Origin of the sequence: Gillisella terrae (genome assembly GCF_004801395.1) — a bacterium.
Classification (GTDB): Bacteria; Pseudomonadota; Alphaproteobacteria; order Rhizobiales; family Rhizobiaceae; genus Allorhizobium; species Allorhizobium terrae.
Genome location: NZ_SSOA01000003.1, coordinates 288,358 through 494,851 on the forward strand (window position 1 = coordinate 288,358; position 206,494 = coordinate 494,851).

The 206,494-nt window shown below is 55.5% G+C and carries 189 protein-coding genes, 3 tRNA genes and 1 pseudogene (1 of these 193 cut by a window edge); 106 read left to right on the top strand and 87 right to left on the bottom strand.

Going from position 1 to position 206,494, the window contains the following annotated elements:
- Together E6C51_RS08560 and E6C51_RS08565 are read left to right on the top strand one after the other, a co-directional pair.
- A protein-coding gene (locus tag E6C51_RS08560) for an HNH endonuclease signature motif containing protein (RefSeq protein WP_230987137.1) crosses the window boundary here: on the top strand, nt 1-996 show its 3' portion. The gene continues 177 nt to the left of window position 1, outside the view; the window shows 996 of its 1,173 coding nt (coding positions 178-1,173); its start codon lies beyond the left edge, outside the window; it ends in the stop codon at nt 994-996.
- On the top strand, nt 989-2,194 hold the full coding sequence (locus E6C51_RS08565) for a DNA cytosine methyltransferase (protein WP_190235663.1): 1,206 nt from the start codon (nt 989-991) through the stop codon (nt 2,192-2,194). The genes E6C51_RS08560 and E6C51_RS08565 overlap by 8 nt, the downstream gene beginning before the upstream one ends.
- A 112-nt stretch (nt 2,195-2,306) precedes the next feature.
- Here the strand turns inward: E6C51_RS08565 and E6C51_RS08570 are convergent, their stop codons facing one another.
- Nucleotides 2,307-2,930 (bottom strand): HupE/UreJ family protein, encoded by a 624-nt coding sequence (locus E6C51_RS08570; RefSeq protein WP_230987139.1) that lies wholly within the window; start codon nt 2,928-2,930, stop codon nt 2,307-2,309.
- Nucleotides 2,931-3,133: 203 nt separating this feature from the next.
- Here E6C51_RS08570 and E6C51_RS08575 point away from each other — a divergent pair, with 203 nt between their 5' ends.
- From E6C51_RS08575 to E6C51_RS08585, 3 genes are read left to right on the top strand one after another with little or no spacing between them, the layout of a single operon-like run.
- On the top strand, nt 3,134-3,742 hold the full coding sequence (locus tag E6C51_RS08575) for a HupE/UreJ family protein (RefSeq protein ID WP_146931702.1): 609 nt from the start codon (nt 3,134-3,136) through the stop codon (nt 3,740-3,742).
- A complete protein-coding gene (locus E6C51_RS08580) occupies nt 3,742-4,545 on the top strand; it encodes a hypothetical protein (RefSeq protein WP_190235664.1) in 804 nt (267 codons plus the stop codon). Before E6C51_RS08575 ends, E6C51_RS08580 begins: the two co-directional genes overlap by 1 nt.
- Nucleotides 4,542-5,159 carry a DUF1007 family protein gene (locus E6C51_RS08585; RefSeq protein WP_190235665.1) on the top strand — a complete coding sequence of 206 codons (618 nt, stop codon included), beginning with the start codon at nt 4,542-4,544 and terminating at the stop codon, nt 5,157-5,159. The genes E6C51_RS08580 and E6C51_RS08585 overlap by 4 nt, the downstream gene beginning before the upstream one ends.
- Here E6C51_RS08585 and E6C51_RS08590 read toward each other — a convergent pair whose 3' ends face one another.
- Both E6C51_RS08590 and E6C51_RS08595 read right to left on the bottom strand, forming a co-directional pair.
- Nucleotides 5,160-5,591, bottom strand: coding sequence for an OsmC family protein (locus E6C51_RS08590; RefSeq protein WP_190235666.1), 432 nt, complete (start codon nt 5,589-5,591; stop codon nt 5,160-5,162).
- A 14-nt stretch (nt 5,592-5,605) separates the two neighbouring features.
- A complete protein-coding gene (locus E6C51_RS08595; RefSeq protein WP_146931691.1) occupies nt 5,606-6,487 on the bottom strand; it encodes a LysR family transcriptional regulator in 882 nt (293 codons plus the stop codon).
- Nucleotides 6,488-6,590: 103 nt separating this feature from the next.
- On the opposite strand from E6C51_RS08595, the gene E6C51_RS08600 reads away from it, so the two are divergent.
- Together E6C51_RS08600 and rirA are read left to right on the top strand one after the other, a co-directional pair.
- Nucleotides 6,591-8,087 (top strand): CoA-acylating methylmalonate-semialdehyde dehydrogenase, encoded by a 1,497-nt coding sequence (locus tag E6C51_RS08600; protein ID WP_146931688.1) that lies wholly within the window; start codon nt 6,591-6,593, stop codon nt 8,085-8,087.
- Nucleotides 8,088-8,549: 462 nt separating this feature from the next.
- The gene (rirA, locus tag E6C51_RS08605; RefSeq protein WP_146931685.1) at nt 8,550-9,020 is read left to right on the top strand and encodes an iron-responsive transcriptional regulator RirA; all 471 of its coding nucleotides are present in this window, start codon (nt 8,550-8,552) and stop codon (nt 9,018-9,020) included.
- A 63-nt stretch (nt 9,021-9,083) separates the two neighbouring features.
- On the opposite strand, the gene E6C51_RS08610 is transcribed toward rirA, so the two are convergent.
- The 3 genes from E6C51_RS08610 to E6C51_RS08620 form a co-directional block, all read right to left on the bottom strand.
- Nucleotides 9,084-9,809 carry a CDP-diacylglycerol diphosphatase gene (locus E6C51_RS08610; protein WP_190235667.1) on the bottom strand — a complete coding sequence of 242 codons (726 nt, stop codon included), beginning with the start codon at nt 9,807-9,809 and terminating at the stop codon, nt 9,084-9,086.
- Between the two features lie 104 nt (nt 9,810-9,913).
- On the bottom strand, nt 9,914-11,161 hold the full coding sequence (locus E6C51_RS08615; protein WP_190235668.1) for an NAD(P)/FAD-dependent oxidoreductase: 1,248 nt from the start codon (nt 11,159-11,161) through the stop codon (nt 9,914-9,916).
- Between the two features lie 195 nt (nt 11,162-11,356).
- Nucleotides 11,357-11,430: transfer RNA gene (locus E6C51_RS08620), tRNA-Gln, on the bottom strand.
- Nucleotides 11,431-11,925: 495 nt separating this feature from the next.
- On the opposite strand from E6C51_RS08620, the gene E6C51_RS08625 reads away from it, so the two are divergent.
- The 3 genes from E6C51_RS08625 (at nt 11,926) to E6C51_RS08635 (ending at nt 14,737) form a co-directional block, all read left to right on the top strand.
- Nucleotides 11,926-13,491, top strand: coding sequence for a Ppx/GppA phosphatase family protein (locus tag E6C51_RS08625; RefSeq protein WP_407920783.1), 1,566 nt, complete (start codon nt 11,926-11,928; stop codon nt 13,489-13,491).
- Nucleotides 13,492-13,574: 83 nt separating this feature from the next.
- Nucleotides 13,575-14,354, top strand: coding sequence for an RlmE family RNA methyltransferase (locus tag E6C51_RS08630; protein WP_190235670.1), 780 nt, complete (start codon nt 13,575-13,577; stop codon nt 14,352-14,354).
- Nucleotides 14,354-14,737, top strand: coding sequence for a VOC family protein (locus tag E6C51_RS08635; RefSeq protein WP_190235671.1), 384 nt, complete (start codon nt 14,354-14,356; stop codon nt 14,735-14,737). The genes E6C51_RS08630 and E6C51_RS08635 overlap by 1 nt, the downstream gene beginning before the upstream one ends.
- 3 nt (nt 14,738-14,740) lie before the next feature.
- Here E6C51_RS08635 and E6C51_RS08640 read toward each other — a convergent pair whose 3' ends face one another.
- Nucleotides 14,741-16,159 (bottom strand): DHA2 family efflux MFS transporter permease subunit, encoded by a 1,419-nt coding sequence (locus E6C51_RS08640; protein ID WP_146931634.1) that lies wholly within the window; start codon nt 16,157-16,159, stop codon nt 14,741-14,743.
- 316 nt (nt 16,160-16,475) lie between these two features.
- Between E6C51_RS08640 and E6C51_RS08645 the strand changes: the two genes are divergently transcribed.
- Nucleotides 16,476-17,357 carry an MBL fold metallo-hydrolase gene (locus tag E6C51_RS08645; RefSeq protein ID WP_407920790.1) on the top strand — a complete coding sequence of 294 codons (882 nt, stop codon included), beginning with the start codon at nt 16,476-16,478 and terminating at the stop codon, nt 17,355-17,357.
- A 42-nt stretch (nt 17,358-17,399) separates the two neighbouring features.
- Here the strand turns inward: E6C51_RS08645 and E6C51_RS08650 are convergent, their stop codons facing one another.
- Nucleotides 17,400-17,861 carry a nucleoside deaminase gene (locus tag E6C51_RS08650; protein WP_190235672.1) on the bottom strand — a complete coding sequence of 154 codons (462 nt, stop codon included), beginning with the start codon at nt 17,859-17,861 and terminating at the stop codon, nt 17,400-17,402.
- A gap of 68 nt (nt 17,862-17,929) precedes the next feature.
- On the opposite strand from E6C51_RS08650, the gene E6C51_RS08655 reads away from it, so the two are divergent.
- The 3 genes from E6C51_RS08655 (at nt 17,930) to E6C51_RS08665 (ending at nt 21,546) form a co-directional block, all read left to right on the top strand.
- A complete protein-coding gene (locus E6C51_RS08655; protein ID WP_190235673.1) occupies nt 17,930-19,927 on the top strand; it encodes a pseudouridine synthase in 1,998 nt (665 codons plus the stop codon).
- A gap of 6 nt (nt 19,928-19,933) precedes the next feature.
- Entirely contained in the window at nt 19,934-20,494 is a 561-nt protein-coding gene (gene rsmD, locus E6C51_RS08660) for a 16S rRNA (guanine(966)-N(2))-methyltransferase RsmD (protein ID WP_146931621.1), read from the top strand.
- A gap of 149 nt (nt 20,495-20,643) precedes the next feature.
- Nucleotides 20,644-21,546: a patatin-like phospholipase family protein gene (locus tag E6C51_RS08665; RefSeq protein ID WP_190235674.1), complete on the top strand. Its 903-nt coding sequence runs from the start codon at nt 20,644-20,646 to the stop codon at nt 21,544-21,546.
- A gap of 16 nt (nt 21,547-21,562) precedes the next feature.
- Here E6C51_RS08665 and E6C51_RS08670 read toward each other — a convergent pair whose 3' ends face one another.
- Nucleotides 21,563-22,912, bottom strand: coding sequence for a putative bifunctional diguanylate cyclase/phosphodiesterase (locus E6C51_RS08670; RefSeq protein ID WP_190235675.1), 1,350 nt, complete (start codon nt 22,910-22,912; stop codon nt 21,563-21,565).
- 234 nt (nt 22,913-23,146) lie between these two features.
- A complete protein-coding gene (locus E6C51_RS08675) occupies nt 23,147-24,847 on the bottom strand; it encodes a response regulator (RefSeq protein ID WP_190235676.1) in 1,701 nt (566 codons plus the stop codon).
- Between the two features lie 551 nt (nt 24,848-25,398).
- Here E6C51_RS08675 and mutL point away from each other — a divergent pair.
- Entirely contained in the window at nt 25,399-27,219 is a 1,821-nt protein-coding gene (gene mutL / locus E6C51_RS08680) for a DNA mismatch repair endonuclease MutL (RefSeq protein WP_190235677.1), read from the top strand.
- A gap of 79 nt (nt 27,220-27,298) precedes the next feature.
- The gene (locus E6C51_RS08685) at nt 27,299-27,529 is read left to right on the top strand and encodes a DUF2093 domain-containing protein (protein WP_075638918.1); all 231 of its coding nucleotides are present in this window, start codon (nt 27,299-27,301) and stop codon (nt 27,527-27,529) included.
- Nucleotides 27,530-27,838: 309 nt separating this feature from the next.
- Here E6C51_RS08685 and lpxK read toward each other — a convergent pair whose 3' ends face one another.
- The 6 genes from lpxK to E6C51_RS08715 all read right to left on the bottom strand — a co-directional run bounded on the left by lpxK (nt 27,839) and on the right by E6C51_RS08715 (nt 33,790).
- Nucleotides 27,839-28,879, bottom strand: coding sequence for a tetraacyldisaccharide 4'-kinase (lpxK, locus tag E6C51_RS08690; protein ID WP_190235678.1), 1,041 nt, complete (start codon nt 28,877-28,879; stop codon nt 27,839-27,841).
- Nucleotides 28,880-28,898: 19 nt separating this feature from the next.
- Nucleotides 28,899-29,624 (bottom strand): HAD family hydrolase, encoded by a 726-nt coding sequence (locus E6C51_RS08695; protein ID WP_230987141.1) that lies wholly within the window; start codon nt 29,622-29,624, stop codon nt 28,899-28,901.
- Entirely contained in the window at nt 29,621-30,940 is a 1,320-nt protein-coding gene (gene waaA / locus E6C51_RS08700) for a lipid IV(A) 3-deoxy-D-manno-octulosonic acid transferase (protein WP_146931606.1), read from the bottom strand. Before waaA ends, E6C51_RS08695 begins: the two co-directional genes overlap by 4 nt.
- A 321-nt stretch (nt 30,941-31,261) precedes the next feature.
- Nucleotides 31,262-31,495 carry a DUF4170 domain-containing protein gene (locus E6C51_RS08705; RefSeq protein WP_146932705.1) on the bottom strand — a complete coding sequence of 78 codons (234 nt, stop codon included), beginning with the start codon at nt 31,493-31,495 and terminating at the stop codon, nt 31,262-31,264.
- A 99-nt stretch (nt 31,496-31,594) separates the two neighbouring features.
- Entirely contained in the window at nt 31,595-32,425 is an 831-nt protein-coding gene (locus E6C51_RS08710; protein ID WP_190235780.1) for a 3'(2'),5'-bisphosphate nucleotidase CysQ, read from the bottom strand.
- 18 nt (nt 32,426-32,443) lie between these two features.
- Nucleotides 32,444-33,790, bottom strand: coding sequence for a TldD/PmbA family protein (locus E6C51_RS08715; protein ID WP_190235679.1), 1,347 nt, complete (start codon nt 33,788-33,790; stop codon nt 32,444-32,446).
- A gap of 171 nt (nt 33,791-33,961) precedes the next feature.
- On the opposite strand from E6C51_RS08715, the gene E6C51_RS08720 reads away from it, so the two are divergent.
- Nucleotides 33,962-35,749, top strand: a complete 1,788-nt coding sequence (locus tag E6C51_RS08720) for a monovalent cation:proton antiporter-2 (CPA2) family protein (RefSeq protein ID WP_190235680.1) — start codon at nt 33,962-33,964, stop codon at nt 35,747-35,749.
- A gap of 111 nt (nt 35,750-35,860) precedes the next feature.
- Here E6C51_RS08720 and E6C51_RS08725 read toward each other — a convergent pair whose 3' ends face one another.
- The gene (locus E6C51_RS08725) at nt 35,861-36,358 is read right to left on the bottom strand and encodes a PRC-barrel domain-containing protein (protein ID WP_146931597.1); all 498 of its coding nucleotides are present in this window, start codon (nt 36,356-36,358) and stop codon (nt 35,861-35,863) included.
- Between the two features lie 265 nt (nt 36,359-36,623).
- Nucleotides 36,624-37,463, bottom strand: coding sequence for an SMP-30/gluconolactonase/LRE family protein (locus E6C51_RS08730; RefSeq protein ID WP_190235781.1), 840 nt, complete (start codon nt 37,461-37,463; stop codon nt 36,624-36,626).
- Nucleotides 37,464-37,934: 471 nt separating this feature from the next.
- Between E6C51_RS08730 and E6C51_RS08735 the strand changes: the two genes are divergently transcribed.
- The 12 genes from E6C51_RS08735 (at nt 37,935) to E6C51_RS08790 (ending at nt 49,049) form a co-directional block, all read left to right on the top strand.
- On the top strand, nt 37,935-38,708 hold the full coding sequence (locus tag E6C51_RS08735) for a helix-turn-helix transcriptional regulator (protein ID WP_230987142.1): 774 nt from the start codon (nt 37,935-37,937) through the stop codon (nt 38,706-38,708).
- A gap of 61 nt (nt 38,709-38,769) precedes the next feature.
- On the top strand, nt 38,770-39,975 hold the full coding sequence (locus E6C51_RS08740) for a CmpA/NrtA family ABC transporter substrate-binding protein (RefSeq protein ID WP_190235681.1): 1,206 nt from the start codon (nt 38,770-38,772) through the stop codon (nt 39,973-39,975).
- A gap of 458 nt (nt 39,976-40,433) precedes the next feature.
- The gene (apbC, locus tag E6C51_RS08745) at nt 40,434-41,576 is read left to right on the top strand and encodes an iron-sulfur cluster carrier protein ApbC (RefSeq protein WP_190235682.1); all 1,143 of its coding nucleotides are present in this window, start codon (nt 40,434-40,436) and stop codon (nt 41,574-41,576) included.
- Between the two features lie 92 nt (nt 41,577-41,668).
- Nucleotides 41,669-41,818, top strand: a complete 150-nt coding sequence (locus tag E6C51_RS08750) for a hypothetical protein (protein WP_186827676.1) — start codon at nt 41,669-41,671, stop codon at nt 41,816-41,818.
- 92 nt (nt 41,819-41,910) lie between these two features.
- Nucleotides 41,911-42,894, top strand: a complete 984-nt coding sequence (locus E6C51_RS08755; RefSeq protein WP_190235683.1) for a TerC family protein — start codon at nt 41,911-41,913, stop codon at nt 42,892-42,894.
- A 284-nt stretch (nt 42,895-43,178) separates the two neighbouring features.
- Entirely contained in the window at nt 43,179-44,156 is a 978-nt protein-coding gene (gene corA, locus E6C51_RS08760) for a magnesium/cobalt transporter CorA (protein WP_146931585.1), read from the top strand.
- A 16-nt stretch (nt 44,157-44,172) separates the two neighbouring features.
- Nucleotides 44,173-46,074: a potassium transporter Kup gene (locus tag E6C51_RS08765; protein ID WP_230987145.1), complete on the top strand. Its 1,902-nt coding sequence runs from the start codon at nt 44,173-44,175 to the stop codon at nt 46,072-46,074.
- Nucleotides 46,075-46,424: 350 nt separating this feature from the next.
- Nucleotides 46,425-46,769: an AtpZ/AtpI family protein gene (locus E6C51_RS08770; protein WP_146931583.1), complete on the top strand. Its 345-nt coding sequence runs from the start codon at nt 46,425-46,427 to the stop codon at nt 46,767-46,769.
- A 78-nt stretch (nt 46,770-46,847) separates the two neighbouring features.
- Entirely contained in the window at nt 46,848-47,600 is a 753-nt protein-coding gene (locus E6C51_RS08775; protein WP_146931581.1) for a F0F1 ATP synthase subunit A, read from the top strand.
- Nucleotides 47,601-47,667: 67 nt separating this feature from the next.
- A complete protein-coding gene (locus E6C51_RS08780) occupies nt 47,668-47,895 on the top strand; it encodes a F0F1 ATP synthase subunit C (protein ID WP_075638698.1) in 228 nt (75 codons plus the stop codon).
- Nucleotides 47,896-47,974: 79 nt separating this feature from the next.
- The gene (locus E6C51_RS08785) at nt 47,975-48,559 is read left to right on the top strand and encodes a F0F1 ATP synthase subunit B (RefSeq protein WP_190235684.1); all 585 of its coding nucleotides are present in this window, start codon (nt 47,975-47,977) and stop codon (nt 48,557-48,559) included.
- A 4-nt stretch (nt 48,560-48,563) separates the two neighbouring features.
- Complete coding sequence (locus tag E6C51_RS08790; RefSeq protein ID WP_146931577.1) at nt 48,564-49,049, top strand: F0F1 ATP synthase subunit B; 486 nt, start codon at nt 48,564-48,566, stop codon at nt 49,047-49,049.
- Nucleotides 49,050-49,164: 115 nt separating this feature from the next.
- On the opposite strand, the gene E6C51_RS08795 is transcribed toward E6C51_RS08790, so the two are convergent.
- Nucleotides 49,165-49,629: an Lrp/AsnC family transcriptional regulator gene (locus tag E6C51_RS08795; protein WP_190235783.1), complete on the bottom strand. Its 465-nt coding sequence runs from the start codon at nt 49,627-49,629 to the stop codon at nt 49,165-49,167.
- 153 nt (nt 49,630-49,782) lie between these two features.
- Here E6C51_RS08795 and E6C51_RS08800 point away from each other — a divergent pair, with 153 nt between their 5' ends.
- On the top strand, nt 49,783-50,796 hold the full coding sequence (locus E6C51_RS08800) for a 1-aminocyclopropane-1-carboxylate deaminase (RefSeq protein ID WP_190235685.1): 1,014 nt from the start codon (nt 49,783-49,785) through the stop codon (nt 50,794-50,796).
- An 87-nt stretch (nt 50,797-50,883) separates the two neighbouring features.
- Here the strand turns inward: E6C51_RS08800 and E6C51_RS08805 are convergent, their stop codons facing one another.
- On the bottom strand, nt 50,884-51,555 hold the full coding sequence (locus E6C51_RS08805) for a ribonuclease HII (RefSeq protein ID WP_190235686.1): 672 nt from the start codon (nt 51,553-51,555) through the stop codon (nt 50,884-50,886).
- A gap of 290 nt (nt 51,556-51,845) precedes the next feature.
- A complete protein-coding gene (locus E6C51_RS08810) occupies nt 51,846-53,003 on the bottom strand; it encodes a PA0069 family radical SAM protein (protein ID WP_146931571.1) in 1,158 nt (385 codons plus the stop codon).
- Nucleotides 53,004-53,190: 187 nt separating this feature from the next.
- On the opposite strand from E6C51_RS08810, the gene E6C51_RS08815 reads away from it, so the two are divergent.
- Nucleotides 53,191-53,718: a glycosyltransferase family protein gene (locus E6C51_RS08815; RefSeq protein ID WP_190235687.1), complete on the top strand. Its 528-nt coding sequence runs from the start codon at nt 53,191-53,193 to the stop codon at nt 53,716-53,718.
- Nucleotides 53,719-53,746: 28 nt separating this feature from the next.
- Here E6C51_RS08815 and moaB read toward each other — a convergent pair whose 3' ends face one another.
- The 4 genes and pseudogenes from moaB to E6C51_RS08835 form a co-directional block, all read right to left on the bottom strand.
- A complete protein-coding gene (gene moaB, locus E6C51_RS08820; RefSeq protein WP_190235688.1) occupies nt 53,747-54,295 on the bottom strand; it encodes a molybdenum cofactor biosynthesis protein B in 549 nt (182 codons plus the stop codon).
- 1 nt (nt 54,296) lies between these two features.
- The gene (locus E6C51_RS08825) at nt 54,297-55,178 is read right to left on the bottom strand and encodes a 4-(cytidine 5'-diphospho)-2-C-methyl-D-erythritol kinase (RefSeq protein WP_190235689.1); all 882 of its coding nucleotides are present in this window, start codon (nt 55,176-55,178) and stop codon (nt 54,297-54,299) included.
- Between the two features lie 191 nt (nt 55,179-55,369).
- Nucleotides 55,370-57,211, bottom strand: a pseudogene (locus tag E6C51_RS08830) (tetratricopeptide repeat protein); the annotation flags it as partial.
- 203 nt (nt 57,212-57,414) lie between these two features.
- Nucleotides 57,415-58,431, bottom strand: a complete 1,017-nt coding sequence (locus tag E6C51_RS08835; RefSeq protein ID WP_146931558.1) for a polyprenyl synthetase family protein — start codon at nt 58,429-58,431, stop codon at nt 57,415-57,417.
- 190 nt (nt 58,432-58,621) lie between these two features.
- On the opposite strand from E6C51_RS08835, the gene E6C51_RS08840 reads away from it, so the two are divergent.
- The 11 genes from E6C51_RS08840 to E6C51_RS08890 all read left to right on the top strand — a co-directional run bounded on the left by E6C51_RS08840 (nt 58,622) and on the right by E6C51_RS08890 (nt 69,398).
- Nucleotides 58,622-58,852, top strand: a complete 231-nt coding sequence (locus tag E6C51_RS08840) for a putative signal transducing protein (protein ID WP_146931555.1) — start codon at nt 58,622-58,624, stop codon at nt 58,850-58,852.
- Nucleotides 58,849-59,661, top strand: coding sequence for a tRNA1(Val) (adenine(37)-N6)-methyltransferase (locus E6C51_RS08845; protein WP_230987149.1), 813 nt, complete (start codon nt 58,849-58,851; stop codon nt 59,659-59,661). Before E6C51_RS08840 ends, E6C51_RS08845 begins: the two co-directional genes overlap by 4 nt.
- 87 nt (nt 59,662-59,748) lie before the next feature.
- Nucleotides 59,749-60,612: a S49 family peptidase gene (locus E6C51_RS08850; RefSeq protein WP_190235691.1), complete on the top strand. Its 864-nt coding sequence runs from the start codon at nt 59,749-59,751 to the stop codon at nt 60,610-60,612.
- A gap of 15 nt (nt 60,613-60,627) precedes the next feature.
- On the top strand, nt 60,628-60,816 hold the full coding sequence (locus E6C51_RS08855; RefSeq protein WP_075638686.1) for a hypothetical protein: 189 nt from the start codon (nt 60,628-60,630) through the stop codon (nt 60,814-60,816).
- A 673-nt stretch (nt 60,817-61,489) separates the two neighbouring features.
- Complete coding sequence (locus E6C51_RS08860; RefSeq protein WP_230987151.1) at nt 61,490-62,668, top strand: PAS domain-containing sensor histidine kinase; 1,179 nt, start codon at nt 61,490-61,492, stop codon at nt 62,666-62,668.
- A 149-nt stretch (nt 62,669-62,817) separates the two neighbouring features.
- Complete coding sequence (locus E6C51_RS08865) at nt 62,818-63,750, top strand: glycine--tRNA ligase subunit alpha (protein ID WP_190235785.1); 933 nt, start codon at nt 62,818-62,820, stop codon at nt 63,748-63,750.
- Nucleotides 63,751-63,773: 23 nt separating this feature from the next.
- Nucleotides 63,774-64,469, top strand: coding sequence for a DUF4328 domain-containing protein (locus E6C51_RS08870; RefSeq protein WP_190235692.1), 696 nt, complete (start codon nt 63,774-63,776; stop codon nt 64,467-64,469).
- 78 nt (nt 64,470-64,547) lie between these two features.
- Nucleotides 64,548-65,819: a 3-phosphoshikimate 1-carboxyvinyltransferase gene (gene aroA / locus E6C51_RS08875; protein WP_190235693.1), complete on the top strand. Its 1,272-nt coding sequence runs from the start codon at nt 64,548-64,550 to the stop codon at nt 65,817-65,819.
- Nucleotides 65,820-65,932: 113 nt separating this feature from the next.
- Nucleotides 65,933-66,262, top strand: a complete 330-nt coding sequence (locus tag E6C51_RS08880) for a TM2 domain-containing protein (RefSeq protein ID WP_146931542.1) — start codon at nt 65,933-65,935, stop codon at nt 66,260-66,262.
- A 238-nt stretch (nt 66,263-66,500) separates the two neighbouring features.
- On the top strand, nt 66,501-68,654 hold the full coding sequence (gene glyS / locus E6C51_RS08885; protein ID WP_190235694.1) for a glycine--tRNA ligase subunit beta: 2,154 nt from the start codon (nt 66,501-66,503) through the stop codon (nt 68,652-68,654).
- A 210-nt stretch (nt 68,655-68,864) separates the two neighbouring features.
- Complete coding sequence (locus E6C51_RS08890; protein WP_190235695.1) at nt 68,865-69,398, top strand: DUF523 domain-containing protein; 534 nt, start codon at nt 68,865-68,867, stop codon at nt 69,396-69,398.
- Nucleotides 69,399-69,538: 140 nt separating this feature from the next.
- Here E6C51_RS08890 and E6C51_RS08895 read toward each other — a convergent pair whose 3' ends face one another.
- From E6C51_RS08895 to purD, 6 genes are all read right to left on the bottom strand, one after another.
- On the bottom strand, nt 69,539-71,368 hold the full coding sequence (locus tag E6C51_RS08895; RefSeq protein ID WP_190235696.1) for a methyl-accepting chemotaxis protein: 1,830 nt from the start codon (nt 71,366-71,368) through the stop codon (nt 69,539-69,541).
- A 384-nt stretch (nt 71,369-71,752) separates the two neighbouring features.
- Nucleotides 71,753-73,579, bottom strand: a complete 1,827-nt coding sequence (locus E6C51_RS08900) for a methyl-accepting chemotaxis protein (protein ID WP_190235697.1) — start codon at nt 73,577-73,579, stop codon at nt 71,753-71,755.
- A gap of 208 nt (nt 73,580-73,787) precedes the next feature.
- The gene (locus E6C51_RS08905) at nt 73,788-75,620 is read right to left on the bottom strand and encodes a methyl-accepting chemotaxis protein (RefSeq protein WP_190235698.1); all 1,833 of its coding nucleotides are present in this window, start codon (nt 75,618-75,620) and stop codon (nt 73,788-73,790) included.
- A 373-nt stretch (nt 75,621-75,993) separates the two neighbouring features.
- On the bottom strand, nt 75,994-77,826 hold the full coding sequence (locus E6C51_RS08910; protein ID WP_190235699.1) for a methyl-accepting chemotaxis protein: 1,833 nt from the start codon (nt 77,824-77,826) through the stop codon (nt 75,994-75,996).
- A gap of 166 nt (nt 77,827-77,992) precedes the next feature.
- Nucleotides 77,993-78,415 (bottom strand): plant virulence effector HPE1-like domain-containing protein, encoded by a 423-nt coding sequence (locus E6C51_RS08915; RefSeq protein WP_230987153.1) that lies wholly within the window; start codon nt 78,413-78,415, stop codon nt 77,993-77,995.
- 92 nt (nt 78,416-78,507) lie between these two features.
- A complete protein-coding gene (gene purD / locus E6C51_RS08920) occupies nt 78,508-79,788 on the bottom strand; it encodes a phosphoribosylamine--glycine ligase (protein ID WP_190235700.1) in 1,281 nt (426 codons plus the stop codon).
- Nucleotides 79,789-79,969: 181 nt separating this feature from the next.
- On the opposite strand from purD, the gene E6C51_RS08925 reads away from it, so the two are divergent.
- The 5 genes from E6C51_RS08925 to dmeF all read left to right on the top strand — a co-directional run bounded on the left by E6C51_RS08925 (nt 79,970) and on the right by dmeF (nt 86,201).
- Entirely contained in the window at nt 79,970-82,282 is a 2,313-nt protein-coding gene (locus E6C51_RS08925; protein ID WP_190235701.1) for a Tex family protein, read from the top strand.
- Nucleotides 82,283-82,525: 243 nt separating this feature from the next.
- A complete protein-coding gene (locus tag E6C51_RS08930; RefSeq protein ID WP_190235702.1) occupies nt 82,526-83,782 on the top strand; it encodes an SAM-dependent methyltransferase in 1,257 nt (418 codons plus the stop codon).
- A 48-nt stretch (nt 83,783-83,830) separates the two neighbouring features.
- On the top strand, nt 83,831-84,784 hold the full coding sequence (gene ubiA / locus E6C51_RS08935; protein ID WP_190235703.1) for a 4-hydroxybenzoate octaprenyltransferase: 954 nt from the start codon (nt 83,831-83,833) through the stop codon (nt 84,782-84,784).
- A 104-nt stretch (nt 84,785-84,888) separates the two neighbouring features.
- Nucleotides 84,889-85,164, top strand: coding sequence for a metal/formaldehyde-sensitive transcriptional repressor (locus E6C51_RS08940; RefSeq protein WP_190235704.1), 276 nt, complete (start codon nt 84,889-84,891; stop codon nt 85,162-85,164).
- A complete protein-coding gene (gene dmeF, locus E6C51_RS08945) occupies nt 85,161-86,201 on the top strand; it encodes a CDF family Co(II)/Ni(II) efflux transporter DmeF (RefSeq protein WP_190235705.1) in 1,041 nt (346 codons plus the stop codon). Before E6C51_RS08940 ends, dmeF begins: the two co-directional genes overlap by 4 nt.
- A 69-nt stretch (nt 86,202-86,270) precedes the next feature.
- Here dmeF and E6C51_RS08950 read toward each other — a convergent pair whose 3' ends face one another.
- On the bottom strand, nt 86,271-86,837 hold the full coding sequence (locus E6C51_RS08950; protein WP_146931502.1) for a DUF6101 family protein: 567 nt from the start codon (nt 86,835-86,837) through the stop codon (nt 86,271-86,273).
- A 447-nt stretch (nt 86,838-87,284) separates the two neighbouring features.
- On the opposite strand from E6C51_RS08950, the gene E6C51_RS08955 reads away from it, so the two are divergent.
- From E6C51_RS08955 to modC, 4 genes are all read left to right on the top strand, one after another.
- Complete coding sequence (locus E6C51_RS08955) at nt 87,285-89,474, top strand: DUF1217 domain-containing protein (protein WP_190235706.1); 2,190 nt, start codon at nt 87,285-87,287, stop codon at nt 89,472-89,474.
- Nucleotides 89,475-89,682: 208 nt separating this feature from the next.
- Nucleotides 89,683-90,495, top strand: a complete 813-nt coding sequence (modA, locus tag E6C51_RS08960; protein ID WP_407920791.1) for a molybdate ABC transporter substrate-binding protein — start codon at nt 89,683-89,685, stop codon at nt 90,493-90,495.
- Nucleotides 90,496-90,501: 6 nt separating this feature from the next.
- Nucleotides 90,502-91,194 carry a molybdate ABC transporter permease subunit gene (modB, locus tag E6C51_RS08965; protein ID WP_190235707.1) on the top strand — a complete coding sequence of 231 codons (693 nt, stop codon included), beginning with the start codon at nt 90,502-90,504 and terminating at the stop codon, nt 91,192-91,194.
- Nucleotides 91,194-92,285, top strand: a complete 1,092-nt coding sequence (gene modC / locus E6C51_RS08970; protein WP_190235708.1) for a molybdenum ABC transporter ATP-binding protein — start codon at nt 91,194-91,196, stop codon at nt 92,283-92,285. The genes modB and modC overlap by 1 nt, the downstream gene beginning before the upstream one ends.
- Here modC and E6C51_RS08975 read toward each other — a convergent pair.
- The 3 genes from E6C51_RS08975 to E6C51_RS08985 are packed head-to-tail and all read right to left on the bottom strand — an operon-like array spanning nt 92,266 to nt 95,070.
- Nucleotides 92,266-92,637 carry a winged helix-turn-helix domain-containing protein gene (locus tag E6C51_RS08975; RefSeq protein WP_190235709.1) on the bottom strand — a complete coding sequence of 124 codons (372 nt, stop codon included), beginning with the start codon at nt 92,635-92,637 and terminating at the stop codon, nt 92,266-92,268. The two genes, modC and E6C51_RS08975, sit on opposite strands and share 20 nt — an antisense overlap.
- Nucleotides 92,637-94,079 carry an FAD-binding oxidoreductase gene (locus E6C51_RS08980; protein ID WP_407920784.1) on the bottom strand — a complete coding sequence of 481 codons (1,443 nt, stop codon included), beginning with the start codon at nt 94,077-94,079 and terminating at the stop codon, nt 92,637-92,639. Before E6C51_RS08980 ends, E6C51_RS08975 begins: the two co-directional genes overlap by 1 nt.
- Before the next feature lie 16 nt (nt 94,080-94,095).
- Nucleotides 94,096-95,070, bottom strand: coding sequence for an L-threonylcarbamoyladenylate synthase (locus E6C51_RS08985; protein ID WP_190235710.1), 975 nt, complete (start codon nt 95,068-95,070; stop codon nt 94,096-94,098).
- A 216-nt stretch (nt 95,071-95,286) separates the two neighbouring features.
- Here E6C51_RS08985 and E6C51_RS08990 point away from each other — a divergent pair, with 216 nt between their 5' ends.
- Entirely contained in the window at nt 95,287-96,357 is a 1,071-nt protein-coding gene (locus E6C51_RS08990; protein WP_190235711.1) for a GGDEF domain-containing protein, read from the top strand.
- Between the two features lie 667 nt (nt 96,358-97,024).
- Entirely contained in the window at nt 97,025-98,860 is a 1,836-nt protein-coding gene (locus E6C51_RS08995; protein WP_190235712.1) for a methyl-accepting chemotaxis protein, read from the top strand.
- Between the two features lie 53 nt (nt 98,861-98,913).
- Here E6C51_RS08995 and E6C51_RS09000 read toward each other — a convergent pair whose 3' ends face one another.
- Nucleotides 98,914-99,591 (bottom strand): nucleotidyl transferase AbiEii/AbiGii toxin family protein, encoded by a 678-nt coding sequence (locus E6C51_RS09000; protein WP_230987155.1) that lies wholly within the window; start codon nt 99,589-99,591, stop codon nt 98,914-98,916.
- Nucleotides 99,592-99,855, bottom strand: coding sequence for a hypothetical protein (locus E6C51_RS09005; RefSeq protein WP_190235713.1), 264 nt, complete (start codon nt 99,853-99,855; stop codon nt 99,592-99,594).
- A 245-nt stretch (nt 99,856-100,100) separates the two neighbouring features.
- On the opposite strand from E6C51_RS09005, the gene E6C51_RS09010 reads away from it, so the two are divergent.
- The 3 genes from E6C51_RS09010 (at nt 100,101) to E6C51_RS09020 (ending at nt 103,299) form a co-directional block, all read left to right on the top strand.
- Nucleotides 100,101-100,661, top strand: a complete 561-nt coding sequence (locus E6C51_RS09010; RefSeq protein ID WP_190235714.1) for a hypothetical protein — start codon at nt 100,101-100,103, stop codon at nt 100,659-100,661.
- Nucleotides 100,662-100,954: 293 nt separating this feature from the next.
- A complete protein-coding gene (locus E6C51_RS09015; RefSeq protein WP_190235715.1) occupies nt 100,955-102,199 on the top strand; it encodes an aromatic ring-hydroxylating oxygenase subunit alpha in 1,245 nt (414 codons plus the stop codon).
- 17 nt (nt 102,200-102,216) lie between these two features.
- Complete coding sequence (locus E6C51_RS09020; protein ID WP_146931466.1) at nt 102,217-103,299, top strand: hybrid-cluster NAD(P)-dependent oxidoreductase; 1,083 nt, start codon at nt 102,217-102,219, stop codon at nt 103,297-103,299.
- A gap of 71 nt (nt 103,300-103,370) precedes the next feature.
- Here E6C51_RS09020 and E6C51_RS09025 read toward each other — a convergent pair whose 3' ends face one another.
- Complete coding sequence (locus tag E6C51_RS09025; RefSeq protein WP_186827674.1) at nt 103,371-103,544, bottom strand: hypothetical protein; 174 nt, start codon at nt 103,542-103,544, stop codon at nt 103,371-103,373.
- 182 nt (nt 103,545-103,726) lie between these two features.
- On the bottom strand, nt 103,727-104,332 hold the full coding sequence (locus E6C51_RS09030; RefSeq protein WP_146931463.1) for a DUF6656 family protein: 606 nt from the start codon (nt 104,330-104,332) through the stop codon (nt 103,727-103,729).
- A 355-nt stretch (nt 104,333-104,687) separates the two neighbouring features.
- Here E6C51_RS09030 and E6C51_RS09035 point away from each other — a divergent pair, with 355 nt between their 5' ends.
- Nucleotides 104,688-105,173 (top strand): BA14K family protein, encoded by a 486-nt coding sequence (locus E6C51_RS09035; protein ID WP_146931460.1) that lies wholly within the window; start codon nt 104,688-104,690, stop codon nt 105,171-105,173.
- A 58-nt stretch (nt 105,174-105,231) separates the two neighbouring features.
- Here the strand turns inward: E6C51_RS09035 and E6C51_RS09040 are convergent, their stop codons facing one another.
- Nucleotides 105,232-106,227, bottom strand: coding sequence for a transporter (locus E6C51_RS09040; protein WP_146931457.1), 996 nt, complete (start codon nt 106,225-106,227; stop codon nt 105,232-105,234).
- A 237-nt stretch (nt 106,228-106,464) separates the two neighbouring features.
- Between E6C51_RS09040 and E6C51_RS09045 the strand changes: the two genes are divergently transcribed.
- Both E6C51_RS09045 and E6C51_RS09050 read left to right on the top strand, forming a co-directional pair.
- A complete protein-coding gene (locus E6C51_RS09045) occupies nt 106,465-108,264 on the top strand; it encodes an acyl-CoA dehydrogenase (protein ID WP_190235716.1) in 1,800 nt (599 codons plus the stop codon).
- Nucleotides 108,265-108,266: 2 nt separating this feature from the next.
- Complete coding sequence (locus tag E6C51_RS09050; protein ID WP_190235717.1) at nt 108,267-109,034, top strand: crotonase/enoyl-CoA hydratase family protein; 768 nt, start codon at nt 108,267-108,269, stop codon at nt 109,032-109,034.
- 240 nt (nt 109,035-109,274) lie between these two features.
- On the opposite strand, the gene E6C51_RS09055 is transcribed toward E6C51_RS09050, so the two are convergent.
- Both E6C51_RS09055 and E6C51_RS09060 read right to left on the bottom strand, forming a co-directional pair.
- Entirely contained in the window at nt 109,275-110,531 is a 1,257-nt protein-coding gene (locus E6C51_RS09055) for a class I SAM-dependent RNA methyltransferase (RefSeq protein ID WP_190235718.1), read from the bottom strand.
- Complete coding sequence (locus tag E6C51_RS09060) at nt 110,528-111,289, bottom strand: TlyA family RNA methyltransferase (protein ID WP_190235719.1); 762 nt, start codon at nt 111,287-111,289, stop codon at nt 110,528-110,530. The genes E6C51_RS09055 and E6C51_RS09060 overlap by 4 nt, the downstream gene beginning before the upstream one ends.
- A gap of 495 nt (nt 111,290-111,784) precedes the next feature.
- Here E6C51_RS09060 and E6C51_RS09065 point away from each other — a divergent pair, with 495 nt between their 5' ends.
- On the top strand, nt 111,785-113,734 hold the full coding sequence (locus E6C51_RS09065; RefSeq protein WP_190235720.1) for a methyl-accepting chemotaxis protein: 1,950 nt from the start codon (nt 111,785-111,787) through the stop codon (nt 113,732-113,734).
- Nucleotides 113,735-114,207: 473 nt separating this feature from the next.
- On the top strand, nt 114,208-116,151 hold the full coding sequence (locus tag E6C51_RS09070) for a methyl-accepting chemotaxis protein (protein ID WP_190235721.1): 1,944 nt from the start codon (nt 114,208-114,210) through the stop codon (nt 116,149-116,151).
- Nucleotides 116,152-116,285: 134 nt separating this feature from the next.
- Here the strand turns inward: E6C51_RS09070 and dxs are convergent, their stop codons facing one another.
- The 3 genes from dxs to E6C51_RS09085 all read right to left on the bottom strand — a co-directional run bounded on the left by dxs (nt 116,286) and on the right by E6C51_RS09085 (nt 119,684).
- Nucleotides 116,286-118,208 (bottom strand): 1-deoxy-D-xylulose-5-phosphate synthase, encoded by a 1,923-nt coding sequence (gene dxs, locus E6C51_RS09075; protein ID WP_146931440.1) that lies wholly within the window; start codon nt 118,206-118,208, stop codon nt 116,286-116,288.
- Between the two features lie 283 nt (nt 118,209-118,491).
- Nucleotides 118,492-118,746 (bottom strand): exodeoxyribonuclease VII small subunit, encoded by a 255-nt coding sequence (locus E6C51_RS09080; protein WP_075638658.1) that lies wholly within the window; start codon nt 118,744-118,746, stop codon nt 118,492-118,494.
- Between the two features lie 2 nt (nt 118,747-118,748).
- The gene (locus E6C51_RS09085) at nt 118,749-119,684 is read right to left on the bottom strand and encodes a histone deacetylase family protein (protein ID WP_190235722.1); all 936 of its coding nucleotides are present in this window, start codon (nt 119,682-119,684) and stop codon (nt 118,749-118,751) included.
- Nucleotides 119,685-119,838: 154 nt separating this feature from the next.
- On the opposite strand from E6C51_RS09085, the gene E6C51_RS09090 reads away from it, so the two are divergent.
- A complete protein-coding gene (locus E6C51_RS09090) occupies nt 119,839-120,240 on the top strand; it encodes an acyl-CoA thioesterase (RefSeq protein ID WP_190235723.1) in 402 nt (133 codons plus the stop codon).
- A gap of 8 nt (nt 120,241-120,248) precedes the next feature.
- Here E6C51_RS09090 and E6C51_RS09095 read toward each other — a convergent pair whose 3' ends face one another.
- Genes E6C51_RS09095 through E6C51_RS09110 form a run of 4 tightly spaced genes read right to left on the bottom strand, consistent with a single transcriptional unit; the run spans nt 120,249 to nt 123,087 of the window.
- Nucleotides 120,249-121,133 (bottom strand): aminoglycoside phosphotransferase family protein, encoded by an 885-nt coding sequence (locus tag E6C51_RS09095; protein ID WP_210234991.1) that lies wholly within the window; start codon nt 121,131-121,133, stop codon nt 120,249-120,251.
- Nucleotides 121,134-121,190: 57 nt separating this feature from the next.
- Entirely contained in the window at nt 121,191-121,754 is a 564-nt protein-coding gene (locus tag E6C51_RS09100) for a biotin transporter BioY (RefSeq protein ID WP_146931432.1), read from the bottom strand.
- Between the two features lie 53 nt (nt 121,755-121,807).
- Complete coding sequence (locus E6C51_RS09105) at nt 121,808-122,410, bottom strand: energy-coupling factor transporter transmembrane component T family protein (protein ID WP_190235790.1); 603 nt, start codon at nt 122,408-122,410, stop codon at nt 121,808-121,810.
- On the bottom strand, nt 122,410-123,087 hold the full coding sequence (locus E6C51_RS09110; protein ID WP_190235724.1) for an energy-coupling factor ABC transporter ATP-binding protein: 678 nt from the start codon (nt 123,085-123,087) through the stop codon (nt 122,410-122,412). Before E6C51_RS09110 ends, E6C51_RS09105 begins: the two co-directional genes overlap by 1 nt.
- 368 nt (nt 123,088-123,455) lie before the next feature.
- Here E6C51_RS09110 and speB point away from each other — a divergent pair, with 368 nt between their 5' ends.
- Nucleotides 123,456-124,343 (top strand): agmatinase, encoded by an 888-nt coding sequence (gene speB / locus E6C51_RS09115; RefSeq protein ID WP_407920792.1) that lies wholly within the window; start codon nt 123,456-123,458, stop codon nt 124,341-124,343.
- An 83-nt stretch (nt 124,344-124,426) separates the two neighbouring features.
- Nucleotides 124,427-125,614 (top strand): winged helix-turn-helix domain-containing protein, encoded by a 1,188-nt coding sequence (locus E6C51_RS09120; protein WP_146932679.1) that lies wholly within the window; start codon nt 124,427-124,429, stop codon nt 125,612-125,614.
- Between the two features lie 40 nt (nt 125,615-125,654).
- On the opposite strand, the gene E6C51_RS09125 is transcribed toward E6C51_RS09120, so the two are convergent.
- The gene (locus E6C51_RS09125; protein ID WP_190235726.1) at nt 125,655-126,416 is read right to left on the bottom strand and encodes a Stf0 family sulfotransferase; all 762 of its coding nucleotides are present in this window, start codon (nt 126,414-126,416) and stop codon (nt 125,655-125,657) included.
- 165 nt (nt 126,417-126,581) lie between these two features.
- Here E6C51_RS09125 and E6C51_RS09130 point away from each other — a divergent pair, with 165 nt between their 5' ends.
- Complete coding sequence (locus tag E6C51_RS09130) at nt 126,582-127,421, top strand: PhzF family phenazine biosynthesis protein (protein ID WP_190235727.1); 840 nt, start codon at nt 126,582-126,584, stop codon at nt 127,419-127,421.
- Nucleotides 127,422-127,504: 83 nt separating this feature from the next.
- Here the strand turns inward: E6C51_RS09130 and E6C51_RS09135 are convergent, their stop codons facing one another.
- The 4 genes from E6C51_RS09135 to E6C51_RS09150 all read right to left on the bottom strand — a co-directional run bounded on the left by E6C51_RS09135 (nt 127,505) and on the right by E6C51_RS09150 (nt 129,733).
- On the bottom strand, nt 127,505-127,960 hold the full coding sequence (locus E6C51_RS09135; RefSeq protein WP_190235728.1) for a cupin domain-containing protein: 456 nt from the start codon (nt 127,958-127,960) through the stop codon (nt 127,505-127,507).
- An 8-nt stretch (nt 127,961-127,968) separates the two neighbouring features.
- Nucleotides 127,969-128,385: a MerR family transcriptional regulator gene (locus tag E6C51_RS09140; RefSeq protein ID WP_190235729.1), complete on the bottom strand. Its 417-nt coding sequence runs from the start codon at nt 128,383-128,385 to the stop codon at nt 127,969-127,971.
- Between the two features lie 156 nt (nt 128,386-128,541).
- Nucleotides 128,542-128,856: a hypothetical protein gene (locus E6C51_RS09145; RefSeq protein WP_146931411.1), complete on the bottom strand. Its 315-nt coding sequence runs from the start codon at nt 128,854-128,856 to the stop codon at nt 128,542-128,544.
- 286 nt (nt 128,857-129,142) lie between these two features.
- Nucleotides 129,143-129,733: a nucleoside 2-deoxyribosyltransferase gene (locus E6C51_RS09150; protein WP_146931408.1), complete on the bottom strand. Its 591-nt coding sequence runs from the start codon at nt 129,731-129,733 to the stop codon at nt 129,143-129,145.
- 413 nt (nt 129,734-130,146) lie between these two features.
- Here E6C51_RS09150 and E6C51_RS09155 point away from each other — a divergent pair, with 413 nt between their 5' ends.
- A complete protein-coding gene (locus E6C51_RS09155; protein ID WP_190235730.1) occupies nt 130,147-130,575 on the top strand; it encodes a glyoxalase superfamily protein in 429 nt (142 codons plus the stop codon).
- A gap of 40 nt (nt 130,576-130,615) precedes the next feature.
- On the opposite strand, the gene ribB is transcribed toward E6C51_RS09155, so the two are convergent.
- The 3 genes from ribB to E6C51_RS09170 all read right to left on the bottom strand — a co-directional run bounded on the left by ribB (nt 130,616) and on the right by E6C51_RS09170 (nt 135,939).
- Nucleotides 130,616-131,716 carry a 3,4-dihydroxy-2-butanone-4-phosphate synthase gene (gene ribB, locus E6C51_RS09160; protein ID WP_146931402.1) on the bottom strand — a complete coding sequence of 367 codons (1,101 nt, stop codon included), beginning with the start codon at nt 131,714-131,716 and terminating at the stop codon, nt 130,616-130,618.
- A gap of 48 nt (nt 131,717-131,764) precedes the next feature.
- A complete protein-coding gene (gene aroC / locus E6C51_RS09165) occupies nt 131,765-132,859 on the bottom strand; it encodes a chorismate synthase (protein ID WP_146931399.1) in 1,095 nt (364 codons plus the stop codon).
- A gap of 137 nt (nt 132,860-132,996) precedes the next feature.
- A complete protein-coding gene (locus E6C51_RS09170) occupies nt 132,997-135,939 on the bottom strand; it encodes a bifunctional diguanylate cyclase/phosphodiesterase (protein ID WP_230987156.1) in 2,943 nt (980 codons plus the stop codon).
- A gap of 882 nt (nt 135,940-136,821) precedes the next feature.
- Between E6C51_RS09170 and E6C51_RS09175 the strand changes: the two genes are divergently transcribed.
- Nucleotides 136,822-137,082, top strand: a complete 261-nt coding sequence (locus tag E6C51_RS09175; RefSeq protein WP_146931396.1) for a DUF1344 domain-containing protein — start codon at nt 136,822-136,824, stop codon at nt 137,080-137,082.
- 255 nt (nt 137,083-137,337) lie between these two features.
- Here E6C51_RS09175 and E6C51_RS09180 read toward each other — a convergent pair whose 3' ends face one another.
- The 4 genes from E6C51_RS09180 to E6C51_RS09195 form a co-directional block, all read right to left on the bottom strand.
- On the bottom strand, nt 137,338-137,934 hold the full coding sequence (locus tag E6C51_RS09180) for a histidine phosphatase family protein (protein WP_190235731.1): 597 nt from the start codon (nt 137,932-137,934) through the stop codon (nt 137,338-137,340).
- 254 nt (nt 137,935-138,188) lie between these two features.
- Complete coding sequence (fabI, locus tag E6C51_RS09185; RefSeq protein WP_146931388.1) at nt 138,189-139,007, bottom strand: enoyl-ACP reductase FabI; 819 nt, start codon at nt 139,005-139,007, stop codon at nt 138,189-138,191.
- A 278-nt stretch (nt 139,008-139,285) separates the two neighbouring features.
- On the bottom strand, nt 139,286-140,590 hold the full coding sequence (locus E6C51_RS09190; protein WP_190235732.1) for a J domain-containing protein: 1,305 nt from the start codon (nt 140,588-140,590) through the stop codon (nt 139,286-139,288).
- A 422-nt stretch (nt 140,591-141,012) separates the two neighbouring features.
- Entirely contained in the window at nt 141,013-141,462 is a 450-nt protein-coding gene (locus E6C51_RS09195; protein ID WP_269141822.1) for an RT0821/Lpp0805 family surface protein, read from the bottom strand.
- Between the two features lie 62 nt (nt 141,463-141,524).
- Between E6C51_RS09195 and pdxH the strand changes: the two genes are divergently transcribed.
- Complete coding sequence (gene pdxH, locus E6C51_RS09200; RefSeq protein ID WP_190235733.1) at nt 141,525-142,145, top strand: pyridoxamine 5'-phosphate oxidase; 621 nt, start codon at nt 141,525-141,527, stop codon at nt 142,143-142,145.
- A gap of 1 nt (nt 142,146) precedes the next feature.
- Here the strand turns inward: pdxH and E6C51_RS09205 are convergent, their stop codons facing one another.
- Entirely contained in the window at nt 142,147-143,181 is a 1,035-nt protein-coding gene (locus tag E6C51_RS09205) for a polysaccharide deacetylase family protein (RefSeq protein ID WP_190235734.1), read from the bottom strand.
- A gap of 59 nt (nt 143,182-143,240) precedes the next feature.
- The gene (locus E6C51_RS09210) at nt 143,241-144,683 is read right to left on the bottom strand and encodes an MFS transporter (RefSeq protein ID WP_190235735.1); all 1,443 of its coding nucleotides are present in this window, start codon (nt 144,681-144,683) and stop codon (nt 143,241-143,243) included.
- An 85-nt stretch (nt 144,684-144,768) separates the two neighbouring features.
- On the opposite strand from E6C51_RS09210, the gene soxR reads away from it, so the two are divergent.
- From soxR to E6C51_RS09225, 3 genes are all read left to right on the top strand, one after another.
- The gene (gene soxR / locus E6C51_RS09215; protein WP_190235736.1) at nt 144,769-145,251 is read left to right on the top strand and encodes a redox-sensitive transcriptional activator SoxR; all 483 of its coding nucleotides are present in this window, start codon (nt 144,769-144,771) and stop codon (nt 145,249-145,251) included.
- Between the two features lie 279 nt (nt 145,252-145,530).
- Nucleotides 145,531-146,841 carry a D-alanyl-D-alanine carboxypeptidase gene (locus tag E6C51_RS09220; RefSeq protein WP_146931369.1) on the top strand — a complete coding sequence of 437 codons (1,311 nt, stop codon included), beginning with the start codon at nt 145,531-145,533 and terminating at the stop codon, nt 146,839-146,841.
- A 249-nt stretch (nt 146,842-147,090) separates the two neighbouring features.
- Nucleotides 147,091-147,624 carry a nucleoside triphosphate pyrophosphohydrolase family protein gene (locus tag E6C51_RS09225; protein WP_330999762.1) on the top strand — a complete coding sequence of 178 codons (534 nt, stop codon included), beginning with the start codon at nt 147,091-147,093 and terminating at the stop codon, nt 147,622-147,624.
- Here the strand turns inward: E6C51_RS09225 and E6C51_RS20150 are convergent.
- The 3 genes from E6C51_RS20150 to E6C51_RS09245 all read right to left on the bottom strand — a co-directional run bounded on the left by E6C51_RS20150 (nt 147,560) and on the right by E6C51_RS09245 (nt 150,836).
- Nucleotides 147,560-148,777 (bottom strand): HAD-IA family hydrolase, encoded by a 1,218-nt coding sequence (locus E6C51_RS20150; RefSeq protein ID WP_230987158.1) that lies wholly within the window; start codon nt 148,775-148,777, stop codon nt 147,560-147,562. The genes E6C51_RS09225 and E6C51_RS20150 overlap by 65 nt on opposite strands.
- 8 nt (nt 148,778-148,785) lie before the next feature.
- Nucleotides 148,786-150,201 carry a metalloprotease TldD gene (gene tldD, locus E6C51_RS09240; RefSeq protein WP_190235737.1) on the bottom strand — a complete coding sequence of 472 codons (1,416 nt, stop codon included), beginning with the start codon at nt 150,199-150,201 and terminating at the stop codon, nt 148,786-148,788.
- A gap of 110 nt (nt 150,202-150,311) precedes the next feature.
- A complete protein-coding gene (locus E6C51_RS09245; RefSeq protein ID WP_146931360.1) occupies nt 150,312-150,836 on the bottom strand; it encodes an invasion associated locus B family protein in 525 nt (174 codons plus the stop codon).
- 719 nt (nt 150,837-151,555) lie between these two features.
- Here E6C51_RS09245 and coxB point away from each other — a divergent pair.
- The 13 genes from coxB (at nt 151,556) to E6C51_RS09310 (ending at nt 161,634) form a co-directional block, all read left to right on the top strand.
- A complete protein-coding gene (gene coxB, locus E6C51_RS09250; RefSeq protein WP_190235794.1) occupies nt 151,556-152,380 on the top strand; it encodes a cytochrome c oxidase subunit II in 825 nt (274 codons plus the stop codon).
- A 17-nt stretch (nt 152,381-152,397) separates the two neighbouring features.
- A complete protein-coding gene (gene ctaD / locus E6C51_RS09255; protein WP_146931357.1) occupies nt 152,398-154,065 on the top strand; it encodes a cytochrome c oxidase subunit I in 1,668 nt (555 codons plus the stop codon).
- A gap of 68 nt (nt 154,066-154,133) precedes the next feature.
- Nucleotides 154,134-155,090, top strand: a complete 957-nt coding sequence (cyoE, locus tag E6C51_RS09260; protein WP_146931354.1) for a heme o synthase — start codon at nt 154,134-154,136, stop codon at nt 155,088-155,090.
- On the top strand, nt 155,090-155,230 hold the full coding sequence (locus E6C51_RS09265) for a hypothetical protein (protein WP_146931351.1): 141 nt from the start codon (nt 155,090-155,092) through the stop codon (nt 155,228-155,230). Before cyoE ends, E6C51_RS09265 begins: the two co-directional genes overlap by 1 nt.
- Nucleotides 155,231-155,279: 49 nt before the next feature.
- Entirely contained in the window at nt 155,280-155,930 is a 651-nt protein-coding gene (locus E6C51_RS09270; protein WP_190235738.1) for a cytochrome c oxidase assembly protein, read from the top strand.
- A 184-nt stretch (nt 155,931-156,114) separates the two neighbouring features.
- On the top strand, nt 156,115-156,993 hold the full coding sequence (locus E6C51_RS09275) for a cytochrome c oxidase subunit 3 (protein WP_190235739.1): 879 nt from the start codon (nt 156,115-156,117) through the stop codon (nt 156,991-156,993).
- Between the two features lie 102 nt (nt 156,994-157,095).
- Nucleotides 157,096-157,476, top strand: coding sequence for a DUF983 domain-containing protein (locus tag E6C51_RS09280; protein WP_146931340.1), 381 nt, complete (start codon nt 157,096-157,098; stop codon nt 157,474-157,476).
- Between the two features lie 9 nt (nt 157,477-157,485).
- Nucleotides 157,486-158,202 carry an SURF1 family protein gene (locus E6C51_RS09285; RefSeq protein WP_190235740.1) on the top strand — a complete coding sequence of 239 codons (717 nt, stop codon included), beginning with the start codon at nt 157,486-157,488 and terminating at the stop codon, nt 158,200-158,202.
- A gap of 14 nt (nt 158,203-158,216) precedes the next feature.
- On the top strand, nt 158,217-158,585 hold the full coding sequence (locus E6C51_RS09290) for a DUF1304 domain-containing protein (RefSeq protein WP_146931334.1): 369 nt from the start codon (nt 158,217-158,219) through the stop codon (nt 158,583-158,585).
- 8 nt (nt 158,586-158,593) lie between these two features.
- On the top strand, nt 158,594-159,589 hold the full coding sequence (gene ispH, locus E6C51_RS09295; RefSeq protein ID WP_407920793.1) for a 4-hydroxy-3-methylbut-2-enyl diphosphate reductase: 996 nt from the start codon (nt 158,594-158,596) through the stop codon (nt 159,587-159,589).
- A 281-nt stretch (nt 159,590-159,870) separates the two neighbouring features.
- The gene (locus tag E6C51_RS09300) at nt 159,871-160,836 is read left to right on the top strand and encodes a homoserine kinase (RefSeq protein WP_190235742.1); all 966 of its coding nucleotides are present in this window, start codon (nt 159,871-159,873) and stop codon (nt 160,834-160,836) included.
- Complete coding sequence (gene rnhA / locus E6C51_RS09305; RefSeq protein ID WP_190235743.1) at nt 160,833-161,300, top strand: ribonuclease HI; 468 nt, start codon at nt 160,833-160,835, stop codon at nt 161,298-161,300. The genes E6C51_RS09300 and rnhA overlap by 4 nt, the downstream gene beginning before the upstream one ends.
- Before the next feature lie 25 nt (nt 161,301-161,325).
- Nucleotides 161,326-161,634 (top strand): Dabb family protein, encoded by a 309-nt coding sequence (locus E6C51_RS09310; protein WP_146931322.1) that lies wholly within the window; start codon nt 161,326-161,328, stop codon nt 161,632-161,634.
- 120 nt (nt 161,635-161,754) lie between these two features.
- Here the strand turns inward: E6C51_RS09310 and E6C51_RS09315 are convergent, their stop codons facing one another.
- From E6C51_RS09315 to E6C51_RS09335, 6 genes are all read right to left on the bottom strand, one after another.
- Complete coding sequence (locus E6C51_RS09315; protein WP_230987160.1) at nt 161,755-162,666, bottom strand: metal ABC transporter substrate-binding protein; 912 nt, start codon at nt 162,664-162,666, stop codon at nt 161,755-161,757.
- An 18-nt stretch (nt 162,667-162,684) separates the two neighbouring features.
- Nucleotides 162,685-163,557: a metal ABC transporter permease gene (locus E6C51_RS09320; protein WP_190235744.1), complete on the bottom strand. Its 873-nt coding sequence runs from the start codon at nt 163,555-163,557 to the stop codon at nt 162,685-162,687.
- Nucleotides 163,554-164,315: a metal ABC transporter ATP-binding protein gene (locus E6C51_RS09325; protein WP_190235745.1), complete on the bottom strand. Its 762-nt coding sequence runs from the start codon at nt 164,313-164,315 to the stop codon at nt 163,554-163,556. Before E6C51_RS09325 ends, E6C51_RS09320 begins: the two co-directional genes overlap by 4 nt.
- On the bottom strand, nt 164,312-164,437 hold the full coding sequence (locus tag E6C51_RS20215; protein ID WP_269141823.1) for a hypothetical protein: 126 nt from the start codon (nt 164,435-164,437) through the stop codon (nt 164,312-164,314). Before E6C51_RS20215 ends, E6C51_RS09325 begins: the two co-directional genes overlap by 4 nt.
- Nucleotides 164,438-165,112: 675 nt before the next feature.
- A complete protein-coding gene (locus tag E6C51_RS09330; protein ID WP_146936393.1) occupies nt 165,113-165,598 on the bottom strand; it encodes a peroxiredoxin in 486 nt (161 codons plus the stop codon).
- Between the two features lie 61 nt (nt 165,599-165,659).
- On the bottom strand, nt 165,660-166,466 hold the full coding sequence (locus E6C51_RS09335; protein ID WP_190235746.1) for a protein-disulfide reductase DsbD domain-containing protein: 807 nt from the start codon (nt 166,464-166,466) through the stop codon (nt 165,660-165,662).
- A 403-nt stretch (nt 166,467-166,869) separates the two neighbouring features.
- On the opposite strand from E6C51_RS09335, the gene E6C51_RS09340 reads away from it, so the two are divergent.
- On the top strand, nt 166,870-167,475 hold the full coding sequence (locus tag E6C51_RS09340) for a YqgE/AlgH family protein (protein ID WP_146936396.1): 606 nt from the start codon (nt 166,870-166,872) through the stop codon (nt 167,473-167,475).
- Here the strand turns inward: E6C51_RS09340 and E6C51_RS09345 are convergent.
- A complete protein-coding gene (locus E6C51_RS09345) occupies nt 167,435-168,364 on the bottom strand; it encodes a DMT family transporter (RefSeq protein WP_190235747.1) in 930 nt (309 codons plus the stop codon). The genes E6C51_RS09340 and E6C51_RS09345 overlap by 41 nt on opposite strands.
- A gap of 125 nt (nt 168,365-168,489) precedes the next feature.
- On the opposite strand from E6C51_RS09345, the gene E6C51_RS09350 reads away from it, so the two are divergent.
- Nucleotides 168,490-169,209, top strand: a complete 720-nt coding sequence (locus E6C51_RS09350; protein ID WP_190235748.1) for an ArsR/SmtB family transcription factor — start codon at nt 168,490-168,492, stop codon at nt 169,207-169,209.
- Between the two features lie 153 nt (nt 169,210-169,362).
- Here E6C51_RS09350 and E6C51_RS09355 read toward each other — a convergent pair whose 3' ends face one another.
- The 4 genes from E6C51_RS09355 to thrC form a co-directional block, all read right to left on the bottom strand.
- Entirely contained in the window at nt 169,363-172,377 is a 3,015-nt protein-coding gene (locus E6C51_RS09355) for an EAL domain-containing protein (RefSeq protein ID WP_230987162.1), read from the bottom strand.
- Nucleotides 172,374-172,988 (bottom strand): GNAT family N-acetyltransferase, encoded by a 615-nt coding sequence (locus tag E6C51_RS09360; protein WP_190235749.1) that lies wholly within the window; start codon nt 172,986-172,988, stop codon nt 172,374-172,376. Before E6C51_RS09360 ends, E6C51_RS09355 begins: the two co-directional genes overlap by 4 nt.
- A 143-nt stretch (nt 172,989-173,131) precedes the next feature.
- The gene (locus E6C51_RS09365; protein WP_190235750.1) at nt 173,132-174,436 is read right to left on the bottom strand and encodes a M16 family metallopeptidase; all 1,305 of its coding nucleotides are present in this window, start codon (nt 174,434-174,436) and stop codon (nt 173,132-173,134) included.
- 20 nt (nt 174,437-174,456) lie between these two features.
- A complete protein-coding gene (thrC, locus tag E6C51_RS09370; RefSeq protein WP_190235751.1) occupies nt 174,457-175,854 on the bottom strand; it encodes a threonine synthase in 1,398 nt (465 codons plus the stop codon).
- 246 nt (nt 175,855-176,100) lie between these two features.
- On the opposite strand from thrC, the gene E6C51_RS09375 reads away from it, so the two are divergent.
- Nucleotides 176,101-176,694 carry a hypothetical protein gene (locus tag E6C51_RS09375; RefSeq protein WP_190235752.1) on the top strand — a complete coding sequence of 198 codons (594 nt, stop codon included), beginning with the start codon at nt 176,101-176,103 and terminating at the stop codon, nt 176,692-176,694.
- Between the two features lie 55 nt (nt 176,695-176,749).
- Here E6C51_RS09375 and E6C51_RS09380 read toward each other — a convergent pair whose 3' ends face one another.
- Nucleotides 176,750-177,439, bottom strand: coding sequence for an HAD family hydrolase (locus tag E6C51_RS09380; RefSeq protein WP_146936408.1), 690 nt, complete (start codon nt 177,437-177,439; stop codon nt 176,750-176,752).
- 140 nt (nt 177,440-177,579) lie between these two features.
- Here E6C51_RS09380 and E6C51_RS09385 point away from each other — a divergent pair, with 140 nt between their 5' ends.
- The 4 genes from E6C51_RS09385 (at nt 177,580) to E6C51_RS09400 (ending at nt 181,979) form a co-directional block, all read left to right on the top strand.
- Nucleotides 177,580-178,248 carry a GntR family transcriptional regulator gene (locus E6C51_RS09385; RefSeq protein ID WP_190235753.1) on the top strand — a complete coding sequence of 223 codons (669 nt, stop codon included), beginning with the start codon at nt 177,580-177,582 and terminating at the stop codon, nt 178,246-178,248.
- A 14-nt stretch (nt 178,249-178,262) separates the two neighbouring features.
- Nucleotides 178,263-178,682 (top strand): DUF1284 domain-containing protein, encoded by a 420-nt coding sequence (locus E6C51_RS09390; protein WP_190235754.1) that lies wholly within the window; start codon nt 178,263-178,265, stop codon nt 178,680-178,682.
- Between the two features lie 100 nt (nt 178,683-178,782).
- Nucleotides 178,783-179,913: a site-specific DNA-methyltransferase gene (locus tag E6C51_RS09395; protein ID WP_330999763.1), complete on the top strand. Its 1,131-nt coding sequence runs from the start codon at nt 178,783-178,785 to the stop codon at nt 179,911-179,913.
- A gap of 197 nt (nt 179,914-180,110) precedes the next feature.
- On the top strand, nt 180,111-181,979 hold the full coding sequence (locus E6C51_RS09400) for an O-linked N-acetylglucosamine transferase, SPINDLY family protein (RefSeq protein ID WP_190235755.1): 1,869 nt from the start codon (nt 180,111-180,113) through the stop codon (nt 181,977-181,979).
- A gap of 19 nt (nt 181,980-181,998) precedes the next feature.
- On the opposite strand, the gene E6C51_RS20220 is transcribed toward E6C51_RS09400, so the two are convergent.
- The 3 genes from E6C51_RS20220 to mutY are packed head-to-tail and all read right to left on the bottom strand — an operon-like array spanning nt 181,999 to nt 183,812.
- On the bottom strand, nt 181,999-182,127 hold the full coding sequence (locus E6C51_RS20220; RefSeq protein ID WP_269141824.1) for a hypothetical protein: 129 nt from the start codon (nt 182,125-182,127) through the stop codon (nt 181,999-182,001).
- Nucleotides 182,124-182,735, bottom strand: a complete 612-nt coding sequence (locus E6C51_RS09405) for an HAD family hydrolase (protein ID WP_190235756.1) — start codon at nt 182,733-182,735, stop codon at nt 182,124-182,126. The genes E6C51_RS20220 and E6C51_RS09405 overlap by 4 nt, the downstream gene beginning before the upstream one ends.
- A gap of 3 nt (nt 182,736-182,738) precedes the next feature.
- Nucleotides 182,739-183,812: an A/G-specific adenine glycosylase gene (gene mutY, locus E6C51_RS09410; RefSeq protein WP_230987164.1), complete on the bottom strand. Its 1,074-nt coding sequence runs from the start codon at nt 183,810-183,812 to the stop codon at nt 182,739-182,741.
- 125 nt (nt 183,813-183,937) lie between these two features.
- Between mutY and E6C51_RS09415 the strand changes: the two genes are divergently transcribed.
- From E6C51_RS09415 to E6C51_RS09435, 5 genes are all read left to right on the top strand, one after another.
- Nucleotides 183,938-184,726: a glycosyltransferase family 25 protein gene (locus tag E6C51_RS09415; RefSeq protein WP_190235757.1), complete on the top strand. Its 789-nt coding sequence runs from the start codon at nt 183,938-183,940 to the stop codon at nt 184,724-184,726.
- A gap of 112 nt (nt 184,727-184,838) precedes the next feature.
- Complete coding sequence (locus E6C51_RS09420) at nt 184,839-185,348, top strand: DUF721 domain-containing protein (RefSeq protein ID WP_190235758.1); 510 nt, start codon at nt 184,839-184,841, stop codon at nt 185,346-185,348.
- Nucleotides 185,349-185,523: 175 nt separating this feature from the next.
- Nucleotides 185,524-186,207: a DsbA family protein gene (locus E6C51_RS09425; protein ID WP_190235759.1), complete on the top strand. Its 684-nt coding sequence runs from the start codon at nt 185,524-185,526 to the stop codon at nt 186,205-186,207.
- Between the two features lie 93 nt (nt 186,208-186,300).
- Complete coding sequence (locus tag E6C51_RS09430) at nt 186,301-189,762, top strand: chromosome segregation SMC family protein (protein ID WP_190235760.1); 3,462 nt, start codon at nt 186,301-186,303, stop codon at nt 189,760-189,762.
- 65 nt (nt 189,763-189,827) lie between these two features.
- Nucleotides 189,828-190,244, top strand: coding sequence for an Ivy family c-type lysozyme inhibitor (locus E6C51_RS09435; RefSeq protein ID WP_190235761.1), 417 nt, complete (start codon nt 189,828-189,830; stop codon nt 190,242-190,244).
- Nucleotides 190,245-190,324: 80 nt separating this feature from the next.
- Here the strand turns inward: E6C51_RS09435 and E6C51_RS09440 are convergent, their stop codons facing one another.
- On the bottom strand, nt 190,325-190,933 hold the full coding sequence (locus E6C51_RS09440; RefSeq protein ID WP_190235762.1) for an SH3 domain-containing protein: 609 nt from the start codon (nt 190,931-190,933) through the stop codon (nt 190,325-190,327).
- Between the two features lie 36 nt (nt 190,934-190,969).
- On the bottom strand, nt 190,970-191,473 hold the full coding sequence (locus E6C51_RS09445; RefSeq protein ID WP_190235763.1) for an invasion associated locus B family protein: 504 nt from the start codon (nt 191,471-191,473) through the stop codon (nt 190,970-190,972).
- A 327-nt stretch (nt 191,474-191,800) separates the two neighbouring features.
- Between E6C51_RS09445 and ppdK the strand changes: the two genes are divergently transcribed.
- The 3 genes from ppdK to fdhA all read left to right on the top strand — a co-directional run bounded on the left by ppdK (nt 191,801) and on the right by fdhA (nt 197,098).
- Complete coding sequence (gene ppdK, locus E6C51_RS09450) at nt 191,801-194,482, top strand: pyruvate, phosphate dikinase (protein ID WP_190235764.1); 2,682 nt, start codon at nt 191,801-191,803, stop codon at nt 194,480-194,482.
- Between the two features lie 76 nt (nt 194,483-194,558).
- The gene (locus tag E6C51_RS09455; protein WP_190235765.1) at nt 194,559-195,542 is read left to right on the top strand and encodes a DUF2339 domain-containing protein; all 984 of its coding nucleotides are present in this window, start codon (nt 194,559-194,561) and stop codon (nt 195,540-195,542) included.
- Nucleotides 195,543-195,913: 371 nt separating this feature from the next.
- Nucleotides 195,914-197,098, top strand: coding sequence for a formaldehyde dehydrogenase, glutathione-independent (gene fdhA, locus E6C51_RS09460; protein WP_146936441.1), 1,185 nt, complete (start codon nt 195,914-195,916; stop codon nt 197,096-197,098).
- 295 nt (nt 197,099-197,393) lie between these two features.
- Here fdhA and E6C51_RS09465 read toward each other — a convergent pair.
- Nucleotides 197,394-197,470 (bottom strand) — tRNA-Pro (locus tag E6C51_RS09465).
- Nucleotides 197,471-197,660: 190 nt separating this feature from the next.
- Between E6C51_RS09465 and E6C51_RS09470 the strand changes: the two genes are divergently transcribed.
- Nucleotides 197,661-198,122, top strand: coding sequence for a hypothetical protein (locus E6C51_RS09470; protein ID WP_190235766.1), 462 nt, complete (start codon nt 197,661-197,663; stop codon nt 198,120-198,122).
- Here E6C51_RS09470 and E6C51_RS09475 read toward each other — a convergent pair.
- Nucleotides 198,119-199,144 (bottom strand): IS1595 family transposase, encoded by a 1,026-nt coding sequence (locus tag E6C51_RS09475; protein ID WP_190235767.1) that lies wholly within the window; start codon nt 199,142-199,144, stop codon nt 198,119-198,121. The genes E6C51_RS09470 and E6C51_RS09475 overlap by 4 nt on opposite strands.
- Before the next feature lie 473 nt (nt 199,145-199,617).
- On the opposite strand from E6C51_RS09475, the gene E6C51_RS09480 reads away from it, so the two are divergent.
- Both E6C51_RS09480 and E6C51_RS09485 read left to right on the top strand, forming a co-directional pair.
- Nucleotides 199,618-200,016 carry a type II toxin-antitoxin system RelE/ParE family toxin gene (locus E6C51_RS09480; protein WP_171521009.1) on the top strand — a complete coding sequence of 133 codons (399 nt, stop codon included), beginning with the start codon at nt 199,618-199,620 and terminating at the stop codon, nt 200,014-200,016.
- Nucleotides 200,013-200,336, top strand: coding sequence for a helix-turn-helix domain-containing protein (locus tag E6C51_RS09485; protein ID WP_057216070.1), 324 nt, complete (start codon nt 200,013-200,015; stop codon nt 200,334-200,336). The genes E6C51_RS09480 and E6C51_RS09485 overlap by 4 nt, the downstream gene beginning before the upstream one ends.
- 262 nt (nt 200,337-200,598) lie before the next feature.
- Here the strand turns inward: E6C51_RS09485 and E6C51_RS09490 are convergent.
- Nucleotides 200,599-200,675, bottom strand: a tRNA-Pro gene (locus E6C51_RS09490).
- A gap of 257 nt (nt 200,676-200,932) precedes the next feature.
- On the opposite strand from E6C51_RS09490, the gene E6C51_RS09495 reads away from it, so the two are divergent.
- From E6C51_RS09495 to cysN, 4 genes are all read left to right on the top strand, one after another.
- The gene (locus tag E6C51_RS09495) at nt 200,933-201,325 is read left to right on the top strand and encodes a hypothetical protein (protein WP_146936443.1); all 393 of its coding nucleotides are present in this window, start codon (nt 200,933-200,935) and stop codon (nt 201,323-201,325) included.
- 215 nt (nt 201,326-201,540) lie between these two features.
- Nucleotides 201,541-202,290, top strand: a complete 750-nt coding sequence (locus tag E6C51_RS09500; RefSeq protein ID WP_146936445.1) for a phosphoadenylyl-sulfate reductase — start codon at nt 201,541-201,543, stop codon at nt 202,288-202,290.
- Between the two features lie 145 nt (nt 202,291-202,435).
- Complete coding sequence (gene cysD / locus E6C51_RS09505; RefSeq protein ID WP_146936447.1) at nt 202,436-203,392, top strand: sulfate adenylyltransferase subunit CysD; 957 nt, start codon at nt 202,436-202,438, stop codon at nt 203,390-203,392.
- Between the two features lies 1 nt (nt 203,393).
- Complete coding sequence (gene cysN, locus E6C51_RS09510) at nt 203,394-204,869, top strand: sulfate adenylyltransferase subunit CysN (protein WP_190235768.1); 1,476 nt, start codon at nt 203,394-203,396, stop codon at nt 204,867-204,869.
- A gap of 264 nt (nt 204,870-205,133) precedes the next feature.
- Here the strand turns inward: cysN and E6C51_RS09515 are convergent.
- On the bottom strand, nt 205,134-206,494 hold a 1,361-nt coding region (locus E6C51_RS09515), incomplete at its 5' end, for an FRG domain-containing protein (protein WP_190235769.1).

Sequence of the window (206,494 nt, forward strand, 5' to 3'; positions counted from 1 at the left end):
AACTATTCCCGGGTTTTCAAAGCTACGTTGCTCATAAGCAAGAATGGAAAAGTAGCCCAGCCAACGCCAATCGCCAATTTGATGGCGCAGGATGGGCAGGTCAACTCCGACGAATATTTCCACTTCCTTGCGGAAGCCACAACGGACCCATCTCCAGCGCGTGAGAACTGGAATCATCAGGCGAACCATCGGTTCCCGCTGCTCTTCTCGCTCCGCTTTTTGCTCGCGCGGGCTGCAATAGGCTTGACCGAAACAACACTTGATCAAATCGTTGGGGCTTACAATGAAACAGCCTTGACGGGTGGCGAAGATGATACGGATTTTCTCGCGATTGTTGATTCAGCTCGCGCGATCGTGCCGAAAAGCCGACAAGCAAAGGAGAGCCTCAAGGTTTTATCTCAGCTGTCATATCTCAGTCTTGACCGGAGCAAGATTACGGTGTCGCTAGACCGAGACGACGCGATGCAAATCTTTCAACAGCTGGCTCCAGTATACGGTGCTCGCTTTAGTGATGGCGACGAAGAAATTCGGCGTATCGCCAATCTTTTCGTTGCAGCCAGAGATGACTTAGATTTCGATTATAGCAACACAGTTGTTTCAGATACTTTCGAAGCTGGCTTTGAAGAAGGTGGCCGTATTGAACGGATACACTTGAAGATCGAACGTAATGCGCAACTCAGGCGTGCATTTTTTGAGAAGTATCCTTCTGCAAGGTGTGACTTTTGCGCCGAGGATACGAGTAAATCATACCCTTGGGCAGAAAGAATTCTTGACATTCACCACGTGTTGCCGCTTTGTTCTGGGGCGAGAACGTCGAAATCGGGTACGGTATTAGATGACCTTGTCGCCAATTGCCCTACATGCCATAGAGCCGTCCACCGCTTCTATGGTCAGTGGTTGAAAAAAAACAAGAAGAAAGACTTCGCGGACGCGTCCGAGGCAAAGGTTGTCTACCAGGCTGCGAAGGCGGAGTACTGTGGAGTGAGCAATGCTTGAGAAAACGGTCAAGGCAGAGACACCGTCGGAGCGCTTCGCAAGGCAAAGCGATCTGGTCGCACGATCAGTCCGAGAGGGTGTCGAGCTATACGACCTTTTGTATGAACAAGGCTTGGACCTCGACGATCTGATCTATTCCAACGCTGGCGCTATCCGCTGGGACGGTTCGAAGCCGCCACGGCTGGATAGCTTTTCTCAGAAATGCTGCGTCCCTGTCGTGAGTTTCTTCACTGGGTGCGGTGGAATGGACCTCGGCTTCGAGACGTTAGGCTTTGAGCATGTAGCTGCCTTCGAGTTCAACGAAATCTTCTGTAAGACTCTGCGCAAGAATAGACCTGAGTGGAAAATCTTCGGACCGCCTTATCACTCGGGCGACGTCTCGAAGTTCGATGAGGTAGTCGAGGCTCTTTCGCCGCTAATCAAGAAGCCGTTCGAGGGTGTGTTCGTGGGCGGACCTCCGTGTCAGCCGTTCTCTATTGCAGCGAACCAAAGGTTCTCAAGAGACGGTGAAAACTTCAAGCGGACTGGCTTCAATCACGAAAAAAACGGCAACTTACTTTTCGATTACGTGAATCTAATCATCGAATTTCTGCCGTCTGCCTTTGTGATTGAGAACGTGCCAGGTTTGCGCGACCTCGACGGCGGTGAGCAGTTGTCAATTGCCATCGGCATGTTGCAGCGCGCCGGTTATACTGTTGCCGATCCTGAGGTGCTGGACGCCGCCAATCATGGAGTGCCTCAGTTCCGTCAGCGTATGTTCGTGGTTGGCTCCCGATTGCCTGGGAAGTTTGTATATCCCGAACGTAAAGCGCATTTCGGTGCGGCTAGCGTACTGGCTGATCTCCCTACGTCCATCGCACTGAATCATGAAACGCGCAAACACAGGGCCGAGTCCATCCAGCGCTACATGATTCTTAACTATGGCGAGCGTGACCAGTTGGGACGGGTTGACCGTCTGACGCCGAACAGGCCTTCTAAGACGGTAATCGCTGGAGGAACCAATGGCGGTGGGCGCTCTCACCTACATCCCGAAATCCCACGTACATTGAGTGTAAGAGAGTGCGCAAGGCTTCAGACCTTTCCCGACGATTACCAATTTGTTGGGCCTACAGCTCGGCAGTTTACCCAAGTCGGGAACGCAGTTCCCCCGGTTCTGGCAGCGGTCGTCGGGCAGCAACTGATCAAGGCCTACTTCTAGGAATTCGAAATCCGGTATCTATGCCAGCAATTCCTAATATATATAGATATTATGTAGTAGTTAAATATTCAGCCACTCTTGCGATTCGCGTTTTGGTGTTCGCGGCAGATTGCTACATCTGCCCCGTCACCAGATAATACACACCCGCCAGCACAATCATCCCGCCCAGTGCGCGCACCACTATGCCGTTGTAGAGCCGGCCCAGGCCATAGCCGATGGCGATGCCGAAGATGTGGATCATGCCGGTGGCGACCACGAAGCCGACGGTGTAGGCGGCGGGGTCCGTGGCGTTGGGGGCCATTTTGCCGTGGGGGTAGCCGTGGAACAGGGCAAACAGGGCGATAATGGTCAAGGAGGCATATTCCGGGGCTTTCCAGCGGGCGGCAATGGCACCGCCCAGCGCAATCAGCGACAGGGAAATACCGCCGGAAATCACGGCATCGGGAATATCGCACAACATGCCAATGACGCCGCCGACACACATGATCAGCGGGAAGGTGGCGGGCAGGGTCCAGACCGAGCGGCCGCCCATTTGCGCACCCCACAGGCCAACCGCCAGCATGGCCAGAAAGTGATCGGCCCCCAGAAGCGGATGCTCAAAGCCGCTGCCAAAGCCGCCCATGGGGCCGCCCAGAATATGGGCCGATGCCGGACTGGCGAAGCTGGCCGCGATAAGGCCGGTGGCGATCATGCGGCGGAAGCTGTGTGCTGTTTTCATTGGATTGGGATGTGTCATTGTGGCATTGCCCTTGCCGTTTATGGAAAATAAAGGCCTATAATCAATCGCAAATGGGTATAGTTTATGGTTGTCGCCCTGACAACGACCGGCATTTTTAAACCAGGCAAGGCTTTTTCAACGAGAGCCGCGTGGCAACACAATTCGGTCGCAAAATCAGTTTGCAAAGGGTGACGAAAAGCGGTGTTTTTGGAGACCAGAGAATGCAGGATCAAAACAGGTCGCGATGGGCGACAGTTGGACGCCTTTTGGCGCTGGTGGGCGTTGTTGCCTTCATGCCCGGTATTGCGCAGGCGCATATTATTCAAGGCGGCTCTGGCGGCTTTCTGCAAGGGTTTGAGCATCCGCTGTCGGGTGCCGATCATCTGTTGGCGATGTTTTCGGTTGGCCTTTGGGGCGCGCAAATGGGCGGTCGCAATGTCTGGACCCTGCCCATTACCTTCCCCTTGATCATGGTGCTGGGTGGTATTCTCGGCATCACAGGCGTGCCTTTGCCAGCCATCGAGACCGGCATTGCATTGTCCATCGTGGTGTTGGGCGCGGCCATTGCCTTTGTTTGGCGGCCGCCGGAATGGCTGGCGCTGACCGTTATTGGTCTTTTTGCCATCTGCCACGGTTATGCTCACGGTGCCGAATTGCCTGAGGCGGCAGACCCGGCGGATTTTGCCATTGGTTTCGTGCTGGCAACCGGCTTGATCCATCTGGCTGGCATTGGCGTGGGCCTTGGCGTGCAACGCGCGCTGGGCAATCGGATGGTGCGGATTCCCGGTGGCCTGATCGCCATCGGTGGCCTCTACTTCCTTGTGACTTGATGGCGCGTGACCTGATGGCAAAGCGGGCAACACTTGAGCAAAGATCCAGACGCCTGACGCTGATTGTCGTTGGGGTTTTGGTGTTTGCCGGTGCGGTTGCCATTGCCGCCTCCGCAGTTACGGTATGGATGGAGCAAGGCACGCTGGACCACTGGCTGCTTTTGACAACCTTTACCGCAGAGCGGCTGTTGCCGCTGCTGGGGGCGGGCCTGTTGCTGGGGCAAATGCCGCTGTGCCGCTGGCCCATCGCGGCAGCCCTTCTGGTGGCAGGCATTGCCACCGGCCTGCCCTGGCATGATGAGTTGATGCAGCTTTTGGCTCCTTTGCCGGGCGCGCCGACCCATTTCTTTCTGGTCGGCCCGCTGGCCTGCCTGCTGGCGGGCCTGTTGCTGGTGTTGCCGCCGTCGCTGCGGTTTTGGCCAAGCCTGTTGGTCATGCCGGTTATGGGGGCGGCGCTGGCGCTGGCGGTGGATTTTTCCGATCCCACCTTCCACGATCGCGCCTACCTGCCCTGGGCCTTGGTTACCACCGTATGGGTTTTGCTGGCTGCCGGGCTGGTGGCGGGGCTTTTTACCGCCTCCTGGACGGTGATTGCATCAAGGGTGTTTGGCAGCTGGCTGCTGGCCATTGGTGCGCTCTATGGCGGAGCCTATATGGCATCAAAACAGACAGAGCTGGTGCCGCCGCCCTTTGTGCAACCCTCCGTGATCGGCGGAAATTTTCCGGGCTTTGATCCCATTTTGAAATCCTTTGAGCGCTGGGGCCCACGGCGGCGGACATTGCAAGACGGGAGAGAGGGATGACGATCTCGAAGCATATCTCCCACCGTTGCGCCGCTGCTTTGCTGGCACCGCTCTTGGTGATGGCGGGGGTCTCGCCTGCTTTTGCTCATCCCGATATTGCCATCACGCTTCGGGTGTTGTTCGATATGCGGCGCGGTGTGCTGACGGGGCTGGGCGAGAGCTGGACCTTTGATGCCGCCTATAGCCGCACCTTGCTGGATGAATATGACCGCGATCACGATGGGACATTGAATGCCGCAGAAACCGAGGCGTTGCGCGAAAAGCTGATTGCGGACCTGCGCCGCAAACGCTTTTTCACCAATCTCACCATGGGCGGCAAGCCCGCAGCAGGCATTGAGCCGGTTGGGTTTGCGGCAGAAGCCCACAACGGCGTGGTGACGGTGACATTTGCTTTCAATGTGGCCGCACCCATTGATTTGCGCGGCCAGCGGCTGGATGTGGCGGTCAGGGATAAAGACTATACCGCAGCCTTCAAACTGGCAGACAATGCTGGCCTGCAAATTCGCGGTGATTTCGACAAGAAATGCCGCGCCACCATCGCACCTGACCCGCAAGGGGCCTATTTCGCCAAGCTGGTTGTGCCGGACGAGATTACCCTGACCTGCGAGCCCTGATTACTCCGCCAGAACCGTTGTGGCAAAGGTTGGATTGGCGCTCAAGGTGTTGCTGACCGTGCAAATCTCATGCTCTGCCTTGCTTGCAATGGCGCGGCGGGTTTCATCGTCAATGTCGCCTGCAATGGTCAGGATGATGTCAAAACGCTCCACGCGTGAAAGGCCGTCTTTGGCCTTTTCGCCACTCACGGCTGCGGTGATGGTGCTGATTTTGTCCATCACGCCCAGCTCGCTTGCCACTAGGCGCGCGCTAATCGTCAGGCAGCCTGCAAGCGATGCGTAAAGCAGGTCCAGCGGGTTAAAGCCCGCCTGCGATGGGCCGGTCACGATCTGAATCTCGCCGCCGGTGGCAGAGGTGATATGCGGAAAGCCGGTGCGGCCAATCACGGCGCTGGCTCCCATCGGGCGGATTTTCATTTTCATCTCAGCCATGAGGGATGCTCCTGTTATAAAAAGATGCTGCGGTTTTCATTCACCTGTTCGCTCAAATAATCCACCACGGTGCGAATGCGGGCCAGATCGCGCAAGCTCTCATGATAGGTGGTCCAATAGGCGCGGTGCAGAGTGATTTCTGGCAGAATGCGGATCAAATCGCTGTGCTGGCGGGCAATGTAGCTGTGCAGGATACCAATACCGGCACCGGCCAAAACGGCTTCGGTCTGGCCAATGGCCGAGGAAATTTCAAAGCTTGCGCTCCAGTTGCGCATGATCTCGCCGGTAAAATTCAGCGATGGGGTGAAAATCAAATCTTCCACATAGCCAATGCGGCGATGGCTTTTCAGCGCATCCACCGTTTGCGGCAGTCCATGGCGCTCGACATAGGTTTTTGAGGCATAAAGCGCCAGCGTGTAATCGGTGAGATGGGCAGACACCAACCGCCCCTGATCTGGCCGCTCAAGGGTAACCGCAATATCGGCCTCGCGCTGGGAGAGCGAAAACGAGCGCGGCACCGGCACCAGCTGAATTTTCAGCTCCGGGTGCCGCTCAATCAGGCCACCAAGATGAGAAGAGAGAAAAAACACCCCAAACCCGTCGGGTGCGCCAATGCGCACCGTGCCCGCCACTTTGGCATCGGTGCGGCCAAGGCGGGCCTGCACTTCCAGCATTTCGGTTTCCATGCGCTCGGCTGAAGTCAGGAAAGTCTCGCCCTCGGCGGTCAATTCGCAGCCATTGGTGCGGCGCACGAACAGCCGGGTTTTCAAGGCATCCTCCAGCGCTGTCAAGCGGCGTGACAGGGTGGCGTGGTTCAGCCCCAGCCGTTTGGAGGCGGCCAAAATTTGCCCGGTTCTGGCAATGGCCAGAAAGATACGAACGTCATCCCAGTTCATGGTAATATCCATTTATGCACAACGGATGCGTAAACCATCGCGTTGCGTTGTGCAATTTAAAGCGCAATAGTGAGCTTAGTAAAAACACTTTGGAGGATCACCCATGTATCAGATCGGGCATTTTATTGGCGGCAAGGCCGTGGCTGGCACATCCGGTCGCAAGCAGCCGATTTTCAATCCGGCCACCGGCGAAGTGCAGGGCGAGGTGGCGCTGGCCAGCGAAGCCGAGTTGAATGCAGCCGTGGAAAACGCCAAGGCTGCCCAGCCAAAATGGGCCGCCACCAACCCGCAGCGCCGCGCCCGCGTGTTCATGAAGTTCGTTCAGCTTTTGAACGACAATATGGATGAGCTGGCCGAAATGCTGTCGCGTGAGCATGGCAAGACCATTGAAGATGCCAAGGGCGATATCGTTCGTGGTCTGGAAGTCTGCGAATTCGTCATCGGCATTCCGCACCTGTCCAAGAGCGAATTTACGGAAGGCGCTGGCCCGAGTATCGATATGTACTCGATCCGTCAGGCCGTTGGCGTTGGCGCTGGCATCACGCCTTTCAACTTCCCGGCCATGATTCCGATGTGGATGTTTGCGCCTGCCATTGCTTGCGGCAATGCGTTCATCCTCAAGCCATCCGAGCGCGATCCATCCGTGCCGATGCGTCTGGCTGAACTGATGATCGAGGCTGGTCTGCCAGAAGGCATTCTCAATGTCGTGAATGGCGATAAATCCGCTGTTGATGGTCTTTTGACCCATCCTGATATTGGTGCCATTTCTTTCGTTGGCTCCACGCCAATCGCGCGTTATGTCTATGGTACAGCCGCAGCGAACGGCAAGCGCGCCCAGTGCTTTGGCGGTGCCAAGAACCACATGATCATCATGCCCGATGCCGATCTTGATCAGGCGGCAAATGCCTTGATGGGCGCAGGCTATGGCTCGGCTGGCGAGCGCTGCATGGCAATTTCGGTGGCCGTGCCCGTTGGCGAAGAGACAGCAAACCGCCTGATCGAAAAGCTGACCCCAATGGTGGAAGCCCTGCGCATCGGTCCTTACACCGATGAGAAGGCCGATATGGGTCCGGTGATCACCAAGGAAGCGCGTGAGCGTATTCTGAGCCTGATTGACAGCGGTGTGGAAGCCGGTGCCAAGCTGGTGGTCGATGGCCGCGATTTCAAACTTCAGGGCTATGAAAACGGCAATTTCGTCGGTGGCTGCCTGTTTGATAACGTCACCCCCGACATGGATATCTACAAGACCGAAATCTTTGGACCTGTTCTCTCCGTGGTTCGCGCCAAGAATTACGAAGAAGCCCTCGATCTGCCCATGAAGCACGAATACGGCAATGGCGTTGCCATCTACACCCGTGATGGTGATGCTGCCCGCGATTTTGCTTCCCGTATCAACATCGGCATGGTCGGTATCAATGTGCCGATTCCGGTTCCATTGGCCTACCACTCCTTCGGTGGCTGGAAGGCATCGTCCTTCGGCGATCTCAACCAGCACGGCACAGACTCAATCAAGTTCTGGACCCGCACCAAGACGGTGACGTCACGCTGGCCCTCAGGCATCAAGGACGGTGCTGAGTTTGTGATGCCGACGATGAAGTGATGCCTTCGGGCATTGTTTGATTGCGCGTCCTCGCGGCACTTGGTTTGCTGCGGGAGCGCGGGCAGGCATCAAGGACGGTGCTGAGTTTGTAATGCCAACGATGAAGTGATGCCTTCGGGCATTGTTTGATTGCGCGTCCTCGCGGCACTTGGTTTGCTGCGGGAGCGCGGGCAGGCATCAAGGACGGTGCTGAGTTTGTGATGCCAACGATGAAGTGATGCCTTCGGGCATTATTCTATACCAAAGAGATAAGGCGGGCCGGAAATGGTCCGCCTTTTCTTATTTGCGCGTTCTTGCAATTATGGATTGTGTAATCCATACTTTTATGCTCAACTTTTGTTGTGTGATACGAAGATCGCCGCAAAACAAGGCGATCGTGTTGAGAAAAACTTAATTTTGGAATTGTTCAAAACTACAAATGCCATTATATAAGATCCAAGCAGACACCTTGAGGAGTTCCGCATGCGCCTGACCAAGCAGACAAATTACGCAGTACGGATGCTGATGTATTGCGCTGCCAACAAGGATCATTTGAGCCGTATTCCTGAAATTGCCAAGGCTTATGGGGTGTCTGAGCTGTTTTTGTTCAAGATCTTGCAGCCTTTGACCAAGGCCGGTCTGATTGAAACTGTGCGTGGCCGCAATGGCGGTGTGCGCCTGGGTCGCGCGCCGGAAACCATCAGCCTGTTTGATGTGGTCAAGGTGACAGAAGACAGCTTTGCCATGGCCGAATGCTTTGAAGATGATGGTGAGGTGGATTGTCCGCTGATTGATAGCTGCGGTCTGAACTCTGCGCTGCGCAAGGCGCTCAATGCATTCTTCGCCGTGCTGGCTGAATATACCATCGACGATCTGGTCAAGGCCCGCCCACAGATCAACTTCCTGCTGGGCATGGAAGATATTCCGCGGATTGCATCGGCGCCAGCCGCTTAACAGCAAAGGTTTTCGAGATGTGAGCGCCCGACAAAATTGTCCGGGCGCTTTTTTATGCCATCATCACGCCGGATCAATGGCGCAGCTGTGGTCTTGAACATCCTCACCACCGTGAAGAGGAGCGGCTTCGTCTGTCAGCACGATAAAGCCTGGACCCGTGGCAAAATTGGCGCCCACCACCACCAGATTTTGCTTGCGCATCTCGGTGGACGGATCTTTCAGGGTTTTTGCCAGTTCCAGAAATGGATTGTAATTGCCAAGCGTTTCACCTTCGACCTTTTCGGCCTTGAAATGGTGTCCGGCAATCTCAACCGGCAAAGGCTGCCATGTGGTGCCAAGCTGATCGGCTACTTTCAAAAGGGCCTTATGGCTCTCAACACTCAGGCAATCAATGTGAATATGCAGCTGGTTTTGCGAGCGGGCATTTTGCGCATTCACCGCAAGGCTGACCTCATCGCGTGGCAAGGGATGTGGCAGCTTGGCATCCACGGCCGCTTGCTCCTTCCAGGCATCATTGAAGAAATTTGGGGTTTTGGGGTCCAACAGGACCGGGCTTTCAATGCCGGTGATCTTGTCGGTGGGAATGAGCAGATGTTGCGCCACGCCACGCAGGTCTTTCAAAAGCGCGTAATGTTCGGCGGTGTTGACCACAGTGCAGGGCTTTGTCGCCACCACACATTTGTTATGCACGATATTCCATAGAGCGTCCGAATCGGCATGGGCTGCCGTGCTTGCGGCCAGTATGGCGACAAAGCCGATGGCAAATTTTGATGCAGCGTGAAGGGTCATTCGAACCTCTGAGAATGCGTTGTTGGTCCGGGGATCGTAATCACCCTTTCACGCTGTTCGAATGACACTTGGTGCGCTTCACATCACAATCGTGCGAGCGCGTTTTACGGATTAAACCGCTCTGGCCGAAAAGCGGATATATCCATAAACGGTTTTTCACCGCTCATGGCCTCTGCCAGCAAGCGGCCGGTCACCGGGCCAAGAGTAAGACCGTGATGGGCGTGGCCAAAGGCAAGCCACAGCCCTTTGTGGCGCGGTGCTTCACCAATTACCGGCATCATATCGGGCGTGCATGGGCGGGCACCCATCCATGGCTCGTTGTCCAGCCGCTCTGCCAGCGGAAAGAAGCTGCGGGCTACTTTTTCAGCGCGCTCCAGCTGAACCGGCGTTTTGGGCGAATCGCGGAGGCCAAATTCTGCGCCCGTGGTCAGGCGAATGCCCTGGGTCATGGGGGCGAGGAAATAGCCGCGCTCTTTATCCATGGTCCAGTTGTTCAACACCGCATTGCCCTGCGGCTTATAGTGCATGTGATAGCCGCGCTTGACGCCAAGCAGAAAGCGATAGCCCAGCATGGAGGTGATCTCATCTGACCATGGCCCAAGGGCCAGCACAACACTTGCGCCATCAATCAGGCCTTCATCGGTCTTGACCTGCCAGGCCTTGCCCACCTGCTTCAGGCTCTTGGCATCACCGTGAACAAAGCGTCCGCCGAGGCTCTCAAAATAGGCCAGATAGGCTTTGGTGAGCGCCAGAGGGTCAAGAACCGACCACGGATCAGACCATTTCAACCCGCCGGAAAACGTGCCTTGCAAATGTGGCTCGGTCTTTGCCAACTCCGTCGTGCTTAGTTTCTGGTAGCTGATGCCATAGTCGCGCGCCAAACGATCGGCTTCGGCATACTCCTTGTCGCGGACCGCATCGGTGCGAAACACTTCCAGCCAGCCGCGCTTGGCAATCAGATTTTGCGCACCGGCGGCCTCAATCAATGTGTTGTGCTCGGTGATCGAATTTTCAATCAGCGGCGCATAGGCGCGGGCAATCACTTCATGACGGCTTGTGTTGGAATGCCACCAATAGGATGAGAGAAAGGGAAAAAGCTTCGGCAGAGCTGCCAGATGATAATGCGCATCGATGCGATTGTTGAGACCATAGCGCAGAAGTAGCCCCAAATCCTGCGGAAAGCCATAGGGCACCACGCCTTCACGCTGGATCAGCCCGGCATTGCCATAGGAGGTCTCTTCGCCAGCACCACGCCGATCCACCAGCACCACAGATTTGCCACGACGGGCAAGGTGAACGGCCGTGGAGACGCCAATAATACCGGCACCCAGAACAATTGCATCGACAGACATGGCAAGACTCGGATTCAGAAATACGCTTACCTGACCATGCAAAAGCCTGTGCGGTGGCGCAATGGCAAAATCATCCGTTGCCCAATTATCTGAAATAAAGACCGATAAGACATGGAGGTAGGCTCGCGCCCCCATGAGGCGGTCGCGATTAGATTTCTCTGAAAAAGCTTAGATCTTACAAGCTGGGAGAGGAATTGGCTGGGGAACCTGGATTCGAACCAAGATTAACGGAGTCAGAGTCCGTCGTTCTACCGTTGAACTATTCCCCAGCAGGGGCGGCGTTGCCGTCTGATGAGGGGCCTTATAAACAAATGTCCGGTGATTGCAACTGTCTTTTTTCAGAAAATTCCTGTGTTCGGGCAAGGGCGGGCTGGATCAGGTGTTTTCCTTCGATGGTTGTCTGTAAAATGTTGTTTACGTTGAATATGTTGTGCTGCTGTTGGATTGGCAAGAAGGACTTGTATGAGGTTTGATTTTTTTCGAATGAGGGGCGTGGGGGCAGCAGTTATACAGGCGTTTTAAAAAGCGTTTGGAGAAGCTTGGTTAGCCTGCTACAATTTTACCAACGAAAATCAAGCAGTCGCCAGCGGCACACCGGATAAAGGTGGTGCGCGGCGCAATGGAAGACTTCAGTGGTAGACCCCGGTAGTGGCGATAAGCCGCCAAATGACGGGGCGTCGAAGGCAGACCGTGCAGGGGGCAAGCCCTCTCGTCGCGGCAGGGGTAGACGCAAAGGCCACAAGGCCGGATCGCCTGCAGCCCCTGTGACTGGTGACCGGACAGTGCAAGCTGTCTCGGAACGACGCTCTATAGAAAGTGATCAGCAGACGCCCGCCAAAAAGCGAAAGCGTCGCAGAAAAAATCGCGGCCAACAGTCAGCAGCGTCAAACCTGCAGGCCGGGGCGCAACAAAATCCCGCCTCAAGCGATGGTGCCCACGGCAGAGAATTGCCGGTGGTGAATGCGCACAAAACGGCTCTTGCCAATGGCTCAGGGCTTGTGGGTGTGCCGGGCGGCACGGAAGGCCGCAGCAAGGCGTCCAAGCGTCGGCGCAAGGGGCGTGTCGCCAAGGCGGGGCAGGTACGTCCATTGCAGCCCGGCAAGACCGTGCAGGCCAAACATCCCTCGCCAAGCTATGTTCCTCCGGCGACCCACGCGCACAAGGTAGGTGGTAAGGCAGGCGGCGGCGATGCCGTGCAGGCGCGCGGCCGCCATGGGCATGAGAAAGTGCGGGCTGAACAGCGCGGCCACAGCCACAATCATCATTCTGTGAGCGATGAGCATCCTGCCGAGTTTTACGCAGCGCTGGACCTTGGCACCAACAATTGCCGGCTGCTGATTGCGCAGCCAACCCGTCCGGGGCAGTTTCGGGTTGTGGATGCGTTCTCGCGCATTGTGCGGCTTGGTGAGGGGCTTGCGGCCTCGGGTCGGTTGTCGGAAGACGCGATGGATCGGGCTGTCGAGGCGCTGAAAGTCTGTGCCAGCAAGCTCAACAGTGTGGACTTGCGCCGCAAACGGCTGATTGCCACCGAGGCTTGCCGGGCTGCTGCCAACGGTGAGGAATTTCTGGCGCGGGTGAAGCGCGAAACCGGGCTGGATCTGGAAATCATCAATCGCGAGACTGAGGCGCGTCTGGCCGTGTCCGGCTGCTCGTCGCTGGTGGGGCGTGAAACGCGCTCGGTGGTGCTGTTTGATATTGGTGGCGGCTCTTCGGAAATTGCGGTGATCCGTATTCAGGATCATCGGTCCAGCCGTCTGGCCAACCATATCACCCATTGGACATCGTTGCCGGTGGGCGTTGTCACATTATCAGAGCGCCATGGTGGGCGCGATGTAACGCCTGAGGTGTTTGAAGGCATGATTGCCGAAGTGACGGGCATGTTGGCGCAATTTGATTGCCCGCCGATTGCCACCTTTGGACAGGCATCCTCGGATGAGGATTTTCATCTGATTGGCACGTCTGGCACAGTGACCACGCTTGCAGGTGTGCATCTGGATTTGCCCCGCTATGATCGCCGCCGGGTGGATGGGCTGTGGCTCAGTGATGATGAGGTCTCTGCCATGCAGGCCAAGCTGTTGTCGTGGGATTATCAAAGCCGTGCGGCCAATGCCTGTATCGGGCCGGATCGCGCCGATCTGGTGCTGGCGGGCTGCGCGATTTTGGAAGCCATCCGCCGCCGCTGGCCGTCAACGCGCATGCGGGTTGCGGATCGCGGTTTGCGCGAAGGCCTGCTGACGGACATGATGGCGGATGACGGTGTGTGGCGGCGCAATCGCAGCCGAAGACTGCATGGGGGCCATGGGGGCAAAGCATTTCCAGAAAAAGTGTAAAGCGGTTTTTCGTTTTGGAAATGCAATAGTATAGTGACTGCGCCCGTGGTGGCAGCGGTTTGAGAGAAAGTTGAGTAAAATCCATGGTGAAACCACCCATTGGCGGCAATCGCACCGGGCGTAAGCTGGGGCAGAAGGTTAAAAAAGGCAAGCTGAAGGCCTCGTCCAGACGCTGGCTGGAGCGCCATATCAATGACCCCTATGTGCAGCGCGCCAAGCTGGAGGGCTATCGCGCCCGCGCAGCCTTCAAGCTGCTGGAAATTGATGAGAAGCACAATATTCTCAAAGGGGCCAAGCGCATTATCGATCTGGGTGCGGCACCGGGAAGCTGGTCGCAGATTGCCGCCAATGTGACGAATTCCACTGATGAGGATATTCGCGTTGCGGCCATCGATTTTCTGGAAATGGACCAGTTGCCGGGAGTGAAAATCCTGCAACTCGACTTTCTGGACCCCGAAGCGCCCGCCAAGCTGATGGAAGCGGTAGGCGGCGTGCCGGATCTGGTGATTTCCGATATGGCGGCACCGACAACGGGCCACCAGAAAACCGACCATATCCGCACCATGCATCTGTGCGAAGTGGCGGCCTATTTTGCCGTGGAAGTGCTGGCCGAGGGCGGGCATTTTCTGGCAAAAACCTTCCAGGGCGGCACGGAAAAAGACCTGCTCAATATGTTGAAGCAGAATTTCCGTCAGGTCATGCACATCAAGCCAGCCTCGTCGCGGCAGGAATCGGTTGAGATGTTCCTGTTGGCCAAGGGGTTCAAGGGCAAGCGCACCGGCATTTTGCCGCATGATGAACGCCCTGACGATTTGCACTATGATCCGCGCGAAGATGTGCCTGCCAGTGAGGATCTGGGCTGATGTTGCTCTACGTCACCCTTGGCTCAAACGATCTGGCGCAATCAAGCCGGTTTTATGATGCGGCTTTGAAAACGCTTGGAATAGAGCGGCGGGTGACGGAAGAGGATGAGATCGGCTATGCGCATCCGTCTGATACGCGCTGCCGCCTCTGGGTTTTGAAACCCTATGATGGCAAAGAGGCCAGCTTTGGCAATGGCTCTATGGTGACGCTCGAAGCACCAAGCCGTGCGGCGGTGCAGGCCTTTTATGCGGCAGCCCTTGCCAATGGCGGAACGGATGAAGGCGCGCCGGGACTGCGGCCATTTCACGAGCACTTCTATGCCTGCTATGTGCGTGATCCTGATGGCAATAAGCTGTCGGCGGTGTGCGAAATTCCGGCATAGCGCTTACTTCAGTGGCGCATTTTCCGCCACAGCCGCCACCACAACGGGTTTGCGGTGGCCTGAAACATCAGCCCCGGCATCTTTGGCAAGCAGAAGATAAGGAATGGCGGCAGCCAGCGACAAAAGCGCCACCACAGCGAAGGCCAGATGAAAATCGGCGAGGCTGAGGTGATCGCCTGTCAGCGCTGTGCTGGCCTCCAGAATGAAGGCGGCGCAGGCAACGCCCAGCGCAAGGCTGACCTGCTGCAACACCGAGGCAATCGAGGTTGCCTGGCTGGCCTCGGCATTGTCAATGTCGGCATAGCCCAGCGCATTGGTGCCGGTGAAAAAGAACGAACGGCAAAAACCCGACACAAGCAAAAAGAACATCAACAGGGCATGGGGTGTCTGCGGCGTGAAAAAGGCATTCATGAAGGTGGTTGCCGATCCGGCAATGGCCGCTGTGATCAGCACCGTGCGAAACCCGGCAGCGGCAAAGACCCGCTTGGCCATGAATTTTGTGGTAATGGCCCCGATCGCTCCGACAAAGGTGGTCATGCCTGATTCAAAGGGCGTCATGCCAAAACCCAGTTGCAGCATCAGCGGCATCAGAAAGGGAATGGCCCCGGTGGAGATGCGGAAAATCGTGCCACCTGTTTGGGCGGCCCGAAAGGCAGGCTTGCGAAACAGGTTGAGATTGAGCAAGGGGGCCGGATGGCGGCGGGCGTGAATGATGTAATAGAGGCCGCAAAAAACACCGAGAACAACGGCAGCGATGCCAATTTCCGGCGGCAGTGCGGGCAGGCTGATGACTGATAGGCCAAACACCACGCCAGAGGCCGCAAGCGATGTTAGGGCAAAGCCAATATAATCGATTGGCGCGGTTTTGATGGTTTCAATTTCTGGCAGATAGATGGTGGCGAGAATGATTCCGATGATGCTGATCGGCACGTTGATCAGAAAAATCCAGTGCCAGGTGAAATAGGTGGTGATGAAGCCGCCAATCGGCGGACCCGCTAAGGGGCCAACCAGCGCCGGAATGGTCAAAAGCGCCATGGCCGACACCAGTTCTTCGCGCTTGGTGGTGCGTAGCAGCACAAGACGACCCACCGGCGTCATCATGGCGCCGCCCATGCCTTGCAAAAATCGGGCACCCACAAATTCAAACAAAGTGCTTGAAACCGCGCAGCAGATGGAACCGATGGTAAAGACCACGATGGCGGAGCGAAAAATAAGCTTGGCCCCAAATTTGTCGGCCATCCAACCGCTCACCGGAATAAAAATCGCCAGCGCCACCATGTAAGCCGTCAGCGCCAGCTTGAGCGTGATCGGCCCGACGCCCAAATCATGAGCGATGGCGGGAAGAGCCGTAGCGATTACGGTCGAATCCATGTTTTCCATAAACAAGGCAACGGCAAGGATCAGGGGAACAATGCGATTCATGAGGATGTGACCGGAAAATCGGTATCTCGGCAACCTGGACTTCAGGTTGCAAGACCCTGTTTGAAAGCGATGGCTTTGTATGCTGGAAAAGGAGCGGTGCCAATGGCACTTTTTTGTGTTCCAGCGTGATCACGGATACGTGATCAGACTTTTCTTACCGTGATACCGACCTATCTCTTGCGGACAGTGCGAGAAGGATCTGGAGGGTTTTATGGTTTCGATGGACAGACGAACAATGATGGCTGGTGCGACCTTGAGTGCTCTGGCTGCCCCGGCTGTGATGGTGCGCACGGCCTTTGCGCAAAGTGGAACATCCATGAATATCAATCATGCCATGCCGCCGGAAACCCATCGTTTCAAGGTTGGGGCGTTCGAAGTTGTGGTGATCAAGGACGGTGCCCGCCAATCTGGCGCCCCCTCCGAGACCTTCGGCACAGACCAAAAGCCCGAGACAGTTTCGGAGCTTCTCAAGCAGAATTTTCTGCCCACCGATGCCTTTGTCAACGGATTTTCGCCGGTGCTGATCAATACCGGCTCCGATGTCATTCTGTTTGATACGGGCATGGGTGAGCAAGGCCGCGCCAATGGCATGGGGCGTTTGAGCGAAGGCATGATCGCGGCTGGCTACTCGCCGGAAGATGTGTCTATCGTAGTTCTCACCCACATGCACGGTGACCACATTGGCGGCTTGATGGAAAAGGGCAAGCCTGCCTTTGCCAAGGCCCGGTATGTGACTGGTCAGCGTGAATATGATTTCTGGGTTGATCCTGCCCGTGAGGGCACGCCCGCTGCGGGCGGGCAAAAAGGTGTTTTGGCCAATGTGAAGCCGCTGGCAGAGAAAATCACATTTTTGGGCGCTGCGGGTGGTGATGTGGTGTCCGGCATTCGTGGCGAAGCGGCCTTTGGCCATTCGCCGGGCCATATGATCTATCAGATCGAATCCGAGGGCAAACGGTTGGTGCTGACCGCCGATACCGCCAACCATTTTGTGCTGTCGCTGCAACGGCCCGATTGGGAAGTGAAGTTTGATATGGACAAGGCAGCCGCAGCGGCGACCCGCAAGCGGGTGTTTGATATGGTGGCCACAGACCGCGTGGCCTTTTTGGGCTATCACATGCCGTTTCCATCTGTGGGCTATGTGGAAAAGCTGGATACGGGCTATCGGTTCGTGCCGAAAAGCTATCAGTTTGATATTTGATCCTGACTTTGATCCTGACAAGGCCTCGCCAAAAGTGGGGCCTTATCTTTTTTCGGCGAAGAAGCTTTTCAACAATTCTGCCGACTCCACCTCGCCAATGCCTGCATAAACCTCAGGCGCATGGTGGCAGGTGGGTTGCGCATAAAAGCGCGCACCATGGTGCACGCCGCCGCCTTTTGGGTCTTCCGCGCCATAGTAGAGACGGCGAATGCGCGCAAAAGAGATGGCAGCCGCACACATGGTGCAGGGCTCCAGCGTGACATAAAGGTCTGCGCCGGTCAGGCGTTCGTCGCATAAAAAGCTGCTCGCGCGGCGAATGGCCAAAATTTCGGCATGGGCCGTGATATCGTTGAGGGCGCGGGTTTCATTGCCTGCGCGGGCGATGATTGTGCCATCCTTGACCACAACGGCCCCGATTGGCACCTCGCCACGGGCTGCTGCCAGCCGCGCTTCCTCCAGAGCAACATCCATAAAACCGCCCTTGAAAAGGATTGTCTGCGCCATCCTCAACTTTCCACTTAACCAAGTCGTCTTGAACTGATAGGACACAGCAAACGACAGGCAAGCAAAAAATGACCGATAAAGAAAAGTTCTCGCGGCCGGGCTCAAAACCCGCGGGCCGCACCCGTAAACCATCCACTGAGAAATTCGCCAATCAGGTGTCGAAAAAAGACCTGGAAGCGGCCCGCAAACCTGCGGCCTCTGGTGGCGAAGAGGCCTTGAAGCCAGAGCGCATCTCCAAGCTTCTCGCCCGTGCAGGCATTGCCTCGCGCCGCGATGTGGAGCGCATGATCATGGAAGGTCGTGTGGCCGTCAATGGCAAGGTGCTGGAAACGCCAGCGCTCAACGCCACGCTGGCGGATCGCATTGAAGTGGATGGCCAGCCCATTCGCGGCATCGAGCGCACCCGGCTATGGCTCTACCACAAGCCGGCGGGCCTGGTGACCACCAATTCCGATCCGGAAGGCCGCCCAACCGTGTTCGAGAACCTGCCGGATGACCTGCCACGGGTCATGTCCATTGGCCGTCTTGATATCAACACCGAAGGTCTGCTGCTGTTGACCAATGATGGTGGCCTGGCGCGCGTGCTGGAATTGCCCACCACCGGCTGGCTGCGGCGCTATCGCGTGCGCGCCTATGGCGAAGTGGATCAGGCCAAGCTGGATACGCTGAAAGACGGCATTGCCGTCGATGGCGTGCTCTATGGCGCGATTGATGCAACACTGGACCGCAGCCAGGGCCACAATGTGTGGATCACCATGGGCTTGCGCGAAGGCAAAAACCGCGAAATCAAGAACGTGCTCGGCGCACTTGGTCTTGAGGTCAACCGTCTGATCCGTATTTCCTACGGCCCGTTCCAGCTTGGTGATCTGGCCGAGGGCCGGGTGCAGGAAGTGCGCGGACGCATGTTGCGCGACCAGCTCGGTCCACGTTTGATCGAAGAATCCCACGCCAATTTTGATGCGCCGATCTACAGCGCCAGTGCGGATGATGAGGACGACGCAGCCCCCAAGAACAAGGCAAAAGCCGAGAAGGGCGATTGGGGCAAAGCGGACAAGGCCTCCCGCCCACGGGGTGGCAACAACCGGGAAGACGCCCGCGAAAAAGCATTGGGCCGTCTGGACACCCGCCGTGATGCACCACGGGGTGCGGCAAAAGGCAAATGGGCCGATGCCAAACCGCGTGGCAAGCGTGACAGTTTTGAGCGCGATGATACGGACGGTTTTGACAAGCCCAAGCGTCCGCCCATGGGCCAAAGCCGCACCGCCAATGTGTGGATGGCACCGGGCGCACGGCCTGTGGCTGAAAAAGGCGCAGTCGTTGACCAGACCAAGAAAACCGCGCCTCTTGGGCGCTCGGGCGATGCCCCACAAAGCAAGCGTTATGGCCGCACCAAGGATGGTGCGCCAACCCGCTCATTGACCAAGCATAACCCGGACCGAGGCAATTCCTACCGCTCGGACGAGGGTGCGCCGCGCGTGCAGGTGACCCGTGCGCGTGATGCGGATGGTGAATGGATTCGCGCCGAAGGCGTTGAGGAAAAGCCAAAGGGCCGTGGTGGTCGCGACGGTCAGGGCTTTGGTGCCAAGCGTGATTTTGGTGCCAAGCGTGAATTTGGTGATAGACCCGCCCGTGGTGAGCGCCCATCCCAGGGTGATCGTCCGCCGCGCGGTGATAAACCGAGCTATGATGCCCGTGCAGACCGTGGCCCACGCACCTCCCGCGATGATAAGCCTGCCTATGGTGCGCGCACCGATCGTGGTGAACGCCCAGCGCGCGGCGACAAACCTGCATTTGGCGCAAAACCAGCCTATGGCGACAGGGGCGAGCGGGGCGAGCGCCCTTATTCCGGCAGGCCATCTGACAGGCCAGCCGGTGACCGTCCGGCGGGCGACAAGCCTTACAGCGGCCGTCCAAAATCGGGTGCTGGTGCAGGCAAGCCATTTGGTGGCAAGCCGGGCGGCGGCAAGGGCTTTGGCGGCAAGTCGGGTGGTGGCAAGCCTTCAGGTGGCCGTGGGCCATCGTCGGGCGGCAAGCCGTCGGGTGGTTCGTTCAAGGGCAAGAGGTAAGACGGCATGCGAATCGTCGGCGGTGAATTTCGTGGGCGCAGTCTTGCTGCGCCCAAGAGCAATGACATTCGCCCAACCATTGATCGAACGCGCGAGAGCCTGTTCAACATTCTCGCCCATGCCCATCCAGATGCTCTGGATGGGACGCGCATTCTCGACCTGTTTGCAGGCACGGGGGCTGTCGGTCTGGAAGCAATGTCGCGCGGCTGTCGGGCGGCGATGTTTGTCGAAAACAGCGTCGAGGGCCGTGGCCTTTTGTGGGAAAATATCGAAAGCCTTGGTCTGCATGGCCGGGCCAAGATCTTGCGCCGTGATGCCACCCAGCTTGGCTCGGTGAGCAACATGGAGCCGTTTCATCTGCTGTTTGCCGATCCACCTTACGGCAAAGGCCTTGGCGAAAAAGCGTTTATGGCTGCCCATCAAGGCGGCTGGTTGGTGCCGGGTGCGCTGGCCATTCTGGAAGAGCGCAGCGATGTGCTGGTGCAGGTGGAAAGCCCATTTGAACTGCTGGAAGACCGGGTGTTTGGCGACACAAAAATGTATTTTTACGCCTATCGCCCCGCATAAGTTTCATATGGAAACAAGCGGGATCAGTTTTTTGCAAACAGAGGGAGAAATGCTGCTTAAATCGATTCCGATTTGAGCTGTTATGCCGTATGCCTGAGCGGGACATCCTCTTCGCTTTTACGCTCTGCAATCAGGGTTCTGCTTTGTCCATGTCCATTGATACAGCCATGCCGTTGCCGTTCGCACAGTCTTCAGCACAATCAACGCCCACGGTGGCACTTGCACTTGGCGCAGGTGGTGCGCGCGGGTTTGCCCATATTCAGGTGTTGCAAGCGCTGGAGGAGTTGGGGATTGAACCTGTGGCGATTGCCGGATCGTCGATTGGTGCCATCATTGGTGCGGGCAAGGCGGCGGGCATGAGCGCCGCAGAGATGCGCTCTTATGCCTTGGAAACGGTGGGCAACCGCCGGGCGGTGATGAACCGCTTTTGGGCGTTGCGGCCACCCTCCATGCGCCATGCCATTGGTGGGTTCCGGTTGGGGCAATTCAATCTTGAGCGGATTTTACGCACATTTTTGCCCGCACACATCCCCGATGATTTTGCCAGCCTGAACATTCCGCTGAAAGTAATTGCCACCGATTATTACGGGCATTGCGAAAAACTCTGCGAGAGTGGCGATCTTTATCAGGCGCTTGCCGCTTCGGCGGCGATCCCGGCCCTGTTCATGCCGGTGCTGCTGGACGGGCGGGTGATGATTGATGGTGGCATTTTCAACCCCGTGCCCTATGAACATGTGATGGATCTGGCGGATATCGTCATTGGCGTGGATATTGTTGGCGGGCCGATTGGTGCCGTTGGCGAGATGGATGTCATGCCAAACCGCATCGATAGCCTGTTCGGCGCATCGCAATTGATGATGCAATCGCATCTGGCCTTGAAGCTGAGGCTGAGTGCCCCCGCGATTTTCCTGCGTCCGCAGGTCAATGAGTTTGGTGTGATGGATTTTCTCAAGGCCAAGCAGATTTTTGACGCATCCGAACCGCTGAAGGATGAGGTTAAACGGGCGCTTGAGGTGCAATTTGCGCGGTTTGAGCGCGAAAGAGCGTCATAATAAGTCCGAGTCACTATTATTGTATCAGCGACATATTGTTGTATTGGCGCGAAAGATAGCGCAGCGTTGCCATGGCATCGACGGGTTTGCCGAAGTGATAGCCTTGGCCCATCAAACATCCAAGGTCACGCAGCAACTCGACTTCTGCTTCGGTTTCAATGCCTTCGGCCACCACTTCGAGCTGCAAGCCCTGGCACATGGTAATGATGGCGCGGACAATATGTTGGCAGGTCGTGTCTGTGGTGATCGCGGAAATGAAGGCGCGGTCGATCTTGACCTTGTCAAAGGTGAAATCGCGCAGCCGTCCCAGACTGGACTGACCGGTGCCAAAATCATCCAGTGAAATGCGCACACCGGCCTGACGCAACTCGGAAATAATGTTGGTGGCGGTCACCGCCGAAAGCATGACGGCGGTCTCGGTAATTTCCAGATCCAGCCGCGATGGCTCCAACCCGACATTGGCAAGAATGGCCAGCGTGCGCGATGCGGTGGCCGCATCGGTCATCTGCACGGATGACAGGTTGAAGGATAGAAACAGCTCTCGAGGCCAGGTTAGTGCGGCTTCTGCCGCTTTATGCAGCAAGGTCTCGGACAGCGTATCAATAAAGCCGCGCTCTTCGGCGAGGGGTACGAAAATGGAAGGCGAGACAAAACCCATATCGGGGTCAATCCAGCGCGCCAAGGCCTCAAAGCCCAGGGTTCTGCCATCATCCAGCGCAACAATGGGCTGAAAATGCACATCCACGGCATCATTGATAATGGCGTTGCGCAAGGCCTGCTCAAGCTGGGTAGAGCGGCGCATTTCCTGAGCAATCTCCGAGGAGTAAACGGTAATTTGTCCGCGTCCTCGCCGTTTGGAGCGATAAAGGGCCGTCTCGGCGCTTTTCATCAGAGTGTCGAAATCGGCCCCGGCAAAGGGATGAATTGCAAAGCCAAGCGAGGCTGAAAGACGCACATTGCGATCGCCCAGATCATAGGGTGCAGAGAGCACATCCTTGATCATGAGGCCGACGCGCTCGGCGCTGCCAGCCTCAAACACCAAAGGCAGAAGAACGGCAAATTCATCACCCGTGTCACGGGTTACAGTGGCACCGCCGGGAATGCAGGCCTGAAGCCTATGGGCAACCTGACAGAGGATCTCGTCACCGGCCAGCGAGCCAAACAGGTCATTGATCGGCTTGAATCCATCGAGGTTGACCAGCGCAACCGTGAAAGGGGCGGGATCTGCGGCGCGTTCCTGAGATATGGCCTGAACCTTGTCACGCAAGCGGAAGCGATTGCCGAGGCCGGTTAACGGATCGGTATAGGCGCTGACCTCGCCTTCAAGCTGAGCTTTATCTAACCGTTTGGTGTCGGCGGCACCCATTCACTATCCCAGCAATTCATCCAGTTTCAGTCTACCACAATGGGGGGCATAACTTAATAAAATTTTAGCAAATTCCCGCTTTGAACTATGGGTTTTTACCCGTGATTTAGTAGGTTGACAGGCGGAAAAGCGGAATTTTTTGCAACAGAAAGCGTGTTTCAGAGCGTCGGATCAGCAGTAAATTTCATTTTTTCCCGCAAGCGCTCCTGCATAATTCCTTCAATCGGAGTGGATTTAAGGAGCTATGGATGAGTGATGACCGCTTCCTTGTGTCAGCCGTTGTCCGGTCAAATGGCGGCGCAGCAATTGCTCGATCATATCGGGGCTGAGCGGCTTGATGATCACGTCATCCATTCCGGCTTCAATACAGCGGGACCGGTCATGATCAAAAGCCGGAACCAGCACGCCAACAACAAGAGAGCGCGGTTGTCCTTCGGCCTCTTTGCGTCGCATGAGACGGCACACATCCATGCCGTTCATGTCGGGCAGAGAGATGTCCATCAATACCACGGGTGGCTTTTCACGCTGCCAGATGGCCAAGGCCTCGGCAGCGTTGGTGGCCAGGCGATAGCGACATCCCAATCCCTCAAGAATTTGCGAAAAGACGATCTGATTGACCTCATTGTCTTCGACAACAAGGATTTCCAATCCATCGAGAACGGGTTTGACCGGTGCCGTTGGGGTGTGGTTGCGTTTTGGCACTGCGCTGAGGTTGCTCCGTCTGCCCAGTGGCGCTTTGAATTGTTTGCCAAGTGTCTCGGCAATGGTTTGGCGCTCGATCATCATGACAGCGCGCGCTTTGCCTCGGGCAATATTGGCCGCCGCTGCTGGCAGGGCGTTATCAATCACGGCGAGATCAATGGTGATATCGATGGAAGCGGTGAGATTGAGAAAGGCCTGTAACTCTGCCTGATTGCGCACAATGCAGTGGTCAGTCTGATAGGCTTGCAAAACCCGCAAGGCGTCGGCTTCAAAGCCGGGATCAGAGGTGACGACTACAATCGTCTTGGGAGAGGAGGTCTCAGCAGAGGAAATGTCGGGTGCCCTGAGCCCGCCTGTTTCTTGGGAGGGTTTGACGCTTTTGAGAGGGCGTGTCGGTGCTTTTGCCACGGGCGTGGACGCATGGGGCGTGGACGCGGCAAGCGTTTGGCGGGGTGAGATCGAGACGGCGGAGAAGGTCAGCACCAGAAAAGACCGCCCCGCTTTGCCCACCTTATGCAGATAAGCGACCGGCTGGGCCTGCTTGCCTGCATCTTGCAGATCGGGAGTGGTGATGGCGATCACGCCTGCGCCGTTGTTGGTCTCTTTGGCGGCACTCTGCAATTTGGCCGCAAAAGGGGCATCAAACACGGCGCTGGCGGGCAGTTCCATCAGCGAGTCTTCACTGCGTCCCACCATTGTGGCAAATGCCTTGTTGCTGGCGGCAATGGTAAGATGTTCGTCCAAAACCAGAAGGGGCTGAGGCAGGCTGTTGAGAATATCTTCGGTGACTTTTACCCGTTCCAGATCGGCGCGCCAGGTTTCTTCGCGCTTTTTCTGCTCCGTGACGTCGCTCAAAATGCAGATGCCGAAGCCCGACGACAAGCGCCGCATTGCGCCACGCACGACACGCTTTTTGGGCGTGAAGTCCAACACTTCCAGCCGCTCGCGCCAATGAGCAGCCACCCGCTCGGCCAGCCATCCCTCGCGCGAGGATGGTGCGGGAGATACGGTCGAGCGAAGGCAATGATCATAGATTGCGCCCAGCAAATCACGCAGGCGCGTGCCGGGGGTTAAATAAAATTCAGGAATATCAAACAGCAAAGTGAGCTGTGGACTGGCGTAAAGCACCATATCATCGCCATCCACCACAAGAATAGCGCCGCCATGCGCATCCGAGATAGCGTCGAGAAGAGCGTGCTCAAGCGCCGAGGGGCTGTCTCCGTGCCTATCCATGGCGGCTTCCTAACGCACTATGCTGAAAATGATGGCGCTGACTTGCGACTATGCCAATATGATCCGGCATTGTTCTTGTGCCCGACTGACCTTGCACAAACCTTGTCCTTGCAACGGTTGTCGATGTGCTTTTTTTATCTGTCAGGATAGGCATCTCGTTTCAAAATCCCATCAATATCATGTTTGTCGAAATTTTTTGGTCTCTAGATGATTTTAAAAAGTGGTGCGGTATCCTTTGTGTGTTTGATAAAACACAAGGAGCTTACTGCATAATTCCTTAAATCGGAATCGATTTAAGGAATTATGCAGCAGATTGAAAGTGTTACAGCGAACCTTTGTGCGCCATATATGGCGCACGGCGCTGTAATATGCTCTACAGTGTTTTTTTTATCGAATTCTATCGGATTTATCCCCGTAAACGATTAAACTTGAATTAATTTTATATTTTCTTGGCAGGCTACCCCTATAAATATAGGGAGGTGGTGTAAAATTGCTGTGCAGCCGCCTCTGCCCGGGCTTTCTTCTTCGCGTTCAATGTCAGATAATGATGCATGATCATTCAACAACTGCCCGAAACCCTGATCAACCAGATTGCCGCTGGCGAAGTCATTGAGCGCCCCGCCAGTGCGGCCAAGGAACTGATTGAAAATGCCATTGATGCCGGTGCCACGCGCATTGATATCGCAACCGCAGGGGGCGGTAAAACCCTGCTGCGCATTTCTGATAACGGCATGGGCATGGATGCGGGCGATTTGGAGCTGGCGGTGCGCCGTCATTGCACATCCAAGCTGAAAACCTCGCTGGATGACATCAAAAGCCTTGGTTTTCGCGGTGAAGCCCTGCCGTCGATCGGCTCTGTGGCAAAGCTGACCATCACCAGCCGCAGGGCCGATAGCGATAGTGCCTATCAGATCGTGGTTGAGGGGGGCAAAGTGTCTGCGGCGCGGCCATCGCCGGGCAATGTCGGCACGGTGGTCGAGGTGCGCGATCTGTTTTTTGCCACGCCAGCCCGGTTGAAGTTTTTGAAGACGGAGCGGGCAGAGGCGGCGGCCATTACCGAAATGGTCAAGCGCATGGCTATTGCCTTTCCGCATATTCGCTTTGTGCTGTCCGGCTCAGACCGCAGCACGCTGGAGCTGGGTGCCACAGGGGATGACCATCTGGCGCGGATTGCGCAAGTGCTGGGGGCAGAGTTTCGCGACAATGCCATTGCGCTGGATGCCGTGCGCGAAGATGTGCATATGGGTGGTTTTGCCGGTGTGCCAACGTTTAATCGCGGCAATTCCGCCCATCAATATGCTTTTGTCAACGGACGGCCCGTGCAGGACAAGCTGGTGCTGTCGGCCATTCGCGGGGCCTATGCCGAGACCGTGCCGTTTGGGCGTTATCCCGTGGCGGTGCTGGCCCTGACCCTTGATCCGGCCTTGGTAGATGTGAATGTGCATCCGGCCAAATCTGATGTGCGCTTTCGGGATCCTGGCCTGGTGCGTGGCCTGATCGTTGGTGGTATCCGCGAGGCCTTGGCGCGTGAAGGGGATCGCTCCTCCACGGCAGGGGCGGGCGCAATGCTGCGGGCCTTTCGCCCCGGCGGCGGTGGGGCTGGTTTTTCGCCGCGTCCTTCAGCCACAAGCTGGAGCATGGAAACATCCCCCTCTCGGCCCAACAATTTCTTCCAGACAATGCCGCAGGGCATGGCGGAAGGCGGGCAGGGGCGGTTTGACAGTGTGACAGCGCCCACGGCCCGCGCAGATACCGTTTCGCAAGCTGTGCCAGAGGTGACAGAACAGGGCCGTTTTCGACTGGGAGCCGCTAGAGCGCAGGTCCACGCCAATTATATCGTTGCGCAAACGGAAGATGGTTTGGTGATTGTTGATCAGCACGCCGCCCATGAGCGTCTGGTTTTTGAGGATATGCGTAAGGCGCTGACGGGGCGTAGGCTGCCAAGTCAGGGGCTGCTGATCCCTGAAATTGTTGATCTGCCGGAAGAGGATTGCGACCGGCTGATGGATCATGCGGTCAATCTCGATCAGCTTGGTCTTGCCATTGAGCGCTTTGGCCCCGGTGCCATTGCGGTGCGCGAGACGCCATCCATGTTGGGCGAAGTCAATGTGAACGGGCTTTTGCGGCAATTGGCTGATGAAATTGCGGAGTGGGATACCGCGGACGGGTTGTTTGCCAAGCTGGAACATGTGGCCGCCACCATGGCCTGCCATGGCTCTGTGCGCTCCGGGCGGGTTCTTCGGCCCGAAGAAATGAATGCGCTTTTGCGCAAAATGGAAGAAACGCCCGGTTCCGGCCAATGCAATCATGGTCGCCCGACCTATGTGGAGCTGAAGCTCGGCGATATTGAACGATTGTTTGGCCGCAGCTGATAGAAAAATGATGGGCGCACTGGCAATCTTTGGCGCTTGGGCTTATTTCAGAAAGACAGATTATAAGGAGCGCGGCAGTATGAACCGGTTTGAAAGCGGCGGAAATCGTCAGGCGACAGTGAAATATCTTGATGGTGATTTCCAGATCATGGTGCCCGGATCTTACGTTGTCTGCGCCATGACGGGCAGGCCCATCACCATTGACGAGCTGAAATATTGGAGCGTGGACCGTCAGGAAGCCTATGTCGATGCGGCTGCATCGCTTGAGGCCGAAAAGCGGGCAGGCAATTTGCCAAACCAGAAACGCTGATTTTACAGCATGAGAGTTTGTCAGGGAAAAGTGGAATCCGGTTTTCGGATAAATCTGATGCTCTATCAATGCCGATTGATGCGCGTCCGGCCAGTTTCCATGGTACGCGACACAAAGGCCTTCATGTGCCGTTTACCCCCCTCTGGCTTGCCAGCCATCTCCCCCACAAGGAGGGAGATCGGATAGGCGCTCCTGCTGGTTTTTAACAATGAACCTGTGATTTTCGACACATACAGCTGAGCAATAGTGTTGCTTTTGGCGATCTCCCTCCTTGTGGGGGAGATGCCCGGCAGGGCAGAGGGGGGTGAGCTATACGGTAAAACGTGTGCGTCGGGTACTGTGGCCAGCTTCCATGGCCTGGCGAACGAGCAGGCCCGGTGCTGATGGGTCATCAAAAGCCATTTCAATCTCAAGAACCATGGATTTTTGCATCAAATCTTGCGCGTTCGGCACATCGCTGCCCTGCAAGCGCGCCAAGTCCTTGGCGGTCGTTACCAGTTGCAGCCCATTGTGATCGGCGGTTTTCAGCAGGTCAGCAATTGCCTCGCTGGAGAGCGCCTGATGATCACCAAAGCTGCGGGTGATGACAATATCCGCACCAATCTCGCGCAGGCTTGCATAGAATTTTTCAGGATCGGCAATCCCGGCATAGGCCAGCACTCGCCCTTGTAGGCGCGGATCAACCGCGAAGGCGCGGATGGTGGCATTGAGCACCGGTTTTCCTGCACGTGCTGCACGGCGCACCAAAGCCATGGCCTGATCTGCGGTGCCGACGTTTAAAAGCGTGTGCATCTGGGCAAATTGTGGGGTGAGAGGGGCGCGCAGTGGACCGGCCGGGAAGACAAAGCCATTGCCAGCGCCTTTTCGGCTATCCACCACCAGCAAAGCCAGATCCACATGCAGCTGGGCGCTTTGAAAGCCATCATCCATGATGATCAGATCAACGCTTTGCGCTTCGAGCGCTTTTGCCCCGTCTTTCCGGCGCGGCGAAATGACCGTGAGGGCCTGGGCTGCCAGCAGCAGAGGTTCATCCCCCACCTGATGGGCACTGTGGATCAGGGGATCAACCACCAGCGTGCCTTTGTTTGTGCCGCCATAGCCACGGCTGAGAAAGCCGGGTTTGAGCCCCATGGCGATTGCGGCCTTGGCCAAAGCCAGCGCGGTTGGGGTTTTGCCAGCGCCACCGAGGGTGAAATTGCCAATGCAGAGCACCGGAATAGAGGCGTGATAGCGGTCTTTGCGCGCCATGCGGCGGGCCGCGATGTGGCCGTAGAGGGTGGAGATTGGCCAAAGTGCTGCGGCTTTCCAGCCGATTTTCTGCCACCAGAAGGACGGTGCTTGCAAGGGCATGGCCCGACCTCCGCGTTGATCAGTTCAAAACCGTGTGCAGTTCGGTAATGTTATTGAGGCAGAAATCGCTGTTGACCGTCAATGTCTCGCGAGAACCCGTGCCGGTCAGCACGGCAATGGCGAGGCCTGCGCCCGCATTGCGGCCCATATGCAGGTCGTGATTGTTGTCGCCCACCACGGCCACTTGCGCAGCAGACAGGCCGGTGGCCGCACAAAAGCCATGCACCATGCCCGGTTCCGGTTTGCAGCCGTGGCCGCTATCATAACCGGCAATGAAATCCACGTGGTCTGTCAGGCCGAAACGCTGCACAATGGCGCGGATCGAGCGCTCATTATCGGAAGAGGCAATGCCCAGTTTGAGACCCTTTTGCTTGAGCGTCGAAAACAAATGAGCAAGATCGGTGACTGGCACTGAAAAATCAGCGGCTGCGGCAAAAATCCGGTCCAGCTCAACTGTGAGATCATGCACATCAAAGGCGGATCCTGCATCCACCAGCCCTTGGGCAATCTGGCGGGAGTTGCCAGCTGCCAGCAGGCTATCGGCCATGACAACGCCTGTGTCCGGGTCCATGCCGCAGGCAAGCAGCAGCTTATCCGCCAATTCCGCATCGCCTTTGGCGGCCAGCAAGGCCAGTTGGCGGTTTACCGGCTCCCAGCTGGCATCATAATCCAGAAGTGTTCCGTCTTTGTCGAACAGGATACCAAGAATTTCAGGCTTGCCCTGCATGTTTGTGCCTGCTGTCATTCGCCTGCCGCTGCTTTGGGTTCCAACCTTGCCTTGACAGTCAAGGGATTGGTGTAAGGCTCCAGCGCCTTGAGGGTAATGGAGAGCGCGCCGCGCATATCCTGCACGGCGGCAATGCCCGCATCGCCCATTTTATGGCGGGCGAGGGGATTGTTCATCAGAAAATGCACGGCCTTGGCCAGCGTTTCAGCATCGCGCACCACGCGGGCAGAGCCATGACGCACCAGACGCTGATAGCTCTCGCGGAAATTTTCCACATGCGGCCCGCTGAGCACCGCACAGCCCAACACGGCAGGCTCCATCGGATTGCCGCCACCGGCCCCCGGCACCAGTGAGCGGCCAACAAAGGCAATTTCCGTCAGGCGTAAGTACAGGCCCATTTCGCCAATGCTATCGCCCAAAAACACATCGGTTTCGGCGGTGATTTCGTCATTGCGGCTGCGACGGGCAACGATAAGGCCTTGCTGCACCATCATCGCTTCAATCTCATCGGCACGATCAGGATGGCGCGGCACCACAATGGAAAGCTGGCCCATATGGGCTTTCAGCGCACGATGCACCATGGATGCCACCTGTTCCTCGCCGTCGGCGGTGGAAATGGCGGCCCAGGTTTTACGGTGTCCAATCTGTCTTTGATATTGCCCCAGCAGGTCCATATCGACGGCGGGCGCATCGGTATCGACCTTGATATTGCCTGAAACAGTCACTGGCCAGGCACCCAGATCCCGAAAGCGCTCACCATCACCATCGGATTTGGCAATCACCATGGCCAGCTTGGAAAACAGCGACGAGGCGACTTTGGAATGCTTTTGCCAACGGGCAAAGGAGCGGTCAGACATGCGCGCATTGACCAGAATTTGCGGAATGCGGCGATCGTGCAAAGATTGCAAGGTTGCGGGCCAGATTTCGGAATCGACGGTAATGGCCAGATCAGGCTGCCAATAATCCAGAAAACGGCGCACGGCAGGCAGCGCATCAATTGGCACATATTGATGTATCACTTCGTCCCGCAGTCGGGTGGCGGCAATTTCGGCAGATGTCACGGTGCCGGTTGTCAGCAAAACGTGAATGCCAGCGCGGCGAAACTCGCGCATCAGCGCGGTGACGGCACCCATTTCGCCAACACTTGCGGCATGGACCCAGATCAGGGGTCCGTGCGGGCGGTTTGCTGCCGCATGGCCAAGACGCTCCATGCGTCGGCTGCGATCTTCCTTGCCTTTGGAGGCGCGCACCGCCAAAAGAATGCCAGCGCAAGGGAAGGCCACAACACCCGCCCATCGATAGGCTGTCAGTGCAATGCGGGCCAATGCGCTCATTCGTTTTCAACCTTCATTCTACTGCTCCTCTATCGCACGGTCTTAGCGCGACCGGGAGGAGTTTCACGATAAAAGATGATTGCACACCTATCAAAATCTCAACTGATCTCGCGTGCAATAGGGTGCAACAATGATGGTCTATCGTCCTTTGCCAATAGTTCTTTAAAAATCTAGCTATTTCAATGGCAATTTTAAGCACATGATAGCGCTGGAACGGCCTATACGCAAAAAAATACGCTGTTGCAGCGCAGGCGTGCAAGATGCCCTTGCACGCGCAGATCTTTTGGCTGTTTTTTCGCAGCTTCGCTACGCTGCAAACCCTTATTCAGCAGGGTTCAGCAGACGGTGCATGTGAACAATGAAATACCGCATATGGGCATTGTCCACGGTCATTTGTGCCTTGGATTTCCAAGCTGTCAGCGCCGATGCGTAATCAGGAAAAATCCCGACGATATCGAGCGCATTGAGATCACGGAACTGAACGTCCGTCAGGCTGCTCAATTCGCCGCCGAAAACCAAATGGAGGAGTTGTTTCTTTTCGCCTGTGTTGGTCACTGTGTCGGTCATGTCATCTTTTCCGTCGTTATCTGCCCGCATTCTCCACCCGCCTGTCATCTGCGTGATTTTGCGGCAGAGGTCAACCTTTGGCGGGCACTATTGCTGCGTGGTATTTCTCCCCGGTGCGAAGGTCGTCAGCAGGTTTGGAAGCACCGCATTGGAACCCGCCAGCAAATGTCCGTGGCGCACCGTGGGGCGATTATACAAAAGTGGCTTGCCATCAATGTCGCTCAATGCGCCGCCTGCGCGCTGCAAGATCAAGTCAGCCGCTGCCAGATCCCAATCATGGGAGTTTTTCAAAACCAGTGTCGCATCAATGCGGCCTGCGGCCACCATGGCCAGCCGATAGGCCAGCGATGGCACATGCTCCACCCGCTCCAGCCGGTGGCGCACATCCTCATCAAAAGCCTTGAGCAATTCTGCCGGTGTGGCAACCCGCAAGGACTCATGCGGCTCTCGGGTGGCAACCGTGATCGGCTGACCGTTGAGCATGGCAGCGCCAGCCTCGGTTGCCGTAAACACTTCAAAAAGCGCGGGGGCGACCAGCACGCCTGCGACCGGGCGGCCCTTGTGCACAACCGCCACCGAGACGCACCATGTTTTGCTGCCCGCCAGAAAGGCGCGGGTGCCATCAATCGGGTCAATCACAAACACGGTGTCGCAACGCAGGCGGCTTTCGTCATCGTCGGTTTCTTCCGACAGCCAGCCATAAGAGGGGCGGGCCGTGCGCAATACCTGTGATAGCAGCGTATTGGCAGCGTAATCGGCAGCGCTGACGGGCGATTGCCCCTTGTTTTTCCACCACACTTCCGGGTCGGCACCAAAATAGGTCATGGCCAGCGCGCCCGCTTGCGTTGCGGCATCGGTAATCAGCAAGAGATCGTCTTGCCAGTCAATTGCCTGCGCACTGTCCTGATGGCTGTCCATGCTCACCCGTTTGGTCCCTTATTTTCCCGCAAGTGTCATGCCCTCAACGGCAATGGTGGGTGCCGCGATGCCAAACTTGCGATCAATGTCATTGGCAGGCGTGATCGTCATGAACATGTCCTTGAGATTGGAAGCGATGGTGACCTCTGAGACCGCAAAGGTCAATTCGCCATTCTCGATCCAGAAGCCGGATGCGCCACGGCTGTAATCGCCGGTGACCATATCAACGCCATGGCCAATCATATCGGTCACGTAAAAGCCGTTCTTGATGCCCGAGATCAGATCTTGTGGCGATATATCGCCCGGCTCCAGCGCCAGATTGGTGCAGGAGGGCGAAACGGCGGTGCCGCCGCGTGATCCACGGCCATTGGTGTGCAGGCCCAGCTCTTTTGCGGTGGAGGTGGAAAGGAACCAGTGTTTCAACACCCCGTCCTCAATCATCGTCAAAGGCTTGCCGGTGATACCTTCACCATCAAAGGGCCGCGACGACGAGCCGCGCACCCGGATCGGGTTGTCGGTGATGTTCAATCCCGCCTTCAAAACCTGTTGGCCCATGCGATCGCGCAAAAACGAAGTCTTGCGGGCAATCGATGCGCCGTTAATGGCACCGGCGATATGCCCGACAAAGCCGCGCGCCACACGCGGATCAAACACCACCGTCAGATTTTTGGTGGTCTCTACCTTGCGCGGGTTGATCTTGCGCACCGTGCGCTCACCAGCCCGACGGCCGATGATATCCGGGCTGTCGAGATCGGCATAATAAAGGCGACTGTCAAAATCATGATCGCGCTCCATGGCCGTGCCTTCGCCAGCGATCACGCCAACAGAGCGTGAAAAGCGTGAGGCCTGATAGGCCCCGGAAAACCCATGGGAGGTGACAAGAACCATGCCGCCCATGCCCGCAGAGGCACCAGCCCCCAGCGAGTTGGTGACACCTTTCACCGCGCGGGCGGCCTCTTCGGTGGCAAGGGCTGCTTCGCGCAATTGATCGCTGGAAACCTCGGTGTCATCATAAAGCTCAAGGTCGGGATAGCTGCGCGCCAAATCCGGTTCATCCGCCAAGCCGGTATAGGGATCTTCCGGCGAAACTTTGGCCATGGCCACGGCGCGTTCGGCAAGGGCCGCAAGATCAAAGCCGGGATTGGCCGAGACCGAGGCAACCTTGTTGCCGATAAACACCCGCAGCGAAAAATCATCGCTCTCGGAGGATTCGGTTGATTCCACTTTGCCCAGGCGCACGCTGACGCTTTTGGCACGCGAGCGCACCACAACGGCATCGGCCTTGTCGGCCCCTGCCTTACGGGCAAGGTCAACAAGCGTATGAGCGCGAGAAAGCAGGTGGTCGGCTTGATTTTCAGATGACATGGCTTGGCCTTTCGTTATCCATCCATTTATTGTGCATTACCGATTGCATCAAGGGCATTGCTCTGATTCTGCTCAATCGCGATCTAGAGTTTGTCAGGGAAAAGTGGAATCCGGTTTTCCCGAAGAGACAAACGAAAACAAAAGACTCTCGACGAAACTGAAAGGCCAGCCATGAGTACCGCACCCACCTTGATTTTCACCGAGGCCCTCGTGTTGCTGGGTGGAGCGGTTGTTGCAGCGCCGATTTTTCGAAAACTGGGGCTGGGAACCGTGCTGGGCTATCTGGCCGCCGGTGCGGTGATTGGGCCGCTTGCCCATATCATCACCGGAGCGGAAGAGATTTTGCCGGTGGCAGAACTGGGCGTGGTCTTTCTGTTGTTCGTCATCGGGCTGGAACTGAAACCCTCGACGCTGTGGCGGATGCGGGCCGATATTTTTGGTCTCGGCAGTGCGCAAGTGCTGCTGGGGGGTGGATTGCTGACAGTTGCGGCGGTGATGTTTCAGCTTCTGGATTGGAAAGCCGCCGTGGTGGCAGGCTTTGGCCTATCCTTGTCCTCCACGGCATTTGCGCTGCAAATTCTCAATGATCGCAACGACATGAACAGCGCCTATGGTCAGCGCACCTTTTCGGTTCTGCTGTTTCAGGATCTGGCCATTGTGCCGCTTTTGGCGATGATTTCCATTTTGGGCAATCAGGCAGGCTCTCAAAGTGCATCCTTGTGGCTGGATATTGGCATTGCAATTGCCGCAACGCTGGCGATGATTTTGACCGGGCGCTATGTGCTGACACCGATGTTTCAAATCATCGCGCGCACCGGCGCCCGTGAGGTGATGATTGCGGCGGCGCTGTTTGTGGTGCTTGGCTCGGCCATGTTGATGCAGGCGGTTGGTCTCTCCATGGCCATGGGGGCTTTTCTGGCTGGCGTGATGCTGGCCGAATCCTCCTATCGCCACGAGCTGGAAGCGGATATCGAGCCGTTTCGCGGCATCCTTCAGGCGCTGTTTTTCATCGCCGTCGGGCTGTCTGTGCAATTTAATGTGATCTTCGACAATCTTCTGGTGTTGGCACTGGCTGTGCCAGTGATCATGCTGGTCAAAGCGCTCAGCATTTATGGGCTTTGCCGGATTGCCGGATCAAACCATAATGATGCTCTGCGCATCGCAGCCGTTTTGCCACAAGGCGGTGAGTTCGGCTTTGTGCTGTTCACCACGGCGGTGTCTGCCGGGCTGTTTTCCAACGCCACCGCTTCGCTGCTGATTTCTGTGGTCACGTTGACCATGGCGCTTACGCCGGTGGTGGCAAGCCTGGCCAACCATTTGCTCAAGGGCGAAGCCCGCGAAGAAATCGAGGAGGATTTTGAAGGGGCCGGTTCCGATGTGCTGATGATCGGCTTTTCCCGTTTCGGCCAGATTGCCGCACAGATCCTGCTGGCCAGTGGCCGGGATGTGACCATCATCGATGATTCCGCCGACCGTATTCGGCAGGCCTCGATGTTTGGATTTCGCATCTATTTTGGCGACGGAACCCGGCTGGATATGCTGCGGGCCGCAGGGATTGAGAAAGCCAAGATCGTTGCCGTTTGTACGCAAAAGCGTGAGGTGACGGACAAGATTGTCGATCTGATTGCGTCAGAATTCCCCCATTGTCGGCTTTTTGTCCGCTCTTATGATCGTGTTCATAGCCTGTCTTTACGCGCCCGCAATGTCGAGTATGAACTGCGCGAAACATTGGAATCGGGTCTGGCTTTTGGTCGTAGCGCGATTATCGCCCTTGGCGTTGGCGAGGAAACAGCAACGGCAATTGAGGCCGATATTCGCCGCCGCGATGAAGAGCGTTTGCAATTGCAGGCAGTGGATGGACTGCGGGCGGGCACGCATATGCTTTACAATCGCCCGGTTCAGCCGGAACCTTTGGTCAAACCCAAGCGCGGGGCAGAGCAGACAGAAGACGCGCAATAGACATTGTCGCGGGATCAACGCAGCACAAAAAAAGGCGAAGCCCGTGGGCTTCGCCTTCTCTGACTGGAGATCAGAGTATTCTTGACATCACTGTGTCGTCATCATTCAGATTTACGACTTCTGCTCTGACAGGGTTTTGAACGCTGGAGCTGTCTTCAGGCTTTCTGCCGTCTCCATTGTTGTCAAATGCAGAGTAGCCGGATCCTTCACGTCGTGGGTCACAGTGATCTTGCTGATCGGAACGGCAACATTCTTTTCACCCATGCCCAGGAAGCCACCCACGCCGATCACGGCAGCAACAACCTTGCCATCCTTCTGCATGATCAGGTCATTGATCTTGCCAATGCTCTTTTCGCCCGTGGTGTAAACGTCCTGACCGATGTAATTGGTTGCGGCCAGCTGATCAGCGCCCTGCTGGGTCAGATAGACTTCCTGTGTTGCCATCGAGTCTGTGGCCATCGGAGCCTTGGTTGTGGTCGTTGTTTCATTTTTCATAGTATCGGTAGCAGCTGGCTTGGCTGGTTTTGCATCTTGCGCAAAAGCCATAGGAGCTACAGCAGTAGAGCCAAGAAGAATCGTCGTTGCTACAATGCTAAGTGTCTTTTTCATCTTAATCCTACCTTTATCTCTATTTCGTTTTCGATCCCGGCACCGTGGACGTTTCGTCTTCAGCGCCTTGGTTCGAGAGGGAAATGCTTGAACAGGAGGATCGTTCCGTAAAAATTTGCCTTTTATTTTTTCAATTTGATGGAACTTTATGCAAGTTCCATCAGCATTGTCGCAACTGCGCAGATAAAATCTGCTGCATAAGTTTCTCCTTAAATCGATTTCGATCTAAGGAATTATGCGTCAGGCCAAAAAGCGGCGGGAGGCGTTAGAGCCGGAAGCTGGGTTCCGGGCGGCCCTTCACACTCACGTCCAGAACAAATGTCTGGCCGCCTTGCGGATCGGCAGCGAGGCCCGCATCATCCAGCCCTTCTGTTGCGCTGGTGATCAGCAGGCGATTGAGATTGTGACCAATGAAGGCCGGGCAGGTGGTTTGGGCCGCAGGCACCTTATAGCGCGCCATGTGTTGGCCCGCGCTGTCGTAATGGTCGACCGCACCCACACCCCAGCGTGCGTTCCAGATGCCGCCATCGGCATCGCAGACTGAACCATCAATGCCGCCAGGCTGTCCGCGCCCGTCAATATGCGCGGTTGGTGTGCCAACGGGCAGGCCTGTTGAAGGGTCCAGCGCCACCTTCATCATCACGTTCACACGGGTATCGACGTAATAACCAAGGGTGCCGTCCGGTGAAAAGCAGATGGAATTGGGAATGCTGATGGCATCAAACAGCCGCGTCACGGTTTTGCCAGCCACATGATAGATCGCGCCCGCGCCGTCTGCTGCGGTTTTGCCCATGGTGCCAACCCATAGAGCCCCGCTTTGATGAACGCGCCCGTCATTGGAGCGATTGCCGGGGCGATCAGCCTCCAGCACAGTGAGAAGTTCGAGCGCGCCGCTTGCCACATCACGCAGGAAAATTCCGCTCTCTGTTGCCAGAATTTGACGCTCAGCATCGACGCGCGCCAGCACGCTGGCCATCATCGGCAGGGAATGGCGGATGGTTTCGCCGCTTGCGACAGTGTGCTGATAAAGCTCCTTGCCGAGAATGTCGAACCACCAGGCGGTATCGGTTGTGGCATCATAGGTCGGCCCTTCGCCAAGATGCATACGGGTATCAATCAGAACGGTGCCGGAATAAGGTTTTTCCAAGGGTCTCTCCCATGATGCTTTTGTGTCATGTGTTTTCGCGTCGCGGTGCGATGCTGATGATTTGGTGTTTCTATTGGATGTGTGCGAAAGCTGGTTTCATTTCTGGCTCAGCCTTTAAAGAATGTCAAAATCCAAAAGAAAATGACGATGGCGGCTGGAGGGATGCAAATTCCACCCTTTGGCCACGCTTTGGTTAAATTTGTCGATATTGGCTTTGCTGTCTATGAAGACATCTGGGCGTAGCACGTCTGTCCAGAGTTTCTTGAATCGCAATCGACGTTTGAAATCGATATTCGAAATCGGTTCGAGGAGAAAATCATACCCATAATCCTTGCGGTGTTATACCTTGACGCCGCAGAGCCTGTGATTCTGAAATTGACTTTGTTCTTGAGCTTGTCGATGTCAGGACAGAAATTTCCGGATGAAAACATGAGACGTGTCAATGAAATGGGCGATAATCTGATTGTTCTACAGGATTCCCCGTCAAAGGTGGCCGATGTGGAGCGGTTTTTGGCTGATCTTGCGACGTCCAAAACGCAGTTTGATGTGTTCCGGTTTATGAAGCAGATTGGCGAGTATTTTGGTGCCAAGTTTTTCCTGGTTATGAATATGCCACCGGTTGACGCGCTCCATCTCGCCAGTTGCTCTGTGATCACCAATTGGCCTGCCGAATTGCTGAGTGAATATGACGAGGCGACCTTGTTGCCCACCAGTCCTATTTTTCACCGGCTGCGCAACACTTCTTTGCCGGTGCTGTTTGATCTTGCAACAATCGCGCGTGAACGCGATGCAAAGACCGCGGATCGCGCCACCACTATTTTGCGCGCTCACAACCTGCTTCGGAATGCTTCTTTCCCTGTCTTTGATTTTGCTGGAAATCGGGGTGCTGTCGCTATTTCTGGCGAGTGGGGTGAGTTGTCCTTCATTGATGTTGTCTTGCTCCACCATGTCTCCGCCCATGTTTTCAATCGGCTGGCAGAAATTCGCGAGATGGATGCCTGCGTCAAGGAAACCTTGACCGAGCGTGAGATCGAGTGCCTGAGCTGGACCTCGGCTGGCAAGACATCCATCGAAATTGCTGAAATCATGGGCCTGTCTGAACACACCATCAATCACTATCTCAACCGTGCCACCAAAAAGCTGGACACGGTCAATCGGACCCAGGCCGTTGCCAAATCATTGCGATTGGGTCTGATAAGGTAAGCATTTTGCCGACGGCTGCGCGGCGAGGAAAGAGCAGGATGGGTAGACAATTGGCGGTCTCATGGAGGTGACTTTGGGCTTTATGCCCTTTGTCGATAGTGCCGCGCTGATCATTGCCTCGGAAAAGGGTTTTGCCGCCGACGAGGGGCTTCACTTGCGTCTGGTGCGCGAGACCACATGGGCCAATATTCGAGACCGTGTGGCGGTCGGTCAATTGGATGGTGCCCCCATGCCTGCACCTCTGCCGCTGGCCGCCAATCTGGGGCTTTATCCGGTTTCACCTGCCTTGCTGGTTGCGATGACGCTGAATTTGGCGGGCGGTGCCGTTACGGTGTCCAAGGCACTGTTTGATATGCTGGCGCAAGCACAGCCCAAACATGATCCAATCCGTCTTGATCCAGGCGCGGCGGGACAGGCGCTCAAAGCCGTTGTCAGTCGCCGCCCTGCTTCGCTGAAACCTCTTCGCTTTGCCATCGGGTTCGACCATTCCAGTCAGGGGTATCAGCTTCGTTATTGGCTAAACGCCAGCGGTCTGGTTGTGGGGCGCGACGTGGATGTCGTGGCTTTGCCATCGCCATTGATGACCGACGCCCTGTCAGAGGGTGCCATTCACGGGTTTTGCGCGGCCGAGCCGTGGAACAGCATGGCGGTGAGCAAAGGTGTTGGGCGTATTCTCACCACCAGCGCCGAAATTTGGCGCGACGGACCGGATAAGGTGCTTGGCCTCTCAAAGCGTTGGGTGCAAGCCAACGAGCTTGCAGTGGATGCCTTGTTGCGCGCCCTGCATCGATCCGCCCAATGGTGTGGCAATCCCGACAATATCGAGGAACTGGCTGGCATTTTGGCAGCTCCGCGCCATCTTGGCGTTGACGGGCATCTGATGCTGCCAGCCTTGACTGGTGAGGTGACAATTGCGCCCGGAGTTTCGCAGCATCTGGATGGCTTTATGGTGCTGGAGCGCAAAACCTCAGGCTTTCCAAGGCAAAGTCAGGCGCTGTGGTTTTACAGCCAGATGGTGCGGGCCGGTCATGTTGTCCATTCTGCAGAAAACCGCGACAGTGTGGTGAAGACCTATCGGTCTGATCTCTATCGCCGTGCCTTAAAGCCCATTTTTGCGCCCATGCCCGAAACGCATGATGTGCGGCAGGCCAAAGGCAGGCTGCATAATGCGGGCGCGTCTACACCAATCGTCCCGTCTGAATCCGAGCGCTTTTTCGATGGCGCAATTTTTGATCCCGACCGGCTGGAACAGCATCTTGGGTCTTGATCTGTGCATGTATGCGGAAATTTACATCAAAGTGAATTGCAGTCATTTTATTCTGGTGTATGTTTTTTAGGCAGCGCGCGCGGCCGGGTTTTAAATTCTGGGCATATAGGCTGAATCCTGTTGTCCGAGCCGCCAGAAATGCCGTGTTTTAAGTTTGGCATGCTTCGTGCATGGCAAAGGAAAAGAAGTCCAGAGGGGACTTTGAAAAGGGCGCACCAAAGAAGGCGCTCACACAAACGCCGCCGGTTCCACCTGCATTCAGCAGTGTTGGTCCGGCGGTTTTTGTTTGGGCCGAGGTGGGATATAAATGCATATAGGCGTTCCGATTTTGAAGAATTTGCAATAAGGGGTGGTAAAACGGCGCTACATCACCGATGTATCGACTTTCACGTCACTTCATTCAAAGCTCTGGCCTTCCTGTTAAAAGGGGGCAGGCCATCCAACCGGGAAGTTCAGCCATGGTGCCCGATAAAAACACTGTTCTTGATGCTCTGAAAACCGTGCGCGGTCCTGATCTTGAGGGCAATATCGTCGATCTTGGCATGGTCTCCGACGTGTTCATTTCCGATGCCAAAGTGTATTTTTCCATCAATGTGCCAGCCGAACGCGCCAAGGAACTTGAGCCATTGCGGATGGCGGCCGAGCGCGTGGTGAAGGCGCTCCCCGGCGTTAAAGGTGCGCTGGTCAGCCTGACGGCAGAGCGCAAGGCGGGGGCACCATCGGCCAATCCTGCGGGCAAGCCCGCGCATTCCCATACCCATTCCCACGCACCGGCTGGTCAGCCTCCGAAACAGGCGAAAGCAGATATTCCCGGCATCGGTGCCATTGTTGCCGTTGCATCCGGCAAGGGGGGCGTTGGCAAATCCACCACCGCCGTCAATCTTGCCCTGGCGCTGATGGCCAATGGCTTGAAAGTCGGCATTCTCGATGCGGATGTCTATGGCCCGTCCATGCCCCGCCTTTTGGGGATTTCCGGTCGGCCCGAGCAGATTGATGGGCGCATCATTGTGCCGATGGAAAATTATGGCCTCAAAGCCATGTCCATGGGCTTTCTGGTTGATGAGGGCACGGCCATGATTTGGCGCGGACCCATGGTGCAATCAGCCCTGATGCAGATGTTGCGCGAAGTGGCCTGGGGACAGCTGGATGTGCTGGTGGTCGATATGCCGCCCGGCACGGGTGATGCGCAATTGACCATGGCGCAACAGGTGCCACTGACCGGTGCCGTGATTGTATCCACCCCACAGGATCTGGCTCTGATTGATGCCCGCAAAGGAATCAACATGTTCAACAAGGTCGAAGTGCCGGTGTTGGGCATTGTTGAGAACATGAGCTATTTCATCGCGCCAGACACTGGCAATCGCTACGATATTTTTGGTCATGGCGGCGCCAAGGCCGAAGCGGACGCCATTGGTGTACCATTCCTGGGCGAAGTGCCGCTGACCATATCGATTCGCGAGAAATCGGACGCAGGAACACCCATCGTTGTCAGCGAGCCTGACAATGTGCAAAGCCAAGTCTATCGCGATATTGCCGCCAAGGTCTGGCAGGAAGTGCAGCGGCATTCTGCGCGCAAAGCGCCGAAAATCACCTGGGAATAAGCCAGAGGCGGTTCAAAAATGTCGCCGTTGCAGCCTTTGAAATCGGCTGCAACGGCGACACCGCCAACAGTGTAGGGTTGAACGGAAGAGACATGACGGCTTTTGCCCAATGCCGTCTGTCGATTGAAAATATGCCAATCATCACCTCAGGCTGCATTGATAAAAATCAAATTGCACCGGTGGAGAAGCGAAAACTTGAATTTTTTGTGATGATGAGTCATACCGGCGTGATCGCACCATAGGTGCGCAACTGCGGGCCCCTCTGGCGGGAAATTCGGCTTTCCCGTGATGTCGGAGTTGTTTTCATTGAAAACGCCGTAAGAGAATAAAATTCATGACCCTTATTGCTGCTGATTTTCTCGGCCAGCCCCTGTGGATGTGGCTGGGCTTTCTTCTGTTTGTTGCCGTTCTGCTGACAATTGATCTTGGCTTGTTGAGCAAAAAGACCCGCCATATTGATGTGGCGCAGAGCATGAAACTCTCTGCCTTTTATATTGCCATGGGTGTCGCCTTTGGCGGCTTTATCTGGTGGCGCGTGGGCCATGACGCGGCCATTCTGTATCTCACCGGCTATGTGGTGGAAGAAAGCCTGTCGCTGGACAATATCTTTGTTATCGCCCTGATTTTCAGCTATTTCCGCATTCCCCAGCATCTCCAGCATCGGGCTCTGGTCTATGGCATTATCGGTGTGGTGCTGTTGCGCGGCATCATGGTGGCTGCGGGGACTGCGATTGTCGATCAATTCCATTGGGTTTTGTACCTGTTTGCTGCCTTTCTGGTTTACACGGGCATCAAGATGCTTTTGTCGGCTGATGAAGAATTTGACGTATCGAGCAATCCCATCCTTGCCTTTTTGCACAAGCGCGTGCGAATGACCGAGGAATTGCATGGCGAGAAGTTTTTTGTGCGTCTTCCGGCAGAGGGTGATGCGGTTGAAAAGACAAAACTCTACGCAACGCCGCTGTTTCTGGCTTTGGTGATGGTGGAACTGGCCGATGTTATTTTCGCTGTTGATAGTGTGCCGGCGATTTTTTCAATCACCACCGATCCCTATATTGTCTTCACGTCCAATATTGCCGCGATTTTGGGTCTGCGCGCGCTATATTTTGCGCTTTCCGCCATGCTGGAACGCTTTATCTTGTTGAAATATGCGTTGTCGGCCGTGCTGATTTTCATCGGCGGCAAGATCTTGATCGGTGATATGCTGGGCCTTCTGCATATTCCACCGTTGCCCTCGCTTGTAATTACCCTTGCTATCTTGTCGGCAGGTGTTATTGGTTCGCTGTTGAAGACGAGTGCACCGCACACGAAAAAATAACGCCAACGGGCGGATTTAATCGGTTAAGATCTTCCGCAACACAGTAAATTGCAGCCATCTGTGGTGGTGGTGGCAACAATGCTCTGGAGATTTATTGCAGGTTTCAATTCCCGCAGAGGGGTGATTTGAACATGATGCAACAAAGATAAAGAGCTACAGAAAAGCTTTGCGCGCCATGGAAGGCGCGCGGCGCTGTAGCGGGTTTGAATATCGGTGTTGCAGCGTCGTTATCGTGTCAGGGTGATACGGGGTGATGTCGAGGCCATGGGACGAAGGTATCACGTTTGATTAGAGCTTACAGGTGTGACGGGACGGTGGATGTCATTCTGCCCAGCGATGCGCCAACGCGCCTTGCTGACGATATTTTGTGGGTCGATCTGCTCAATCCGGATAAAACCGAGGAGCGGTTGGCGGAAACCCTTCTGGCCATGCCGCTGCCGACCCGCGATGACTTGAAAGACATCGAGCCGTCAAGCCGACTGTACACCGATGATCATGGCGTTTACATGACGGCATCCCTGATCTGCAAAGCCGAATCCAATGTACCAGAGCTGGCAGATGTGGCGTTTATTCTGGGGGGCAATCGCATTGTCACCGTGCGCTATGCCGAGCCAAAGTCGTTCGGCTTGTTTGCAGCCGCTCTTGCGCGCAATCAGGTCAATTGCAGCAAAGGGTCTGTGTTGCTGATGCGCCTGTTGGAAACGGTGGTGGATCGCACCGCCGAAGTGCTGGAAATTGCCGGTGCACGGCTGGATGCGCTCTCCAGCGACGTGTTCATTGAGCGAAAATTGCACAAATCGCGGCCGCCGCATTTTCTCGAGGACAAGCTGGTGGATATTGCCAGCTACCACCGCCTTGTCAGCAAAACGCGTGACAGCTTGGTATCGCTATCGCGTCTGGTGTCCTTCTTGGCCTCAGCCGATCCGGTCAAGGCCAGCGAGGATGCGAAAGAGCTTTGCATGGTGGTGGCGCATGACGTTCATTCGCTCTCGGAACATGCTGGCTTTATCAGCAGCAATATCAGCTTTATGCTGGATGCGTCGCTTGGCCTGATCAATGTTGAGCAGAATGCCATCATCAAGATTTTCTCAATTGCTTCCGTGGTATTCTTGCCGCCGACACTGGTGGCGTCCATCTATGGAATGAATTTTCACGTTATGCCCGAGCTGAACTGGCACTTTGGTTACCCCGTCGCCTTGTTTTTCATGGTGGTTTCCGCCGTTGTCCCCTTCCTGTTTTTTCGTTGGAAAGGCTGGCTCTGAGAGCCTGTAAAGATCAATGTCTCACGATACATCCCATGCGTCGAACGGAAAAAATGGCCTGCGCAACCTGTTGTTGCCCGCCCTTGGCTCCGTCGGTGTCGTCTATGGCGATATCGGCACCAGCCCGCTCTACGCTTTTCGTGAAGCGCTAAAGCCCATTTCTTATGATGGTATCACCAGATTTGAAGTGATTGGCCTCACATCTTTGATTGTATGGACCCTGACAATCATCGTCACCTTGAAATATGTGCTGTTCTTGCTGCGCGCCGACAATGATGGCGAAGGCGGCACCCTGTCGCTGCTGGCCCTTTTGAGCAAGACAGCCGGCCGCCGCACGCTGGTGCTGATGGTGCTGGGTTTGATTGGTGCCGCGCTGTTTTTGGGCGACGCCATGATTACGCCAGCCCTTTCCGTTTTGTCGGCGGTGGAAGGCCTGAAACTGGTCGCGCCGCAGGCAAGCCCCTTTGTTGTGCCGATTTCAGTGGTGATTCTGATCATCCTGTTTGCCATGCAATCGCGTGGCACAGGGGCGGTTGCCAATCTGTTTGGCCCCATCACGGTGGTGTGGTTTCTGGTCATGGCCGCTGGTGGCATCAGCCATATTTTCGATGATCCGGCGATTTTCTGGGCGTTTAACCCCATCAATGCGGTGACATTCCTCTTTCAGGAAAAGTTCCTTGGCTTCGTTGTGCTCGGCGCGGTGTTTTTGACGGTCACCGGTGCCGAAGCGCTTTATGCTGACCTCGGCCACTTTGGTCGTAAGCCCATTCAGCTTGCCTGGTTCTGCCTGGTCTTTCCCGCACTTGTGCTTAACTATCTGGGGCAGGGCGCGTTGGTGCTGAAAGATCCTTCCATGGCGAAAGATCCTTTCTACCTGATGTTCCCAAGCTGGGCGATTATTCCGGTCATTATCCTGGCCACTGCCGCCACGGTTATTGCCAGCCAGGCGGTTATAACCGGGGCGTTTTCCATGGTGCGTCAGGCCATTCACCTTGGCTTTCTGCCGCGTATGGAAATCACCTTCACATCTGAAACCAACACCGGACAGATTTATCTGCCTGCCGTCAACACTCTGCTGCTGATCGGCGTTCTCGGACTGGTCTTGCTGTTTGAAAGCTCAGATGCGCTGGCGACGGCCTACGGCATCTCCGTCACGGGTGCGATGGTTGTGACCACCATTATGGCCTTCGAATTTGTGCGGGTGAAATGGAAGTGGTCGCCGCTTTTGGCGCTGGCAATCATTGTGCCGCTTTTGGCGCTGGAAATGGTGTTTTTGGGCGCAAACCTGCTTAAAATCCATGATGGCGGCTATATCCCGGTGTTTTTTGCCGCTGGCTTCACCATTGTCATGTGGACATGGAGGCGCGGTACGGCCATTCTGTTTGCCAAGACCCGCCATGCCGATATCCCGCTGTCGTCCTTCATTCCGTCGATTGAGCGCAAGAGCGAGCACGGGCCGGTTTCCGTGTCTGGTACGGCGATATTCCTGACCAGCGACCCGGAAACCGCCCCAGCGGCACTGCTGCACAATCTCAAGCACAATCACGTTCTGCACGAGAAAAACATCATTCTCACCATCAAGACGGTCAATCGGCCGCGCGCCACCGAGGCAGAGCGGTTTGTGGCCGAAAGCCTGTCGGAACGGTTCAGCCGGGTCGAAATCCGCTTTGGCTATATGGAGCAGCAAAATGTGTCGCAGGCGCTGGCAAAGCTGCGAAAGGGCGGGTTGAAGTTCGATATCATGTCGACCTCCTTCTATCTGGGCCGTCGCAAGCTGGTTCCAGACGCCAAGGCAGGCATGCCCAACTGGCAGGATAGGCTGTTTATCGCGCTTGCCAACTCGGCCACCGACCCATCGGATTATTTCCGTCTGCCAGCCAATCGCGTGGTGGAGTTGGGTTCGCACGTGATTATTTAAGAGATTCGGGGCGCGCGGGGCATTTTTCGCAATCTTGCGAAAGAACGCGGTCGCGCCCAATATCGCGCCATAATTGGGGCAAAAATCTGGGGGTGATTCCGGGTTTTTACAGGAGCGAGGTAGGCAATTTGGCGCAGGTTTGTGAGAAAAAACTGATTTTTTCTTCTATCTATCTGTTTTATCTCAGTTAATTTGTCGTGAAACAAGCGTGTTCAATGCCTTGACTATAGCGACGGGCAAAATTATGGTGCGCCAACTTTAGAACGGGCTGGACCATTGAAAATCCGCTACGTTTGCTATCCGGGCAGGCTATTTTATGGCAATGTCTGGTTTCGGACGGAGGATTAGCAATGGATGAGCGCGAGAATGAGCTGGAACGTCGTCGCAATCAGCTTGAGACCAAATTGGTCGCCAAGAAGATGCATGACGGGGAAGAGGCCGCAAAAGATCAGCGCGCCGAGACAAGCCGAAAAGGCTATGCTCAGGCGATGAAAATCTCCAGCGAGTTTCTCTCTGCCGTCATCGTGGGCGCAGTTCTTGGTTTCGTGATCGACCGTTTGGCAGGAACATCGCCTTGGGGACTCATTGTCCTCTTGTTGCTGGGGTTCTGTGCAGGCGTGTTGAATGTGCTTCGCGCAAGCGGTGTGGTGACGTCACCACATCCCGCTGACCGCAAGCCAGGTGTAAAAAAATAACAGCGTTCGGATGCTTTGCATCTGGGCGGACAGGAACGGACGCCACTTGCGGGTGGCAAAAGCGAGAGAGATCAACAGGTGTCAAACGATCCGACCCATCAGTTCCAGATCCACAAGATTGTTCCGATCGAGATTGGTGGCATAGATTTCTCGTTCACCAATGCTTCCTTGTTCATGGTTGCAACGGTGGCGGTTGCTGCTGGTTTTCTATATTTCGCAACATCTAACCGTGGCCTTATTCCGGGTCGTGCGCAGTCTGTTGCCGAGATGTCCTACGAATTTGTGGCGTCAATGCTGCGAGAAGGGGCCGGAAGCCATGGGATGAAGTTCTTCCCCATGGTCTTTTCACTGTTCATGTTTGTGCTTACCGCCAACCTCATGGGCATGATGCCATATTTCTTCACGGTCACCAGTCAGATCATCGTCACGCTGGCTTTGGCGATTTTCGTGATCGGTACTGTGTTGGTCTACGGTTTTTATAAGCACGGTCTTGGCTTCTTCCAGTTGTTCGTGCCATCGGGTGTGCCTGGCGCACTTTTGCTTCTGGTTGTGCCAATTGAAGTGATTTCCTTCTTGTCACGCCCGATTTCTTTGTCTATCCGACTGTTCGCCAACATGCTGGCCGGTCACATCACACTGAAGGTTTTCGCGGGCTTCGTTGCTTCGCTTGGCAGCCTTGGCGCTCTTGGCGTCGGTGGCGCAATCCTTCCTCTCGCTATGACCGTCGCATTGACTGGTCTTGAGTTCCTGGTTGCCTTCCTGCAGGCTTACGTCTTCGCCGTGCTGACATGCATGTATCTGAACGACGCAATCCATCCGGGCGGTCACTAAGGATAACGACATTGGCGCTCGATAGCGTCAGTCATACGCCGCAATAACCATTCAAAGGAGTACAATCATGGACGCGGAAGCAGCAAAGTACATCGGCGCAGGTCTCGCTTGCTTTGGCATGGCCGGCACAGCTCTTGGCCTTGGCAACATTTTCGGCAACTACCTTTCGGGCGCACTGCGCAATCCGTCTGCTGCTGACAGCCAGTTCGGCCGTCTGGTATTCGGCTTCGCCGTTACGGAAGCTTTGGGCATCTTCTCGCTGCTCGTTGCTCTCCTGCTCCTGTTCGCTGTTTAATTTCAGTGAAATTACGGGATCACGGTTTGCTCTCTAGCATGCCGTGATCTCTTGCATTTGCAGGATACTGGAGGCGAGTATGTTCGTTACCCCCGCCTACGCCGAGGAAGCCCCGGCAACGGCTGTGACCCACACTGAGACTGGCGTTCCCCACGGAGCCGAGCATGGCAAGGGCGTTTTTCCTCCCTTTGACCATACGACATTTGCATCTCAGCTGCTTTGGCTGGTCATTACCTTTGGTGTTTTCTATGTGCTGATGCAGCGGGTTATCGTGCCGCGCGTTGGCGGTATCCTGGAAAATCGCCATGATCGTATCGCTCAGGACATCGAAGAAGCCCGCCGTTTGAAGGCCGAATCGGATGCTGCCGTTGAGGGCTATGAAAAAGAATTGAGCGCAGCGAAAGCAAAAGGCGTTCAGATCGCCTCTGCTGCTCGCGAAGCTGCCAAGGCAGAAGCCGCTGCAGAACGCAAAGCTGTTGAAGCCGAGCTTGCCAAAAAGATTGCTGAAGCTGAAGCCAGCATTGCCGCTATGAAGGCAAAGGCCATCGCTGAAGTCGACACCATCGCAACGGAAACGGTTGCCGTCATCGTTGAGCAGCTCACTGGTAAGCCGTTGAGCGCTGCTGATGCTGCCGCCGCTGTGACAGCAGAAAAGAGAGGTTGATCAGATGGAATATGATGCAACTTTCTTTGCCTTTGTCGGTCTTGTCATTTTTCTTGCTCTGGTTGCCTATCTCAAGGTTCCGGGCATGATGGCCAAGTCGCTGGATGAGCGGGCTGAAAATATCCGCGAAGAACTGGCGGAAGCCAAGCGTCTTCGCGAAGAAGCTCAGGCTCTGCTGGCTGACTATCAGAAAAAGAGCAAAGAGGCCGAAGCCGAAGCCGCCGCTATTGTTGCTGTGGCTCAGCGCGAAGCTGCTGCCTTGGCCGCCGACGCCAAGGCCAAGACCGAAGAATTCGTTGCCCGTCGCAACGCAATTTCTGAGCAAAAAATCAAGCAGGCGGAAACGGATGCGGTCAACGCTGTTCGTGCTGCTGCCGTTGATTTGGCGACAGCTGCGGCACAAACCGTTCTGGCAAAGCAGAGTGATGCTGACCTTCAGGCCCGTTTGTTTAAGGCTGGCGTGAGCGACGTGAAGACGCGCTTGAACTGATTTTCAGAACTATGATCTTTAAAAAGCCGGGTTTAGCCCGGCTTTTTTGTTTTGGTGCGTGTTCATCCCTGAGCGTGGCGTTTGCGTGCAGCTTGCGGAGTGAACGGTTTGGCGCTCAAAACTCCAACGCCCGATTGTCAACCACTTCTTTCATCACAAAAAAGGTGCGCGTTTGGCGCACACCTGGTAGGGCGATCAATTGGCTGCCGTGAATGCGGTTGAAATCGGCCATGTCGCGGACGCGGATCTTTAAAAAATAATCAAAGTCACCCGCGACAAGATGGCAGTCGAGCACAAAGCTTAGTTTCGCGGCGGCAGCTTCGAAATCAGCGAAGCTTTCAGGTGTTGAGCGATCTAGCACAACACCCACCATTACCAGCGCGCCCCGCTCGACTTTGCTGGGCGCAACCATGGCGCGGACACCACTGAGATAGCCGTCTTTGAATAGGCGCTGGGTGCGGCGGTGGCAAGTGGCTGCACTGATGGAGACCTGCTCCGCCAGCTCGGCATTGCTCAGGCGTCCATTTTTTTGCAGCAGACGCATGATCTTGAGATCGATGCGATCCAATGGCTCAAGCATGGAAGAATCGGTCATATTTCCCTTCAAAAATGGATGATAACTTACAAAAAGTGCATTTCAACGTTGATATACAATAATATGCTATTCAAAATAGAAAGCACCTTTCATTGAAAAAAGTCTAGCGTTTGGCATCTTCAAACGAAAGGATGTCCGATGCTTGACGCTTTTGAACGCTATCCCCTCACGTTCGGTCCAACGCATATTGAAAAGCTCGACAGGCTCAGTGCGCATCTTGGTGGCAAAGTGCAGCTTTATGCCAAACGCGATGACTGCAATTCGGGTCTGGCGTTTGGTGGCAATAAATTGCGCAAGCTGGAATATATCATTCCAGACGCCATCGCCTCGGGTGCCGATACGCTGGTGTCGATTGGCGGGGTGCAATCCAACCATACCCGCATGATTGCGGCGGTGGCTGCCAAGATCGGCTTCAAATGCCGATTGGTGCAAGAAGCCTGGGTTCCGCATGAAGACGCCGTTTATGACCGGGTCGGCAATATCATGCTGTCACGGATTATGGGTGCGGATGTGCGTCTGGTGGACGACGGCTTTGACATTGGCATTCGCAAAAGCTGGGAAGACGCTATTGAGGACGTAAAGGCTAGTGGTGGTAAGCCTTATCCCATCCCGGCGGGAGCATCGGTGCACCCTTACGGAGGATTGGGCTATGTTGGATTTGCGGAAGAGGTGCGGGCGCAAGAACAAGAGCTGGGCTTTAAGTTTGATTATATCGTGGTCTGCACCGTCACGGGATCGACCCATGCAGGCATGACGGTGGGCTTCGCCAAGGATGGCCGTGCCAACCGCGTGATTGGCATTGATGCGTCGTTTACACCGCAACAGACGAGAGAGCAGGTTCTTGCGATTGCCAAACGAACTGCGGATCTGGTGAAGCTGGGACGGGAAATCACCGCCGAAGATGTGGTGCTGATTGAGGATTATGCCTATCCCGTTTACGGGGTACCTTCCGAGGAAACCAAAGAGGCAATCCGTCTCGTTGGCCGTCTGGAAGGTATGATCACTGATCCGGTCTATGAGGGTAAATCCATGCAGGGCATGATCGATCTGGTCAAAAAAGGCTACTTCCCGGAAGGCTCGAAAGTGCTTTACGCCCATCTCGGCGGCGCACCAGCGCTGAATGGTTACGGCTATGCATTCCGCAACGGTTAACGCTTAAACCGGTCTCGTTTTGCTGTGGAATGATGACACAAAAGAGAAATTGCCGCGCGTATGTGAAAGCGCGCGGAAATATCTCGCCTATTCTTGACGCAAAGGGCGAAAGCTCATGCGATGAAGGATGCAGGGGCCATTGTCGACGATCGCCTGAAGATGGGTCTTGGTGCCATAGCCAGCATGGGCATCGAAGCCATAGGCCGGGTAGATTTTTGCGGCCCGTTCCATCATGCGGTCTCGCATGACTTTTGCAATAATGGAGGCGGCGGCGATGGAAAGAGAGCGCGCGTCGCCTTTGATCACGGCCGAGCCACTGCAAATCAATCCCGGTGGTACATCGCGGCCGTCACACAGCACATGGGCGGGAACGAGCGTCAGGCCCGCCACAGCGCGGCGCATGGCATCCAGACTGGCTTTGCGGATGTCGCGCCGGTCAATGTGATTGGCACCTGAAGAGGCGATAGAAACGGTCGCTGTTGCAAGGATTTCCTCGTAGAGCGCTTCGCGGCGACGAGCCGTGAGCTTTTTCGAATCGTTAAGGCCAACCGGGATGGCGTTACCGTCGAGGATGACGGCGGCTGCAACAACCGGCCCCGCCAGCGGGCCCCGGCCAGCCTCATCCGTGCCAGCAACTGGCCATAGACCGCGCTTTTGTGCCAGTGTTTCCAGCGAAAAATCCGGCCCGGTTTCAGGGACAGTGAAAAAATCAGGATGATCAGGCGAGATATGTTTTGGCATGAGTGAGACCTCGCACATCAGCCTTTATCCCGCAAGTCTGTTATCCTGGAAGTCTGTTGTTGTCGTGAGCGAAAAGCATGTCACCGGCCAGATGGAGTGTGCTTATCTTCGGAATACTCCGACTTGAGGAAAAAGACGTCACCTGCCTGTCGGCAAAGGGTGCGGGGCAGGGGAGCCTTGGCACCACAATCACCAACAGGGCAGGAACAGACCGGTTTGCGGCGGCGGATGCACCGGTCTTTTCAAGAGGCCACCTTATGCGGCGAGGTGGCCCCGTGAAGCTTGCAAAGAAAATCAGGCAGAGGCGCTTACAGCAGCGACAACTGCACGCCACTGCCATGCGGCGGCACAAACAGATCGTCACGCAATTGCATACTGCGTCTGCCCAGACCAAGGCGCTTGGTGGCCATTTCGAACCGGCGGTTGATCTGCCAGGCGTAGGGGCCTGTGCCTTTCATGCGGCGGCTGAAATCCGCATCATAATCCTTGCCGTCGCGCATCGAGCGCACCAGCGACATCACATGACGGTAGCGGTCTGGGTAATGCTGAAGCAACCAATCACGAAACAGCGGACTGACCTCCAGCGGCAGGCGGAGCAGGATATAGCTGGCCTCTGTGGCACCCGCTGCCTGGGCTGCGTCCAAAATCCGTTCCAACTCGTGGTCGTTGAGCGCCGGGATCAAGGGCGAGACGAGAACGCTGGTGGGAATGCCTGCTTCTCGCAACCCCCGGATGGCCTCCAACCGTTTGGTTGGCGTGGCCGCCCGTGGCTCCATCGTGCGGGCCAGTTTGCGATCCAGTGTTGTGACGGACAAGCTCACCTTGGCCAGTCCCTTTTCGGCCATTGGTGCCAGAATATCAATGTCACGCAACACCAGCGCAGATTTGGTGATGATGGCAACAGGGTGGTTGGCCTCCATCAACACTTCCAGCAATTGCCTCATGATCCGCCATTCTTTTTCAATCGGCTGATAGGGATCCGTATTGGTGCCAATGGCAAGCGTGCGTGGCTTGTAACCGGGCTTGGAAAGCTCGCGAGCCAGAAGCTTTGGCGCATCGGGCTTGGCAAACAGCTTGGCCTCAAAATCAAGCCCGGCTGACAGGCCCATATAGCTGTGCGTTGGCCGCGCATAGCAATAGATGCAACCATGTTCGCAGCCACGATAAGGATTGACCGAGCGATCAAACGGAAGGTCTGGCGAGTCATTGCGGCTAATGACGGTTTTGGGACGCTCGACCTGCGTTTCCGTGCGAAAGGGTGCCAGATCTTCGAGACTGTTCCAGCCGTCATCAACGTCTTCGCGCTCCAGCCGCTCGAAACGTCCCGTCGGGTTCAGGCTCGCGCCGCGGCCTCGCCTGCGTTCGCCATCAACCCGAAGGCCAGAGGCGGCCATCAGTGCATCGGCAATATCTGCCGTATTGGCAGGCTGAAAGGCAGCCTGCCTGACATCAGACAAAACGGTCATTGTGAACTCCTGACAGGCCAAGCAGCCTTTCCATGTATCAAGAGATTTAGCGTGAAAATGAGAACAATGCAAGAACAAAAATCATGTGCGCTCTTGTGCGGTCGGGAGCTGGCGTATTCAATGAAATTTGAACATCAGCATGTGGCGCGTGCTGGAAAACATGGGTGCAATGCGATATGACCTATCAATGTTAACAGTTATCATTGAATGTTTCGATCAGGAAAGCGAATTGGCGCAGACCTTGTCGGCTCTTGTTGCAGGAGCCGTCGAAGGAATTGTGTCTGATGTCGTGGTGCTCGATAACGGCTCTCACGAAGGCATCTCCAAAATAGCCGATGCCGCTGGCTGCCGTTATCACGTCACCTGGGATCTGCGCGACGTGCTGACCGCTGCCCGCGGGGAGTGGTTGCTGCTGGTTGAGCCGGGGGCAAGGCCAAGCCAGGGCTGGATTGATGAAATTGCCGAATATGTCTCTTTAAACAGCACGCCTGCGCGGTTTTCACCGTCGCGCGCTCATCGGCAATCATTGTTGAAGAGAATGGCCCGCAGACCACCGCTGCTGGAGCGCGGATTTCTGCTGCGTAAAGTACAAGCCATGTCGATCGCCAAAAGTGGCATGAAACTGACGGATCTGGTGGCGGGGCTGAAAGGTCAGGCTCTATCCAGCGAGATGGTGCCCGCATGGGCGGCGCGACCGGCGCGCCCAAGGGCCTAAAATCTGGCATATGTGGGATTCAGACGCTCTATCCGTTTTTGCGGCGCATATGTTCATCAAGCCGGGGCATGATTTCCACGAAGTTGCAGGGCTTGTGGCGATAATCCAGCTGATATTGCAAAATGCCATCCCAAGCATCTTTGCAGGCACCCGGGGAGCCCGGCAGCACGAAGATGAAGGTATTGTTGGCAAGGCCCGCCGTTGCGCGCGACTGGATGGTGGATGTGCCGATTTTATCAAAGGAAATGCGATGGAAAACCGCTGAAAAGCCGTCCATGCGCTTTTCAAACAGGGGTTCCAGCGCGTCTGGCGTCACATCGCGACCGGTGAAACCAGTGCCTCCGGTGGTGATAACCACATCGACGCTATCTGCAAGCGTCCACGCCCGCACCTGATTGACAATCCGGTCAGCATCATCGGGAATGATGGCGCGGTCGATCAGCGTATGTCCTGCCGCTTTGATGCGACCTTCCAGCACGTCGCCGGATCGATCATCGGCCAGCGAGCGGCTGTCCGACACGGTGAGAACGGCAATGCCAAGGGCAATAAATTCGCGTGAATCACTCTGTTCTGACATGTCACACCTCTGAAACCGAATGGACGGCCTGGAAATACCATTCAGGCTTGATTGCCTGAAGGGTGTCTACTGCCTTTTCCGCCTTTTCGAGGGTTTGGTAAAGACCAAAACATGTCGCACCCGAGCCCGACATGCGTGTCAGCTCCGCACCCGTGTCAGAAATGAGCTGGGCGAGGGCAGCAATCTCCGGGCAGAGCTGGCGCGCCACGGGCTCAAGATCGTTGCGCATGTCGCCAAGAGCTTTCAGCCAATCATTCTGGTTTGAGGTGGAGGGAAGGGGGCCAATGGGTGGATAATCGCGCCGCGTCAAAGCCTTGAAGATCGATGGCGTGGAAACCGTCTTGAGCGGATTGCCCAGTATCATGCCAAAGCGCGGCAGTGTTGGCAGCGGCAAAACCGCATCCCCAATGCCGGTTGCGCGAAGCGGTATGCTGCGAAGGCACATGGGCACATCAGCTCCAAGCCTTAGCGCCATGGCCTGAAGATTGGGGGCAGGAAGATCAGCATTCCAAAGCTTCAGCAGGGCGCGCAGCGTTGCTGCGGCATCGGCCGAGCCACCGCCAATACCAGAAGCAATCGGCAGGTTTTTTTCCAGATGGATGGCCACGGGGCGGGTGGTAATGCCCCTGATCTTTAATGTTTCGCGTAAATCATCGCGCGCCTTGAGCACGAGGTTATTTTGGAGCGTTTCGGCTTCCAGCAGATGGGAGAAGGGACCAGAAAGCGTCAAGGCGTCCTGATCCGCATCGCGCACCGTAATCACATCGCCCCTGTCTGCGAATGTCACCAGCGTGTCGAGAAGATGATAGCCATCTTCTCGACGTCCGGTCACATGCAGCGCCAGATTGATCTTGGCGGGTGCGTTTTCACGATATTCACGCATAAGGCGTCACCGACTGGCTTGATGCCTTATGATTTTTTCTCAGGCTCAACCGGTGCAGGTTTGGGGGCCTCAGCCGGTGCTGGCTTTTCCTCGGTTGGTTTGGCGTTTTCAGGCTTGTCAGCAGGCGCAGCCTTCGGCTCAGGTGCCGCAGGTTCCGTTTTCTCAGGTTCAGTCACTGATGGCTTGGCCGCTGGGGCTGCTTCGGGCGCAGGCGCGGTCTCGGGTGCAACAGCAGGCTTGGCATCCGCCGTTGTCGGGCCGGGTGGCAGGTCTGGCAAGCCATGTTCCAGCTTGTGCTGAATGGTTTCAGTCAGGTTCAATTCCGGATCGGCTTTGAAGGCCAGCGCCTGACGCCACTGGAATGTGGCCTCCAGCTTGCGGCCAACGCGCCAATAGGCATCGCCCAGATGGTCGTTGATGGTGGCATCGCCTGCCTTGAGCTGCACCGCCCGCTCCAGTTCGGTAACGGCCTCATCAAAACGACCGAGACGGAAGTAAGCCCAGCCGAGTGAATCGACGATATAGCCGTCATCGGGCTTAAGCTCGACGGCCTTCTTGATCATTTCGAGGCCTTCTTGCAGGTTGGTGTTGCGATCAACCCATGAATAGCCAAGATAGTTGAGAACCTGCGCCTGATTGGGGTTCAATTCCAGTGCTTTTTTGAAGTTCGGCTCTGCCTTGTCCCATTCTTTCAAACGCTCATAGGCAATACCGCGCTGGAAAAACACCGGCCATTGGTTTTTGTCCGGATTTGGCCCCAGAACCTCGACCGCCTTGTCATAGTTGGCGGCCATTTCCTTATAGTCCTTGGAATCCGACAGCACGCTGCCATAGGCCAGATAGCTGCGAATATCCGAAGGGTCAGAGGCAATCAGCGACTTCAAATGGGCCTTGGCCTCATCCACTTTGCCGGTTTCGGCAAGCGCAATACCCAGCTGCATTTCAGAGATGCGCAGCATGGGCGAATCGGCAGGCACCTGCTTGTAAAGCGCAATGGCCTGTTCGGTCTGTTTGTTGCCCTCGGCAATGCCACCCAGCATGATCAGCATGTCAGCGCTTTTGGGGGCGAGCGCCCGTGACAATTGCAGATAAAGCGCAACCGTGTCTTGCGCACCCTGACGGTTCAGTGCGCCACCCAGCGAAAACAGAACAGAGGCGGCACCCTCTTGAACATTGGTCACCAGAGGTGCGGGCACATTGCCCTTTTCAATGGCTTCGCGCATGGCCTTGAAGGGCGCGTAATTGTTGATCAGCGCTTCGCCAGCGGCGATGGTGTCCAGCGCCTTTTGCTTGTTGCCATCCTTGGCTTCCAGCGTTGCAAGGGCAATAACGGCGCGCAAGAACGTGTCAGGCGCTGTGGAGCCGCCTTCGCGGTCGGTCACGACGGACGTAAGATAGGTGCGGGCTTTCTGGGTGTCACCCACCATTGCGGCCATGACGCCTGCGTTATAATTTTTGAAAATGCCGTACCAGCTTGGGCCTTTCAGCTTGTCCAAGTCAGCCATGGCTTGCTTGGGGTGGCCAGAGCCCGCTTTGGCCCAGGCCTGAAGCAGCGCGTTGGTCAGGCGGTCGAGATCATTCGGGCCTTTATACGCCAAAATCTTTTCGGCTGATTTGTATTTCTGGTCCTTGATGTCGTTCAAAGCGCGGGCAACGGTGGTGATGCGCTCAACTGCTTTGTCTTTGCGCAACTCATAGGCATATTTCACGCCTTCATCAAAGCGGCCAGCCATGAACAGCGACAGCATCAGGCTTTCGCGAATTTCCAGATCGGCAGGTTGAAAGCGCAACGCCTTTTCATAGAGCGGCACGGCATTTTCAAAATCCCGATCAGAATTTGCGGTGCGTGCGGCCAGGTAAGCCCCAGAGAACGTGTCGATACTGTCCAGATCAAGGGGAGCGGAAGCAGGTTTTGCCACGTCCTCGGTTTTGGCATCAGCAACAACGGGGCTGAGGAAAATGGCACCACTGAGTGAGGCCAAGAGCAGGAGCGCCGTGCCGGTCGTGAAGCGTTTGGCAAACATCTGCCGCATGAAAAAGCCTTTCAACCATGATCACCGGTCCCTTTGGGCCGGATCGGGAAATCTTGTATTCAGGCACAGTCTCAAAAGGCCATCCTAAGGATAGCTTTCAAGAAGCGACGCCTGCCTTCTGATATAGGAGCCATGCTCCAGGGTCACGAATCCACGTGATGGAGAAAGCATGGCTTTTTTGAGTAAGCGGCTCGAAAAATGGCTCAACTGACCCGCTCAATGCAAAAATCGATCACATCCATGAGAGCGTCCTTCCAGGGGCTGTCCGGCACGGGGGCCAGCGCATCCCGCGCAACATCGCCATAATGGATGGCGCGGGCAACGGTGTCTGAGAGGCCATTATATTTGGTAATCAAGCCCATGGCTTTTTCGAGATTGGCATCGCTGCTGTTGCCGCCTTCAATGGCGTCGCGCCAGAATGCACGCTCAGTTTCATTGCCGCGCCGATACGACAAGATCACCGGCAGGGTAATCTTGCCTTCGCGGAAATCGTCGCCGGTGTTTTTGCCAAGCTCCGCCGCCTTGCCGCCATAATCCAGCGCGTCATCGACCAGCTGAAAGGCAAGGCCAAGATTCATGCCGTAAGATTTCAGCGCATTGCGGGTTGCGCGGTCGGTGCCTGCCACAATCGGCCCCACTTCGGCGGCGGCGGCAAACAGGGCGGCTGTCTTGGCACGGATGACGGCTTGATAATCGTCCTCAGTGGTTTCCATGTTTTTGGCAACAGACAGCTGCAACACTTCGCCCTCGGCAATCACTGAAGCCGCCGTTGACAAAACATCCAATGCATCGAGCGAGCCAACGTCCACCATCATGCGAAAGGCCTGACCGAGCAGAAAGTCGCCCACCAGCACGCTGGCCTGATTGCCCCAGATCATGCGGGCGGTGGATTTGCCGCGTCTGAGGTCGCTTTCATCCACCACATCGTCATGCAGAAGTGTTGCGGTGTGCAGAAATTCCACGCTGGTGGCCAGCTTGATGTGATGCTCACCTTCATAGCCAAACATGGCGGCAGAGGCCAGTGTCAGCATGGGGCGCAAACGCTTGCCGCCAGACGAAATCAGGTGGTTGGCCACCTCGGGAATCATTTCAACGTCCGAACCAGCCTTGGACAGAATCAATTGGTTGACGCGCTCCATGCTGCTTCTGGTCAAATCCACCAGAGGCGTCACCGAGGCCTGTTTGTTTTTCTTCTCACCAAGCGGTATCACTGCACCCAAGGTATCGGACTCCTGTTTACCCCACATTGCCATGACCATAGTTTAACTCTAATGGCCAGTTGAAACTACGTTTCAATGGGCCTTCGGATAAAAAAGGTTTCATCGCGTCTCGTTTAGCATAAAAAGCCTGTGGCGGCGGGGCAAGAGCGGAATTACCGTATCCCGCAGATTTGATAGGACTTATCAGCGCATGCTGGAAATAATTCGAACCAATGATCCCGTTTTGCTGTCATTTGCTGAGAGTCTGATGAAAGATGCCGGCATACAATGCCTGATTGCCGATCAGTCGATGAGCATTCTGGAAGGATCACTCGGGCTTTTGCCCCGTCGCTTTCTGGTGGTGGCCGATCAGGAGGTGAAAGCGCGGCGCATTTTGATTGATGCGGGTCTGGAGCATGAATTGCGAAAAGGTGATGTGTGACAGACCAAAAGGCCGGACTGAATGAAACACCCTATGAAACGGTGGATGCCTTTCATCGCGGCCGTTTCTATCTGGTGCAGCCCAAAGGGCGCGGCCATCGCGCAGGCATGGATGCCATGCTGCTGGCATCGCTGATTGATGATGAACGTCCTGTTCGTGTTGTCGATCTCGGGGCAGGGGCAGGCGGTGCTGGCCTTGCGGTGGCATCGCGCCTGCCGCAAGCCCATGTGACTCTGGTGGAGCGTTCCTCTGAGATGCTGACTTACGCCGAGAAAACACTGGCGCTGGCCGAAAACGCCCCCCTCTGTTCCCGTGTCAGCCTGATCGCCGCTGATGTCACCCTGACCGGCAAGGCTCGTCATGCGGCGGGCCTGCTGGATAATGCCTTTGATCATGTGATCATGAACCCGCCGTTTAATGATGGCCGCGATCGGCCAACACCGGACAGTCTGAAAGCCGAGGCCCATGCCATGCAAGGCGATGTGTTTGAGAATTGGCTGCGCACGGCGGGTGCCATTGTGCGGCCCGGCGGGCAATTATCGCTGATTGCCCGGCCGCAATCGATTGCCGAGATTATCGCCGCCTGCGGCAAGCGCTTTGGCGGCATTGAAATCACCTTGATCCATCCGCGTGAAGGGGAAAGCGCCATTCGGCTGCTGCTGACCGCCATCAAGGGCTCAAAGGCAAGGCTTGCCTTTCGCAGCCCGCTGTTTATGCATGGGGCAGATAGCCACGCCTTTTTGCCGCAAGTGGATGACCTCAGCAATGGCCGCACCGGTTATGCGCGCATCAACAACAAAGTCATCTGAGGTGAGCAAAATGCACGGTGCTTATTGTGTTTGCCGCGCCATCTCTTACATGAGATTGCAAAGATAATTGCAGGAAGGTTGCACGATATGGCGGGTTTGTTGAAGCGATTGATTCCGAAGAAGTTTCGCAAAGCTGAGCTGATTATTCCCGTGGTGCAATTGCATGGCGCGATCATGAGCGGCGGCAGCCGGTTTCGCCCGGCGCTCAATCTGGCAAGCGTGGGGCCTCTGCTGGAAAAGGCATTCAAGCACAAGGATAGCCCGGCGGTGGCGCTGACCATCAATTCTCCCGGTGGCTCTCCGGTGCAATCACGCATGATTTACCAGCGCATTCGCACATTGGCCGAGGAGCATAACAAGACCGTTCTGGTGTTTGTCGAGGATGTTGCCGCCTCGGGTGGCTATATGATTGCGATTGCCGGTGACGAGATCATTGCCGATCCAACCTCAATTGTTGGCTCCATTGGTGTGGTGTCTGGCGGCTTCGGCTTTCCAGAGCTGTTGAAGAAGCTGGGCGTTGAGCGGCGCGTTTATACCGCTGGCGAAAACAAGGTGATGCTGGACCCGTTTCAGCCCGAAAAAGCCAGCGATATCGAATATTTGAAGACCCTTCAGCTCGATATTCACGACGTTTTCATCACCATGGTCAAAGAGCGCCGCGGCATTCGTCTGGTCGATGATGCGCAAGTGTTTTCCGGCCTGTTCTGGACCGGTCGCAGGAGCTTTGAACTGGGCTTGATTGATGGACTTGGCAGTTTGCGCGAAACTATCAAGGCGCGCTATGGCAAGAGTGCCAAGCTTGAATTGATCTCTGCCAATCGGGGCTTGTTTGGGAAGACCCGGCCCGGCATTTCCTCCTTTGCTAAAGCCGATCATTTGGCGGCGGCTGCCGCTTCCGGGCTTGCGGAAACCATCGAAGACAGGGCATTGTGGGCGCGTTTCGGACTCTGAAAGCAAACAACTGACATGACGCGCATTGTCTTCTTCCTGCTCCTGATCGGAGTTGTTTATTGGTACTATCGCCGATTTACCCAAGATGCTGAAAAGCTGGCGCGCCGCACGCGCCAGAAAGAGCGCGAGCGCGAAACGGGTGCCATTGCAACGCTGGTAAAAGATCCTAAAACCGGCGAATACCGCATCAAGGATGATGATTAGAGCGGGTCACAGTACACGACGCATAGGTTTTACCGTATAGCTCACCCCCCTCTGCCCTGCCGGGCATCTCCCCCCACAAGGAGGGAGATCGACAAAAGCAGCCCTTTTGCTCAACAGCATACGTCCTATGTGTCGGAAATCACGAGTTCATTGTGAGAAACGAGCGGGAGCGCCTATCCGATCTCCCTCCTTGTGGGGGAGATGGCTGGCAAGCCAGAGGGGGGTAAACGGCACATAAAGGCGTTTGTGTCGGGTACTGTGAGAGTGGTTCATGGACACGCTCTAGGCTTTTGTTTTAACCCATTTCCCGACGGAAAGCCGTTTCACACTTTTCCTGGAATTGCTTTCAAGCGAAACGATTTGCTCAAACGACACGTGGCAAGATACACTCGAAGACGCATAAAGCGAGCAACGGTCGGCTTAAATCTGACTGCTGCTTGCATGACAGTGCCGTGTTCATAAGGTTTCGTTCAACGATACGACGATGCGGGGCTAGGAGATAAAGCCCGGACTTGCAACATTCAAGGGCCTGCGCGCTCATCGATCCCCTTGGAAACCTGTTGATTTTTATTGCAAATGCGCATTAAATTACATCTGCTTTTATCGTCATGAAATAAAGCAATGTCTTGAGAGACGTTGAGCTGCATCGAGCAGAAAACAGGGAGCGAAGGCATTGTCTTTTTCAGGCGTGAAACAAGCCTGGCCTGCATCTGCAAGGCTGGTCAGCACCGACGATTTTCTGGCCATTGGCGGAGAGACCGCCGAAGAAATTCGCACATTCGGTTGGGCCGAAACCTCGCTTGGGCCGATTGAAACATGGCCGGCCTCTCTGAAGGCCACTTTGCGCATGATGTTGTCTTCCAAGCAGCCCATGTGCTTTTGGTGGGGGCCTGATCTGCTGCAATTGTACAACGATGCCTACCTGCCCATTCTGGGCCTGCGGCGCGGCAAGGCCTTGGGCCGACCGTTTCAGGAGATTTGGTCGGACGTCTGGCATGATGTTCTGCCCTTTGTGAACAGCGCTCTGTCCGGTGAACCAACCTGGATGGAAGACATGCCATTGATCATGACCCGCAACGGTTATGAAGAGCAGACTTACTGGACCTTTTCCTACAGTCCGCTCTATGGCGATGGCGGGGCCATTGAGGGCATTTTGAATATTGTCACTGAAACCACCAAAATTGTGGCTGGGCGGGAGGCCTTGCAAAAGAGCTACGAAGAGGTGCAGGCGCATCTTGTTCGGCATCAGGCCTATGAGCAGGAACTGCGATTGTTGAACAGCGAACTGGCCCACCGCATGAAAAACACGCTGGCCATGGTGCAATCCATTGTCAGCCAGTCGATTCGCAGCTCAGAGTGTATTGATGAAGTGGCAGTCGTTGTCTCAGGGCGGATTCGTGCTTTGGCAAAAGCGCAAGATTTGCTCACCGGCGTTAGCATTGCGGCGGCGGATTTGGCGATGATTGCAGAAAATGCCGTCGAGCCGCATCGCAGTGAGCCCGATCGGTTTGTGTTCAGCGGGCCAAAATTGCTGATGTCGGCCCGGCAGGCGCTGGGTCTGTCCTTGGCGCTGCACGAGTTGGCCACCAACGCCACCAAATATGGGGCCTTGTCAGCCCCGGGCGGTCAGGTGTCGATCTGCTGGAATCTGGATACGGAAAACCAGTTTTCCCTCTCCTGGACGGAGACAGGTGGGCCTTTGGTGATAGCGCCAACACGGCGGGGATTCGGCTCAAAATTGACCGAGCGGGCCGTGGCGGATCTGTTTCATGGCACAGCGGTGATCGGTTTTGTTCCTTCGGGTGTGGTGTTTTCGTTGCAAGGGCGGCTCGATCAATCAACGGATCTGTGAGCGCCACATGGCGCACACGGCTTGACCAGAATGATCCGCCGTGGCAGGTCAGGGATCAAGATTGACACAAGCCCATCAAAGCGACATCTGTCGGGGATGGGGTAAGTAAAGTGATGCAGGTTCCAATGACGAATTCACCCGCCCCCCATATGGACCCAAAGCGCTCGTTTCAGGCGCTGATTCTGACGTTGCACAATTACTGGGCCGATAAAGGCTGCGCCGTGTTGCAGCCCTATGATATGGAAGTGGGTGCGGGTACATTCCATCCAGCCACCACGCTGCGCGCGCTTGGCCCAAAGCCGTGGAAGGCTGCCTATGTTCAGCCCTCGCGCCGCCCGTCTGATGGCCGCTATGGCGAAAACCCCAACCGTTTGCAGCACTATTACCAATATCAGGTGATTCTGAAGCCAAACCCATCCAACCTGCAAGAGCTGTACCTCGGATCATTGAAGGCCATTGGTCTTGATCCGCTGCTGCACGATGTGCGTTTTGTGGAGGACGATTGGGAAAGCCCGACGCTGGGTGCTTGGGGTCTGGGCTGGGAATGCTGGTGCGACGGCATGGAAGTGTCGCAGTTCACCTATTTTCAGCAGGTTTGCGGCATTGAATGCTCGCCGGTGGCCGGTGAATTGACCTATGGTCTGGAGCGTCTGGCCATGTATGTGCAGGGCGTGGACAATGTTTATGACCTGAACTTCAATGGCCGCGAAGGCGAAGAGAAGATTTCCTACGGCGATGTGTTTTTGCAAGCCGAGCAGGAATATTCCCGCCATAATTTTGAATTCGCCAACACCGAGATGCTGCTGCGCCATTTCACCGATGCTGAAAAAGAATGTCAGGCCTTGCTGGCTGCGGGCGCTCCCGGCGGCAACGACAATCAGCGCCTGCACAAATGCGTGTTTCCGGCCTATGACCAGTGCATCAAGGCATCTCACGTGTTCAATCTGCTGGATGCGCGCGGCGTGATTTCGGTCACAGAGCGCCAGAGCTATATCCTGCGGGTGCGCACGCTGGCCAAGGCCTGCGGCGAGGCATTTTTGCTCACCGATGCCGGTGGCGCAAATTTCATTGCGGCTGCGTGAAGATGTCAAGATGAGGGTGGCCCATGCAGCTTGATGCCCTCCTGACACAATTGATGTGGTTGCGGCGCGGCTGGCTGTTCTGTGCCGTCATCACCGGTGCGCTTTATATGCTGTTGGTGCCGTTTTACCTTTACACAGCCTGGGTGCAATATGTGGTGGAGGCAACCGGCGCCGCCATCTCCACTGGCGTCAATGGCTGGCTGGTGCAGATCATGGCATCATGGGCCGGGCCAATGGACAGCGGCATCGTTGTGTTTCAGGTGCTAGGGCTGGTGTTGTGGTTCGGTTGGCTTTGGCTGTCGTGCCGTTTTGTCGCCCTTCTGGGTCACGGTGAGAAAATGCGCTTTGGAGCCTTTTCGATCACGGTTTTATGGTTCGCGCCGGTGCTGAACTTGCTGTTTGTGCCGTTTGGGTTGATGGAACTCGCCAATGCGACCACCAAGGATCCGCAATCGCTGGCCGATGCCGAGCCAGACCGCGACATTCCTGTTCTGGCCTGGGGCATCGGCATTCTCAATCTGTTGAGTGACGGGCTGTTCTTTTATCTTGCCAATACGTCGGCAAGTGCTTTTGCGGGTGAGATCAGCGGCCAGAACCTGATGCACATTGCCGCCGTGAGCGGTATCGTCACACTGCTGTTGCTGCTGGCGATGGACGCTTATATCCGTCGGATTGCTGAGGCGCAGGAGACCCGTGCCGCCCGGCTGCATCTGAACTAAACATGCTGAGCGCATTGCTCTTGCGCTCTCGCAACCTGAACACGACCTGACCAAATGCCTGACCGGATGGACTTTTGCATGACCCAAAACCTGCTTCGTGAAGACAAGCTGACCATTTTGCCCATCACCCATGCGTTGAAGGGCCACGTCAGCCCGCCCGGCTCCAAATCCATCACCAATCGGGCGCTGCTTTTGGCAGGGCTGGCCAAGGGCACCAGCAAACTCACCGGTGCGTTGAAAAGCGACGACACCCGCTATATGGCCGAAGCCCTGCGCGCCATGGGCGTGACCGTGGACGAGCCCGACGCCACCACCTTTGTCGTCACCAGCACGGGCGAATGGAAAGAGCCAAATGCGCCGCTGTTTTTGGGCAATGCAGGCACCGCCACCCGCTTTTTGACGGCTGCCGTAGCCTTGGCGAAAGGCCGCTTCACCGTGGATGGCGATGAGCATATGCGCAAACGCCCCATTCTGCCGCTGGTCGAAGCTTTGCAATCACTTGGCGTTGCCATTGCCGCCCCCAGCGGTTGCCCGCCGGTTGCCATTGATGCCAATGGCGCATTCAAGAAAAACCGGGTGGTGATTGATGCGGGCCTCTCCAGCCAATATGTCTCGGCCCTGCTGATGGCGGCTGCCTGTGCCGGTGAAGCTTTTGAAATCGAGCTTGCCGGTGCCGATATTGGCGCAAAAGGCTATATTGATCTGACGCTTTCTGCCATGCGCGCCTTTGGTGCGAAGATCGACCAGCCCTCAAGTTCCGTCTGGCGCGTCGCTCCCACCGGCTACACTGCCACCGATTTCCACATCGAGCCAGATGCCTCTGCCGCCACCTATCTCTGGGGAGCGGAGGTGCTGAGCGCAGGCAAGATCGACATCGGCACACCCGCCACCGATTTCACCCAGCCGGACGCCAAGGCCTATGACGTAATCTCGGCCTTTCCAAATATGCCAGCGGTGATTGACGGCAGCCAGATGCAAGACGCCATTCCCACCATCGCCGTGCTGGCGGCCTTTAACAAAACTCCGGTGCGTTTTGTTGGCATCGCCAACCTGCGCGTCAAGGAATGCGACCGCATCCGGGCGCTTTCCACCGGGCTGAACAACATCCGCGAAGGCTTGGCCACCGAAGAAGGCGATGACCTGATCGTGGCTGCCGACCCATCCCTGATCGGCCAGACCTTGCCCGCCGAGATCGACACCTTTGCCGATCACCGCATTGCCATGAGCTTTGCGCTGGCGGGCCTGAAAATCGGCGGTATCACCATTCTGGACCCCGGCTGCGTTGCCAAAACCTATCCCAGCTATTGGGATGCGCTGGCATCCTTGGGGGTTGAGTATCAGCAAGGATAGTGCCTGTCAGGTTTCCCACTGTATAATGATCGTCAGGCCGATGAGATTGCAAACTCTGATTGCGGTCTCATTCGGCATCAAATAAATTGCCCTCTCCGAATATGGGGGCAATCATGGCTGTATCAACTGAACAACAAATTCTGATCGAACAAAGAGTTACCAACGAAGCCAAGTCTATTGGCGCAAGCTATCTGCTTTGGTTTTTTGTTGGTTATTTGGGTGGGCATCGATTTTATCTTGGTCGCAAAGGCTCGGCAATTGCGATGATGCTTTTGTCCATTTTTGGTGTTATTTTGTCTGTCGTCGGGATCGGCTTTATTTTGCTGATCGTTGTTGGTGTCTGGGCGTTGGTGGATGCGTTCCTCATTCCGGGCATGGTTGCTGAGCAAAAGAACAAAGTTCGCAATGATCTTTTGCAGCAGGCAATGCTGTCCGCAAATTGATGATGCGATTGTGAAATGCCGCCGTTGAGCGGCATTTTGCCTGCATTGTATGGATGACTTTTCCCTTCAGGCTTGCTAAGTCGGCTGCAACGTAAAGCCAACGGTAAAGTCAGTCCTATGCCCGATCTTCTGCTTGAACTCCGCTCTGAAGAAATCCCTGCGACGCCGCCCACCCGCAGCGCCACAGGCGCGAGGACGAGCAAAACAGAAAACAGCATATGCGCTGAGGAGTTCACCCATGCCTGATCTTTTGCTCGAACTTCGCTCCGAGGAAATTCCCGCGCGTATGCAGCGTAAAGCAGCGGGTGATTTGAAAAAGCTCGTCACCGATGCGCTGGTGGATGCAGGATTGACCTATGAAGGGGCGCGGGAATATTGGACGCCGCGCCGCCTCACGCTGGATATTCGCGGCCTCACCGCCCGCTCTGCCGATGTGAAGGAAGAGAAAAAGGGACCGAGCGTGTCTGCGCCGGAAAAGGCCATTGAAGGCTTTTTGCGCGGCGCTGGGCTGGATTCGATTGATCAGGCCGTGGTCAAGACCGATCCGAAAAAGGGTGATTTTTATGTCGCCTATATCGATAAGCCGGGCCGCAGCGCAGAAGAGATCATCACCGATGTGATGCCGGGTATTATCCGCAGCTTCCCGTGGCCAAAATCCATGCGCTCTGGCGCGGCCTCTATGCCAAAAGGTTCGCGTTTTGGCGGCATTGAGGGCAAGGGGTCGGAAAGCCTGCGCTGGGTGCGCCCGCTGCAATCCATCGTCTGCACCTTTGGCTCCGAGCATGATGAAGTGGCGGTGATTCCGTTTGAGATCGACGGCATTGTGGCCTCCAACATCACCTACGGCCACCGTTTCCACGCGCCAGAGGCGATTACCGTCAAGCGCTTTGATGATTACGCAGCAAGCCTTGCCAAGGCCAAGGTGGTTCTGGATGCCGAGCGCCGCAAGGATATGATCCTGCACGATGCCCGTGACATTGCTTTCGCTAACGGCTTGGAACTGGTGGAAGACGAGGGCCTGCTGGAAGAAGTCTCCGGTCTGGTCGAATATCCGCAAGTGCTGCTCGGCACGTTTGAGGCTGATTATCTGTCGATTCCAGCCGAAATCATCCGCCTGACTATCAAGACCAACCAGAAGTGTTTTGTCTGCCGCCCGACTGGCGAGGCGGAAAAACTCTCCAACCATTTCATCCTGATTTCCAACATCGCCGCCCATGATGGCGGTGCGGAAATCATGCATGGCAATGGCAAGGTCGTGCGCGCCCGCCTGTCCGATGCCCTGCATTTCTGGAAGCGCGACCAGGGCAATCTGCCCGATCTGGAAACGCTGGAAGCCTCGGCTGCCAAATTCAACCTCGATCTGGCAAAGCCGCTGGATCAGCGCATGGCCAAGCTGGACGCACTGAACGTGACCTTCCACGCCAAGCTCGGCAGCCAAGGCCAGCGCGTCGCCCGCATTCGCGCTCTCGCCAAGGTTTTGGCTCCGATTGTGGGTGCCGATGAGGCTCTGGTGGATCGCGCCGTGGTGCTGGCCAAAGCCGATTTGCGCACCGAAGCGGTTGGCGAGTTCCCCGAACTGCAAGGCCTGATGGGCCGGAAATATGCGACATTGCAGGGTGAGAATGAGAGCATCGCCGCCGCGATTGAGGATCATTACAAGCCGCAAGGCCCATCCGATCGCCTGCCATCGGATAAGGTGGCGATTACCGTAGCTCTTGCCGATAAGCTGGATACGCTGATTGGTTTCTGGGCGATTGATGAAAAGCCGACGGGTTCGAAAGATCCGTTTGCTCTGCGTCGTGCGGCTTTGGGTGTTGTGCGTATTTTGCTGGAAAAAGATGTTCGCTTGCCGCTTTTGACTGTGGCAAAGGATGCTGACCTCCTCTCCTTCTTCCACGACCGCCTGAAAGTCTACCTGCGCGACCAAGGTGCCCGCCACGACATCATTGATGCCGTGCTGACACCTGAGGCCGATGATCTGCTGATGGTCGCCCGCCGCGCCGAAGCTTTGACCGCCTTCATCACCTCGGAAGATGGCAAGAACCTCCTGGCAGGCACCAAGCGCGCCACCCAGCTTCTGGCCGCTGAGGAAAAGAAGGGCACGGTTGTGGCCGATGGCGTATCGGACGCGCTGTTGAAGCTGGATGCGGAAAAGGCGCTGTTTGCCGCTGTCACTGAGGCCACCAAGGCGGCAAGTGAGGCGGTGGCCAAGGAAGATTTCCGCTCTGCCATGCAGGCACTGTCCACTCTGCGCGCACCGGTGGATAAGTTCTTTGAAGATGTGCTGGTAAATGATGAGGATAACGCCATCCGCGCCAATCGTCTGGCCTTGTTGAAGGCCATTCGTGAAGCCACCGCGACGGTTGCGGATTTCTCCAAGATTGGGGGCTAAACGCGGCGTCAACAAACCCCTCCCCAACCCTCCCCACAAGGGGGAGGGAGCAGGTCGAGCGCGTTGATCGCTTGGCGTTATCCCATTGGTTTCTATAGGAAAATATCGGCTAAGGTGGATTGCAACAGACTCCCTCCCCCTTGTGGGGAGGGCTGGGGAGGGGGCTTTAAAAGCCCTCAACCGTGACGCTATTAAAAGAAGGCGGGAACAATGGATAAAATCCTGATCAGCGCCTGCCTTATGGGCCGCCCGGTGCGTTATGATGGCAAGGGCAAGCTGCTCAACCACCCCACAATTGAGCGATGGCGCGCCGAGGGGCGTTTGGTAGAGTTTTGCCCCGAACAGGCTGGCGGCATGCCCACGCCGCGTCCCCCTGCCGAAATTGAACAGGGTGCAAGCGGCGACGATGTTTTGCAAGGCCGCGCCCGTGTGTTGGAAATCACCGGCGGCGATGTCACCGCAGCATTTGTGGCTGGCGGGCAAAAAGCGGTAGAAATTGCGCTGCAAAACCAATGTCGCTATGCGCTGCTGATTGATGGCAGCCCATCTTGTGGCTCCGGCTTTATCTATGATGGCTCATTTTCTGGCACCCGCCATCCCGGCTTTGGTGTCACTGCGGCCTTGTTGAAGCGGGCTGGGGTAGCTGTCTTCTCGGATCACGAGATTGATGTGCTGGACGCAGAAACAGTAAGTCGCCCTGAAAGGCAAAAGCCACCGAATTGCTCCGGCGGCTTTACTGCATAATTCCTTAAATCGGAACCGATTTAAGGAGAAAATTATGCAGCCGATTAAAAGTGTTACAGCGCCGTACGCCATGTATGGCGCACAGCGCTGTACGCCATGTATGGCGCACGGCGCTGTAGGTTTTAAATGAAGTTGTGCGTTTAACTTGCCCGGCGCATCTGCTGGGCCATGCCATGCAATTGGCCGCTCTGGCCTGAGACTTTGAAGCCCTGAATAAGCTCGAGCAGATCGCCAGTGTCATTGGCCAACACCTCAGCAGAGGCTGTGGTTTCTTCCGCCATCGCCGCATTCTGCTGGGTGGCTGTGTCGAGCTGGTTCAAGGCAGATGAGATAGAGCGGATGGTGGTATCCTGCTCGGCAGCGCTTGCGGCAATGCGGGCAACCACCTCGTTTGCTTCGGTGATCTGGTTGGAGATTCGCTTCAACGCTTCCCCGGTTTTACCAACAAGCTGCACGCCTTCATTAACCTGTGCTGATGAACGGGCAATCTGGTCCTTGATCTCTTTAGCGGCGGCTGCAGAGCGTTGGGCCAGTTCGCGCACTTCCTGCGCCACCACTGCAAAGCCCTTGCCGCTTTCGCCAGCCCGTGCGGCTTCAACGCCCGCATTGAGAGCAAGCAGGTTGGTCTGGAAGGCGATCTCATCAATCACGCCAATGATCTTGGTGATCTCTTCCGAGGATTTTTCAATGCCGCTCATGGCTTCAATGGCGTGCTCCACAATGCCATCGCTCTGCTGGGCTTCCTTGCTGACGGATTGGACGCGGTTTGCCGCTTCCTTCGCTCCATCGGCCGTTTGGCGAATGGCAACAGTCAATTCATCCAAAGCCGCGGATGTTTCTTCAAGGTTGGCTGCCTGGCGCTCGGTGCGTTGGGCCAGATCGCCAGAGGCGCGGCGGATTTCTTCCTTGCTGACGGCGATGTCATTGCCTTTCAGGCTGACACGGCCCATGGCCTGTTCCAGACGGGTGAGAGCATCATTGAAGTTATGGCGTAGAGTTTCATATTTTGAGCCAAGATCGGCACAACGGACCGTGAGGTCGCCCTTGGCCAATTGCTCCAGCGAAACGCCGATGGTGGAGACGGCGTGGGCCTGTTCACGGGCCTCAGCAGCTTGACGCTCCAGATTGGTGTGGCGTTCGCTATCCAGTTCATGCTGCTGTTGCTTTTGGCGCTCCACCATCGCGTGGCGCTCGCGCACCTTTTCCTGAAGCGATTTGGTGGCTTTCGCCATCATCCCAACTTCATTGCGCATATCGGTGTGCGGGATGGTGATTGAGACATTTTCATCGGCAACCGCTTCGAGAGCATTGTGAATGTTACGAAGCGGGCGAGATATGCCTCGGATCAGAAGGTAGGACATGCCAATAGCAACGACAAAAACACCTAAGCAAAGTCCGACGACCTTTGTCGCCTCTGTCCAAAATTCATCAGCGACATCATCAATATAGACACCAGTCGCAACCACAATTTTCCAAGGCTCAAAAGCCTTTGAATAGTTGCCCTTCATGAAGAGTTTGTCGTCAGGCTGGCCTGCTTTCGGCCAATAAAAAATGGTTCTCCCACCACCGGCAATGCCTTTTTCGACCTGCTCCCGGGTCATGAACTTACCGGTTTTGTCCTGCTGATTGTATTGGTTTTGACCGATACTCTTGGAGCCGTCCTTGAACAGCTGAACGGTATTGTAATCATATCCGATAAAGTATCCGTTCGGTTCATACTTCATTTTTTCGATGATTTTGAAAGCTGCGGCCTGAGCATCTTGGCGGGACATCTCCCCCGACTGTTCGCGCTGGTAGAATGTATTCAACACAGATATCGCACTTGAAACCTGTTGCTCAAGCATATTGAAGCGTTGGTTGTAAATTGTATTATAAAGGGAATTCAGTTGGCCATAAACAATGACGCCAAACAGCACGAATAATAGCCCCACAAGACAAGCTAATTGTTTAGTGATGTTAAGTTTTTTCATGTTTTTCCATCCCTAAATTGGTTTAATTTGAGTATTAATCTTGCGGGTTCATTCACGCAGTTTAATCGTGTCCCGCAGTTGTTTGGGCGTTTCTCATGGCGGCATTAGCTAATCAGGAGATTAAGGACTCGGCAATAATAGAAAGAGGATGCAAATTTTTTGCTAATTTATACGCTTCTGATTGTTAATATTGCCTTGTCGTGAGATTTTTTATCGCAAATAGCTGATTTTTTAATCAACGAGAGGAAACCGTGCAGCTTCCGCTTTTTGACTTCAAGTTATTGATATGCTATAGCTTTTTGAGAAGATTTGCGACTATTTGTGCACGCAGTGGTGAAATGTTCCAGCGCCGTGCGTTTGATCAAACAAACGGCGCTGTCAAGATCATCCTGCCCGGCGCATCTGCTGGGCCATGCCATGCAATTGGCCGCTCTGGCCTGAGACTTTGAAGCCCTGAATAAGCTCCAGCAGATCGCCAGTGTCATTGGCCAGCACCTCGGCAGAGGCTGTGGTTTCTTCCGCCATGGCAGCATTCTGCTGGGTTGCGGTGTCGAGCTGGTTTAGTGCCGATGAGATAGAGCGGATCGTGGTATCTTGCTCGGCGGCGCTTGCGGCAATGCGGGCAACCACCTCGTTTGCTTCGGTGATCTGGTTGGAGATTCGCTTCAACGCTTCCCCGGTTTTACCAACAAGCTGCACACCTTCATTGACCTGTGCTGATGAGCGGGCAATCTGGTCCTTGATCTCTTTAGCGGCTGCCGCAGAGCGTTGGGCCAGTTCGCGCACTTCCTGTGCCACCACCGCAAAGCCCTTGCCGCTTTCACCAGCCCGTGCGGCTTCAACACCCGCATTGAGAGCAAGCAGGTTGGTCTGGAAGGCGATCTCGTCAATCACGCCAATGATTTTGGTGATCTCTTCCGAGGATTTCTCAATGCCGCTCATGGCTTCAATGGCGTGCTCGACAATGCCATCGCTCTGCTGGGCTTCCTTGCTGACGGATTGCACCCGATTTGCCGCTTCCTTCGCTCCATCGGCGGTCTGACGGATGGCAACAGTCAATTCATCCAAAGCCGCGGATGTTTCTTCAAGGTTGGCGGCCTGGCGCTCGGTGCGTTGGGCCAGATCACCAGAGGCGCGGCGGATTTCTTCCTTGCTGACGGCGATGTCATTGCCTTTCAGGCTGACACGGCCCATGGCCTGTTCCAGACGGGTGAGAGCGTCATTGAAGTTATGGCGTAGAGTTTCATATTTTGAGCCAAGATCGGCGCAACGAACCGTGAGGTCGCCTTCTGCCAAGCGTTCCAGCGAAACGCCGATGGTGGAGACGGCATGGGCCTGCAATCTTGCTTCTTCGGCTTGGCGGTCAATATTGCGCTGGCGTTCGCTGTCGAGTTCATGGCTCTGCTGTTGCTGGCGCTCTGCCATGGCGTGGCGTTCGCGTACTTTTTCCTGAAGCGATTTGGTGGCTTTGGCCATCATGCCCACTTCATTGCGCATATCGGTGTGGGGAATGGTGATTGACACATCTTCGTCGGCCACCGCCTCAAGGGCGTCATGGATTGCACGAAGCGGACGGGAAATGCCGCGAATAACCATATAGGCCGCCAAAAGCCCGAGAATGAAAACAACAATACCAACGGACGCAGTTTTAAGAACGGAAGCGGTTACCTCCGCATCAAGGTCATCCATATAAAGGCCGGTTACAACCACCACGTCCCAAGGGGCGAACGCCAATGCGTAGGATGTCTTGCGATAGTTATTGCCTTCCATCTTGGGCTTGGGACCAAAAAAGTCCGTTTGTCCGCCACCGGCACGGCCCAGTTTTACGAGTTCGTCACGATAAGCATAGCCGTTCTGGTCGGTCTTGCCCTTGAAGCTTTCTCCCACGCGTTTGGGGTCGGGGTGAAACAACATTTTAACGTCGTAATCATAGCCGAAGAAATAGCCGTCTGGCTGAAACTTCATCGCATTGATCGTTTCAAAAGCCTGCTTTTGGGCCTCGGCGCGAGAAAGCGTGCCAGCCACTTCTTTTGCGTGGTAAAGCTTCATAACGGAGATGGCCGTTTCCACCTCTGTCCGCAGCAGTTCATAACGTTGCGTGTAGATGCTTTCGGCGGAAGACCGAATTTGGAAGAACGTGGCAATCGTAAATGCCAGCATCAATCCGCCCACAAGAAGGAAGAGTTGCCGCGATATTTTAAGATTTTTCATTGTGGTTCCAGACTCCAGCAACCCTAAATATTTATGGAATATTAGGCTGTTATTATGAAGAATAAGTAAAGCGGAGGTTGTCGACGGACGCTGTAGCACTGCAATTATGCAGTAAGAGGCATTTTCAATTTCTCTGACTATAAGCCCTGAAACGACAAAAGCCGCTAGATTGCTCCAGCGGCTTTTGTCTTGGCAGATGCAGTCTTTATTAGCTTGCCCGGCGCATCTGCTGGGCCATGCCATGCAATTGGCCGCTCTGGCCTGAGACTTTGAAGCCTTGAATAAGCTCCAGCAGATCGCCGGTGTCATTGGCCAGCACCTCAGCAGAGGCCGTGGTTTCTTCCGCCATCGCCGCATTCTGCTGGGTTGCGGTGTCGAGCTGGTTCAAGGCAGATGAGATAGAGCGGATGGTGGTATCCTGCTCGGCAGCACTTGCGGCAATGCGGGCAACCACCTCGTTTGCTTCGGTGATCTGGCTGGAGATTCGCTTCAACGCTTCCCCGGTTTTACCAACAAGCTGCACACCTTCATTGACCTGTGCTGATGAACGGGCAATCTGGTCCTTGATCTCTTTAGCGGCTGCCGCAGAGCGTTGGGCCAGCTCGCGCACTTCTTGCGCCACCACTGCAAAGCCCTTGCCGCTTTCGCCCGCACGGGCGGCTTCAACACCCGCGTTGAGGGCAAGCAGGTTGGTCTGGAAGGCAATCTCATCAATCACGCCAATGATCTTGGTGATCTCTTCCGAGGATTTCTCAATGCCGCTCATGGCTTCAATGGCGTGCTCCACAATGCCATCGCTCTGCTGGGCTTCCTTGCTGACGGATTGGACGCGGTTTGCCGCTTCCTTCGCTCCATCGGCCGTTTGGCGAATGGCAACAGTCAATTCATCCAAAGCCGCGGATGTTTCTTCAAGGTTTGCTGCCTGGCGCTCGGTGCGTTGGGCCAGATCACCAGAGGCGCGGCGGATTTCTTCCTTGCTGACGGCGATGTCGTTGCCTTTCAGGCTGACACGGCCCATGGCCTGTTCCAGACGGGTGAGAGCGTCATTGAAGTTATGGCGTAGAGTTTCATATTTTGAGCCAAGATCTGCACAACGGACCGTGAGGTCGCCTTCTGCCAAGCGTTCCAGCGAAACGCCGATGGTGGAGACGGCGTGGGCCTGCAATCTTGCTTCTTCGGCTTGGCGGTCAATATTGCGCTGGCGTTCGCTGTCTAGCTCATGGCTCTGCTGCTTCTGGCGCTCTGTCATGGCGTGGCGTTCGCGTACTTTTTCCTGAAGCGATTTGGTGGCTTTGGCCATCAAGCCCACTTCATTGCGCATGTTGGAGTGCGGGATGGTGATTGACACATCTTCGTCGGCCACCGCCTCAAGAGCGTTATGGATTGCACGAAGCGGCTTTGTGATATTGCTGATGACAAGATAGGCCGCAGCAAGGGCAAACAGGAAAATGCCGACCGAAATGGCGATGGTTTTGATCATTTCGGCACGGACGTTTGCTCTCAGATCATCGGTGTAGAGCCCAGTGATGATAACAATTTTCCATGGTTCATAGGCTTTACCGTAGGCGGCCTTGGGAAAGCTGCGGTCATTGGGGTCGTTACCGGGCTTGGGACCAATGAATTCCACGTAACCACCGCCAGCGCGGCCCAATTTCACGAGATCGTCACGATAGGCATAGCCATTGGTGTCTGCCATGCCTTTGTTGCTCTTGCCAACACTGGGTGAGGTTGGGTGAAACACCAGAACCACGTCGTAATTGTAACCAAAAAAATAGCCGTCAGGCTCAAAACGCATTTTGTTGAGCATGGCATAGGCCTTTTTCTGGGCCTCTTCGACGCTGAACTCGCCCGCACGGGCGCGATCGTCAAAGGTCTTGATCACAGCGAGAGCGGTTTCCACTTGTGTGCGCAAGCTTTCAAAGCGTTCGTGATAAATGGCTTTGGTTGCTGTGCGGACCTGAAAGAATGTTGCCGTGGCAAAGGCTGCCATGAGAACACCAACAAGTAAAAACAGTTGTATCGATATTCTAAGGTTTTTCATTTTCGGTTCCGCCCCCCAGTGAATCTCAGGGTAAATTAGCTGTTCTTTGTAAATAATCGATGAAGGGTGTTTTCGCGACTTCTCTTCTATCAAGGGATGAAGGGCGCTTGGTAACTTTCAACAATAGTGGGCGGAAAATGCGTTCACTATTCCAGTAAACGAGAGCTTGCACTTCAGATTTTTCTGCGCCTGCGTGGGCAGGGTGCCTTGTTATGCAGTAAATTTAAAGTGCTACAGCGTCTTTTGTTCATCATATATTGTGAGAGGAGAATTATACCAAGAGTCATTCAAAATGACTCTTGGTATAAGCCCGGAAACGACAAAAGCCGCCAGATTGCTCCAGCGGCTTTGGGTTTTAAATGAAGTTGTGCGTTTAACTTGCCCGGCGCATCTGCTGGGCCATGCCATGCAATTGGCCGCTCTGGCCTGAGACTTTGAAGCCCTGAATAAGCTCCAGCAGATCGCCGGTGTCATTGGCCAGCACCTCGGCAGAGGCCGTGGTTTCTTCCGCCATCGCTGCATTCTGCTGGGTTGCGGTGTCCAGCTGGTTCAAGGCAGACGAGATAGAGCGGATCGTGGTATCCTGCTCGGCAGCGCTTGCGGCAATGCGGGCAACCACCTCGTTTGCTTCGGTGATCTGGCTGGAGATTCGCTTCAACGCTTCCCCGGTTTTACCAACAAGCTGCACACCTTCATTGACCTGTGCTGATGAGCGGGCAATCTGGTCCTTGATCTCTTTGGCTGCTGCCGCAGAGCGTTGGGCCAGTTCGCGCACTTCCTGCGCCACCACTGCAAAGCCCTTGCCGCTTTCGCCAGCCCGTGCGGCTTCAACGCCAGCGTTGAGGGCAAGCAGGTTGGTCTGGAAGGCGATCTCATCAATCACGCCAATGATCTTGGTGATCTCTTCCGAGGATTTTTCAATGCCGCTCATGGCTTCAATGGCGTGCTCGACAATGCCATCGCTCTGCTGGGCTTCCTTGCTGACGGATTGGACGCGGTTTGCCGCTTCCTTCGCTCCATCGGCGGTCTGGCGGATGGCAACAGTCAATTCATCGAGAGCCGCCGAGGTTTCTTCAAGGTTTGCTGCCTGGCGCTCGGTGCGTTGAGCCAGATCGCCAGAAGCGCGGCGGATTTCTTCCTTGCTCACCGCAATGTCATTGCCTTTCAGGCTGACACGGCCCATGGCCTGTTCCAGACCGGAGATTGCGTTGTTGAAGTTTTGGCGCAAGCTTTCATATTCGGTGCCAAGATCAGCGCAGCGCACGGTGAGATCGCCGGTTGTCAGTTTTTCCAGCGATGCGCCAATGGTGGCAACAACATGCGCCTGTTTTCTGGCCTCGTCGGCCTGCAATGCTGTGTTGCGTTGGCGCTCGACATCAATTGCCCGGCTTTGCTCCTGTTCGCGCTCAGAGAGCGCGTGGCGTTCGCGCACTTTTTCCTGCAAGGCCTTGGTGGCTTTGGCCATCATGCCCACCTCATTGTGCATGTCAGTGTGCGGAATCATGATTGAAATATTTTCGTCAGCAACCGCTTCAAGTGCGCCATGAACGGCTTTGAGTGGTTTGGTGATGCTGCGGATGATCATGTAAGCTGCGGCAACAGCCAGAAGCATCAAGCCCAAAGACGAGAGAATGGCATTGATGATTTTTGTTCTGACCTCGTTGTTGAGATCATCAATGTAAAGGCCGGTGCCAACAACAGTCTCCCATGGCTCGAATGCCTTGGCATAGGCCGCCTTGGGGAAGGTGTACTGGTCGGCGGGCATGCCGGCCTTGGGCCCTACAAACTCGACGTAGCCGCCGCCAGCACGACCAACTTTGACCACTTCGTCGCGATAGGCAAACCCGTTTTTATCGGTCTTGCCCTTGCTTTTCTGGCCAATCAGTTTGGGGTCTGGAAACAAATTCACCACGACATCATAATCGTAGCCGAAGAAGTAGCCGTCAGGCTCGTAGCGCATCTTGTTGACCACGGCAAAGGCTTGTTTCATGGCCTCTTGGCGAGAGAGTTCACCGGCCTTTTCGCGCTGGTAAAAGGATTGGAAGACGGAAATTGCGGTTTCAACCTCTGTCCGCAGCATCTCATAGCGCTCATGATAGAGGGAGTTGATGGATGACCGGAGCTGCAGAAAAGTCATTGTGGAAAATATGACCAGCAGCAGGCCAATCAATGAAAATAATTTTATTGAGATGCTGAGGTTCTTCATTCTTCTAATTCCCCACCCACAGGTTTTAAAAATAAACTTATGGGTTGAGAGTTAGTAGTATGTTCTAAAAAAATCATGAATATGAAATTGTAAAACTCCCCTTATTATCCAAGGGTTGTGGGCGGTTTTGTGCCGTTTTGGCATGGAATCCTGGTGGTTGACGGGATTATTTCAGTCGCAAAGGTATGGTGTCATCGGCAAATGTTTTGGAGTGAACGGCACCGGTTTCTGTGGATTTATCGATGCCATCACTGGGCATGCCAGCCAGCCGGCTGCCGTTGTCCAGCCAGCCAGCTTGTTTGTTGACAAACACAACCGGCGAGCCGCCAAGCCAGGCTTCAGTGCGCACCAGTTCTTTTTGACCATCGACCGTGCGGATCTTGATTGTTTGCGTGCCCGGCTTCAGCTTTGGGCCAGAGCTATCTTTTGTTGCTGGCAGCGGCGGGCACGTGGCGCAGCTCACATCTAAAACACTTGGCGTTGGGCCTGTGCCGATTGAGACAGACTGAATGGACGAGGCCTGGGCCTGCACAGAAAAGCCAAGGCTGGAGCCGACCGTAACGAGAGCAGCGATAATCACAAGACGCATGACACAATCCTTCTGTTGGCAAAAGGTTAGCGCGATTTTATTATGAACTGGTCAGCAGCTTCGATCAAATTTTATGCTTTAGCCATTTTGGGTCAGTTTTGCGGCGATTTTTCCCGCGCAATTGCCCGCCAGCCAATATCACGGCGGCAAAAGCCGTTGTCCCATGCCACGCGATCCGTGAGGGCATAGGCCTTGGCTTGCGCCTCGGCTACCGTCGGTGCACAGGCCGTGGCGTTCAAGACCCGTCCGCCGGTGGCCACAAGTGCGCCGTCTTTCAGCGCCGTTCCAGCGTGGAAAACCTTGGCGTCGCTGCTGGCCTGCGGAATGCCGGTGATCGGTGTGTTCTTGGTGTATGATGCCGGATAGCCCTTGGACGCCAGCACCACGGTGAGGGCCGGGTCCTCACTCCAGTCCGCCGAGACCTGATCGAGTGTGCCGGTGGCACAGGCATGCAGCAGCGGCAGAAGATCACTTTTAAGGCGCATCATCAGCACCTGACATTCCGGGTCGCCAAAGCGCACATTATATTCAATCAGCTCGGGGCCTTTGGCGGTAATCATCAGCCCTGCGAAAAACACGCCGGAAAAGGGCATGCCCATCTCGGCCATGCCGCGCATGGTGGGCTCAATAATCTCCTTGAGGGTGCGTTCCACCATCTCAGGCGTCATCACTGGCGCTGGAGAGTAAGCGCCCATGCCGCCGGTGTTGGGGCCGGTGTCGCCTTCACCCACGCGCTTGTGGTCCTGGGCGGTGGCCAGCGGCAAAAGCGTTTTGCCGTCGCACAGGCAGAAAAAGCTGGCTTCCTCGCCATCCAGATAGGCTTCGACCACCACTTCAGCCCCAGCTGCACCAAAGGCACCTTCAAAGCAATCATCAATGGCAGAAAGCGCTTCATCCAGCGTCATGGCAACGGTGACGCCCTTGCCAGCCGCCAGACCATCGGCCTTGATCACAATAGGTGCACCTTGCTCACGCACATAGGCCTTGGCCTTGGGGGCGTTGTTGAAGCGCTGGTAAGCGCCGGTGGGAATGTTAAAGCGGGCGCAGACATCCTTGGTAAAGCCCTTGGAGCCTTCCAACTGGGCGGCCACTTGTGATGGGCCAAACACCAGAATATCAGCGGCGCGCAAGGCGTCTGAAAGGCCAGCGACCAGCGGTGCTTCGGGGCCGACGACCACAAATTCGATGGCTTTGTCTTTGCAAAAGGCAATCACGGCCGCATGATCATCGACATTGAGGTCGACCAGCTGAGCGTGATCGGCGATGCCGGGGTTGCCGGGGGCGGCGTATAATGTGTTGAGCAGGGGGGATTGGGCAATTTTCCAGGCCAAAGCGTGCTCGCGACCACCAGAACCAATCAGCAAAACATTCATTGTGTGCTCTCCGTCAACCATGCTGCGCGGTTAAGGGGCTGGAGCCAAAAGGTCAAGGAAAAACCCGGATTGCATTGTTTGTTGTGAAAGGACTGGGCTTTCTTGTGGAGTGTAAGCGCATTTCATTGCCTTCGCGCTCGCGCACGCTATGGTCTGCGCCACAATTGAATATGAGGTTCTTATGGCTGACGACATCAAATCCATTGCAACGATCATTGCGGGCGAAATCAATGCCCGCCCCGATCAGGTGATCTCGGCTGTGGATTTGCTCGATGGCGGGGCCACCGTTCCCTTCATCGCCCGCTACCGTAAAGAAGTCACCGGCGGGCTGGATGATACGCAATTGCGCAATCTCTCTGAGCGCCTGACCTATTTGCGCGAACTCGGTGCGCGCCGCAAAGCGATTTTCGATAGCATTTCATCACAAAACAAGATGACCGATGAGCTGGCCATCAAGATTGCCCGCACCACCACCAAGGCCGAGCTGGAAGACCTCTATCTGCCCTATAAGCCCAAGCGCCGCACCCGCGCCGAGATTGCTCGTGAAAAAGGGCTGGAGCCGCTGGCCAATGCCATTTGGGAGGATCGCAGCAGTGACCCAGCAAAACTGGCCGAAGCCTATGTGAAAGGCGAGGTGGCCGATGTGAAAGCGGCGCTGGAAGGTGCCCGCGACATTGTTGCCGAAAGCATGACCGAAAATGCTGACCTTTTGAAAAGCTTGCGCAATTATCTCAAGGACAAAGCCATTCTCTATTCGAAAGTGGTGGATGGCAAACAGGCCGCTGGTGAGAAATTTGCTGACTATTTCGACCATTTCGAGCGCTGGGCCACGGTGCCGGGCCATCGCGCGCTTGCCATGCTGCGCGGCTGGAATGAAGAGATTTTGTCGCTCACCATCGAGGCCGACCGCGACGATACAAATGCTGTCAAACCTGCCCATCGCATGGTGGCTTCTGCCTATCAGATTGGCCAAAAAGGCCCAGCCGATCAATGGCTGATGGAGGTGGCTGGCTGGACGTGGCGGGTGAAACTGTCCATGTCATTGTCGCTTGATTTGATGCGGGAGTTGCGCGAGCGGGCCGAGGAAGAGGCCATTCATGTTTTTGCCCGCAATCTCAAGGATTTGCTCTTGGCAGCCCCTGCTGGTTCGCGCCCCACCATGGGGCTGGATCCGGGCATTCGCACCGGCGTGAAAGTGGCCGTTGTCGATGGCACGGGCAAGGTGCTGGACACCACAACCGTCTATCCATTCCCGCCGAAAAACGACATTCGCGGCACACAGGCCGAGCTTGCCAGCCTGATCCGCAAACATGGGGTTGAGCTGATTTCCATCGGCAATGGCACCGGCAGCCGCGAGACGGAAAAGCTGGTGGCCGATATGCTGGCGCAAATGCCATCGACGGGCAAAAAGCCAACCAAAGTTATTGTGTCGGAAGCGGGCGCGTCGGTCTATTCGGCGTCGGAGCTGGCTGCCAAGGAATTTCCCAATCTCGATGTGTCCTTGCGTGGTGCGGTCTCGATTGCCCGGCGTCTGCAAGACCCGCTGGCGGAACTGGTGAAGATCGATCCGAAGTCCATCGGCGTTGGCCAATATCAGCATGATGTGGATCAGGGCCGTTTGGGCCGCTCGCTCGATGCCGTGGTTGAAGATGCGGTGAATGCGGTCGGCGTTGATCTCAACACTGCATCGGCTCCGCTTTTGGCCCGTGTATCAGGCCTGGGTGGTTCGATTGCTGAGGCCATTGTCGCCCATCGCGATGAAACCGGCCCCTTTGCCAGCCGCAAAGAGCTTTTGAAAGTGCCGCGTCTGGGCGCGCGCACCTTTGAGCAATGCGCGGGCTTTTTGCGCATTCCAGATGGTAAAGAGCCGCTGGATGCCTCATCAGTCCACCCGGAAGCCTACGGGGTTGCCAAGAAGATTGTTGCCGCCTGCGGGCGTGATTTGCGCACGCTGATGGGTGATAGCGCAACGCTCAAGGGGCTGGACCCGCGCCAGTTTGTCGATGAGCAGTTTGGTCTGCCGACGGTGAAAGACATTCTGGCCGAACTGGAAAAGCCCGGTCGTGACCCACGCCCCAGCTTCAAGACCGCAACCTTTGCCGAAGGCGTCGATGAAATCACTGACCTCAAGGTTGGCATGATGCTGGAAGGCACCGTCACCAATGTGGCCGCCTTTGGGGCCTTCGTCGATATTGGTGTGCATCAGGATGGTCTGGTGCATGTGTCGCAACTGGCCGACAAATTCGTCAAAGACCCTCATGAGGTGGTCAAAGCCGGTGATGTGGTGAAAGTGCGGGTGGTGGAAGTGGATGTGAAGCGCAAGCGCATTGCGCTCACCATGCGCAAGGACGGTGGCGAAGCGCCGCCGCCATCGGCCCGCGACAATCGCGGCCCCAATGTTATGCGCAATGCCAATTCGAAACCTGCGCGGGATGAAAAGCCGACAATGGGTGGTTTGGGGGCGGCTTTGGCGGAGGCCATGCGCAAGAAATGATCGTCTGCATGGCGAGGATGCCATGCAGCCAGTGCGGGTGTTCACTCAATTTTATGTGACTATGACGTGCTTGCCATCCATCCCAGAGAGAATAGGTTTGCATTGCTGCATAATTCCTTAAATCCGAGTGGATTTAAGGAGAAAATTATGCAGCAGATTTAAAGTGTTACAGCGTCCTTTGTGCGCCATGTATGACGCACGGCGCTGTATTGCAGTGCAAATCTTCATCGCATGGGGGTGCCAATGGTATCGTCTCTTCGGGGAATGTTGCGTAAAATCATTCGCAAAGGGTCTTTGACCGTGACCGGCGCGGATGGGCAGGTTGAGCAATTCGGCGATGGCTCCGGCCCTCCGCTGTCTGCGCGTTTTCTGGATGCAGACGCTGAGGTGGAAATTTTCCGGGATGCCCAGTTGAAGCTGGGTGAGGTCTATATGCAAGGCCGACTGGTTTTCGATGTCGGCAATATCTATGATTTTCTGGCGCTGGTGCGCTCCAACACATTGGTATCAGACCTGACATTTCCCATGTTGTGGCGCGGGCTGTTGCGCATTTTGCAAGCCAAGCTCAAGGGCTTTGTGCCGATCAATCATAACAAGCGCAATGTGTCCCACCATTATGATCTCAGCGCCAAGCTGTTTGATCTGTTTCTGGATCAGGACTGGCAATATTCCTGCGCTTACTTCAATCCGCCTGGCATTTCGCTGGATGAGGCGCAACTGGCCAAAAAGCGCCATATCACTGCCAAGCTCATGCCAGAAGAGGGCCAAAGGGTGCTGGAAATTGGCTCTGGCTGGGGTGGCATGGCCATGTATCTGGCTGAAACCTGTGGTGTCGATGTTAGCGGTATCACGCTGAGTGAAGAGCAATTGAAAGTCTCGCGTGATCGGGCAAAAAAGCGCGGAATCTCGGAAAAAGTGCGCTTTGAGCTGCAAGATTATCGCACCATGAAGGCCAAACCGTTTGACCGGATTGTGTCGGTGGGCATGTTCGAGCATGTTGGCCCCAGCAATTATCGGCGTTTTTTCAAAAAGGTCTCAAAGCTGTTGAGCGATGACGGTGTGATGGTGCTTCATTCCATTGGTCAGCCCTATCCGCCGCTCTACAACAACCCGTTTATTGAAAAATACATCTTTCCGGGAGGCTATATTCCATCATTGGCCGAAGTGCTGCCGGCCATTGAAAAAAGCGGCTTGCTGGTGGCGGATTGTGAAATTTTGCCGATGCATTATGCCCACACGCTTCGCCATTGGCGCGAGAGGTTCATGGCCCGCAAGGAAGAAGCCATTGCGCTTTACGATGAAAATTTCGTGCGGATGTGGGAGTTTTATCTGGCAGGCTCGGAGATGGCCTTCACCCACGAGGATTTCTTTATCTTCCAGCTGCAAATCACCAAAAAGCGCATGACGGTTCCCAACAACCGCGATTATATCGCGCCAAGAGAAGAGGCGTTAAAGCTGCGGGAAGCCCAGAGAGCGCCGCTGGAAAAGGTGATTTTCTAAACGAGGATGGCAGTTTTCTTCACCCGTGATTTGGTTTATCACGGGTGCATGAGCACAGCCACCGACCAATCCGCCCGCGTTTATGACGCGCCTTCCGATAACTGGGTTTATCGCCTTTTGCCAAAGGCGATCTGGCCCTATGCGCAATTGGCGCGGTGGGATCGGCCGATTGGCTGGGAATTGCTGATGTGGCCGTGTTTTTGGTCGTCGGCACTGGCAGCCAATCATCTGGCAGCAATGGATCGCCTGCCTGTTGCGCTGTTTATCGCTCATCTCCTGTTGTTCTTCATTGGCTCTGTTGCCATGCGCGGTGCTGGTTGCACCTATAATGATCTGGTGGATCACAAGATTGACATGGCGGTGGCCCGCACCCGCTCGCGGCCGCTACCATCTGGGCGGGTGACGCGCACGCAGGCCAAAATCTTCATTGTCTTGCAGGCACTGGTCGGGGCGGCTGTTCTGCTTTGCTTCAATTGGTTTTCAGTGGTGCTCGGCATTCTGTCGCTTGCCATTGTGGTGGTCTATCCCTTTGCCAAACGCTTTACCGATTGGCCGCAGTTTTTCTTAGGGCTTGCTTTTTCCTGGGGTGGGCTGATGGGTTGGGCAGGCCTGACCGGCTCACTCTCGGTGGCCGCCGTGCTGGTGTATCTGGCCGCCATTGTCTGGACCATTGGCTATGACACTATTTATGCCCATCAGGATAAAGAGGATGACGCCCTGATCGGTGTGCGCTCCACCGCCCGCCTGTTTGCGGATGATACGAAGATTTGGCTTGGCGGCTTTTACAGTGTCATGGCGCTGTTGTTGGCAGTGGCGTTTTGGCTGGCAGGCGCTGGTTTCATCGCCTATCTGGGGCTTCTGGTGGCTGGATTGCTGCTGGCCTATCAGATTGCGGTGCTGGATATTGACAATCCAACCCAATGCCTCGCGCTGTTCAAACTCAACGGCAAGGTTGGGCTGATTTTGTTTGGCGGTCTTTTCCTCGCGATCCCCTTTGCTTGAACGATTGGCCTGATCGATTGGCCTGATCGATTGGCCTGATTGACAAGCTTCTTGTTTAGCGCAGCCTTGTTTTTTGCGTCCATATAGGGTACCCCCCCTATAGTATGAGCCATACAATTCAAAATAAATCCAAACTGCTTGCCCGTGTCCGTCGCTTGAAGGGGCAGGTTGAAGCGATCGAAAACGCCCTTTTGGCGGAAAAGCCCTGCGATGAGGTGCTGAATCTGACGGCCTCCGTGCGCGGGGCTTTGAGCGGCCTGACGGCAGAGCTGATGGAAGATCACATTCGTTGCCACATCGTCGCCCCGGAGCTGGATGAGGCAGAGCGCCAGCAAGGTGCCAATGAACTGATTGACGTGATCAGGAGTTATCTGAAATGAGCACAGCCATTCCGCACGATCATCCTCATACTGCGTCACCACATCCTCATTCGCGCCTCAGCAATCGTCACAGCCATGTCTTTCTGGGGCAAAATCACCAGCGCAACGAGCGGCGCACCTGGGCCGTGATCGCTGTTACCACGGTGATGATGGTGATTGAAATTGTTGCGGGCCATCTGTTTGGCTCCATGGCCCTGACCGCAGATGGTTGGCATATGGCCACTCATGCGGGTGCCATTCTGGTCTCGGCGCTGGCCTATAGTCTTGCGCGTCGCAATGCCAGCAATCATCGTTTCACTTTTGGCACAGGCAAATTCGGCGATCTGGCCGCTTTTGCCAGCGCGATGTTTTTGGGATTGGTGGCGGTGATCATCGCCTGGGAAAGCGCCTGGCGGATGCTGGAGCCGGTGCCGATCAATTTTTCCGAGGCCATCCTGATCGCCAGCGTCGGTCTGGTGGTCAATCTGGTCTGCGCCGTTCTTTTGCATGATGGGGATCATCATGTTCACCATCACGGCGGCCATCATCACAAACATCACGATCACAAGCATCACGATCACACCCACCATGACCATGCCCATCATGATCCTGCGGGCAGTCATGGTGGTGTCGATCGCAATCTACGCGCCGCCTATGTCCATGTGCTGGCCGATGCCTTGACCTCTGTTCTGGCCATTGTGGCATTGGTTCTGGCCAGTTTTTACGGCTGGCTATGGCTGGATCCGCTGATCGGTATTGTCGGCGCTGTGGTTATCGGCAGCTGGGCCTATGGTCTGATCCGCGATAGCGGTCTGGTGCTGCTGGATTTTGTGCCTGCGAGTGAAGATTTACCGGATGAGATTCGCACTATTCTTGCGAAGGAAAAGGCCGATATTGTCGATCTGCATGTCTGGCAACTGGGGCCGGGTCATCATGGCGCAATTGTCTCTCTGGTTGCAGGTGAGCCGCATTCACCTGCCTATTATCGGGAAAAGCTGTCAGCCATTCACGATCTTTCTCACGTCACTGTTGAGGTCGAAGCCAAAGGCGCTGTTTGAAAATGAAACACGCCCCGCAACAAGGTTGGGGGGCGTGTCTGCGTAAAGCCGTCCTGGAAGGAAGGGGTGTTAATTGCGGGCAATGATTTCCTTGCCGGAAATCTTCATGGCAATGCCCAGTGACCCGGTGGTTCTGCGCACCAGAAAACGTGGGCGGCGCTCGGAGAAATTGGAGTGGCGACGGCGCTGCTTTGGCACATTGGCGCGGATTTCGCCCAAGTGCTCTTCCAGCGGGCGGGCCACGCCATCGGCTTCCACCATCAGCATGGGAATGCGGAATTTTTCGGCCCAAAGACGCCAGTCGGCGGCAATGTCGCAAAGATCATGGGCAACCAGCAGCGGAATGCACAGATCGGCATCTTCATGATAGAGCTCCAGCGTCACTGTGACCTCGCCATTGCCATGGTCGATGGCGCGGGCCGCAACACCCTTGAATGCCCGGGCTGGAAGGGCAAAGGACAGCGGCAAACCACTTGATGGCAGAACCTTGCGCAAGACTGCGCCGCGCTCATCCAGTGTAATCGAGACATTGCCGGAAGCATCACGCAACGCATAAGAAACATGTTGCGGCAAGCGGGACGGTTCTAACCGAAACGTTGCTCCGGCCCATACGGGCTTCATAACCGTGTTTGTCATCATACTACCCTTGTTTTACCTGAGAGCCGCTGTGGACTCTTCTTATCGGGACTTTGCGTCCTCTGAGGCTCAAGATAGCCGCAGCCCCTTCCTGACCACTTAAAAATTGCGGTTAAGAAAACTTTGCTGCTTCAGATGGTTATCGAAATGCAATCAGTGAGGGTTTCTTAAACGTGAACGGCGTTCATCGAATTTTCAGACTCTTGTTAACGGAATGCTTGTTTATTATGGTCTATGATACACGCTGACGTCGATGATTGGCGGTCTGCTTTTCTCCTCGCGAAAGCCAGGGGCAAGGCCCATGAACCATGATGGGTTGCCCAAAGCGTGTCATGTTCCAATTGCCTTTTCAGGCATTGGGAAGGCACCGAAGATTTTGAAAATGGTGGTGTGTTTGTGCATCAGGGTTGATGCATCACACGGTCGGGAAATCGAGGAAGAACGGTCATGGTCTCTACTTATATCAGTTATGATATCATCACGCGCGATATGAAGACGAGCCTGAACCGTGTGGCGCAGGAAAAGCAGGTCACCCGTGACTCCCAATATTACAAAGACAATATTGGAAAGATAAAGACCGTCGACGACTTCATGGCCAATGACCGTCTCTATCAATACTCAATGAAGGCCAACGGCCTTGAAGACATGATTTACGCCAAAGCCTTTATGAAAAAAGTGCTTGAGAGCGATCTGACGGATAAAGACAGCTACGCCAACAAATTGGCCGATAGTCGCTATCGCAATTTTGCTGCTTCCTTCAATTTTTCCGCTGCAACGGTTGATTCGCAAACGGAAAAGCAGGAAGAGGATGTTCTTGGGCTCTACAAACAATCCTTGGTGACAGAAGGCGATGATGCCAAATCCGAGGTCATGTATTATGATTCAGCCATCGATCAGGTCACCGATGTTGATAGTCTTTTGCAAAACAGTCGGTTGACGACATTCGTTTTGAAGTCCTACGGCCTGGACACCAAATATTACTCTACCGATCATCTGAAACAAGTTCTGACCAGCGATGTCAACGATCCGAACAGCTATGTGAACACGCTGACCACCAACAAGTCAGACTATCTTGCGATGGCCAAGGCTTTCAGCTTCAACACCGATGGCACATTGAAAAATGCAACGGCCCAGACTGCTGATCAAAAGACGGCGATGGAAGACAATTATCTCAGTGTCGTGCCAAGCACCGAGACAGCGTTCAAGGCAGAGCGTGAGACCGACTATTATAAAAGCAAGCTGGCCAACGTGACCAAGGTCTCGGACATTACCGGCGATTCGCGGCTGTTTTCCTACGTGAAAACGGCCTTGGGTCTCAACAAGAACATGTTGATGTCCACTTTTGAAAACATCGTCACCAGCGATTTGAATGATCCCCAAAGCTACGCCAACACCCAGGGTGATGGTACGGGCGGTAATTATTCAAAAATCGCGGCCATGTTCAACTTTGATGCCAATGGCAATGCGACCGCAGGCAATGCGCAGAATTCCAGCCAGTTGGACCAGACAACTGCGCAATATATGACCAAGTATGGCGAGGGCGATCAGGCCGATCTGACGGCATTGACCACCTATTACTCGACCCAGATGAAATCGATTTCCAATGTCGACGATCTTTTGAACAACCAGAAGGTCTATGGCGTTTTGACCAAGGCGTTTGGCATTGAACAGGATGAGTTCAGCAAGGCAACACTGAGAAAAGTGCTGACCAGCGACATGAGTGACAAGAACAGCTATGCCAATCAAACGCGCGACAAGCGTTTGATCAGCTTGGCGACGGCGTTTAATTTCAAGTCGGACGGTAAGGCCGATGTGCCGCTGCTGGCACAGTCCGAGCGGACAATCACCACAATCGCCAAGGATTATATCGTTCAAAAAACCCGCTTTCTCAAAGACAAGGAGCTTGACGACGCCAAGACCAAGGCAAATGCCGACGCACAATATTATCAAGAGAATATCGTCAAAGTTTCCTCTGTCAGTGATCTGTTAAAAGACCGGAAGCTGGTGGACTTTGTTCTGACGTCAAAAGGACTGGACCCGAAAACAGTCGATAACGATATGCTCAAGAAGCTGTTTGCGTCTGATCTGAACGATCCAAAGAGCTTTGCCAACACGCAAAAAGATGAGCGTTTTGCTGGCTTTGTGGCCTCTTTTAACTTCGGAACCGATGGAAAGATCAACAAATCCTATTCGGAAGGCGTTCAAGACCGCGGGAACATTGTAAAAACCAACAATCTCTTCCTCCATCAGACCATGGAACAAGAGCAGGGCGATGACAATGGTGGTGTGCGCCTGGCACTCTATTGGCAACGCATGGCACCGACAATTACTTCAGCTTATGATATTTTGGGCGATACGGCTCTCTTGGAAGTGTTCCGCACGGCCTTCAGTATGCCCAAGGAAATGAGCAATATGAGCATCGAGCAGCAGGCCAAGATTGTCGAAAGCAAGTTGAATTTGAAGGATCTGAATAATCCGGATCTGGCCAAGAAATTCATTTCGCGCTTTACCGCTATGTATGACCTCAACAACGGCACGGGAAGCACGTCCGCAAATGCAGCTCTGGCGATTTTGGGCGGCTCTGACGGCTCCACCGGTATCAGTGCGACGCTGCTGGAATCTCTGAACCAGAAATAACGCCAGATGCTTTAACCAAACGGGCAAGGCAAGAGCGCAAAACTGCGCCTCTCACCATATATGGCGAGAGGCCCTGTAACACTTTACGTGTGTTACATCATTCCTTCAATCCACTCCCATTTCAGGAATGATGCAGTCGCTGCTTGCCTTGTTTTTGATCCATCGATATATCTCATGAAATATATCGATGGATTGAGGAAAGACCATGATGGTTGGGTTTGGTATGTTCAGGCGCTGCAATGCCATTGCCGTTGCCATTTTTATGGTGCTTGCACCACTTTTTGCCCCGGCCTTTGTAAAACCGGCTGATGCTGCCGATAGTCTCACGGTGTTTGCCGCCGCCAGTCTGAAGGAAACCTTGGGGCAAATTGCCGATGACTGGACAAAAGACACAGGCAAGCCGGTGAAACTGTCTTTTGCCGCCAGCTCTGCGCTTGCCAGGCAGATTGATGAGGGCGCACCCGCCGATGTGTTTATCTCGGCGGATTTGAACTGGATGGACCATCTCGAAAAGGGTGGACAATTGGTCGATAACAGCCGCGTCAATCTTTTAGGCAACCGCATTGTGCTGGTGGAAGCCGCAAATGCCGCAGTCACAACCCAGATCAAGCCGGGTTTTGATCTGGCGGGCCTTTTGGGCACGGGCAGGCTTGCCATGGGCAATGTTGCCTCTGTGCCCGCGGGCATTTATGGCAAGGCTGCCCTGACCTCGCTTGGCGTGTGGGACAGCGTCAAAGCCAAGATCGCGCAGGCCGATAATGTCCGCGCCGCCTTGCTGTTGGTATCGCGCCAAGAAGCGCCGTTTGGCATTGTCTATGAAACCGATGCCAAGGTTGATCCGGGCGTGAAAATTGTCGATCGCTTCCCGCAAGACAGCCACCCCGCGATTATCTATCCGGCAGCGGTGGTGAAGACATCGAAAAATCCTGATGCCAAGGCATTTTTAGCCTATCTGCAATCGCAAAAGGCGGCGGAAATTTTCACAAAGGCAGGCTTTACCGTGCTGGGTAAAACACAATAAGCAGGCATGATGGATCTCTCAGCCGACGACATCACCGCCATTCTCTTAAGTCTCAAGGTGGCTACAACTGCGGTCGTTGTGTCACTGCCGTTTGGCGTGGTGGTGGCCTGGCTTTTGGCGCGCAAGCGCTTTTGGGGGCACACCCTGTTGGATGGTATCGTCCATCTGCCCTTGATCTTGCCGCCGGTGGTCACCGGCTATGCGCTGCTGCTAACCTTTGGCCGAAGAGGATTGATGGGGGGCTTGCTGGATCAGTGGTTTGGGCTGGTGTTTTCCTTTCGCTGGACCGGAGCAGCTCTTGCGGCAGGCATCATGGGCTTTCCGCTGATGGTTCGTTCAATCCGCATGGCGATTGAAGGGGTGGATACCAAGCTGGAAACCGCCGCCAGCACTTTGGGGGCGTCCTCCCTCATGGTGTTTTTCACCGTGACTTTGCCGCTGATTTTGCCCGGCATTGCCGCCGGTGCCGTTTTGGCTTTTGCCAAAGCCATGGGCGAGTTTGGTGCAACCATTACCTTTGTTTCCAACATCCCCGGCGAAACCCAGACCCTGTCGGCCGCCATCTACACCTACACCCAAGTGCCGGGCGGCGATGCGGCGGCTTTGCGGCTGACGCTGGTGTCGGTGGCGCTGTCCATGGCCGCCCTGATTGCCTCGGAACTGCTGTCGCGGCGGCTGACATCCAGATTGGCGGCCTGATGCTGGAGATCGATATTGACCACCATCAGGGCGGCTTCAACCTCAATGCCGATCTTGCCTTGGGGCAGGGGCTGACGGCCTTGTTCGGGCCATCGGGGTCGGGAAAAACCACCTTGATCAATGCCGTTGCCGGCCTGATCCGTCCCGATAAAGGGATCATCCGTTTTAATGGGATGGTGTGGAGCGATGCCAGCACCGGCCAATTTTTACCCACCCATAAGCGACGCATTGGCTATGTGTTTCAAGAGCCACGGCTGTTTCCGCATTTGAGCGTGAAGGCCAATCTGCTCTACGGTCAGTCTTTTACCCCAAAGCGCGAGCGGCGCGAGAATCTTGCCTATGTCGCAGAGCTTTTGGGCATTGAGGGCCTTTTGGCGCGCGCGCCCAATCGTTTGTCGGGCGGCGAAAAACAGCGGGTGGCGATTGGCCGTGCATTGATGACCAGCCCGAAGTTGCTGTTGATGGATGAGCCGCTGTCGGCGCTGGACAGCGGGCTGAAAGCGCAGATCCTACCTTATATCGAGCGCATCCGTGATGAAGCGGGGGTGCCCATTCTCTATGTCAGCCATGCTGTTGAGGAAGTCACCCGCCTTGCCACCCGTGTGGTGATGATGCAAGCAGGAAAGGCAAGCGTGGTGCAGGGGGATGACGGTGGCCTGCTATCCTTGCCGCGTATGGAAGAAAGCCGCTCCGGCACATTCCTTGCGGCTCGCATCACCGGCCATGATGCCAATGAAGGGCTGACCATCGCCGCTTGCGCGGCGGGCACGCTTTACCTGAAATATGCCGATCTGCCTGAAGGCACTGATATTCGCCTCTTTATCCCGGTCAGCGATATTGTGCTGGCCACGGGTGCGCTTGACGGCGTCTCCACCCTCAACCGGCTCAATGGCGTGGTGCAATCGGTTGCCGATATCGGCAAGACGGTGCTGGTCAAGGTCGATTGCTCGGGTCAATTGGTCGAGGCTGAAATTACCCAGCGCTCCCGCTACACGCTCAATCTTGAACCGGGCAAGCCCGTGTCAGTGCTGTTCAAGGCGGTGTCGGTGGAGGCGGGCAGTGTTTATCGCCTCACTTCGGCTCACTCGTAATGGTCTCGGCGGCCATTGCCTCCAGCCACGCAAGATCCTCGCGCAGCACTTCTTTGGCCTTTGCATCCATGGCTTCTGCCCGTGCCAGCAACGTCTCGCCAAAGGGGGTGAGATAGGCCCCGCCACCGCTTTTGCCGCCGTGGCGGGTGGCAATGGAGGGCTGCTTGAACATGCGGTTGATTTCATCAGCCAACAGCCACGCCCGGCGATAAGACATGCCAATGGCCGTACCGGCGGACCGGATTGAGCCATGCTCCAAGATCAGCCTGAGAAGCTGAATTTTGCCGGGGCCAAGCCGCGCCCCATTGGCCAGATCGAGCCGGAATATGGCTTTGGGTGGCGTGCCAATCATCAGCCGGATATCACTTTGCCGGGGTTCATAATGCCTGCCGGGTCAAAGGCGCGTTTGATGCGCAGCATCAACTCGGTTTCAATGGCTGGCCGAGTTTGCGCAAGCTCATCGCGCTTGAGCTGGCCAACGCCGTGCTCGGCCGAAATCGAGCCGCCATGGGCGCGGACAATATCATGCACCACGGTGTTGATCTCGCGCCAGCGGCCAATGAACTCAGCTTTGTCAGCCCCCACCGGCTGGCTGATGTTATAGTGAATATTGCCGTCTCCCAAATGGCCAAAGGCGCACACCCGCGCACCGGGCATGGCCGCCAGAACGGCGGCTTCGGCTTCTTTCATGAAGGTCGGAATACTGGCAATCGGCACCGACACATCGTGCTTGATCGAGCCGCCTTCGGGCTTTTGCGCTTCCGACATGCTTTCGCGCATGTGCCAGATGGCCTTTTGCTGCGCAACCGAGCTTGCCACCACCGCATCCTCAATCAATCCGGCTTCATAGCCCTGTTCCAATACCGTTTGCATCATGGTGCTGGCGGCTTCGGCGGAATCGGAGGTGGAAATATCAATCAGCACATACCAGTCATGGCGGGTGCTTAGAGGATCGCGGACGTTTTCAATGTGGCGAGTGGTGAAATCCACGCCAATGCGTGGCATCAGCTCAAAGCCGGTGAGCGATGTGCCGCAGATGGCACCGGCCTTGTCAAACAAAGCCAAGGCTTCCTCTGGTGATTTTAGCCCGACAAAACCCACTTCATGGCCGAGCGGCTTGGGGTAGAGTTTCAGCACCGCGCCGGTGATCACCCCAAGCGTTCCTTCCGCACCAATAAACAGATCGCGCAGGTCATAGCCGCTGTTGTCTTTTTTCAAGCGGCGCAGGCCATTCCAGATTTCGCCGGTGGGCAGCACCACTTCCAGCCCAAGGCACAGCTGGCGCATATTGCCATAGACCAGCACCGCCGTGCCGCCAGCATTGCTGGAAAGATTGCCACCAATCTGGCAGGAGCCTTGCGAGCCAAGCGAGAGAGGAAACAGCCGGTTCACGGCATCGGCCGCTTTGTGAATATCATCAAGAATGCAACCAGCATCGGCAACAATCACATTGCCAACCGGATCGACATCGCGAATTTTATTGAGCCGTGTCAGCGACAAAACAACGTCCTGGCTGCCCTCGCGCGGCACTTGACCGCCCACATGCCCGGTGCGGCCACCCGCGGGCACAATGGCGGTGCCGGTCTCTGACGCCAGCGCCATGATTTTCGACACTTCCTCTGTCGATCCGGGCTTGAGCACCAAGGGAGATGCGCCATGATAAAGGCCGCGGTTTTCGGTGAGATAAGGCTCGATATCAGCGGCGTCGGTCAGGGCATGGGCGGGGCCGACAATGGCAATGAAACGATCGCGAAGGGTGACATCGAAAGAAGGATGGGCTGACATATCGTTCATAATATCATCTCTACCGTTATGATCTGGGCGCTGCGGCCCGCTCCAGCCTGTCGTTAATGGCCTCACCCAGACCGTGGCTGGGAATGCTGGCAAAGGCAATGCGTGTTGCTCCGCTGGCATCGGCCTGCTTCATGGCGCTAAACAGATGGCTGGCCGCTTCCGCCACATCGCCGCTGGCACTGAGATTGATCACCAGCCTGGCCTTTTCAAGCCCTTTGGGGTGCACATCGCCAAAGGTGATGACGGCTTCACCATCAAACACTTCGGTGGCATTGAGCCGCACCGCCGCATCGGGGGCATAGTGCGAGGCCAACATGCCGGGCGCTTCAATAATGGCCCCTGCTTTTTCTGGTCTGATCACTGAGAGGCCAGTGGCCGCCTCAATCTCCTCAACTGATAAGCCACCAGGGCGCAAAAGCCGAATGGTGCCGTTTTCAACCTTCAAAATGGTTGATTCCACTCCGACGCCCGCAGAGCCTGCGTCTAGAATAAGCGGAATTTTATCACCCAGATCGCCTTCCACATGGTCGGCGCTGGTGGGGCTGATGCGGCCGGATGTGTTGGCGCTGGGGGCGGCCAGCGGCCGATCAAAGGCGGCAATCAGATCGGCGGTAAAACCACGCGGCACCCGCACGCCCACAGTCTCCAGGCCTGCGCTGGCCAACGGATGAATGTCGCAATCCGCTTTCAGCGGTAAAATCAAGGTGAGGGGGCCGGGCCAGAAGGCTTGCGCCAATTGGCGCGAGAGCGGATCAAAGACCGCATAGCGCTCCGCCATGGCGAGATTGGCCATATGGCAGATCAGCGGGTTGAACCTTGGACGGCCCTTGGTTTCATAAATGCGGGTGATGGCGCGCGGATTGGTGGCGTCTGCCGCCAGTCCATAGACGGTTTCGGTTGGCACTGCGATGGCTTTACCCGCTTGCAACAAGGGGACGGCTGCTGAAATAGCCGCTTGCGGGGAGGTGCCAATGGAGATGCGCTGTGCCATAATTGCCTGCTGAATGTTGATCTATGCTGCATACTCCGCCTTTGGGGCACGGCAAAGACATTTATGTCGATAATTTTGCGCTCAAGGTTGTATTTTATAGGATGTTCGTTAATCCATAAAACTTTATATATCGATGTAACCTAAACAAAGAACTGTCGTGATACAGTTCGTGTCATTCGACTTGGCAACAGATAATGTAACTGGGGATCGCACTCGATGCAGCCTATGAAAAACCCGGCGTCCAGCATTGCGCTTCGCGTGGCAACGGCCATGCATCAAATGGGCATCGAGGGTCTGCCGCGTAATTACGAGTTGGTCTACGAGGCCTATTCGGGCAGCAATCCCGAGCTGGTGCGCGAATTTATTGCGCTGGGCAAGGTTAAAACCCAAGAAGCACTGGATGTGCTGGGCCGCAAATATCTGCCCCACCACCATGAAGATGGCCTGCTGGCCCGCCAGAACAATATTGTCCGTGCCGAGATGAGCAGCTTTATCAATCTGCTCAATCAGGAGAAAAATTCACTCACCGATTATGGCCGCCTGATTGGCGATGCCACCAAGGGCATGTTGAGCGAAACGGATCTTGGCAATCCCGAGCTTAGCCGCTCCATCCAGGCGCTGAAAGCGGCAACCGACCAACGGGTTGCCGAAAACAGCAATGTTGTGAAAACCGTGGTGGAAAAGACCGAGCAACTGGCCGACGTGCAGCGCGAGGCCGATCAGGCCGCGCAGGCCAAGTTCATTGATCCATTGACCGGCATGGGCAGCCGTCGTGCCTTCAACAAGGCTTTGGCCAATATCTACGCCAACCCGGATCTGCCGATTTTGTGCGGTTTGGCGGTGGGCGAAATTGATGATTTTGCCAAATTGTCCGACCACCTCGGCCCGACCGTGACCGAGCGCTTCATCAAGCAGATCGCCAAGGTGGTCAAAGCCTTGGCCGGTAAGGATGATCTGGCCTGCCGGTTTGACGGCAGCCGCTTTGGCCTGTTGTTTTACACATCCGACAAGGATGAGATCAACCGTATTGTCAATTCGGTGCGCGCCAAGCTTAGAGCCACAGCCGTGGTCAATGCCGGTTCCAATGGATCGCTCGGCCCGCTCACCATGTCTTTTGGCATCTGCCTCTCGGAGCAAGCCCCGAACGCTTTTGACCTGATGACCTATTCCGAGCGCGCGCTCAGCGCCTCGAAATCTTCAGGCGGCGATACCGTGACCATGTATGGCACGACCGAGAACAAATATGTGCCGAAGGATTGGCTGATTTATAAGCCAACGGTGGTGTGAGTTTCACCCATAAGAGCCGACATGGCAGCACGGCGCTGATCTGATGGATCAGGCCGTGATTCCACGGAACGATCTCGATGCAGGAGCTTGGCGCTCGCGCATAATTCCTTGAAGCGATTCCGATGTAAGGACTCATGCAGTCGTGGAATCTTCTAATAAGTTCTATCAATAATTGTATTTGTGCCTATTTTCAGGAAACGAGTTCTCTTCAAAATTGCCGCTTTTGATTGTGTTGCTTTAAGAGATACTTAAGTAGTTGCGATGCATATTTGGTTGCTGCAATTGTGTTCTAACACGCTTTGCGCTTGTCGAAATTGAGTAACCCGCTTGATGATTGAGCGGGGCATTTTGCTGTCGCGCTGAAATGAAGTTCAGTCCAAGGCCGGAACACAGCGGAGAGGGGACGCCTGTTGTGTCAATGGGTGGTGAGGATTACGGCATGATTTTTAACGCCGAAACCGATCGGGCGTAAAAATTATGCATTATATTCCATGACTTTACGGTGTCTTTGGTGCGTTTGATAAAATGCACGGCGCTGTTGTGGCTCGACGCTCCACGCCTGTATTCTGGTCTATTTTAAATTGAGTGTATCGTGAGCGCGTGTGCAACAGAGGCGCGCTTCTTTCATCATGGCTGCGGCGTAAAAGACGCCGACTAGGGGGATTATATGTCGCTTCTATCCAATCTTACCATTGCCAAAAAAATCTACATTGCGTCAGGTCTCGGTATCGCCATGGTCGTGGGCCTGGTCGTCAATCAACATTTGGCGGCAAGCGTAATCGATGACGCGCAAGATGTCGTCGTGCGCGAGCAGACGATTTTAGCGGGAATTTCCGCGAGCGAAAAAGCATTCATGGAGATGAAAAACAGCGTGCGCAACATCATGCTTGCACCGACCGTAAAAGAAATCGACGACACCTATAATATGGTCAGCAAGTTGGCCAAGGATGGTCAGGCCGCACTGGAACAACCCATCCGCATCGCGCTCAATCCGGAACCTTTGACCGCAATCCACGCAGCGCTGGGGGAATATGCGGCAGTTTCGGTCAAGCTCAAAGACTATGTGAAAAACGAGCGCGCGAAGCAAACGATCGATCTGGTGGAGCTGGCATCGCAGCGGGATAAGTTTACGCGCCCTGTTACCGGCAAGTTGAATACGTCGATTCAGAACTCTTTGGCCGCGACCAAGAAATTGACCGCAGAAGCCGATCAGACACTCCAGATTATCGAATCACGCGCGGCGATGATTAACGGTTTTATCGAAGCGCTGATTGTGCTGGTTCTGGTGTTGACCACTTTTGTGTTGCGCAGCAGCGTTGTGCGTCCGCTGACATTGCTGACAGACGCCATGAACCGCCTGTCAACGGGCGATACGAGCGTTGATACGGCTTTGGGGCCGCGCCGGGACGAGATTGGCAAAATGTGTGAGGCTGTTGAGGTGTTCCGAAAAGATGCCGTGGCCAAACGCCAGTTGGAGGCAGAGGCCGAAAGCAACCGCCAGCGCCTGGAAGAGGACCGTGTGCAGGCGCAAGCCAAAGCCGAAGCAGATGCGCAAGCGCGCTTGAAAATCGCCACATCCGGCCTTGCCGCAGGCTTGAAACGTCTCGCCGATGGTGATCTCACGGTTGAGCTGCGCGAAGCGTTTTCGCAAGAGTTTGAAAGCCTGCGCCATGATTTCAACCAGTCTGTGCGCACATTGGGCCAGACCATGAGCGCCATTTTGGCCTCGGTGAGCCATATTAACAATGGGTCTGTCGAAATCGCCTCTGGCGCTGGCGATCTTGCCAAGCGCACGGAACAGCAAGCGGCCTCATTGGAAGAAACCTCGGCAGCGCTGGACCAGATCACCGTCAATGTCGCCAATTCGTCCAAGCGCACGCAGGAAGCCAGAACAGTGGTGATTGAAGCCAACAAGGCCGCGCGTCAATCCGGCGAAGTGGTCGCCAGTGCTGTGGATGCCATGCAACGGATTGAGGCCTCTTCCAGCCAGATCTCCAATATCATTGGCGTGATTGACGAGATTGCCTTCCAGACCAACCTGCTGGCCCTGAATGCCGGCGTTGAAGCCGCCCGCGCAGGCGAGGCTGGCAAAGGCTTTGCCGTGGTGGCCCAGGAAGTGCGTGAACTGGCCCAAAGATCGGCGCAGGCCGCAAAGGAAATCAAGGATCTCATCCGCAATTCCTCTGCCGAAGTTGGCAATGGCGTTCGGCTGGTCAGCGATACGGGTGCTGTCCTTAAAACCATCGAGGATTATGTCGCAACCGCCAACAGCCACATGGATGCCATCGCTACTTCGGCGCAGGAACAATCCGTCGGTCTCAATCAGGTCAACAGCGCCGTCAACCACATGGACCAGATGACCCAACAAAACGCCGCCATGGTCGAAGAAACCACCGCCGCCAGCGCATCACTGGCAAACGAAGTGGACAAGCTGCGGCAATTGCTGGGCCAGTTCCAGATTGGTCGCGGTGCGGGGAGTGCCGGGATGTCTTATGCGGCGTGAGGGGTGAGTAAGTCGAGGCCAATCCAATGTGTTGGATTGGCCTGATGACGTATTCACTCCATGCTTTTCACAACCCTCTGTAGAAGGCGGCAGGTGGTTGTCTGCGCTGTTTGATGAAGTGTGCTGAAGGTGTCGCGGGACAGCAATTTGCTCATGATAGCGGCTGCAAAATCAGGGTCCATCGCTTCCGCAACATGCAGGGCTTCCGCGCATTGTCTGGCGAAGGGGCTGAGCGCATCAACAAGCACGTCTTCATCCAAGCTGGTCGTGGCGGCGGCTATATCAAATATATCGCGAGGCTGCAGCCTTTTGCCCCTAAACACAATTTTCTTGGCAATGATTTCGGCGGGTGTTTCAAGCAGGATGCGCCGCCCTTTGACCTCAATATCTCGAGTTGGCTCAGTGGTTACGGTGCCGCAACATATGAAATCAATTTCACCAATTCCATCGAATATGATTTTCAGCGCATGCGTTCCATCGGTTTCATAATCACTTGGGGTGATGCTGAGCGAGTAGCTCTGTGTTTGAGGGTTCAGATAGGGCAGATATTGCGGGTCAGACACAAACAGATCAATGTCATGGCTATCGCGATGACCGATTTGCAGCATAAGCGCAGTGCCACCACCAAATGTCCAATCTGTCATGCCAATTCCCGCCTCATTGGCCTGATCGACAACAGACATGGCCGCATCAAACAGATCAGCCCAGCGACTTGGATTGGGTGTGTTCATTCAGGCAGCAAGGGCGAGCTTGTAACCAGCCATGCCGGAAAATTTTTCGGCAACAATCGAAACCTGCGCTTTGCTTAAGCCCATCTGCTCGATAAACTCATGCTGAAGCTTGGGCGAAACATCTGACAGGAAAGAAAAAACAGAACAATCATGCTCGTCAGCACTCTTTGGGTCAATGATTTTCGCAGCCAATTGTTCAGCCGAAAGCGACGCGCCGTAAGGTGCGTTCACCGTTGCCAGAATTTTAGAAGATGCCGAAAACATATCGATCTGCCAAGTTTCATTCAGTAGGGTGATATATAGACCCGAAAGAGCCCCAAAGCAAGAAAGCCTCATCTGTGATGCTGTTCCAAATGCGGGTATCTGTTCGTGATTTGTGATCGAGGCTTGCTATCACGGTTCTAACCTCGAGTTTGAACTCGTTGTGGATATCTGTCGCAATTTTCTTTCACGGTTTGGTCTGGCCCGATAATTGCGATCATGGGTAGAGAATTATTCGGGAGAGCAAGGTGAGCGCTAAAGCTGATCAAATGGCGATTCTTAGATATCTATATGAGCGTTTAGATGGCGGAGACTCACGTTACTGTACGATTGCAACGATAAAGAGAAACACGGGGCTACAGCGCGCTAATCAGTATTTATTAGCTTTGACCGATGATTTAGAGACTGCGGGCATGCTGATCACTCGTCAGGCATATCAAATGTCCGGAGGGAGATTATTTCAGATAACTGCTGCAGGATATGATGCGATAGCCACAGGAGATATGCCTTTAATCGTGGACAGTGCGACATGGACTGGTCGATTTGACTTGTCAGAATATCAAAAAACAGAGATTCGCCGAATTCTTTCTGAAATGCGGACTGTTATTGAAGCGGCTAAGTTATCAAACGCCCAAACGGCAAATGCTATTGCATTGATAGAGGCGGCTGAAAAATTAATAGAGACACCAGATCCACTTTGGCCTGAGATTATGCGTCTTCTGCGCTCTCCTGCGATTGCTGGTGTGGTAGGGATTGCAGGACTCCTGTTGTCTATCGCGCAGATCGTTATGGCGGCGGCAGGTTCATAACGGTGTCTTTTGACGGTTGACGGACAACCCCAGCGCTCTCAGCCCACCCCAAATCACCCCATGTCGCAATCCATATCTGCGATGTCGTAGGCCAAGCGGGCGTGTGTCGCTGGCTTGTGGCTAGATAGAACAAAGCTCACATAGCCTTAAAAACATTGGTTCTGATCCGCTTGATGGTTTAGAATAGTTGCAGGCTGTGGGGGTGGTTATGAGGCAAAGGTCGCGCTGTGCGGATCAAAGGTAAGGGCTCCTTCCTTTCGATGCTACCGCGCCAGTTGGAAAACGAGGGTATCATGGATCTTCACAGCACCGTTCTGCGTCAGCTTAAAAACCGCCGCGATGGTTATAGTCTGGAGCAGCCGTTCTATATCGATAAGGATTATTTCAAGCTCGATATGGAGATGATCTGGTATCGCGATTGGCTGTTTATGGGCCATGATTGCGAAATCCCCAAGGCTGGCAATTATTTCACCGTGCAGGTGGGTGATTATCCGGTGGTGGTCGTGCGCGGGCGTGATGGCGTGATCCGTGCTTTCCACAACACCTGTCGTCACCGTGGCCATCGCGTCTGCACGCAGGAGCGCGGCGCATCGGCAAAGCTGGTCTGTCCTTATCACCAGTGGACCTATGATCTGGATGGATCGCTGGTGTTTGCGCGCCAGATGGGCGAGGATTTTGACAAGTCGCAGCATGGTATGAAGCCGGTGGCTTGTGAGAGTGTCGGCGGTTACATTTTTATCTGCCTGGCTGATCAGCCGATGGATTTTGCGCCGGTGCGCGCCACCATCGAGCCATTCATGCTGCCGCATCATTTGAAAGATGCAAAGATTGCCCATCGCAACACCATTATTGAAAAGGGCAATTGGAAGCTGGTGTGGGAAAACAACCGCGAATGCTACCATTGCGCGGGCAACCATCCCGAGCTCTGCCGCACCTATCCCGAAGCGCCAAGCGCCACGGGCGTGCAGGGTGCCGGTGATGATCCGGTGATTACCGAACATTGGCAGCGCTGCGAGGCCGCTGGCCTTCCAAGCACCTTTACCATGCATGAAAGCGGTCAGTTCCGCGTGGCGCGCATGCCGCTTATTCAGGATGCCGAGAGCTACACCATGGATGGCAAGCGGGCGGTAAAGCGGCCTTTGTCGGATGATGTGAAGATTTCGCACATCGGCACCATGCTGCTGTTCCACTATCCAACCACATGGAACCATATGCTCGGCGATCACGCCATTTCCTTCCGCGTGCTGCCGATCAGCGCCGAGGAAACCGCAGTAACCACCACATGGCTGGTGCATAAGGATGCCGTGGAAGGCGTGGATTACAATCTGCATGACCTGACTCATGTCTGGAACATGACCAATGATCAGGACCGCTCGATTGTCGAAGAAAATGCCTTTGGCATTCGCTCGCCTGCCTATGAGCCGGGTCCGTATTCGCCGGATCATGAAGGCGGCGTGATGCAGTTTGTGGAATGGTATGCAAACTTCATGACGGACCGTTTGCAGGGTGATAAGGCTCCGCTTTCTGTGGTGGCATAAGGGATTGATAACAGACCATGGCGATTGAGAAGTCTTACAAACACGTCGATGAAATGCGCCCGTGGTCTGACCGGACCCATCTGCTGGAATGTGTGGCCTGGACCCCGGAAGCTCCGGATGTGATGACCTTCACGTTTAAGCCGGACCACCCGGAACATTGGTTTCGCTATCTTCCCGGCCAGTTTGTGACGCTGGAATTGCCGGTGGGGCCAGAGCCGGTGTTGCGTACCTATACGCTGTCGTCCAGTCCGTCGCGGCCCTATACGGTGGCCGTGACGGTGAAGGCGCAAAAGGACAGCATCGGCACCCGCTGGATGTTTGAAAATCTCAAACCCGGCATGAAAATCAGGGCGATTGGCCCGCTGGGTGATTTCTCTTACGTCAAACATCCCGGCGACAAATATCTGTTCATCTCGGCAGGCTCCGGCATTACGCCGATGATGTCGATGACCCGCGATATGGCCGACCGCCAGCCCGATAGCGACATTGCCTTCATCCACTGCGCCCGCTCGCCAGATGATATTATCTTCCGCTGGGAGCTGGAATATAAGGCGCGCTATCTGCCGTTTTTCCAGCTCGGCTTTATTGTTGAGCAATTGCAGCGCTCACAGCTGTGGTCTGGCCTGCGCGGCTTTATTGATAAGGCCAAGATTGGCCTTCTGGCTCCGGATTTTCTTGAGCGCACAGTGTTTTGCTGCGGGCCTGAGCCGTTTATGGCCACGGTGCGCGAGTCATTGGCCGGTGCCGGGTTTGATATGAGCCGCTATCACGAGGAAACCTTCCAGCCGGTGGCTCCTGCCTTGCCGGTTGTGGTGGCGGACCCGTCCGGCGAGGTCAAGACCAACACCATCTCCTTCACCATGGCCGGAAAAGAAGCCCAGTGCGAACCAGGGTTTACCGTGTTGCAGGCCGCCCGCTCGGTGGGTGTGCGCATTGGTGCAGCTTGCGAGTCTGGTCTGTGCGGCACCTGCAAAGTCATGAAAATTTCCGGCGAGGTTGAGATGGCCCACAATGGCGGCATTCTCGATGAGGAGATTGAAGAGGGCTATATTCTGGCCTGCTGCTCACGTCCTATTGGCGATGTGGAGGTCGAGGCCTGAGCAGAGGCCTTGTCCGATAAATCAGTGGCTGCGGGCGTCTGAACGACGGGGCCGCTTTCCGGTGCCATGCTTTAATCGGTGATGTCAGGGGTCTGGGGCGCTAACTGCGCGCCAGCCTCTTTTTCTTTCTGCGCCTTATCCTGATCGTGATGCCACTTGATGGCGAAGTAGGCGGCTGTGCCCAACACGATAATTTTGAAGGGGAAGAAAACGATCGGAAACCAATCCACCCAGTCGCCCGTCATTGATCCATTCCTTCCAGAAGTTGGTTATGTGCCATCTTCTTTAGAAGAACGGTCTGATGAGTGAAATGTGCGTTTTGTCGCAGTAGCCTTTGCCCCCAGTCCACATCCGGACGTGAAGCCAATCGCTTATGACAATCGGAGCAACCGACGCCGCAACTGCTTTGGAATGCCCTGTTTCAGGCTTACATCCGGGCAATGATTTCGCGCAGCGCGGGCTTTTGGGCTCCCAGCATCAATACATTTTTCAGCGCCACTTTCGGATCAGTGGTGCGAAACAGCAGGCCGTCTTCACGGATCGAGCGGTCAATGGTCATTTTGCGCGTTTCCTGATCAGGCTTGAGCGCAACAGCAAAATACATTCGGTTATAGTGGGGGCTGATGTGTTCAAAAAAGCGCTCTTCTCCACCAATCTCGGCAAAGAAATTGGCAATGTAGAAAGACCATTTCACATCGGCATAATTGGCAAAGCTGGTGCGGGCCGCCGTGACGTGGCAATAACCCAAATGGGGGATGTCGCTTAATGTCTTTTGAAACACGGCCTTGGGAAAGCGAATGGCGCGGTGCACGGCGTTGAGGCGCTCGTAGGTTTTTTCCCCGGCTGCTTCCAATCGTTTGGCGGTGCGTTCTGCCACTTCTTCATGGGTGAGATAACGCTTCTCGTCGCTCAGCCAGTCCTCTTGCTGGCGAATAATCCTGCCGGTGCGTAAGAATTCCGAGTGGGCATTCCTGGCGCGCTTTTTGATAAGCGCGATTGGGTTCGGCGCGGCAAAATATTTCAGCTTTGACATGGGCGAACTCTCCACACATTGAACTCAACGACGTCAGCGCGCGCAACAGGATATAGAACAGTGATGTCCATGTTCAGCGGCGCTTATGCATAACTTGCTGTCTTGCTTGAGCATTGCCTACGTCTCATGCGGCTATTGTGCCACCATGGTCCAGCAGGCCGTGCCCAGCACAGCACGATAAGCGGCATGGATTACGCGAGGCTTGCCTTTGCGTTCATGGCTTGATGTGACAGTTGTTTGTTCAAGGTAATTTAGATGTTAGGAAGTGTTAATTTCAGGTTCATCTGTCACTCCGTATGCTGATGATGAAGAGGCCGTATTGGCAGTTAAATGTGAAGGTGTTGGAGGTCTGGTCATGGCGATGATGAAGCGTTTGGCAGTGGTGGGAACAGCAATGGCTGTTCTGGCAAGTTCTCTTGGATCCGCTCAGGCAATGCCGGTCACGGGCTTTACCCCTGTGGCCAAAGCAACATCGCCGGTTGAGCAAGTGCAATGGCGTGGTGACGGCTATTATGGCCGCTCTTATTATGATCGTCCGCATTATCGTCACTATGGCGGTGGCTATTATCGCGGATATCGTGGTTATGACCGCCCGCGTGAGCATTATCGCCGTCACCATGATGGTCGCTGGTATCCGCTGGCGGCCTTTGCGGCAGGCGCACTGATTGGGGGTGCTATTGCCGCGCAACCGCGGCAGGCTCCCATTCCACGCGGCGGCAATGGCATAAACCCGCGTCATTACCAGTGGTGTGAAGGGCGCTACCGCAGCTATGACGCTTACAGCAATACATTCGTGACCTATTCTGGCGTTCGCCAGCAGTGCCTGTCACCTTACTATTGATCAGCTCTTTGGGTTTTGCGCGACGCCCGGCCTTATGCCGGGCGTTTTGCGTTTTCGTTCACAAAATCTTGGCGCGTTTCAAAATCATCCACGCAAACAGGATTGAGCCGATAATAAAGGCAATGGCATAGGCCGAGCCTTCCGGGCCACTGGTGAAGGGCAGGTGCGAGGTATTCATGCCAAAAAAGCCGGTGACCAGCGATGGCGGTAGCAAAAATGCCGTCATCAGCGACAAAACATAAAGATGCCGGTTGGTTTCCGATGAAAGCTTGCTGTCTATTTCTTCATGCAGAAGGCGGGCGCGCTCATGCAGGGCATAGACATCGTGGTCGGCGGCTTCCAACCGGCTGATCAGGCGGATGGCCACATCTTCAAACCCTTCCGGCATTTCATCATCATCAGCGGCCGCCGCCCGGCGCATCAGGCTCAACATGCCGCGCAAATGCCGGTGCAGACGCACAATCACGCGACGCAAAGGGGCAAGCTGGGTGCGCTCGTCGCGCACATCCTCATCATAGACCACGTCTTCAATGCGGTTGATCTCATCCATCAACTCAATCACCAGCGCCATGATGCCGCGCTGCGATTCGGCCACCAGCACTTCGTAGACATGCAAGGGCGAGCGAAATTTGGCCGGGTTTTTCTCTAAAGATGCGCGCAACAGATCCACGGAACGAATGGGTTGCAGCCTCGTGGTAATGATGAAGCGATCCGAAAGCGCAAAATGCAGCCAGCCAATATCGCGGGTGGTTGCGTCAAATTCGCGTTGAAAATCCACCAAAGTGCCGCAAATCAATTGATCATCGACCGAAAGGGCGGCGTGATGCTCGTGGTTGATGAGGGCGGCCCGTGATGCTTCGGTTAATCCGGCAAAGTTTTCGAGAAAGGCCGGGACGCGACCGTCGGCAAGGCTTAAGTGCAGCCAGATAAATCCTGTTTCAAAGGAGAGCTCATCCGCAGTCACATCCATCGGCAGGTGCACGGCCGTGCGGCTTTCCTGATCAATGTGATAGGCCCACACAAGACCAGGGATAACACTTGGCGTGGTCAGCATGGTGGGTAAGCTCCTGACAAAACAACTGAAATTGCAAACACGCACTCAAAGCCCCGGTTATCAAGGCGCGCGCATCTGGCTGTATATGCCGCGATTGTGACGGAAGGATCAATACGCTCTTCACATTGCCGTTCTCAATGCCGATAACTTTGCGGTGTGATCTTTCGTCGGCAAATTGTTGACGTTTACGTAAAAATCAATAGGCTGTAGGCACGATACGGGATGGAGGAGATGACAATGTATAAGGCCCCTGTTGAGCAGATAGCCTTTACCCTCAAACATGTTGCCGGCATGGCGCAAGCGCTGGAGGAGGGGCGGTTTGGAGACCTCTCGGAAGATCTGGTCGATGCGATTTTGGATGAGGCTGGCCGCTTCGCGACGCAGGAAGTGGCACCGCTTGCGGCGATTGGTGATCGGCAGGGCGCAACATTGTCCGACGCCAAAGTGACCTTGCCCGATGGCTGGGCCGATCTTTATCGCCGCTGGGCAGAAGGTGGCTGGAACGGGCTGGTGGCTGAAGAGCGCTACGGCGGACAGGCCTTGCCACATCTTTTGAATGTTGCAGCACTGGAAATGTGGAATTCCGGCTCCATGGCCTTTGCGCTTGGCCCCACCTTGACCATGGGGGCGGCAGAAGCGCTGGCGGCGCACGGCAGTGACGCTCTTAAAGAGAAATTTCTGCACAAGATGGTGTCTGGCGAATGGATGGCCAGCATGAACCTCACCGAGCCGCATGCAGGCTCTGATCTGGGGGTGATGAAAAGCCGCGCCGAGCGCCGCGATGATGGCAGCTACCGGATTTTCGGCCAGAAAATCTTCATCACCTGGGGTGAGCATGATGCCACCGAAAACATTATTCATCTGGTGTTGGCAAGGCTGCCCGATGCGCCAGCGGGCACGCGCGGCATTTCGCTGTTTCTGGTGCCAAAATTTCTGGTCAATGATGATGGGTCGCTGGGGGCGCGCAATGATCTGTTTTGCCATTCGCTGGAGCACAAGCTGGGTATTCATGGCTCGCCAACCTGCACGATGATTTATGGTGATGGCCGCTTTGGCGATGAGCCGGGGGCGATTGGCTATGTGATCGGTGAGGAAAACAAGGGCCTCGCCTGCATGTTCACCATGATGAACAATGCGCGTCTGGCGGTGGGCATGCAGGGCGTGGCCATTGCCGAAGCCGCCACCCAGAAAGCCTTGCAATATGCCAAGGAGCGCACGCAGGGCAAAGCGCCCGGCTGGAGCGGTGCGGGCATGAGCCCGATTATCGAACACCCGGATGTGGCCCGTACATTGGTGACCATGAAGGCGCTGACCCAAGGGGCGCGCGCCATCTGCTATCTTTGCGCTTACGCCATCGATATGAGCCATCACACACAAGGTGATGAGTCCAAACACTGGAGCGAGCGCGGCGCTCTGTTGACACCCATTGCCAAGAGTTTCGCCACCGATATTGGCGTTGAGGTCGCCTCCATGGGCATTCAGGTGCACGGCGGCATGGGCTTTATTGAAGAAACCGGCGCGGCCCGCTTGCTGCGCGATGCACGTATTGCGCCGATTTATGAAGGCACCAACGGCATTCAGGCCATTGATCTGGTGATGCGCAAATTGCCGCTTTCCAATGGCGACCATGTGCGCGGCTTTATCAAGGAGTTGAAGGCCATTGCGGTTGAGGTGGATGCATCCAATCAGGAGGGCTTTGGCGAAACGGCTGTGCGCCTGCTGTCTTCCATCAAGGATCTGGAAGAGGCAACCGAATGGCTCTTGGCAAAGATTGCAGAGGGTGGGCAAGCGGATGCCTTGACCGGTGTATTGGCGGGTGCCACGCCCTATCAACGCCTGTTTGGCCTCACGCTTACCGGCGCTTACCTCGCCAAGGGTGCGTTGTTTGATGTGGCCAATCATCAGGGGCATCATCTGCCTTTGTGCCGCTTTGCCGCTGAAAACCTGCTGGCTGAAACCGCAAGCCTCAAACAGGCCGTGGTTGGCGGCGCTGCAAGCCTTGCAAGTGCGCGCAGCATTTTGATGGCAGGAGAATAATCATGAGCGATCATATTCTGGTGGATATGCCCTCTGCCTATCCCGGCGTCATGGTCATCCGGCTCAACCGGCCTGACAAGAAAAATGCCCTGACATCGGCCATGTATGGCCAGATGACCGTGGCACTCAAAAATGCCGAACAGGACGATGCGGTCCGCACCATTGCCTTTCTGGGCACGGAAGGCTGCTTTTCGGCAGGCAATGACATGGCTGATTTTCTGACATTTGCCATGTCCGGCGCGAAAGGAGAGCCAGCCGCCTTTGGGCTTTTGAAGGCCTTGGCGGTGAGTTCCAAACCCATGGTTTCCGGGGTGGATGGTCTGGCCATTGGCATTGGCACGACGCTGCATATGCATTGTGATCTGACCATTGCGTCTGATCGCAGCCTGTTCAAAACCCCCTTCGTCGATCTGGCATTGGTGCCGGAAGCGGGATCAAGCCTGCTGGCCCCTCTGGTTATGGGGCATCAACGCGCCTTTGCGCTGTTGGCCTTGGGCGAGGGATTTTCGGCCAGCCAAGCCCGTGAGGCTGGTTTGATCTGGAAGGTGGTCTCGCCTGAGCAGATTGATGCCGAAACTTTGACGCTGGCCGCGAGCCTCGCTTCAAAACCGGTTCAGGCCTTGAAAATTGCCCGACAACTGGTGCGCGGTGATCGCGATTTGCTTTTGAAGCGGATGCATGAAGAGCTGGATCATTTCGTGGCGCAGCTCAAAAGCGCTGAGGCCCGTGCTGCGTTTGAAGCCTTCATGAGTCGGAAAAATACGCGATAAGAAAAAGGCACCTGATGCGGTGCCTCAGACTGCTGACAAACCCTAAATTTATCCTCGACGTCATGCTCGGCCCTGTGCCGAGCATCTAACCACGCTAATTTCATAAGCAAAGTCAATTGCTTATCCAGCCACGGCAGACCCTTGGGACAGGCCCGAGGGTGACGAAACGTCAAGCGAGAGGTTTGTCAATAAGCTCAGGCACCTGATGCGGTGCCTTTTTATTCTTAGCATAGACTGGCTTCAGCTTTTGCTCAAACTCACAACCACTTCCACATGCGGCGACCAGAGGAATTGGTCAATCGGTGTGACGGAGGTGATTTTATAGCCGCCATCAATCAGGATCGACAGATCGCGTGCCAGTGTCAGCGCATTGCAGCTGACGGCAACGATGGTTTTCACCTTGCTCTTGGCAAGCTCACGACATTGCTCTTCCGCACCGGCGCGTGGCGGGTCAAACACCACGGCATCCATGGTTTTCAGCTCGGACACCATCATCGGGCGGCGGAACAGATCGCGCTTTTCAATTTTGACCGGCTTGAGCCCTTGGGTATTGCGGGCGGCGTGATCCAGCGCCTTGATGGCCTTTTCGTCGGATTCGACTGCCAGCACTTGCGCATTGCGCGCAAGCCTCAGCGCAAACGTGCCAATGCCGGAAAACAGATCGGCGACGCGCTTGGCCTTGCCCACATGGGCCAGTACCAGCTCGGCCATGGCCTCTTCTGCGGGCACGGTTGCCTGACAGAAGGCCCCCGGCGGCATGTTGACCTTGGCACCACCGAAATCCAGAAGCGGTTGGTGGGGCTCAATGATGATTTCGCCATTGACCGAGACGCGGGCAATGCCGCGCATCTTCAAGGTGGTTTCGGTGAGGTTGCGCCGCTCGCGATCGGCGACACCGCCGCGCACGCCATCAATCGACACATCCAGCCCGGTGGTGGTTTCTGTCACCGTCATGCGGAAATGGTCGGAGCCGGTGGCAATGGCGGCCCCAAGGGCGCGCAGATCGCTCAACCGGCTTAAAATGCCGGTTGAGGTGATGGGACATTCTTCCAGCTCAACGATATGGCGGGAGGCGGCTTGATTGAAGCCGATCAGCAGGCCTTTTTCGCGCTTGCGGGCGGTAAACACAATGCGTCGGCGCTCACCGGCATGGGCTTCAACAACGTCTGCCACATCGGTTTCAATGCCCTTGGATTTCAGCGCCGCGGTCAAGGTGGCGCGCTTGAAAGCATTATAGGCGGGCTTGGCCATATGCTGCAAAGAGCAGCCGCCGCAGGTGCCGCCCACGCCATCCAGGCCAAAATGCCGACAGGCTGGCTCAATCCGCTCCGGCGAGGCTTCGGTGATCGACATGATGGTCGCTTGATTTTTCACCCGCGCCACCGCCACTTTTTCGCCCGGCAGAGAAAACGGCACAAAGATCGGGCCGTCAGTACCATTGGCAATGCCATCGCCCTGCGCGCCAAGGCTATTGATAACAAGCGTTTCCGTGCTCATGCATCGTCCTCAGGTTTGCGGCCTGCCAGCAAAAATTCAACATTGCCATCACCGCCAGCAATCGGCGAGGGGATCATGCCAAGGCTGATCCAGCCCATATCCTCTACCAGCCAGCGCTCCAGCTCGGCGGCCACCTGCGGTGCGGTTTCCGGCTCTTTTAAAAGGCCCGCCTTGCTGATGGCATCGCGCCCGGCCTCAAACTGTGGCTTTACCAGCAACAGACAGTGCGCCCCCGGCTCTGCCAGCTCAAGGGCTGGCACCAAAGCCAGCTTGATCGAGATGAAGGAGACATCCGAGACGAGGAAAGTGAAGGCCTGATCGCCAATATCCTCCGGCTCAAGATAGCGGGCGTTCAGCCCTTCGATGTTGTCGACCCGCGCATCGCTTTGCAGGCGGGGATGCATCTGCTCATGGCCGACATCAATGGCAATCACATGGGCCGCACCGCGCTGCAACAGCACTTCGGTGAAGCCGCCGGTGGACGCGCCAACATCCAGACAGACCTGATCGGATGGATCGAGCTTGAAGTGATCCAGACCAGCCACCAGCTTAAGTGCTGCGCGCGAAACATAGTCCTGGGCCGGGTCATCAATTTCGATGACGACGTTGGATGCGAAGACCAGACTTGGCTTGGTAACGACCTTGCCATTGACCTTGACGCCGCCGCGTTGAATGGCATCGCGCGCCCGTGACCGGCTGGCGACGAGATTGAGGGAGACCAGCAATTGGTCAAGACGTTGGGATTCTGATGAAGACATATCCCGTCAATGGCGTTTTCCGCAGACAGTTGCAAGCGCTCTTGTAGATTTTAGCGCATTCCCCCGAAAATCCATGTGATATTGCCGCGAGACACAGGCATTCTGAACCGCCATTGCGCTTTCTTTCTGCCGCATCATTTTGTCTCACATTGGTGCGGATTGGAGCCATGATGCAGCGGCCATTTTCAAAGTTGCATTGCCATCCACAAATAATTTCGCCGGTTGCGCTCTGAACTTGACAGAGTGCAATTTTGAGACAGTTCTGTCGCGCCAGATGTAACGTTTTGTTAGCGGCAGTTGCGGCAATATTGGTGCCAAGCGTTTGTCAGGAAAAAGGGGGGTGCCGATTTTCCTGATCAGACAAACGAAAAGAGTGGGATTATGACCTCTGCCGATCTGAGACCGATCCTTGTGAACGGGCAGGGCAGGGTTGCTCAGTCCCTCATCAATGTCATACGCCTGCGCCATGTGGGTACAATGTAAGAAGGCCGTCTTATGTCCTTTCAGGATTTCTCACTGAGTAAAAAACTATATGTGACATTCATTGCGATTATGGCCGGATGTTTTATAGCATCGGGTGTGGTTTTCATGCAGGGCAGGGCTGCCAAAGGCGCTCTGGACGAGCACCGCCAGGCCGAGGAAATGACGGCTTCGCTTGGAGTGGCGCTGCAATCCATGCTGGAAGAGGCAGTCAACCACCGTGGCTATCTGCTGTTCCATTCTGAAAGCACCTACAAGGCAACGTTTGACAATCGCGAAAAGCTGGTCAAGGCCATTGATCAGGCGCGTGTTGACGCGAAAGGCTACCCGGATATCTTGAAACTGCTGGATGATGTGAAAATCGCTGCCGACAATTTCCATAACAATCTGGTTGTGCCGCAGCTCGCAGCCGCCAAAGCTGGCAAGCCGATCAGCGACGTGCTTCAAATCAAGGGCAATGCGCAAAGTTCGGAATTGGATGATTTTCGGGCTGCTGGTGAAAAGGTCAAGACGGTTCTGCATGATCTGACAGATCGGCAGCGTGAGATTCAAAGCGACGCCCATGACAATTTGCAGCTGGCCCTGTTTGGTGGCAGCGTTGTCGCTGGTGGCATGGCTGTTTTGCTCATCTGGCTGTTGGCCCGCTCGATTGTAACGCCAATTACCGGCATGACCAATGCCATGACCCGGCTTGCAGAAGGTGATCACGGGGTTGATGTTCCAGCCGTTGATCGCGGCGATGAAGTGGGCCAGATGGCCAAGGCCGTTCTGGTGTTCAAGGAAGCTGCGATTGAAAAGCAGCGTCTGACGGGTGAAACTGAAGCCCTGCGCATGCGCTCTGAGGCCGAACAACAGGCTGCACAAGCCGCCAAGCAGCAAGAGGCCGATGAAATTGCCTTTGCGGTTGCCGAATTGGCCGAGGGGCTGTCGGCGCTGGCCAATGGCAATGTTGCCCATCGTCTGAACAAGCCTTTCGTTGAGCGACTCGACAAGCTGCGCGTCAATTTCAATGACTCGCTCTCCAATTTGCAGGCCGCCCTGCAAACGGTTGGCACCAATGCCCATGCCATCAATGCCGGTGCCGCTGAAATCCGCGCTTCTGCCGATGATCTGGCCAAGCGCACCGAGCAGCAGGCGGCATCGGTTGAAGAAACTGCGGCCGCGCTTGAGCAGGTGACCCGCACCGTTAAAGACAGCGCCCGTCGGGCCGAAGAGGTTGGCCAATTGGTCAACTCAACGCGCACGGGGGCAGAGCGCTCTGGTGCCGTGGTGCGCAACGCCGTGGCCGCCATGACCGAGATTGAAAAATCCTCCGGCGAGATCGGCAATATCATCGGTGTCATTGAAGATATTGCTTTCCAGACCAACCTGCTGGCTTTGAACGCGGGTGTGGAAGCGGCCCGTGCGGGCGAAGCTGGCAAAGGCTTTGCTGTGGTGGCGCAGGAAGTGCGCGCTCTTGCGGAGCGCTCCGCCAACGCAGCCAAGGAAATCAAGGTGCTGATCAGCGTCTCCAGTGGCCATGTTGGCACGGGCGTGTCGCTGGTGGGTGAGACGGGCCGCGAGCTGGAACAGATCGTCGGCGCTGTGCAGCAGATCAGCGCTAATATTGATGCGATTGTCACCGCGAGCCGTGAGCAGTCTATCGGCCTGTCCGAAATCAACGTAGCAGTCACCGCGATGGACAATGGCACCCAGCAGAATGCTGCGATGGTGGAACAGCAAACGGCGGCAAGCCACACGCTGGCATCCGAGGCTGATGGCCTGATGGCCTTGCTGCGCCAGTTCAATCTGGGGCAGAATTCGTCCACCACTCAGGCAGTAACGGGGGCAATGCGCTCGGGTGTTCAGCAGCGGGTTGCTCCAGCCCGATCCAGCGAGCCAGCCCCTGTTGTCATGGCCAAGGCGAGCGGCAGAGGTTCGAGCGGCGCGGCTGCCGCGGTAAAGCAGGAATGGTCGGAGTTTTAATAGCAATCTTGCAACCATCATCCTGTCGATGATGGGATCCATGCGATACAACGAATAGCATCGATTTCAGGCGTCCCGGCTCTTCATTGACCGGGACGTTTTGCATGGTGGCTCCACTGCAAGAGACAAGCTGAACATCAATCACGCTCTGATTTTTTTGAAAAATGGAACTTCCCGGAAATTTTCGGCGATTCTGATAAATTTATCAATTTTAGGTTGTGTTTATTAATTATTCCAAGCTAAAGCCGCCGCCGAAACGATGCGTCGACCGACCGATCAAATATTCCCCCTGAATCTTACGGGATTTTTAATTTTCCTAAAGTACACATCCTATATATGAGTATGAGGGAATATTCCTTGACTCACGTCGGTTAAACATCATGCGCGCAATTGCAATGGAAATTGGGCGCGTCTGTCGGAATCGTATCGTCCGCATTGCACTTTGGGAAATTGGGAAGCGTCGGAGACTGGCTATGGGTTTTATAGATGACATGCGCATTTTTATGAAAGTGGGGCTGACATTTGTCATCCTGCTTGTTGTTAGTCTCGCCATCAGCGCGATCAGCTGGAACTCGCTGTCCCGTCAGGAGCAGTCCTCCGGCTGGACGGTTCACACCTATCAGGTGCTTGCAAAAATGGATGCCATTGTTGCGGCAATGGTGGATCAGGAAACGGGTATTCGTGGCTATCTGCTCTCCGGCGGTGACGAAAAGTTTCTCGAGCCACAGAAGGCTGGTAAGGAAAATTATACGGCCGCCTATGCTGCGGTTCGCAGCCTGACATCGGACAATCAGGTGCAACAGAAGCGCCTCGCCGATTTGGACGCAACCGTGCAAGAATGGCAGACCAAAGTTGTCGCCCAGGAAATTGCCCTGATGAAGGATCCGGCCACCAAGGCGCAGGGGCAGCAGCTTGAGATTTCAGGCGCAGGCAAGCAATTTATGGACGGTGTGCGTGCGCAGGCCAAGGTGATTGCGGGTGAAGAGCAACGCCTTCTCGAGGTTCGGCAAAAGGATGCCATTGAGGCCGCCTATGCGGCCCGCCGCAACATCCTGCTGGGCAGCGGTGCGCTGGTGGTGATCATTGCGCTGTCTTTGCTGATGCTCAACAAAAGCATGATCTTGCCGCTGACACGCATCACAGCGTCGATGCGCGCCCTTGCAACCGGCAATACCGCCATTGACATTCCGGGTGTGGGCCGCCGAGATGAAGTTGGCAACATGGCCGACGCCGTGGAAGTGTTCCGCAAAAACGCCATTGCCAATACCGAACTGGAGCAGCAGGCAGCGACCTCACGGCAGCAAACAGAAAAGACGGAAGCCGCCAACCGTGAAAGAGCGGAGCGGGAAGCCACAAATCTGCGCTTTGCCACCGAAACACTCGGTGATGGCTTGAAACGTCTGGCGCAAGGAGACGTCTCCTTCCAGATCAACGAAACATTCGCCCCAGAATATGAAGAGCTGCGCCGCGACTTCAACACTTCGCTGTCGCAGCTGGGTTCGGCGATTGGTTCTGTGCTTTCAACGGTTGAAGGTATGGAAAATGGTACCCGCGAAATTGCTGAAGGGGCCAATGACCTGTCCAAGCGCACCGAGCAGCAGGCTGCAGCCCTGGAAGAAACCGCCGCCGCCCTTGATCAGATCACGGTCAATGTCAGCAACTCCTCCAAGCGCACGGAAGAGGCGCGGGCCGTTGCCATCACCGCCAACCAGAATGCGGTGAAATCCTCTGAAGTCGTTCATCAGGCGGAAGATGCCATGCGCCGGATTGAGGAAAGCTCGCAGCAGATTTCCAATATCATTGGTGTCATTGATGAGATTGCCTTCCAGACCAACCTCTTGGCGCTGAATGCTGGTGTGGAAGCAGCCCGCGCAGGCGAGGCAGGCAAGGGCTTTGCCGTTGTTGCGCAGGAAGTGCGTGAACTGGCGCAGCGTTCGGCCAGTGCCGCCAAGGAAATCAAGGGCCTGATCCAGAACTCGTCCACCGAAGTGGATAATGGTGTCAGGCTGGTACGTGACACGGGCGTTGCGCTTAAATCAATCGGTGATCATGTTGTGCAGATCAACCAGTTGATGGAAGCCATTGCCACCTCGGCCAAGGAACAGTCGACCGGCTTGGCCGAAGTGAACTCGGCCGTCAACCAGATGGACCAGACCACCCAGCAGAATGCTGCCATGGTGGAGCAATCCACGGCTGCGGCCAGCGCGCTTGCCTCCGAGGCTAACCACCTCAAGGAACTGGTCGGCCAGTTCAAGATTTCCGGGTCAAATGGTGCGTCAGCCCGTCCAGTCGTCGCCACGGCTGCCCAGCGCCCGGTTCAGTCACCGGCACGCGCCCTGGCATCCAAGGTGGGACGCGCCTTTGGGCTCGGTGGATCTTCGGCGGTGGCCGAAAAACAGGTCTGGTCTGAATTTTGATTGAGTAACTTTTCGGGGAAAGCGCAAATGGTTTCCCCGACAACAAAAAAGCCGCCCATCACATCGATGAGCGGCTTTTTTGTTGTGGTGCGTTTCATAAAACGCACGGCGCTGTAATGTTCATGCAAACGACTTTAGCGGACGGCGATGTCGCGCGGGATTCCATTGTGGGCCAAGGCCTTGAACACGGTGGAAACAATGCCCTTGGAATCAAGCCCGGCTTGTTGATACATCACTTCGGGCTTTGCCTGATCAACCCAGGCATCGGGCAGGGCAAGGCTTCGGATTTTCAAGCCGTGGTCGAGCAGGCCTTCATTGCTCAATAAGTGCAAGACTTGCGCGCCAAAGCCGCCAATGGCACCTTCTTCTACCGTCACCAGCACTTCATGATGGCGAGCCAGTTGGCGGATCAGATCAACATCCAGCGGCTTGGCAAAGCGTGCATCGACAACGGTGGTGGAGAGGCCCGCAGCATCAAGGTCTTCAGCGGCCAAAAGACAGTCTGCCAGGCGCGTTCCCAGAGAGAGAAGGGCGACTTTGCTGCCTTCCTTCATCATCCGGCCCTTGCCGATTTGCAGGATTTCGCCACGCTCAGGCATGACAACGCCCACCCCTTCACCACGCGGGTAGCGGAAGGAAATCGGACCATCATCATAGGCGGCAGCGGTGCGCACCATATGTTTCAGCTCGGCCTCATCGGCGGCGGCCATGACCACAAAACCGGGAAGGCTTGCCAGAAAGCCGACATCAAACGAGCCAGCATGGGTCGGCCCATCGGCCCCCACGAAGCCTGCGCGGTCAATAGGAAAGCGCACCGGCAGACCCTGAATGGCCACATCATGCACCACCTGATCATAGCCGCGCTGCAAAAACGTTGAATAGAGCGCGCAAAATGGCTTGTAGCCTTCAGCGGCCAGGCCTGCGGCAAAGGTCACTGCATGTTGTTCGGCAATGCCGACATCAAAGGTGCGCTCAGGAAAGATGTCGTGCAGCTTATCCAACCCGGTGCCGGATGGCATGGCGGCGGTGATGCCGACAATCTTGTCATCATGACGGGCTTCTTCCACCAGCGCATCGGCAAACACCGCAGTGTAGCTTGGTGCATTGGGCTTGGCCTTGGCCTGCGCTCCGGTGATGACATCGAATTTATTGACACCGTGGTATTTGTCGGCGGCGGCTTCTGCGGGCGCATAGCCCTTGCCCTTTTGCGTCACCACATGGATCAGCACCGGGCCTTTGCTGTTGTCGCGCACATTGCGCAGCACCGGCAACAGATGATCAAAGGAGTGACCATCAATCGGGCCAATGTGGTAAAAGCCCATTTCTTCAAACATCGTGCCGCCCGTGACATAGCCGCGCGCATGTTCAACGGCGCGGGTGATGGCGCGGTCGATGTTCTTGCCCAAATAGGCCGTCAGTTTTTTGCCAATCTCGCGCATACCCATATAGGTGCGGCCAGAGGCAAGACGGGCCAGATAGGCGCTCATGGCCCCGGTGGGCGGCGCAATCGACATGTCATTATCGTTGAGAATGACAATCAGCCGCGCATCCAGCGCACCGGCATTGTTCAGCGCCTCAAAAGCCATGCCAGCCGACATGGCACCGTCGCCAATCACGGCAATCACGTTGCGATCCGTCTTGCCAAGCTCGGCGGCCACAGCCATGCCAAGGCCTGCCGAAATCGAGGTGGAGGAGTGGGCCGCACCAAAGGGATCATATTCGCTCTCAGTGCGCTTGGTGAAGCCCGAAAGCCCACCTTCTTGCCGCAACGTGCGAATGCGATCACGGCGACCCGTGAGGATTTTATGGGGATAGCATTGATGGCCGACATCAAAAATCAGCCGGTCATCGGGCGTATTGAACACCTTATGGATGGCAATGGTCAGTTCTACCACGCCAAGACCCGCCCCCAGATGACCACCGGTGACCGAGACAGCATCAATCATTTCGTCGCGCAATTCGCGGGCGAATTGAGGAAGATCCTTATCGTCAATCTCACGCAGATCGGACGGGAAGGTTACTTGATCGAGCAGCGGTGTGTTCAGCTTCGATGTCACAGGCTCCGGCCTCTTCAGTGCTTGTCAGGGAAAGGTGGGACCCGGCTTTCTCCGACAAACGAAAATAAAAGAATCGAGAAATTGTCTGGCTTAACGTGTTGCGTGACAATCTCTCCAATGGTGTTCAGCCGATGCTGTTTCGCCCGGCTCAGTGCTTTGCAAGGCCAGAACAAAACTATCAGGCTGTTTTGAGGCTTTGGTTCAGCCTCGCAGCATTTGACGTTATATAGGCGCTAAATCTGCGAGGGAAAAGGGTCAAACATGTGCGCCGGTTGTGGTGGGCTTATGCGCCATCCAAAGGCTCGGTGCCAGCGGGCTTGCCAGCACGGTCCAGCCGGATTTTCTCAATGCGGTTTTCGGCAGCCGACAGCAGGGTTTCGCAATGTTTTTTCAAAAGCTCACCGCGCTCGTAGATGGCAATGGATTCATCCAGCGCCACATCGCCACGTTCCAGCCGTGCCACAATGCTTTCCAACTCAGCCACCGCTTTTTCAAAAGAATAGGCGGACAAATCAGCCGCAGCCGTGGTTTCAGTCATACTCAACCCTTCATCAATCTCGAAATATGCATGCCAGCCGACTCAGCCAAGCCTTCCAGATCATAGCCGCCTTCCAGCAGGCTGACGACCCGGTTTTTGGCAAAACGGTCGGCCACTTCCATCAAACGGCCGGTGGCCCAGTCAAAATCCTCCCCCACCAGATTGATCTGGGCCAGGGGATCACGGTGATGGGCATCAAAACCCGCAGAAATCAAGATCAGGTCGGGCGAAAAGTCATTCAGCGCCGTCAAAATGCGCGATTTAAACGCCTCGCGGAAATGATCAGAGCCGGAGTTCTCCGACAGGGGCGCATTGACAATGGTGTTGTGCGCACCCGTTTCGTCCTTTTTGCCGGTCCATGGATAAAGCGGCATCTGATGGGTGGAACAGAACAGCACGGAGGGGTCATCCCAGAAAATATCCTGGGTGCCATTGCCGTGATGCACGTCCCAATCCACAATCGCCACACGCTCAACCCCATGCACCTTTTGCGCATGGCGGGCGGCAATGGCAACGGTGTTGAACAGGCAAAAGCCCATAGCCTTGCTCTTCTCGGCATGGTGGCCGGGTGGCCGACCGGCCACAAACACATTGTCGGCCTTGCCGGTCATCACATCATCCACCGCCGCCATGGCCCCGCCAATGGCAGTGAGCGCACATTGCAGGCTCTTTTGCGAGGCGTAAGTGTCGGCCTCCAGCTGGTTGATGCGGTCCTCTTCTTCCGGAATTTGCCGCATGACGGCAATAAAATGCTCTTCGGGATGCGCCAGCATCACGGCGTCTTCATTGGCCTGCGGGGCTTGATGGCGCTCAAGGGCCGAAAAATTGGGATGTTCAAGCGCAATATTGAGCGAGCGCAAGCGGTCGGCGCGTTCGGGATGGCCTTTGGGGGTGTTATGATCCAGAAACAGCGGATTTTCATAGAGCCGTGTGGTCATGGGAGATCCTCTTGCCGAGCGGGCCATGGTGATGGCAGGCGTTTTACCTGTCTCTTGCGCACTGGTCCAGTCATCGTCCAGCCAAAGCGCCGGTTGCTTGTTCTGCGCCTGTCTTTCTGTCTAAATAGGCGTTTGTGTGGTGAGGGGAACCGCGATGGTGAAAAAAGAGCGTGATGATGTCATGGAAACGGTGGTGGGCTTGCGCGATGCAGGTGTGACGGGCCGCATGAACAACAGCGCACTTTTGGCCCTTGCAGAAGAAGCGCTGGCGCGCTTTTGGCAAGCGCGCCCGACCATGGAGAATGAACCGGATTTTCGCCCGACAAAATTCGAATGTCGTCTTTATGGTGCCCTCAAACCCGGCGATCTTTTGCGCTTTACCGTGACAGTCGATAAAATCGGCGGCAAATCCGCAGGCTTTGCCGTGGCCGTGGAATGCAACAAGGCCCACGCCGCCGACATCGAAATTGTCTGGACCGCCGTTCATCCGCAAACGGCAGAGCCTGTCGCTCTGCCAGAAGAATTGCGCGACTGGCTCTATCAATATTTGCCGTAAATCCAAATCTATCCAAGCGCGTTATGGATGATGGTTTCCAGTATTGTGAACTGCGGATCGGTATCATCAAGCTTGTCACGCGCCGCCTCAAGCGTGATCAGACATTTCCATAAGGCCCAGCCACGCCCGCGTTGCCAAGTCTTGTGATCGAGGGGCAGGGCTTCATGAAAACGCTGCCTGCTGTTGTCTTCCAAAAACGTCCAGGCAATGGCAAGGTCGCAGGCCGGATCGCCGATGCCCATTAAGCCAAAATCGATCACAGCGCTCAGTGCTCCGTTTGTTATTAACAAATTTCCCGGTGCGACGTCGCCATGCAGCCAGACGGCGGGGGATTGCCATTGGCTGGATAGTGCCGCCTCCCAAATTTTGCTAGCCGCTTCAGCATCGATCCTGTCTTTCAGCGCGGCAATGGCCTTTCGGGTTTCAAGATCATACCTCACCAGTGAACCGCCGCGGTAAAAGTTGTGTGGTCCAGCCTCAGGGCCGTTCGATGCATCAATCTTGTACAGTGTGCTCAGAAAACCCGCCAAATCTTCTGCAAAGCGACAAGGATCATCAACCTTGCCGCACTCAGCGGTTTCGCCTTCAAGCCAGCCATAGATGCCAAATGGGTGGGGGAAATCGGCACTGGCCGCAGCAAGAGCAATGGCATCGGGAATTGGCAGTGGCAGGAGCGGTGCCAGATAGGGCAGGTAAATCTGCTCTTTTTGCACCTGTGCGGCGTAGCCTGCCGCGCTGGGCAGGCGAATAACCATTCTATCCCCAAGCCGGAAGCTGAAATGATCCCAGCCGCCGGGTACAATAGGCGTGACGCTTAAATCCAGCCATTGGGGAAACTGCGCGGCAATCAGGCTGCGAACCAGATCCCCAGAGAGCATGCGTCTGTCTTCCACTATCCTATCACCTTTCAGAGTGTGGTGACATCATAGTTGAAAAGGATGACAGCAATTTCAAGCCCGCTTCGGCAGCAGGGGATAGCCGACCATCACGGCGCGGGCGGCAAGCGTTGCGATGGCGGCTTTGAGCAGATCGCCGGGAAGAAAGGCAAGCGAGCCGATCAGCACTTTGTCAAAGGGTGTGCCGGTGACCATGGAGACCCAAGGCATGCCGCAGGCATAGACCACGCCAATGCCGCCAATCACGGAGGCTGCGAAAAAGCCAGCCATTTGCAAAGGCGTGGATTGGCTGTTGCGCACCAGCCGCTCTGCCAGAAAGCCGGTGACGAAAGCGCCGATGATCCAGCCAAAAATATAGCCGCCGGTGACGCCCATCAGCACATGCAGCCCGCCATTGCCGCCCGCCAGCACCGGCAGGCCCATGGCAACCAGCACCACCAGCAGGGCGTAGGAAAGGGCTCCACGCTTGGCACCAATGATGCAACCCGCCAGCATGACGCCCATGGATTGCGCTGTGATGGGCACCGGAATGAAGGCAAGCGTAACCGGCGGGATCAAGCCCAGCACAATAACGATGGCGGTAAACAGGGCGGTCAGCACGAGGTCTCTGGTTGTCATGAAATATCTCCACGTGGAAATTGATAGTTTCCCAGTTTATAGATTATTTCGATTTAGTGCCCGCGAATGTCGCGGGCGTCAATAGCCTCGGCAATAGAATCTGCTTCTTTCAAGGTCAGGATAATCAGGGGTCCGATCATTTTTAGCGGGTGCACGGGGAGGCCGCGGGCTTTGTGGGCGTCTTTTAAGGCCTGATAGCGATTGGCAATATCCGGCACAAAGCGCAGCACAAGCCCCAGCGCCAGGCTGACATCGGCGGCTTTTAGAAGGCCCAGCCGTTCCAGTGGCATCAGCAAAACGTGCAGGGCTGCCATAAAGCTGGCAATGCTGGTTGTGGCGGTAACCGTTGCGGCCAGAAACACCACGGCCAGCAGTCGCAGGCTGCTGACCAGAGCATCGAAGGGGGTAAGCACCACGGCATTGAAGATGGCAAACAGTCCAATGGTGATGACAATCGGGCGAATGCGCCGAAAAGACTGTTTGAACCCGAGTCCCACAGAGATATAGAGCGCGCCGGACAGGATGACGGCGATTGCTTGCACCCAGATGGACGATAAAAGCGCAAGTATAATGCTGGTGAGGAGCAGGATTGTCAGCTTCGTAAAGGTTGAAAGCCGGTGAAAGGGCGTGTTGCCCTCAACGTAAAGGCTGGTCATCATGTTACAAGATTCCGATAAAACGCGGTGGCTTCGCCAGCATTGCCATCAAACACCAGTCGCGCCTGATCAAACACCAGAACACGATCAAACTCTGCCACAAATTCAAGATCATGGCTGATCACCAGAGCATTCTCTTCCAGCCCGCGAATAGTGCTGGCCACCTTGAGCTGGTTTCGCAAGTCGAGCTGATTGGTGGGTTCGTCAAAAATCACCAGCTGAGGTTTTGTCACCAGCACGGCGGCAAGGGCTGCCAGTTGCAACTCGCCGCCCGACAGCTCATGGGGGCGTCGATGGAGAAGATGGGCAATGCCCAGTCGCTCCACCACGGGCGCAATGGCAGCCTCAAGAGCCGCACCCTTTAGGCCCCGCGCTTTAGGCCCCATGGCAATATCATCGCCAATCAGTGGCAGGATGATCTGGTTGGCCGGATTTTGGAAGATGAAGCCGGTGCGCGACAAAACCGCTTTGGCATCTTTGACCGTATCCAATCCATCCAGCGTTACCTGACCGGCAGTTGGCTTGATCAAGCCATTGATCAGGCGGGCAAAGGTCGATTTTCCTGATCCATTCAGGCCAATCACACCAATGCGCCTTTCGCTCAGCGTGAGTGTCAGCGGCTCCAGCGCCACACGGCCATCAAAGGCAACTGTGGCCTGTTCGAAGTGGATCTGCACGACGCGACTATCCTTTTGCATTTTGTCAAGTTCTACAACGGCAGCAGCGATAAAGGGAAATTATGTCTTTCCTGTTTACAGCCGCAACAGGCTTTGCTCCTATACACTGGTTATCCACCAAGGCAGACTTTGTTGGTGCACCAACGCTTCAACTGCTTATCTTGTTGTTGTGACGCAGTAACACTCTTAATCTGCTGCATAATTTTTCCTTAAATCGATTCCGATTTACGAAAAAAATTATGCAGTAGGTCAGAAAACCGGAGTCCACTTTTCCCCGACACACTCTCAGGAGCTGAATTTTGACATCAGATTTTTATCAGCCTGTCGATGCCGGTCTTATTCCTCGTTTTGCCGGGCCCGCCACGTTCATGCGCCTGCCGCTCTTAACTTCTGCCAAGGGGCTGGATATTGCCCTTGTCGGCATTCCATGGGATGGCGGCACCACCAATCGCGCCGGGGCCCGCCATGGCCCGCGTGAGCTTCGCAATCAATCCAGCCTGATGCGTAAGGTGCATCATGTCTCAAAAATTGAGCCATTTAAACTGGCCAATATTGCCGATGTTGGTGATATCACCGTCAACCCCATTGATCTGATGCTGGCGCTGAAGCAGATGGAAGACGGCATAGCCAATATTCTGGATGCTGGTGCTCTGCCGCTGATTGGCGGCGGCGATCATTTGACAACGCTGCCGGTGCTGCGGGCGGTGGCAAAATCCCGACCGGTTGGCCTCATCCATTTCGATGCCCATTCCGACACCAATGACAGCTATTTTGACGGCCAGCGCTTTACCCATGGCACACCGTTTCGCCGCGCCATTGAAGAGGGTCTGCTGGACCCGAAACGCATGGTGCAGATTGGCATTCGCGGCTCGCTCTACAGCGCCGATGAGCATGATTGGGCCAAAGAACAGGGCATTCGCATCATCTATATGGAAGAATTTACCCGCCGTGGCCCCGAGGATGTGATGGCGGAAGCCCGCGCCATTGCCGGTGACGGTGCCACCTATGTCAGCTTCGACATCGACAGCATTGACCCTTCCATGGCCCCCGGCACAGGCACGCCCGAAATCGGCGGCTTTTTGACCCGTGAGGCGCAGGCCATGGTGCGCCTGCTGGAGGGCGTCAACATCGTCGGTGCGGACGTGGTCGAGGTCGCGCCACCCTTTGATGTCGGCGGCATGACGGCCATTGCCGGGGCCACCATGATGTTCGAGCTGTTGTGCGTCATGGCAAAGCGGGTGGCAGACAGCCGGTAACCAGACCTCAACCCTTCGAAAAATGTCTCGAAGGGTTGACTTTTAGCCTTGAACAAAGAGTGAACATTATCTATCCTTTTCTCATGGCTCAGGTGATCGACAATCAAACGGCACGGCGGATTTTTATGGAGCGGCAGGGGCTCAGCCGCGCACCGGGCAAGGCTTTGTCGCGGCAAGGCCTGCTGGGGCTGATCCATGATCTCGGTTTTGTGCAGGTCGATAGCATTGGCACGGTCGAGCGCGCTCATCATCAGATTTTGTTTTCGCGCAACCAGACTTACAAGCGTGAGGATTTAACCGCACTTTTGGAGCAGGATCGTCTGCTGTTTGAGCATTGGACCCACGACGCCTCCATTCTGCCTGTGGCGTTTTTCCCCTATTGGAAACACCGTTTTGCCCGCGAAGAAAGCCGCATTCTGGAGCGCTGGCGCAAATGGCGTGAGCCGGGATTCGAAGCGGCCTTTGAGGAGACCTATCGGCGCATTGCTGACGGCGGCCCGGCCCTGTCACGAGAGCTGAAAGAGGGTGATCATAAATCCGGCGGCTGGTGGAATTGGCATCCGTCGAAAACTGCGCTGGAATTTCTGTGGCGCACCGGCAAGCTCACCATCCGAGGCCGTGAGAACTTTCAAAAAATCTATGATGTCAGTGAAAAATGCATTCCGCGCGATCATTTTGAGGCGGAAGTGAGCCATGCGGCTTTCCTGGATTGGGCCTGCCGCGAGGCACTGACGCGGTTGGGTTTTGCCACCTCCGGCGAAATCGCCGCCTTTTGGCATCTGGTCAGCCCGCAAGAGGCCAAACAATGGGTGGAAGATCATCGCGCCGAGCTTGAAGAGGTGATGATCATGCCCGCAAGTGGCGATAAGCCTCGGCCTTCATTTGCCCTTTGCGAACACATGCAGCACCTGCTGGCGGCCCCCGCACCGCCCAACCGCATTCGTGTGCTCAGCCCGTTTGATCCCCTGATCCGCGACCGGGCGCGCACCGAGCGCTTGTTTGGTTTTTTCTACCGAATCGAAGTGTTTGTGCCTGAGCCTAAGCGGGAATATGGCTATTACGTCTTTCCGCTGCTGGAAGGCGACCGCCTGATTGGCCGCATCGACATGAAAGCCAACCGAAAAGCGCAGACGCTGGATGTCAAACGCCTATGGCTGGAAAAAGGCGTGAAAGCATCGACCGGACGGTTGGAAAAACTGGATGCGGAATTGCAGCGGCTGGCAAAATTTACGGGCGTTGAGAAGGTGGTTTATGGGGAGGGCTGGGTTTAGAAGGCTGCTTCCACAGCGCCGTGCGCCATATGTGGCGCCGTCATCCCGCGTCCAATTCGGCTCGAAACCGCATCACCCAATCGCGATTGATGGCATCAGCCAGCTTTGCCACGCCCGGCACCACGCCATTGGCCGCATTGCCATCCAGACCCAGCGCTTCCAGAATAATCCGCACATGTCCAGCCGGATCGGCGGAGAGCGCATGATAGGTGATGCGAAGAGGCGCAATGCCTTGCTCTTCAAACCAGTTCTGCCAGCCGAGATCAAAAGCCGCAAACCGTTCATAGGTGGCGCGAATGTCTGCCGCATCATAAACCGGCTCTTTGGCAGGTGCGACCCGCTCCAGTTCGGTGCCATCCGGGGCGACATGCCACAGGCCGGTCTGTTCTGCCTTCACGCAGGAGACCGCTTGTTCCACTTTGTCCAAGCGTGTCAGATGAATAAACAAAGTACGCCCAAAGGCTGCCTCGACCCGCTCTCGATCATTGGCGTGGCCTGGATGCAGAATGCGAAGCTTTTCCATGAAAAAATCGAAACTATGCCTTTGCAAACGTAAACCAAACACGCCGGTATCAAGACTTCCCTTGGCTATAGCCGCCTGAAATATGGCCTCAAGCGTGTCGGTTTCCGAAAGGGTCGGCTCTAAATTGAGATTGAAAGAGGAAAGCCATTCGGAAAGGGATGGACGATGAAAATAAGACCCCGGATTGCCAGAGATGCCCGTCGCCGCCAACAGTTTACACAGCAAAGTGCTGCCACTTCGGGGCGAGGTGCAGATGATGTAGGACTGGTATTTCGCCATAGTTTGGTTTTCCAATGCAGTACAGGTCAAGTGCGAGCATGATCAGGAAATTTGAACTCTATTTTCAAAATATTACAATGGGATGGTGGGTTGGAAAATCTGCGGTCGTGCTTACCTTTAGCTCGGGTTTTTCAGAGATCATACAGCAAAGCGAATGGGTTGAAGATGTCAGAGCCGAACATATTGAGAATTTCAACCTTTTCAGAGAAGGGTGAGGGTGGCAATCCGGCAGGCGTTTTGATCGGAGCGGCCTTGCCTGACGTCACTGAGATGCAGAAGATTGCTGCCCATGTCGGTTACTCCGAAACCGTCTTTGCGGCTCCAACCGAAGACGGGTGGCGGGTTCGGTATTTCTCGCCCGAATCTGAGGTGCCATTTTGCGGTCATGCCACCATTGCCCTTGGTGCAGCTCTGGCGCTGACCAAGGGGCCGGGAATTTTTCCACTGATCCTCAACAACACGAGTATTACCGTAGAAGGGAGAAGCACAGGCGGCCTGTTGACAGCTGCGCTGCAATCACCGCCAACTCATAGTAGGGCAGCCACGCCTGAGCTTGTTGCAGATGTGATGGCGCTGTTTGGCTATTCCCACAATGATTTGGACCCGGCAATAGCGCCCGCACGCATCCATGGCGGTGCCGATCATATCGTCTTGCCATTGCGGTCGCGCGAGGCGCTTGCGGCCATGACCTATGACCTCGATGCCGGGCGTAAATTAATGCTCCGCGAAGGCTTGGTGACCATCTTGCTCGCCTACGCCGAAACACCACGCCTTTTTCACACCCGCAACCCCTTTGCCTCCGGCGGTGTCTATGAAGACCCAGCGACAGGCGCGGCAACGGCCGCTTTCGCGGGCTATCTGAGAGACATTGCCTGGCCACATGGTGGTTCTATAGAGATCATCCAAGGGGAGGATATGGGTATGCGCTCGCGTCTGCACGCAGACATTGGACCAACGCCGGGTAGTTCAATTCGGGTATCCGGTGAAGCACGCCTTATGGACTGACGGCGTAGACACCATTCTACCAAAGTTCATCGGACCCGACACATCCTCCCGTCATATCGGATGTCACCAATTGCAGGCCCTTGTCACCCAATCACATTTCCTGTCTTATCCGTCCGTACCTTTTCAAAATTCACTTTGGTGAGCCGCATATCCTTGTCGGCATAATGCACCACGTCATTGGGTGCGCGGGTGCCGACGACAAGATAAGTACAGTCCTGACTTGATCGATTTTCAAGGCAATGGCCAAGGGCAACGCCTGCCTTGAAAGTGGCGGTATCGCCGGGGTGCATCTCGGTTATGGTGTCGCCTTCATGCAGGGTGGCGGTGCCCGAGAGCATGTAGATCAACTCGTCTTCCTGCTCGTGCCAATGCTTGTGGGAGGAGCGCGATCCAGGTGGCAGTGTTTCCACACAGGCACCGAACTGCGTCAAGCCGCCCGCATCGCTCAAAAGCCTGGCTTGATAAGGGCCAAGCTCGGCATCGATGCCTTCACCCATCCAATGTTCCAGCTTTACGTCTTCAGGCCTGAAAATGGGCATGACCTATCCTATTGATGATCATGATCACAGAGCGCATGATCGGAGAGCGAGCGCAGCACATAGCATTGCTCGACCGTGTGGGAAGCGCAATTGGAGACGATGCGTTCCAGTTCGCTTTCCAGTTTTTTGAGTTGGGCAATTTTGCGCTGCACTTCCTGCAAATGCTCTTTGGCAATCAGGTCTGCGGTGGTGCAGGGGTCTTCGGGGTGGCTGCTGAGGGTGATGAGGTCGCGGATGGCATCGATGCTGAAGCCGAGGTCGCGCGCGTGGCGAATGAAGGTCAGGCGCTCCAGTTGCGCGCGGCCATAGCGTCTTTGATTGCCCTCGGATCGCTCTGGCGCGGGCATCAAACCCATCTGCTCGTAATAGCGAATGGTGGGCACTTTCACGCCCGCCCGTTTGGAAAGCTCACCAATACCGTACATCGCCGCCTCGTCTGTTCGTCTTTCCCACCAATATTGGTCTTGGCTGGCCGAATACAAGCAGAACTCGTGCGTTATATATGGGAGAGGCGCTGTAAACGCAAAAAGGGGGCATGCCGCCACATGCCCCTCTTTCGCATAGCCAACCAGATGGTGCGGCTATTCCTCGTCTGAATACATATATTCCATATACCGTGCCTCAACCCGTTGTGTTTGGGAGGCTATGGACGTGTCGTCAACTGTGTCTGTCGCCGTTTGCGCTTCTGCGCGCACGGGTGCAGATTTCTTGGCAGAGTCAATGCTCCACAAGGCGTTTGCCAGCGATGCCGAAAGCAGGGTGCCGGTGGAATTGCCACCTGCAGCGCGCGATCGGGGGGCAGTAACAGGTTCGGCGGCCACATCTTCAGCACGGGTAACGCCGTGGATGTAGCGGCTTTGATACTGCGAATTATTCAGGCTGCTGTCGATCCTCATCGCAGGCCCTCTTTCTGTTTGCTTCGTTAAAGCTTTGTTAACGATTGAAACTTGCGCGAAGCTTGCGTCATTTTTTGCTTGCCCGATCTGTGGTGCTTCGGGGAGGGGCGGTGTCCATATATAGCGTATATTAGATTTTTACTTCGAAATATGGTAATAAAATCATACTTTAAAATTGCATTTTCAAAACTTCGCTTTGTCAAGTTGCTGCAACGCGAAGGATTGTTGTCGAAAAATGCACAGAATGCTTGCGAGATTCTGTGCATTGACTGTCATGGCCCGGACTTCAGATTGAAGCGGGCTTGTTTTGGTGTGTTTGCTTTTGAAGTGCTTTCAAGCATTGCTCAAACGCGGTGAGGTCTGTGTAAAGCCCGTCAATGGCCGCGTTGTGAATGGCAATTGGCCCGCCGCGGCGCTCAACGCCCCCATGCAGCATCAGGTTTTCAATCATGTCAAAATTTTCTAGCGACATGCCGTCAGGCCCACGTTTGCGACCATCTTGCGCTTCGCGCACCTCGCCGTGGTAAAAATCAGCCGTGCGCGCATAATGGTTGTCAGCAATATTGGTATAGGCGGCCACCAGTTTGCCCTGCGCGCACATATAGCCCAGCTCGAAAGCAGTACCTGGGTCAGCGGCAATGCCGCGAAACGGCGTGAGATTGGCAATCACGCCATCGGCAGCATTCATCATGCCTTCATCGACGGCACTGATTTTCAGGCCAAACTCATGCAGGGTGGGTGCCGGTTCAATGGAAATGTCACCGGGACAAATCGGCTCAAATCCATAGCTACGCGTCATGGCGGCCTTGGCATCCAGAATCTCGCGGGCATTGGGCAAGAACACTTCAGGGCCTGCGAGGTAGAGCTTGAGCGGCATGGGAAGACTCCGAAACATTCAGGTGTGGGATCACTTTATGCCGTAGCAAGAGCAAAGGCAGACTTCATCCAAAATCAGCAACCATACACAGGTTTGACAAAACTGCCGTTTTGCAAGGGCGTTGACCTGTCTTGACAGGGATGCAAACACGGCCTAATCCAAGCAACGGTCTCAGACGCCTGCCGCTCGCAAACCTTAAGGTTTTGGTGAAGATCTGAACGGATACATCCATCTTTCCATCTGTGCTTTTCGTGCTGATGGGCAATGCGAGCCCCCTCTGAAGTCGCGAAACTGACATAAGAGGAACATGGAATGTCTTCAGACATAGTCCAAACAACATTGCTGGCAAAACAACATGGTGATGGTCGGTCAAAGGCCGCAATAGGCTGCTCTCTCATGCCGGGAGCAAGCCGATGATCAACAGATTGCCGAGCCGAGAGGCTGCCAAAAAGCAAGCCGCCACGCTGCGTGCGAGGTTGCACGCCGAAGGCCATGCGGTGTCGCACAGCAAGGCGTTGGAATTGATTGCCCGGCAACACGGGTTTCGGGACTGGAATACCCTGCATGCTGCCATTGGCAATCGTGTGCCGGTGGCCTGGCAGGTTGGTGATCGGGTGAGCGGTTTTTATCTTGGCCAGAAATTTGAGGCTGAGATTGTCACGGTCAGTCGGCAAGGGGAGGGGTGGTTTGCCCTCTCGCTTGCGCTGGATGAGGCCGTTGATGTTGTGACGTTCGACAGCTTTTCGGCTTTTCGAAAACGTGTGCGGGGCACCATAGGGCCGGATGGTCAAACCGTGGAAAAAACCTCGGATGGCCGCCCGCATCTTCAGCTTGATATGTGAGGAAAGGGCCACCGGGCAAACAGGCCCGGTGGCCCAATCATCACACAATCTCTGTGCTATTGATGCGGATGCCAAAGCCTTCGAGGCCAACATAATGGCGCTCGCGCGAGGCCATCAGCCTGATTGAGGTGACGCCGAGGTCTTTGAGGATTTGCGCGCCAAGGCCGATTTCCAGCCATTCGCTGTCGCGGGTCTGCGCTTCCTTATGGATTTCGCGATCATGCTTGCCTGCCCGCGCCGTGGTGGAAGCGCCAACGCCAACCGAGCCTTCGCGCAAATAGACAATGATGCCGCGGCCTTTTTCGGCAATGCGTTTCATGATGCCATCGATCTGGCAATTGGCTCCAAACACGTCTGCGGCCACATTTTCCAAATGCAGGCGCACCGGAATGTCATCGCCATCGCGAATGTCGCCAAACACCACGGCCAGATGCTGCATCGGATCCCATGGCAGGGAATAGGCATAGGCTTTTGCCGGACCATAGGGTGTTTCCACCGCAAAGCTGGTTTCCAGCTCGATCAGCGTTTCCTTGCGCTGGCGATAGGCAATCAGATCGGCAACCGAGACCTGTTTCAGCCCATGGGTTTCGGCAAAGGCCGACACTTGCGGGCCGCGCATGACGGTGCCATCGTCATTCACCAGTTCCGAGATGACGCCAATCGGTGGCAGATTGGCCAGGCGACACAGATCCACTGCCGCTTCCGTGTGGCCAGAGCGCATCAAAACGCCGCCTTCACGGGCAATCAGCGGAAAAATATGGCCGGGGCGCACAAAATCGGCAGGGCCAACATTGGGGTTGGCCAAATTGCGCACTGTCAAAGTGCGGTCGTCGGCAGAAATGCCGGTGGTGGTGCCGTGTTTGAAATCGACGCTAACCGTGAAGGCCGTGGTGTGGGCGCTGTCGTTCTCAGCCACCATGGCAGACAGGTTCAGGCGTTTGGCCTCTTCCTTGGGCATCGGCGTGCAGACAATGCCCGAGGTATGGCGCACAATGAAGGCCATTTTGTCGGGGGTACAATGCACGGCCGAGACAATCAGGTCGCCTTCATTTTCGCGGTCGTCATCATCCATCACCACCACGATTTCGCCAGCCTCGAAGGCCCGGATGGCGTCAACGACGCGCTTTTGCTCATAGCTCATGGCAACCCTCATTTCCTGTCGTGTTCATCAGCGCTCACCACGCATTTGTTATTTCAGCCGCCCCGTCTGGCCGCGATCGCGCAAATAGTGATCGGCCAGTGCGCAGGCAATCATCGCTTCACCGACGGGAACGGCGCGAATGCCAACGCAAGGGTCATGACGGCCCTTGGTGCGCACATCGACATTGTTGCCCTTGGCATCAATGGACTGACGCTCCGTGAGGATCGAAGAGGTTGGTTTGATGGCAAAGCGGGTGACAATCGGCTCACCTGTGGAAATGCCGCCCAGAATGCCGCCGGCGTGATTAGACAAAAACAGCGGTTTGCCATCATTGCCCATGCGCATTTGGTCGGCATTTTCCTCGCCGGTGATTTCGGCAGCGCCAAAGCCATTGCCAATTTCAACACCCTTGACGGCATTGATCGACATCAGAAGGGCGGCAATATCCTGATCCAGCTTGCCATAGATCGGTGCACCGAGACCCGCAGGCACACCCTCGGCAACCACTTCAATCACTGCACCGACAGAGGAGCCAGCTTTGCGGATGCCATCGAGATAGTCTTCCCACACGGGTACAATGTCCGCGTCAGGTGCAAAAAACGGGTTTTGGCCAACCTGATCCCAATCCCAATTGTCGCGATTGATCTTGTGTTTGCCAATCTGCACCAGCGCGCCGCGAATGGTCACGTTGGGCATCACCAGCCGGGCAATACCACCTGCGGCCACGCGCGCTGCCGTTTCGCGCGCTGACGAGCGCCCGCCGCCGCGATAATCGCGAATGCCATATTTCACGTCATAGGTAAAATCGGCATGGCCGGGGCGGTATTGCTGGGCAATCTCACCATAATCCTTGGAGCGTTGATCGGTGTTGTCGATCATCAGCGAAATCGGCGTGCCGGTGGTGATCAGGCTGCCATCTTCCTGCGGCATGACGCCGGAGAGCACCTTGACCAGATCATCCTCGCGCCGCTGAGTCACAAACCGCGATTGACCGGGCTTGCGCTTGTCGAGCCAGACTTGCAGGTCTTCCAGTGTGAATCTCAAACCCGGAGGGCATCCATCCACCACAGCACCCAAGGCCGGGCCGTGGCTTTCACCCCAGGTGGTGACGCGGAAGAGGTGACCGAAACTGTTATGCGACATGAATTACAACCAGATCAAGCGACGGGGTTTCCCCCTGTTTTATGGAGTGTCACTCTTACTGTATAATTTTTCAAACCGAAATCATTTTCGCGCATCCCGCAACAATTGCCGCCCTGATCAGCAGACGTGGTGCGGGCTTATGAGGCATGACGCTTGCTTTGCGACAGTGCAAAAGCGGCAAAATCATCAGAAGACAGCGCAGGCGCAAAGGCATAGCCTTGCAACAGATCGCAGCCGAGATCGCGTAGAATATCGGCATGGGCCTGTGTTTCGACCCCTTCTGCAATGGTGCCAACGCCCAGAGACCGGGCAATCTCGATGATGGATTTGACCAAAGCGCGCTCGCGGTCAGACTCGATAATCGGCATCACCAATTGCCGGTCGATTTTCAAACGCTTCGGTTTGATCTTGAGCAGGCTGATCATCGAGGTATGGCCGGTGCCAAAATCATCAATTTCCACATCAATCCCCAGCTCTTTGATAGTTTTGATGTTGGAGGTGATCGTCTCGTCATTGTCGTCAAGAAAGATGGATTCCACCAGCTCAAACGCAATGGAGCCTGGCGTGATGCTCAATCCTTTCAGGCTCTCAACGAGATTGGTGTCATGCAGGCGCTTTGATGACACGTTCACTGAAATTTTCGGCACAATAATGCCGGATGCGGTCCAGCGCATGCGGTCGCGCAATGAGCAATCCAGCACGATCTTGTCAATCTGCGCCATGATGCTGAGATCCTCGGCCACCTTCAAAAAAGAAATGGTTGGCAACAGGCCGCGTTCCGGGTGCTGCCAACGCACCAGTGCTTCCGCACCAATCAACTGCATGGTGTTGGCGCAAAATTGTGGCTGGTAGAATGCCGTGATTTCATCCCGCTCCAGCGCGGTCAGCAACTCGTCGGCAACCCGCCGTGAGGTGACAATATTGGCTTGCAGGCTTTCAGTGAAGAACTCATAGCGATTTCGGCCTTTGCGCTTGGCCTCATAGAGCGCAAGGTCGGCATCAATCAGAATTTTTCGTGCATCCGCTTTGGCAGCCTTGGAAGCCGCAATGCCGATGGAGACGCCGAAACGGCAGGTAAATCCTTCAAAATCATAAGGAATATTCATTTCCTTGATAATCCGGGAGGCCAGATCAGCAGCAGTTTGCTCATCAACCACATCGCGCAGCAGCACCACAAATTCGTCACCGCCAATCCGGGCTACCAGATCGGTGTGGTTGACGTGACGGTTCAGCACCTCTGCCGCATTGACCAGCATGGCATCGCCTGCCGCATGGCCCAAAGTGTCGTTGATTTCCTTGAAACGGTCGAGATCCAGATGCAGAATGGTAAAGCGAGGACGCCCTACCTTGGCAAGAGCTGTCAAGGCGTCCAGCTCGCGGTCAAATTTGCGGCGATTGGCAAGCCCTGTCAGCGGATCGTGCAAGGCATTGTATTCAATGCGGTTCTTGGTCAGCTCCAGCTCTATGTTGCGGGCTTCCGCCTCGGCTTTGGCATTGCGCAATTCTTCGGTCAAAAGCACGTCTGCGGTCACGTCAAAGCTGACGCCACTCAGCTTTCGGCCGCCACTTCGGTCAACGCGCAATTGGCCAATCGAGCGCACGTAGCGAATTGTGCCACCCTTCAGCAGAACGCGATGGGTGCCGTCAATGCGGGTTCCTTCTTCTGTTGCCGCTCTGGCCGCTTCCAGAATCTCAGGCACGTCTTGTGGATGGACACTTTGCAGCCACTCGGTTTCTGTCACGTAAGGCCCGTTTGGCTGCACGTTGTACAATTGATACATGCGCTCATCCCAAACGGTGCGCATCGTTGAAAAATCATGTTGCCAGACCCCGCAGGTAAAGGAATCAAGCGCCAGCTCAAACCGTTCTGAGAGTTCTTCAAGCTGCTGCTCGCGCGCGGAGAGATCGTCCAGTGCCAGTTCCAGCTCGGCATTCTTGATGTCAGCCCCTTCCTTGGCGGCACGCAAATCGTCCTGCATGACTACATCGGAGGTAATATCCAGCAAAATTCCAGTAACACGTCCGGGGGAAGTCTGTTCGTTTCCGGTTTGATTGGAATAGGCTCCAACGGAGCGGATATGTCGCTTGCTCCCATCTTGCAGCACAATACGATATTCTTCCACAACCGCCTTGTCGCTTTCGCGGCAGCGCAAAAGGTGTTGCTCAACCTTGCTGCGGTCATTGGGGTGAACGGCCGTAAGCCAGCTGTTTAAATCATGCGTGTTGGCATGAACCGCGCTCAATCCATGCAATTGCGTTGCGCGGCTGTCGTGGCGGATGGTATTATCACCGTCGTCCAGCTCCCATATGCCAATGTTTGAACTGTTCATGGCCAGCTCAAATCGTTTGGCCAGAATGCGGTGGCGCTCCTGCGTCAATTTGAGGTTTTGTCTGTTGCGATTGCGCTCCACCAACAAAAGGGCAATGCTGGAAAAGATTGTTGCAAGCGCCAGTCCCACAGCGACAAGCGTGAGCCGGAAGGCGTCGGTGTCCGGTCCTGCACCGCTCCAGCCTCCCTTTGGGCGGGCGATCAGGTGCAAAGAGCCATTCGCGAGCGGAATGTTGCGGCTCTCCACCACATCATCCGCCAGTTCAGCCGGTCCCCACAGCGGAAGGGTGGTGCCATCGGCGTCGTTAGCCAGCCGGGTGCCGACCAGAATGTCCAGCGGGGGTGATGCATGCGATTGCAGGTCTGTTCTGTGTTTCAACGCATTGGCAACGAATGTCGAACCATCGAGAATGGCACGGACAATCGTGCGATGATGCGCGGCGTTGGCGGGTGAGATAGCGTCCAGTTGCAGCTTGCCATTGGGCAGAATTCGAACGCCCGGTGTTTCTGGCGCGGTGACAATGGCTGGAGCTCCCGATTCGGAGGTTGGCGTTTCGGAGGTTGGAGTTTCCGAGTTCGGACTGGTGGCGTCGCGCGCCCATTTCCTCTCGTTGCCATTATCCTCAATCATCGAGATAGAGAGAAAATGCGGATTGCTCTGCAAGATCGCGCTGTTCAGCCTGTCGGCATCAAGCGCCAAAGAGTCAGTGACGCCAGTTGTGGCGCTGGCCAAATCCGAGAGAGTTGCCAAATTCCGGTCAATATAAACGGAAAGGAGCGATTCAACCTCGATAAGCTGGTTCTGAGCATATTTCCGGGAGGCCGTAAGGTCGGTATTCGTATTGAGACGATCAATGTAGATTAATGTGTAAAAAACGCATGCAAGCGCCAGGCCCAGAATCAAAAAAATCTGCTTGTTGGGGAAATCTATCTTTTCCAGCGATTTCATTTCCAATCGGGTGGCCATTTCTGCTCGAAACTCTGTGTTTTACACCGAAGTGATTTTTCGTCATCTGTTGTTATATTTTGAACTATTCAAATTTATATTAATGTGAAATCTGTTTGGTTTTTTAATCTATAGTATTTTGAAGGATGTTCCGTTTGAGCATTCTGCTTTGAATTGTTTGGAATATTCTTAATTTAGCCTCGTTGATTTTAAGGTGCGGAAGACTTTTTTTGGGGCGTTGCCAAGCCTATCCCGGCGTGCTGTTTATCAAGACGAAAAATCGCATACCATCGTGTACAATCTCTGTTGTCGGGCTTTTCAGAACCTGGACCTGCCAGAACTGGGGCGACCTGTGGATGGAGCCACTTGTCCACACGTTCATGTCATTCCTCACGCTGGAATGGCTTCGAGGCGTTATGCAGTGGGCTGGGCGAGGTGTTCATGCGCTTGATAGGGCGCGCTTTGCTGTAAAGGATATGTGGAAATCATGCGGTGGTGGGGCAGATTACGCAATGAAATCTGCCACATTTCATGATTACTCTTTATGATGAATGGAACAGGTTCATGGACCGGAATCTGTTTAAACAGAAAATTATGCAGCGAATATAAACAGCTACAACGGACCTTTGCTCAGGATATGTGGTGCTCAAAGGTTCATGTAGCGAGACGAATAACGGGAACCAAGGTATGCCGATCCTGATTGCAATGCTTATGGCTGTATTTTATTTCGTTGCACCCATGTCAATGGCCGCACAGAGCGCCGATGTTGAATCGACAATCAAATCGATCAACACCCAGAAATTGACGATCACGCTCGAAGACGGCAAGACCTATTCGTTGCCGGCAGAGTTTAATTTTGAAGGCCTCTCCGCTGGTGTGAAGGTGATTGTCTATTACACGGTGGTGGATGGTGTGCGCGTGCTCGACGATATCCAGGTCTTGAATTAAAGCCTGTCGCAGTCAAAGGCTTTACAGCACCGTGAACCCCATGTGACGCACACATGCATTAGATCCCGGCTTGAGGAGACTGGCCGATCCTCGCTTGCTCTTTTCGCAGAGATAAAATTGACAACGCCATGCCGGTTGGGGCCGTTATGGTGTTTTACAGCGTCCTTTGTGCGCCAAATATGGCGCACAAAGGACGCTGTAAAACATTTTAGCTGCTGCATAATTTTCACCTTAAATCGATTCCGATTTAAGGAATTATGCAGTAAGCCATTGCAATTGGCGCTGTTCCAGATCGATTTTCAGCACCCGATCCTGTGGAATATGCATGCTGCAAGCGTCATCCGGGGCAATGTTGCCGATCAGGCGAAAGAAGCTGCGGATAACGCCGCCATGGGTGACGGCCACTGTAGGCCGCTTCAGGGCTGCAAGCCATGCTCCGGTGCGCCAGGAGAGAATCTCATAACTTTCTGCGTGTTCGCCGGGAGCCAGAAAATCCCATTTGCCACGCGATCTTTGTTTGACGCGATCGGGAAACTGTTTTCTCAACTCTTCGGTGGTGCTGCCTTCCCAATCGCCAAAGCAGATTTCTTTCAGCCGGTCATCCAACTGATAGGTTGTTGGATCGAGTTGCATTTGTGCACGCAAACGTTCCATGGTTTCGCGTGTGCGCCCCAGAGGGGAGGCGATAAAGTCGTAGTGGGATGTGGTGTCGCCAAGCACTGCGGCGAGAAGTGCGCCATTTTGCGTCGCCTGTCCGCGTCCGGTCTCATTCAGCGGAATATCCGTTTGGCCCTGAAAGCGGCCTTCAGCATTCCAGTCCGTCTGACCATGACGAATAACATAGAGAAGCACAGGCAGACAAACCTTCCTGAATGTTGGAACGCCACAGATCGTAGCGCATAATTTCTGAAACCGGAATCGATTTAACAAGAAAAATATGAAGCAGATTGAAAGCTTTAAAGCCTTTTGCCCAACACGCAAACCAAACTGCAAAATTTTAAGAGAAAAGCCGTAACCGGCTTTTCTGAGAACGCACCTGGCCAAACAGCCATCGGGGTCTGGTCTGGTTCAATTTGAACCTGACAGACTCTAGAACGCAGGCAATCCTATTCCTTGACCACCGACATATCCGGAGCATCAACCGCCTTCATACCGACTGTATGATAGCCGCTGTCCACGTGGTGGATTTCGCCGGTGACGCCGGTGGAAAGATCAGACAGCAGGTAAAGGCCAGAGCTGCCAACCTCATCGGTTGTCACGTTACGCTTCAGTGGCGAATTATATTCGTTCCACTTCAGGATATAGCGGAAATCGCCAATGCCCGAGGCGGCCAAAGTCTTGATGGGGCCTGCGGAAATGGCGTTGACGCGAATGCCGCGACCGCCCATGTCTACGGCCAGATAGCGCACGCTGGCTTCCAAGGCCGCCTTTGCCACACCCATGACATTATAGTGCGGCATGACTTTTTCCGCGCCATAATAGGTCAGCGTCAAAATCGAGCCGCCGTCATTGAGCACAGATTCTGCGCGCTTGGCCACGGCCGTGAATGAGTAGACCGAAATGTCCATGGTGCGGGCGAAGTTTTCGCGGGTGGTATCGAGATAACGACCGGTCAATTCGTCTTTGTCAGAGAACGCGATGGCGTGGACGACAAAGTCAATTTTGCCCCACTTGTCTTCGATGTTTTGAAAAACCGCATCAACGCTTGCCAGATCGGTGACATCGCAATCCCCGGCCATAAAGGCATCGAGTTCCTTTGCCAGCGGTTCGACACGTTTTTTCAAAGCGTCGCCTTGCCATGTGAGCGCAATTTCCGCTCCGGCTTCTCGACAGGCTTTCGCAATACCCCATGCAATAGAGCGATTATTGGCAACACCCATAATGATGCCACGCTTGCCTGCCATGAGGCCCGATACTTGAGCCATGCTCTGCTCCTTGAGACTTTCGATTGGTCTTGCCTATGGCATAGGCTGCCCGCCTGTTCAAGCTATACCGGAGGGCTCAGAAGGGCTGCTGCGCAACAAATACTGTGCGGAACCGAAATAAACGGGGCTTTTGCAACTCAAAGGCGTGTTTTGCGTTTTGTTAAACGCAACGCGATGTGAAGCCCCCGAATTGCTGCATAATTTCCACCTTAAATCGATTCCGATTGAAGGAATTGTGCCGTAACGAAGAAGACGGCAGAGCGTTTCCCCTTTGTCAATCAGAGGAAAAGCCCATGCTTTATCACCTTCATCAGGTCTTTCAGTTTCTCATTCGGCTTCTCTGAGAGCACAATGCGGATATCCACCACCAGATCACCGCGCTGATTGGGACCACTCGGCAATCCCAGATTTTCGAGGCGAATGGGTTGCTCAGAACCGCTCCACGGCGGAATGGTGATTGTGACCGGACCGGACGGACCTTCTATCTGCGTCTCGCAACCAAGGACCGCATCTTCCAACGGCAGATTCAGAGTGCGGTGAATGTCATAGCCGTCAACCGTGAAGGGGCCGCCACGCAAGACTCGAAGCGTTGCCATGAGGTCGCCGGTGTGCATGCCAGGCACTTTAAGTCCCCGGCCTTCCATTCGCACAATGCTGCCGTCGGTGTGGCCCGGCTCAAGCGGCAGCCTGACATCTCTGCCGTCGCTCAGATGCAGGCTGATGGTGTTTTGCTGCAAGAGATCTTCAACGGCAATGGTGGCCTCGACGGTGATGTCGGGTGCCTTTTCCATCACCGGCGCAGGCTTGCGCATTCGACGCACAAGGGAGGTGATCAATTCAATAACTGGCAGGCCAAAGGTTCGGCTTTGCGCTTGTGTGTCGTCTTCCGGCTTTTTGCCCTCATCATGAGGGGCGAATGCTGCGCTTTCGTCCGCGACACTTGCATGCGCTGCATCGTTTGAAGTGCTGGTGTTGCCACCTGTGGCCGCGCCGGTCTTATCAGACGACGCGCTACTTGATGTGGAATTGCCGGGTGCCGATGGTGCCTGCGGGCCGTTGGGTTTGGAGCTGGCCTGATTGGTGGCCTGATTGGTGGCCTGACTGGTGGCTTGACTGGTTGCCTGAGCGTTCGCTTGCGCATTGGCAGCCGTTGATGCCTGTGCTTCGGCCGCCTTGGCCTTGGCGCGCGCAGCTTCGACCTTGACATTCAATGCTTCCGCAGCCTTTTCGGCTTTGGCGCGCTCGGCTTCAATCCGGGCAAGATCGGCCATGATGCGATCGGCATTGGCTTTGGCCTGCTTTGCACGCAGAGCGGCCGCGCGGGCTTCTTCACGCTGCTGCATGATTGTCTGTTCGCGCTTCATGGCTTCCATCTGAGAAAGGCGTTGATCGTAACGGCTGCGCTTGTCCTTGTCCTTCAGCACGTCATAGGCCTGGCCAATCTCGGCAAAGCGCTGCGTTGCATTGGGGTCATCCTGATTTTGGTCAGGATGAGAGGTTTTCGCTTTTGAGCGCCAGGCGGCCTTGATCTCCTCAGAGCCTGCATCACGTCGGACGCCAAGAATGGAATATGGATCGCGCATTTTAACACCAACCAAATACAAAAGCGGTTAAACTGACTGTTCCTCTTGTGGTTGCGCCATGATCTTTACGGCAAGCGTAACAACTTCGAAGTTTGCCGCAAACAATGCTCTGATCATCTGTCTGCGGCCTTATCCAATAACATTAGGAAGAAGAAGCTAACTGGAGGTTACTCCCCTCAGAAATGGCAGGGGGGCAACTTGCCAGCAAAAGACATTATGGCGCGTTATTCTAATTTATCAATCTTCCATCAAGGTTTTGTTTGCAAAAGACAATTATGAAGATAACTGCGCGGAAAAGTAATCCAGCCCCCCTCTCTTGAATCGATATAGGGCACGGTGCATTTGTATCAATATGGTAAAACTTGATTTAATTTCACCCGAATGCTCAAAAGCCAGGGGCTGAAAATTATGCCGCAAGGGCTTCAGGATTGTTGGCTGAAGTTTACCAATTGCCACTGACCGTTGCCGACCAGGCATGTGCGGCCATAAAATTTGGCAATACCGTCGTAAGCGTGACGGCTGGTTACAAAGGCGCGGCACACCACGCCGGAGCTAACGTCTTCGGCAATAGTGGTAATCACACCTGCGCTGCCGGTAGAGGCATTGGCCCACGGTACGGGGTTATTGCCCAGCCTGCCGAGGTCGGCGGAGGAAACGGCATTGCGAATGGTGTCTTGATCAGCGACTTTTTCCGGCTCAAGTGGGATGGAACCAGTCGAGATCGAGCGATCAACCTTGGCGGTGTCGCTGAAATCGAGCGTGCTGGCAACGCAGCCGCTCATCATGAGGCATAGTGCCGCGACAACAGAAAAGTGTACGCCAGCCGGTGTGCGTCTCTTTCTGTATCGATCTGGCTTTGCTATGTCTTCCAAGACCAATCCTGTCTTTCATGCGGTGCGTCATGCGCGCGCATTTTGGGAGTATTTAACACAATATGTCGCAAAATGAGTTAATAAGTGGTGACTTCGTCGACGCTCATGATCCTTTTGGTTTGTTTGAGACATGGTTGACCGACGCGAAAGCCAAGGAAATCAACGATCCCAACGCCGTTGCGCTGGCGACGGTGGATGAAACGGGCCTGCCCAATGTCCGGATGGTTCTCCTGAAAGATTTTGATACACGTGGTTTTGTGTTCTACACAAATTTCGAGAGTCAGAAGGGTACGGAGATTCTCTCGCAAAAGAAAGCCGCAATGTGCTTTCACTGGAAATCGCTGCGCCGACAGGTGCGTTTGCGCGGTGATGTCGAGCAGGTGTCCGACGAAGAGGCCGATGCCTATTACCAGACCCGGCCGCTCGGCAGCCGCATCGGAGCCTGGGCCTCCAAACAGTCGCGGCCGCTGGAAAGCCGCTTTGCGCTGGAAAAAGCGGTGGCCGAATATACGGCGCGCTATGCGCTGGGCAATATTCCGCGCCCACCCCATTGGTCGGGTTTTCGCATCAAGCCCTTAACCATCGAGTTCTGGCAGGATGGAAAATTCAGGCTGCATGACCGGGTGGAATTTCGCCGTGCCAGCGTCGATCAGCCGTGGTCAAAGGTGCGGATGTATCCGTAGGTCACTGACCAAAGAGTTTGAAGGGAATGCCAGACGCCAGCGCAGTAACATGTCGCGGCGTCTGGAAATAGCCGTTGAGCGAAATGCGCGGCAATGTGTAAAGGGCTGTCTGGTGGCGGGCATTGAGCGTGCCCGGCCTGGTGGTGACGGCCAGTCTCAGGCCTGCATCGCGCACTGCATTTGCGGTTCTGTCATCCACGCTGCGGGCATCGCCGTAGGGATAGGCAAAACTGGTCGGTCGCTGGCCAGTCACACCCTCAATGTAATCCACGGACGCAACAATATCATTCGCCAAGTCCTCATCGCTCAGTCTGGTCAAAGCGCGATGGCTGACACTATGGGCACCCAAAGTGACCAGAGGATGGCTTGCGAAATCGCGCAATTCGGCGGTGGATAGAATGGCAGCCTCCACCATCTCAACGCTGTTGATGCCGTGATGCAGCGCCAGCGCGTTGAGCGCATGGATGGCGTCCGCCTCATCAGATTGAGCAATGCGCTGGGCAATCTGGTCAAACGCCTGCTGCTTGCTCGCGGGGGTTTGGGCTGAGATTGCGGTGGTGACACCATTGAGCGAGAACTCGAAGTGATCGACCTTGCGCACCAATGCAGCCAGCGTCTCCCACCATAGTGTATGGCTGCGATTGGACAGGCCCTGACAGGCAAAAACCGTACACGGTGCTTCAAAATGCTCAAAGATAGGCAGCGCCATGGTTTTGGTGTTGTGGTAGGCATCATCAAGCGTGAAAGCCGCAAAAGGCCGGGAGGAGGGGGCCGCCAGACGCTGCGGCACCTGATCCAGCCGGATGAATTCATAGTTTTCCCGCCACAGGGTTCGAAGCGCTGTGGCCAGAAACTGTGGCGTGATTTCAAGATGGCGGTTTGGGTCTGGCTCTTTTGCCTGATAGGGACGAACATGGTGCAGCGTGAAAATGGTACCGTAACCACGGGCATCCTGCATCAGATTGAGCTGCCGCATGATTGACGCTGTTGCCAATCCGCCCGCAATAACCTTGCGTCTGATGCTCGCCTTGCTCATTGTGCTCAAAATTCCAGCCCATCAGGCCGGGGCTTGAAAGCCCCTCTGCCATCTGTCCTCTATCCGTCTGTGTGCAGCTTTAGCAGCATCAAGCCAGAGGTGGCAATGGCTGGCAAGACCGCGACAAACCCGAAGAAAAAGCTGGCAGCGACTGCATGACCTACCACCGGATCGGTCGCCGTTTCTGAAAAGCCAAAGCTGTTGGCAACCAGACCTGCAAAGGCCGCCCCCAGAGCATAGCCCGCCGATTGCAAGGTGGGCAGCAGCGCAGATGTCTTGTCTCGCTCACCCTCCGGGCTTGCCATCATCAGAGTTTGGTTGAGAAAGCTCCAGCCCATGCCAAAGGCCGCGCCAATGGCAATCAGCGACAGGGTCAGCAAAGGCAAAGAGGGATGAAGGATGGCGAAGGCCACTCCGGCCAGTCCGCAGGCTTCCACCGCAACACTTGCGACAATCAGCGCCTTTTGCACACGCCCACTGCCAATATTGGCAACGCCAATGGCCGTGGCGCTCCAGCTCAGCGCAATCAATGCGCCCATGGTGCCAGCGGTGGTGGGGCCCATATGCCACAGATGTTGCAGGCTGTAGACCAGATAAACACCGCTGGCTGCCTGCGCAAAGGGCATCAGCAGAACACTCCACAGGCCAAAGCCCACGGCGGTGGCCGAGGAAAACGCACTACAGGGCAAAATCGATTCCAGTGCAGATTCATCCAGCACAACGAAGAGAACCAGAGCCGCCATAGCCAGCCCGATCATGGTGTTGCGGGAGATGGTCAGGGCCGTCAAATTGGCTGCGAGCAAAAGAATGAAGGCAAACAGCAGCAAGCTTAACCGGCCTGCCGGGATGGCGCTTTTGAGCGCTTGAAGCGGCGGGCGGGCCGGAACGCAGAGCGCAGTTGCCAAAAATATGGCAACAATGGGGATGTTGATCAAAAAGGCGGCGCGCCATGAGAGGGTTTCCGTCACAACGCCCGCCAGCACCGGCCCGCCAAAGGCTGCCAAGGCCCACACACAGGCCTCCAGACCAAAGACTTTGGCAATGAGATGGCGGGGATAAATTTCAGGGATCAGCATGTAGCACACGGCGGCCACCACGCCCTCGCCAAGGCCCTGCAAGATTCTGCCAACAATGACGCCTGCAATGGAAGACGCATGGGCGGCCAGCAACGTGCCCAGCAGAAAAATAATCGTGGTGCCGATCAGGGCATTGCGCGCCCCCATGCGGGATTTGAGCATTGCGGCACTGGCCCCGGCGACAATGGAGGCGGCGAGATAAAGCGTGCTGGCCCAGGGCAAAAGCCGTGCACCGCCAATCTCGCTCACCGCCGAGGGCAGGGTGGTGCTCACCAGAAAGGCGTTGAAGGCATAAAGGCCAACACCAATGCACAGCATCAGCGTGGTCATCCGATATGGACGGCCAAACAGTGCCTTCCAGTGACCGGCGGGGTGGTTCTGTGAATTTGACGCACTATTATCCATAACATCTTGAATTTCAGCCATAAAATTTTCCTTAAATCGGGTGTGGCATATCACTCGCCGTCACGCTACAACCTCAACTTAAGTTGAGGTAAAGAGGAAAAATGACATGATGAGCGGTTTGACAGTGGGGGATGTGGCGCGCCGCAGCGGCGTTGCTGTCTCGGCTCTGCATTTCTATGAGCGCAAGGGGCTTATCTCGTCGCATCGCACCTCCGGCAATCAAAGGCGTTATGACCGAGACGTGTTGCGGCGGGTGGCAATTATCCGCGCTGCGCTGGTGTTGGGCATTCCGCTTGCCGAGGTGGCAACTCTGCTGGGAGGGCTGCCCAAGGGGGCCACGCCCTCGAAGGAAGACTGGCGCAAAATGGCGTCCAGTTGGGCCGAAACACTGGATCAGCGGATCCGCCTGTTAAGCCGGTTGCGCGATGATCTGGGCAGCTGTATTGGCTGCGGCTGCCTGTCGATGACGCATTGCAATATCTTCAATGCGAACGACCAGGCAGGGCAAAGAGGAAGCGGTGCGGTTTTATTGGTGGAAAGCTATGAGAACGGATCGGGAAACCCATCAGATTCCACAGAGTTGCCATAATTGCGCAACCTTTCGTTAATGATATTGGGCAAGATGATGGCGTTGAACTATTCCTGCCTCATTTTGGGGCTACTGCGACACGCCTGAAACCGGAATCGGTTTGAGATGCGCGTTGCGCAGGAGAAATCACGGACCACGTTGAAGTTGGGTGCACCGTTTGAGATGCATCAAACCTCTTTGTGGTGAGGCAGGTGTAGCATTTATGCTTGTTGAGATGCTCTTTGTTGAGATACTTGGGGTCCTTTAGTGAAGTTTTACAGTCGTCAGTTCGGAGTCCGTATGAACAGGATCTTGGTCGCGCTTTTGATGTTTTTGTCGATGAGCGCAATCGCAACACCAGCATCGGCTGGCGGTGCGCAGTTTCTTCTCGATGCACGAACCGGCCGTGTTCTTTTCTCGGAAAATGCGGATGTTTTGAACCATCCCGCCTCCCTCACCAAGATGATGACGATCTACATGGCCTTTGACGCCATTCGTCGCGGCACGTTGAGCTGGGACAGCCCGGTGCCGTTTTCCAAACATGCTGCACGCCAACATCCAACCAAGTTGCGGTTGAAAGAGGGTGATCAGATCACCGTGCGCGAAGCGATATTGAGCATGATCACGCTCTCAGCCAATGACTCTGCCGCCGCTCTTGCCGAGAAAATGGGTGGCACCGAGGAGGGCTTTGCAGCCATGATGACGGCCAAGGCCCGTCAGCTCGGCATGCCCAATACGACTTTTGTCAATGCGTCCGGCCTGCCAGACACCCGCCAGATTACCACCGCGCGCGATATGTCGACGCTGGCCGTGGCGCTGTTGCGCGATTTCCCGCGCGAATATCACCTGTTCGCCACGCGCTCCTTTAATTTTCGTGGCCGCACCATCAATGGCCACAACAATCTCATGTATCGCCTCAAAGGCATTGACGGCATCAAGACAGGCTATACGGACGCCTCCGGCTTCAATCTGGTGAGCGCCTATTCCGATGGCAATCGCCGTGTGATCGGCGTGGTCATGGGCGGCCGCACCGCCGCAAGCCGTGATAACCTGATGGCCAAGCTCATCACCTCCAACCTGTCCAAAGCGCAAGAAGGCAATGCCCTGATTGCCAGCGCCACACCAACGGCTCCGATTGTCATTGCCCAGGCCAGTGGCAATATTCCAAAACCCGTTGACCGCTCAGAAACCATCACCGTTGCTGATGCTGATGCACCGATCCTCGGATCACGCTTTGGCAATGCTTACGCTGGCGGCACCAGCAACAGCGCCGCCGCTGCAACCGAAGCCATGATCACCGGCTCCGTTGCCCGCACGGCTCACCCACGTCCATTGAAGCCCATTCCATTGACCCGCGACGGCGAATGGCAGATCCAGATTGCAGCGGCACCCAGCGCTGAAAAAGCCATGAGCCTGTTGCAATCGATCCGCGACAAGATCGGCGGCCCGCTGGCAGAGCGTGATATTTACACCGAAGCCTATACGCACAATGGATCGACGGTCTATCGCGCCCGCTTCACCGGCTTTCCCAACAAGGATGAAGCGCAAAACGCCTGCGAGCGTCTGGTCAAAAGCAGCTATGATTGCGTGTTGATGCCCGCACGCGGCTAAACTCCTTTCGGTCTTTATTATTCCGCGTCTTTTGTCACTGCTGGCGAGCCCTCTCTACAGCGCCGTGCGTTTTATAAAACGCACAAAGGACGCTGTAACACTTTTAATCTGCTGCATAATTTTCACCTTAAATCGATTCCGATTTAAGGAATTATGCAGTAGGGCTCGTCAGCTTATTGACAAACCTCTCGCTCGACGTTTCGTCACCCTCGGGCCTGTCCCGAGGGTCTGTCGTGGCTGGATAAGCAATTGACTTTGCTTATGAAATTAGCGTGGTTAGATGCTCGGCACAGGGCCGAGCATGACGTCGAGGATAAATTTAGGGTTTGTCAGCGGTCTGGCGAGCCCTCTCTAGGGCTCGTTTTTTGTTTTCCTACTCGACAATCTCGCGAAAATGCGCGACAAAGTCAAGAACAAATGGAGAACAATATGATGGAATCTCTGACACAGCAATTTGAGGCGGCATCAAAAAAATATGCGCAAGCGAATGGCTTGGAGCGCGATGCTGATTGGTTCTTGTTGAAACTGGCAGAGGAAGCGGGAGAGTTGCTGCAAGTGGCCAACCGTCTCAGCGGCCGCAGCCGTGCCAAAGGCATGAACGAGGAGGAGATCGCCCTGCTGCTGGCCGATGAAACTGCAGATCTCTTAGGCCATGTGCTGTTGTTTGCTCACCATCACAAGCTGGATATGCCGTCAGCCATTGCGCGCAAATGGCGTTTCATCCCCGCTGAAGAAGGGATTGCCCCTCAAAAAAGTGGCAGCACTGGTGAAGATCGTCGATGATCAGGGTGGCCATCGCCCGGATTTCATCGGATGGTGGTAGAAGATCCGGCACCATCACAGCCATCATGCCAGCGCTGGCTGCCGAGCGGATGCCATTGTGCGAATCTTCCAGTGCCAGACAATCCTTTGGATCAACGCCGAGCTTGGCTGCTGCTGTGAGATAGGGATCGGGCGCAGGCTTGCCATGAGCATAATCGCCTTGGGCAATGATGCGATGAAAGCGCGGCAAAATGCCAAAATCGGCAAGGTGATGCTGCACTTGGCTGTGGTTGGACGAGGTGCAGATTGCTCTTGGAATGTCATATTGGTCCAGCACATCCAAAAGCGCCAGCACCCCCGCCTTGAGGTTCAGCTCCAGCGCCATCAACTGATCAAAATGTTCCAGCCATGTGACGCGAAACGCATCGGCATCAAAATCATCGCCGTAGTGGTCTCTTAGCAATCGCGCAATATTGGGCCAAGGCTGCCCCAACATGCCCTCATAGACGGATGCCCCAACCAAAAGCCCGTTGTGCTCACCCGCTGAAATCACCGATTTGCGGTAGAGAATCTCACTGTCGAGAATCAGGCCATCCATATCAAAGATGACCGCTTTGGGCGGGCGAGGCAGCATGGGGGAGGGCGTCCTTTCAGATATTTGGCTTTCAGACATTTGGATTGTTTTCGCGATAAATGCGGATTTCGCCTTGGTATAGGCGTCGCCATCATAACGATAATGTTCGGCAAGCTGCTTTTTCAGGGCGGCGTAGGCTTGGGCTAATTCTGGATCGCGCCGAAGACGGTCTCGAAAGATCATCCTCTTCCGATGTGTCTCAGATTGCGGAGGACAGAGATAGACCCGATATCCCGGATTGCCTGCCTTCTGATTGCCGGGGAGAAAAAACGCAAAAACACCATCGCCATAACGTGCACCACGCGGCTCATACCCCGCATGCTCCAGCTTTGCGCACGCATCTGAGATGCTGGCACCTTCCGTGAGTGTGACGTCTATATCGATCTTCGGCTTGGCCGCAAGTTCGGGCACAGCGGTGCTTCCCACATGATCGATAAGGCTGACCGCACCTTTCAAAATGGCTGAGAGGTTTCGCGAGGCCTCAGCAAAATGCTGCGGCCAGGCGGGATCATAATCAACAATCTCAACACGATAGGCCATTGAAGCGGTTACGTCTTCGTGCCGCCCACCGTCACCTGATCCATGCGCAAATGCGGCTGGCCGACGCCCACCGGCACCCATTGTCCGGCCTTGCCGCAATTGCCAATGCCGGTATCCAGCTTCATGTCATTGCCAATCATCGACACGCGCTTCATGGCGTCCGGGCCATTGCCAATCAGCATGGCACCTTTCACCGGTGCGCCCAATTTGCCGTTTTCAATCATATAGGCTTCCGTGCAGCCAAACACGAATTTGCCCGAGGTAATATCCACCTGACCACCCCCGAAAGACACGGCATAAATGCCCTTCTTGACCGAGGCGATGATTTCTTCCGGCGTTTTGTCGCCAGACAACATATAGGTATTGGTCATGCGTGGCATTGGCTGGTGGGCATAGCCCTGGCGGCGGCCATTGCCGGTGGGCTTCATGCCCATCAGCCGGGCATTCTGACGGTCTTGCATATACCCCACCAGACGGCCATTTTCGATCAGCACGTTACAAGCCGATGGGGTGCCTTCATCGTCCACGGTGATCGAGCCACGGCGATCGTTGATTGTGCCGTCATCCACCACGGTCACGCCGGGAGCGGCGACCATTTCGCCCAGCAAGCCAGCAAAGGCCGAGGTTTTTTTGCGATTGAAATCACCTTCCAACCCGTGACCCACAGCTTCATGCAGCATCACGCCTGGCCAGCCATTGCCCAGCACAATATCCATGGTGCCGGCGGGGGCTTCAATCGCTTCCAGATTGATCAAGGATTGGCGCAGCGCATCATCAGCCCCCGCTTTCCAACTCTCAGTGTTGAGAAAATCATCAAAACCCATGCGGCCACCAAAGCCGAATGAACCGCTTTCCTGCCGATCGCCTTGTCCGGTGATCACCGAAATATTCAGCCGGGTCATGGGGCGCACGTCGCGCACACGGTGGCCATCGGCCCGCAGAATTTCCACCACCTGCCAGCTGGCGGCAATCGAGGCAGACACCTGCCGCACCTTGGAATCCTTGGAGCGAAGGTAAGCATCAATGTCCGACAGCAGAGCCACTTTTTCTTCAAAGCTGGGGCTGCCAATCGGGTTGCCATCACCATAGAGCTTGGCATTGGTGCGCTGTGGCGCGCTGGCATAAGAGCCGCTGTGGCCGTGGGTGACAGCGCCAACCGCATCGGCGGCGCGGGCAAGCGCGCTTTGCGACAGCTCGCCCGAATGGGCATAGCCAACTGCTTCGCCAGCGACCGCGCGCAAGCCAAAACCCTGATCGGTATTGAAGCTGCCGCCCTTCAGACGACCATTATCAAAGGAGAGTGATTCGGCCTGGGCATGCTCGATATACAATTCGCCATCATCCGAGCCCTCCAGCGCCTTCGCGACGGTTTTCGTCAGGGTCTGCTCGTCGCAGTCAAACAGGCTCAAGAGGTCGGTGTTCATAGGCTTCTCCTTCGGCAATACAGCGCCGTTTGTCCGCCATGGCTGGCAAAGCGCCGCTGTAGCACTGTTGTGCTACCTCATGTAGTCTCGGTTTGCGCACGGAACAAGTCTTATGGCAGCGCGTCATAGCCTTCGGCAAAACCGTTCAGCGCCACCGGAATGCCAACCCGGTCCTGATCGGAGGATTCCCGCACGGCAAAGACCGCGTTTTTGCCAGAGCGCAAAATCTTCATCAACTGATCGTCGATTTCCACTTCCACGTAGCAGCCCTCGGCAAAGCAGCGAGTGAAATTTGCGGTGCCAACTTTGTTATTGTCGATAAACAGGTCCATGCCATCTTTGAGCAAAACGCCCAAGGGAGCCAGAATCCGCAGGATGCGGGCTTTGCGGTCGGCTGTTTTCAGCACCACAACCGAGAGGCCGATTTCCGGCCGGTCATCGGCAATCACATTTTGCATCAGCGCGCATTGCTCCTGCGATGTGCCCGCTGGCGTATCGCAGACAACAGACCATGCGCCATGATTGGAGCGAACAGTGCCAGCCTGTGGTTGTTGCGCCATTGCAAAGCCTGGCAGCAAAGCCGCACCAACTGCCGCCGTAAAAAGCCCGGCCCGCAACACTCTTTGGAAACCCATGGAAACCTCTGGAACTTTGTTCAATCTGCCAATTGTTGTCAGTGTCTGCACTTAACACCTGTCTGCGCTTTGCGCACCATGAAACGTGCGATCATCACTGAAACAAATCCAATCTCTTTGGTTTTTCCAACATTCAAGAGGGCAAACCACCGTTTCACGCAGCACACACATGTGGACGTGTGCCTCTCTTTTCCAGTTGAGTGAGGCATAATTGGGACCGGGCTTGTCACGGTCACGGCAGAAGGGAGGGCCGTTTACATCTAGCCTCCCTTGGCCCTTGCTATAGCCCATCTTTGCCAACGCCTTCTTCACCGGCGCGTTGCGCAGCGCTGGAATGGGGAAGATGTGTGTCATTCGAGGAGGCGCGGACAAAATTTTGAGCATCGTGCTGATTCCCGCCTTCTGCAGGATGCTCTAACCGCTTACGTTCCAAGGTGAGGTGTGATAGTTTTGCCAATAAGGGGTTGTGGGCGCTCAAAAAACATGTTGGCCCATGAAATGCGACGGGATAGCCATAAGAATAGCCGAAAACACGCCCCAGTCATCACATGTGTGTGTTGCGAATTTGTTGGAATTGTGATTTTAAATTAGCATCATATCAGGGATCGAGCGTTTGCCATTGATTTGGGTCAAACGTGGGAGGAGAGCCAGCCGTGATAAAAAATATTTTCTTTTGTTTTTCCAGTTTGGTCATCTGTCTTTTGACCGCCACGGGGGCGATGGCGGATCAACCGAAAGAATGGCAGATGGATTTGCAGCCCTTTGCCACGCCGGTTATGGAGCAGATCCGTTGGTTTAACCATTATACGCTGTGGTTTATTGTGCCGGTGACGCTGTTTGTTTTGGCGCTGTTGATCATTGTTGTCGTCAAGTTTCGCGCCAGTGCCAATCCCGTGGCATCACGCACCAGCCACAATGCCGCTATTGAAGTGGCCTGGACCCTTGGGCCGGTGCTTATTCTGTTTTTTCTCGCCATTCCGTCGTTTAATCTGCTCTCCTACGAGCTGACCATCCCGGAAAAGCCTGATCTGACCGTCAAGGCCACCGCCACCCAATGGCAGTGGAACTATGAATATGCAGGCGAAAAGCCATTGGCCTTCGACAGCTACATGCTGAAAGATCAGGACCGTGCCGCCGTTGGCAAGGAAGATCGCAAGATCTATCCGCGCTTGCTGGCTGTTGATAATGAGTTGGTCATTCCCGTCAACAAAACCGTGCGTGTGCTGGTGACCGCCGCGCCAACCGATGTGATCCATTCCTTCGCAATGCCATCTTTCGGGATCAAGATTGATGCCGTGCCGGGCCGTTTGAACGAAACCTGGTTCAAGGCCGAGCGCGAAGGTCTTTATTATGGCCAGTGCTCGGAACTGTGCGGTAAGGATCATGCTTTCATGCCCATCGCGATCCGCGTTGTGTCGGAAGACAAGTATAATTCATGGATGAGCGCCGCTGGCACTGATCTGAGTGGTGCCAACAAAGCGCTGATCGCCGCTGTGGATGGGGTGAAATCCTCTGTTCAGCTGGCTCAGAACGTTTCGAACTGAGAGAGGGAGTGAGGACAATGGCTGGACCTGCCGTCGAGGGCACTCATGCTCACGGACATTCACACGATCATAAGCCGGGCTTCGTGGCTCGCTGGTTGTTTTCGACCAATCATAAAGACATTGGTACACTTTATCTGATCTTCGCCATCATCGCCGGTATCATCGGTGGTGCGCTCTCGGTTGCCATGCGCATGGAATTGCAAGAGCCGGGCATTCAGATTTTCCACGGCCTTGCGGCCATGGTCTATGGTTTTGAGGGCGATGCTGCCATTGATGGCGGCAAGCATATGTATAACGTGTTCACCACAGCGCATGCGCTGATCATGATTTTCTTCATGGTCATGCCCGCGCTGATTGGCGGTTTTGCCAACTGGATGATCCCGATCATGATCGGTGCGCCAGATATGGCCTTTCCACGCCTCAACAATATCTCGTTTTGGCTGATTGTGCCTGCATTCCTTCTGCTGATCCTGTCGATGTTTGTCGAAGGCCCGGCCGGGGCTTATGGCGTTGGCGGCGGCTGGACCATGTATCCGCCGCTGGCGACATCGGGGCAGCCGGGACCTGCTGTGGATCTGGCGATTTTTGCCCTGCACGTGTCGGGTGCCTCGTCCATTCTCGGTGCCATCAACTTCATCACCACCATTTTGAACATGCGCGCGCCGGGTATGACCCTGCATAAAATGCCGCTGTTTGCCTGGTCGGTGCTGGTTACGGCCTTCCTTCTGCTCTTGTCTCTGCCAGTTCTGGCTGGTGGTATTACCATGCTGCTGACAGACCGTAATTTCGGCACCAGCTTCTTTGCGCCAGAGGGCGGCGGTGACCCGATCCTCTATCAGCATCTGTTCTGGTTCTTCGGCCATCCTGAAGTTTATATCCTGATCCTGCCGGGCTTTGGCATTATCAGCCACATCATCTCAACCTTCTCAAAGAAGCCGGTTTTTGGTTATCTCGGCATGGCCTATGCCATGGTGGCCATTGGCGCGGTTGGCTTTGTGGTCTGGGCGCATCATATGTACACGGTTGGCCTGTCGCTGGCCGCGCAACGCTACTTCGTTTTCGCAACCATGGTGATCGCGGTGCCCACCGGCATCAAGATCTTCTCCTGGATTGCGACCATGTGGGGCGGATCACTGTCGTTCAGAACCCCCATGGTCTGGGCCATTGGCTTCATCTTCCTGTTCACGGTGGGTGGCGTTACGGGCGTGCAGCTGGCCAATGCCGGTCTTGATCGCTCATTGCATGATACCTATTACGTGGTGGCGCATTTCCATTACGTGCTGTCTTTGGGCGCAGTATTTGCAATCTTTGCCGGGTGGTATTATTGGTTCCCGAAAATGTCGGGCTATATGTATAGCGAGTTCATTGGAAAACTGCATTTCTGGGTCATGTTCATTGGTGTGAACATGGTGTTCTTCCCGCAGCATTTCCTTGGTCTTGCCGGTATGCCGCGGCGTTACATTGATTACCCGGATGCATTTGTGGACTGGAACAGGATCTCCTCTTACGGTTCCTACATCTCGGCAGTTGCGGTTGGTATTTTCCTGTTTGGCGTGTTCGAGGCCTTTGCGAAAAAGCGGGTGGCCGGAGACAATCCATGGGGCGAGGGTGCCACCACACTGGAATGGCAGTTGTCTTCACCGCCGCCATACCACCAGTGGGAACAGTTGCCCCGCATCAAGTGATAGAATAAGTCGTCAACGCCGTGACTTAGCCCGGCACGGCGTTGACGAAACAACAGTCAGGACAGGATATGGCAGTCGTAAACGATAGTGACATTCTCGGCGTGGAAGGGGACAAAACCCTTTCAGAAGCCAGCGCACGGGATTTTTTCGCGCTGCTGAAGCCGCGCGTCATGTCGCTTGTGGTGTTCACGGCTTTTGCCGGTCTGGTTCTGGCTCCGGGAACATTGAACCCCATTTTGGCAAGCATTGCCGTGCTGTGTATCGCGGTCGGTGCCGGTGCTTCCGGTGCGCTGAATATGTGGTATGATTCCGATATTGATGCCGTGATGACCCGCACGGCAAAGCGCCCCATTCCCGCAGGCCGTATTCGCCGCGAGGAAGCGCTGGCCTTTGGCGTAACGCTGTCGGTGTTTTCGGTTGCCATACTGGGCCTGACAGTGAACTGGTTCTCTGCCGGTTTTCTTGCCTTCACCATTTTCTTCTATGCCGTGGTCTACACCATGTGGCTGAAGCGTTCGACCCCGCAAAACATCGTGATTGGTGGTGCTTCCGGTGCCTTTCCTCCGATGATCGGCTGGGCCTGTGTGACGGGTGGCGTATCCCTCGATAGCATCATCCTGTTCATGATTATCTTTTTGTGGACACCTGCGCATTTCTGGGCACTTGCCCTGTTCAAAATGGGCGATTATGGCGCGGTCGGCGTGCCGATGATGCCGAATGTGGCGGGCATCCCCTCCACCAAGCGCCAGATTGTTGCCTATGCCGTCCTGACCGGCGTGTTTGCCGTCGCTCCAACATTCACGGGGCTTGCGTCAATCTGGTATGGTTTGGTGGCTGGCCTCTTGAGCGCGATTTTTATCGGCTATTCTGTTGCCGTGTGGCGGATGCCTGCTGAGGATCAGCGCATGGCAGCGGCGCGGAAAATGTTTGTCTATTCGATTTTCTATCTGTTTGCGATTTTCTCGGCTTTGCTGGTCGATCATTACGCCATGGGGGCTGCGGCCCATCTGGCAGGAGCTTTGTGATGGAAACAGTCAAGCTGACAGAGGCCCAGAAGAAATCCAGACGCAGCCGCAATATTGCCCTTGGCCTCGTGCTGGCCGGGCTAGTGGTGCTGTTTTATCTAATGACCATGGCAAAGATGAGTGGCATGGTGGGGCAATAGGGGAAATGCCCAAACGGTCCAGCACCCAAACGGAAAGGCGGGAGGAGCCATGACGCATTCGGGAGGAGATGACAGCTTGGAAGACGGCAAGAAGACAGAAGGTTCGCCGGCTGAGGGAAAGGGTGAGCGGAAAAATCTCACGGTCTTTTTTGCCTGTCTGGCCTTCGTTGGCTGTGCCGTCGGCATGAGCTTTGCGGCTGTGCCCTTTTATCGCATGTATTGCCAGCTCACAGGCTATAACGGCACCACCCAGCGGGTTGAGCAGGCCTCGTCCGTCATTCTGGATCGCAAAATCAATGTGACGTTCGATGCCAATGTTTCTCCTGGTTTGAACTGGGATTTCAAGTCGCCTCCGGCCTCGGTTTCTCCACGCATCGGTGAGACCACACAGGTGAATTTCTCAGTGACCAATCGCTCACCTTACCCTACCAAGGGGCAGGCGGTGTTTAATGTCACCCCCATGGAAGCTGCGGTCTATTTTAACAAGATCGAGTGTTTCTGTTTTACCGAAACAACCTTGCAGCCGGGGCAAACATTGGAGATGCCGGTGGTGTTCTACGTCGATCCCGACATTGCCAAGGAGCCGGAAACCAAGGGGATTGGCACGGTAACACTGTCATACACATTCTATCCGCATGCCAGCGAAAAGCCGGTTGCGGCATTGCCAACATCGGCGGAGAAGTCTGCGCCAAAATTATGAATACCTCGGCTTTGAGCGCTGGGACGGCGCTTGAAGACGGATTACGATGCGGAAGGCTTGCAATTTTAGCGAAGTGGAGGACACTGTCTTCGCGCAAACGTGCAAGAGATAAGGGATAGAGCAGGAGCGGGCTTTCTGGCACACTGTTGCTCAAGGAGAGAAGTCTAGATCGGGGATTGCTGACATGGCAGACGCGCACCAGAAACATCATGACTACCACATCATCGACCCCAGCCCCTGGCCATTGGTTGCCGCAATCGGGGCGTTTTTTCTCACCTTTGGTGGCGTGGGCTACATGCGCTATCTGCATGGCGGCTCCTTCAAGCTTTTTGGCTTGGAAATGGCCCATCCATGGCTGTTCTTCATCGGTCTAGCCATTACTATTTTTACTATGATCGGCTGGTGGGCCGATACGATCAAGGAAGGCAATGAGGGCGCACACACCCGTGTTGTGTCGCTGCATCTTCGCTATGGCATGATCATGTTCATCGCCTCGGAGGTGATGTTCTTTGTCGCCTGGTTCTGGGCTTTCTTCGATGCCAGCCTGTTTCCCCATGAGGCCATTCAGGCCTCACGGCTTGCCTTCACGGGTGGTCAATGGCCACCAAAGGGCATCGAAGTGCTCGATCCATGGCATTTGCCGCTCTACAATACCGTGATTTTGCTGCTGTCTGGCACCTGTGTCACCTGGGCGCACCACGCGCTGTTGCAAAATGACCGCAAAGGCCTGATCAGCGGATTGACCTTGACGGTTCTGCTGGGCGCTTTGTTCTCCTTTGTGCAGTTTTACGAATATGCCCATGCACCGTTTGATTTTAAAAACTCGATCTATGGGGCCACGTTCTTCATGGCCACGGGCTTTCACGGTTTCCACGTGTTGGTTGGCACAATCTTCCTGATCGTGTGTCTGATCCGGGCAGCGAAAGGTGATTTCACACCCAAACAGCACTTCGGCTTTGAGGCGGCTGCCTGGTACTGGCATTTCGTCGATGTGGTGTGGCTGTTCCTGTTCTTCTCCATCTATATCTGGGGCGGATGGGGTGCGCCTTTGGCCCACGGTTAATGTTGAGATCAATGTGTAGCGACAGGGCGGCGTGCAAGCGCCGCCTTTCTTTTTCAAAATTGATTTGTCCGGTTGGATCAGCAATCAAGGATGCAATGCGCCATGGCTGATAACAGTGATTTTCCACCGATTGAGCCTGCCAAAGTGGCCCTTTCCGCCTGCTGCCCGCGCTGTGGGCAAGGCAGGCTGTTCAATGGCATATCAACATTGAAACCGGCTTGCAGTGCCTGTGGTCTGGATTACACCACCGTTGATCCGGGCGATGGGGCACCCATTTTTGTGATCCTGATTGTCAGTTTTCTGGTGGTTGGCATGGCGCTTTACACCGAGATCACCTATTCGCCGGGCCTGTGGGTGCATTTTTTGATTTTTGGTCCTTTGGCAATCGGTCTGTCGCTTTGGCTGTTGCGTTTCGTCAAAGCCTTGTTGATCAGCTTGCAATATAGAAACCATGCCCGTCCGGGTGTGATTGATCGAAGCTAGGGCATTGTCATGGTGCGGGTGAAGGCGATAGTGAGCGGCATTCTGGTGCTGGCGGCGCTGGTAACGCTGGTGATGCTGGGTACATGGCAATTGCACCGGCTGAGCTGGAAAGAGGGCTTGCTGGCCGATATTGAAAGCCGACGCCACCAGCCTGCGGCAACAGTGGAAGAGATAGACGCGCTGGCCCGTTCTGGCGGCGATGTCGATTACCGCGCCATGACGGCGGTGGGCGATTTTCTCAATGATAAAGAACGCCGGTTTCTGGCAACGCATGATGGTGCGGCGGGCTTTTATATTTACACACCCTTGCAGCTTGATGATGGGCGCTATCTGCTGGTGAACCGCGGCTTTGTGCCGGAAGATCGCAAAGATCCCGCCACCCGCATGAGCGGACAATTACTGGGCCATCAACGGGTTACTGGCCTGGCGCGGGCAAGACTTTTAGAAAAACCATCATCGCTGGTGCCAGACAATGATATAGCGAAAAACGTGTTCTACTGGAAAGATCTGGATGTGATGGCATCAAGCGTCGGTCTGCCAGCCGATAAGGTTCTGCCGTTTTTTCTGGATGCCGGGCCGGCACAGGTGCCGGGGGGCTTGCCAATTGGCGGTGTCACCCAGATTGATCTACCCAATAGCCACCTGCAATATGCCTTGACCTGGTATGGCCTCGCGCTTGCACTGGCGGTGATTTCTATTTTGAAGATAATTCGAAAGAACAAGTGATAGACGGAGGGGATATGTCAATTATTGCCAATATTTTTGTGGCTCTGATCGCTCTGGAGCATTTTTATATTCTGGTGCTGCAAATGTTTATGTGGACGAGCCCGCGTGGGCGTAAGGCCTTCCGCATGAGTCCGCAAAAGGCCGAGGCCACGCAGGTTATGGCGGCCAATCAGGGGCTTTACAATGGTATTCTGGTGGCGGGCCTGGTGTGGTCACTGGTGCAGCGTGATCCGATGTTCGCCTTTCAGCTCAAATTGTTTTTTGTTGGCGCAGTCATCACAGCTGGCCTATATGGAGGCTTAACCGTGTCGCGGCGCATTGCTATGGTGCAGGGCGTGCCAGCGATCATTACTTTTGTTCTGGTGCTTCTGGCTGGATTATAATGGATACGATGACGGCAAAACCGCCTTTGATGATCAAGCTGTGTGGCCCGCGTGGCTTTTGTGCAGGCGTGGATCGGGCCATTCAGATTGTGGTGCTGGCGCTCAAAGGCTATGGCGCACCGGTTTATGTCCGTCATGAGATTGTCCACAATCGCTACGTGGTTGAGGGTCTTGAGGCCAAAGGGGCAGTGTTTGTCGAGGAGCTGGATGAGATTCCGGCCGAGCACCGCAACCAACCGGTGGTATTTTCCGCCCATGGTGTGCCGAAATCCGTGCCGGAAGATGCGGAAAAGCGTAATCTCTTTTATCTTGATGCCACCTGTCCGCTGGTATCCAAGGTGCATAAACAGGCCATGCGCCACCAGCGCCTTGGCCGTCACGTCATCCTGATTGGCCATGCGGGCCACCCGGAGGTGATTGGCACCATGGGCCAATTGCCGGAAGGCACTGTTTCACTGGTGGAAACGGTGGAGGATGCCGCCGTTTACCAGCCAAAGGATCCAGAAAACCTTGGCTTTGTGACCCAGACCACGCTGTCGGTCGATGATACCGCAGGCGTGATTGCCAAATTGCAGGAACGTTTCCCGGCCTTGACGGCGCCTGCGGCTGATAGCATTTGCTACGCCACCACCAATAGACAGGAAGCAGTCAAGCAGGCCGCTCCGGGCTGCGATCTGTTTGTCACGGTTGGGGCGCCAAATTCCTCCAACTCGAAACGTCTGGTGGAAGTGGCCCTGAAAGCCGGTGCAAAGCGTTCCATCCTTGTTCAGCGCGCCCATGAGCTGGATTGGGACGCCATCGGCGACATCCGCAGTCTTGGGCTGTCAGCGGGCGCATCGGCTCCGGAGGTGGTGGTGAATGAGATCATCGAGGCCTTCAAATCCCGCTTCGATGCGACGATTGAGCTTGCCGAATTTTCGATCGAGGATGAGAATTTCCTCGTCAATCGCGAGCTGCGCAACATCGAACTCACGCCCGAAGATATGGCGTTTGTGAATGGGTGAGAAGCGACGGCGCAGCCGGAAAAACGATCCAGTGAATCGTTTTTAGCTTCGAACGCCCTGAGCCCCGCGAAGGGCCGGGATACGTTAGCTCGGAATAAAATCATGCAGCCGGAAAAACGATCCAGTGAATCGTTTTCAGCGTTGAGCGCCCTGAGCTTTGCGAAGGGCCGAAGTTGGTCTCTGCCACCCATTTCCTGTGCCTCGTCCCATTCCGGGGCTGGCACTCCTGCGGCGGCCATTGTATCCCTGTCTGCAACCAAACCAGAATGCGGATCTGATCTGTGGCAGTTTATACCGATATCAATGAGGTCGATCTCAAGGACTTCCTCTCCCAATACGAAACAGGCTACTTGCTGTCCTTCAAGGGCATTGCCGAGGGCGTGGAAAACAGCAATTTTCTGCTGCACACCACAGAAGGTGCGCTGATTCTCACCCTCTATGAAAAGCGGGTTGAAAAGAATGATCTGCCGTTTTTTCTGGGCCTGATGCATCACTTGTCTGATCGTGGCTTGAATTGCCCGCTGCCTTTGCCGCGCAAGGATGGCGCGCTTTTGGGCGAATTGTCCGGGCGGCCTGCTGCTCTGATTTCGTTTTTGGAGGGCATGTGGCTTCGAAAGCCCGAGGCCAACCACTGCCGCGCGGTGGGCAAGGCATTGGCCCAGATGCATGTTGCGGGTGAGGGTTTTGAGATTGCCCGTCCCAACGCTCTGTCTGTTGCAGGCTGGCAGGAGCTGTGGCAAAAGTCCGAAGACCGCGCCGATGAGGTGCTGGACGGATTGCGGCCTGAGATTGCGAAGGAATTGGCCCATCTGGTGGCCCATTGGCCGCAAGAGCTGCCAGCGGGTGTGATTCATGCCGATCTGTTTCCCGACAATGTGTTTTTCTTAGGCGATGAGCTTTCCGGGCTGATCGATTTCTATTTCGCCTGCAATGACTATCTCGCCTACGATTTGTCCATCTGCCTCAATGCCTGGTGCTTTGAGAAAGATGGTAGCTATAACATCACCAAGGGTCAGGCGATGATTGAGGGCTATCTTTCGGTGCGGCCTTTGTCTGAGGCAGAAATTGCCGCCATGCCGCTTTTGTGCCGTGGCTCGGCGCTTCGGTTTTTCCTCACCCGTCTCTATGACTGGCTGACCACACCGGCAGGCGCTCTGGTGGTGAAAAAAGACCCGCTGGAATATCTGAAAAAGCTGCGCTTCCATCAGGCGGTTGAAACGGCCTCGGATTATGGATGGCCGCAATGAAACATGTTGAGATCTTTACGGATGGTGCATGCTCCGGCAATCCCGGCCCCGGCGGCTGGGGGGCGGTGCTGCGCTATGGTGAGGTGGAAAAGGAGCTGTCCGGCGGCGAGGCAGAGACCACCAACAACCGCATGGAGCTTTTGGCAGCCATTACGGCGCTCAACGCGCTGAAGGCCCCTTGCGAGGTGGATTTGCACACCGACAGCAAATATGTGATGGATGGCATTTCCAAATGGATTTTTGGCTGGAAGAAAAACGGCTGGAAAACCGCCGATAAAAAGCCGGTGAAAAACGGCGAGCTGTGGCAGGAGCTGGATGTTGCCAACCAGCGCCACAAGGTTAAATGGCATTGGGTCAAGGGCCATGCAGGCCATCCCGAAAATGAACGCGCCGACGAGCTGGCCCGCAAGGGCATGGAGCCATTTAAAAAGGGCAATGCGCATAAGGCCTTGATGGGTGGATAAGCAGCCCTTTCAACAGGAGTGATTGATGATCCAGCACTGTGTTTTTCTACGTTTTAAAGCCTCTGTGCCGCAAACGGAGAAGCAAGCGATTTATCAGGCAATCACGGATTTGAAAAATTCCGTATCGGGCATGGTGGATGTGAAAGCCGGGCCAAATGTTTCGCCGGAAGGTCTCAACGGCGGCTTTGTGGATGGCTTTATCGTGACATTTGAGGATAGCAAATCGCGCGACGCCTATCTCAAACACCCCGACCATATCGTGGTTGGCGAGCGCATAGCAGCTGCCACCGATGGCGGTCTTTCCGGCATTTTGGTGTTTGATTTGCAAGTTTAACAGTCTGTTCAAGAATTGCAGCCGGTCAGCGGCGATTATTGGTCAGACTGTAAGAAAAGGTGACCGCTCCGAGACTTGTAGGGTTATCGGAGCGGTCTATCATGCTGACTTGGGGTGGTGTCAGCTTGATGTCTTCATGGCGGCAGCCAATTGATCGATGTTGTAGCGGAACATTTTCTCATAGGTCGAAGCCGGACCGCTCTTCTTGGAAAGGGCTTCCACGTAAAGCTCGCCGCCAGACTTGGCGCCGGTTGCCTTGGCAATCTGCTTCACCAGACGCGGGTCGTTGGAGTTTTCAAAGAAATAGGTCTTGATGTGCTCGGCCTTGATCTGGTCGATCAGCTTGGCAACGTCAGCAGCCGATGCTTCGGTTTCGGTTGACAGGCCAAGCGGTGAGAGGAACTCAACCTTGTATTCGCGGCCCAGATAGCCAAACGCATCATGGCTGGTCAGGATTTTACGCTCAGCGGCCGGGATGGCATCCAGTTTTTTATGGGCATAGGCATCCAGCGCGTCCAGCTTTTCGGTATAGGCCTTGGCATTGGCTTCAAAGGCCTTGGCATCGGCCGGATCGGCAGCTGCAAGAGCCTTTTCAATGTTGGCAACCCAGATTTTGACATTGACCGGGCTGTTCCACACATGCGGATCTGTCACGGTCTTGCCGTCTTCTTCCATGGTGCGGGTATTGATGCCCTCCGATACCACCACGGGTTTGCCCTTGTAGCCCGATGCGGTGATCAGGCGATCCATCCAGCCTTCAAGGCCTTCGCCAGACACGAACGTGACATCGGCAGCCTTGAGCTTTTTGGCGTCCGTTGGCGATGGCTCAAATTCATGGGGGTCGCCGTTGGGGCCAACCAGGCTTGAGACCGATACGTGATCGCCACCAACATTGCTGACCACATCAGCAAGCACCGTAAACGAGGCCACGACCTTCAAGGGTTGCGCTTGTGCGGCCACGGAGGACATGGCCATCAGCAAGGGCAGGGCAACGGACATAAGTCCCACGGACATAATCATTTTGCGTTTCATATCGAAAATTCCTTTGTGCTAGGCTTTCAGGTGAGAACTGGGCAGCAACTGGCGGACAAAGCCGGAGGGTGCGAACAGAATCGACGCTCCGTAAAAGACCGCAGCCGTCATGATAATGGTGGGGCCAGAGGCAAGCTCCAGATGATAGGAGGCAATCAGGCCGATATAGCTCGACACAATGCCGGTCAAAGCGGCAATCACCATCATGCTGGTGAGATTGCGCGACCAGAGCTGGGCAATGGCAGCGGGCAGCATCATCAGGCCCACGGCCATCAGCGTGCCAAGCGCCTGAAAGCTGGCAACGAGGTTGAGCACCACCAGAAACAGAAACAGAAAATGATAGACCGGGCCTTTGCCGCCCACGGCCCGCAAAAAGCCGGGGTCCAGACACTCCGCCACCAGCGGGCGATAGATAATGGCAATCGCCAGCAGCGTGAACGAGGCGATAGCGGCGATCTGGTAAAGCGCGTCATTGTCGATGGCGAGAATGGTGCCAAACAGAACATGCAGAAGATCGATATTGGAGCCGCGCAAGGACACAATCAAAACGCCAAGCGCCAGCGAGGTCAGATAAAAGCTGGCAAAGCTGGCGTCTTCTTGCAGCACCGTTGAGCGGCTGACGAAACCCGACAGGAGCGCCACGGAAAGGCCTGCCACGAGGCCGCCAAGCCCCATGGCGGTCAAGGACAAGGACCCGGCAATCAGATAACCTATGGCAGCACCCGGCAAGACCGCATGGCTCATGGCATCGCCCATCAGGCTCATACGGCGCAGCATCAGGAACACGCCGATCGGGCCGGAACCAAGGCCGAGACAAATGGCGGCCATCAGCGCGCGCCGCATGAAGCCGTAGTCAGCAAAAGGCGCAATCAGCAGGTCATAGGCGGTCATGCGGCGGGCCTTTTCAGGAGGTTTTCGGGTTTGCAGACCTCGGCGTCTTCGTCCCAGCGCTCCGCCATGGCGCGGGCTTTCAGCAGGTTATCGGACGAAAGCGCTTCTTCGGTCTTGCCCCAGCTCACCAGTTCGCGGGCAATCAGCAGCGTTTGCGGAAAATGGCTGCGCACCTGATCAAAATCATGCAGCACGGCAATCACCGTGCGGCCATCGCTGTGCCAGCCAAGGATGATGTCAATCAGATCGCGGGTGGTGCGGGCATCAATGGCGGTGAAAGGCTCATCCAGCAGGATCACCTTGGCATCTTGCAACAACAGCCGCGCAAACAGCACGCGCTGAAACTGTCCCGCCGATAACGCACCGATATGGCGTTTTTCAAAGCCGTCCAGACCCACGGTTTGCAAAGCCATCCGGGCACGCTCAATATCGGCTTTGGCGACACGGCCAAAGGCTCCGCTGTTGCGCCATGCGCCCAGAAGCACGGTATCCAGCACCGTGATGGGAAAACGCCGGTTGATGTCTGCTGCCTGAGGCAGATAGCCAAAATCGGCGCGTGATAGCGTGTGCTCGACACTGCCTTCAGCGGGGCGAAGCTCACCCATAATGGTCTTCAGCAGCGTTGACTTGCCCGCCCCGTTGGGACCGGCAATGGCGGTGAGGCTGCCGCGCTCAATGCTGCCGCTGATGTGGTGAACGGCGGGGTGACGATCATAAGCCACCGTGAGATTGCGAAGGGTAATCACGTTTTTCGTCATTGCAGCGCCACCGCCCACTGAACGCCAAGCCAGGTCAGCACGATCAAAACAAGCGCAAAGCCAATGCGGGTGACGGCAGATTGCGCCAGAAGGCTGATCGAGATTGGCAATTTATCCTGCACCGGATGGCGCTCCATAGATGTAATAACGTTACGTGTAATGGTATAACGAATATGGCAGATAAAAGGCAAGAGGCGTGTGTACACGTGTTGTTGATCAAGCCTAGAGTCTGTCAGGTTCAATTTCAGAGTACACGACACAAACGCCTTTATGTGCCGTGTACCCCCCTCTGGCTTGCCAGCCATCTCCCCCACAAGGAGGGAGATCGGATAGGCGCGTCCGCTCGTTTCTCACAATGAAATCCTGATTTCCCACACATAGGACGTATGCTGTTGAGCAATAGGGTTGCTTTTTGTCGATCTCCCTCCTTGTGGGGGAGATGCCCGGCAGGGCAGAGGGGGGTGAGCTATACGGTAAGCCGCATGCGTCGTGTACTGTGGTTCAATCTGAACCTGACAGACTCCAGATTCACTTGTTTTCGTTTGTCTATTCGGGAAAACCGGTGCCCACTTTTCCCTGACAAACTCTAATGCGGCGCGTTCTTTTTGCTGAGAAATAGGTCTAGCAATGAGAAAGGCCCTGAAAGCAGAGCACTTTCAGGGCCTCGATAAAAATCAGTATAACAGTTACAGCGCCGTGCGTTTTATAAAACGCATAAAGGAGGCTGTAACATTCTAAATCGGCTGCATAATTTTCACCTTAAATCCACTCCGATTTAAGGAATCATACCGTCGTGATTACAGGCGTTCCAACATGGCCGTTGCCGAAGAAACCGTGGCCTGACCGGGGTTTTCTTCGATGTCGAGGCTCTTCACCACGCCGTCTTCCACCAGCATGGCATAGCGCTTGGAGCGGACACCAAGACCGCCCGCAGACAGGTCCATATCCAGACCCAGCGCCTTGGAGAAGCTTGCATCCCAATCGGCCAGAAAGTGAATCTTGCCCATGCCGCCGGTGCTTTGTGCCCATGCACCCATGACATGCCAGTCGTTGACCGACACCACGGCAATATCGTCCACGCCCTTGGCCAGCAGGGCATCGCGGTTTTCCAGATAGCCAGGCAGATGGTTGAGCGTGCAGGTTGGGGTGAATGCGCCGGGAACGGCAAAAACCACAACCTTTTTGCCCTTGAACAAATCGTCTGTGGTGATCTCGACCGGGCCGTCGGCGGTTTTTTCCTTAAAGGTTGCTGCTGGAAGCGTATCGCCGATCGCGATGGTCATGGGGTCTCTCCTGGTTAAAATCCGTGCAAAGGCGAGCGCCTCGCTTAAAGGCTTAACTGCCTCAAGGCTTAACTATAGAAGGCGAGGTTGCGAAGGCAAGGGGGGCTTCCATGGCACGCTTGTGTCCGGCAACAATCAGGATATGCCAGGTCTTGCCGGAAACCGTATAGTTGCGCGGCATTTTTGGCAGCGCAATGCGCAAAGTACGTTCAGGCCCTTTGTTAGAAATTGTCTGATATTCGGTAAACAAATATCCTTCCGGCCCGGTCAGCAAGATGCGTGGCTCGTCTTTTGAGCCCTCTGGCAGGCGCACATTCACATCGAGACTGGAAAGGTCATCTTTCATGCGAAAGCCTGAGACAAAAAAATCCTCGGTTGGCGTGGCGGGCAGACGGGCTTTGGCCCTATCAATCAGCTGCGCTTCCTCGACATTGGTGGTTTCCTCCTGGCTTAGATCGATGCTCAACTCGGCCTGAAAGGGAATGCAGATATTGTGACAAAGCCCGATGAAAGCCGTGATTTTTAACGGATTATGGCTTTCACGATTGGCATTGCTGAGCGTGAAGGGGAAAACCACGGGACTATCATAGCCGACATCGCGGATTTTGCCGAGATCAACACGCTTTGGCACCGGAAAACTCAAGGCAGACAAGGTGACGGCACTGCCCGGCTCGGCGGTAATCTGGGGGGGAATGCCAGCATCACCCGGCTCGCGCCAGTAGGTAAACCATTCGCTGTTCGGCTCAATCTGCAAACCCGCCTGCCGTGTTCCATCCGGACCCGCGGGCAAGACAATCAGACGCATACGCCCGCCATCGCTGGTGGCCCACGCCGATGTGGCGGCCAATGTCGGGGCTGTGCTGCTCACGATCATGAGACAGGCAATAAACGCAGACCGCACGGACCGCGAAAGACAAGAAGAATGAATCATGGACTTTCTTTAAAGGGATATGCTGGGCGATGCCAATCACGCAATTGTGGCCTCTATCATTTTTGGTTGATTGCCCGCCTCTTATGCTCCATCTTAGATGAACACTGTATGACGCTCCTCTTGAGCGTCCGTGTTTTTGGGTTTCGACCTGTCTTGTTGCTGCTGCCTGCGGCATAACGCTTCAAATCGGCATAGATTTCAGGCGTTATGTGGGAAATTGAAAGAGTGGCAGCGTCCTTTGTGCACTCTAATTGGTGCACTCTGTTCCAGAGGGGCTGGGGGGATTCAGGTTTCAGGGGATTTGGTTTCTTGCGGATTTGGAGGCTACTTTGGAGGCTACATGGGATTTTCAACCCTGACATCTGATCGAGAGCGCGGGTGCCTTGATGGCCAGTTTTTGATTGCCATGCCCAGTATGAAAGACACGAATTTCGCCCGCTCCGTCATCTATATTTGCGCCCACACCTCGGCCGGTGCCATGGGATTTATGATCAATCGCCCTCAGCCCGTGACGTTTGCAGACGTATTGCTCCATCTCAATCTGATTGATCAGACCGATGCAATCATGCTGCCAGACAAGACCCGCAATTTTCCCATTCAAAGCGGTGGCCCGGTGGAAAGCGGCCGGGGTTTTGTGCTGCATTCCGAGGATTACCACAGCGACAGCAGCATTCCCGTCAGCGAGGATATTTTGCTGACGGCAACGCTGGATATTGTGCGCGCCATTTCTGATGGCCGAGGCCCCGCCAAAGCCACCATGCTGCTGGGCTATGCTGGCTGGGGACCGGGGCAGTTGGAGCGCGAAATCGCCAATAATGACTGGCTCAATTGTGCAGCTTCCGATGATCTGATTTTCGATACGCACCTGAGCGACAAATATGACCGGGCCTTGGCCCTTCTGGGTGTCAGTGCCGCGACCTTGTCGTCAGAGGCTGGGCACGCCTGAGCCGCCAAACGGAAGCGGGCAGGGTCATGGCAATCACCCCTGCCACCACCAGCACAAGGCCGATCAACAGGGTCGAGCTGGTCTGTTCATGCAAAAAGAACACGCCAATACCAACGCCGATTGGTACCCTCAAGTAAGCCTGCGCCGTGGTCGCAATAGAGCCAAGTGTATCGACCAGCCGAAAATAAATGGCAAAGGCAAGGGCGGTGGAGAAAACGGCAAGCGCCACCAAAGCCAGCATGGATGAGCGGGAAGGGGTGAGGGTCCATGGATGATCAATCATCAGGCTCAAAGGTATCAACATCATACTGCCGCAGATCAGCGAGCCAGCCGCAGGCATCATCGGGTCGAGGCCTTTGAAGTTTCGGCCAAAAATTGCACCCATGGCATAGCAGACGGACGCTAGCATCACGGCAAACTGTGGCAGGAGCTGGCTGGTGTTATCTTGCAAAACGCTCATGCCGACAATCAGGCAGGTGCCGGCAATGCCCAGAACAACGCCCAGAAGTTTTGGCAGTGTCACGCTTTCGTGCCGGGTGAAAATCGCGGTGATCAGAAAGGCAAAAATCGGCGTCAGCGCGTTGAGGATTACGGCAAGGCCCGCATTGACGTGCTGCTCTGCCCAGGCAATCAGGGTGAAGGGCACGGCACTGTTGAGGCAGGCCTGAATGCAAAATCGCCGCCACGTCAGCCCATCCGTGGGTAAGGACAATTTGCGCAGACGCAAAATCACCAGCAGCAAACTGCCTGCCAAAAATGTGCGGGCGGCAATCAGCGTAATCGGCGGTATGGTTTCGACACCAATGCGGATAAAGCTGTAAGCCGCACCCCAAAGGGCTGCCAGCACCAGCAAGAGAGCAAATTCTTTCGCAGTTGCGTGTTTTTTCATGGATTTTGAAGACCTTAAGAAAGTGATGATCGCACCGTCTTAAAGCGACAAAGCCCTCAGATGCTTCGGTCTTCACCGAAGTATCAAGCGATGACAAGGTCGGGGTCGCTTGCTATCATCGGCCCATGTCAAACATTGTTTCCGGAAATATGCTGGCCGAACACGCCGCCTTGATCGGCGATCCCGCCCGCGCCAATATGCTGATTGCGCTGATGGCAGGGCAGGCCCTGACGGCGGGTGAGTTGGCCGCAAATGCGGGCGTGACAGCGCAGACCGCCAGCGGCCATTTGGCTAAAATGGTGCAGACCAGCCTGCTTGCGGTGGAAAAGCAGGGACGCCATCGCTACTACCGGCTGGCTGGTCCCTCGGTTGCGCAGGCGCTGGAAACGCTTATGGCGCTTTCAGCGCAAGAGCCGCGGCGGCAGCGGGTTGGCCCCAAAGACGCGCGCCTGCGCACAGCCCGCACCTGTTATGATCACATTGCCGGGCGTCTGGGTGTGGCGCTGGCCGATTGCCTGCAACACCGTGGATATGTCGAGCTGAGTGAGGGGGCCGCCCGTATCACCCGCTCCGGCCATGATTTCTTTTGCGATTTTGGCATCAGCCTCAGCGATACCCCAAAACGAGGCCGCCCGCTGTGTCGCACCTGTCTGGATTGGAGCGAAAGACGCCCGCATCTGGCGGGCCGCCTGGGGGCAGATTTGCTCGATCGAATGCTGGCTCTGGGCTGGGTCGCCCGCTTGCCACAAAGCCGCGCCTTGCGCATCACCCCAAAGGGACAGGCCGGATTTTCTGCCCATTTCGCCATGAAGAGTGACTGGTCAGTCGATCCGACCAGTCTATAGAGTATTTCCAGAAAGAATGCGCAGCAGATTGAGAGTGTGTGGGGAAAAGCGGCATCCGCTTTTCCCCAAAAGACGCTGTAACACTCTTAATCTGCTGCATAATTTTCACCTTAAATCGATTCCGATTTAAGGAATTATGCAGTAACCTACGGCTCACACCTTCTTTGCCCGCATCTGCTGTTCTTTCAGCAAACGCGCAATGGCGTCGGCACCAACCGGAGCGCCATAGAGGAAGCTTTGGCCATAGGTGCACCCCATGCCTGCCAGTTCCGCGCCATCTTCGTCGGTTTCGACGCCTTCAGCCACCACGTTCATGCCCATTTGCGTGGCCATGGAGATCACCGAGCGCAACACGATATCGCGATTTTCACTTTCCTCGGTCACCAGTTCCCGATCCAGCTTCAAGGTGTCAAACGGAAAGCGCGTGAGATAGGAAAGCGAGGAATAGCCGGTGCCGAAATCGTCCAAAGCCAGGCTGATGCCGGTGTCTTTCAGTTTGGTCAGCACCAGACGCGCCTGTTCGGGGTTTTCCACCACCACCGATTCCGTCAGCTCCAGCTTCAGCTGTTTCGGGTCACACTCGATGCGGCCAAGCAGCGAGCGAATGTCGCTGTAGAGCGAATTGTTGATCAATTGGGCGCTGGACAGATTGACCGACACGAAAATCGGCAGTTTGCCCGCCTGCTTTTCCCATTCCACCAAATCGGTCGCGGCGCGCTCCAGCGCAAACATGCCAAGCGGCATGATGAGATCGCAGCTTTCGGCCAGCGGAATAAATTCAAGGGGCGAGACCGTGCCGCGCTTGGGATGCTCCCAGCGCATCAAAGCCTCAAAGCCCGCCAGCTCGCCATCGCCCAGGTGCACAATCGGCTGATAAACCATGGTCAATTCACCACGTTCAATGGCGCGTTGCAGGTCGGCTTCCAGTTGCAGCTTATCCGATGTGCTGTCGCGGAAGGCGGGGCGGAAGGGCTCCACCTTGTTGCCGCCGCCGCGCTTGGCACGGTACATGGCAAGCTCGGCGTCGGCCAGAAGACCAAGCGCACTTTCCTGCTGATCCACCCAGGAGACCAGACCAATCGAGGCGGTGAGATTGATTTCCCGGTTGGAGAAATTGATCGGCACCATGATCGCCTTGCTGATCGCATCGGCAAAATCCGCCACGCGGGCCGGGTCACGCTCTGACGTCAGGATCAGGCCAAATTGATCGCCATAGAGCCTTGCCAGCGTGTCCTGTGGCTTGAGCAGGCGGCGCAGGCGGCGCGTCAGCGCAATAAGAATGTTATCGCCCGCCGAAATGCCGTGCTTGTCGTTGATGCGGCCGTAATCATCAATGTCGATGATCATCACGGTCGGGCGCACAGCGTCAGACGATGTTGCCACCGTCAGCAGGGTTTGAAGGCGGTCAAGAAACACGCCGCGGTTGGGCAGGCCGGTAAGATTGTCGTTGATGGCATCCTGAAGCAGGCGGTCAACGGTGTTTTTCTGCTCGGTGCAATCGGCAATCGTGCCAATGCAGCGAATAATCTCGCCATTGGCCCCCAGCACGGGCCGGGCGCGAATGTGCAGCCAATGGAAATGGCCATCATCGGCACGGATACGGAATTCATGGTTCAGGCGACCGCGCTTGTGCTCCAACAAGACGTCCAGCGTTGCGCGAAAACGGTCGCGGTCATCCGGGTGCAGATTGGGCAGCCAGTTGCGCGCAGCCCCGTGCAGCGCGCCTGCCGACAGGCCGAGCTTGGAGGAAATATCTGGAATGGTGACAACGCGATCACGCGCCACATCCCAATCCCATACGGTTTCGCCCGCACCTGTGAGCGCCAGCGATTGCCGCTCCAGATCGGAAAACAGGCCCTGATTGAACGAACTGCCGGAAAAGGCGTGTTGCATGACGGTAAAGCCGATCAGCAAAACAATCAGCACCAGTGCGCCGCCATGGGCTGGCTGGATAATGTCGTTGGATAGCCGCCCCGTTACCGTCATCCAACCGGCAATCAGCCACAGAATGATCAGTGTCCATGTCGGCACCAGCAAAATGGCGCGGTCATAACGGTTAAAGCCGAGATAGATGATCAGCACGATACCGGCGGTGGCGGTGAGCGCAAAGGACAGCCGGGCAATGCCAGCCGCAATCGATGGATCATAGATGGCCACGCCAAACAGCAGTGCCAGCCCGATCACCCAGGCAAAAGTGACATAGCCCAGATGCACATGCCAGCGATTGAGGTTGAGATAGGTGAAGAGGAAAATCACAAAGCTCGACGCCAGCGCCACCTCGGTGCCCGCTCGCCATATCTGCTCGCTGCTGGCGGTGATGGTGATCAGCTTGCTCAAAAAGCCAAAATCAACACAGACATAGGCCAAAACCGCCCAGGCAAGGGCCGCAGCGGCAGGCAACATGGAAGTGCCGCGCACCACAAACAAAATGGTGAGGAACACGGCCAAAAGACCGGCAATACCAAGCACAATACCGCGATAAAGCGTGAAAGCGTTGATGGTATCCTTGTAGGCGTTTGGTTCCCACAGATAGAGCTGCGGCAGCTTGGGCGTGGCCAGCTCGGCCACAAAGGTCACGACCGCGCCGGGATTGAGCGTGATGCGAAACACATCGGCATCATCGCTGGGCAGGCGATCAAGCGAAAAGCCTTCGCTGGGGGTGATGGAAATAATCCGCTGCGAACCGAGGTCCGGCCAGAACACTTTGGAATTCACCAGACGATAATGGGGGGCAACAATCACCCGTTCCAATTGCTGGTCCGACACATTGGCCAGTGCAAACACCGCCCAGTCGCCCTGATGGCTTGGTGAGGATGCCCGCACCTCGATGCGGCGGCGGATGCCGTCATTGCCCGCCGCGGTGGACACCTGAAAAGCCTCACCGCGATTGAGATCGATCTCGGTGGTTTTGGTCAGGTCCACGGCGGTATCATCACGCGAGATCTTGACTGGCTCAATGGCGCTCGCCTTTGAAATCGGCAGCGCGATGGCCACAAGCAATAGCAAGACAAACCACGTGATCAATCCGAAGCCGGATGGGCGATATGTGAAGGTGCAGGATGGCGCTTTAAGGCCATCACGGCCTGCAAACTGTAAAAACAATCGTTTCAGCCTCTCGTTGGAAGGGTGAACCGCCTTGGCATGCAGGGCAGGCAAAGAAATCATCATGAATAGAGCTTTTTGCTAGGCTTTATATCCGACGGTACGAGCAAAGAGTAAAGTGCATGATCACGCCATTCGCCATTTATATTCAGGTATCCGCGCAAAAGACCTTCCCGTTCAAATCCCGCACTTTCGAGCAGTCGAATACTCTTGTGATTATCAGGGATACAAGCCGCCTCAATACGATGCAGCTCGAGCTCCTTGAAGATATAGGGTATTGCCAACTGAAGTGCGGCAAACATATGGCCTTGACCGGCAAAAGGCTGGCCCATCCAATACCCAATCATGCAGGCTTGCGCGACACCGCGACGAATAAGACCGATGGTCAGCCCACCCAGCAGGGTTTCATCCGATTGGCGAAACAGAAATAGCGGGATGGCAAGGCCTGATGAATATTCCTGTGTATTGCGGATCACCCGTGCCCGAAATGCACTTTCGGTCAGCTCATCGGGCCGCCAGAGCGGCTCCCACGGTTGCAGAAAGGCGCGGCTTTCAGAGCGCAGCTTATACCATTGCGTATAATCGCTGTTGCGGGGCAGGCGCAAAAAATGGGTATCGTCGCGCAAATGCGGGCTATCCGGCTGGCGGGATAAAAACCGAAAGACTGACCGTGTCATGCGCCCCCCATAGGCAGGTCATTGTGAAAGGCATCATGCCCGATGCGCAGGCCCCGATGCGCAGGAATTGTAACGATTCCTCTCAAAAGGTTGTCGTGTTGGGTGGCAAGGCTGCAAAATCGACAGCCTCGCCGCCGGATCGTTTAAAACCGTGCCGCCGTCTTCATCGATGCATTGCTGATCCCGGCCAGCGCATCAACAATATCGCTCATCGGTGCGAGCTTTTCGACCGGGCCAATCGCCGAAATGGTTGGTGATCCTTCAAAGAACAAACGCCCGGAGAGGTCGGTCAGCCGCTCGACGGTGATGCCCGCAAGCCGGTCCATCAACTCGCTATTGGAGATGGAGCGACCATAGAGCATCATTTGGCGGGCAATCTGGCCGGCGCGGGCCGCCGGGCTTTCCTGGCCCATCAGCAATTGTGCACGGATCTGGGCGCGGGAGCGGTCGATCTCCTGCTGCTCGATCTTTTCTGCCGATTTATGCAGCTCCTGAATAATCACCGGCACCAGCTCCGGCAGGTTATCGCCGCCGGTTGCGGCATGAATGCCGAAAATGCCGGTGTCGGAAAAGCCCCAATGAAAAGCATAGACCGAATAGCACAGGCCACGAAACTCGCGCACTTCCTGAAACAGCCGCGATGACATGCCGCCGCCCAGAATATTGGCCAGAATCTGCGAGGCATAGAAATCGCGCATATGATAGGCGCGGCCTTCAAAGCCCAGCAGCAATTGCGTATCCATCAAATCGCGGGTTTCGCGCACGTCGCCGCCGGTGTAGCGGGCAGGGGTGACAAGGGGCGATACAGTTGGCTTGGTCGGAACCGAGGCAAAACGCTCTTCAACCTGACGCACAAAACTGTCGTGATCAACCGCCCCTGCCGCCACCACAAACATGCGGTCTGTGGTGTAATTACGGGCGAGGTAAGCGCGGATCTGGTCGCTGGTAAAACTCTCGACCGTTTCGGGGGTGCCCAGAATGCAGCGGCCAAGGGTCTGATCAAAAAACGCGGTCTCGGCAAAGCGATCAAACACCACATCGTCCGGGGTGTCGCAGGCGGCACCAATTTCTTGCAGGATGACGTGTTTTTCGCGGATCAATTCTTCGTCATCAAACACCGATTCGGTCAGGATATCGGCCAGAATGTCCACCGCCAGCGGCACATCATCTTTCAACACGCGGGCATAATAGGATGTGGTTTCTGTCGATGTGGCGGCATTCAGCTCGCCGCCCACATTTTCGATTTCCTCGGCAATCTGGCGGGCCGTGCGGCGCTTTGTGCCTTTGAAGGCCATATGCTCAAGCAAATGGGCAATGCCGTGTTCACCTTGCGTTTCATCACGCGAGCCGGATTTGACCCATACGCCCAGTGCCACGCTCTCAAGATGGGGCATTTTTTCGGTTACGACCGTCAAACCCGAAGGTAGCCGGGTGCATTCAACATTCATTGTCTGTCTTTCTGCGTCTCTCAACGGCCAGCCCGCGCATGGGTGCGGATGAATTTTTCAACCACGCTCAGGTCATTGGCCAGAATATCAAAACGCTCCTCCCTGTCCATCAGGTCAGAAAGCCACGTTGGAAGCGCGGGGTCAATACCCGACGCAGATTTCACAGCCGCCGGGAACTTGGCCGGATGGGCGGTGGCCAGCGTTACCATCGGGCTTTGCGGCTTTTCATGCTTGGCAGCAACGGCCACACCACAGGCGGTATGGGGATCAAGCAGATAGCCGGTAGCTTTCAGCGTTTCCTTGATGGTCTTGGCCACGTCCTTCTCGGTGGCGCGGCCAGCGCGGAACACTTTTTTGATTTCCTTCATCGCATCAGGCTTGATCTCAAAGGCACCCGATTGACCAAGACTTGCCATCTGGCTTCTGATTTCGCCTGCATTTCGGCCAGAGACTTCAAACAACAGGCGTTCGAAATTCGACGAAATCTGAATGTCCATGGAGGGCGAGGTGGTGGCTTTCACGCCCTTCATCTCATAGCGGCCGGTTTTCAACGTGCGGGCCAGAATGTCGTTGTCATTGGTGGCAATCACCAGCTTGTCGATGGGCAGGCCCATTTCACGGGCGACATAGCCTGCAAAAATATCGCCGAAATTGCCGGTTGGCACGGTGAACGAGATTTTGCGATCCGGCCCACCCAGAGAGAGCGACGCGGTAAAGTAATAGACCACCTGCGCCATAATCCGCGCCCAGTTGATGGAGTTGACGCCCGAAAGAGCGACCTCATCGCGAAACGCCACATGGTTGAACATGGCTTTGACCAGGTTCTGGCAATCATCAAAATTGCCCTCAACGGCCACGGCATGCACATTGTCGGCCTTGGAGGTGGTCATCTGGCGCTGCTGCACCGGCGAGACCTTGCCATGGGGAAACAGAATGAAAATATCAACATTGGCAAGACCGGCAAAGGCATCAATGGCCGCACCGCCGGTGTCGCCCGAAGTGGCCCCAACAATGGTGGCGCGCCGGCCACGCGCACGCAGCACATGGTCCATCAGGCGGCCCAGCAATTGCATGGCTACATCCTTGAAGGCCAAGGTGGTACCATGAAACAATTCCAGAATGTAGGAATTTGGGCCGGTCTGAACCAGGGGAGCCACGGCAGGGTGGCGGAAGGTGGCATAGGCATCGTTAATCATTTGGCGCAGGGCGTCATCGGCAATTTCGCCATCGACAAAAGGCTTCAGGACCGCAAAGGCGACCTCCTGATAGCTCTTGCCGCGCAAGGCCTTGATCTCGCGCTTGCTGAACTTCGGCCATGTTTTGGGCAGATACAGGCCGCCGTCGCGCGCAAGCCCCGCCAAAAGCGCATCACAAAAACCGAGAGCCGGTGCCTCGCCGCGAGTGGAAATGAAGTCCATGCCGAATATCCTTGGTCTAAAATTCAAACGCGATCTGTCTTTGACCCCGCAGTCTTGCCCGGCTTGTTGCAAATTGTAACAAAGCCCACAATGCTGGATCGATTTTTTTCCGCGCCGCTGGTATAGACCATCGCTAACAGATAAGGAAAGTCCTGATTACAGGTCGGTTTTCTGATTTGTGTCGGTTTTATGCCGGTACAATCCGGATGTCGTAATGCAGAGCAATGATTGAGAAGGTGTGATCCGGTGTTTCAATATGTCGTGCGCGGCGCAGCCGCCCTGTCCCTGGCCGCTATCCTTGCTGGCTGCAATACCAGCGGTGCTGGCGGTGGTGGTTTGTTTGGTACAAGCAGCCCGGCCCCTGCCACAGCAGCGGCACCTGCGGGGGCTGTTGTGCAGGGCGTTTGCCCCAAAGTCGTGTTGAATGACGATTCGTCCTATTATCGCACCTATGCCAAGTCGGGCAGCAAGGATGATAACGATGTGGTGTTTCAGGCGTCGCTTGCCGAAACAACCCGCGCCTGTATGCAATCTGACACCGGCATGACCATCAAGGCACAGGTGGCCGGACGTTTGATTGCTGGTCCGCAAGGCCATGCAGGCACCTTGTCCATGCCGATCCGTGTGCAGGTGAAGGATGGCGATCAGGTGCTGGTCAACGAGTTGGTGCCATTCAGTGCAACATTGGCAAGCGCCGATCAGCCGGTGCAGTTCCTGTTCAGCAAGGACATTTCGCTCGCCGCCAATCCGTCTGCAACCACGCAGGTGGTTGTTGGTTTCGATCAAGGCGCGGCAAAAGTGGTGTCAAACAAAAACCACTCGAAAAAGCGTCATAAGTAAAATGGTAAGCAGGATGCCGCAAGCGGCATCCTGCTTCTGATCACTTCGTTTCTGCTTACAGTGCGCCCTGCCATTCAGCCATGGCGGCCACCACGGCGGGCAGGTCCATCATCCGTGAAATCACGGTTTCGGCCCCGGCATCGGTCAGCCGGTCGGCATGGGATGGATAGGTGTGGGATGCGCCGGTAAAGCCGATGACGCGCATGCCAGCGGCGCGGCCCGCTTCAACGCCATGCACGCTGTCTTCCACCACAAGACATTTCTTCGGGTCAACGCCAAATTGCGCGGCACCATGCAGATAAATATCGGGTTTTGGCTTGACGCGCTCCGCGCCCAAATCCTTGGCCGAATAGATGTGCGGCGCAAACGAGTCCTTGAGGCCCACTTTGGTCAGCATCATATCCAGCCGCGCCGATGACGAGTTGGAGCAGATGCAGCGTGGCTGTGACAGGCGCGACAGGGCGTAGACCACACCCTCGATGATTTTCACCTCGCGGGCCAATTTTTGGTCCAAAAGCGCCTCTGACTTGTCGATCAGGCTGGCAGACAGCGGAATGTCCACTTCTTTTTCAATGCTGAGCAGAATGTTCTTCCACGTCATGCCTGCAAAGCGCTCGCCCATTTCCTCGACTGAAATGGGATAGCCAGCTTCGGTCAGCAGTTTGGACTCGACCTTTGCGGCGATGATTTCGGAATCAACAAGCACGCCATCGCAATCGAAAAGGATAAGGTCGAAACCAGCCATGAGCAAAACATCCTGTGCAGTGATAAAGGCCGGTTGCTACACGAAGACACTCAAAAGAACAATTCCCGTCTTATGTTCATGTTTCATAGCTGCCTTGCAATGCCTCGACAAATCATCCGCTTGGACGTAATCAAAACACCATGACCAAAGGTAAAGATGACACAATTGCCGCAAAGATTGCGCGGGTGCTGGCTGGCCGCATTGTGCGTGGCGAGTTGCAGCCCGGCATGCGGCTGGCGCAGGACCATATCGCCGAAGAATTTGCTGCCAGCCACGTGCCGGTGCGCGAAGCTTTTCGGCGTCTGGAAGCGCAAGGTCTGGCCGTGAGCCTGCCGCGCCGGGGCGTGCGGGTGGCAAGCTTTGATCTCAAGCAGGTGCGCGAAGTGGCAGAGATGCGCGCCGCCCTTGAAGTGCTGGCGCTCAAACATGCCGCCCCCAATTTGACCCCGGCGATTTTGGCTGAAGCTGAAGCTGCCACCAATGCGTGTGACGCCGCCGATAATGTCGAGAGCTGGGAAGCCGCCAATCGGCGTTTTCATCGGCTGATCATTTCTACCTGCGATATGCCACGGCTGTTGAGCGCCATTGATGATCTGCATTCGGTGAGTGCCCGGTTTTTGCTGGCCGGATGGCAAAGCGGCTGGGAGCGCCAGACCGACCACGACCATCAGGCGATTTTGAAAGCTCTGCGCATGGGGGCCGTCAATGATGCTTGCGCGATACTGGAGCGCCATGTGGGCCGTATTGGCCGCGCCCCCCCATCGCCCAGCGGCAATCAGCAATCGGAGCGCTTTGCGATTGTTGGCTGAGGAAAGGCATTGTCATGACAGTTCGGCTCAGGCCCCACCATTTGCTGTGCATGCTGACCTTTGTGGGCAAGGGTTATACGCCTGATTTTGTTGAAAATTACCATGCCATTGCTGCGCGCCTGAATGCGGGTGAATCAATTGTGATTGTTGAGGGGCCGGATGATCTGTGCCAGCCCTTGACCCCTGCTTTGGACGCCCATTGTTTTGGCGAAAGTGTTAACGGGCGTGATCAACGTGCCGCCCAAGCTGTGAGCGCGCTTTTGCACATTCCCGTTCAGCCGGGCGCGGAAATTATCCCGGATGCCGCCCTGCTTGCGCGTTTGCGCAAAGCCTTTTCCCATGGGGATGTGCGCAACGCCTGCGAGGGGTGCGAGTGGTCAGGCCTGTGCGATGGCGTGGCTTTGGGCGATTACGCCGGGGCCGTTATCGGATAAAGAGAAGAATTTCACTGTGTTGTTCAGCATTTGGTAACCAAGTTCGGTAACCATAAGGCCATTCCAATTGTGCTGCGTCAGCGTAACCAGTGAGTATCCCATGGCTTCTGTCTTCCCGATCGCCGATCTCCGTCGTTCCAACGATCCTTTTGCCTGGATGAACAGCATCATCAAGGGTGATTGCGTTTCAGCGCTGGAGGCTTTGCCTGATCACTCGGTGGATGTGATTTTCGCAGACCCACCGTACAATCTGCAACTCGGCGGCATGCTCCATCGGCCGGATCAGTCCGTTGTCGACGCCGTGGATGATGAATGGGACCAGTTTGCCTCTTTTGATGCCTATGATGCCTTCACACGCGCCTGGTTGTTGGCGTGCAGGCGCGTGTTGAAGCCCAATGGCACCATTTGGGTGATTGGCTCTTACCACAATATTTTCCGGGTCGGCGCGACCCTTCAGGATCTCAATTTCTGGATCCTGAATGATATTGTCTGGCGCAAGACCAACCCTATGCCGAATTTCAAGGGCCGTCGCTTTCAGAACGCCCATGAAACCATGATCTGGGCCTCGCGCGATTCCAAGGCCAAGAGCTACACCTTTAATTATGATGCGCTGAAAGCCTCCAATGATGATGTGCAGATGCGCTCGGACTGGCTGTTTCCGATCTGCTCGGGCGGTGAGCGCCTCAAGGGCGAGGATGGCAAGAAAATCCATCCGACCCAAAAGCCAGAGGCGCTGCTGGCCCGCATCATTCTGGCGTCCAGCAAGGCTGGTGATGTGATTCTCGATCCTTTCTTTGGCTCTGGCACCACCGGTGCCGTGGCCAAGCGCTTGGGTCGCAACTTTGTCGGCATTGAGCGCGAGCAGGATTATATTGATGCGGCCTCTGCCCGTATTGATGCGGTCGAGCCTCTGGGCAAGATTGAACTGACCGTGATGACCGGCAAAAAGGCCGAGCCGCGCGTGGCCTTCAACACTCTGCTCGACAGCGGCTTGCTCAAGCCCGGTCAGGTGCTGTCTTGCGACAAGCGCAAACATTCGGCCATTGTGCGCGCCGATGGCACCTTGGTGTCTGGCACTGAGGCTGGCTCCATTCACCGCGTTGGCGCGCGGGTGCGGGGGCTGGATGCCTGCAATGGCTGGACCTTCTGGCATTATGAAGATCAGGGCAAGCTGAAGCCCATTGATGATCTGCGCAGCATTATTCGCGCTGACATGGCAAAATTATCGTAAATATTGACAGAATTTTAAGGACTTACCGCTACCCTGGCATTCTTCATCGGAAAGGTATTGCGTCCCGGTGAAGTCACGAGGCCCGAAACGGAGAACGTTTCGGGCTTCATGCTTTTTAAAGCTGAATTTTTTTCATGATCCGACAGCCTGGGGCAAGTCTGCCTGTCTATCTGCTTGCTCCAACAAGGGAGCAGATCGTGACGGCACTTTATCAACAGGCGCGCAAGGAATATGAGGAGGGGGCCTATGATCAGGCGCTGTCCACCATTTCTGCCCTGTTGCAGCCTGAGCCAGACCGCGCTGATGCCTATATTCTGGCGGCCAGCATCCATGAGCAAAAAGGCACTCTGCTTGAAGCAGCCCGGCTGTTTGAAGAGGTGATTGACCTGACGCCCACTTTGAAGCGCGAAGTGGCGTTTCGCGCCTGTCAATATTATTTGGATCACAACCAGTCGGACCGTGCTTTGGCAGCGCTTTTGAAGCTGCACCAGCATTTGCCCGATGATGTTGATGTCAACCATTCGATTTGCAGCCTCTATCGCGAAGCAAGTCTTTATCCTGAAGCCTTGCCCTATGCCGAGAAGCTGGTGGAGATTGGCCGCGATTTCGACAATTGGCTAAATGCTGGCATGGTTCTGCTGGGCACCGGCCATGTGGAAAAAGCATTTCCGGTGCTGAAAGCCGCCCATCAGGCGAAGCCCACCGAGCGTCTGGCGCTGACCGAGCTGTTTTGGTGCGCGCTCAGCCTGTGTGAGTTTGATCTGTCCAATCAGTTGCAGGCAGAGCTTGAACAGGCCTATGCCACGGACGGCGAGCGGCCTGATATTCGTGAAAACGTCTTTCGGTCGCTGCATTGGTCTGGCGATGAGGGCTACCACGTGTTCAGCGCCATTCGCACCGCCGAAACCCGGATGAGCAAGGTTGCGCCGCCAGTCGCCTATCGGCCAAAAGCCGGTCGTCGCTTGCGCATTGGTTATGTCTCCTGCGACTTTTATGACCATGCCACCATGCTGCTGTTGGCCGGTGTACTGGAAGGCCATAACCGCGACCGGTTTGAGGTTTTTGGTCTTTGTCACACGCCTGAACATTTGCGCAAAGGCCCGATGCGCCAAAGGTTCATGGATGCTATTGAGCATTATGTCGATCTCCTGCCGCTGAATGATGACGCCGCAGAGGCGGCCATTCGGGCGCTGGATCTGGATATTCTGATTGATCTCAAGGGTTTCACCTTTGGCAATCGCTTAAACCTGTTTTGCCGCAGGCCCGCACCTATACAAGTGTCCTATCTTGGCTTTCCCGGCAGCGTTATTGGTGTTGGTATTGATTATGCCATTGCCGACCGCTTTGTGGTGCCGCCTGCGTCAGAGCCATTTTATGCCGAGAAAATCATTCGCCTGCCCAACAGCTATCAGGCCAATGACAGCAAGCGCGTACAGGTGATGCGCGATGGTCCGCGCAGCCAGCACGGCTTGCCGGAACAGGGCGTAGTGTTTTGCTCGTTCAACCAGACGGTCAAGCTGCGTCATCATGTTTTCCTCCGTTGGATGGATATCCTCAAGGCCGTGGATGGCTCGGTGCTGTGGCTTTTGGATATGCGCCCAATGGTGAAGCAAAACCTGTGGGCCGAAGCCGCCAAGATGGGTGTCGATCCATCTCGAATCATTTTTGCCGAGAAGAAATCGCCTTCGGAACACCTCAAGCGCCTTTGTTACGCCGATATTGCCCTCGACACCTCACCTTGCAATGGTCATACCACCACGGCCGATGCACTTTGGGCCGCTGTGCCGGTGGTGACCTTCAAGGGCACCAGTTTTGCCTCGCGCGTCAGCGAGAGCCTTTTAAACGCCGTCGGTCTCGCTGAGCTGGTGGCTGACGATATTGAAGAATTCGGTCGCCTGGCGATCGATCTGGCGCAGGATGAAGTCCGCCAATTTCACCTGCGCCAGTACCTCATTGAAGCGCGCAAGACCGCGCCGCTGTTTGACACCGCGCGTTTTGCCCGCGATTTTGAAGCCGCTCTGGAAGAGATTTGTGCGGATGCAACAAAGCAGTCGGCTGCCGCCTGATCGGGCTTGTCGCACGGTTTCAGTAGGATGATACTCCCGCCTCCGCCCGCGTCAAAGCGATATGCTGCGGTAAAGCCGCTGTGACATCGGTCAGCCGATCGGCTGGAACGTCAATATGACCGTTCAGAAAGACTTTCGCGTCGCTCATGTCAGAACGCCCACCGCGATCAAGTCATCGCGCAGCTTATCAGCGCTGGTAAATTGCACCGCCTGCCAGCCCGCAGCCTTTGCACCCTCCACATTGGGCAGGCTGTCATCAATGAAAATTGTGTGAGCCGGATCGAGGCCAAAATCGGTTGCGTGGCGGTTAAAGATGGCCACATCCGGTTTGATCAGGCCGACTTCGCCAGACACGGTAATGCCGCGTGTGGTGTTGAGAAAGGGAAACATCTCCCGCGCTTCTTTGAACGTATCAGCGGCAAAATTGGTCAGCATGGTCACGTCATGGCCTGCATCAATCAGGCTGGTGAACAGCTCAACGGTGCCCTCATAGGCGTGTGGCACCATTTCGCGCCAATGTTTGCGAAAGGCGCGGATATGCTCTTCGCGCTCGGGATATTGTGCAATCAACAGCGCTTCTGCATCTGCCCAATCGCGTCCCCGGTCCTGTTCGATATTCCAGTCATGGGTGCAGATATTGTCGAAGAACCATTTGCGTTCCGTCGCATCGGGAATGATCCGGCTGAAGGGTAAATTCGGGTCGTAATGGATCAGAACCTTGCCGATGTCGAAAACGATGTGCCGGATTTCAGTCATGCTCTATCCCTTTGCTGCTTTGAACGCCTCTGGAATAGCCTGTGTTATGGCTTTTTTCATCACTGTTGGCAGCGCTTGTTCATCAAGATTTGCAAGCGGCTCCCACCATCCGTGATTGCTGGCGTTGGCGGCAATGTTGTCGGCGCGAAATACCGAGAGCCGCAATTCGAAATGGGTGAACACATGGGTGATGACGCCGCAAGGCTGCCAGTCCGCCACCATCGGGGCGCTGGCATCGGTGTGGTCGCCATCAATGCGCGCGGTCCACTCGGTGGTTGGCACTTCAGTCATGCCGCCCAGCAACCCCTTGTCGTCGCGCTTTCGCAACAAGATCCGGTTTTGCCCATCCAGCGCAACAAAGGCAGCCCCCAGCCGAACCGGCTTGGCTTTCTTGGCAGCCTTGACCGGAAAATGCTCCGGGTCATGCTTTTTCAGCGCTTCACAATGATCCTTGAAAGGACACAGCGCGCAAGCAGGGCGCCTGGGCGTGCAGATGGTCGCGCCCAGATCCATCATGGCTTGAGCAAAATCACCGGGTCTGTCTTTGGGGGTGATCATGGCAACCTTGGCCTTGATCAAGGGTTTGGCACCGGGCAGGGCATCGGTAATGGCAAACAGCCGGGTGATGACCCGCTCAACATTGCCATCCACCACAGCCGCCTGCCGGTTAAAGGCAATGGCGGCAACGGCCGCACTGGTATAATCGCCAATGCCGGGCAGGGCGCGCAAACCCTCTTCCGTGTCGGGGAAAATGCCATTGTGTTGCGCGGCCACGGCTTCGGCGCATTTTTTCAAATTGCGGGCGCGGGCGTAATAGCCAAGGCCCGCCCATGCCGCCATAACCTCTTCGGTTGGCGCATTGGCAAGATCAACAACGGTTGGCCAGCGGGCAAGAAATTTCTGAAAATAAGGTTTGACGGCCTGCACCGTGGTTTGTTGCAACATCACCTCGGAGAGCCACACATGATAGGGATCAGCCAATTGGCCCTGCGCTGCCATGGGCGGCGAGATGCGCCAGGGGAGGTCACGATGGTGTCGATCATACCAATCAAGCAGCAATGTGTTGTGTTCTGTCATTTTTACATGCCGCATTGATGTAGCCATAGGAATAGCCATATATGTTTCCCGGCTGTCTATAGCATGCTGTTGCGAAACAAAAGTGCTACGGTCGGGTTCGTTTTTTGAAATATGGTGTTTTGCTGATGTCATTTGATGGCCAATTGCCTGTTTATGTTATTAATCTTGCACGCTCGGTTGAACGTTGGCAGGCCATAGAGCAATCGGCGTTGGCGCATCATCTGTCTCTCACGCGGGTCGATGCGGTGAATGGCCACAATATCAGGCGCGAAGATTGGCAGGATTTTGATGTGCGTGAATTTGGCCGCCGAAATGGCCGAACCGCGCTTGCGGGCGAATATGGCTGCTATATGAGCCACCTGCGCGCCCTGGAAGCTTTTGTGCAGAGCGGATTGCCCGCGGGCGTGATTTTGGAAGACGATGTGGAACTTGTTGCCGATTTTGATGCGAAAGTCAGAGCCATTCTGGCCAGTTTGCCACAAAATGCCTTGGTGAAGCTGGTGCATTACCGTCTTGGTGGCTTCTTGAAAACCGCAGATGTTTATAGCGGCATTCGGGTGGGTGCCTGCGCTTTTGGTCCCGAAGGTTCGGCGGCTGCCTATGCTCTCACTCGCAGTGCTGCCTTGAAATTGCTGAAAGCGCTCAAGCCCATGTCTTTGCCCTATGATGTGGCGTTGGGCAGAGGCTGGGCCAATGGCGTTCGGGTCTACAATGTAACTGAAAACGTTCTGCCGATGTTTCAAGAGGGCAATTCACCCTCCAATATTGTTGTCGGCGTGGATTATGGCAAGCTGAAATGGAAAAAGTGGCGGCGCATTCCGGCCTATCTTTTCCGGATATCGGAAGATGTGCGACGCATTGTTCATGCTTTTGTCTGCCGCCTGTTTCCAGCCCGTTCAAAAGCGAAGCCTTAACACCCTTGCATTGTTTTGGATTTAACCGATTCCGGTTTGAGCCGTTATGGTCTATAATGGCATCAACAGCTTGCGTTGTAATCGCGATAAAGCAGATTGCCGAGCCAACCGGATGAATGATGTGAAGGCTTACAGGCGCGGTGCCGCCCCGATTGCAGAACTGACCAACCGGATCATTGATCCGGTGATTGCGCGTCGTGCTGGCATCAACACAGCACTTCTGTCGTCGTGGGATGAGATTGCCGGAGCCGATTTTGCCGATTGCACAAGGCCAGAAAAGATTGCCTGGCCAAGGCGCGATTATGCCGGTCAGGACAATGGCCACCGCGCGGGCGTGCTGACCATTGCCTGCGAAGGCGCACGGGCGCTGTTTCTCAACCATGCGCAAGGTGAGCTGCTGGCGCGTATCAATGGCTTTTTTGGCTATCCCGCCATTGGCCAGATCCGCATTGTGCAAAAGCCGGTATCGGATACGGCAAAACATCGGCGCGGACCGCCAAGGCTCGATGCGGTGCAGACCAAACGCCTGCAAAAAATGACCGAAGGCATTGAAAGCGACAATTTGAAAAAGGCGATAGAGCGGCTTGGTCGCGCCGTTTTGGCCACCAGGAAGGCGCGATAAGCCCGTGGCCTGTCCGCTCACAGCCATAGATGACCAATTTGTCATTTGAAATACAGCTGGAATTTAGCCACATAACTTTAAGAATGATGAAATGGTTGGCTCACGACCTCCCTTGCAACCTTATGTGAGCCACGATAATCGTCTGTAGTGTTATTCTTTTGAAGCGGGTGTTTCGATGTCGAATTTTGAACTGAACCTCACCAAGCGCCATTTGCTGGCCGGTCTTGCGACAGCGGCCACCGGCGCGGCTGTGGCAAGCCTTGCCAGCCCGGCTTTGGCCGCCGTTGAGGTGCCCAAATCTGAACGCAGCGTCGATATGGCCGCAGTATTGAAGCCCGGTGAACTGCCAGAGCAGGCCCTTGGCAAGCCTGATGCGCCGGTGAAGATCGTTGAATATTTCTCGATGACCTGCCCCCATTGCGCGCATTTCCACGAAGTCACCTTCGACGCCATCAAGGCAAAATATATCGATACGGGCAAGGTTTACTTCGTGTTCCGCGAATTCCCCTTCGATCCAGCCGCAACAGCTGCCTTCATGCTGGCGCGTTGCGCTCCGCCAGAGCAATATTATCCTTTCATCACCATGTTCCTGAAGCAGCAGCGCGCCTGGGCCGCCCCAAGTGATGGCGATGTGCGCAATGCCATGCTGCAAATGTCGAAAATGGCCGGCTTCACTCAGGAAAGCTTCCAGGCTTGCTTGACCAATACCAAGCTGGCTGGCGAAGTGACGGCTGTGCGCGATCGCGGTGCCAAGGACTTTGGCGTCAATTCCACACCAACATTCATCATCAACGGCAAGGTCTATACAGGGGATATGCCGGTTGATTCCATGTCGGCGCTGATTGATAGCTTCCTTTAATCCGACATTTCTGTTTAAAACGGGTGGCGGCGAAAGCCGTGCGCCCGTTTTTTCGTTTTGTGGTTCTTTAATGCGCGTTCGTCAGGTCTCATCATGAAGTTTACCAAGCTGCGTGTGGTTGGCTTCAAATCCTTTGTCGAGCCAACGGAATTCATAATTGAGCGTGGTCTCACCGGCGTTGTCGGGCCAAACGGCTGTGGCAAATCCAATCTGGTGGAATCGCTGCGCTGGGTAATGGGCGAAAACTCCTATAAAAACATGCGCGCATCTGGCATGGATGACGTGATTTTCTCAGGCTCCGGCAATCGCCCGGCCCGCAACTCTGCCGAAGTTGGCCTGTTTCTCGACAATTCCGACCGCACAGCCCCCGCCGCTTTCAACGATAGCGATGAAATTCAGGTGACCCGCCGCATTGAGCGTGAAAACGGCTCGGTCTATCGCATCAATGGCAAGGAAGCCCGCGCCAAGGATGTGCAATTGCTGTTTGCTGACGCTTCCACCGGCGCCCGCTCGCCTTCCATGGTCGGGCAGGGGCGCATTGGTGAGCTTATTCAGGCAAAGCCACAGGCCAGACGGCAATTGCTGGAAGAGGCGGCTGGCATTTCCGGCCTGCACTCTCGCCGTCATGAGGCAGAACTGCGGCTGCGCGCCGCCGAGACCAATCTGGAGCGGCTTGAAGATATTGTTGCCCAGCTGGAAAGCCAGATTGAGAGCCTGAAGCGTCAGGCGCGTCAGGCCAATCGCTTTAAAATGCTCTCGGCGGATATTCGCGCCCGCGATGCCATGTTGCTGCACATCCGCTGGACAGAGGCAAAGCTTGCCGAAGCGGAGGCAGAGACGGCACTGAATGAAGCGACCTCGCTGGTGGCCGAGCGGGCGCAAGCACAGATGGAAGCGGCCAAAGCTCAGGCCATTGCCAGCCTGAAGCTGCCGGAATTGCGCGACAATGAGGTGAAGGCCGCAGCCTCGGTACAGCGGCTGCAAATTGCCCGCACCCAGTTGGAAGAAGATGCCGGACGCCTGTTCAAACGCCGTGATGAATTGACGCGGCGTCTGGCGCAATTGGATGAAGACATTCGCCGCGAAGAACGGCTGGTGGCTGACAATGCTCAGATTCTTGACCGTTTGGCGGCGGAAGAGACCGAGTTGGAAGAGGTTTTGGCAGAAAGCGGGCGTGAGGCAGAGGATCTGCGCATTGCCTTTGAAGAGACATCCGAGAGCTTGAGCGCCACAGAGAAGCGTTTTGCGGCAGTGACCGCCGAGCGGGCCGAAGCGGCAGCCGGTCGCAACCAGCTGGAGCGCGCCCTTCGTGATCTGGCAGAAAAACGCTTGCGGCTGGATCGTCAAGCCGATGACGCCAACCGCGAACTTGCGGCTGTGGCCGAGAAGCTTTCAGCCTTGCCGGATCCGGAGGAAAAGCGCGAGGCGGTAGAAGCGGGCGAGTTTGCCGTCGAAGAGGCGGAAAGCTCCGTTATGGATGCCGAAGAGCGCTTGAGTGATGCGCGGCGGGCGGAAAGCCTGGCGCGTGGGCCGGTGGATGCGGCCCGCTCCAGGCTGGCGGCTTTGGAAACCGAGGCCAAAACCATTGCCAAAATGCTCTCAACATCGGCAACAGCGGGTGAATTTTCGCCGGTCGCCGATGAGCTGACGGTGGAGCGCGGCTTTGAAACAGCGGTGGGTGCCGCCCTTGGCGATGATCTGGAAAGCCCGCTGGATGCGCGCGCGCCTGCTCATTGGGCCATGCCGGGGCCCCATGCGGATGATGCGGCACTGCCTCATGACATTTCTCCGCTCAGCGCCTATGTGCAGGCCCCGGATGCGCTGTTGCGCCGCCTGAAACAGATTGGCGTGACCGATGCGCAGACGGCGGCGCGCCTGATGCCAGACCTTAAGCCCGGTCAACGGCTGGTGACCAAAGAGGGCGCTGTCTATCGCTGGGATGGACATATCACCGGCTCGGAAGCGCCCAGTGCTGCGGCGCTGCGATTGGCCCAGAAAAACCGTTTGACGGAATTGGAAACTGAGGCCGAAGAAGCGCGCTTTGCGCTGGACGAGGCGCAAGAGGGGCTAAATGCTGCCCGCGACGCGATAACCCAGGCGGAAGGCACGCTTGCAGAGCGGCGTGAGCGTCAAAAACTGGTGCTGCGGCAAGTGTCGGAAGCGCGCGATGCCTTGAGTGCGGCGGAGCGCGCCTCAGGCGATCTGTTGCGCCGCCGTGCTGTGGTGGAAGAGGCGGTCAACGGCCTTCGCGCCCAGATTGAAGAGGCCGATGGATTGGCGGAAGAAGCGCAGATTGCGCTGGCCGATCAGGCCGATCTCACCGCCCTTGATGAGCAATTGCGGCAATTGCAGATGGATGTGGCCACTGGCCGTGGCATGGTGGCCGAAGCCCGCGCCCGCCATGAGGGCTTTGCCCGCGAAAACGACCAGCGCCAGCGGCGCATCATCGCCATTCGTCAGGAGCGGCAGAGCTGGCAGGACCGCGCCAAAAGCGCTGGTGAGCACATTGCCACGCTGAAAGACCGCGAGGCTGAGGCCCGCGATGAAATGCTCGATCTGGATGCCGCACCCGATGAGTTTGATGAAAAGCGCAGGCTTTTGATCAATGAACTTGAAAAGGCCGATGCGGCCCGCCGCGCGGCTGCCGATCTGCTGGCTGAGGCTGAAACCATGCAGCGTGAGGCCGATCAACTGGCAGCAACCGCGCTTTCAAGCCTGGCTGAGAGCCGTGAGCGCCGGGGCAGGGCCGAGGAGCGGTTGTTATCAGCTCGTGAGCGGCGCAAAGATGGGGAATTGCGCATTCAGGAAGCGCTGAATGTCACGCCGCAGGAAGCCTTTCGCCTCACCGGCCTGAAGCCGGAGGATGCAATACCTGATCTGCGCGAGGTTGAGCGCGAGCTGGACCGGCTGAAAATGGAGCGCGAACGGCTCGGTGCCGTGAACTTGCGCGCCGATGAAGAGCAGAAGGAATTGTCCGATAAGCTGGCCGCGCTGATCAAGGAGCGCGATGACATTATCGATGCCATCAAAAAGCTGCGCGGCGCCATCCAGAGCCTCAACCGCGAAGGCCGGGAACGGCTGGTGGCGGCGTTTGATGTGGTCAATGCTCAGTTCCAGCGCCTGTTTACCCATTTGTTCAATGGCGGCACGGCGGAATTGCAGCTGATTGAGAGTGATGATCCCCTGGATGCCGGTCTTGAAATTCTCGCTCGCCCGCCCGGCAAAAAGCCGCAGACCATGACGCTTTTGTCGGGTGGTGAGCAGGCCCTGACGGCCATGGCGCTGATTTTTGCGGTATTTCTCACCAATCCAGCCCCGATCTGCGTGCTGGATGAGGTGGACGCGCCGCTGGATGACCACAATGTTGAACGCTATTGCAATCTGATGGATGAAATGGCGACCTCAACCGAGACACGTTTCGTCATCATCACCCACAATCCCATCACCATGGCCCGCATGAATCGCCTGTTTGGCGTGACCATGGCCGAGCAGGGGGTGAGCCAGCTGGTGTCAGTGGATTTGCAAACGGCAGAACAGTTGATCGAGGTTGCCTAAAGCCTGTCAGGGAAATTGGAATCCGGTTTGCCCGATCAGACATGGTCTAACAAAAGGAGCGCAGGATGGTGCATAGATGGAGGTGTCTGGTTGTGGTTTGCATGATGGCGGCTCCAGCCTTCGCCCAAAGCCTCTCCGGCCAGTTTTTGGCGCAGACCCTGCAAACATCCACGCCGCACAAGGAAGCAGTGAAAAAACTGGTTTATGGTCGGCAGGGCATTCCGCCATGGGTGCTGAATATGGTCAGCCGCGACGATTATGTTGGACTGGCCTCGGTGGAGATGCAGGTTGATGGCAAGCCAATGCAGCTATTTTATGCCTGTGAGGCCAAGCGTTGCAATCAAAGTGCCATTCGGGTGCTGTTTTCCAAAGACGGCAAGCACGTGGTCATGCGGGTCAATGACGACCGGCTTGGCGAAACTTATCTCGGCGACCCAACACCTGCCGAAAAATCTGCGTTAGAGCGCAAGCCTGCTGGATAATGACTGAAATCGATTCCGATTTAAGGAATTATGCAGGATCAGAGTGTGCGGGAAAGCAGTTTATTGCTTTCCCGCACGCATTATAGTCGGTGATCGCCGATGATTTCATCGCGATAGACACCCCAAACCAGCTCCTGACGGATATAGCCCGAGGTGCCATCACCCTGAACCGAAACCTCGCACCAGTGGCTATCGCAATTGCGGATATTGAGCCGCACGCGGGGTTGAAGCTCGGCCACCACCTCAGCCTTGGGCGACGGGTCATTGCGCAAGCTGATCATCTTGTCCTTTGTACTGCGCCATGGCGCGACAAGGCCGGTTCGATCACCGCTGAGCAACACGGCAGACATCCAGCCGGTTGTGCCATCACTGTCGCGCACTTGCCGCCAATTGCCATATTCTTCAATGATTTCAATTGGCAGGCCTTTGGCTTCATACACCCAGCGAATGGCATAATCCGTTGATGGTCCAACACGCATCCGCGCCCTTACGGACTTGATCGACACATAGCGCGGCAGTGGAAAGCCCGTCACCCGGCCCACTTGCCGCATTGGCCCGCTGGTGATCTGGGGCCCGCTGGTGATCTGGCTTGCTGTGGCGGCGTCTGTTGTCTGGCCAGCATAACCACAAACGGCTCCAAACAGCTGCGCGCTGACGAGCAGGACTGCAAAAACACACCGACGCGACATGGGAGAGCGTCTCATGCTATGCGGCACGCAGGCCGGTCAATGGCAAGCCTGTGCGCGCTTGAGCGCAGCCGAGACACCTTGAAGCGAATAGGTGTAGGTGGTCTTCGTGCCCCGTTTTGAAATTGCATGCACCGTCATGGTTTTGCCCTGACGCATGGCGGCAATGACCTGCGAATCCTGTGCTTCAACCTTGGTCCAGCCAATGTTTTTCTTCGGCGTCATCAGAAAATCTTTGGTGTCGATATCGACGTCAATGGTGGAGCCCTGTTTCAGCTCATAGCCCATGATGGCTTGTGGGTAGTAATTGGCACCGCCGGTTTTCTTCGGCGCAATCAGGAAGAAATTCTTGCCGTGGTCAACACCAACCGGGTCTTCCTTGGTGGGAACTGACAGGACATAGCAAACGTTTTTTCCACCATCCTTATAGGTAAACACACCCCAGTGGTCGAATTGCTTCATCATCTTGGGGGCCGCCGTTGCGACAGATGCGGAAAGGCCGATAATGGCGAGCACCAACGCAACGGTTTGTAGTGACATCATCTCTGGCATACTCCATTTTGTTGAAAACGATCGGATTTATGGTTGTTTCTACCGCAATCAAGGCGATTGCGGGTTACGGAAAGGTTAATTTTTCTTCACAATCCGTTGACCTGTTCTGAAACGCTTTTAGCATAGTCGGGTTATAATTTCAGCCCTGCACCACTGATCTGGCGCACGGGCCAAGGAATTCGACCCGTTCGCACCAATTTTTAGCGTTGATGTCGCAATTATGCTGCAATGCGGCATACACTTGATATTGCGCGGTTTTCAAAGGCTGCATTATGGTTTAAACCTGTGAAAATCACGGGGTGGAGAAAGAAGACAGCGATGGAGAAGTGGGTCTACACCTTTGGCGCTGGTTTGGCGGAGGGCGGCGCTGGGGACGTTGAAAAACTGGGTGGAAAAGGTGCCAATCTTGCCGAAATGGCCGGGCTTGGCCTGCCTGTGCCGCCGGGTTTGACCATTATTGCCGACGCCTGCACCTATTTTTACACCCATCAGCGCAATTTTCCCGATGAATTGAAGGCCCAAGTGCTCGACGGCATCGGCGGTGTTGAGGCCATCACTGGCCGCACCTTTGGCGATGCGCGCAATCCGCTGCTGTTGTCGGTGCGCTCTGGTGCGCGCTCTTCCATGCCGGGCATGATGGACACCGTGCTCAATCTCGGCCTCAATGACGAAACCGTGCAGGGCCTTGGCAAGGCCGCCGAGGACGACCGTTTTGCCTGGGACAGCTATCGCCGCTTTATTCAGATGTATAGCGATGTGGTGCTGGGGCTGGATCACGAGATTTTCGAGGAAATCCTCGACGATGAAAAAGCCCGCTTTGGCCACGAATTCGATACCGATCTGACCGCTGCGGAATGGCAACACGTGACCCGCATTTACAAGCAGATGATTGAGGATGAGCTGGGCGAGCCCTTTCCGCAAGACCCGCAGGTGCAGCTCTGGGGGGCCATCGGGGCGGTGTTTTCCAGCTGGATGAATGCCCGCGCTGTCACCTATCGGCAATTGCACAATATTCCAGTGCATTGGGGTACGGCGGTCAATGTTCAGGCCATGGTGTTTGGCAATCTGGGCTCCACCTCGGCCACCGGCGTTGCCTTTACCCGCAATCCCTCCACCGGCGACAAAGAGCTTTACGGCGAATTTCTGGTCAATGCGCAGGGCGAAGATGTGGTGGCCGGCATTCGCACCCCGCAATCGCTGACAGAAGTGGCCCGGCTGGAATCCGGCTATGACAAGCCCGCCATGGAAAAGCTGATGCCGGAGGCTTTTGCCGAGTTTCTCTCCATCTGCAACCGGCTGGAAACCCATTATCAAGACATGCAGGACGTGGAGTTCACCATTGAGCGCGGCAAGCTGTGGATGCTGCAAACCCGCTCCGGCAAGCGCACCACCAAGGCGGCCATGAAAATCGCCGTGGATATGGTGGCGGAAGGCCTGATCAGCGAGGAGGAGGCAGTATCGCGCATTGAGCCATCGTCTCTCGATCAACTGCTGCACCCGACCATTGATCCGAGGGTTGCGCGCGAAGTGATTGGCGCGGGCCTTCCGGCCTCTCCGGGCGCGGCCACCGGCGAAATTGTGTTTACCGCCGAAGATGCGGTGTCTGCCAAGGAAGAGGGCCGCAAGGTTATTCTGGTGCGGATGGAAACCAGCCCGGAAGACATTCACGGCATGCATGCCGCCGAGGGCGTGCTGACCACCCGTGGCGGTATGACCAGTCACGCCGCCGTGGTGGCGCGTGGCATGGGCATTCCCTGCGTTGCCGGGGCTGGCACCATGCGGGTCGATTTTCGCAATGGCGCGCTGATTGGCGTGGGCGTGCAGCTGAAAAAGGGCGATATCATCACCATTGATGGCTCATCCGGGCAGGTGCTGAAAGGCGCGGTGCCGATGTTGCAGCCGGAATTGTCGGGTGATTTTGCTAAAATCATGGCCTGGGCTGATAAAACCCGCCGCATGACGGTGCGTACCAATGCCGATACACCCGGCGATGCGCGCGCTGCCCGCTCTTTTGGCGCAGAGGGCATTGGCCTTTGCCGCACCGAACATATGTTTTTTGAAGGCGAGCGCATTCATGTGATGCGCGAGATGATTTTGGCCGAAGACGAGGCTGGTCGCCGCGCAGCCCTTGATAAGCTGTTGCCCATGCAGCGCTCAGACTTCACCGAGCTGTTTTCCATCATGCACGGCCTGCCGGTGACCATCCGTCTGCTGGACCCGCCCTTGCACGAGTTTTTGCCCAAAACCGAGCAGGAAATTGCCGAAGTTGCCAGCGCCATGGGCATGGAGCCACGGGCCCTTAGCCAACGGGTGGATGCCCTGCACGAATTTAACCCCATGCTCGGCCATCGCGGCTGTCGCCTGGCGATTTCCTATCCCGAAATTGCCGAAATGCAGGCGCGCGCCATTTTTGAAGCCGCCATCGCGGCCGCCCTTGAAACCGGTGAGCCGGTGGTGCCAGAAATCATGGTGCCACTGGTGGGGCTGCGCTCCGAGCTGGATTATGTGAAGGGCGTCATTGACGGCGTGGCGTCAGAAGTGATGCGCGAAGGGGCGCTGGAGATTTCCTATCTGGTCGGTACCATGATCGAGCTGCCGCGCGCAGCCATCCGCGCCCACGTCATTGCAGAAGCGGCAGAGTTTTTCTCGTTCGGCACCAATGACTTGACCCAGACCACCTTTGGCATGTCCCGCGATGATGCGGCGGCCTTTATTCCAACCTATCAGAAAAAGGGCATTATCGAGCGCGACCCGTTTATCTCGCTGGACTTTGACGGGGTTGGCGAGTTGATCCGCATTGCTTCTGAGCGCGGACGCCAGACACGGCCTGATATGAAGCTTGGCATTTGCGGAGAGCATGGTGGTGACCCTACCTCGATTCATTTTTGCGAGGATGTCGGGTTGGATTATGTCTCGTGCTCGCCGTTTCGTGTGCCCATTGCAAGGCTTTCGGCAGCGCAAGCCACCATCAAGCAACAGCGCTTGGCACGTCCTGCGTAAAGCGAGGGCCGTGACAAATCAGCGAGCGTGTGAGATAGCGGTGCGCTGAACCCGTGACCAGCAGGAGGCACAGCCGATGAGCGCCGAAAGCCCAACATCGCCAAGCAGTAAAACCTCCCGCAAACGCCGCCAAAAGGGCAGCAACGAGCCGAAAAGCCGCATCAAAGCGCCAAGCGAGCCGCAAGCAACGCGCAGCAAAATCCGGCAGGTGATGAAAACCGACCGCTTTAAGGCTTCTGCGCTTCTGGCAGGGTTTGGCCTGTTTTTGCTGGCCGTGTCGCAAAGCTTCCCGCATGATTATGGTTTTGCCGAGCTGGGTGCGCTGTTTACCTTCTCGGTTTACGATCTGGTGCTGGCCATGCTGGGCATTGCCGTGGCCTGCGCCATGATGGATCGCGCAAAACAGTTTGTCATCACCATCGGTACCTTCACGGGTGTTCTGGCCGTGATGCTGTTGTTTTTCGATCCGATTTTTAACACGATCCGCGATAGTGCGCTTGGCAATGTGCTCTACCTGATCGCCCCCGTGGCCGTGGCCATCACCGGAGCCAGCCTGTGGCTATCCGGCAAATGGCGTGATCGAGGCATTCTGGCCTCTGTCATTATCGTCGCCTTTTCTTTCTCACTGTTTTTGGGCCTTGACGATTTCGGTGTTGGTATTCCGGTGTTTGCGATGTCCTCGGTACTGTCGGCGCTGTGGATCATCCTCGCCCCGGCCTTTCTGCTGCGCTGCTTCAAAGGTGAGTGGCTCAAAATCCCCTCCCGCATTCTCGGCAGCTGGCTTCTGGTTATCGCCATCATTGTCACGGTGTCGCTCTACGTGCCATTGCCCATCAAAACCCAACCGGGGACCGACCTTGGCCAGCCGAACCTCTCCGTTGACGGCGAAGACCCCGGTTTGGATGACCCCGCTTATCAAGACAAAGGCGCTTACGGCACTATGAATTCTGACGGCCCCATCCCGGATTTCCTAAAAGAAGATCCGGACACCGAGGCCAAGCCAGACCCCAATGCACCATCGGTGTTTGATGGGTTGAAGACGCCGAAAATCGGGGGCTGAGGCTTTCCGCTCCTGCATAATTCCTTACCGCGCGGTGCGCCATAGAGGGCGCAGGGCACTCTAAAGTCTGTGAGGTTCAAATTGGACCTCACAGACTTTAGAGTGTGACGGCTATTTGAAATCAACCGGCTGTCGTCTTCGCGCCGCGTCGATGTCGTTTTCATTGCCCCTATCGGTCATCGGACATGGTCTACTGACGATGTTACAGAGATCACGTCGTATGCCAGTGGGAGCGGAGCCCGGCATGGTTCGCCTGTTGGCGAACAAAGGCGTTAGACGATCCGGTTTGCACGGGAGGCAGACCGTTTGAGGAGATCAGTCACCGGCATTGCGGCGGCGGATCGAATGGGACATTCAAAGGAGGAGTAAACATGAGCAAAAATAGAGGCGTTGTCTATTTGCGGCCCGGCAAGGTCGAAGTGCGGGACATCGACGATCCGAAGCTGGAGGCCCCGGACGGACGGCGGATCGAGCACGGTGTTATTCTGAAAGTCATCTCGACCAATATTTGCGGCTCTGACCAGCACATGGTGCGTGGCAGAACAACCGCCATGCCCGGTCTGGTGCTGGGCCACGAAATCACCGGCGAGGTGATTGAAAAGGGCATTGATGTCGAGATGCTCGAGATTGGCGATATCGTGTCGGTGCCCTTCAACGTTGCCTGCGGGCGCTGCCGCTGCTGCAAGTCGCAGGATACCGGCGTCTGCCTCACCGTTAATCCCGAGCGCGCCGGTGGCGCTTATGGCTATGTGGACATGGGTGGCTGGATTGGTGGACAGGCCCGCTATGTCACCATTCCTTACGCCGATTTCAACCTGCTGAAATTCCCCGACCGCGACAAGGCCATGTCGAAAATCCGCGATCTGACAATGCTCTCCGACATTCTCCCAACCGGCTTTCACGGCGCGGTGCGCGCGGGTGTCGGGGTTGGCTCCACGGTCTATGTTGCGGGCGCTGGCCCGGTTGGTCTCGCAGCAGCGGCTTCGGCCCGTATTCTTGGTGCCGCCGTGGTGATGATCGGCGACTTCAACAAAGATCGTCTGGCTCACGCAGCTAAAGTCGGGTTTGAGCCAATCGATCTTTCGAAGAGCGATCGGCTGGGCGACATGATTGCCGAGGTTGTTGGCACCAATGAGGTCGATAGTGCCATCGATGCCGTTGGTTTTGAGGCACGCGGCCACGCTGGCGGCGAGCAGCCTGCCATTGTGCTCAACCAGATGATGGAAATCACCAGAGCCGCCGGATCTATCGGCATTCCGGGTCTCTACGTGACAGAAGATCCCGGTGCCGCCGAGAACGCCGCCAAGCACGGCAATCTCTCGCTCCGCTTCGGCCTCGGTTGGGCCAAGGCGCAATCCTTCCACACGGGTCAGACGCCGGTGCTGAAATACAATCGCCAGCTCATGCAAGCCATCCTGCATGACCGCCTGCCGATCGCCGACATCGTCAATGCAAAGATCATCCCGCTGGAAGAAGCCGTGCAGGGCTACGAGAGTTTCGACCAGGGTGCTGCAACGAAATTCGTGCTCGATCCCCATGGTGGCTTGGCTGCCTGACCGACAGAGCCGAACCTGATGAAAGAAAGGGCCGGGCAGCAGTGCTCGGCCTTTTTTACTGCATAATTCCTTAAATCGGAATCGATTTACGGAGAAAATTATGCAGCAGCTTAAAAGTGCTACAGCGTCCTTTGTGCGCCCAAATATGGCGCACAAAGGACGCTGTATTGATGCCGATTGAGAGTTTATGCGTGAAATGTGGGAGGCGGCGTTCGGATCAAGAGGACGCAAAAACAACAATCCGGAGCGCCGCGCGCTAAATGCGGAATTTTTTTGTAAAACAACTGCTTAAGGCTGGTCGGAGTGAGATGATTCGAACATCCGACCCCCACGTCCCGAACGTGGTGCGCTACCAGACTGCGCTACACTCCGTGACCAGTGATGCTGGATATAAACCAAGCTTTTTGGGCTTTCAAGAAGTGTAAGCGGGATGTCATGCAAAAAAAATATCACATTTTGCGGTAGCGCAAATGCACAAAAGCACGGCATTAGGTAGCAAAAACCACCAGACTTGAAATGGCATCCCGACTACCCTGGTTTCCGGTGAAAAACGGAGCCTCGAATGAGTGTAGCGTACGAGTTGAAACAGAAGCGAGTCGCCTTAACTGACAGGCTGCAGCAGCTTGAAAGGGAGCGGGTAGACATTCAGGAACTAATGAGAGCGCTGGACCGCGTCATCCTGAGCTACGAGCCCGACTATCAGGGATCGGCGCTGACGGGATATGAACAGGGTAACCGCTCTCGAAAGGCAAAGCCGTTATCGTCGGAGGTGAAAGCGGCCCTGAACGGCGTAAACAAGCGCCAAGCGGTCTTGGAGGTCCTGCGCGAAGCAGGAGAACCGATTTCGGTGACCGACTGCGCGGCGAAATTTGCCTCTAAGCTCGAAATCCCGAGCGAGCCAGCCAATCTCTCGGATATCGCACACCGCCTGTCGGCGGTCCTGACCCAACTGACGACTGCGGGACGCGTGCGGCAGTCCGGCCAGTTCGACGGACGTAAGGTTCTCTGGGAGATCGCTGCTTAACCTTCCCAGATCAGGTCGGGCGGCTTGTTGCCCTGCCAGTATCCGCAAAGATAGCGTGACGTCGGGCGAGACAGTGCCTGGCCCAGCACCTGGAACGTATGACTGCAATTGCTCACGTGTCGGCAATCCTCGCGCCATGCGAGTTCGGCCACGTACCAGTCGAAGTATCTCAACGAAAACCGATGGTGAATGCCGACATAAGCCCGTTGGACCCGCGAGAAGAAACTCTCGACCTGGTTGGTGTTCGTGCCATCGTCGGTCTGATAGGCCTTTGAGTGGTTGACGCGCTCCAGCTTGTTCAAGCCAGCCAGGTCGTTATAGCTGCCGTGCTCGTCCGCGAAGACCGTTGCTTCCCTCGAGACGTGATCACGGACGGCAGCCCAGGCTGCGTTACTGTCTTCGTCTCGGATGATCCGGGTGAACGTCTGCCCTCCCAGTCCGCGCTGGCGGATCGCAAGAGCGCACAGACGCTTCATGTTCTGGTATTTCTTGAGGCGGCGGTCGATGCGATCCTCGGCCTTGTTTTCAGGGCGGATGTGGCCGCCAGCGTACTTGCCGTCAATCTCCACCTCGCCATCCAGCACCATCTCCTCCCTGCGCCAGGCGATCGCCTCGCGCAGCTTCATCAGGAGAACCCAAGCGGTCTTGTACTGAACACCGATCTCGCGCGAGAGCTGGAGTGCCGCCTTGCCTTTCACCGAGTTCGCCGAGAACCAGATGGCGATAAGCATCTTCTTGAAGCTCAGCTTCCGCGCATGAAAGACTGTGCCCGAGGTGACGCTGAACACGGCCTTACAGGTCCTCTCTGTACACTTGAAGCGGTTGCGGCTCATCGTATGGCAGCGCAGCGTTCCACACTTAGGGCAGTAAGGCTCACCCTCCGTCTCTTGCCAGCGCAGGCGCTTAAACCAGTTGTAGGCAGTCGTATCCCGCATCTTGGCGAGATCGAGCACCGTGAGCGTTCGGCACTCTGGCGACAGCAGGAAATGCTGGCCCTTGGGCGTGTCGTCGGGGTTCGCCATGCCTCAACCACTCCGCGATCCGGAGTAAGCTCGGGCGTATTTCCAAGCCCCCGCCCAAGGCACTGACGGCCAACACCGCCGCGTTCGGACGATGGACAGAGGTAGTGATGGCGTTGATGGTCATGTTCAGGCTCCAGAAGTCGACGGCAGGCACAGCGGATCTGCGGCCGAAAATGACCGCGCGGAGATCAGAGCTGTATCCGTATCTTTCTGAACATGACTAGGTTCTTATCTGGAATCCTCCCCGGAGTCGATCGGGACGAGGCGCAAATGGTTAATCGAAGAGAACTGTCACACGCGCCCTGCTGCCTTGCATTCGGCTAAGCGACCTTCAAACGTTCATACCAACGAACGAGCATTCGTTTTTGTCGTGTATATGAACCATTTTTCAACCGAAAGCGCGTAATGGTCACTTCCTACAGATTTCAAAAGAAAAGGCTTGCTCAGATGAACCATTTTTGGTACACATCGTTATGAAGAAAGCAGTCGATCGCCCCAAGAAGACAATCGTCGCGGAATTCTATCAGACGCCGAGAGGTAAGGAACCTGTTCGAGAATGGCTTAAAACCCTGACGTTTGATGAGCGCAAAGCGATAGCGGCCGATGTTCGAACGACTGAGTATGGATGGCCTTTGGGGATGCCGACTTGCGATAGCTTTGGCGACGGCCTTTGGGAGGTTAGAACCAGTCTCAGCGATAAAATCGCCAGGGTGTTCTTCTACATGGAAGGATCGCGAATGATCCTTTTGCACGGGATCATTAAGAAAGATCAGGTGCCACCGAAAGTCGACGTCGATACTGCACGTGATAGGAAACGAGAGTCCGAACGAAGACTTGAGCAATTGAAGAAGAAAAAGGAGCGCAAAAAATGAGCGAAGATGACCTGATTAGCCCAATTGGTTCGAGCTTTGAGAGCTTCTTGGAAGAAGAGGGCATCCTTAACGAAGTTGATGAACTCGCCATCAAAAGAGTTATTGCTTGGCAAATGGAACAGAACATCGCCAAGCGGGGAATGTCAAAGTCGGAATTCGCGGAGGCGATGCAAACGAGTCGGACGCAGGTGAATCGCTTGCTTGATCCGGTGAACACGAGCATCTCGATGCACACCCTGTGCAGGGCTGCGGCCGTGTTCGGCAAAACGCTCCGTATCGAGTTCGTGGACAGGGAAGAGAAGCAACACATAGCTGCTTGATCGCCGAGTGCCAAAAACTGATTAAAGGCCGACCGCTCGCCAAGTGGTCGGCCTCTAACTTTGGAGCACGAACTCCAATTCCGCTTCGGCCCAGAGCCATCGCCTGTTGCCGCCCACCAACGCCAGCATAAAAAGTTGGATTGGCGGAAATTTCTCTTTTAGTTCAAACCTTTAAGCAACAATTGGTGGTTTTTGCTACCTAATGCCGCAAAAAGCATTCGGCTCGCAAAAGGTAAAATCGACAATTTTGGGGAATTGTGAATGGTCGGAGTGGAGAGATTCGAACTCCCGACCCTCTGGTCCCAAACCAGATGCGCTACCAGACTGCGCTACACTCCGTCTTCAGTGAGGCGCGGTATAGACCAAGATATTTGAGGTGGCAAGCGGGGGAAACAAAAAAATGTGAGAAATTTGAGCGTGGCCTAGATGCCGCAATCCTGCGGGTTTTTTGCCAAGTTTGGCTCTGTTTTAAACTTGGTGATTTCCAAGCTAATGTTTTGGCGCTAAAGGCAAAAGAGAGAGCGGCATGGCGCGGGTTCTGGCAGGAGCTTTCGCCATTGGTGGTCGCTTCAGTGAGATTATCAAGGATAAAGCGGATGAATTTCAAGATCATGCTGACGGCAGGCCTTGCGTTGGCACTGGCGGGTTGCACGACAACACAGGGCGGCGGCATTATGCCTGAAGCCAAGAAGAATGCGGTGGAAGCACGCTGGAATGGCCAGCCTGCCGGAAAGTTCTTTGCCCAGTTTGGCCCGCCAATCAACGATGTACAATCGGGCAGCTCCACCGTTTACACATGGCGCGGCGGCTTCAAAAACCGCAAGGTTGCCGTTGATGGCAAGTCGAAAGCCACACGCACTCAATATCTGAGCTGCCAGGTCAACCTGACGGTGTCGTCGGATTATGTGATCCAGTCGATCAAGATCGTTGCTGACCGTCCTTATCAGGATGGCAAAACATGGTGCGAGACCTATCTCGGTGGCGAGTAAGCGCCTCTATTGATCTTTTAATCCTTCCATTCGGTGCTTTGCCGTGCCGAATGGGTCTTGCCTTTGGTGCGTTGCACGCATCATTGGCAGGAAATGCGCCAGAGCGCGCCGCTTTTAGAGATATTTGCTCCTGTCCTTGCCGCTTGCGAAAGGCAATTCCTGTTCGAAGCCGCTGAAAACAGCGATACTCCTGCAAAGTAGCAGGAAAGAAGCCCATGACATCGCATGAAAATGTTCAGGCTGCCTCCACGCTGGATGCGGCCCTGGCTGAACTTGATCTGGTTGACCGCCTTCGGCTTGTCGAAGGGCTGGGCGGCCGTGCCGTTTTTACCACCAGCCTTGGCATCGAAGATCAGGTGATCACGGCGGCTATTGGTCTGTCCAATGTGGCAATCCATGTGGCAACGCTGGAAACCGGCCGATTGTTCAAGGAAACGCTGGACCTGATCGCAGAGACCGAAGAGCGTTTCGACGTAACCATTGCGCGCTATTATCCTGAACAGGATGATATTGACGCTTATGCCGCCAAATATGGCCTGAATGGTTTTTATGAAAGTGTTGAAGCGCGCCATGCCTGCTGTCATGTGCGCAAGCTTGTGCCGCTGGCCAAGGCGCTGGAAGGTGCCACGGTCTGGATTACGGGCTTGCGCCGCAGCCAATCGGGCAATCGTGCCACCACACCCTTTGCCGAATATGATGCCGAGCGCAATCTGATCAAGGTCAACCCGCTGGCCGATTGGTCGTTGGACGACATCAACGCTTATGTCAGCGCCGAGGCAGTGCCGATCAATCCGCTACATGCCCGTGGCTATCCGTCGATCGGCTGTGAGCCGTGTACGCGGGCCATCAAGCCCGGCGAGCCAGAGCGCGCTGGTCGTTGGTGGTGGGAAAACGACGAGAAGCGTGAGTGTGGATTGCACGTGCCGGAAGCGGCTGTGCCCTCGCTCAACTCAAGCTCTCTTTAATCGCGAAATCATCCGTTAAACGGGAAAAATGCTCTGGCTGTCTGGCCACGGGCATCTCCTAGAAGGTAGAAAAGCAATCATGTCCGTAAAGCTTTCGGCCACACACGCGCAGTCTGGAGATCAGGCTGCATCTGGAAATCAAGTTATGCATCTGCATCAGTCCGAGTTTGACCCGCATTCCAAGGATAAGTCGCCGCGCGCGCCGCTGGATCCGCATTTGAAGGCGTTGGAAAATGAAGCCATTCACATTTTCCGCGAAGTGGCAGGCGAATTTGAAAACCCGGTGATGCTCTATTCCATCGGCAAGGATTCGTCTGTGCTGCTGCATCTGGCGCGCAAGGCGTTTTATCCCGGCCGTGTACCATTTCCGCTGCTGCACATTGATACCGGCTGGAAATTCAAGGAGATGATCACCTTTCGTGATGAAATGGCCAAGCTCTATGATCTCGATCTGGTGGTGCATACCAACCCGCGTGGCAAGGCCGAAAACATCTCGCCCTTCACCCATGGCTCGGCCTACCACACCGATGTGATGAAGACCGAAGCCCTGCGTCAGGCGCTGGAAGCTGGCAAATATGATGCCGCTTTTGGTGGTGCGCGCCGCGATGAAGAGGCGTCGCGCGCCAAGGAGCGCATCTATTCCTTCCGCACACCGGACCACAAATGGGATCCGCGCAACCAGCGCCCGGAGCTTTGGAATGTCTATAACGGCATGATCCGCAAGGGCGAGAGCGTGCGCGCCTTTCCGCTGTCCAACTGGACCGAAGTGGATATCTGGCGCTACATTCAGGCGGAAAACATCCCGCTGGTGCCGCTGTATTTTGCCGCCAAGCGTCCGTTTGTTGAGCGCGACGGCATGATGATCATGGCGGAAGATGAGCGCTTGGAGCTTTTGCCCGGTGAAACCCTGCAAGAGGGCATGATCCGCTTCCGCACGCTCGGCTGCTTCCCGCTGACGGGGGCCATTCCATCCACAGCCACCACGCTGGATGAAGTGATTGCCGAGCTTGAAATTGCCACTGTTTCCGAGCGTCAGGGCCGCGCGATTGACCGCGACCAGTCCGGCTCGATGGAAAAGAAAAAACGCGAAGGATATTTCTGAGATGACCGCAAGCGCTACAGCCCTCGCCAACGAACTTCCTCAGGCCGAGCCGGTTTTTGTCGGCCGCGATCTGCGCCCGCTGCGTCTCATCACCTGTGGCTCGGTGGATGATGGCAAATCCACCCTGATTGGCCGCCTGCTTTGGGATACCAAAGCCGTGAAGGAAGATCAGGCCGCCACCCTTCGCCGTGATAGCGGCAAGCAGAACGACCTCGGCCTGCCGGATTTCGCCCTGCTTTTGGATGGTCTTCAGGCCGAGCGCGAACAGGGCATTACCATTGATGTTGCCTATCGCTATTTCGCCACCGACAAGCGCTCGTTTATCGTCGCCGACACCCCCGGCCACGAGCAATATACCCGCAATATGGCAACTGGCGCTTCTACCGCTGATCTGGCCGTGCTGCTGGTCGATGCCCGCGCCGGTATTTTGGAGCAAACCCGCCGCCATGCGACCATTGCCTCCCTGATGGGCATCAAGCAATTTGTGCTGGCTGTTAACAAGATCGACCTGACCGATTACAACAAGGCCGGTTTTGATGCGATTGTGCATGAGTTCAAGGAAATTGCCCTGACGCTAGGTGTGCGCCAGATCACCGCCATCCCCATGTCGGCGCTGAAGGGCGAAAACGTGGTGTATGACGGCCGTGCCTCCATGCCGTGGTATGATGGCCCAACACTGGTGGAAACACTGGAAAAGGCCACCGTGCGTTCGGCGCAATCCACCGGTTTCCGCTTGCCTGTGCAGCGGGTAAGCCGTCCGGGCGAGAGCTTCCGTGGCTATCAGGGCACGGTTGCCGGTGGCTCGGTCAAGCCCGGCGATAGCGTGGCGATTTTACCTTCGGGTGCGGTTGCCAATGTCAAGCAGATCGTTACCTTTGATCTGGTGCGCAATGCCGCTGTTGCCGGTGATGCGATTACGCTGGTGCTGGACCGTCAGGTGGATGTGTCGCGCGGTGATATGATTGTCTCGCTCGATAATGAGCCACAGATTGGCCTCGCTTTTGATGCCCAATTGGTCGCGCTTCAGCCCGATGGCATTGTGCCCAACAAGCGCTATTGGTTGAAAAGCGGCTCGCGCCGCCAGCGCGTGCAGGTCAAGCCGGTGCAAAAGCTGGACCTGAAAAACGGCAAATGGGGCCCGGCAGAAGACCTGCCGATGAACTCGATTGGCAAGGTGCAACTGGCTTTTGACGAAAAGGCGGTGTTTGATCCTTACGAGCAAAATCGCTCCACGGGTGCTTTCATCCTGATCGATCCCGACACCAACAACACGGTTGCCGGTGGCATGATCACCGCCAAGCGCTCCGACGTGGATGGCCTCAAAGCAGGCGAAAGCCGTGTGCTGCTGTCGCTGCCTGCCGATCTCGCCGATCAGCTCATGGCCACCGAGCTTCTGGCCTCGCGCCGTGATGAGGTGGAAATGCGCCGGGTGACGACCGGTGCGGCCCGCGATTTGCTGGATGGGATTGAAGGGTAATTTTTCATCAGTCGTGATAGGCTGGTGATGTCCATTGAAGCCGCCATGCGTTGGACAAACGCAAGGCGGCTTTTGTTTGAGCAGATGGGGCAGTGGAATAGTTCATTGGATTGGTAGCTACTTTGGTAGATTTCATACTCGCACTTCGGATGTCACTCTGGTCGATTTTGAATTTGAGCTGAAATTGGCATCATCTGTCCCTACGGGTAGCCTGCAATGAGGTAAGCCGTAATAATATTTGCAGTAGCCAAGTGAGCATGAATTTCAAATAATCTCGTGCTTCTTGGCGATGTCACTCGCCGCCTTTTCGATTCCTGGATAGATGCTGCTAGCCTTAATGTTAAGCTTGTTTAGTTGGGCAAGAATAGTATATTTTTGGCTGATGCGTATCCGGGAAATCCTGAGACTGCCGTAACCAGTTTCAGGCAAAATTGCGTCTTTTCCAAATAGTAGGAAAGAGCCGGACTGGGAGATCATACGCTCGTGGGTATGGCGGGCTCTTACAAACAAGATTTTCGCTAAGTCGGATGGCTCGATGCGGGGTTCGAAATAAGGCTTCTCCCGCTTGATAAAATGCAAGAGTTTCATGACAACGGGTTCGGCATTGAAAGCCTCCTTGCTCATGGTGAGGTCCATAATATTCTTTTCCTCCTCTTTCATTAAGCTTAGGTTGGTTATGCAACTGACTCGATCAGAATCAAAGTTTAGTACATCAGTGCTCTGCGCGCGGAGAACTATAACCTCCCCATCCAACTCATTACCGTCATCATCCTTTTTTACCTCAGAGCAGGCAAAATAAAGAGCGACGAGTGGATTTGACGTGATATCAAGGAGCCTAGTCGGAAGTCCAAAATGCTGCATTCGGACCAGTCTATCAAGCATTGACCTGTCATTTGCAAATTGAGCATCTTGCACGCTTAAAATCTCCCGAACCATTATTTCTTCTTTGGGGAGATGAGTGTAAGCGCCAGCTTTATTATTTCGAAACAACGATGGTACAAGGGAGTATTTAAAATTTGAGTGCCCTCGGTAGAATATTTCTTCTCCATCTGATTCGTTTAAATTGAGGACATGCGACATGTATTCCTGAAGCGTACTAACAAACGTTACGTCATGCTCTACTGACTGGGGCGGCTCTGGGGTGGGGTAAACGTTGACATTTTGCATCATTTGCGGAAGAACAGTTTGCAACGCTGCAGCCAAATCCGCTGACTTAACTGCCCAATGGGTACGATAAAGCTCTAATGAGCCCATCTTGAAAGCCTCGCGGAAAGCCTCTCGATTAGGAACTTTTACATCGCCGAAGTTATCAAATAATTCGAAAGTATAGCGAATTTCGCTTCCTATTATCGATAGGTTTGAGACAGTGCCTAATCGAATACGGAATATGTCGTTTCCCTGGTGATCTAACTCAAGTTCGCTCATAAACAATGCGGGAAGTTCCGCGAGGAATGCGAGGCTCTCGTCAGAAATTGGTTTGAAGCTCTCCGCTATCGTCGCAGGCGAATCGCATATGGAGCTGCATGTTTGGCGCGATATTGTTGTTGCCAGCAGCCCACTTTTGGATTCTTGAGATGATCCACCCGTTATGGAGAGGATCACGGATTGGAACGGTTTATCGAGTG

Coding starts and splice junctions, on each gene's coding strand:
- E6C51_RS08565 (WP_190235663.1), top strand. CDS start 989: ATGCTTGAGAAAACGGTCAAGGCAGAGACACCGTCGGAGCGCTTCGCA.
- E6C51_RS08570 (WP_230987139.1), bottom strand. CDS start 2,930: ATGACACATCCCAATCCAATGAAAACAGCACACAGCTTCCGCCGCATG.
- E6C51_RS08575 (WP_146931702.1), top strand. CDS start 3,134: ATGCAGGATCAAAACAGGTCGCGATGGGCGACAGTTGGACGCCTTTTG.
- E6C51_RS08580 (WP_190235664.1), top strand. CDS start 3,742: ATGGCGCGTGACCTGATGGCAAAGCGGGCAACACTTGAGCAAAGATCC.
- E6C51_RS08585 (WP_190235665.1), top strand. CDS start 4,542: ATGACGATCTCGAAGCATATCTCCCACCGTTGCGCCGCTGCTTTGCTG.
- E6C51_RS08590 (WP_190235666.1), bottom strand. CDS start 5,591: ATGGCTGAGATGAAAATGAAAATCCGCCCGATGGGAGCCAGCGCCGTG.
- E6C51_RS08595 (WP_146931691.1), bottom strand. CDS start 6,487: ATGAACTGGGATGACGTTCGTATCTTTCTGGCCATTGCCAGAACCGGG.
- E6C51_RS08600 (WP_146931688.1), top strand. CDS start 6,591: ATGTATCAGATCGGGCATTTTATTGGCGGCAAGGCCGTGGCTGGCACA.
- rirA (WP_146931685.1), top strand. CDS start 8,550: ATGCGCCTGACCAAGCAGACAAATTACGCAGTACGGATGCTGATGTAT.
- E6C51_RS08610 (WP_190235667.1), bottom strand. CDS start 9,809: ATGACCCTTCACGCTGCATCAAAATTTGCCATCGGCTTTGTCGCCATA.
- E6C51_RS08615 (WP_190235668.1), bottom strand. CDS start 11,161: ATGTCTGTCGATGCAATTGTTCTGGGTGCCGGTATTATTGGCGTCTCC.
- E6C51_RS08630 (WP_190235670.1), top strand. CDS start 13,575: ATGGTGAAACCACCCATTGGCGGCAATCGCACCGGGCGTAAGCTGGGG.
- E6C51_RS08635 (WP_190235671.1), top strand. CDS start 14,354: ATGTTGCTCTACGTCACCCTTGGCTCAAACGATCTGGCGCAATCAAGC.
- E6C51_RS08640 (WP_146931634.1), bottom strand. CDS start 16,159: ATGAATCGCATTGTTCCCCTGATCCTTGCCGTTGCCTTGTTTATGGAA.
- E6C51_RS08645 (WP_407920790.1), top strand. CDS start 16,476: ATGAATATCAATCATGCCATGCCGCCGGAAACCCATCGTTTCAAGGTT.
- E6C51_RS08650 (WP_190235672.1), bottom strand. CDS start 17,861: ATGGCGCAGACAATCCTTTTCAAGGGCGGTTTTATGGATGTTGCTCTG.
- E6C51_RS08655 (WP_190235673.1), top strand. CDS start 17,930: ATGACCGATAAAGAAAAGTTCTCGCGGCCGGGCTCAAAACCCGCGGGC.
- rsmD (WP_146931621.1), top strand. CDS start 19,934: ATGCGAATCGTCGGCGGTGAATTTCGTGGGCGCAGTCTTGCTGCGCCC.
- E6C51_RS08665 (WP_190235674.1), top strand. CDS start 20,644: ATGTCCATTGATACAGCCATGCCGTTGCCGTTCGCACAGTCTTCAGCA.
- E6C51_RS08670 (WP_190235675.1), bottom strand. CDS start 22,912: ATGGGTGCCGCCGACACCAAACGGTTAGATAAAGCTCAGCTTGAAGGC.
- E6C51_RS08675 (WP_190235676.1), bottom strand. CDS start 24,847: ATGGATAGGCACGGAGACAGCCCCTCGGCGCTTGAGCACGCTCTTCTC.
- mutL (WP_190235677.1), top strand. CDS start 25,399: ATGATCATTCAACAACTGCCCGAAACCCTGATCAACCAGATTGCCGCT.
- E6C51_RS08685 (WP_075638918.1), top strand. CDS start 27,299: ATGAACCGGTTTGAAAGCGGCGGAAATCGTCAGGCGACAGTGAAATAT.
- lpxK (WP_190235678.1), bottom strand. CDS start 28,879: ATGCCCTTGCAAGCACCGTCCTTCTGGTGGCAGAAAATCGGCTGGAAA.
- E6C51_RS08695 (WP_230987141.1), bottom strand. CDS start 29,624: ATGACAGCAGGCACAAACATGCAGGGCAAGCCTGAAATTCTTGGTATC.
- waaA (WP_146931606.1), bottom strand. CDS start 30,940: ATGAGCGCATTGGCCCGCATTGCACTGACAGCCTATCGATGGGCGGGT.
- E6C51_RS08710 (WP_190235780.1), bottom strand. CDS start 32,425: ATGGACAGCCATCAGGACAGTGCGCAGGCAATTGACTGGCAAGACGAT.
- E6C51_RS08715 (WP_190235679.1), bottom strand. CDS start 33,790: ATGTCATCTGAAAATCAAGCCGACCACCTGCTTTCTCGCGCTCATACG.
- E6C51_RS08720 (WP_190235680.1), top strand. CDS start 33,962: ATGAGTACCGCACCCACCTTGATTTTCACCGAGGCCCTCGTGTTGCTG.
- E6C51_RS08725 (WP_146931597.1), bottom strand. CDS start 36,358: ATGAAAAAGACACTTAGCATTGTAGCAACGACGATTCTTCTTGGCTCT.
- E6C51_RS08730 (WP_190235781.1), bottom strand. CDS start 37,463: ATGCATCTTGGCGAAGGGCCGACCTATGATGCCACAACCGATACCGCC.
- E6C51_RS08735 (WP_230987142.1), top strand. CDS start 37,935: ATGAGACGTGTCAATGAAATGGGCGATAATCTGATTGTTCTACAGGAT.
- E6C51_RS08740 (WP_190235681.1), top strand. CDS start 38,770: ATGGAGGTGACTTTGGGCTTTATGCCCTTTGTCGATAGTGCCGCGCTG.
- apbC (WP_190235682.1), top strand. CDS start 40,434: ATGGTGCCCGATAAAAACACTGTTCTTGATGCTCTGAAAACCGTGCGC.
- E6C51_RS08750 (WP_186827676.1), top strand. CDS start 41,669: ATGACGGCTTTTGCCCAATGCCGTCTGTCGATTGAAAATATGCCAATC.
- E6C51_RS08755 (WP_190235683.1), top strand. CDS start 41,911: ATGACCCTTATTGCTGCTGATTTTCTCGGCCAGCCCCTGTGGATGTGG.
- E6C51_RS08765 (WP_230987145.1), top strand. CDS start 44,173: ATGTCTCACGATACATCCCATGCGTCGAACGGAAAAAATGGCCTGCGC.
- E6C51_RS08770 (WP_146931583.1), top strand. CDS start 46,425: ATGGATGAGCGCGAGAATGAGCTGGAACGTCGTCGCAATCAGCTTGAG.
- E6C51_RS08780 (WP_075638698.1), top strand. CDS start 47,668: ATGGACGCGGAAGCAGCAAAGTACATCGGCGCAGGTCTCGCTTGCTTT.
- E6C51_RS08785 (WP_190235684.1), top strand. CDS start 47,975: ATGTTCGTTACCCCCGCCTACGCCGAGGAAGCCCCGGCAACGGCTGTG.
- E6C51_RS08790 (WP_146931577.1), top strand. CDS start 48,564: ATGGAATATGATGCAACTTTCTTTGCCTTTGTCGGTCTTGTCATTTTT.
- E6C51_RS08795 (WP_190235783.1), bottom strand. CDS start 49,629: ATGCTTGAGCCATTGGATCGCATCGATCTCAAGATCATGCGTCTGCTG.
- E6C51_RS08800 (WP_190235685.1), top strand. CDS start 49,783: ATGCTTGACGCTTTTGAACGCTATCCCCTCACGTTCGGTCCAACGCAT.
- E6C51_RS08805 (WP_190235686.1), bottom strand. CDS start 51,555: ATGTGCGAGGTCTCACTCATGCCAAAACATATCTCGCCTGATCATCCT.
- E6C51_RS08810 (WP_146931571.1), bottom strand. CDS start 53,003: ATGACCGTTTTGTCTGATGTCAGGCAGGCTGCCTTTCAGCCTGCCAAT.
- E6C51_RS08815 (WP_190235687.1), top strand. CDS start 53,191: ATGTTAACAGTTATCATTGAATGTTTCGATCAGGAAAGCGAATTGGCG.
- moaB (WP_190235688.1), bottom strand. CDS start 54,295: ATGTCAGAACAGAGTGATTCACGCGAATTTATTGCCCTTGGCATTGCC.
- E6C51_RS08825 (WP_190235689.1), bottom strand. CDS start 55,178: ATGCGTGAATATCGTGAAAACGCACCCGCCAAGATCAATCTGGCGCTG.
- E6C51_RS08840 (WP_146931555.1), top strand. CDS start 58,622: ATGCTGGAAATAATTCGAACCAATGATCCCGTTTTGCTGTCATTTGCT.
- E6C51_RS08850 (WP_190235691.1), top strand. CDS start 59,749: ATGGCGGGTTTGTTGAAGCGATTGATTCCGAAGAAGTTTCGCAAAGCT.
- E6C51_RS08855 (WP_075638686.1), top strand. CDS start 60,628: ATGACGCGCATTGTCTTCTTCCTGCTCCTGATCGGAGTTGTTTATTGG.
- E6C51_RS08865 (WP_190235785.1), top strand. CDS start 62,818: ATGGACCCAAAGCGCTCGTTTCAGGCGCTGATTCTGACGTTGCACAAT.
- E6C51_RS08870 (WP_190235692.1), top strand. CDS start 63,774: ATGCAGCTTGATGCCCTCCTGACACAATTGATGTGGTTGCGGCGCGGC.
- aroA (WP_190235693.1), top strand. CDS start 64,548: ATGACCCAAAACCTGCTTCGTGAAGACAAGCTGACCATTTTGCCCATC.
- E6C51_RS08880 (WP_146931542.1), top strand. CDS start 65,933: ATGGCTGTATCAACTGAACAACAAATTCTGATCGAACAAAGAGTTACC.
- glyS (WP_190235694.1), top strand. CDS start 66,501: ATGCCTGATCTTTTGCTCGAACTTCGCTCCGAGGAAATTCCCGCGCGT.
- E6C51_RS08890 (WP_190235695.1), top strand. CDS start 68,865: ATGGATAAAATCCTGATCAGCGCCTGCCTTATGGGCCGCCCGGTGCGT.
- E6C51_RS08895 (WP_190235696.1), bottom strand. CDS start 71,368: ATGAAAAAACTTAACATCACTAAACAATTAGCTTGTCTTGTGGGGCTA.
- E6C51_RS08900 (WP_190235697.1), bottom strand. CDS start 73,579: ATGAAAAATCTTAAAATATCGCGGCAACTCTTCCTTCTTGTGGGCGGA.
- E6C51_RS08905 (WP_190235698.1), bottom strand. CDS start 75,620: ATGAAAAACCTTAGAATATCGATACAACTGTTTTTACTTGTTGGTGTT.
- E6C51_RS08910 (WP_190235699.1), bottom strand. CDS start 77,826: ATGAAGAACCTCAGCATCTCAATAAAATTATTTTCATTGATTGGCCTG.
- E6C51_RS08915 (WP_230987153.1), bottom strand. CDS start 78,415: ATGCGTCTTGTGATTATCGCTGCTCTCGTTACGGTCGGCTCCAGCCTT.
- purD (WP_190235700.1), bottom strand. CDS start 79,788: ATGAATGTTTTGCTGATTGGTTCTGGTGGTCGCGAGCACGCTTTGGCC.
- E6C51_RS08925 (WP_190235701.1), top strand. CDS start 79,970: ATGGCTGACGACATCAAATCCATTGCAACGATCATTGCGGGCGAAATC.
- E6C51_RS08930 (WP_190235702.1), top strand. CDS start 82,526: ATGGTATCGTCTCTTCGGGGAATGTTGCGTAAAATCATTCGCAAAGGG.
- ubiA (WP_190235703.1), top strand. CDS start 83,831: ATGAGCACAGCCACCGACCAATCCGCCCGCGTTTATGACGCGCCTTCC.
- E6C51_RS08940 (WP_190235704.1), top strand. CDS start 84,889: ATGAGCCATACAATTCAAAATAAATCCAAACTGCTTGCCCGTGTCCGT.
- dmeF (WP_190235705.1), top strand. CDS start 85,161: ATGAGCACAGCCATTCCGCACGATCATCCTCATACTGCGTCACCACAT.
- E6C51_RS08950 (WP_146931502.1), bottom strand. CDS start 86,837: ATGACAAACACGGTTATGAAGCCCGTATGGGCCGGAGCAACGTTTCGG.
- E6C51_RS08955 (WP_190235706.1), top strand. CDS start 87,285: ATGGTCTCTACTTATATCAGTTATGATATCATCACGCGCGATATGAAG.
- modA (WP_407920791.1), top strand. CDS start 89,683: ATGGTTGGGTTTGGTATGTTCAGGCGCTGCAATGCCATTGCCGTTGCC.
- modB (WP_190235707.1), top strand. CDS start 90,502: ATGATGGATCTCTCAGCCGACGACATCACCGCCATTCTCTTAAGTCTC.
- modC (WP_190235708.1), top strand. CDS start 91,194: ATGCTGGAGATCGATATTGACCACCATCAGGGCGGCTTCAACCTCAAT.
- E6C51_RS08975 (WP_190235709.1), bottom strand. CDS start 92,637: ATGATTGGCACGCCACCCAAAGCCATATTCCGGCTCGATCTGGCCAAT.
- E6C51_RS08980 (WP_407920784.1), bottom strand. CDS start 94,079: ATGAACGATATGTCAGCCCATCCTTCTTTCGATGTCACCCTTCGCGAT.
- E6C51_RS08985 (WP_190235710.1), bottom strand. CDS start 95,070: ATGGCACAGCGCATCTCCATTGGCACCTCCCCGCAAGCGGCTATTTCA.
- E6C51_RS08990 (WP_190235711.1), top strand. CDS start 95,287: ATGCAGCCTATGAAAAACCCGGCGTCCAGCATTGCGCTTCGCGTGGCA.
- E6C51_RS08995 (WP_190235712.1), top strand. CDS start 97,025: ATGTCGCTTCTATCCAATCTTACCATTGCCAAAAAAATCTACATTGCG.
- E6C51_RS09000 (WP_230987155.1), bottom strand. CDS start 99,591: ATGAACACACCCAATCCAAGTCGCTGGGCTGATCTGTTTGATGCGGCC.
- E6C51_RS09005 (WP_190235713.1), bottom strand. CDS start 99,855: ATGTTTTCGGCATCTTCTAAAATTCTGGCAACGGTGAACGCACCTTAC.
- E6C51_RS09015 (WP_190235715.1), top strand. CDS start 100,955: ATGGATCTTCACAGCACCGTTCTGCGTCAGCTTAAAAACCGCCGCGAT.
- E6C51_RS09020 (WP_146931466.1), top strand. CDS start 102,217: ATGGCGATTGAGAAGTCTTACAAACACGTCGATGAAATGCGCCCGTGG.
- E6C51_RS09025 (WP_186827674.1), bottom strand. CDS start 103,544: ATGACGGGCGACTGGGTGGATTGGTTTCCGATCGTTTTCTTCCCCTTC.
- E6C51_RS09030 (WP_146931463.1), bottom strand. CDS start 104,332: ATGTCAAAGCTGAAATATTTTGCCGCGCCGAACCCAATCGCGCTTATC.
- E6C51_RS09035 (WP_146931460.1), top strand. CDS start 104,688: ATGGCGATGATGAAGCGTTTGGCAGTGGTGGGAACAGCAATGGCTGTT.
- E6C51_RS09040 (WP_146931457.1), bottom strand. CDS start 106,227: ATGCTGACCACGCCAAGTGTTATCCCTGGTCTTGTGTGGGCCTATCAC.
- E6C51_RS09045 (WP_190235716.1), top strand. CDS start 106,465: ATGTATAAGGCCCCTGTTGAGCAGATAGCCTTTACCCTCAAACATGTT.
- E6C51_RS09050 (WP_190235717.1), top strand. CDS start 108,267: ATGAGCGATCATATTCTGGTGGATATGCCCTCTGCCTATCCCGGCGTC.
- E6C51_RS09055 (WP_190235718.1), bottom strand. CDS start 110,531: ATGAGCACGGAAACGCTTGTTATCAATAGCCTTGGCGCGCAGGGCGAT.
- E6C51_RS09060 (WP_190235719.1), bottom strand. CDS start 111,289: ATGTCTTCATCAGAATCCCAACGTCTTGACCAATTGCTGGTCTCCCTC.
- E6C51_RS09065 (WP_190235720.1), top strand. CDS start 111,785: ATGTCCTTTCAGGATTTCTCACTGAGTAAAAAACTATATGTGACATTC.
- E6C51_RS09070 (WP_190235721.1), top strand. CDS start 114,208: ATGGGTTTTATAGATGACATGCGCATTTTTATGAAAGTGGGGCTGACA.
- E6C51_RS09080 (WP_075638658.1), bottom strand. CDS start 118,746: ATGACTGAAACCACGGCTGCGGCTGATTTGTCCGCCTATTCTTTTGAA.
- E6C51_RS09085 (WP_190235722.1), bottom strand. CDS start 119,684: ATGACCACACGGCTCTATGAAAATCCGCTGTTTCTGGATCATAACACC.
- E6C51_RS09090 (WP_190235723.1), top strand. CDS start 119,839: ATGGTGAAAAAAGAGCGTGATGATGTCATGGAAACGGTGGTGGGCTTG.
- E6C51_RS09100 (WP_146931432.1), bottom strand. CDS start 121,754: ATGACAACCAGAGACCTCGTGCTGACCGCCCTGTTTACCGCCATCGTT.
- E6C51_RS09105 (WP_190235790.1), bottom strand. CDS start 122,410: ATGACCAGCCTTTACGTTGAGGGCAACACGCCCTTTCACCGGCTTTCA.
- speB (WP_407920792.1), top strand. CDS start 123,456: ATGCGCCTGCCGCTCTTAACTTCTGCCAAGGGGCTGGATATTGCCCTT.
- E6C51_RS09120 (WP_146932679.1), top strand. CDS start 124,427: ATGGCTCAGGTGATCGACAATCAAACGGCACGGCGGATTTTTATGGAG.
- E6C51_RS09125 (WP_190235726.1), bottom strand. CDS start 126,416: ATGGCGAAATACCAGTCCTACATCATCTGCACCTCGCCCCGAAGTGGC.
- E6C51_RS09130 (WP_190235727.1), top strand. CDS start 126,582: ATGTCAGAGCCGAACATATTGAGAATTTCAACCTTTTCAGAGAAGGGT.
- E6C51_RS09135 (WP_190235728.1), bottom strand. CDS start 127,960: ATGCCCATTTTCAGGCCTGAAGACGTAAAGCTGGAACATTGGATGGGT.
- E6C51_RS09140 (WP_190235729.1), bottom strand. CDS start 128,385: ATGTACGGTATTGGTGAGCTTTCCAAACGGGCGGGCGTGAAAGTGCCC.
- E6C51_RS09145 (WP_146931411.1), bottom strand. CDS start 128,856: ATGAGGATCGACAGCAGCCTGAATAATTCGCAGTATCAAAGCCGCTAC.
- E6C51_RS09150 (WP_146931408.1), bottom strand. CDS start 129,733: ATGCCGCTCAAGCTCTACCTCGCAGGCCCTGAAGTGTTCTTGCCCAAT.
- E6C51_RS09155 (WP_190235730.1), top strand. CDS start 130,147: ATGATCAACAGATTGCCGAGCCGAGAGGCTGCCAAAAAGCAAGCCGCC.
- ribB (WP_146931402.1), bottom strand. CDS start 131,716: ATGAGCTATGAGCAAAAGCGCGTCGTTGACGCCATCCGGGCCTTCGAG.
- aroC (WP_146931399.1), bottom strand. CDS start 132,859: ATGTCGCATAACAGTTTCGGTCACCTCTTCCGCGTCACCACCTGGGGT.
- E6C51_RS09175 (WP_146931396.1), top strand. CDS start 136,822: ATGCCGATCCTGATTGCAATGCTTATGGCTGTATTTTATTTCGTTGCA.
- fabI (WP_146931388.1), bottom strand. CDS start 139,007: ATGGCTCAAGTATCGGGCCTCATGGCAGGCAAGCGTGGCATCATTATG.
- E6C51_RS09190 (WP_190235732.1), bottom strand. CDS start 140,590: ATGCGCGATCCATATTCCATTCTTGGCGTCCGACGTGATGCAGGCTCT.
- pdxH (WP_190235733.1), top strand. CDS start 141,525: ATGTCGCAAAATGAGTTAATAAGTGGTGACTTCGTCGACGCTCATGAT.
- E6C51_RS09205 (WP_190235734.1), bottom strand. CDS start 143,181: ATGAGCAAGGCGAGCATCAGACGCAAGGTTATTGCGGGCGGATTGGCA.
- E6C51_RS09210 (WP_190235735.1), bottom strand. CDS start 144,683: ATGGCTGAAATTCAAGATGTTATGGATAATAGTGCGTCAAATTCACAG.
- soxR (WP_190235736.1), top strand. CDS start 144,769: ATGATGAGCGGTTTGACAGTGGGGGATGTGGCGCGCCGCAGCGGCGTT.
- E6C51_RS09220 (WP_146931369.1), top strand. CDS start 145,531: ATGAACAGGATCTTGGTCGCGCTTTTGATGTTTTTGTCGATGAGCGCA.
- E6C51_RS20150 (WP_230987158.1), bottom strand. CDS start 148,777: ATGGCCTATCGTGTTGAGATTGTTGATTATGATCCCGCCTGGCCGCAG.
- tldD (WP_190235737.1), bottom strand. CDS start 150,201: ATGAACACCGACCTCTTGAGCCTGTTTGACTGCGACGAGCAGACCCTG.
- E6C51_RS09245 (WP_146931360.1), bottom strand. CDS start 150,836: ATGGGTTTCCAAAGAGTGTTGCGGGCCGGGCTTTTTACGGCGGCAGTT.
- coxB (WP_190235794.1), top strand. CDS start 151,556: ATGGCGGATCAACCGAAAGAATGGCAGATGGATTTGCAGCCCTTTGCC.
- ctaD (WP_146931357.1), top strand. CDS start 152,398: ATGGCTGGACCTGCCGTCGAGGGCACTCATGCTCACGGACATTCACAC.
- cyoE (WP_146931354.1), top strand. CDS start 154,134: ATGGCAGTCGTAAACGATAGTGACATTCTCGGCGTGGAAGGGGACAAA.
- E6C51_RS09265 (WP_146931351.1), top strand. CDS start 155,090: ATGGAAACAGTCAAGCTGACAGAGGCCCAGAAGAAATCCAGACGCAGC.
- E6C51_RS09270 (WP_190235738.1), top strand. CDS start 155,280: ATGACGCATTCGGGAGGAGATGACAGCTTGGAAGACGGCAAGAAGACA.
- E6C51_RS09275 (WP_190235739.1), top strand. CDS start 156,115: ATGGCAGACGCGCACCAGAAACATCATGACTACCACATCATCGACCCC.
- E6C51_RS09280 (WP_146931340.1), top strand. CDS start 157,096: ATGGCTGATAACAGTGATTTTCCACCGATTGAGCCTGCCAAAGTGGCC.
- E6C51_RS09285 (WP_190235740.1), top strand. CDS start 157,486: ATGGTGCGGGTGAAGGCGATAGTGAGCGGCATTCTGGTGCTGGCGGCG.
- E6C51_RS09290 (WP_146931334.1), top strand. CDS start 158,217: ATGTCAATTATTGCCAATATTTTTGTGGCTCTGATCGCTCTGGAGCAT.
- ispH (WP_407920793.1), top strand. CDS start 158,594: ATGACGGCAAAACCGCCTTTGATGATCAAGCTGTGTGGCCCGCGTGGC.
- rnhA (WP_190235743.1), top strand. CDS start 160,833: ATGAAACATGTTGAGATCTTTACGGATGGTGCATGCTCCGGCAATCCC.
- E6C51_RS09310 (WP_146931322.1), top strand. CDS start 161,326: ATGATCCAGCACTGTGTTTTTCTACGTTTTAAAGCCTCTGTGCCGCAA.
- E6C51_RS09315 (WP_230987160.1), bottom strand. CDS start 162,666: ATGAAACGCAAAATGATTATGTCCGTGGGACTTATGTCCGTTGCCCTG.
- E6C51_RS09320 (WP_190235744.1), bottom strand. CDS start 163,557: ATGACCGCCTATGACCTGCTGATTGCGCCTTTTGCTGACTACGGCTTC.
- E6C51_RS09325 (WP_190235745.1), bottom strand. CDS start 164,315: ATGACGAAAAACGTGATTACCCTTCGCAATCTCACGGTGGCTTATGAT.
- E6C51_RS09330 (WP_146936393.1), bottom strand. CDS start 165,598: ATGACCATCGCGATCGGCGATACGCTTCCAGCAGCAACCTTTAAGGAA.
- E6C51_RS09340 (WP_146936396.1), top strand. CDS start 166,870: ATGGGATTTTCAACCCTGACATCTGATCGAGAGCGCGGGTGCCTTGAT.
- E6C51_RS09345 (WP_190235747.1), bottom strand. CDS start 168,364: ATGAAAAAACACGCAACTGCGAAAGAATTTGCTCTCTTGCTGGTGCTG.
- E6C51_RS09350 (WP_190235748.1), top strand. CDS start 168,490: ATGTCAAACATTGTTTCCGGAAATATGCTGGCCGAACACGCCGCCTTG.
- E6C51_RS09355 (WP_230987162.1), bottom strand. CDS start 172,377: ATGATGATTTCTTTGCCTGCCCTGCATGCCAAGGCGGTTCACCCTTCC.
- E6C51_RS09360 (WP_190235749.1), bottom strand. CDS start 172,988: ATGACACGGTCAGTCTTTCGGTTTTTATCCCGCCAGCCGGATAGCCCG.
- E6C51_RS09365 (WP_190235750.1), bottom strand. CDS start 174,436: ATGAATGTTGAATGCACCCGGCTACCTTCGGGTTTGACGGTCGTAACC.
- thrC (WP_190235751.1), bottom strand. CDS start 175,854: ATGGACTTCATTTCCACTCGCGGCGAGGCACCGGCTCTCGGTTTTTGT.
- E6C51_RS09380 (WP_146936408.1), bottom strand. CDS start 177,439: ATGGCTGGTTTCGACCTTATCCTTTTCGATTGCGATGGCGTGCTTGTT.
- E6C51_RS09385 (WP_190235753.1), top strand. CDS start 177,580: ATGACCAAAGGTAAAGATGACACAATTGCCGCAAAGATTGCGCGGGTG.
- E6C51_RS09390 (WP_190235754.1), top strand. CDS start 178,263: ATGACAGTTCGGCTCAGGCCCCACCATTTGCTGTGCATGCTGACCTTT.
- E6C51_RS09395 (WP_330999763.1), top strand. CDS start 178,783: ATGGCTTCTGTCTTCCCGATCGCCGATCTCCGTCGTTCCAACGATCCT.
- E6C51_RS20220 (WP_269141824.1), bottom strand. CDS start 182,127: ATGAGCGACGCGAAAGTCTTTCTGAACGGTCATATTGACGTTCCAGCC.
- E6C51_RS09405 (WP_190235756.1), bottom strand. CDS start 182,735: ATGACTGAAATCCGGCACATCGTTTTCGACATCGGCAAGGTTCTGATC.
- mutY (WP_230987164.1), bottom strand. CDS start 183,812: ATGACAGAACACAACACATTGCTGCTTGATTGGTATGATCGACACCAT.
- E6C51_RS09415 (WP_190235757.1), top strand. CDS start 183,938: ATGTCATTTGATGGCCAATTGCCTGTTTATGTTATTAATCTTGCACGC.
- E6C51_RS09420 (WP_190235758.1), top strand. CDS start 184,839: ATGAATGATGTGAAGGCTTACAGGCGCGGTGCCGCCCCGATTGCAGAA.
- E6C51_RS09425 (WP_190235759.1), top strand. CDS start 185,524: ATGTCGAATTTTGAACTGAACCTCACCAAGCGCCATTTGCTGGCCGGT.
- E6C51_RS09430 (WP_190235760.1), top strand. CDS start 186,301: ATGAAGTTTACCAAGCTGCGTGTGGTTGGCTTCAAATCCTTTGTCGAG.
- E6C51_RS09435 (WP_190235761.1), top strand. CDS start 189,828: ATGGTGCATAGATGGAGGTGTCTGGTTGTGGTTTGCATGATGGCGGCT.
- E6C51_RS09440 (WP_190235762.1), bottom strand. CDS start 190,933: ATGTCGCGTCGGTGTGTTTTTGCAGTCCTGCTCGTCAGCGCGCAGCTG.
- E6C51_RS09445 (WP_190235763.1), bottom strand. CDS start 191,473: ATGATGTCACTACAAACCGTTGCGTTGGTGCTCGCCATTATCGGCCTT.
- ppdK (WP_190235764.1), top strand. CDS start 191,801: ATGGAGAAGTGGGTCTACACCTTTGGCGCTGGTTTGGCGGAGGGCGGC.
- E6C51_RS09455 (WP_190235765.1), top strand. CDS start 194,559: ATGAGCGCCGAAAGCCCAACATCGCCAAGCAGTAAAACCTCCCGCAAA.
- fdhA (WP_146936441.1), top strand. CDS start 195,914: ATGAGCAAAAATAGAGGCGTTGTCTATTTGCGGCCCGGCAAGGTCGAA.
- E6C51_RS09470 (WP_190235766.1), top strand. CDS start 197,661: ATGAGTGTAGCGTACGAGTTGAAACAGAAGCGAGTCGCCTTAACTGAC.
- E6C51_RS09475 (WP_190235767.1), bottom strand. CDS start 199,144: ATGGCGAACCCCGACGACACGCCCAAGGGCCAGCATTTCCTGCTGTCG.
- E6C51_RS09480 (WP_171521009.1), top strand. CDS start 199,618: ATGAAGAAAGCAGTCGATCGCCCCAAGAAGACAATCGTCGCGGAATTC.
- E6C51_RS09485 (WP_057216070.1), top strand. CDS start 200,013: ATGAGCGAAGATGACCTGATTAGCCCAATTGGTTCGAGCTTTGAGAGC.
- E6C51_RS09495 (WP_146936443.1), top strand. CDS start 200,933: ATGAATTTCAAGATCATGCTGACGGCAGGCCTTGCGTTGGCACTGGCG.
- E6C51_RS09500 (WP_146936445.1), top strand. CDS start 201,541: ATGACATCGCATGAAAATGTTCAGGCTGCCTCCACGCTGGATGCGGCC.
- cysD (WP_146936447.1), top strand. CDS start 202,436: ATGCATCTGCATCAGTCCGAGTTTGACCCGCATTCCAAGGATAAGTCG.
- cysN (WP_190235768.1), top strand. CDS start 203,394: ATGACCGCAAGCGCTACAGCCCTCGCCAACGAACTTCCTCAGGCCGAG.